The sequence below is a fragment of the Agromyces agglutinans genome, assembly GCF_009647605.1.
GTDB classification, from domain to species: domain Bacteria; phylum Actinomycetota; class Actinomycetes; order Actinomycetales; family Microbacteriaceae; genus Agromyces; species Agromyces agglutinans.
This window is the reverse complement of sequence record NZ_WJIF01000007.1, coordinates 1-222979: the sequence shown is the minus strand read 5'-3', so window position 1 is coordinate 222979 and position 222979 is coordinate 1. Positions and strand designations below refer to the sequence as shown.

The following is a 222979-nucleotide window of genomic DNA, read 5'->3' as shown; positions in this document are numbered from 1 at the left end:
GCCGCCCGGCCCGGCCGCCACGAGCGGCTGACGGTGGTCGCGCTCGCCGGCGGCGCCACCCTCGCCGTGGCCGGTGCCGCGCTGGCCACCGCGTCGCTGGCCGCGCGCGGCTGGTGGTTCGTCGGCGAGCGCGTCGTCGTCGGCCTGCCGTTCCAGGTGCTCGGGCTCGCCGCGGGCTGGCTCGGGCTGGCCTGGTGGCTGCGGGGCATCCGACCGCCGCTCGCGCGCACCCTGCTGCTCGGCGGGGGATACGCGTTCGCGGCGGCCGCGGTCGCGACCTGGCTGGTCGGCTATCCGCCCCAGCCCGTCGCGACCGGCGTGCTCCTCGTCGCGGTCCTGCTCGGCACGGGCCTCACGTGGGCGCTGCTCGCGCGTCGCGGCCGCCGCACGGTCGCCGGCTTCGCGGGCCTGCTGGCTCTGCTCGTGTTCGCCGGCACCGGGTGGTCGTGGCTCTCCGACACGGCCGAGCCGCGCATCGCCGCGACCGGCACTGCGCACGCCCACGGAGCGGCCGGCGCGGCCGGAGTGGCCGGAGCGGCCGCCGCATCCGCAGGCGACGGCGCGGCCGGTACGACCGTCTCCGTCGCCGACCTCCGCACCCCCGCCGACGCGCCGGGCGCGCTCCGGCGGTTCGAACTCACGGCGGCTCGCCACGACGTGCGGCTCGCGTCGGGCGACACGGTCGAGGCGTGGGGCTTCGGCGGCGAGACGCTCGCCGGCCCCGAGCTGCGCGTCGTCGAGGGCGAGGTCGTCGAGGTCGAGCTCGCGAACCGGGACATCGAGCAGGGCGTGACGCTGCACTGGCACGGCTACGACGTGCCGAACGGCGAGGACGGCGTCGCCGGCGTGACGCAGGACGCGGTCGCACCGGGGGAGCGCTTCACCTCGCGCTTCGTGGCCGACACGCCGGGCACCTACTGGTACCACACCCACCAGGCGGCGTCGGAGGGCGTGCGTCGCGGGCTCTACGGCGTGCTCGTCGTCGAGCCGGCCGCGGGCGTCGCCGAAGCGCTCGACCTGTCGCTGCCCGTGCACCGCATCGGGGGAGAGGTCGTGATCGGCGCGACCGACGGGCCGCAGCGGTTCGAGGCGGCGGCCGGAGAGACCGTGCGGCTGCGGGTCGTGAACACCGAGCAGACGCCGATCCGCGCGACCGTGGTCGGAGCGCCGTTCCGGGTCGCCGCCGTCGACGGCCGTGACCTGGCGGGCGGTGCCGACGTCGAGCGGCGGTCGGTGCGCCTCGGAGCGGGTGCACGCGCCGACCTCGTCCTCACCATGCCCGAGACCGGCGTGCGCTTCGAGACCGACCTCTCCGAGGCATCCGTCGTCGAGATCGCGCCGCCCGGCGCCGAAGCGTCGGGACTGGAGCGTCAGGTGGGCGACGTGCGCGAGCTCGACCTCCTCGCCTACGGCGACGGCCCGACGCCCGAGCTCGGCGCGTTCGACGCCGAGGCCGAGGTCGTGCTCGACCGGATGCCCCGGTTCGTCGGCGGGGCGCCGACGTACGCCTACACGGTGAATGGGCAGGTGTTCCCGCACATCGAGCCGATCGAGGTCCGCGAGGGCGACGTGGTCAAGCTGACGTTCGCCAACCGCGGCTTCGACGTGCACCCGATGCACGTGCACGGCCACCACGTGCTCGTGCTCTCGCGCGACGGCGTACCCGCGACGGGCGCGCCGCTCTGGCTCGACACCGTCGACGTGCGACCCGGCGAGGTGTGGGAGGTCGCGCTCGTCGCCGACAACCCGGGCATCTGGATGGACCACTGCCACGACCTGTCGCACGCGGCGGCCGGCATGATGACGACCCTCGCGTACGAGGGCGTGACGACGCCGTTCGAGCACGATGCCCACGGCAACCGGCCCGAATGACGGACGTCGGCTAGGATCGACCACACAACCGCATACCGGGCCATCGACGCGTCGCGGGAGAGCCGGCGGTGCAGACGACAGCACGAGCTGACGTCCGCACCGGCCGGCACCGAAGGAGCAAGCCTCCCCGCCAATCTCTCAGGTCACACACCGCGATGACGAGGCCGCTCTGAAAAGTGGATCGAGCATGCTCTGCCTCGTCCCGCCCACGGTGAAAGCGCTCGAGTGCGACAGCTCGGCGTGAAACTCTCAGGCTCATGACAGAGGGGGAGTTCTCGAGCGGCATCCGCCGCGGATCCGCGCGACCCAGGAGAACTCGTGACTGCACCCGGCCCCACTGCATCGACCCTCAGCCCGCTCGACGGCGTCCATCGCGCCGCGGGGGCGTCCTTCACCGACTTCGCGGGCTGGCAGATGCCGGTGCGCTACTCGTCGGATCTCGCCGAGCACCAGGCAGTGCGCGAGCATGCCGGGCTCTTCGACCTCTCGCACATGGGCGAGATCTTCGTGGCGGGCCACGACGCGGCCGCCGCGCTCGACCACGCGCTGGCCGGCAAGCTCTCGGCCATCGCCGAGGGCCAGGCGAAGTACTCGCTGCTGCTCGACGAGCAAGGCGGCATCATCGACGACCTCGTCGTGTACCGCACGGGCGAGGACCGCTACATGGTCGTCGCGAATGCCGCGAACCGCGAGGTCGTCGCCGCCGAGCTGCGGGTCCGCGCCGCCGGCTTCGACGCGTTCGTCGCCGACGAGAGCGACGACATCGCGCTCATCGCGCTGCAGGGGCCCGACGCGCGCGACGTGCTGCTCGAGACCCCGGGCTTCGGCGTCGACGGCCCCGGCAACGACGGCGAGGACTTCGACGCGCAGCTGACCGCGCTCAGGTACTACCGCGCGTTCCCGGCGACCTTCGAAGGGCAGCCGGTGCTCGTCGCGCGCACCGGCTACACCGGCGAGGACGGCTTCGAGCTCTACCTCGCGCCCGAACGCGCGACCGCGCTGTGGGAGGCGATCCGCGAGACCGGCGGCCCGCGCGTGACGCCCTGCGGGCTCGCGAGCCGCGACACGCTGCGCCTCGAGGCGGGCATGCCGCTCTACGGGCACGAGCTCGGCCGCGACACCTTGCCCGTGCAGGCCGGCCTCGGCCGGGTCGTCGCGCTCGCCAAGGAGGGCGACTTCATCGGGCGCGCCGCGATCGAGCGGGGCCCGGCCGCGGATGCCCCGGTGCTGGTGGGCCTCACGACCGAGGGCCGGCGCGCCCCGCGCGCCGGGTACGAGATCTTCGACGGCGACGGGGCGGATGCCACGCGCATCGGCGTCGTGACCAGCGGCGCGCTCTCGCCGACGCTCGGCCACCCCATCGCGATGGCGTACGTCTCGCCCGACCACGCCGAGCCCGGCACCGCGCTGCACGTCGACGTCCGGGGCACGCGGATCGAGGCATCCGTCGTCGCCCTGCCCTTCTACCGCCGCCCGTCCTGAGCGGCGCCGCCATCCAGTCGCGCGCCGACGGCGCGCCGAACACGAAATCGCAAGCGAGGAGCACCCCATGACCGACGTCACCGCCCTGCACTACACCGAAGAGCACGAGTGGATCCGCCTCGACGGCGACACCGCCGTGATCGGCATCACCGACTACGCCGCCGAGAAGCTCGGCGACGTGGTCTACGTCGACCTGCCGAACGCCGGCACCGCCGTGACGGCCGGCGCCGTCGTCGGCGAGATCGAGTCCACGAAGTCGGTGGGCGAGCTCTTCGCCCCCGTCGACGGCGAGGTCGTCGAGGCCAACCAGGCCGTCGTCGACAGCCCAGAGCTCGTCAACGCCGACCCGTTCGGCGACGGCTGGCTGATCAAGGTGCGCACCGGCGACCTGCCGAAGCTGCTGACCCACGACGAGTACCGCGCCCTCGTCGGCGAGTAAGGACCGAACCACCCGATGAGCTCCTCCACCTACGGCCTCGACGCCTTCGGGCGCCGCCACATCGGCACCACGACCGCCGACCAGCAGCGCATGCTCGGCGACCTCGGCTACGACGACCTCGACGCGCTCATGGCCGCGGCCGTGCCGACCTCGATCCGCATGGGAGAGGTGCTCGCGTCCGCGATGCCCGAGGCCGCCACCGAGCGCGAGGCGCTCGCCGAACTCCGCGCGCTCGCCGAGTCGAACACCGTGCGAACCTCGATGATCGGGCTCGGCTACTCGGGCACGATCACGCCCGCCGTGATCCAGCGCAACGTCCTCGAGAATCCGAGCTGGTACACGGCGTACACGCCCTACCAGCCCGAGATCAGCCAGGGGCGGCTCGAGGCGCTCATCAACTTCCAGACGATGGTCGAGGACCTGACGGGACTCGACATCGCGAACGCGTCGATGCTCGACGAGGGCACCGCCGTCGTCGAGGGGATGCTCCTCGCCCGGCGCGCCTCGAAGTCGGCGTCGAACCGGTTCGTGGTCGACGCCGACGCCCTGCCGCAGACCCTCGCGCTGCTCGAGTCGCGTGCCGAGGCCGTCGGCATCGAGCTCGTCGTCGCGCCGCTCGACGCGCACACCGACGTGGCCGCGCTCGGCGAGCACTTCGGCATCTTCGCGCAGTACCCCGGCGCGTCCGGGCGGGTCTGGGATCCGGCATCCGTCATCGCCGCGTCGAAGGCCCAGGGAGCGCTCGCGGTCGTCGCGGCCGACCTGCTCGCGCTCGCGCTCATCACGAGCCCCGGCGAGCTCGGCGCCGACGTCGCCGTCGGCACGACGCAGCGGTTCGGCGTGCCGATGGGCTTCGGCGGGCCGCACGCCGGCTACATGGCGGTGCGCAAGGGCCTCGAGCGGCAGCTGCCGGGTCGCCTGGTCGGCGTCTCGGTGGATGCCTCGGGCGCGCCCGCCTACCGGCTCAGCCTGCAGGCGCGCGAGCAGCACATCCGCCGCGAGAAGGCGACCTCCAACATCTGCACCGCCCAGGTGCTGCTGGCCGTCATGGCCTCGATGTACGCGGTCTACCACGGGCCACGGGGCATCCGCCACATCGCGACGCAGGTCGCCGGCCGGGCGAACCTGCTCGCCGGTTGGCTCACCGACCTCGGCCAGAGCGTCGTGCACGACGCGTACTTCGACACGCTGCGCGTGGTCGTGCCGGGCCTCGCGGCCAACGTCGTCGCCCGCGCGCGCGACCTGGGCATCCACCTCTGGCAGGCCGACGACGCGACCGTGCAGGTCGCGGTCGACGAGACGACGACGGTCGAGCAGCTGCACGCCGTCGTCCGCGCCTTCGGCGGACCCGACGAACGCGACGTCGATGTGCCGACGGCGCTGCCGAACGCGCTGCCCGAGGCGATGCGGCGCACCTCCTCGTACCTGCAGCACCCCGTCTTCAACACGCACCAGTCCGAGACGCAGATGATGCGGTACCTGAAGACCCTCGCCGACCGCGACTACGCGCTCGACCGGGGCATGATCCCGCTGGGCTCGTGCACCATGAAGCTGAACGCGGCGACCGAGATGCAGGCCGTCACCTGGCCCGCGTTCGCCGACCAGCACCCGTTCGCGCCCGAGGCCGACGTCGTCGGCTCGCTCGCCCTCGTCGAGCAGCTCGAGAGCTGGCTCGCCGAGGTCACCGGCTACGACACGGTGTCGTTGCAGCCGAACGCGGGCAGCCAGGGCGAGCTCGCGGGCCTGCTCGCGATCCGCGGCTACCACCTCGCCAACGGCGAGGCCGAGCGCGACGTGTGCCTCATCCCCTCGAGCGCGCACGGCACGAACGCCGCGTCGGCCGTGCTCGCGGGCATGCGCGTCGTCGTGGTCGCGTGCGACGAGCTCGGCAACGTCGACCTCGACGACCTGCGGGCCAAGATCTCCCAGCACGAGGCATCCATCGCCGCGCTCATGATCACCTACCCGTCGACGCACGGCGTCTACGAGCACGACGTCGCCGACATCACGCAGGCCGTGCACGACGCCGGCGGACAGGTCTACGTCGACGGCGCGAACCTGAACGCCCTGCTCGGCTTCGCGCGCTTCGGCGACTTCGGCGGCGACGTCTCTCACCTGAACCTGCACAAGACGTTCTGCATCCCGCACGGCGGCGGCGGCCCCGGCGTCGGGCCGGTCGCGGCGAAGGCGCACCTCGCGCCCTACCTGCCCGGGCACCCGATGGCGCAGCGCGAGGACCACGCGCACGGCTTCGTGCACGGCGGCGGCCCCGTCTCGGCGGCGCCGTACGGCAGCGCGTCGATCCTGCCGATCTCGTGGGCGTACGTGCGCATGATGGGCGCGGAGGGCCTGCGCGACGCGACGGCCGCGGCCGTGCTGGCGGCGAACTACGTGGCAGCGCGGCTGCGCGAGCACTACCCGGTGCTCTACACGGGCGAGCACGGGCTCGTGGCGCACGAGTGCATCCTCGACCTCCGGCCGCTGACCGCCTCGACCGGCGTGACCGTCGACGACGTGGCCAAGCGCCTCGTCGACTACGGCTTCCACGCGCCGACCATGTCGTTCCCGGTCGCGGGCACGCTCATGGTCGAGCCGACCGAGTCGGAGGACCTGGCCGAGCTCGACCGGTTCGTCGAGGCGATGGTGCAGATCAAGGCCGAGGCCGACGCGGTGGGCCGGGGCGAGTGGCCCGCCGACGACAACCCGCTGCGGAACGCCCCGCACACCGCCGAATCGGTCATCTCGGGGGAGTGGACGCATCCCTACACGCGCGAGCAGGCGGTCTACCCCGTGCGCTCGCTCGTGCGCACCAAGTACTGGGCGCCGGTGCGCCGCATCGACCAGGCGTTCGGCGACCGCAACCTCGTCTGCGCCTGCCCGCCGGTGGAGGCGTTCGCGTAGCGGAGGGCGCCGCGCTGCGTCGCGCCGCCGCCTTCAGGCGCTCTTCGGGCGCGGCCGTGCCAGGTGGCGTCCGCGCTCGGTGAGCGCGCGTGCGGTCGGTCGAGCGGATGCCGCGGCATCCGCCGCCCGCCGTGCGCGCGCGACGGCGCGCTGCTCGGCCTCGGCGACCTCGCCCTCGGTCGCCCGGTGCAGGCGAGCGGTGGCGCGGCCGGCGAGGTGCGCGGCGGCGATGGCGTGGGCGAGGTGCATGGGGTGCTCCCGTTCAGTGGGTGTCCCGAGCCTCGTCGCGTGCGTCGCGGGCCGGATCGTGGCGGGCACGGATCGACGCTCCGGGAGTACACTGAGGGATCCTCGGATCGTTCACTCGTTGATCGGGAGGCGCACATGATCGGCGTCGATCTCCTCGCCGTCCTCGCGACGGTCGCCTTCGTCGGCCTGTTCGTCGGCTCCGCGCTGCTGGCCTCCGACGGGCTCGCGCTCGACCGGCGTGCGGCCCTGCTCGAGCGCCGCGACCCCGGCAGGGCCGAGGCGATGCGCCGCGCGCAGTCCATCACGGACCTGCGCGGCGTCGGCTTCGGCGACGAGGGCTTCTCGGCCGTGTGCACGCCGACGCGGCGCTCCGCGCTCGACATGGCGCGCGTGCGGGCCTCGGGTTCCGACCTCCGCCTCGAGCCGCCCGAGGAGGCGCTGCCGCCGATGCCGACGACCGTGGTCGCGCTCGCGCACGGCTCGCACGTGGCGCCGCGTCAGCCGGCGCCGGCCACGCCTCCACGGGTCACGCCGCCGAGGGTCACGCCTCCCCGGGTCACGCCTCCGGTGCGGCGAACAGACCCGGCCACCACGCGAGCGCGAGCGGATAGCCGATGAACGACACCATGTCGAGCACCCAGTGCGCGACCACGAGCGGCATGGTGCGACCCCACCGCGTGTAGCACCAGCCGAACACGATGCCCATCGCGACGTTGCCCGCGAACGGGCCGAACCCCTGGTACAGGTGGTAGGTGCCGCGCAGCAGTGCGCTCGAGACGATCGTCGCCCACGGTCCGACGCCGAGTTCGCGGAGCCGGGTGAAGAGGTATCCGACGACGATGACCTCCTCGACGAGCGCGGCCTTCAGCGCCGCGAGCACGAGGATCGGGATGGTCCACCAGGACGCGTCGAGCGGCGCGGGCACCACCGCGACGGTCACGCCGAGGGCGCGACCGGCGGCGTAGAGGGCCAGGCCGGGCACGCCGATCGCGGCGACGAGCAGCAGGCCGGATGCCACGTCGCGGGCGGGCCGGGTGAGGTCCAGCCCGATGCGCCGGAAGGGATCGGCGCCCGGCCGCCAGAGCAGGTAGAGCGCGAGCGCGACCACGGCCAGCCCGAACACGACATCGAGGAACTGGTAGGTGAAGTCCAGCCATTCGCGCGTGGACCGCGACTGGTTGATGGCCGCCGACTGGTCGCCGAGCGGTCGGTCGTCGGTGAGCCGTCCGACGATCGAGACCACCGAGTACACCGCCGACGCCCCGAGCGACAGCGCCAGGACGATGCCCACCTCGATCCGCGAGCGAACGGCGCTTTCCATGCAGGAATCCTCGCATGCCGCCATCGCGCGCAAGAATCCTGCGCATGGCAGCGGAATCCGCCCCCCGAACGGGTTTCAGGTTTCGCGTCGATAACGGTTTGCCGATGGGTTTGGAATGCGCCCTCCCGATTCGTACTCTCAGAGGTACCCGCGCACCTCATGGCCAGAAGCCGTGTCGTCGTCGCGCACATCTCACAGGAGGAACATTGAAGATCAAGAGAAGCGGCGTCGCCGCCATTGCTCTTGCTGCCGCCGGCGCGCTGGTGCTCGCGGGCTGCACGAGCGGCGGTGCCGAGCCGACTGAGGCTGCCGCATCGTCGGCCGTCATCACGGTCAACAACACGGAGCCGCAGAACCCGCTGGTCCCCACCAACACCAACGAGGTCGGCGGCGGTCTGGTCCTGCAGAACATCTTCGCGGGCCTCGTGTATTACCAGGCCGACGGCGCCATGGAGTACGACGTCGCGGAAGACATCACGACTGAAGACGCGCAGACCTACACGATCAAGATTCGCGAGGGCCTGACCTTCACGAACGGCGACCCGGTCGACGCCGAGTCGTTCGTCAAGGCGTGGAACTACGGTGCCGCCCTCGACAACAACCAGCTCTCGAGCTACTTCTTCGAGTCGATCGAGGGCTTCAGCTACGACGAGAACGTCCCGGAGCTCTCGGGCCTCGAGGTCGTCGACGACCTGACCTTCACGGTCAAGCTGAAGCAGCCCGAGTCCGACTTCCCGCTGCGCCTCGGCTACACGGCCTACTTCCCGGTCCCCGCTTCGGCGTGGGAGGACATCGAGGCCTTCGGTGAGAACCCGATCGGCAACGGCCCGTACATGCTCGACGGCGAGGGCGCGTGGAAGCACGACGAGCGCATCGACCTCGTCAAGAACGACGAGTACGACGGTCCCCGTGAGGCGCAGAACGGCGGCGTGGACATGATCCTCTACGCCAGCACCGACGCGGCCTACGCCGACCTGCAGGGCGGCAACCTGGACATCATCCAGGAGATCCCCGACAGCGCGCTCCAGACCTTCGAGTCGGAGTTCGAGGGCCGCACGGTCAACCAGCCCGCCGCCGCCAACGCGACCATCGTGATCCCCGAGCGCCTCGCGCACTTCGCGGGTGAAGAGGGCAAGCTGCGCCGCGCCGCGATCTCGCACGCGATCGACCGCGAAGAGGTCACCGAGGTCATCTTCAACGGCACCCGCACGCCGGCGCACGACTTCACCTCGCCGGTGATCGACGGCTACTCCGAGGAGATCCCGGGCTCCGAGGTCCTCGAGTTCGACGCCGACCTTGCGAAGCAGCTGTGGGCCGAGGCCGACGCCATCGCCCCGTGGACCGGCAGCTTCCAGATCCAGTACAACGCCGACGGCCCCAACCAGGGCTGGGTCGACGCGATCGCCAACCAGCTGAAGAACAACCTCGGCATCGACGCCTCCGGCGCCCCGATCCCGACGTTCAACGAGCACCGCGACCTCATCACGTCGCGTGCCACGCAGACCGCGTTCCGCGCCGGCTGGCAGTTCGACTACCCGTCGATGTTCAACGGGCTCGGGCCGGTCTACGGCACGGGCGCGGGCTCGAACGACGGCGACTACTCGAACCCCGAGTTCGACGCGCTGCTCGACGAGGGCGCTTCGGCGACCGAGGTCGAGGCCGGCATCGAGAAGTTCCAGCAGGCGCAGGAGATCCTCTTCGAGGACCTCCCCGCCATCCCGCTCTGGTACACCAACGGCATGGGCGCCTGGAACGAGACCGTCGACAACGTCGAGTTCGGCTGGGACACCTGGCCGATCCTGCACCAGGTCACCAAGAGCGAGTAACACTCGTTCCGAGAACGAGCAATTCTCGTTCCGGGGCGACTCGGGTTAGACTCTGAGCCGCCCGTGGGGCGGCAGCCGATCGGCTGCCGCCCCACTCCCACGTATCCCCGGTGCTGGGCCGATCGGCGTAGCATCGTGTGGACGAACTCGCAATGGTGAGGTTTCTTCAAATGTCAACATCCACGAAGGGCAGGGCCTGATCCATGGCCGGCTACATCGTGCGCCGACTGCTGCAGGCGATCCCTGTGCTGCTCGGCACCACCTTCCTGATCTACTTCATGGTCTTCGCGATGCCGGGCGACCCGATCGTCGGGCTCTTCGGCGACAAGACCCCGCCGCCGCAGGTACTCGAACGCATCCGGGCCCAGTACAACCTCGACCAGCCGTTCATCGTGCAGTACTTCATCTTCCTCGGCGGCATCTTCACGGGGAATCTCGGCACGTCGTTCTCCGGCCAGCCGGTCTCCGAGATCCTCGCGGCGACCTTCCCCGTCACCCTGCGCCTGGCCGTGCTCGCCGTCTTCTTCGAGATGGTCGCGGGCATCACCGTGGGGCTCGTCGCGGGCCTGCGCAAGGGCGGCATCTTCGACGCCTCAGCGCTCGTGGTCAGCCTCATCCTGATCTCGCTGCCGATCTTCGTCATCGCGTTCGTCGCGCAGTTCGTCTTCGGCATCCAACTCGGGTGGTTCCGTACGACCGTGGGCACCGGCGCCCCGATCCAGGACCTGATACTCCCGGCGTTGGTGCTCGCCACGATCAGCTTCGCGCAGATCAGCCGGCTCACGCGCGCGTCGGTCATCGACACCGACGGCCAGGACTTCGTTCGCACCGCCGCGAGCAAGGGCCTGTCGCGGAGCCGCATCGTGCCCGTGCACATCCTGCGCAACTCGCTCATCCCCGTCGTCACCTACCTCGCCGTCGACTTCGGCGTGCTGATGGTCGGCGCAACGGTCACCGAGGGCATCTTCAACGTGCCCGGCGTCGGCCGCACCCTCTACCAGGCGATCATCCGAGGTGAGGGACCGACCGTCGTCTCCTTCGTGACCGTCATGGTGCTGATCTACCTCATCATCAACCTCCTGGTGGATCTGCTCTACGCCGTTCTCGACCCGAGGATCCGCTATGCCAAGTAACACCAGACCCGACCAGCAGCACTACGTCGCGCCGCTCGAAGAGACGCCGCTCGTCGCGATCGACAAGGTCAAGGCCGAGGGCAAGCCCTCGAACCTGTGGAGGGACGCCTGGAACGACGTGCGTCGTCGCCCGATGTTCTGGATCTCCGCGGCCCTCATCCTGCTCGTCGTGATCGTCGCGCTGTTCCCCGGCTGGTTCACCCAGACCCCGCCGAACAACGACTGCCAGCTCTCGAACTCGAACGGCGGCCCGGTCGACGGACACCCGCTCGGGTTCACCAAACAGGGCTGCGACATCTACTCGCGCATCATCCACGGCACCTCGACGTCGCTCTCGGTGGGCCTCATCGTGACCTTCCTCGTCGCGGTCCTCGGCGTCGTCTTCGGCGCGTTCGCGGGCTTCTACGGCGGATGGATCGACTCGGTGCTCTCGCGCATCGGCGACATCTTCTTCTCGATCCCCTACATCCTGGCGGCCGTCGTCGTCATGTCGGTGCTCTCGGCGTACCGCAACGTGTGGGTGATCTCGCTCGCGATCGGATTGTTCGCGTGGCCCGCGACCGCCCGTGTGCTGAGAGCCGAGATCCTCAGGGTCAAGAACGCCGACTTCGTGATGTCGGCCACGGCGGTCGGCGTCTCGCGGTTCCGCATCCTGCTGCGCCACGTGCTGCCCAACTCGCTGGCTCCGGTCATCGTGATCACGACCATTTCGCTCGCCTCGGCGATCGTCGCGGAGGCGACCCTGTCGTTCCTCGGCGTCGGCCTGCCGTCGTCGACGATGTCGTGGGGCAATGACATCTCGGCGGCGCAGTTCGACCTGCGCACCGCCCCGCAGACTCTGATCCTGCCGTCGATCGCGCTCTCCGTCACGGTGCTCGCGTTCATCATGATGGGCGAGGTCGTCCGCGACGCCCTCGACCCGAAGGCGAGGGCGCGTCGATGAGCGTCGAGCTGAACGGAACCGATGTGGACACCACCACCAGCACGGGCGAGGCCGAGCGGCCGCTCCTGCAGATCAAGGACCTGAAGGTCGCCTTCCGCACCCAGACGGGTGACGTGACCGCCGTCGACGGCGTCGACATCACCCTGTACCGCGGGCAGAGCCTCGCGATCGTGGGCGAGTCCGGTTCGGGCAAGTCGACGACCGCGCACGCGATCATCAACCTGCTGCCCGGGTCGGGCCGCATCACCGGCGGGCAGATCCTGCTCGACGGTGAAGACCTCGCCAAGGCGTCGAAGAAGGACATGGAGTCGATCCGCGGTCGCAAGATCGGCTTCGTCCCCCAGGACCCGATGTCCAACCTCAACCCGGTCTGGTCGATCGGGTTCCAGGTCGAGGAGGCCATCCGGGCCAACGGCATCGCGTCGGGCCGGAAAGAGGTCAAGCAGCGTGCGATCGAGGTGCTGAAGCAGGCCGGCCTCCAAGACGCCGACCGTCGCCTCAAGCAGTTCCCGCACCAGTTCTCGGGCGGTATGCGCCAGCGCGTGCTCATCGGCATGGGCCTCGCGGCCGACCCGCAGCTGCTCATCGCCGACGAGCCGACCTCGGCGCTCGACGTCACGGTGCAGCGGGTCATCCTCGACCACCTCGAGTCGCTGACGCGCGAGCTCGGCACGACGCTGCTGTTCATCACGCACGACCTCGGCCTCGCGGCCGAGCGCGCGGAGCAGCTCGTCGTCATGTACAAGGGCAAGGTCGTCGAGTCCGGACCGTCGCGCGAGATCCTGCAGAACCCGCAGCACCCCTACACGCAGCGACTCGTGGCCGCTGCGCCGAGCCTCGCCTCGCGGCGCATCCAGGCGACCGGCAGCATCCACGCCGCCGAGCAGGCGATCGCCGCCGACGCGGCGACCGCGGCAGGAGACGAACTCGACCTCATCGCGACGGCCGAGGCCCGTGCTGCAGCGCTCGAGGCCGCGGCATCCGCTCCGCCCGCGATCGTCGTGGAGAACCTGACCAAGGTCTTCAAGATCCGCGGATCGGGCGACTTCAAGGCGGTCGACGACGTGTCCTTCCAGATCGCGAAGGGCACGACGACCGCGCTCGTCGGCGAGTCGGGCTCCGGCAAGTCGACCGTGGCCAAGATGCTGCTGAAGCTCGAAGACTCGACGAGCGGCCGGATCCTCGTCGGCGGACAGGACCTGGCGTCGCTCACGGGCCCCGAGCTGTTCAAGCTCCGCAGCCGCATGCAGCCGGTCTTCCAGGACCCGTACGGTTCGCTGAACCCGCTGCGCAACATCGGCAACACCATCGGCGAGCCGCTGTTCACGCACAAGGTCGGTGACCGCCGATCGCGGCGCGAGCGCGTGTACGAGCTGCTCGACCAGGTCGCGCTGCCGCGCACCCTGATCGGCCGCTACCCGAACGAGCTGTCGGGCGGCCAGCGCCAGCGCATCGCGATCGCGCGCGCCCTGGCCCTGAAGCCCGAGATCGTCGTGCTCGACGAGGCCGTGTCGGCGCTCGACGTGCTCGTGCAGGCGCAGATCCTGCGCCTGCTCGCCGACCTGCAGTCCGAGCTGGGGCTCACGTACCTCTTCATCACGCACGACCTCGCGGTCGTGCGCGTCATCGCCGACAACGTCTGCGTGATGCAGAAGGGGCGCATCGTCGAGGCTGCGACGACCGACGAGGTCTTCGACAACCCCAAGGAGCAGTACACGCAGGACCTGCTCGCGGCGATCCCCGGCGCGAACATCGAGCTCGGCGCGTAAGCCGCTCGAACGCACCCGAACGCCCGCTCCGGCTCACGCCGGGCGGGCGTTCGGCGTTCGCACGGCGACGGGGCGCTAGGCTGGAAGGGCGCGCGCCGTCGTCATCGGCTCCAGCGCGCTCCCACAGACTCCCATCCAGCGCATCCGCGCGGCACCGGCGAGCCGCATCCCGGCCCGCCGACCACGGATGCCCCACCGCGAGGACACCACCATGGCCAAGGCCACCCGCAACGACCTGCGCAACGTCGCGATCGTCGCCCACGTCGACCACGGCAAGACGACCCTCGTCGACGCCATGCTCAAGCAGACGAACTCGTTCGACGCGCACGCCCACATCGAGGAGCGCGCGATGGACTCGAACGAGCTCGAGCGCGAGAAGGGCATCACGATCCTCGCCAAGAACACGGCGATCACGTACAACGGCGTGCACGCCGGCGGCGACCCCATCACGATCAACGTCATCGACACCCCTGGCCACGCCGACTTCGGCGGCGAGGTCGAGCGCGGCCTGTCGATGGTCGACGGCGTGGTGCTGCTCGTCGACGCGAGCGAGGGCCCGCTGCCGCAGACGCGCTTCGTGCTGCGCAAGGCGCTCGAGGCCCGCATGCCCGTCATCCTCCTCGTGAACAAGACCGACCGGCCCGACGCGCGCATCGACGAGGTCGTGGCCGAGAGCCAGGACCTCCTGCTCGGCCTCGCCTCCGACCTCGCCGACGACGTGCCCGACCTCGACCTCGACGCGATCCTCGACGTGCCCGTCGTGTACGCCTCGGGCCGCAACGGCGCCGCGAGCCACACCAAGCCCGAGAACGGCGAGCTGCCCGACAACGACGACCTCGAGCCGCTGTTCGAGGCGATCCTGCAGCACATCCCCGCACCGACGTACGACGACGAGCACCCCCTGCAGGCACACGTCACGAACCTCGACGCCTCGCCCTTCCTCGGCCGCCTCGCGCTGCTGCGCGTCTTCCACGGCACGATCAAGAAGGGCCAGACCGTCGCGTGGGTCAAGCACGACGGCTCGGTCCAGAACGTGCGCGTCACCGAGCTCTTCCTGACGAAGGCCCTCGACCGCTACCCGGCCGAGAGCGCGGGCCCCGGCGACATCGCCGTGGTCGCGGGCTTCGAGGACATCATGATCGGCGACACGCTCGCCGACGCCGACGACGTGCGGCCCCTGCCGGTCATCGCCGTCGACGAGCCCGCCATCTCGATGACGATCGGCACGAACACGTCGCCGCTCGTCGGCAAGGTGAAGGGCCACAAGCTCACCGCCCGCATGGTGAAGGACCGCCTCGACCGCGAGCTGGTCGGCAACGTCTCGCTGAAGGTGGTCGACATCGGCCGGCCCGACGCGTGGGAGGTGCAGGGCCGCGGCGAACTCGCACTCGCGATCCTCGTCGAGCAGATGCGCCGCGAGGGCTACGAGCTCACCGTCGGCAAGCCGCAGGTGGTCACCAAGCAGGTCGACGGCAAGACGCACGAGCCGTACGAGCACCTCACGATCGACGCACCCGAGGAGTACCTCGGCGCGATCACGCAACTGCTCGCCGCCCGCAAGGGCCGCATGGACAACATGTCGAACCACGGCACCGGCTGGGTGCGCATGGAGTTCATCGTCCCCTCGCGCGGCCTCATCGGCTTCCGCACCGAGTTCATGACGACCACGCGTGGCACCGGCATCGCCAACGCCATCTCGCATGGCTACGACGCCTGGGCGGGCGCGATCACCACGCGCAACAACGGCTCGATCGTGGCCGACCGCGCCGGCGTCGTGACGCCGTTCGCGATCATCGCGCTGCAGGAGCGCATGACCTTCTTCGTGAACCCCACCGAGGAGGTCTACGAGGGCATGGTCATCGGCGAGAACTCGCGTGCCGACGACATGGACGTGAACATCACCAAGGAGAAGAAGCTCACCAACATGCGCTCCTCCACGGCCGACACGTTCGAGTCGATGACGCCCTCGCGCCAGCTCTCGCTGGAGGAGTGCCTCGAGTTCGCGCGTGAAGACGAGTGCGTCGAGGTCACGCCGACCGCCGTGCGCATCCGCAAGGTCGAGCTCGACGCGACGGCGCGCGCACGCACGACCTCGCGGCTGAAGAAGCAGGGCTGACGCTCCATCACCGCAGCGGATGCCTCGCGCTGATCGGCGCGGGGCATCCGTCGTTCAGAGGGCGATCGAACCGGCTGCCGCGCGCCGAAGCATCCGCATGCATGGAATCCCCATGTCGTGAGGAGGTTCTTCCCAGCCTCGGTGCGTACCGTTGCCGAGTCCGTTACCGCTTCGTGATCAACCGCGTTCCCCCGGTCGCGTCGCGGACGCCCCCGACCCCCGACGCCTTCCCCATATGAGCTCCAGCCTGCACGGCCGCCGCAAGGCGGCCGCGATGCCCCGCCCCGCCCGTATCCGCCGGCTCCAGCCGCGCGACGCCTACGCCGCCCTCGCGATGACCTTCGCGGGCGGCATGCTGTTCGTCACGAGCGTGCCCGCCCTCGCCGTCACCGCGACGGCGCAGGAGCCGGTCGCGGACATCTACGCCCCGGCCCCTGTCGAAGACGTGATCCTCGCGGCCCAGCACCTCGACATCCCCGAGGAAGCCCTCGCGGCGACGATGCCCACGGACGCGTACTCGGTCGAGGTGGCTCCGCCGCCGATCCAGTCGAGCGTCGCCGGTCTCGGCGAGGTATCGCTGCTGAAGTCGGATCTCGTGGTCTGGCCGGTGGTCGACCCGTCGCGCACCAGCTCGGGCTTCGGCCCGCGCTCGGCGCCCTGCGCGGGCTGCTCGACCTACCACGACGGCGTCGACTTCACCCCGGGCAACGGCAGCCCGGTGCTCTCGATCGCCGACGGCGTGGTCGTGCTCGCGACCGAGAACGGCGGCGGACTCGGCGTCAACGTCGAGATCCAGCACAACATCGACGGCGAGCTCGTCACGAGTTCGTACGCGCACATGCAGTTCGGGTCGCTCGCCGTGAGCGTCGGCCAGTCGGTCACCGCGGGCCAGCAGATCGGCCTCGTCGGCACCACCGGGCAGTCGACCGGGCCGCACCTGCACCTCGAGATGTTCCGGGCCGACGGCGTGCGCTTCGACGGCATGGCCTGGCTGCACGCCCGCCTCGGATAACCGAAGCGGGGCGGCGCCCGTCAGTCGCCCGTGAAGCGCGGTTCGCGCTTCTCGAGGAACGCGGCGACGCCCTCGACGTGATCGGCCGTGCGGAACGCGTCGCGGAATCCCTCGATCTCGAGCTCGACGGCCGTCGCCGTCGGCGTACCGGATGCCGCGACGAGCACTCGCTTGGCGAGGCCCACGGCCGCGGGGGAGTTGGTCGCGATGAGCTCGAGCGTCTCGCGCGCGCCCGCGAGCAGCGCCTCGCGGTCGGCGAAGCGCCGAGTCACGATCCCGGCCGCGGCCGCCTCCTCGGCACCGAGCTGGCGACCGGTGTAGATGAGCTCCTTCGCGAGCGCCGGGCCGACGACCCTCGGCAGACGGACGGTGCCACCGAAGCCGGGGATGAGGCCGAGTCGCACCTCGGGCTGGCCGAAGCGCGAGGCATCCGTCGCGTAGATGACGTCGCACGCGAGCGCGAGTTCGAGCCCGCCGCCGAGCGCGAACCCGTCGACGCAGGCGATCACGGGCACGGGCAGTGCCTCGATCGCGGCCGCGACGCGGTGGCCGAGGCGCGCCGACTCGGCGCCGCCATCGGCGGAGAGGCCGACCATGCCGCGGATGTCGGCGCCGGCGACGAACGCCCGGCCGCCGGCCCCGACGAGGATGACGCCCGTCACACCGTCGGTGCGGCCGGCTTCGCCCGCGAGCTCCGCGAACGCGGCTTCGAGGCTGCCGAGCACCTCGGGCGAGAGGGCGTTGAGGCTCTTCGGGCGGTCGATCACGACCGTGGCGATGCCGCCGTCGCGCTCGACGCGCACGGCCGGCTGCTCCACGGGGGCCTGTTCGGGGGCGGGGGGCTGCTCGGTCATCGTCCGTCCTCTCCATGTCGCGGTCGCACCTGCGCGACCCCGCCTCACGCTACGCCATGGCCGCCTGCGGGCGCGCTCGGTAGACTCGGCCCATGCCGACTGTGCGTTCCCGCGGCCGAGCCGTGTCCGCCCTCGTGGTCGCGGGCTTCAGCGCGACCCTCCTGACGGGGTGCTTCTTCAACCCGTTCGAGGCTGCCGAGCAGGGCGTCGAGGAGGCCATCGAGGGTGCCACCGGCGGTGAGGTGAACCTCGGCGGCGAACTGCCAGAGGGGTTCCCGGCCGAGGTGCCCTTGATCGAGGGGTCGATCACGTTCTCGGGCGGCGCGGGCGGCGCCGAGGGCTGGATCGTGACGATCGATCCGTCCACGGATGCCGCCGATGCCGCAGCCGAGGCCGCCGCCGCGCTCGAAGCGGCCGGGTTCGCGAAGGAGACAGCGTTCGAGGGCGCCGACCTCGGCGCGCAGATCTTCTCGAACGGCACCTATCTGGTGCTCGTGGCGGGCGATGCCGACGCCCTCTCGTACACCGTGACGCCGGCGCCGTGAGCGGGTACGGGTCAGCCGATGCCGGCCGCAACCGCGTCGTCGTGGCGCTGCTGACGTTCCTCGCCGGCGCGCTCTACGGATCGGTCGGCACGATCGGCCACCGGCACAGCCTGCGCCTCGGCGAGGTCGTGATCCCGTGGGGGCTCGTCGCCGCGCTCATCGGCGTGGCGGCCCTGCTCGTCGGCATCCGCCTGCTCCTGCCCGGCCGGTGGGCCGCCGGCGCCGCCGCGATCGGCGTCATCGCCTCGGTCGCGCTGCTCTCGCTGCCGGGCATCGGAGGCTCGGTGCTCATCCCCGCGACCATCGAGGGCACGATCTGGACGATCGCGCCCGCCGTCATCGGCGTGCTCGTCGTCGCCTGGCCGTCATTGCCCGACCGGCGTCGCACGACGTCGCACGCGGCTGCCGACGGTTCGGCCGCGGCATAGACTGGGCACGACCCCAAGCGTTCTCGAAGGGACAGCGCCCACCGTGACCTATGTCATCGCCCTCCCGTGTGTCGACGTCAAAGACCGTGCGTGCATCGACGAGTGTCCCGTCGACTGCATCTACGAGGGTGAGCGCTCGCTCTACATCCACCCCGACGAGTGCGTCGACTGCGGGGCCTGCGAGCCCGTCTGCCCGGTCGAGGCGATCTACTACGAAGACGACCTGCCCGACGAGTGGGCCGACTACTACAAGGCGAACGTCGAGTTCTTCGACGAGATCGGCTCGCCCGGCGGCGCCGCGAAGGTCGGCGTGATCGCGCACGACCACCCGATCATCGCCGCCCTTCCGCCGCAGGCGCACTGACGTGGCGCCCTCGGTGGCGGCCCGCGCGGCCGCGGCGACGACCGGGCGGAGCTGACGATGGGGCTGGGGCCGCTGCCCGACTACCCGTGGGACCTGATGGACCCGTACCGGGCGCGCGCCGCCGAGCATCCCGACGGCGTCGTCGACCTCTCGATCGGCTCACCCGTCGACGAGACGCCGCGGATCATCCGCGAGGCGCTGGCGGCCGCGACCGACGCCCACGCCTACCCGCAGACCGTCGGCACGCCCGAACTGCGGCGCGCCATCGTCGCCTGGTACGAGCGGCGTCGCGGCGTGGTCGGCACCGGCCTGAGCGAACGCAACGTGCTGCCGACCATCGGATCCAAGGAACTGGTCGCGCTGCTGCCGCTGATGCTCGGCGTCGGCGAAGGAGACGTGGTCGTGCATCCCCGCGCGGCCTATCCCACCTACGCGATCGGTGCGACCATCGCCGGCGCGGAGGCGTTCGCCTCCGACGACCCGGCCGAGTGGCCGGCCGCGACGAAGCTGGTCTGGCTGAACAGCCCCGGCAACCCCGACGGGCGCGTGCTCGACGTCGACGACCTCCGTGCGGCGCAGTCGCGGGCTCGCGAGCTCGGCGCCGTCATCGTCAGCGACGAGTGCTACGCCGAACTCGGGTGGGAGGCGCCGTGGAACACGGAGCCGGTGCCGAGCATCCTCGATCCACGCGTGAGCGGCGCCGATCGCCGTGACACCCTCGCCGTCTACTCCCTCAGCAAGCAGTCGAACCTCGCTGGGTATCGCGCCGCGTTCATCGCCGGGTGCGGGCTGCTCATCGACCAGCTCACCACCGTGCGCAAGCACGCCGGGCTCATGCTCCCGGCGCCGCTGCAGGCCGCGATGGTGGCCGCGCTCGCCGACGACGCCCATGTCGCCGCGCAGAAGGCCAGGTACCGGGCCCGGCGCGACGTGCTGAAGCCCGCGCTCGAGGCGGCGGGCTTCCGCATCGACCACAGCGAGGCGGGGCTCTACCTCTGGGCGACCGAGGGTCGCGACGCGTGGGAGTCGATCGGCCGGCTCGCCGACCTCGGCATCGTCGCGGGCCCCGGGCATTTCTACGGCGTGCATTTCCCGCAGCACGTGCGGCTCTCGCTCACCGCGACCGACGAGCGCGTGGCATCCGCCGCTCGTCGCCTGACCGACGCGACCGCCTGAATCCGCGCCGGCTGTGCGCACGCTCAACGGAAGCCCGTTCGGCTTGGTGGATGCCACAGTGTGTCCGGGTCGCGTCTAGGCTGTAGTGGGCCGATGGCGCCGACCGGCGCCCGGCAGGAGAAGGTGACCGCGCAAGTGACGATCACAGGAGGCGCCGTGAGCGACGTCGTGAACCCCGCGGAAGGGCAGGACTCCCTCGCCGCGACCCTGAATTTCCCGGGCGGCACCGCCGAGTTCCCCATCCGCACCGCCGCAGACGGCAACTCGAGCCTCGACCTGTCGACGCTCACGCGGCAGACCGGGTTCACGGGCCTCGACTACGGCTTCGTCAACACCGCATCGACGCGGTCGGCGATCACCTACATCGACGGCGAGCAGGGCATCCTCCGCTACCGCGGCTACCCGATCGAGCAGCTGGCCCAGAACTCGACGTACCTCGAGGTCGCGTGGCTGCTCATCTACGGCGAGCTGCCGACCGCCGACCAGCTCGGCGAGTTCGACGAGAAGATCCGTCGCCACACGCTGCTGCACGAAGACCTGAAGCGCTTCTTCTCGGCGCTGCCGCACACGGCGCACCCGATGGCCGTGCTCTCGAGCGCGGTGTCGGCGCTGTCGACCTACTACGAGGACTCGTCCGACCCGCACGACCCCGACGACGTGGAACTCACGACGATCCGGCTGCTCGCGAAGCTCCCCGTCATCGCCGCCTACGCGCACAAGAAGAGCATCGGGCAGGCCTTCCTCTACCCCGACAACTCGCTCTCGTTCGTCGAGAACTTCCTCCGCCTGAACTTCGGCAACCTGGCGGAGCCGTACGAGATCGACCCGACGCTCGCGCGGGCGCTCGACCGGCTGCTGATCCTGCACGAGGACCACGAGCAGAACGCGTCGACCTCGACCGTGCGCCTGGTCGGCTCGACCGGCGCGAACCTGTACGCGTCGATCTCGGCCGGCATCCAGGCGCTCTCGGGCCCGCTGCACGGCGGCGCCAACGAGGCCGTGCTGCAGATGCTCGCCCGCATCCAGGAGTCGGGCGAGGGCGTCGGCAAGTTCGTCGAGCGCGTCAAGCGCAAGGAAGACGGCGTCAAGCTGATGGGCTTCGGCCACCGGGTGTACAAGAACTACGACCCGCGCGCGAAGATCGTCAAGCAGTCGGCCGATGCCGTGCTCGACGGCCTCGGCGTGAACGACCCACTCCTCGACATCGCCAAGGAGCTCGAGCAGTTCGCGCTCGAAGACGACTACTTCCGCGAGCGTCGGCTCTACCCGAACGTGGACTTCTACACCGGCGTCATCTACAAGGCCATGGGCTTCCCGACGCGCATGTTCACCGTGCTGTTCGCCATCGGCCGGCTGCCCGGCTGGATCGCGCACTGGCGCGAGATGAACCTCGACCCGCAGACGAAGATCGGCCGCCCGCAGCAGCTGTACATCGGCGAGGCCGAGCGGCGCTACCCGGGCGCGTAGTCGCTCGAGCGGGCGCGCGGCGCTCGCTCCGGCGTCGAGTAGGCGCGAAGCGCCGTATCGAGACCCGGTGACGTGGTCGCGATAGGCTCCTTCGTCGCTCCTCGACCGGCGGCTACTCGGCCGGCGCTTCGGACGGCGCTTCGGACGGTGCTTCGACCGACGACGACCCGGGGTGCAGCACCAGCACGTCGGCGGCGGCCTCGTCGACGGCGTCGCGCGTGAACGGCCAGCTCAACAGCTTCCCGTCCTGCCAGGTCGGCGCCTGGTCGTCGTAGTGCGGGTGGAACGCGTGTCCAGACGCACCCGTGAGGTTCACCCAGCGCGACCGGTCGAAGTCGGCGAGGTCGACGACCATCCGCATCGACGGCACCCAGTGCACGTCGTAGCCCTCCGTCGCGTCCCAACCGATCGCGTTCGCGATCGACGACCCGCCCCCGAGTTCGTACGGACCGCGGTTGAACAGCCACTCGATCGGCGCGATGCCCGACTCGCCGAAGCTCTGGTTCGTGAGGGTGAGCGTGTGCAGCCGGCCCCACCGCCACCGGTCGGCATCGTCGCCGAGGCGATCGGATGCCTCGCGCCAGGCGGCCTCGAGCGCGGCGGCGATCACGGCGTCGCGGCCCGTCGCCCCGGTATCGGGATCGGTCCACCAGGTCGACTCGGGCTCACCGAGGAGCGTCCCCACGACGCCGAACCACCGGTCGCCGCCCGCGGGATGCGTGCCGTCGGGGAGGTCGCGGAACATGCGATCGAGCAGCGTGCGCCAGAAGACGGCGAAGTAGGCCGCCTGCGGGCTGTCGACGTCGGCCCGCGCGTCCCAGTCGGCGAGCAGCGCCTGGCCCTTCGCGGCATCCCCCTCGAGCGAGAGTTCGCCGATCACGGGCAGGAACGCCGCCGCGTTGGCGTCGGCGGTGTCGAGCTGGATGTCGACCAGGTCGCCCGCGGTCATCGGCTCGCCGGCCGTGACGAACTCCTGGATGCGCCGGTCGATCGCCTGGGCGCGGTAGCCGAGATCCCAGTCGGCGGTGAGGAACGGCCCCGAGGCCGTCACGGCGTTGTTCGCGGTGACGATGTAGCCGCGCGCCGGATTGAACTCGCTCGGCAGCTGTTCGAAGGGCACGAGCCCGTCCCACCCGTTCGCGCTGGTCCAGCCTGGCAGCGGCACGGTGCCGTCGCCGGCCTTGCGGACCGGGATCGCGCCGGGCGCCTGGTAGCCGATGTTGCCGTCGACGTCGGCGTAGACGAGGTTCTGCGCCGGCACCGAGAACCGCGAGGCGGCGACGCGGAACTCGTCCCACGTCTGCGCACGGTCGAGCGTGAAGATCGCCGAGGCGGTGGTACCGGGCGTCAGCGCGGTCCACTGCAGGGACAGCTCGTACGAGCCCTCGCCGATGCCCGTCGCGGCGGGGTAGCCGGCCGCCACCTCGGCGAAGTCCTCGCCGATGCCGGTCACCAGGGGCCCGCGGGCGGTCGAACGGACGGTGATCGTCTGCGGCGACCCGCCGGCGACCTCGATGACCTCCTCGCGGAGCGTGAGCGGCTGCATGGTGCCGTCGAGCTCGTACGTGTCGCCGTCGACCTTCTCGAGGTACAGGTCGGCCACGTCGGGGCCCAGGTTGGTGAAGCCCCACGCGATGCGCTGGTTGTGGCCGATCACGACGCCGGGCAGGCCGGCGAACGTGTATCCGGCGACGTCGAACCCGCAGTCGTCGTCGAGGGTGCCGCAGGCGAGCCCCTGCTGCGCCCAGATCGAGGGCATCGCCGGCCCGAGGTGCGGATCGTTGGCGAGCAGCGGCTTGCCGGTGCCGGTGAGTGAGCCGGACACCACCCACGAGTTCGATCCGATCTCGTTGCCGGCGGGGCCGATGAGCGCGGGCAGGTCGTCGAGCGTCGCGCGGAGCGCGGCGACGGCCCCCGCGTAGCCGGGCAGCACATCGTCGCCGGGCAGCACGTCGTCGCCGGGCAGCTCGTCGTCGCCGGGCAGCTCGTCGTCGCCGGGCAGCACGTCGGGGCCGGATGCTCCTGCCGCCAGCGGCACCGCCGATCCGGCCGAAGCGGGCGCGGCGGCCGGGGCGCCCTCGAGGATCGTCGGCATCCGGCCGAACGCGAAGCCGGGATGCAGGCGCGCGACCTCCTCAGGAGGCAGGGAGCCCGCGAGGATCGCCCGGTCGACCTCGTCCTCGAGGTTCGACCGGAGGTCCCAGGCCATCGCCTTCAACCAGGCGATCGAGTCGATCGCGGTCCACGGCTCGGGCGAGTACCCCGGGTTCTGCAGGGCCAGCACGCCGTACTCCAGCGAGAGGTCGAGTCCGCTGCGCTCGTCAAGGTAGGCGTTCACGCCCTCGGCGTACGCGTCGTAGTAGCCGCGCGTCGCCTCGTCGAGCATCGTGTACTCGACCTCGGCGACGCCGCGCCAGTCGAGCGTGCGGATGAAGACGTCGGTCGCGACCTGCGACTCGCCGAACAGCTCCGCCAGCCGGCCCGCGGTGACATGGCGGCGGAAGTCCATCTCCCAGAACCGGTCCTGCGCGTGCACGTACCCCTGGGCGAAGAAGAGATCGTGGTCGTTCTCGGCGACGATGCTCGGGATCCCGGCGTCGTCGCGCGACACCGTGACGGAGTCGCGCAGCCCCGGCACATCGACCTGGCCGCTCGTCGTCGGGAACGAGCGGGTCACCGACCACCAGCCGAGGCCGGCGGCCGCGACGGCGATCACGAGCACGGTGACGAGCAGTCCGATCAGGACCGAGACCCATCGATTCCGGCCGGTCCGAGGCTGGTCGGTGCCCACGTCACTCCTTCGTGCGTCGCATGGCGACGGCCGCCACCCGGCGGCCTGAGGAGATCACTGTACCCGAGCGTCAGGCGTGCAGGGCGGCATTCAGGGCGACGCCGGCCCCCGAGCGCTCGAGCACCTCGACCTGCCCGTTCGTCGAGTTGCGCCGGAACAGCAGGTTCGCGACGCCCGAGAGCTCGACGGCCTTCACCGTTCGGCCCGCCTCACCCGCGCGGCCGACCAGCACGACCTTCGTGCCGGCGGTGACGTAGAGGCCGGCCTCGACGATGGTGTCGTCGCCGATCGAGATGCCGATGCCCGAGTTCGCGCCGAGCAGCGCGCGCTCGCCGATCGAGACGCGCTGCGTGCCGCCGCCCGACAGGGTGCCCATGATGGATGCCCCGCCGCCGATGTCGGAGCCGTCGCCCACGACGACGCCCTGCGAGATGCGACCCTCGACCATGGACGCGCCGAGCGTGCCCGCGTTGAAGTTCACGAAGCCCTCGTGCATGACGGTCGTGCCGGGCGCGAGGTGCGCGCCGAGGCGCACGCGCGAGGCATCCGCGATGCGCACCCGGTCGGGCGTGACGTAGTCGGTCAGTCGCGGGAACTTGTCGAGCCCGACGACGTGGATGCCGGCGCGCTGCAGCGCGACGCGGTGGCTAGCGAAGTCTTCTGGGCGCATGGGGCCTCCGCTCGTCCACAGCACGTTCGGCAGGTGGCCGAAGATGCCGTCGAGATTGACCGTGTTGGGCCGGGCGAGCAGGTGCGAAAGGGCGTGGAGGCGCAGGTACGCGTCCGGCGTCGAGGCCGGCGGCGCGTCGAGGTCGATCTCGAGCGACACGATCTCGGTGCGGACGCCGCGGCGTTCGTCGACGCGCTCGACATCCGACTCGGGGTACGACACGTCGTCGCCCGAGAACTCGCCGAACGAGCTCGGCGGCTGCTCCGTGAGTGCGCCGAGGCCCGGTGCGGGAAACCACGAGTCGAGAACGGTGCCGTCGGCGATCGCCACGGTCGCGATCCCGATTCCTGAAACGAGGCGGGCAGGGCTGATGGCGTCGTCGTTCGCGGGCATGCCTCCAGCGTAACGAGCCCGCGGAGCGCGCGCCGGGGCATCCGTAGACTGGCGACATGGTCCCAGCCAACCCGCCCGCGCTCGACCTGACCGCCGACTCGGTCGCCATCACGCAGGCGATCTGCGACATCCCGAGCGTGTCCGGCGACGAGGCGGCGCTCGCCCACGCGGTCGTCGCCGCGCTGTCGGATGCCGCGCACCTCGAGCTGGTGCGCGACGGCGACACCGTCGTGGCGCGCACGAACCTCGGTCGCGAGCGGCGGGTCGTGATCGCGGGCCACCTCGACACGGTGCCGGTCAACCGCAACCTGCCGACCCGGTACGAGACGATCGACGGCGAGCGGTACCTCTGGGGGCGCGGCACGGTCGACATGAAGGCCGGGGTCGCGGTGCAGCTCAAGCTCGCCGCCGAACTCGTCGCCCCCGTCTACGACATCACCTGGATGTGGTACGACCACGAAGAGGTCTCCGCCGAGCTCAACGGCCTCGGCCGACTCGCCAGGCACCGGCCCGACCTGTTCGCGGGCGACTTCGCGATCCTCGGCGAACCGTCGAACTCGCGCGTCGAGGGCGGCTGCAACGGCAACCTGCGGGTGGAGTTGCGTGCCTACGGCGTCCGGTCGCACTCGGCGCGCAGCTGGGTCGGCGAGAACGCGATCCACAAGCTCGCCCCGGCACTCGAGCGCCTGGCGGCGTACGAGGCCGAGACGATCGAGGTCGACGGCCTGGCCTACCGTGAGGGGCTGAACGCGGTCGGCGTGACGGGCGGCATTGCGGGAAACGTCATCCCCGACGAGGCGATGCTGCACGTCAACTACCGGTTCGCGCCGAACCGGACCGTGGCCGACGCGATCGAGATCGTGCGCGACCTCTTCCCCGAGTACGAGCTGACCGTCGTCGACGAGGCCGAGGGCGCGCGACCCGGCCTCGACGCCGAGTTCGCGCAGCGCTTCGTGCAGGCGGTGGGCGGCCCGGCCCGGCCCAAGTACGGCTGGACCGATGTCGCGCGCTTCAGCGCGATGGGCATCCCCGCCGTGAACTTCGGCCCCGGCGACCCGCTGAAGGCGCACGCCGACGACGAGCGCGTGGCGACCGACCAGATCCTCTCGTGCGAGCGTGCGCTGCGCGCGTGGCTCACGGGCGTGGTGTAGCGGCTCCGTGTCCGTCTCCGACGACGCGGCCGCTGAGTCCGGCACGGCCGCCGATGCCGGCGGTGTCGACGCCGACGGCCGTCTCGCTCCCGTGCCGGCGCGCGATCCCGACCCGTTCCGCGCGCACCGGTCGTCGCCGCGCGTGCGGTGGCGGGTGCTGCCGTGGTGGGCGCGGGTCGGACTCGTGTACCTCGCGGCACGGGCGGTCACGACGGTGCTCCTGCTCTGGTTCGCCGAGGCGCAGGGGCCGAACGCCTGGACGAACGCCAGGCCCGACCTCGTCGCGTACTCCAACCTCTGGGACGCACGCTGGTACGGCTCCATCGCGTTCGGGTGGTACCCCGGCACGCTGCCGCTCGACGCGGCCGGGCACGTCGCCGAGAACCAGTGGGCGTTCCTGCCCGTGTACCCGCTGCTGCTGCGCCTCCTCACGTTCACGGGGATGCCGTGGGACGTGGCATCCGTCGTGATCGCCGTGCTCGCCGGACTCGGCGCCGCGCTCGTGCTGCACCGCCTGATGAGCCGGTTCCTCGAGCCCGACCGCGCGATGTTCGCGGTCGTGCTCTTCTGCGTCGCGCCGGTGTCGCCGATCATGCAGTTCGGCTACGCCGAGTCGCTCGGCTTCCTCTGGATCGCGCTGGCGCTGCTGCTGCTCGTCGACCGTCGCTACGGCTGGCTCGTGCCCGTCATCGCGGTCTGGGCGTTCACGCGGCCGGGCACGCTCGCGTTCGCCCTGACGCTGGGCCTGCACTGGATCGTGCGGTTCGTGCAGCGCCGCAGCGACCCGTTCCCGGTGCGCGAGCGCGTCGTGGTGGCCGCCGTCGCCGTGTTCGCCGGGATCGCCGGACTCGCGTGGCCCGTGATCGCGTGGATCGGCACCGGCGAACCCGCCGCGTACTTCGACACCGAACTGGCCTGGCGGGCGGCGTACATCGGCTACGGGGATCTCGTGCCCTTCACGGCGTGGTTCCAGGCCGCGCAGTGGTGGATCGGTGACGTGATCGGGCCGGTCGGGAGCGCGATCGCGGTGATCGCGCTCATGGTCGCGTTCGCGCTGATGCTGTTCCTGCCCGCGGTGCGGCGCCTCGGCGTCGACATCCGGCTGTGGATCGCGAGCTACGGCGCGTACCTGTTCGCCGTGTTCTTCCCGCAGTCGAGCACGTTCCGCCTGCTCGCGCCGATGTTCCCGCTCGTCGGCGCCCTGGCCGTGCCGCGGGCCCGCTGGTACCGGTGGACGCTCGTCGTCGTGTCGATCGCGTTGCAGGTCGGATGGCTGTACGTGTGCTGGGTGATCGTCGGGCGAGACTGGACGCCGCCGTGATCGGGTGAACGCTCTCAGTGAGCGCGACGGGGCGAACGCGTGAACATCCGCCGTCGTTCCGGGTGAGCGCTCTCCACAAGACCCGCAGCGATTTCCCAGCCTCCGCGTTCGCGGGGGATAATGGAAGCTCAGCCACGAAAGGGGTAGCTCAATGGCGGCCATGAAGCCACGCACCGGAGACGGGCCTATGGAGGCTGTGAAGGAGGGGCGACTCATCATCGTGCGCGTACCGCTCGAGGGTGGGGGTCGACTCGTCGTCTCGGTGAACGACGCTGAGGCCAAGGAGCTCTACGACGTCCTCGGCGGCGTCGTGAACCCCGCCTAGCGCGGGGTCGGCGCCTGAGCCGCCCGAGCCATGCGGCTCCGGGGGCTCAGGCGCCCAGCTTCACGATCTGGAGCAGTCCGTCGCCTGCGGGCGAGGTAGCCGTCACCACGGCCGACGAAGCCGCGAGCTCGCCGATGAGCGTGCGGAACGCGGTCGCCGCCTCGTCGCGCCGAGCCGGGTCCGCGACGCGGCCCTTCCACAGCGAACGCGCCACGATCACGCTGCCCTTCGCCTTCGCGAGCCGCAACCCGTGCTCGACGTACTCGATGACGTTCGGCGCGTCGGCGTCGAGGAAGACGAGGTCGTAGCTCGCTTCGTTCATGCGGGGGAGCACCTCGCTGGCCCGGCCCGTGATCAGCCGGATGCGTGCGGGCGCGACCCCCGCGTCGGCGAAGTGCTGGCGTGCGTGCTGCTGGTACTCGGTCTCGGTGTCGATCGAGGTGAGCAGCGCCGTCGGCGCGGCCCGCAGCAGCCAGAGCCCCGAGACGCCGATGCCCGTGCCGACCTCGATGATCGACTCGGCGCGCGAAGCGGCCGCGATCACCGCGAGCTGCGCGCCCATTGCCGGCGAGACCGGCTCGACGCCGAGCTCGAGGGACTGCTGGCGCGCCCGCGCGATGACGTCGTGCTCGACGACCGACTCGTCGACGTACTTCCAGTTCAGGTCGTGTTCGGACACGTTCGGCTCCCTGCGATGACTCAGCTCCCAAGGATACGGGCGCCGGGCGCGGCGGAGCGCACGCCTCGCCGCCCTCTATCCTGTAGTGGTGTTCGGTCTGACGTTCGAGAAGCTCCTCATCATCGGGGTGATCGCCGTCTTCCTGCTCGGCCCTGAGCGGCTGCCGCACTACGCCGCGAAGCTGGGCCAGCTCGTACGCTCGCTGCGCGATCTCGCGAACGGCGCGAAGGACCGGATGCGCGAGGAGATGGGTCCCGACTTCGACGACGTCGACTGGAAGAAACTCGACCCGCGCCAGTACGACCCCCGGCGCATCATCCGCGAGGCGCTCATCGACGAGGACCCCTTCGCACAGCCCGAGCGCCCGACGGTCGCCCGGGCGGCCGTCAACGAGAACTCGGCCTACCTGCAGCGCAAGCGCAAGCGCGAGGCCCTCGGTGCCGGCGAGCCTGCGCCGTTCGACGCCGAGGCGACGTAGCGCGAGGGCACTCGGGAGAACGCCCACCCTCCGACGACGCCGCGCGCTGGAATCGCTCGAATCGATTCGATACAGTCATGGGCGGTGCCATCCCCGCCGGCGCCCGTCGTCGTGCCCGCACCCCGTCGTCACCTCCGTCCTCCCCGAGAATCCACATGGCCAGAACCCTCACCACCGGCGCGCCCTGGCGCGTCATCATCGTCTTCGCGGTGCCCCTGCTCATCGGCAACGTCGTGCAGCAGCTCTACCAGGTCGCCGATGCGATCGTCGTCGGGCGCCACCTCGGGGTCGACTCCCTCGCGGCCGTCGGCGCGACCGGCAGCCTGCTGTTCCTGCTCCTCGGGTTCGCGTGGGGCGTGACCTCCGGCTTCGCGATCCCGACCGCGCAGGCCTTCGGCGCCCGCGACCATGCCGCCGTGCGCCGTTCGGTCGCCATCGGCACGCTGCTGACGGGCGCCATGAGCGTGGTGCTCACCCTCGTCGCGCCGCTGCTCGCGGGCCCCGCGCTGCAGCTCATGCAGACGCCTGAGGAACTGCTGCCCGAGGCGACGGTGTTCACCCAGGTGAGCTTCCTCGGCTCGGCCGCGATCATGTTCTTCAACTTCCTGTCGGCGGTCATCCGCTCGGTCGGCGACTCGCGCACCCCGCTCGTGTTCCTCACGCTCGCGTGCGCGCTCAACGTCGGACTCGTCGTCGTGATGGTCGGCGTGCTCGAGTGGGGCGTCGCCGGCGCCGCGCTCGCGACCGTCGTCGCGCAGGCCGCCTCGGTGCTCCTCTGCCTCGAGTACGTGCGCCGCCGTCTGCCGATGCTGCACGTGCGACGCGAGGACTGGCGCTTCTCGCGAGCCGAGCTGGCGGAGCACCTGCGCGTGGGTCTGCCGATGGGTTTCCAGGCATCGATCATCGCGATCGGCACGCTCACGGTGCAGGTCGCCCTGAACGAGCTCGGTGCCGGCGCGGTCGCCGCGTACACGACGGCGTCGCGCGTGGACTCGCTCGCGGTGGCGTTGCTGCAGTCGATCGGTCTCGCCGTGTCGATGTTCGCCGCGCAGAACCTCGGCGGTCGGCGCCCCGACCGCATCCGCCGCGGCGTGGTGCAGGCGATCTGGATCTCGATCGTCGCGGGCGCCGTGCTCGGTGCCCTCCTCATCGCCTTCGGCGCCGATCTCGTGCGGCTGTTCGTGGGCGAGGGCTCCGATGCCGTCGTCGCCGACGCGGCGACGATGCTCGCGGTCAACGGCTTCCTCTACTGGTCCCTCGGCGTGCTCTTCGTGCTGCGCGGCGCCCTGCAGGGCCTCGGGCATACGCTCGTGCCGACGCTCACGGGCATCGTCGAACTCGTGATGCGCGTGGTGGCCGCCATCGCGCTCGGCGCGGTGTTCGGGTTCGTCGGGGTCGTCTGGAGCAACCCGCTCGCCTGGCTGGGCGCGGTCGCCCTGCTCATCCCCGCGTACATCCGCGAGCACCGCAGGCTCGGCCTGATGCGCGTGGAGCCGCGGACGGCGACGCCGACGACGCCGATCCCGGTCGTCGGGCCCGTCGACGGCTCGATGACGGTCGACGCGGTCGTCACCGGCGCCATCCCGGTGCAGGCGCCCGTCGACGCGGTGCGCTCGGCGCGCCGTCGCCGTTCCGCTCGCGCGGCGGGTCAGCGGTCGAAGAGCCGGTAGCGGCTCAGGCCCGGCGGATCGCCTTCAGGATGCGGGCGAGCAGGAGGAACGGGCCCGCGAGCACGCCCACCTCGGCGCCCGTGCGCGGCAGCTGCAGCAGCCCCGTGGTCTTCGAGATCGTGACGGGCTCGACGAATCGGCGAAGGCCCTCGGCCCCGTTGCGGCGGCCGAGGCCGGACGACTTCACGCCGCCCATGGGCGCGTCGACCGACGAGAACGAGGCCCGGTATCCGTCGCCGATGTTGACGCTGCCCGCCTCGAGCGCGTTCGCGATGCGGCGCGCGCGCGAGGGCGATCTCGTGAGCACCGACGCGTTCAGGCCGTACTCGCTCGCGTTGGCGGCGATCACAGCCTCCTCGTCGCTGTCGAAGAGGTAGAGCGAGGCGATCGCGCCGAAGGTCTCTTCACCGTGCACGCGCATGTCGCGCGTGACCCCCGTGAGCACGGTGGGGGAGAAGCACCAGGGGCCGATGTCGGGGCGCGGCTCGCCGCCCACGAGCACCGTCGCGCCCTTCGCGAGCGCGTCGTCGAGATGGGCGCGCACGCGCTCGAGCTGCGCGGCGCTCGCGAGCGAGCCGTAGTCCGACGTGAAGTCGAGCGCCGTGCCGATCTTCGCCTGCTCGAGCCGCGCGACCAGGGCACGCTCGAACGCCCCGGCGATGCGCGAGTGCACGTAGATGCGCTCGATCGACACGCAGAGCTGGCCCATCGCCGAGAAGCATCCGAATGCGGCATCCGCCGCCGCCTGCTCGGGATCGACGTCGTCGAGCACGATCATCGGGTTCTTGCCGCCCAGCTCGAGCGATGCGCCGACGAGCCGGCGACCCGCCTTCTCGGCGATGCGCCGCCCGGTGGCGGTCGACCCCGTGAAGCAGATGTAGTCGACCTCGTCGGTGAGGGCCTCGCCGGCCTCCGCGGCTTCGCCGGTGACGACGGCCCAGAGCGCCTCGGGCACGCCGGCTTCGACGAACGCGCGGCGCAGCGCGAGGATCGACAGCGCCCCGAGGTCGTCGGCCTTCTGCACGACCGCGCAGCCGGCCGCGAGCGCGGGCACGACGTCCATCGCGGCGAGGCTGAGGGCGTAGTTCCACGGCGTGATGACGCCGACGACGCCCTTCGGCGCGTACCGCACGCGCGACGACACGACGAGCGGGATGCCGCCGCGCGCGCGACGGCCGCGGAGCACCTTCGACGCCGAGAGCGCGTTGTAGCGGGTCACGGATGCCGCCTCGAACACCTCCTCGAGCGCCTGGCCGCGGGTCTTGCCGCTCTCCGTCTGGATGAGGTCGAGCAGCAGGTCGCTGCGATCGAGCAGCAGGTCGTGCGCGCGCAGCAGCACTCGCCGCCGGTGTGCGAATCCGGCCCGCGCCCACGCCAGCTGCGCGAGCCGGGCGCGGGCGACCGCGTCGCGTACGTCGTCGGCACTCGAGCGGGGCAGGTCGTGGTGCGGTTCGCCGGTCGCCGGGACGGACACGGAGATGGTCTCGGAGCCCGACGCGACGACATCGTCGACGAGGCTCGCGAACAGGGCTGGGGAGGCCGTCTGGGCGCGCATGGGGTCAGTCTAGGTCAGATGACCCACTCCGGCGCCGGCGGCGCAGGCGCGCGCTCCCACGGTGGTGATCGAACCCGCTCCGACCCGATTACACTGCCTGCATGACCGCACCGGAGCGTCCCCTCCCGCGTGGCGTCGTCGCCCGGTACGCGATCGGTTCGATCGGCACCGGCGGGTTCGCGACGCTGCCCGGACTCGTGCTCGTGTACTACCTCACCGACACGCTCGGCGTCGCCGCGCTCGCCGCGGGCCTCGTGGTGACGGCCGCCAAGATCTGGGACGTCGTGATCGACCCGTTCATCGGCGAACGCAGCGACCGCGCGCTCGCGCGCACCGGCTCCCGGCGCACGTGGATGCTGGTCGGCGCGGCGCTCATTCCCGTCGGCTTCGTGCTGACCTTCGCGATCCCGGCCGGGCTGGGGCCCGTGGCATCCGGCATCTGGGTCTTCGTCGCCTTCCTCGCGACGGCGACGGCGTTCAGCGTGTTCCAGGTGCCCTACCTCGCGCTGCCGGCCGAACTCACGGCGGGCTATGACGACCGCACGCGCCTGCTGACGTGGCGCGTCGTGGTGCTGACGCTCGCGATCCTCGCGTTCGGCGCCGGCGGGCCCGAGATCCGCGACGCGTTCGACGACGAGCACGTCGGCTACCTCGTGATGGCCGTCGTCGCCGGCCTCGCGATCGGCGTCGGCATGCTCGTCGCCGCGACCACGGCTCCCAGGTCGGCGACGAGCACGCGAACGGATGCCCCGGCCCGCACCGCGGCGCCGGGTCGGAGCCTGCGCGACGGCTACCGCGAGGGATTCGCGGCCCTGCGGCGCAGCGCGGCCTTCCGCACGCTCCTCGCGGCCTTCGTGCTCCAGGGCCTCGCGACCGGGCTCATGCTCGCGGGCGCGCAGTACGTCGCGACGTGGGTGCTCGAGTCGCAGTCGGCGGTCACGCTGCTGTTCGCCGCGTTGATCGCGCCCGCGGTCGTGTGCGCGCCGTTGTGGGGCATCCTCTCGCGCCGCATCGGCAAGGAGCGCGGGTTCGCGATCGCGACCGCGGTCTTCGCGGTCGCCGCGCTGAGCCTCGTCGGGCTGCTCTGGGCGCCCGGTGCATGGGTGTACGTGCCCGTCGGGATCGCCGGCGCAGCGTATGCGGGCATGCAGTCGCTGCCGATGGCGATGCTGCCCGACGTGATCTCGCACGACGCCGCGACGAACGGCGCCGACCGCGCCGGCAGCTTCAGCGGGGTCTGGACCGCGGGGGAGACGGCCGGCATGGCGCTCGGCGCGACCCTGCTGACCGTCACGCTCGCGGCGACCGGCTATGTCGAGTCGGCGGGCGCCGACGTCGTCGAGCAGAGCGGCGCGGCGATCGCCGGCATCGTCATCGCGTTCAGCGTCGTGCCCGCGGCGCTCGCGGCGCTCAGCCTGGTCGCCGTGCGGAGGTATCCGCTGGGCCGGGCCGACATCGACGCGGAACCGGCCGTCACGGCCGCGCCCGCAGAAGGAGGTCTCCGATGACCGCATTCCGACGCGAGCGGGCCGACGTGCTCGCGGAGCTGCGCGCCCTGCGCGACGCCGACGCGCCCACCCACGGCGGGCGCGTGCTGTCGTACGTGTACGACTCGGGGCTCGCCGAGCTCGACGAGCTCGCCGCGGAGGCGGCCCGGCTCGTGCAGCCCGTCAACGGGCTCGACCCGACGACGTTCACCTCGGTCGCGGTCATGGAGTCGCAGGTGCTCGGGTTCGCGCGAGAGATCTTCCACGGCGACGACGAGGTGGTCGGCTCCGTCACCTCGGGCGGCACCGAGAGCTGCCTGCTCGCGGTGAAGGGCGCCCGCGAGGCCTGGCGGGCCGCGCGCGCCGGCACGCCGCGGACCCCGCGCCTCGTGGCACCCGTCACGGTGCACGCCGCGTTCCAGAAGGCGGCCGCGTACTTCGGGCTCGCCCTCGACCTCGTGCCGGTCGATCCCGCCACGGGTGCCGTGAGCCCCGCGGCCATCGAGGAGCGGCTCGGCGACGACGTCGCGCTCGTCGTCGTGAGCGCGCCGTCGTACCCGTTCGCGACGCTCGACCCGGTCGCCGACGTCGCCGCGATCACCGCGGCGCGAGGCATCCGGCTCCACGTCGACGCGTGCATCGGGGGGTTCGCGCTCGCGTTCCGCTCCGACGAGGAGCCGCCCCTCGCGCCGTGGGACTTCCGGGTGCCGGGCGTCACGACGCTCTCGGCCGACCTGCACAAGTACGGCTACGCGCCGAAGGGCGTCTCGGTGCTGCTCACCCGCGGCCGCGACCTGCACCGCCGGCAGTACTTCGCGACCACGAAGTGGCCGGGCTATCCCGTCGTGAACCCCACCATGACGGGCTCGAAGCCCGCCGGCCCCCTGGCCGCCGCGTGGGCGATCATCGAGGCGCTCGGCGTCGACGGGTTCCGCGACCTGGCCGGCCGGGCCGCGCGCGCGACGGGGGTGCTGCGCGACGCCGTCGAGGGCATCGAGGGCCTGCGCGTCGTCGGCTCGCCGGTGGGGCCGCTGCTGGCGGTCGCGACCGACGAGGGCCTGCCGCCCGAGCGCCGGGTCGATCCGCACCACTGGGCGGATGCCGCACGAGGCCTCGGCTGGCACCTGCAACTCCAGCCCGGGCTCGCGCAGGACGACGGCGCACCCCTGCCGCGCACGACGCACCTCACCGTCACGCCCGTCACCGAGCGCGTGCTCGACGACCTCGTGCCGGCACTTCGCGCGGCGGCCGACGAGGTTCGCGGTGCACCGCCCGCCGACGGTGCGCTGCTGCTCGTCGAGCTCGCGGGCGGGCCCGAGGCGGCAGCCGGGCTCGCCGCCTCGGCCGAGGGCTTGGACGCCGACGGCGCCGCCCTGCTGCTCGCCTCGTTCGGACTGCTCGGCGGCAACGCGCCCGACGGGCCCGAGCAGGGCGCGGCCTCGGGCGCGCTGCCCGAGCGGCTGGCACCCGTGCTCGCGCTGGTCGAGGCGCTGCCGGCCGAACTCGCCGAGCGCCTGCTCGTCGAACTGCTCGCGCGCGTCGTGGAGCCGGTCGCCCCCTCCGGTCGCAGCTGAGGCGGCGACCCGAGCGCCAGGCAGGGATCGCCGATCCCCGGGTCATCGCGCCCTGAATCGGCCGGCGCGTGCTCGTGAGGATGGAAGCGACTTGTTGCACCGACGAACTGGAGTCGCCCCATGCCGAACACCATCGACATCGCCGTCCCCGACCTCACCGGACGTCTCGCCGTCGTCACCGGGGCGAGCGACGGCGTCGGTTTCGAGATCGCCGCCCGCCTCGCGCGGGCCGGCGCCGAGATCGTCATGCCCGCCCGGAACCTCGCGAAGGGCGAGGCGGCGGCCGCACGCATCCGCGAGCGCACGCCGGCCGCCACGATCCGAGTACGGCCGCTCGACCTGTCGTCGCTGGCATCCGTCGCCGCGTTCGCCGACGCCCTGCTCGCCGAGGGCCGGCCGATCGACATCCAGGTCGACAACGCCGGCGTCATGACCCCGCCCGAGCGTCGAGTGACCGTCGACGGATTCGAGCTGCAGTTCGCGACGAACCACCTCGGCCACTTCGCGCTCGTCGCGCGGCTGCTTCCGCTGCTGATCGCCGGTGGCGCGCACGTGACGAGCCAGGTGAGCATCGCGGCCGACCGCGGTGCCGTCAACTGGGACGACCTCGGCTGGGAGCGCGGGTACGACCCGATGCGGGCCTACAGCTCCTCCAAGATCGCGTTCGGCCTGTTCGCGATGGAACTGCACCGCCGGTCGGCGGCCGCGGGCTGGGGCATCCGCAGCACCCTCTCGCACCCGGGCATCACGCCGACCAACCTGCTGGCCGCGCAGCCCGGTATGGGGCGCGCCGACGACACGGCCGCCATCCGGTTCATCCGCGCGATGTCACGACGCGGCATCCTGTTCGGCACGCCGGCCTCCGCGGCGCTGCCGGCCGTGTTCGCCGTGGCGAGTCCGGAGGCGGTCGGCGGCCGGCTCTACGGTCCGAGCGGGTTCCGACACCTGCGCGGACTGCCCGCCGAGCAACCGGTCTACTCCCGCCTGCTGGACGCGGATGCCGCGCGGCGGATCTGGGAGCGGTCGGAGCGGATGGCGGGCGTGACCGTCTCCGCCTGAGGGCGGCGGGGCGGTCGCGGCGAGCCGTGGCGCGCGTCGTGGCGGCGGTGGCGGCGGCGGTGTGGATCTCAGCGTGGCGTTGCGCTTCGGATGGGGGCATCGCCGATCCCTTGTTCCGCTCGGGGCGATCTCGCAGACTCGGAGCATGGACCGGGCACAGCTTGCGGACTTCCTCCGCCGTCGACGAGAGGTCCTCCAGCCGGAGGACGTCGGCCTCCGCCGAGGCGCGCGGCGGCGCACGGCCGGCCTGCGCCGCGAGGAGGTCGCAGCCCTCTGCGACATGTCCGTCGACTACTACAGCCGCCTCGAGCAGCGCCGCGGGCCGCAGCCCTCGGAGCAGATGCTCGCGGCGATGGCCCGCGGCCTCCGGCTCAGCCTCGACGAGCGCGACCACCTGTTCCGTCTGGCCGGCCACACGGCACCCGTGCGAGCGCTGCGCGGCGACCATGTCTCGCCCGGCGTCATGCGGGTCCTCGACCGCCTCGCCGACACCCCGGCCCAGGTGATGACCGAGCTCGGCGAGACGCTCGCGCAGACGCCGGCGGCCCGCGCACTGTTCGGCGACGAGACCCGGTACGAGGGGTTCCTCCGCAGCGTGGGCTACCGGTGGTTCATGGATCCGTCGGCGCGCTCGGTCTACCCCGACGAGGATCACCCGACGCACGCGCGCGCGTTCACCGCCGACATCCGCGCGGCGTACGCCAAGCACGGCCGGGCGTCGCGCGCCGGCGCGATGGTCGAGGCGCTGCTCGCGCAGAGTCCCGAGTTCGCCGCCCTCTGGGAGGCGCACGAGGTGCGCGGCGCGCACCCGCGAGAGAAACGCGTGCAGCACCCCGAGGTCGGGGTGATGGAGCTGCAGTGCCAGTTCCTCGTCGACCCGGAGCAGGGCCAGACGCTGCTCGTGCTGACCGCGACGCCGGGCACCGAGAGCCACGAGCGGCTCCAGCTGCTCGCCGTGATCGGCACGCAGGCCATCGCGACCGGGCGGTGAGTGGGCTCAGCCCAGCCCGCAGCGCTCGGTGAAGTAGGCGAAGAGGTCCTGCTTGAGCGCGGCTCCGGAACGCACCTCGTAGAGCCCGCTCCAGCCGTCGCTCGTGACGACCTCGAGCGGGAGGATGGTGCCCCGTTTGTCTTCGGCGCCGGCGTGCTGGTCGCACCGGGCCGGGCGAACGGGCAGCTCGATGGTCGTGGGCGCGCCGCCACCGGCGATCTCGAGCGTGACCGGCCAGTTGAGGCCGTCCTCGGCCGAGAGCAGGGTCGTGCCGAGCACCTGCCGCACCGAGACCGTGCCCTCGGCGCCCGCGACGGGTGCGACGGCGAGGTCGATGACCGCGCGCCGGTCGGCGCCCGCGCCGGTCGAGCGCAGCCGCTCGGGCGGCGTGATCCCGACGATCCGCTCGACCGCGGCGGCGAGGCATCCGTCGTTCTGCACGCGCGCGATCGTCGCGTAGGGGTCGGTGGTCGCGAGGTCGCCCGCGACGGATGCCTCGCCGACGCGGCCCTCGAGGAACACCACGGTTGCCACGTCGCCGGGGTCGTCGCAGGTCGGCGCCGGCAGGTCCATGCGGTACTGCACCGAGCGCCCCGCCGCGATCAGCTTCGGGCCGTCGACCGACGGCTCGGCCCCGAGCGCGGGCGATGAGACGACGAGCCGATCGATCTCGAGTGGCTCGTCCGTGCCGTTGTCGACCTGCACGACGAGCCGGCCGTCGACGACGTCCTGGCGGCTCTGCAGCACGCTCGCGGTGAGCGCGGGCGGCGGCTCGGCGGCGGGCGCCGGTGCCGGCGAGGACGACGGCGTCACGGCCGACGCGCAGCCCGCGAGTCCGAAGAGCCCGCCGATTCCCGCGAGCACCGCCGCGGCCGTGAGGCCGCCCCGCCGCGCGATGCCGCGCGCGCCGATGCCCCGCCGACGCGAACGAGCCTGCGCGCGGGGCATCCGGATCACCGCACCTGCACGTCGAGCCGGCGGCCCTGCAGCGATCGCGGGCGCGCGGCGAGCGCTGCGGCGACCTGCTCGATCGCGCGCGCGGCCGGGTCGTCGGGTTCGGATGCCACGACGGGCTCGCCCGCATCGCCGCCGCGGCGGAGGGCGACGCTGAGCGGAACGCTCGCCAGCAGCGGCACGGGCTCGGCCTGCCCCTCGGAGAGCCGGCGCGCGACCTCGTCGCCGCCGCCCGCGCCGAACAGGTCGACGAGCGCGCCGTCGGGACCGGCGAAGGCCGACATGTTCTCGACGACGCCGACGACGCGCTGGCCCGTCTGGCGCGCGACGACGCCCGAGCGTTCGGCCACGTCGGCCGCGGCGGGCTGCGGCGTCGTCACGACGACGACCTCGGCGTTGGGCAGCAGTTGGCCGAGCGAGATCGCGACGTCGCCCGTGCCGGGCGGCAGGTCGACGAGCAGCACGTCGAGGTCGCCGAAGTAGACGTCGGTCAGGAACTGCGAGAGCGTGCGGTGCAGCATCGGCCCGCGCCACGCGACCGCGACCGACGACGCGCGCCCGCCGGGCTCGGCCGGCTCGACGAACATGCCGATCGAGATGACCTTCACGCCGTGCGCCACGGGGGGCAGGATCATGTCGTCGACGCGCGTGGGTCGCACGGCGTTGCCGTGCTCGTCGACGAGGCCGAGGAGCCCCGGGATCGAGAAGCCGTGCACGTCGGCGTCGACGAGCCCGACCGCGAGCCCGCGTGCTGCGAGCGCGACCGCGAGGTTGGCGGTCAGCGTCGACTTGCCGACGCCGCCCTTGCCGCTCGTGACCGCGATCACGCGCGTGAGGGTGCCGGGGCCGAACGGGTTGCCGCGCGCGGCCCGGCCGCCGCGCAGCCGTTCGGTCAGCGCCTGCCGTTGCTCGGGCGTCATGACCGACAGCACCACCTCGGCGTTGCCGGCACCGACGACCTGCTCGGCCGCCTCGCGCACGTCGCGTTCGATGCGGTCGCTGGCGGGGCATCCGACGATCGTCAGCCGCACGTCGACGCGGACCCGGCCGTCGTCGCCCGCCGTCACGGCGCCGACCATGTCGAGTTCGGTGATGGGCTTGCGGATCTCGGGATCGATCACCCCACCGAGGGCAGCGCGGACGCGGACCTCGAGGGCGCCGGCCGGATTGCCCTCCGGCTCAGGAGGCGGGAGCGGGGGCACGGTCGGCGTCCTCCTCGTCGCGCCGGTCGAGCTCGTCGAGCGCCTGGCGGAGCTCGGCGCGGATGAAGTCCTTCGACGCGAGCTCCTTCACCGCCAGCCGGAGCGCGACGACCTCGCGGGCGAGGTACTCGGTGTCTGCGAGGTTGCGCTCGGCGCGCTGCCGGTCCTGCTCGATCTGCACGCGGTCGCGATCGTCCTGCCGGTTCTGCGCGAGCAGGATCAGGGGAGCGGCGTACGAGGCCTGCAGCGAGAGCACGAGCGTCAGCGCCGTGAACCCGATCTCGATCGAGTCGAAGCGCCACTGCTCGGGCGCGAACGTGTTCCAGAGCATCCAGACGATGACGAACAGCGAGAGGCCGAGCAGGAACGCGGGCGTGCCCATCGCGCGCGCGACCCACTCGGTGAAGCGGCCGAAGCGGTCCTTGTCGGGGTTGCCTCGGAAGGACACGGATCGGCGCCCGCCCTTCGGGGTGTCGAATCGACGGTCGTCGACGTCAGCGCGTGCCATCTCCTGCCCTCCTTCCGGGGTGGATCGGGATGCTTCCCGTCTCGAGCTGGGCGCGCGCGGTGGCGCGCTTGGTCAGTTCTCCGTCTTCGGGATGACTTCGCCAGTCGTCGGGGAGGAGGTAGTCGAGGACGTCGTCGATGGTCACCACCCCGACGAGTCGATGCTTCTCGTCGACGACCGGCACGGAGACCAGGTCGTAGCTGGCGAGGATGCGGCTCACCTCGGCGGCCGAGGTGTCGGCGCTGACCGGCTCGAGGCCCTGGTCGATCAGCGGTCCGAGGCGCTCGTGCGGCGGGTAGCGGAGCATCCGCTGGAAGTGCACCATGCCGAGGAAGCGACCCGTCGGCGGCTCGTACGGCGGCAGCGTCACGCAGATCGCCGCGCCGAGCGCGGGCGCGAGGTCGTGCCGGCGGATGAGCGCCAGCCCCTCGGCGACCGTCGCGTCGGCCGACACGATGATCGGCTCGGTGGTCATCAGGCCGCCCGCGGTGTCGGGGCCGTAGGCGAGGAGGAACCGCACGTCGTCGGCCTCTTCAGGCTCCATGAGCTCGAGCAGGTGCTCGCCGCGCTCTTCCGGCAGCTGCGCGATGAGGTCGGCCGCGTCGTCGGGCTGCATGTGGTCGAGCACGTCGGCCGCGCGGTCGTCGCCGAGGCCCGCGAGGATCTCGACCTGGTCGGACTCGGGCATCTCTTCGAGCACGTCGGCGAGGCGGTCGTCGGACAGCTCCTCGGCGACCTCCTGCCGGCGCTGCGCGGGCAGGTCGAGCAGGGTGTTCGCCAGGTCGGCGGGCTTCAGCTCGGAGTACGTCGCGATGAGCTGCTCGGCCGACTGCGCCTCGCCCGGCGCGTTCGCCTCGCGCACCTCGCGCCAGGTGGCGTACGCGGAGGCGCCCTTCGAGAACGGCGACGCGCCCTTCGGACGGCGCACGAAGAGCTGGGAGACCTCCCACTCGCCGGGCTCCTGCTCGTCGATCGCGACGTCTTCGATGGTGGCCAGGCCCGAGCCGTCGGTGAAGGCGACCTTGCGGCCGAGCATCTCGGCGATGACGCGCACCTCGCCGCCGCGCTGCTCGAAGCGGCGCAGGTTGATGAGGCCGGTCGTGATGACCTGCCCGCCGCTGATCGAGGTCACCCGGCCGATCGAGAGGAACACCCGGCGCTTGCCGGGGATCTCGACGATGAGGCCCACGACGCGCGGCGCATCGGACTTGCGGTACACGACGAGCACGTCGCGCACGCGACCGACCCGATCGCCGGCGGGGTCGAAGACGGCGCACCCGGCGAGTCGGGCGACGAAGACTCTCGTGGCGCTCACGGTTACCAACTTAGCCCCCGGCCCCGGAATCGGGCCCCGCGCGGGCCGTCGTGGGACAATGACCGGATGACCTCCCCGAGCCCGTTCGGCCGCCGCGCGGCCCAGCCGATCCCGACCCTGCCGAAGGGCGAGACCGTCGCGAGTTTCGAGACCTACCAGGAGGCGCAGCAGGCGGTCGACAAGCTCGCGAAGGCGGAGTTCCCGGTGCGCGAGCTCGCCATCGTGGGCACCGACCTCACGAGCGTCGAGCGCATCACGGGCAAGCTCACCTGGGGTCGTGCGGCCGGCGCCGGCGCGCTGTCCGGCGCGTGGTTCGGCCTCTTCCTCGGGCTCCTCTTCTTCATCTTCTCGCCGACCGGCGCGGCGCTCGGGCTCCTCGCCTCGGCCGTGCTGATCGGTGCCGGCTTCGGCATGATCTTCGGGCTCGTCTCGTACTCGGTGAACCGGCGCCGCCGCGACTTCACCTCGGTCATGCAGGTGCTCGCGACCCGCTACGCGATCATCGCCGAGTCAGCGCATGTCGGGCGGGCCCGCGAGGTGCTCGGCGTCGACGCGCCCGTCACGCCGGCCGCGCCGTCCGCGCCGGCCGCGTCGTCGGCGCCCGCCGCTCCGTCGGCGACCGTCGGCGAACCGCGCACCTACGGCGAGGCGACGGATGCCGCGCGCCGCGCCCGCTCCGACCAACGGGCCCGCCCGCAGTACGGCGAGTACGCGCCCGAGCCGGTCGACCCCGCTCCCGCCGACGACGACAGCTCGAATGGCGACGGGGCCGAACCGCGCTCCTGACGCGGCCTGCCGGGTCTGCGCTGCGTTCGGTCTCCGACTCGGAGGCATCCGCCAGTTTCGCGATATATCGTGTTGCGATGACCTTCGATGGTGACCTCCGAGGCGACATCCGGGCCGACGTCATCCGGGCCGACATCGCCGACGGCGAGCGCGCCGACCGGCCGGTGCGCGTGCTGCTGCGGCGCATCCGGCGGTGGATCGACCGGCACCCGAGGCTCCGCACCGCCTACCGCATCGGTGTCGGCGTGCTCGGCGGCGTGATCGCCGTCGGCGGGCTCGCCCTCGTGCCGCTGCCCGGACCCGGCTGGCTCGTCGTGTTCCTCGGGCTCGCGATCCTCGGCACCGAGTTCGCGTGGGCGAGGCGCATGGCCGCGTTCGTCAAGCGCGCGCTCGACCGGTTCTGGGCGTGGTGGCGCGCCCGCCGCGCGCGGCGCGCGACGGACGCCGCCTGAACGCGACGGGCGCTCGACCGCGCGTCGACTAGGCCTGCGCCGACCGCACCCAGGCCTCGACCTCGTCGGCCGTGCGGGGGATCGCGGCCGAGAGGTTCTCCGCGCCGTCGGCGGTGACGAGGATGTCGTCCTCGATGCGCACGCCGATGCCGCGGAACTCCGCGGGCACTGTGAGGTCGTCGGGCTGGAAGTACAGGCCCGGCTCGATCGTGAAGACCATGCCCGCCTCGAGCACGCCGTCCAGGTAGAGCTCGCGGCGCGCCTGCGCGCAGTCGTGCACGTCGAGACCGAGGTGGTGGCTCGTGCCGTGCACCATGTACCGGCGGTGGAACTGGTTCTCGGGCTCGAGCGACTCGGCGGCCGAGACCGGGAGGAAGCCCCACTCGGCCGTCTTCTCGGCGATCACGCGCATCGCCGCGGCGTGGACGTCGCGGAACACGGCGCCCGGGCGCACGATCGCGAACGCGGCGTCGGCGGCCTCGCGGACCGCCTCGTACACCTGCCGCTGCACCGCCGAGAAGGTGCCGTTGACCGGGAAGGTCCGGGTGATGTCGGCCGTGTAGTAGCTGTCGAGTTCGACGCCGGCGTCGAGCAGCACGAGGTCGCCCGGCACGACGGGGCCGTCGTTGCGGGTCCAGTGCAGGATCGTCGCGTGCGGGCCCGCCGCCGCGATCGAGGCGTAGCCGACGTCGTTGCCGTCGAGGCGGGCGCGCGTCGCGAACACGCCCTCGATGACGCGCTCGCCGCGCACCTCGCTCGTGATGCGGGGCAGCTCGGCGAGCACCTCGGTGAAGCCGCGGCCGGTCGCGTCGACGGCCGCGCGCATCTGGCCGATCTCGTACTCGTCCTTCACGAGGCGGAGCTCCGAGCACACGCGCGCGAGCTCGGCGTCGGGCTCGTGGGCGCCGTTCACCTCGAGGCTGAACGGGGCATCCTGCGCGTTCGTCGACAGCGCCTCCTCGGCGGCGAATCGGATGCGCGCGTGGTCGACGCGCTCGGTGAGCGCCGCGTCGGCCTCGCGCAGCACGAGCGTCGACGTGTCGACGCGCGCGATGACGTCGTCGAGGTCGCGGATGTCGCGGGTCGCGACCGCGAGGTCGGCCGCGACGTGGCCGAGCGAGGGGCGCGGGCCGATCCAGAACTCGCCGATCGCCGGGTTGGCGTAGAACTCGTCGGAGTCGCGGCCGGCGCGCTCGCGGAAGTACACGGTCGCGAGGTGGCCCTCGCCGCCCTCGGGCTCGAGCACGAGCACGGCGCCGGGCTCGGAGTCGGAGCCCCAGCCCGTGAGGTGGGCGAACGCCGAGTGGGCCCGGTACGGGTAGTCGGTGTCGTTGGCTCGCTGCTTCGGCTCGCCGGCGGGGATGATCAGGCGCTGCCCCGGGAACGCGGCCGACACGATCGAACGGCGCAGGGCGGCGTACGACGCCTGCTCGCGGGCCGGCGGCAGGGCCTCGTCGCGCTCGGCCCAGCCGGTCGAGACGTACTCCTTGAACCGTTCGGAACCGGGCGTCGTCGAACGGTTCGTGTTGCGGTCGCTCTCCTCGGCGGGGATCTCGTCGAGGGCGGGCTCGGCGGGAGCGGTGGACGTGTCGGTGGTCTCGGACATGGCATCCATTCTCGCACCGCCGCGAGCCGCCGCCACCGGTCAGCCGGCGCGAACCAGCCTCGTCACGATCGGGCGGTGGTCGCTGCCCGAGTCGTCGAGCTCGCCGACGACGCGGAACGCCTCGACGCGCCAGTTCGGCGTCGCGAGCACGTGGTCGATCGGGCTGCCGAGCAGCGGCGGCACGTCGGTCGGCCAGGTCCCGACGCCGGCCGCGCCGCCCGCGAGCGCCGCGTCGCGGCAACGGCCGAGGTCGCCGCCGTCGACGCCGCGCCCCGCGAAGTGGTCGAGCGTCGCGTTGAAGTCGCCTGCGAGGATCACGTCGTCGCCCGCGCACAGCTCGCCGATGAAGTCGAGGTCGCTGCGCCAGTTGCGCAGCTCCCAACGGATGGGCGCGACCGCGTGCACCGCCACGATGCGCGGTCCGTCGCCGTCGACCGGGTCGGCCACGACCGTGGGCAAGGTGTTCGTATTGTCGGGCGGGCCGGGCCAGTCGGCCGAGGTCACCTCGTAGTCGCCGAGGTCGGGGCTGATCAGCAGGGTCGTCGATCGGGCCTTCGCGACCTGGTCGAAGAACTGCGTGTGCACCCACATGGGGCGACCGCCCTCGCGCATCGCGATCGCGATCTCCTCGCCGAGCGGGTCGGTCGTCTCGGGCAGCGCGATGACGTCGGCGCCCTCGTCGAGGGCGAGGCTCGCGATGGTCTGCGCGTCGGGCACCTCTCCGAGCGTGTTCCACGCCAGCACGGTCACCTCGTCCACCGCGTCGGATGCCCCGGCCGAGGCATCCGACCCGCCGAGCCCGCGCACCGAGAGCACCGCGATGTTCGCGGCGGCGAACAGCGCGAGCACGGTCGCCATCGCGATGCCGAACCGCCGCGTGCGACGCGGGACGGTGAGGAGCACGAAGAGCACGGCGATGACGAGGGCGGCCAGGGCGGCCGCGCCGCGGAGCGCCACGACGTGCGTCGCGATCCACTGGTTCTGCAGTCCGAACGCCTGCGGCCACGCCAGGATCGTCGCGGCGATGAGCGTGACGACGACCACGGCCCATCCGAGCAGGCGGGGGAGCATCCCCCAACCCTAGCCACCCGAACAGGGGGTGACCGGAGCGATCGCTGCCCGTCGGCTGGGAGTCGCCCGGGAGCGCGCCGCTAGCATGTGGGGATGGTCGAATCTGCCGGATCCGTCGGTGCGGCCGACCTGCACGTGCACTCCGTCGTCTCCGACGGGACCGAGACGCCGGCGGCGCTGATCGCCGAGGCCGCGAGCCTCGGCCTCGGGGCGATCGCGCTCACCGACCACGATTCGACCTCCGGCTGGGCGGAGGCGGCGACCGCCGTTCCGGGCTCGGGCGTCGCTCTGATCCCGGGCATGGAGCTCTCGACGCGCGAGCAGTACACGAGCGTGCACCTGCTCGGCTACCTGCTCGACCCGCTCGATGAGGGCCTGCTCGCCGAGACCGCGCGCATCCGGGAGTCGCGGCTGACCCGCGCCGAGCAGATCGTCCGGCGCATCTCGCGCGACTACGACCTCAGCTGGGAGGACGTGCTCGCCCAGACCGTCGAGGGCACGACCATCGGGCGACCGCACATCGCCGACGCGCTCGTCGCGCGCGGGCACGTGCCGACCCGGTCGGAGGCGTTCGCGGGCATCCTGCACCCGCGCGCGGGATACGCGCAGCCGCACTACGCGCCCGACCCGCTGACCGGCGTGCGGCTCATCCGCGCGGCCGGCGGCGTTCCCGTGCTCGCGCACCCCGGCACGCGCGGCGCCGAGCGCGTGATCCCGGAGTCGCGGCTCGCGCAACTCGTCGAGGCCGGGCTCTTCGGCCTCGAGGTCGATCACCCCGAGAACCGCGAGGACGCCAAGCCGCGGCTGCGCCGACTCGCCGAGCGGTTCGGGCTCGTCGTCACCGGGTCCAGCGACTACCACGGGTCGGGCAAGCCCAACCGGCTGGGGCAGTGCCGCACGAGCGCGGAGGTCGTCGACCGAATCGTGGCCGAGGGCCGAGGCTCCGCGCCCGTGCTGCCGTAGGACTCAGCCCTGCTGTGCCGGGGCCGCCTGGCCGCCGGCCGTGCCGGTGCCTCCGCCGCGGCGCCGGCGACGACGACGCGGCGGCGCCGCGTTGCCGTCGTGGTGCTCGTGGCCCTTGCCGTCGTGGGTCCCCGACCCCGGGTCCTTCTCGGCCGGCGCCGACTCGGAGCGCGTGGCATCCGTCGCGTTCGCGGGCTGGCCTCCGCGCGTGCGACGGCGCGAGCGGCTGCGCTCGGGCCGGTCGCCCGACGCACCGGTGGATGCCTCGCTGCGACCGGCGGTGCTCGACCGCGTCGCCGACGCCACCGGGGCGGCCGGCTTCAGCCGGCCCTTCGTGCCCTCGGGGATGTTCAGGTCGGTGTAGAGGTGCGGGCTCGACGAGTACGTCTCGACGGGCTCGGGCTGACCGAACTCGAGCGCGCGGTTGATCAGCGCCCACTTGTGCAGGTCGTCCCAGTCGACGAACGTCACGGCGATGCCGGTCTTGCCGGCACGGCCTGTGCGGCCCGCGCGGTGCAGGTACGCCTTGTCGTCGTCGGGGATGGTGTGGTTGATCACGTGCGTGACGTCGTCGACGTCGATGCCTCGCGCCGCGACATCCGTGGCGATGAGGATGTCCTTCTTGCCGGCCTTGAACGCGGCCATGGCCCGCTCGCGCTGGTCTTGGTTCAGGTCGCCGTGCACGGCGGCCGCGTTGAAGCCGCGGTCGTTGAGCTCCTCGACGAGCTTCGCCGCCGCGCGCTTCGTGCGGGTGAAGATCACGGTCTTGCCGCGGCCCTCGGCCTGCAGGATGCGGGCGATCACCTCGTCCTTGTCGAGCGAGTGCGCCCGGTACACGAGGTGCTCGATGTTCGCCTGCGTGAGCCCCTCGTCGGGGTCGTTCGCGCGGATGTGGATGGGCTTCGACATGAACCGGCGCGCGAGTGCGACGATCTGGCCCGGCATCGTGGCCGAGAACAGCATCGTGTGTCGGTTCGCCGGGGTCTTCGAGAACAGCTTCTCGATGTCGGGCAGGAAGCCGAGGTCGAGCATCTTGTCGGCCTCGTCGAGCACCATCTCCTGGACGTTGCCGAGGTTCAGCAGGCGCTGGCTCGCGAGGTCGAGGAGGCGGCCCGGGGTCCCGACGACGATCTGCGCGCCGGCCTTGATCTGCTCGATCTGGCCCTCGTACGCCTTGCCGCCGTAGATGGCGACGACCTTCGTCGGGCGGTTCGAGGTCGCGAGCTCGAGATCTTCGGTGACCTGCACGCACAGCTCGCGCGTGGGAACGACGACGAGCACCTTGACACCGGGCTCGGGGTCGTCGCCGAGTCGCTGGATGATCGGCAGTCCGAAGCCGAAGGTCTTGCCGGTGCCGGTCTTGGCCTGGCCGATGATGTCCTGGCCCGAGAGGGCGAGGGGGATGGTCTGCTCCTGGATGGGGAAGGCATCGATGATGCCCTTCCCGGCGAGCGCGTCGACGATGTCTGACGCCACGCCGAGTTCGGTGAACGTGGTCACGGGTGTTCCGCCTGTCGGTATTTCTCGGGTGCGCCCTGATCTCTTCCGCAGGCGCACGGTCGCGGTTCCATCGCCCGCGTACGACGTCAAGCCTAACGGAGTCGAGGATGTCTCCCCGGTTATGCTGTCCTGCGTGGTGCTCTGGTCGGGAAGGCGCGGTTCGCGCGAACTGCCGCGCCTGCGACCCCGCGTCGCGCCGACCTCGCTGACGAGGGTCGACTTCACCGAACTCGTTCCCGAGCCCATCGCCTTCCTCGGCCAGGCCGCGTACATCCAGCTCGAGGCGTTCGAGAACCTGGCCCGGGCCGTGGCGACGGCGCCGAGCCTCGGCGCGAAGGAGGGCCTGTCGGCCGCCGCGGGCGTCGCGCTGCGCAAGCACCACGACCTGATCGCCGAGCTGCGCCGCTCGGGCGTCGAACCCGTCGAGGTCATGGCCCCGTTCGCGCCGGCGACCGATCGTTTCCGAGAGGCGAGCGTCGGCGCCGACTGGTACGAGCTCCTGCTCGGCATCTACGTGACCACCGGCATGCTCGACGGCTTCTTCGCACGTCTCTCCGAGGGGCTGCCGAACGAGCTCGCCGATCGCGTGCGGCGCATCCTCGCCGAGGAGGGCGCCTCTCAGGTGCTGCGGCACGAGCTGGAGCGGGCGATCGCCGAGCAGCCGGGCCTCGCCGACCGCCTCGCGCTCTGGGGCCGCAGCCTCGTGGGCGACACGCTGCTCGTGGCACGGTCGGCGCTGCGCGCGGCCGAGCCGAGCGGGCGCATCGACGAGGACGTCGAGCCCGTGTTCACCGAGCTCATCGCCGATCACACGCGCCGCATGGACGCGCTCGGGCTCACGGCGTAGGTCGCGTCGATCGCGCGCCGCGCGTCGGGCACCGGCTGCGCCGCGCTCGCCGAGCGAGCCCCGCGCGTTCAGCCCCGGTGCGAGTTCAGTGGGTCGCGGTCGCGCCCGGACGCGAGAGGCGCTCGAACAGCGCCGCGTCGGCGCGCTCGCGGCGCGGCGCGATGAGCAGCGCCGTCGCCACGGATGCCGCGCCGGCGAGCACGAGCGAGACGACCCAGATCCAGCCGCCGTCCCACGCCCAGCCGAGCCAGGTCAGCGCGACCCAGACGACGGCCGCGACGGCCGCGCCCACGGCGGGAACGAGCACGCTGCCGTAGGTCTGCCGCTTCGGCAGCGTGTACCGCGCGATGGCCCCGAGGATGGCGCCGCCGAGCGTGATGAACAGCAGCTCCATCAGGCGACGAACCCGATGCGGCGGGACTCCTCCGAGCCGATCTCGACGTACGCCAGGGCCGCGGCGGGGATCACGTACACGCTGCCCTTCTCGTCGGCGAGCTTGAGCAGCGCGGACTGCCCCGAGAGCGCGGCCGCGACGGCCTGCTCGATCTCGGCCGCCGTCTGGGAGGACTCGAAACCGAGTTCACGAGGGGAGTTCTGGATGCCGATGCGAACGTCCACAGTGCGCCTTTCTGTCGTGCTTGCAACACTATGGCACGCCTGCCGGGAGCGTCCGGGCGTTCACTGTCGGCAGAACGGGTTAGCGTGACGGCATGCACCGCGCACCCGCCACGATCGCCGATCCCGCCGTCGTCAGGATCCACGACGACGCGGCCTCCGTCGACGCGGTGGAGGCGGTCGATCCGGGCCGTGAACGGGTGCTCGCCCTCGCCGACGGCGCGTCCGCGGCGGTGTTCGGCGCCCCGGGCTCGGGCAAGACCACGCTCGCCGTCGACGTGGTCGCCGACCGCATCGAGCGCCGCGGCTACGACGTCGAGGACGTGCTCGTCATCTCCGCGAGCCGCGCGACGGCGACGGCGCTGCGCGACCGCATCGCGGTGCGGCTGGGCGTCACCTCCCGCGGGCCGATGGCGCGCACGGCGAACTCGATCGCCTTCCAGCTCGTGCGCGCCGACGCGGGCGAGCCCGTGACGCTCCTCACGGGCGCCGAGCACGATCAGTTGATCGCCGAACTGCTCGACGCGGAGGCGCGCGACGGCGGGGGGCCGGCGTGGCCCGACCCGCTGACCGACGAAGTGCGCCGGCTGCGCGGGTTCCGCGCCGAGCTGCGCGAGCTCGTGATGCGCGCGGTCGAGCACGGCGCCGACGGCACGACGCTGCGCCGGCTCGGCGAGGCCGCCGGGCGCCCCGAGTGGGTCGCGGCCGGCGAGTTCCTCGACGAGTACGCCGACGTGAAGGAGCTCGTGCGCGGCGCCCAGTACGACTCGGCCGAACTCGGCGCGTACGCCGCGGCCGTGCTCGCGCGCTCGATGTCGGGCGACGCCGATGCCGAACGCGCCCTCGGCACGCTCTCGCGGCTGCGCCTGGTCGTGGTCGACGACGCGCAAGAGGCGACGCAGGCGGGGGCCGCGCTGCTGGCCGGCTTCGCCGCCCGCGGCGTCGCCGTCATCGCGCTCGGCGACCCCGACGTCGCCGGCAACGGGTTCCGCGGCGGCCGCCCCGAACTGCTCGGCTCGCTGGCTGGCGTGCTCGGCGGCGTGCCCGTGGAGCGCATCGAGCTCACGGGTCGCCGTCGCGGCCGGCCTGCGCTGCACCGGCTCGTCGCCGAGGTGACCGGCCGCATCGGAGCGGCGCTCGGCGGCACGCATCGCGCCGTGCCGGCCGAGCCGGTCGCGCGAGATGCCGATCCGCTCGGGCCCGTGCTCGGCATCGAGGCGCCGTCCCACGCGGCCGAGTGCCAGTCGATCGCCGCGCTGCTGCGCGAACGGCACCTGCTCGACGGCATCCCCTGGTCGGCGATGGCGGTCGTCCTGCGCTCCGGCGGCGACGTGCCCGCGTTCGAGCGCGGACTCGCGCTCGCCGATGTACCGACCGCGGGCGCCGTGGCGCGCATGCCGTTGAAGGATGCCCCCGTCGCCGCGGCGCTGCTCGCGGCGGCGTCGGTCGCGCTGCAGCGCGACGAGCTCTCCGGTGAGCTCGCGGTCGACCTGCTGACGGGCCCTCTGGGCCGCCTCGACGCCGTCGGGCTGCGGCGGCTGCGGCTCGCGCTGCGCCACGAGGAGCTCGCCGCGGGCGGCGATCGCACGGCCGAGGAGTTGCTCGTCGACGCCCTCGGCGCGCCCGGCGGGTTCGAGACCATCGACGCGGCGCCCGCGCGCCGGGCCGGACGGCTCGCGAAGCTGCTCGCCGCGGCCCGTGGCACGGCCGTGCGCGGCGGCACGATCGAGGAGGTGCTCTGGGCGCTGTGGGACGGCAGCGGGCTCGCGACCGAGTGGGGCGGTCAGGCCTCCGGCACGGGCGTGCTCGCCGAGGAGGCGAACCGCTCTCTCGATGCCGCGGTCGCGCTGTTCTCCGCCGCGCAGCGCTTCGTCGAGCGCTCGCCCGGCGCACCACCCGGACGATTCATCGACGAGGTGCTCGCGAGCGAACTGCCCGAGGACTCGCTCGCGCCGCAGCGCAGCGCCGAGACGGTGTTCGTCGGCACGCCGTCGGCGCTCGTCGGGCGGGCCTTCGACGTCGTCGTGGTCGCCGGCCTCCAGGAGGGCGTATGGCCCAACCTGCGGCCGCGCGGCACCCTGCTGCACGCCGCGCTCCTGCCGCGCGCGGTGGCGGCCGCGCGTTCGGGCGAGCCGATGCCGGTTCCCGAGACGGTCGCCGAGGCCCGCGTCTCGGTGCGCAGCGACGAGCTGCGACTGTTCGCCCTCGCGATCTCGCGCGCGTGCCGGCAGCTCGTGCTGTCGTGCACCGCGAACGACGACGAGCAGCCGTCGGTGCTCATGGGGTACGCCCCCGAGCGCGTGCGGCCGTCGCGCCGCCGGCCCCTGCACCTGCGCGGGCTCGTCGGGGCGCTGCGCCGCGAGGTCGCCGCGGCACCGGCCGGCGAGGCGGCGCCGGCGCTCGCGATGCTCGCCGAGGCCGGCATCCCCGGCGCGCATCCCGACGAGTGGTACGGCCTGCGCGAGCCGTCGACCGAGGCGCCGCTGGTCGACCTCGACGGCGACCCCGAGGCGCTCGTCGACGTGTCGCCCTCGCAGATCGACCGGGCCGAGGAGTCGGGCCTCGGCTGGTTCGTCGACCACGTCGCGTCGCCGCCGTCGGGCCTCGCGGCCTCGATCGGCACCATCGTGCACGCGGTGGTCGAGGCGGCGGGCGCACGCACCGACGGCGAGGTCAGCGTCGAGGCGCTCTGGGCAGACGTCGAGGCGCGCCTGGCGACCCTGCACGTCGAGGCCGGATGGGCCGCCGAACGCGAACGGCGCGGCGCCCGGCGCATGACCGAGGGCGCCGCCGAGTACCTCGCGACGTTCGACGACGACGGAAAGGTACTGCTCGGCGCCGAGGGGCGGTTCACGCTGATCGCGGGCCGGGCCCGGCTCACCGGCACCATCGACCGCGTCGAGGCGTCGCCCGACGGCACCACGGTCATCGTCGACCTGAAGACGGGGTCGCACCTGCCGACGGGGCCCGAGACCGCGAGGCATCCGCAGCTCGCCGCGTACCAGCTCGCGGCCCGCGGGGGAGCGGTGCCGAACGCGGGCCGGCTGGGCGGCGCGAAGCTCGTCTACGTCGCCAAGCCCATGAGCGCGACGGCGTACTCCGAACGCGCCCAGCAGCCCTTCGACGACGAGGCCGAGGCCGCCTTCCTCGAACGGCTCGACGGTGTCGCGCGCAACATGGCGGGCGCCACCTTCGAGACCGCGGCCGAGCTGCCGTTCCGGTCGCGGTTCGCGGGCTGGCAGTACCGCGTGCAGGTCGTGCCGGCGGTGTCCGCGTGAGCGGCGCGGCGCAGGTGCGCGGCATCGCCGCGGCCGAGATCGCCTCGCGGCTCGGCCTGCACGCACCGACGCCCGAGCAGCGCGCGGTCATCGAGGCCGACCCGCGGGGCAGGCACCTCGTCGTCGCGGGCGCGGGCAGCGGCAAGACCGAGACCATGGCGAACCGCGTCGTGTGGCTCCTCGCCAACGGTCACGTCGACGTTCCCGAGGTGCTCGGCCTCACGTTCACCCGCAAGGCCGCGGCCGAGCTCGCCGCCCGCATCCGCGAGCGCGTGGCGCAGCTCGTCGCCGGCGGCATCGCCGAGCTCGACCTCGACCCGCTCGAGGCCGCGTCGGTCGGCACGTACCACTCGTTCGCGAGCGCGATCTACCGCGAGCACGCGCTGCTCATCGGCCGCGAGCCCGACGCGGCCGTGCTCGGCGAGGCATCCGCGTGGCAGCTCGCCCGCCAGGTCGCCGCGCAGTCGGCCGATCCGCGCCTGGTCGAGCTCGATCTCTCGCTCGACCGCGTCACGGCGGCCGTGCTGAGCCTCAGCCGGGCGCTCGCCGAGAACGTCGCCGACTCGCGCGACGTCGTCGCGTGGACCCGCGACTTCCTGGCGATGGGCGACCTGCCGCTCGGGGCGCCGCGCAAGCGCACGCCGTTCGAGTCGTTCACGAAGGCGCTCGGCGTGGTCGGCGCCCTCCCGCCGCTGCTCGAGCTCGCCGACGCCTTCGCGGCCGCCAAGCGCGAGCGCGGGTACGTCGAGTTCTCCGACCAGGTCGCCCTCGCCCTCGCGATCTGCCGTCGCCACCCCGAGGTCGTCGCCGGGTATCGCGACCGCTACCGGTCGGTGCTGCTCGACGAGTACCAGGACACGTCCGTGGTGCAGACCAGACTGCTGGCGACCCTCTTCGCGGGCACGCCGGTGATGGCCGTGGGCGATCCCGACCAGTCGATCTACGGCTGGCGCGGTGCCAGCGCGGCGAACCTCGCGCGATTCGGCGCCGACTTCGACGAGGGCGCGGATGCCTCGGTCTTCGACCTGTCCACGAGCTGGCGCAACCCGCGGCGCGTGCTCGACGCCGCGAACGCGCTCATCGCGCCCCTCGACTCGGGCGTCGCCAAGGCGGCGCTGCGCCCCTCGCCGTTCGCGGGCGACGGCGCGATCGAGGTCTCGTGGCACGAGACGATCGACGAGGAGGCGGCCCGCGTCGCCGACTGGTTCGCCGACCGCGTGCTGCCCCGCGGCGACGGACGCCGCGGCGAGGCGCGAGCGGCCGCCGGCGAGGCACCGCCGTCGGGCGGCGAGGGGCCGCCGTCCGGCGCGCTGCTCTGCCGGACCTTCTCGAACGTCGGCGTGTTCGTGCAGGCCCTGCGCGAGCGCGGCGTCCCGGTGCACGTGCTCGGCATCGCGGGGCTCCTCGACCAGCCCGTGATCGCCGACCTCGTGTGCGCGCTGCGCGTGCTGCACGACCCGACGGCCGGCGCCGAGCTCATCCGCGTGCTCGCGGGCGCGCGCTGGCGCATCGGCACGGCCGACCTCGCGGCGCTGCGCACGCTGGCGCGCTGGCTCGCCGACCGCGACGCGGCGAGCCGGCGCCTCGAGCCCGACGTGCGGCAGGGCATCCGCGACTCGATCGCTCCCGAGGAGTCGCCGTCGATCATCGACGCGCTCGATTTCCTCACCGCCACGCCCGACGACCACCGCGCGCTCGCCGCGTTCAGCGCGGCCGGTCTCGCCCGGATGCGTCGCGCCGGCGCGCAGCTGCAGTCGCTGCGCCGGCGCGCCGGACTCGGCCTCGTCGACTTCGTCGCACTCGTGCAACAGGAACTGCTGCTCGACATCGAGGTGCACGCCAATGCCGACCAGCCGCTCGGGCGCCCGAGCCTCGAGGCCTTCGACGACCTGCTGACGGGGTTCGTCGAGGTGTCCGAGCAGCCCACGCTCGGCGCCTTCCTCGGCTGGCTCACCGAGGCCGAGCAGCGCGACCGGCTGGCGCCCCGGCAAGATGAACCCGAGCCCGGCGCCGTGCAGGTGCTCACGATCCACGGGTCGAAGGGCCTCGAGTGGGACGTGGTCGCGATTCCGCGGATGGTCGACGACGAGCTCCCGGCGAAGCCGCGGACGACCGCCGGATGGCTCGCGGTGGGCGAACTGCCCAACGACTTCAAGGGCGATCGCGACGAGCTGCCCGAGCTCGTGTGGCGGGGGTCGCAGAGCCAGGCCGAGTTCGACGAGGCGGTGACGGCGTTCCGTGCCGAGAACGCGGCCCGCGACCTCGAGGAGGAACGGCGACTCGTCTACGTGGCCGTCACCAGGACCCGCGACGAGCTGCTCCTGACCGGGTCCTGGTGGGCCTCGCAGAAGACGCCGCGCCGGCCGAGCCCGTACCTCTTCGAGCTCGTGCAGGCCGGCCTGCTGCCTGGCGACGCCCTGCCCGTGGCCTCGATGCACGACGAGAACCCGCTCGCCGAGCGGACCTCGACCATCCGGTGGCCGCTCGATCCGCTCGGCGCGCGCCGGCCGGCGGTCGAGGCCGCGGCGCGTGCCGTGCGCGAGGCGGCCGAGCGGCCGACCGGCGCCGGCATCGGGCCGGCGCTGCGCTCAGAGCTCGACCTCCTGCTCGAGGAGCGGCGCCGGCGTCAGTCGCCGCCCGAGGCTCCGCCCATCCCGGTGCGCGTGCCCGCCTCGAGGTTCAAGGACTACGTCGACGACCCCGCGGCCGTGGCCGAACAGCTGCGCCGCCCGATGCCGCAGCGCCCGTTCCGGGCGACGCGCATCGGCACGCTGTTCCACCGCTGGGTCGAGCACCGCGCGACCGGCGAGGGCGACGCCGAGGCCATCGACGCGCTCGACGGCGTCGGCCCCGACGAGCTCGCGTGGGTGGCCGAGCCCGCTGACGAGCGGCTGGTCGACCCGGCGCCCGAACGGCTGCGCGAACTGCAGGCGACGTTCGAGGCATCCGAATGGGGAGCGCTGCGTCCGGCGGCCGTCGAGCTCGAACTGCACCTGCCGATGGGCGAGCATGTCTTCGTCTGCAAGCTCGACGCCGTGTACGAGATCGATCCCGACTCGGAGCTCGGGCGGCGGGGCATCCGCTTCCAGGTGGTCGACTGGAAGACGGGCAAGGCGCCGCGCGACGAACGCGACCTCGCGCTCAAGCAGACGCAGCTCGCGCTGTACCGGCTGGCGTACTCCACCTGGTCGGGCGTGCCCGTCGACGAGATCGACGCGTGCTTCTACTTCGTGGAGGACGACCGGGTCATCCGGCCCGGCGAGCTCTCCGACGAGCGCGACCTGCGGCTCGCCTGGAGCGAGGCCCTGGGCCGCGGCGAGATCACCGATGGCACCGACGGGGCTGGCACCGACGGCCACGGTGGCGCCGGGGCGGGTGGGGTCGAACGCGCGGAGGTCGGCGCTCAGTCCTGATCGCGGGGCGGTGCGTCGTGCCGTGGAGCGTGCGCGCGGGCCGCCGCGTCGCCCGATGCGGGTGGCGGCGACGCCGCAGGCTCGGCCGGTGCCGCGTCGCCCCAGTCGCTGAGGTCGAGCGGGATCGGCGCCGTGAGGTCGCCGACCGGTTCGTCGTGCACGCGCTCGAGGTCCGAGAAGTCGTAGGCGTCGGTGAGCATCGCGCCGCCGGCCTCGCGCGGCACGTGGTCGCGCGGTGTCTCGTCGAGGAGTCGCTCGACGTCGCCGACGGTCAGGATCGGCCCGGTCTCGGCGGCGAGCGGCTCGCTCGACCGGTCGTGCACGCTCGAGACGAGCCCGTCGAGCATGCCCACAGCGTCGGCGATGATCGACTCGTCGCGCACGGCGACGCCGTGCAGCAGCCACCGGGCGAGCTCGAGCTCGGCGTACAGCAGGGCGCGCCGGGGGAGGTGCTGGTCGGCGGCGCCCGACCGGGCCACGAGGTACGCCTCGAGCGCGCGGTCGGCGGCCTGTCCGCGCGAGGTGAGCAGCCAGTGCAGGTCGCGAGCCGGGTCGCCGACCGAGAGCTGCGACCAGCCGACGACGCCCGAGACGTGGTCGGCGTCGACGAGGAACGAATCGGCCGTGAGCGAGCCGTTCACGACGGTCGGCTCGAAGCGCCAGAGCGCGGCGTCGTCGGCCGCCTCCTCCCATCGGCGTTCGAGGGCCGCGGGCAGGTGGGTGGTGTCGGCCGAGCGGCCGATGAGGTCGACGACCTCATCGCGGCAGTCGGCCGCGGTGCGGCGGGTGAGCCCTGCCTCGCCGATGAACGCGCTGGGAAGGCCGTGGATCGCGGCGACCGCGAGGCCGACCGACTCGGCGAGCGGGGCCTGTGCGGTCAGCTCGTCGGCCGACCGGGCGGCACCCGGCACGAGGTCGGTGACGACGGCGCGCGTGCCGTCGATCGGGGCCTGCCCGACGAACTCGGGCACCGCGAAGGGCAGGCGCGAGCGGATACCGGTCGTCAGCGATCGCAGGGCCACGAGGTCGGCGGACTGCTCGGACTCGGCGGCCTGCGAGCGCGGTGCGCGGATCACCAGGTGGCGCCCGTCGCCCGTGCGCAGCAGCACGGCGTCGAACCCGCCCTGCGACCGGCGCGTGTGCGCGGCCGCGGCCTGCACCTCGAGTCCGGGCACCGCCGCCGTGGCCAACGCGGCTAGAGTGAGAGGGGGTCTGGCCATGGCACACAGCTTAAGCAGGCAACCTCGCCCGATCGGCGACCGCCACGCCTTCCCGCCGACTCCGTCCGAGCCGCGTCGAGAGGTGGAAACCGCGTGCATGCCCTGCCGCCGCTGGCTCGCACCCTGATCGATCGCGACGCCGACGCGCGGGCGCTCGACGACCTGGCCGAACGCCTCGACGCCGACCCGACGGCGCTGGCCGTCGCCGTGCACGCCGGTCGGCTCCTCGTCGCCCAGCAGGTCGAGGGCTCGGCGCCGCAGCTCGAGCTGCGGCATCCGTCGAAGCTGCCCGACGCGCCGGAGCGTGCCGGATCGCCCGCCCCGCTGCGGATCTACCTCGGTCGCCTGCAGCCGGGCGGCGCGCCCGTCGAACTGCGGGTGCTCGACGACGAGTCCGCGCTCGCGCTCGAGCCCGAGGCGGCACGATGGCAGGGGCTCCGACAGCTGGCGACCGTGCTCGACGACGCGCACGCGTCGCTCGCGACCGAGGCGATCGCGCTCGCCGGGTGGCACGAACGCCACCCGCGGTGTCCGCGCTGCGGAGCGGCGACCGAGCCGGTGCAGGCGGGCTGGGCCCGCCGCTGCGAAGCCGATGCGAGCCTGCACTTCCCGCGCACCGATCCGGCCGTGATCGTGCTCGTCACCGACGACGACGATCGGGTGCTGCTCGGCTCGAACGCGATGTGGGAGCAGCGGCGCTTCTCGCTGCTCGCCGGGTTCGTCGAGCCCGGCGAATCGCTCGAGGCCGCGGTCGTCCGCGAGATCGGCGAGGAGGCGGGCGTGGCCGTCGACCGGGTCGAATACGTGGCGAGCCAGCCGTGGCCCTTCCCGGCGAGCATCATGCTCGGGTTCCGGGCGCGCGTCGCGGCCGGCGTCGACCCGGCGACCGCACGCGCCGACGGCGAGGAGATCCTCGAACTGCGCTGGTTCACCCGCGAGGAGTTGGCCGCCGCCGCCGACGACGGCGTGGTCGTGCCGGGTTCGGCGTCGATCGCACGCTGGCTGCTCGACGGGTGGTTCGGCGGCCCCGTGCCCGACAGCGACCTGCCATGGACGACCCGGTGAGGGAGCCGGCCCGCATGCCCGCCACGGATGCCACGGCCGGCCCCGCGACGAATGCCGCGACCGGCCCCGCCACGGATGCCGCGACCGGCCCCGCCACGGATGCCGCGACCGGCCCCGCGGTCGACCCGCTGCTCGCGGGCCTCGACGACGAGCAGCGCATCGTGGCCGAGGCGCTGATCGGGCCGGTCTGCGTGCTCGCCGGTGCCGGCACGGGCAAGACGCGGGCGATCACGCACCGCATCGCGTACGGCGTCGCGTCGGGCACGTACGACCCGAAGCGCGTGATGGCGCTCACCTTCACGGCGCGGGCGGCCGCCGAGCTGCGCGCGCGGCTGCATGCGCTCGGTGCCGGACAGGTGCCGGCGCGCACGTTCCACGCGGCCGCGCTCGCCCAGCTCGGCCACTTCTGGCCGCTCGTCGTCGGCGGTCCGGCCCCGCGCGTGCTCGACTTCAAGGGTCGCCTGCTCGGTCAGGCCGCCGAGCGCGCGAAGGTGAAGGTCGACACCGCGACCCTCCGCGACGTCGCGGCCGAGATCGAGTGGCGCAAGGTGCAGCTCCTGGGTCCCGCCGAGTACGAGCAGCGGCTGCCGTCGCGCGGCCCCGCCGGGCAGCTCTCGCCCGAGCAGCACCTCGCGATCATGGCCGCCTACGAGGAGCTGAAGGACGAGCGCCGCATGCTCGACTTCGAGGACGTGCTGCTCGTCACGGCGGGCATGATCGAGACCGAGCCGTCCGTCGCGATGCAGGTGCGCGAGGGCTACCGCCACTTCGTCGTCGACGAGTACCAGGACGTCTCGCCCGCGCAGCAGCGACTGCTCGAGCTGTGGCTCGGCGATCGCGCCGACGTCTGCGTCGTCGGCGACGCGAGCCAGACCATCTACTCCTTCGCGGGCGCGTCGAGCGACTACCTGCTGGGCTTCGAGCGACGGTATCCGGATGCCACGATCGTGCGGCTCGAACGCAACTACCGGTCGCTCGGTCCCATCGTGGAGACGGCGAACCGGTTGATGCGCGGGCGCGCGGGCGCGCTTCGCCTCCGAGCGGATGCCCCGGACGACCGGCCGCGGCCGGCCGCCGAGCCCGCCGCGCCCCGCATCGTCGAGTACGCCGACGAGTTCGCCGAGGCGCGCGGTGTCGCGGCGGGCATCCGCGAGCGCATCGGGGCCGGTGCGAAGCCCTCCGACCTCGCGGTGCTCATCCGCGTGAACAGCCAGTCCGGCGTCTACGAGCACGCGCTCGAGGAGGCCGGGGTGCCGGTGCGCGTGCGCGGCGCGCAGCGCTTCTTCGACCGCCCCGAGGTGAAGGAGGCGGTGCACCACCTGCGCGCGCAGGCGCTCGTGCCCGCCGACGGCCCGCTGTTCTCGTCGGTGAGCGACGTGCTGCGCGGACTCGGCTGGTCGGTGCGGCCGCCCGAGGGCCAGGGCGTCGTGCGCGCCCGCTGGGAGTCGCTCGACGCCATCGCACGGCTCGTCGACGACGTGCCGCCCGGCACGACGTTCCGCGAGTTCACCGATCTGCTCCGTACGCGCGCCGAGACCCACCACGAGCCCACGGTCGAGGCGGTCACCGTCGCGACGCTGCACTCGGCCAAGGGCCTCGAGTGGGAGGAGGTGTTCATCGTCGGCGTCTCGGAGGGGCTGCTGCCGATCGCGTACGCCAAGGACGACACGGCGATCGACGAGGAACGGCGCCTGCTCTACGTGGGCATCACGCGGGCACGGCGACGACTCGAGCTGAGCTGGGCGCGGCGAGCGGGCGGCCAGCGGGGAGACCGGGAGCCGTCGCGATTCCTCCGGGAGCTCGGCACCCGCACTCCGGGTGCGGCTCGCACCTGAGCCGTTCGGCGCTCGCGCCGTCTTCGGGCAGTCGGTAGGCCACGCCATCGGATCGCCGCTCGCCGCGCGCCGAGCGCCGATCGTCGACGAGTCGGACCGCCGTCACGGCGGCGTCGAACTCCAGCCGCGCGCTGCGAGGCACCGGGGGCTGGTCGACCAGTTGGGCCGCGATGGCCGGCCACGCGGCATCCGCATCGCGCCTCGCGAGATCGACGCAGCGCAGGCACGCGGTCTCGCCGGGCACGACGAGGGGACCGACCACCGCTCCGGTTTCGGTGAACACGACGGGCACGTGCGGCAGGTCGCGTCGCAGCAGCGGCAGGTGCTGCGCCGGGCGGACGACGCGCTCGGCGACCAGCACCACGAGCCGGACGTCGTCGCCGAGCGCTTCGAGCGCGGCGGTGTACGGGTCGTCGTCGCCGGCCGCGTCGATCGCGCGATGGCCGAGCAGGCCGAGGCCGACGCGGACGGCAGCGGCGCAGGCCCCCATGCCGACGACCAGCACCTCCCCGGCGGGCGCGGCAGGCGCCTCGGCGGAATCCGGGGCGGCGGCCGCGGACGGGCTCGCGTCCGCGGCGACGAGCAGTGCGGGAGCCAGCGCCGCGAGCAGGTCGGAGACCGTGGCGGCCGGTGCGTCGAGGCCCGCGGCGATGGCCTCGAGGGCCGCGACGCTCACGCCGCGACGGAGCAGCCGCACCAGGTCGAGCTCGACGGGCGAGGGTCGCTCGAGGACCGCGCGTGCCTGCGGTGCGCCGAGCTGGAGCCGGTCGGGCGAGCGCCAGACGAGGGCGAGGCGGGGATCGATCTGCGGCATGCGCCGAGCATGCCCGACGCGCCCGCTGCCGCGGGCCGGGAATCCACAGGGCCGAGGGTGCAGCCGCGGCGAGCGGCTCAGGCCTTGGGCGGGTCCTCGCCGTCTTCCCCCGGCGCTGCGGGGGTCTCGCCGCGCAGGAGTTGCTCGAGCGCCTGGTCGAACTCGTCGTCGGCCTCGCTGCCGGTGGTGTCGGCGCCGGTCAGGCGCGCGACGAGCGCGGCGGGGTCGTCGAGGTCGGCCGCGGTGGGCAGCAGGTCGGGGTGCGCCCACAGCGCGTCGCGTGCCTCGACACCGACCGACTCGGTGACGGCGCGCCACATGGCGGCCGCCTCGCGCAGCCGACGGGGTCGGAGTTCGAGGCCCACGAGCGTCGACAGCGCCGACTCGGCGGGGCCGCCCGAAGCCCGGCGGCGTCGGATCGTCTCGGCCACCTGCGTCGCCTTCGGCAGGCGGCTCGTGGCATCCGCCGTCGCGACGTCGACCCAGCCCTCGACGAGCGCGAGCATCGTCTCGAGGCGCGTGAGGGCGGCCTGCTGGGTCTCGTTGCGCGGGCGGATGAGCTCGCCGCTGACCACGGCCGCGCGCAGCTCGTCGGTGTCGGTCGGGTCGAAGCCCTCGGCGAGGCGCTCGAGCCGATCGGTGTCGATCTCGAGCCCGCGCGCGAACGTCGTGATCGCCGTGATCAGGTGCAGGCGCAGCCAGCGCGCGTGGCGGAACAGCCGCGCGTGCGCGAGCTCGCGCACCGCGAGGTAGAGCTCGACCTGGTCGGACGGGATCTCGAGGTCGGTGCCGAACTCGGCGACGTTCTGGGGGAGGATCGCCGCGCGGCCGTCCTCCATGAGGGGGATGCCGATGTCGCCGCCCGAGACGACCTCCGTCGCGAGCTCGCCGACGACCTGGCCGAGCTGCATCGCGAAGAGCGTGCCGCCGACGCCCCGGAGCATCCGGCTCGCGCCCTGGATCATGCCGCGCATCTCCTCGGGGGCCTGCTCGGTCATCACGCGCGTGAGGGAGTCGGCGATGCTGAGCGCGACCGGCTCGGCGAACTGGGTCCACACGGGCATGGTCGCGGCGACCCAGGCGCGGCGCGTGAGCAGCTCGGGCCCGGTCGGCAGGGCCGACACGTCGACGGCCTCGTCGAGCCAGAGCGAGGCCACCTGGAACGCCTGGTCGAGCCGGCCCCGCTCCTCGTCGGTCAGCTGGCGCTGCTCGGCCGCGGCGCGCTGCTCGCCCTGGCGGAGCGCGATCGACCAGTCGATGCCGTCGTCGGCGCCGGCCATCGCCTGCTGCAGCTGCGAGAAGATCGCCTGCAGGCTCGCGGGATCGTTGGGGAGGCCGGCTGCGCCGGCCAGCTGCGACGGATCGATGCCGCCCGCTCCGGAGAGCAGCTCGCGCAGCATGTCGCGGAACTCGTCTTCAGGACCCTTGCCCGTGCCGTCGAGCTCGTCATCGTGGTCTGCCACCGCAGCACCTCCAGTCGCCTCACTCAACGCTAGCGCCGTGCCATGGGGTGCTGTCTGGGAAATGGCCTAGGCTGGGGCATCCGGGTGTCCGCCCGCCGCGAACAGCGCCGGCATCCGATCAGGGGTGGTCGCGAGTACGCCCGCTCGCGCGTGCGGAAGGAAGCGATGAGCCTGTTCGACGAGCCCGGTACGGCGGTGCGCGGTCCCGCGACGCCCGCCATGGCGAGCGTGGATGCCTCGACGCCGCCGGTCTCGCGTCGCGCGCGAGCCGGGTGGATCGCCGTCGCGATCGCCGTCGGCATCGCGCTCGTCTTCGCGTTCCTGCCCTCGCCGTACGTGATCGAGCAGCCGGGCCCCGTCTACGACACGCTCGGCACGGCCGAGCACGACGGCGAGCAGGTGCCGCTCATCGAGATCCCCGACGAGCCGACGTTCCCGACCGGCGGCGAGCTGAACCTGCTCACGGTCAGCGTCGTGGGCAAGCCGGGGGCGACGCCCGGCTGGCTCCAGGTGCTCGGCGCGTGGTTCGACCGCACGCGGGCCGCGGTGCCGGTCGAGCAGATCTTCCCGCCCGGGGTGAGCCAAGAGGACCGCGAGGCGCAGAACACCGCGGCGATGGTCGACTCGCAGCAGGACGCGATCGCCGCCGCCCTCGTCGAGCTGGGCTACGACTTCCCGCGCGAAGTGACCGTGGCGGGCGTGCTCGACGACTCGCCGGCCGCCGGAGTGATCGAGGACGGCGACGTGATCGAGTCCGTCGACGGCACCGAGGTGCACTCCATCGACGAACTGCGCACCGCGATCGACGAGCACGGCACCGCGACGCCCGCGCAGCTCGTGCTGACGCGCGACGGCGAGCAGGTCGAGGCCGAGGCGACCCCGGTCGAGCGCGACGGCGCGACGGTGCTCGGCATCGGCGTGCGCATGGTCTACGAGTTCCCGATCGACGTCGAGATCCAGATCGACTCGGTCGGGGGCCCGAGCGCGGGCATGATGTTCGCGCTGGGCATCGTCGACAAGCTCACCCCGGGCGAGCTCACGGGCGGCGAGGTGTTCGCGGGCACGGGCACCATCGACTCGGCGGGCCAGGTCGGCCCGATCGGCGGCGTCCGGCAGAAGCTGTGGGGCGCCGAGGAGCAGGGCGCCGACTGGTTCCTCTCGCCGGCGGCGAACTGCGGCGAGGTCGTCGGACATGTCCCCGACGGCATGCACGTGTTCTCGGTGGAGACGCTCGACCAGGCTCGCGACATCGTCGAGACCGTGGGCGAGGGCGGCGACGTCTCGGAGTTCGCGACGTGCGAGGCGCCCGCCAGCTGATTCGAAGGTTTCGCCGCCTAGGATGGATCCTCGATCCCAACCCGACCGAACATGAGGCCGAGCGTGTCAGCACAGACGCAAGAACCGAGGACTTCGCGCCGCCGTGCGCCGATCGCGATCACGATCGGGGTGTTGGGCCTGTTGGTGATCGGATTCTTCGTCTTCGCCGGGCTGTACGCCGACGTGCTCTGGTACGACCAGCTCGGCTTCCTCGGCGTGCTGACGACCGAGTGGATCGCCCGCGTGGTGCTGTTCGTGATCGGCTTCCTCGCGATGGCCCTCCCGATCTGGGGCTCCATCCAGATCGCGTACCGCACCCGCCCGGTCTACGCCAAGCTCAACAGCCAGCTCGACCGGTACCAAGAGGTGTTCGAGCCGCTGCGCCGGCTCGCGATGTACGGCATCCCCACGATCCTCGGCATCTTCGCCGGCGTCGCGGTCTCCACGCGCTGGGAGCTCACGCTCACGTGGCTGAACCGCACGCCGTTCGGCGAGACCGACCCGCAGTTCGGGTTCGACATCGGCTTCTTCGTGTTCGAACTGCCGTTCTACCGCTCGGTGGTCGGGTTCGCGTCGGCCGTGGTGCTGCTCGCGGCGATCCTCGTCGTGGCCACCAACTACCTGTACGGCGCGATCCGCGTCTCGGGCCGCGAGGTCGTCATCTCGAAGTCCGCTCGCGTGCAGATCGCGGTGACCGCCGGCATCTACCTGCTGCTCCAGGCCGTCAGCATCTGGTTCGACCAGTACGCGACCGTCACCGAGCAGGGCGACCTCATCACCGGCGCCGCGTACACCGGCGTCAACGCCGTGATCCCCGGCCGTGGCATCCTCGCCGCCGTTGCCGCGGGCGTGGCGATCCTGTTCTTCGTGACCGCGGTCATCGGCCGGTGGCGCCTGCCGCTCGTCGGCACGGCGCTGCTCATCGTCTCGAGCCTGATCATCGGCTCGCTCTACCCGTGGGTCGTGCAGCGGTTCCAGGTCGACCCGAGCGAGCTCGCGCTGGAGGAGCCCTACATCCAGCGCAACATCGACCTCACGCGCGACGCGTACGGCGTGGCCGACATCGAGGAGATCCCCTACGAGGCCAAGACCGACGCCGAGCCGGGGGCGCTGCGCGCCGACGCCGAGACGACGGCCTCGATCCGGCTCATGGACCCGGCGATCATCAGCCCCGCGTTCCGGCAGCTCCAGCAGTTCCGGCAGTACTACCAGTTCCCGGGCGACCTCGACGTCGACCGGTACGAGATCGACGGCGCCAGCCAGGACACGATCGTCGCGATCCGCGACGTGCGCCTCGACGGCCTCGGCGACGCGAACACCTGGTACAACTCGCACCTCGTGTACACGCACGGGTACGGGCTCGTCGCGGCGGCGGGCAACCAGCGCTCGGCCGACGGCCAGCCGGTGTTCCTGCAGTCCGGCATCCCGTCGTCGGGCGTGCTCGGCGACTTCGAACCCCGCGTGTACTTCGGCGAGACCTCGCCCGACTACTCGATCGTCGGGGCGCCCGAGGGCGACAGCCCGATCGAGCTCGACTACCCGGCCGGTGAAGACGGCGCCGACCAGACCAAGACGACGTTCGACGGCGACGCGGGCCCCAAGCTCGACAACGTCTTCACGAAGCTCGTCTACGCCCTGAAGTTCCAGTCCGAGCAGATCTTCCTCTCCGACCAGGTGAGCACGTCGTCGCAGATCCTCTACGACCGCGACCCCATCGAACGCGTGAAGAAGGTCGCGCCGTACCTGACGACCGACTCCGACACGTACCCGTCGGTCGTCGACGGGCGCATCGTCTGGATCGTCGACGGCTACACGCTGACCGACCAGTACCCGTACTCCGAGAAGGTCAGCATGAGCGAGGCCATCGCCGACAGCGAGCTGCCGACGCCCACGCTTGCGTTCGACGAGGTCAACTACATCCGCAACTCGGTCAAGGCCACCGTCGACGCCTACGACGGCTCGGTCACGCTCTACGCGTGGGACGAGGAGGACCCGATCCTCAAGACCTGGCAGAAGATCTTCCCGTCGACGCTGAAGTCGATGACCGAGATGTCGGGCGACCTGATGAGCCACGTGCGCTACCCCGCCGACCTGTTCAAGGTGCAGCGCGCGGTGCTCGGCCAGTACCACGTCGACCAGGCCGGCGCGTTCTACTCGCGCGAAGACGCGTGGACCACGCCCAAGGACCCGACCGCGGCCGAGTCGAGCGCGCTGCTGCAGCCGCCGTACTACCTGACCATGCAGATGCCGGGTCAGGAGGCTCCGAGCTACTCGCTCTACTCGACGTTCATTCCGCAGGCCAGCGGCGAAGAGAGCCGCAACGTGCTGCGCGGCTACCTCGCCGTCGATTCGGATGCCGGTTCGGCCGACGGCGAGCGCGCCGAGGGCTACGGCAAGCTGCGCATGCTCGCGCTTCCCGAAGACGACAACGTGCCCGGCCCCGGCCAGGTGCAGAACACGTTCGACTCCGACCCGACCGTCGGTCGAGAGTTGAACATCCTGCAGCAGGGCCAGTCGACCGTGACGAACGGCAACCTGCTGACGCTCCCGGTCGGCGGCGGCCTGCTCTACGTGCAGCCCGTGTACGTGCAGTCCTCGGGCGGCACGGCGTACCCGCTGCTGCAGAAGGTGCTCGTGCAGTTCGGCGACCAGATCGCGTTCCAGGACACGCTCGACCAGGCGCTCGACGTGCTGTTCGGCGGCGACTCGGGCGCGGCGGCGGGCGACCAGGAGGTCGAGCCCGGCACCGAGCCGACGACGCCCGAAGAGGGCGGCACCGAGGGCGGCGAAGGCACCGAGGGTGCCACCGACACCGAGCTCCAGCAGCTGCTGAACCGCGCGAGCCAGGCGATGGACGACAAGCGCGCGGCGCTCGCCGAGGGCGATTGGACGGCCTACGGCGAGGCCGACGCCGAGCTGGCCGAGATCATCTCGGAGCTCATCGTGCTCGCCGGCGAAGACGGCGCCTCGACGGAGACCCCGGCCACCGAGGCGCCCGCGCCCGAGGCGGAGTGATGCGTGGGGCCATGCCCCTGCAGATGGTGAGGCGCTGATGACCGATGTCGATCTCCGCGACGGCGACTGGCTCGACGACAACCGGGCGAACTGGGACGAGCGGGTGCCCGTGCACGTGGCATCCGAGATGTACGATCGCGCGACGCTTCGCGCGGGCGGCAGCCAGCTCGACCCGATCGCCGCCGCGGGTGTCGCCCGGCTGTTCCCCGACGGGCTCGACGGCGTGCGCGTGCTGCACCTGCAGTGCCACTTCGGCTCCGACTCGCTCTCGCTCGCGAACCTCGGCGCGACCGTCGTCGGCCTCGACTTCTCGGCCCCCGCGGTCGAGGAGGCGCGTCGCATGGCGGCCGAGATCGGCGTGGCCGACCGGGCACGCTTCATCGAGGGCAACGTCTACGACGCGCGGCGCCTGCTGCCCGAGCCCGAGTCGTTCGACCTCGTGTTCGTCACGTGGGGCACCATCACCTGGCTGCCCGACGTCGCGGAGTGGGCGCGCCTCGTGGCCTGGTTCCTGAAGCCGGGCGGGCGGCTGTACTTCGCCGACCTGCACCCGACCGCGTGGATGTTCGATGTCGACGAAGACCACGACGACGAGGGTGACGCGCGCGGCCACGACGGTGACGCCGCCGCGCTGCCGGTCGTGAAGTACCCGTACCGCAGTGCCGAGGCCGACGTGCTCGACGATCCGAGCGACTACGCCGACGCCTCCGCGGTGCTCCAGCACGCGCGCACGTGGGAGTGGGCGCATCCGCTCGCGCAGATCTTCGGTGCGCTGCGCGAGGGCGGCCTCGTCGTCGAGCACCTCGACGAGCACTACCGGCTGCCGTGGCGCGTCTTCCCGGCGGCGGTGCCGCTCGGCGAGGGCATGTACGGATGGCCCGACGAGCAGTGGATCCCGCTCGCGCTCGAGCTGGTCGCCCGGCACCGGGACTGACGAACGGCCGGCCCCTCGGGAGCCGGCCGTTCGCCGTGATCGGATCCGCCGTCAGCGTGCGGTCACGCTGCGCGGTCGAGCGGATGCCTCAGACGCAGAGCCCGCTCGGATCCCACGAGCCCCACGCGACCGAGCCGGGGAGTTCGCCCCTGGTCCACCACTGGGCCGTGTAGACGACGCCCGCGCGGCTCACGCGGTCGCCGCCGGCGTAGGTCGCCGTGGCATCCCACTCGACGGGGCAGTCGACCGGCTCGACGGAGGGAGCGGTACCGCAGTCGCCGATCGCCTGCCACGGGCCGCGCTCGATGCCCGGCGCCTGGTTGCGGGTCCACCACTTCGCACGGTACTCGACGCCCTCGTGCGACACGATGTCGCCCTTCGTGTAGACGCCGGTCGAGTACCACGGCGCCGCGCACGAGCCGTCGACGCCGGGGCCGGGGGTCGCGGCGCGCAGCGTGTCGCCGAGCGTTCCGCCCAGCTCGTTGCGGAAGTCGCCCGTGAGGTCCCACCACATCGCGCCGCCGTAGCCCGTGGTCGCGAGCCATTCGGCCTTCGCGTTGACCGAGGCCGGGTCGTCGTAGCTCCACCACTGGTCGCCGTCGTAGCGCCACGAGGCGCCGATGGACTCGTCGAAGTACGCGGTACCGACGTTGCGCAGGTCGGCGTACGTCTTCGTGCCGATGTAGCCCGCGGCGGGCTTCCAGCCCGCGGAGCCGTCGGTCACGCCGTGCCAGCCGTGTCCGTAGGCCGCGAGGCCGGCGTTCAGCTGCGAGGGGTCGGCGCCCGCGTTCACGTACATGCCCATCGCGCCGTCGAGGCCGAGGCCCCAGTTCTGCGTGCCGTCGGGGTGCAGGTTGCCCTGGTGGCCCGTGGTGTTCGGCACCCAGCCGCCGTGGAAGTCGTAGCCCTGCACGTTCAGGAAGTCGACGACGGCGAACAGGCGCGGGTCGAGCCAGCCGCCCTGGCCGGCGTTCCATCCGCCGGCCGGAGCGAAGCCCGTGAGCAGGTACTCCTCGCCGGTCTCGGCACCGAGGGCGTCGAGCTCCGCGCGGAACTCCTCCATGAGGAGCAGGAAGTTCTCCTTGTCTTCGGGCCGGGCGTTCGCGGTCTCGCCGCCGGTGACCGGCCACTCCCAGTCGATGTCGATGCCGTCGAAGATGCCGGCGGCGACGCCGTCGCCGCCCTTGCCGGCGATCTCGGGCAGGTCGCCGCGCAGGTAGAGGTCGATGCAGCTCTCGACGAGCGCGCTGCGGCCCTCGGCCGTGGCGGCCGCCTCGGAGAAGTGGTCGGACCAGGTCCAGCCGCCGAGCGAGACGAGGATCTTCGTGTCGGGGCTGAGGGCCTTCAGCTTGCGGAGCTGGTTGAAGTTGCCCGCGAGCGCCTGGTCGGGGGAGTCGGCGACGCCGTCGACCGAGTCGGCGGCCGGCACGAGCCGGAGGAAGTCGTTCTGCGCGTCACCTTCGCCGGGCACGTCGAGGATGTCGCACACGAGCTCGCTCGTGACGTTGCCGAACGCGTAGTTCAGGTGCGTGAGGTCGCCGATCGCCCCGGTGGCGACGAGGTCGGCGACGTCGACGCCGCGCGTGATCGGTCCGTCGGCCATGAAGTACCCGACGGAGCGGTAGCCGTTGATGTCGGCGGGTCCGGACACGGGCGCCGCCTTCGGCGCCGTCGCCTTCGACGGTGCCGCAGGCGCGGCGAATGCGGGTGTCGCGGCGGCGCCCGTGGCGATCACCGCGGCGGCCGCGGCGAGCGATGCGCCGCGGAGCAGTGGTCTGAATCTCATGTGGAACCCCATCGTTCTTCGGGGCCCGGCGGGCCGGGCCGGTGGTCGTTGAGGGGACCGTAGCAACGGGGCATCCGGATATGGAAGGAGTCTTTACAAAGTGTGGGGAAGCGTGCATGGAGCGCGGGGTTCCGCTGTGGCGACCTCCAGCGGAAACGGCTGAGTGTGCAGTGGGTGCACAGGTGGCGTCGTTCGCGGGTTGCGGTGCTCGGGTCGGCCTCGATTCGACGGCGATCGGTTTCGCATGCTAGAGTCATCTCTCGTGCCGCGGGGTGGAGCAGTTCGGTAGCTCGCTGGGCTCATAACCCAGAGGTCGTAGGTTCAAATCCTGCCCCCGCAACCAGAAGTCCCGGTCGGAGTCGATTTCCGATCGGGCACGAATCCGGCGCAGCCTCAGGCTGCGCCGGATTTTCTCGTTTCCGGAGCATCGGCGCCGACCGGTTCTGCTTCGCGACGGCGACCGTAGGATGCAGGCATGACCGACGACGTCCGCAACATCCAGGCGGCGCTCGCAGCGATCGGCGAGCACTGGCAACCCCATCGACTGACGAGCATCAACGACTACGACGTGAAGGTGGTCAAACTCCAGGGCGAGTTCGTCTGGCATACGCACCCCGACACCGACGAGCTGTTCATGGTGGTGCAGGGCGAGCTCACGATCCAGCTCCGCGATCGCGACGTGCTTATGGGGCCGAACGATGTGTTCGTCGTGCCGAAGGGAGTCGAGCACTGCCCGAAGGCGGTCGAGGAGGTCCACGCGATCCTGTTCGAACCGAAGGGCACGGTCAACACCGGCGATGCCGGAGGCGACCTGACAGCGGCACTCCGGGAGCTCGGCTGAGCTCACGGCATGCATCCCGGGCGGTCTCACCCCTCCGGTCGTACCATTCGGACATGACCGATACGCAGCAGGATGCCGCGACCGACGAATCGACCGCCGGGGAGGCGAAGCTCGACGTGTTCGTCGTGAGCGATGACATCGAGCCGGTCGAGGTCGACCTCGCCGACATCCCCAAGCTCGTTGCGAAGGCGCAGCGTCACGATGGGTTCGTCTGGCTGCACCTGGTCGACCCCGACGAGGACACCGTCAACGGTGCGCGCGAGACCTTGAACATCCACCCGATCGCGGCTGCGGACGTGGTGTCGGGCCGACAGCAACCCAAGGTGCAGAAGTTCGCCGAGCACCTCTTCATCCTGCTGTGGAGCATCCTGCCCGCCGAGGAGTCCGACGATCTCGTGCTGGGGCAGACCTACCTCTACATCGGCGACGGCTGGCTGCTGACCGTGCAGCGCGGTCAAGGCGGCGAACTCACCGACCTGCCCAGGCTGCTGCAGGACTCGCCCGAGGAACTCCGCAACGCCGCGATGCCGGCGGCGTACACGATCATGGCCGACATCGTCGACGGCTACGCGAAGGCCGCGGCCGACGTGGAAGCCGATCTCGAGGAGCTCGAGGAGCAGGTCTTCAACGACAGCACCTCCGAGGACCATCGCCGCATCTACAAGATCCGCAAGGACATCGGCCGGATCGACCGTGCCGTCTCGAGCATCGCCGCCGCGCTCCGGGCGAGCACCGAGCACCTGGAGTCGCTCACCGTCGGCCGGGAGCATATCGTGCCGTACCTCCACGACCTGCTCGACGACGCCGCAGGCACCGCAGCCCTGATCAACGACCAGAGCCGCGCGCTCGACGCGATCCTCTCCAGCCATGAGAACAACGTCTCGGCGAGGCAGAACCAGGACATGCGCACCATCTCGGCGTTCGCCGCGCTCCTGGCGCTGCCCACCCTCATCGCCGGCCTCTACGGCATGAACTTCAAGAACCTGCCGCTCGTGCAATGGCAGTTCGGCTGGATCGCGATCGCCGGCGCGATCGTCGTCGTCGACGTGATCATCTACGTGATGTTCAAACGACGCGGTTGGCTCTGAGCCCGGGGGCGCTCGGGCGAGTCGCGCCTCAGCCGGCTCCGATCAGCTCCTCGAGCCGCGCGATGGGGTCGTACAGGCCGGCATCGAGGATCCAGGTCTGGAGCTGCTTGTCGAAGCCGGTGATCACGGCGATGCCGACGAGCACGAAGATCGCACCGATCGTGCGACGGAACCAGCCGTTCGGTTGAGCGAGCCAGCCGAGCCGGCGCACGAGTCCTCGACCGAGCAGTGCGATGAGCAGCAGCATCCCGGCGAGGCCGACCGCGTAGGCGATGACGTAGCCGAGGCCCTCGACGAACGACACCGGCAGCACCGCAGCGACGATGAGCGCATAGGTCGGGCTGCAGCTCGAGAAGACCGGGCCCAGCGCCGCGCCGGTGAGGACGTCGCCGGCGACGCTCTGCCGCGAGACGGAGCGGTCGAGCATGGCACCGCTCCTCGACTGGAGCCGGAGCGCGATCGCCAGGCGGTCCCACAGCACGGGGAACAGCAGGTCGATGCCGAGCAGGATGATGATGACGCCCGAGACCACCTGCCACACCTGCGGCGGTACCCCGAGCAGCGCGGTCGTCGCCTTCAGCGCCAGCGTGAAGACCACGACGCTCACGGCGAGCGAGCCCGCGATGATGTAGGGCCGCCAACGCTGGCGCCGAGAGGCGTCGGCACCGCCGCCGCCGATCATCGAACCGCCCACGACCACCGGCAGCAGGGGCAGCACGCAGGGCGCCGCGACGGTGAGCACGCCGGCGGCGAGGGCCAGCACCAGCGAGGCGGTCACGGCCGTGCGGCGAGCAGCGACTCGATCGACGGGTCGTCGTAGAGCACGCTGCTCGAGATCGCCTCGCCGGCATCGTCGACGAAGACGACGGTGGTCTGCAGCGTCACGCCGTACTTCTGGCGCAGGTCGGTGCGGCTGTCGTAGTCGACCTTGAACACCGTGAGGCCGTCGGGCGCGCCCTCGGCCTGCAACTGCTCGTCGAGCGCACGGCACTGCGGGCACCAGCTTGCGTGGAAGAACAGCACCTTGGAGCCGGCGGTCGACTCGATCGCGCCGTCGGTGTACTCGACATAGGCGCCTGCCGTGTCCTCGGGTGCGGCGGGCGGTTCGGATGCCGCGTCGGAGGCGGCTGGCGCAGCATCCGACGGATCCGTGGTCGGGGAAGCGCTTGTCGGAGCGGGCGAACCCGTGCCCGAGGCTTCCGTGGTTCCCGAAGCGCAGCCCGCCAGGGCGAGCGCCGCCAGCAGCGCGATCGAAACGCCCGCGCGGCGAGACGCCGATCCTCGCGTCGTCATGTCCATGGGAACCTTTCGTCCGCACACCACGGTAGCCAGCGCCTCCGCCGCCGTCCTCGCCTGAGCATGACGAAACGATGACATCGCGCCTGCGGCTCGGCCGCACTTCCGAATCAGGAGCCGATCGACGCCTCGCGCGGCAGCAACAGCTCGAACCGGCATCCGCCCGGGATGTTGCGCACCGTCACCTCGCCGCCGTGCGCGATCATGATGCCCTTGACGATCGCGAGGCCGAGGCCGGCCCCCGCGCCTGCGCCGTCGCCGACAGCCGGCGTGCGTGCGCGCGAGCCGCGCCATGCCGGCTCGAACACGCGGTCGAGGTCGTCGGCGTCGATGCCGCCACCACTGTCGGTCACCGAGACCACGGCCCGGTCATCGAGGGTCCCGACGCCGACGGTGATCGGCGTGCCCTGCGGCGTGTGCTGGATCGCGTTCATCAGGAGGTTGCCGATGGCGCGCGAGAGTTCGCGCGGATCGGCCATCACCACGAGATCCTGCGCGGGCAGCGGGTCGACCCGGATGTCCCGGCCCTTCGACGCGGGGCGAAGCTCGGCGACCGCATCGCTGACGATGTCGGGGAGTGAAACCTCCTCCGGCGAGAGGTGCAGCGCATCGGAGTCGATCTTCGACAGTTCGAAGAGGTCGTCGACCATTCCCGAGAGCCGGTCGACCTGCTGGCGGATCTGCCGGTGGTAGCGCGCGGGATCGGGGGCGATGCCGTCTTCGAGCGCCTCGGCCATGGCACGGATGCCCGCGAGCGGGGTCCGCAGGTCATGCGAGATCCAGGCGACCAACTCCCGCCGGGATGCCTCGGTGCGCTCCTCGTGCTCGCGCGACTCGGCGAGCTTGGCGCTCGTCGTGACGAGTTCCTCGGCGAGCCGGTTGAGCTCGTTGGTGGCGCGGGCGCCCGTCGATTCGATCCGCTCGCCGGCGCCGATCCGGCGTGCGGCGTCCGACAACCGGCGCGCGCTGCGTGCGATGAGCACGCCGAGCACCGCGACGAGCAGGAGCGAGACGAGGCCCGAGATCACGGCGACCGCGATGGCGACGGTGAGATCGTGCTCCGAGAGGTACATCTCGTTCGCCACCGCGACCATGCTCGCCGTGACCGCGGCGATCGCGACGAGCACGAGCACGCACACCTGCACGACGAGCGACACGCGGCGCAGGGCGAGCAGTGCGATGACGCCCAGGCACCCGACGAGGGCGGAGGTCGCGAGTGCGACTCCGGCGACGGCGACCAGGTCAGCCCACGGCATCGGCACGTCCGGTGGTCGTGAATCGGTAGCCGACGCCCCAGACCGTGGTCAGCATCGTCGGCGAACGCGGGTTCCGCTCGATCTTCTCGCGCAGCCGGCGCACGTGCACGGTCACCGTCGAAAGGTCGCCGTAGGCCCAGCCCCAGACGGTGCGCAGCAGTTCCTCGCGGCTGAACACCTGGTCGGGATGCTTGAGCAGGAATTCGAGCAGGTCGAACTCGCGCAACGTCAGCGCCAGCTCGGCGCCTGCCCTCGTGGCGACGCGCGCCGACGGGTCGAGCCGGAACTCGCCGCACTCGAGCACGGACTCGGGCGTGAACTCGTCGATCGATCGGCGCAGGACGGATTGCACGCGAAGCACCAGCTCGCGCGGGGAGAACGGCTTCGCCAGGTAGTCGTCGGCGCCCGCCTCGAGGCCGGCGATGCGGTCGTCCTCGGAACCGAGCGCGGTCAGCATGATCACCGGCGTCGAGCAACGCCCGCGAAGGCGCCGGAACACCTCGAGCCCGTCGATGCCGGGCAGCATGCGGTCGAGCACGATCAGGTCGGGCCGGCCGGCATCGGCGGCATCGAGCGCCGCGAAGCCATCGGCGGCCTCCTGCACCACGAACCCCGCCGCACGCAGGTAACTCGACGCGACCTCGGCTACGGTCGGGTCGTCGTCGACGAGCAGGACGCGTCGGCCGACGAGGTCCTCGTTGCCGATCGTCGATGGCGCAGCAGCGGACACGCTGCCAGCGTACGCGGGCCGCGTACGGGAGACCCCGCCGACGGCGCATCCGTTCGGGTTCCGTAAGACCTGGGTTCAGGCCCGCCGGCACCGGTCGGAGTGCCGGCACGCCGGGACGACGTGCCGGCACCCATCGACTGGCCGGAGGGGTCAGCCGGCCTCACTCACGGCGCTCGAGCTCCGTGCCGATCCACCGGCCGATCATGTCGAGATCGCGGTCGGCGCGCGCGACGTAGGCGGCCGGCCCCGGCTCGGCAGGGGAGCCGAGCTCGGCGGTCGCGCGTTCGATGTCGCGAGCGGCGCGCTCCAGGCGCTCGGACTCGAGCGCGCGCAGGGCAGCGTTCAGGCGGGCCGCCACGACGGCCCCGGTCGGCCGGTCGACGCACGTGTCGACCGCTCCGCCGACCTGCTCGAGCAGCGAACGGATGCCGACCTTCGCCGCGCCCACCGGGTCGGCGTGCGGGGCGACCGCGTCGACGCGGTAGGTGCCCTCGGTCAGGGCCTCCGCCTGCCCGGCCGAGAGTTGGTTCCAGGCGAAGAGCCCGGCCCCGTCGGAGCCCGCGTCGCCGACCGCGCGCAGTTGCTCGAGCACCGTCGCGGGCGTCGAGCCGCGGAACGGTCCGTACGTCGCGGTGTAGAGGTACTCGTGGTCGCCGACGCGTTCGCGCATCACCTCGGTGTCGCGCGCGACCGAGGTGCCCGAGGTGCCGAACGACATGCCCGTCAGCACGTCGACGTAGCCGCGGTCGACCCAGCCGGCCCAGTCCTGGAACTTCTTGTCGAGCCCGTCGACGGGGTCGGCGAACACCGCGGCCGAGAGCGCGACCTCGGGTGCGACCTGCTGCTGCATCACGCGCACCTCGCCGACGAACGACGTGACGTTCTCGATGCGCCAGTCGGTCCAGGTCTGCCAGGCCGGGTCCGACGGGGTCAGCGTGTACGGGTCGACGCCGTGCAGCGACTGGAACGTCTGGCGGGAGTAGTCGCTGTACGAGTAGCCCGCGGTCTCCCACGGCTGCGACACCGGATAGCGGATGTAGTCGAGGTGGATGCCGTCGATCGCGTAGTCGGTCATGAGCTCGCGGAGCAGCGACTGCACGTAGGCGCGGGCCTCGGGCACGGCGGCGTCGAGGAAGTAGTAGCCGGGCTCGGCGACCGAGGGGCCGAGTGCCTTGCCGACGTCCTTGCGCTGCACGGCGGCCCAGTCGGGGTGAGCCGTGAGTACGGGCCCGAGGCCGACCGTCTGGTCGGCGCCGACGAAGAACGTGTGCACCCACGGGTGCAGCTCGATGCCGCGCGCGTGCGCGCCGTCGATCCAGACCTGCAGCGGGTCGAACCCGACCATGTCGGGGCGCTGCTTCGCGACGCCGGCGGCCGCTGCCGCATCCGACGGGAAGATCGTGTAGCCCTGGTAGATCGTCTCGAGGAAGACCATGTTGAAGCCGGCGGCGTCGATGCGGTCGAGCGTCGCCTCGATCGCGTCGGGCGTCGTCTCCTCGGGGCGCACCCAGGTGGCGCGTCCCTCAGCGGGGCGCGACTCGGCCGTGCGGTATGCGGCGAGTTCGGCTGCCGAGCGCGCCTCGACCGCGAGGTCGACGGCGCCGGCCTTGTCGCCGGTCGCGGCTGCGGCGCGTGCCTCATCGAGCTTCGCCGCGGCGGCGGTGGATGCCTCGGCGGCGAGGTCGGCGGGGAACGCGAGGCACGACGCCGTCGCCGCGTCGGCGCGAGCTCCGGCGTCCGCCAGCGCGCGCTCGGCGCCGTAGATCGCCGTGCGCTCGTCGACCGTCGCGGTGAGGGTGGTGCCGTCGATCGCGATCGACGCGCCGATCACGGCGTTCGCCTGCAGCCAGGTGCCGCGCGAGCCGTGGCCCGAGAGCACGTAGCCTTCGTCGGGGATCTCCCGGTTGTTCCCGCCGGAGGCGGTGACGACGCCGCCCTCGATGGTGACCTCGTACCCGAAGTCGTTCGTGCCGGTGGTGGCGCGGGCCGAGGCCGCCGTGTACTGGACGAGCTGCTCGGCGCCGCGGCATCCGGGGTAGCAGGCGCCGTTGCCGTCGACGCCGTTCGGGTTGGTGGTCGCCGTCGGGTCCACCGCGTCGATCGTCGTCGAGGCGGTACGGGAGACGACCGGTGCGATCCGCACGGTGTCGCCGGCTCGCACGTGGTCGCGCAGCCAGGCGCGCACGTCGGGGGTGGCGCCGGGGGAGACCGAGAGCACGACGCCGTCGGCGGGGATCGCGTTGTCGCCCTTCTTCCAGGCCGGGTCCGCGCACGCGGTGAGCACGGTGCAGACCTGCTCGACGACGTAGGCGCCGGATGCCTCGGACGCGCGCAGCACCGCCTCGCCGCCGAACGCGTTGGTCTTCGTCGTCGCGCCGAAGGCCGGCGTGTAGACCGCGACCATGCCCGCCAGCCGGCTCGGGGGGTTGACCGCGGCAATGGGCAGCGTGGCGCCGTCGGCGGCCGTGAATTCGTCGCCCGCGGCCGGGGGCGTGGGCGCGGCTGCCGCGGCTGGGCCGATGGGCGCGAGCGCGCCGAGCGCGATCAGCGCGGCGGCTCCGGCCGCGAGTGCTCGGAGCACCCGTCGGTGCGATCGTTGCGGATGAGGCACGTTTCGACTCCTTCGTCTCGTCATCGGGCGCCAGTTGAGCGCAACCGACCGGTCGATCGAATCCAAATGGTTCGAACCAATCTCGGCACACGGTAGCGAGGCATCCACTCTGGCGCAACCGAGCGTGCGCATGGGAACGCTGGAAAGGTGCGCTTGGGAAGACGGTGGTTCATTCTGGCTTGCATTGGTACGAACCACTTGATACCGTCTGCTTCCGGACGCACCGTCCAGTCCTGTTCCGGAAGGTTCACACAATGACGTTCAAACCACGCAAGCGCGGATTCCTGGGCGCGATCGCCCTCGCGTCCGGACTCACGTTCGCCCTCGCCGGCTGCAGCCTCGAGGGCGTCGACACCGGGTCGGCGGCCTCCGACGACGAGCTCGCCAAGGTCGAGGGCGAGATCAGCTTCGCCACCCTCGAGCTCAGCTCCAATCCCGACCTGAAGAAGTACATCGAGGACTCGATCGCGGCGTTCGAGGAGGAGTACCCCGGCACCGAGGTCGAGTGGATCGACGTGCCGTTCGCCGGCGCACAGGAGAAGTTCGCGGCCGACGCCGCGGCGGGCAACCTGCCCGACGTGGTCAACATGAACCCGAACTTCGCGCAACCGCTCGAGCGCGAGGGCGTGTTCCTCGACCTCGACGAGGCCGCGCCCGACCTCGCCGACCTCTACGTGCCCGGCGCGTGGGACGGCTTCAAGGTCCCCGGCGTCGAGGGCTCCTTCGGCGTGCCGTGGTACCTCACCAGCGAGGTCACCATGTACAACGCGGGCCTCTACGAGCAGTCGGGCCTCGACCCCGAGCAGGCGCCCGAGACCTTCGACGAGCTCTACGAGAACGCCGCGACCGTCAGCGCCGCGGGCGCGGGTGCGTTCTACGGCCTGCACCCCGCCCTCGAGAACCGGTTCATGACCGACCTCGCGAAGATCGGCGTGCCGCTCATCGACGAAGACCTCGTGTGGACGTTCAACACCCCCGACGCGGTCGCGCACGTCGAACAGCTCGCGCAGATGTACCAGTCGGGCGTGTTCCCCGCCGACTCGGTCACGCAGACGCTGAACGACGCGAAGGAGGGCTACATGGCCGGCACCATCGCAGCCTTCCCCTCGGGCCCGAACTTCCTGAACGGCATCGAGCAGAACTCGCCCGACGTCTTCGCCAAGACCAAGGTCGCGCCGCAGATCATCGCCGACGGCGGCACCTACAACATGAGCGTCATGGGCCTGCTCATCCCGAAGACGAGCGAGAACCAGGGCACCGCGCTCGCGTTCGCGGAGTTCATCACCAACGCCGAGAACCAGCTCGCGCTCGCCAAGATCGCCCCGGTGCTGCCGTCGGTGACCGACGCGATCGACGACGAGTTCTTCCAGGACGACTCCGACGGCACCGAGCTGTCGAAGGCGCGCAAGCTCTCGGCGAACCAGCTCCCGAACGCCGCCAACCTCACCCCCGTGCAGTACGACGACCAGGTGAAGAACGCGGTGCTCGCGAAGATCCAGCTCGCGCTCACCGGTGAGCTCTCGGCGCAGGACGCGCTCGACCAGGCGGTCGACGCGGCCAACGAGATCACCGGCGCGACGAAGTAGGCATCGCGATGCGGCCCCGAAGACTCCTCACCCCGTGGCTCCTGCTGGCCCCGGCCCTCGCCGTGGCGCTGGTGTTCCACATCGTGCCGTTCTTCCGAACCGTCCAGTTGTCGTTCACCGACTTCCGGCTGTCATCGGGCGGACAGTACATCGGTCTGGAGAACTTCGGGGCCCTCGCGTCCTCCGAGGTGTTCTGGCTCTCGGCCGGCAACACCCTCCTCTACGTCGTCGTCGTGGTGCCGCTCCTCGTGGCGCTGCCGCTGCTGCTCGCCCTGCTCGTGCAGCCGAAGATCCCGGCGATGCCGTTCTTCCGCGCGTCCTTCTACACGCCGGTCATCGCGTCGATGGTCGTCGTCGGCCTCATCTGGGTGTTCCTCCTCAAGGAACAGGGGCCGGTCAACTGGCTCCTCCAGACGTTGCGGATCGTGCAGGAACCGCTGCCGTTCCTCACCGACGGCACGCTCCTGCTGTTCAGCTGCATGCTCGTCACGGTCTGGAAGGGCCTCGGGTTCTACATGGTGATCTACCTGACCGCGCTGGCCAATGTGCCCGGTGAACTGCACGAGGCGGCCCAGGTCGACGGCGCCGGGAGCATCCGCCGGTTCTGGTCGGTGACCATCCCCTCGGTGCGGCCGACGATGCTGCTCGTCGGCGTGCTGTCGGCGATCGCCGCGATGAAGGTGTACGCGGAGATCTACGTGATCGCGGGCCCGACGGCCGGGCCGGGCGGCACCGTCCGGTCCATGGTCTTCACCATCCGGGAGGTCGGCAGCGGATTCGACGGCCAGATCGGGTACGCCGCCGCGATGAGCCTCGTGCTGTTCGTCTTCACCATCGGGCTCACGGTCGTGCTCCAGAAGCTCAACAGGGAGAACCGGGAAGCATGAGCGTCATCGAATCCACCGATCCCGCCCTCGCCGAGGCATCCGTCGGCGCCGCGCCGCGGCCCGCACGTCGACCGCGCCGGCGCCCGATGCGACCCGCCGGCGTGGCGAAGCGCGTGCTGCACTACGTCGTGCTCGCCGCCGTGCTGGTGCTGCTCATGGGCCCGTTCGTCTACACGCTCGGCACGTCGCTCAAGGGCGACGCCGACAGCGTGTTCTCCTACCCGCCGTACTTCATCCCGCGCGACCCCACGCTCGAGAACTTCGCCAAGGTCGCCGAGATCATCCCGGTGTGGACCTTCATCGGCAACTCGCTGATCGTCGCGACGGTGTCGACGATCACGAACATCCTGTTCGGGTCCATGGCGGGCTGGGCGCTCGCACGGCTGCGGTTCCGTGGCAACGCGTCGGCGTACCTGCTCTTCCTCGCCACGCTCGTCATCCCGTTCGAGGTGATCTTCATCTCGGTCTTCCTGACGTCGAAGCAGCTCGGCCTGGTCGACACGCTGGCCGGCGTCATCCTGCCGAGCGCGGTCACCGGGTTCTCGATCCTGCTCTTCCGCACCGCGTTCGGCTCGCTGGCGAAGGCCGTCGACGAGGCCGCCGTCATCGACGGCGCCAGCGAGTTCCAACGGTACTGGCGCGTGTCGATGCCGCAGGTCAAGGGCACGATGGCCGTCGTCGGTATCTTCAGTTTCATGTTCGCGTGGGACGACTTCCTCTGGCCGCAGATCGTGCTCACGAGCCAGCAGAACTACACCCTCACGGTCGGCCTCGAGTTCCTCGCGGGCGCCTTCGCCGACGACCAGAAGGTCGTCGCGGCGGGCACGATGATCGCCGTCATACCGCTGATCGTCGCGTTCTTCATTGCACAGAAATGGTTCTTCCGCGGAGCGGGCGAAGGGGCGGTCAAGGGATGAGTACCGAGACGGAGGCGGTCGCCGAGACGGGCGCGTCGTTCACCGGCGAGACGGATGCCCCGGCGTCGAAGGCCGAGGCCATGAAGGCGCGGCTGCGCGACGAGGTGATCTCCCACCTCGCGCCGCACGACCCGCTGCCCCCCGAGCGCGAGCTCGCGAACCGGTTCGCCGTGAGTCGTGCGACGGTGCGCCAGGCGCTCGCACGACTCGCCGACCACGGCTGGGTCTATCGCGTGCAGGGGTCGGGGACCTTCGTGGCCGATAAAGACCTGGTCACGAAGTCGCCGTACCTCACCTCGTTCTCCGAGGACATCGCCGAGCGCGGGATGACGCCCGGCTCGCGCGTGCTCCGCCTCGAGCACGTGCGCGCCGACGAGCGCGTCGCGCGCGAGCTGTTGATCCCGGTCGGGTCGCGCGTCGTGCACATCGAGCGCCTGCGCACCGCCGACGGGGCACCGCTGTGCGTGGAGGGACTCTGGCTGCCCGAGTGGCTGACCGGCGAGAACCTCGGCCCCGAACTGCTCGGCTCGCTGTACGCGTACTTCGAGCACGCCGGCGCGTCGCCCGCGCGCGCCCACCAGACCCTGCGCGCGGTGACGCTCGACGAGGCGCAGGCCGAACTGCTCGACACCGAGCCGGGCGCGGCGGCGCTGACCGTGTCGCGCATCGTGTTCGACGCGCACGGCCGGCGCATCGAGGCGTCGAACAGCGTGTACCGGGGCGACCGGTACGACTTCCAGATCAACGTGAAGCGGCGCGCGTGAACGAAGCAGCCACCGCGACCGGCCCGAGCCATGCACCGGCCGGACGCCAGCGGATCCTGCTCGTGCCGCTCGACGAGCGGCCCGTCTCGAGCGAGCTGCCCGGCCTTGTGGCGGCGATCGCGGGCGCCGCGGTCGAGCTGCCGCCGGCCTCCGGCCGGCCTCGGCTGCGCGAGGCCGGCGACGCCGATCTCGTCGCCGAGTGGCTGCGCACGGCCGCGACCGGCGCCGACGGCGTCGTGGTCTCGCTCGACGCGCTCGGCTTCGGCGGCCTGATCCCCTCGCGCATCGGCACCGAGCCGATCGAAGCGGTGCTCGCGCGCTGGTCGGTGCTGCGCGGCCTCGACGTTCCGGTGCACGCCGCGGTCGTCGTGCCGCGTTCGCCCGACGCCGACGACGCGTTCGAGGAGCCCGACTACTGGGAGCGCTGGGGTCGCGCGCTGCACGCGCTGTCGACCGAGCTCGGCGACAGCGGTGGGCCCGCTCACGCGGCGTCGGCGACCGTTCGGCCCGGCGAAACGGCATCCGCCTCGCCGACCATCGAGATTCCGGCCGACGTGCGCGCCGACTGGCTCGCACGACGGCTGCGCCAGCACGCGCTCGCCCTGAGCGCACTCGGCCTGGCCGCCGACGGCTCGATCGACCGGCTCTTCGTCGGCGTCGACGACGCCGTGCCGGGGTCGCTCTCGGCCGCAGCGCAAGGCGACCTCGCCACGTGGGCGGGCCGGCTCGACCTCGGCGACCGAGTCGTCGTCGGCCCCGGTGCCGACGAGACCGCGACGGTGCTGACGACGAGGCTCATCGCCGACCGTGCGGGCGGTGGAGCGATCCGCGTCGCGGTCGTGTGCGCCGAGCCCGACGGCCTCGAGCGCATCGCGCCGTACGAGACGGGGGCGGTCGGCGAGACCGCGCGAACCCAGTTGCGCGCTGCCGGCGCGGTTCCGGTCCGTGAGGGCGACGACCACGATGCGGTGCTCGTCGTGCACGCTCCCGCCGGCGCCGGCGCCGGCGACTGGGCGGTCGCTCCGCCCGCGACGACGGATGCCTCGGCCGCGGGCCGCACGGTCGCCCTCGTGCGCGCGCACCTCGACGCCGGTCGCTCGGTCGCGGTGGCCGACACCGCCCAGCCCAACGGCGCCGACCCCGAACTCGTCCGGGCGCTGCTCGCCGACGGGGCCTACTGGCGCCTCGACGGCTTCGCCGCGTGGAACACCGCCGGCAACACGCTCGGCACCGTCGCGGGCCACCTCGTCGTCGCCACGGCGGCACGTGGGGCGGGCAGCTACGACGCCGCCGCGGCCGAGCGGCACCTCCGCCTGCGCCTGATCGAGGACTACGCGTACATGAGCTTCGCCCGCGCGCGGCTGCGGAGCGAACTCGCGTCGCGCGCGGACCGGCACGACCGGCTCGACGACGTGGATGCCGCCGCCGCTCGCGCGGCGCAGCTGATGACCGAGGCGCTCGCCGCGCTGCCGGGTGCCGGCCCGGCGCTCGAGGTCGCCGCGGCCGACGTCTCATTCCCGTGGCGGCGCACCTTCGAGGTCCGACTCCGTTCGACGGCGGGTGAGCGATGAACGCGGTATCCGTCGCGCGCTCCGCACCCGACATCGCGCCCGACCTCGTGGCCGACGTCGTGGTCGCCGGCATCGGCCTGGGCGCGATCGCCGCAGCGCTCGCCGTCGCCGGGCACGGCCTGCGGGTCGTGATGGCCGGCCCCGAGTCCCGCATCGGCGGGCAGGTCTCGACCCAGCTCACGAGCCCGCTCGACGAGCACCCCCTCATCGAGACGACCGGCTGCACGGCACGCTACCGGGAGTTCCGCGACGGCATCCGCGCCGAGTACGGCGTCGACAACCCGGGCGACGGGTGGGTCAGCAGGCTGTGCTTCGAACCGCTCGTCGGCGAGCGCGTGCTGCACGCGATCCTCGCGCCGGCGATCGATGCCGGGCTCGTCACGGTCCTCACCGGTGCGCGGCCGATCGAGGTCGAGCGCGGGGGCGGCGACCGGATCTCGGCCGTCCGCTTCGCGACCGGCGACGGTGAGTTGCGCGTCGCCGGCGAGGTCGTCGTCGACGCGACCGAGACGGGCGACCTGCTGCCGCTCGCTGGCGCCGACTGGGTGATCGGCAGCGAGGGCCGAGACGCGTTCGACGAACCGCACGCCCTGCCGGGCGCTCCCGACCCGTCGGCCGAGCAGTCGTGCACCATCGTCGCCGCGCTCGTCCGCGATGCGTCGCCGCACCCGGTCGGTGACGACCCCGAAGCGTACGCCGCGATGCGCGACGCGCAGCCGTTCAGCCTCACCCTCTCGAACGACGCGGGCTCGAGCCACGACTTCGCGATGTTCGACGACACCGAGGCACCCGGATCGTTCTGGTCGTACCGCCGCGTCCGCTCGCCGGAACTCGTTGGCGGACCCGACACGGCGATCATCAACTGGCACGGCAACGACTGGTACGGCTCGGGCCTGGTCGCCGACCCCACGGCGACGGATGCCGCGGCCCGGCGGCTCGCCGACGCCTTCGTGCACTGGCTCCGCACCGAGGCGCCGCGCGACGACGGCGGCCGCGGCCACCCCGAACTCCGGCTCGCGCCCGAGGTCTCGGGTACGCCCGACGGGTTCGCCGAATCGCCCTACGTACGCGAATCGCGCCGGCTTCGCGCGCCGGAGCCCGTGACCGAGCACGACCTCGCACCCCGCGACGGCGTCGCCCGCGCCCACGAGTTCGACGATGCCGTCGGCGTGGCCTGGTACCACGCCGACCTCCACCCGCGGGTGGGCGGCCACCCGAGCGTGTACGCGCCCACCGCGCCGTTCCAGGTGCCGCTGCGCTCGCTCGTCGCCGGGTCGCCCGTGAACCTCGTCGCCGGAGCCAAGAACCTCGCGGCCACGCAGATCGCGGCCGCCGCGTACCGCGTCCATCCGGGGGAGTGGGCGATCGGCGAGGCGGCGGGTGAGCTCGCCGCCGCCTCGGTCCGGCGCGGCGTCGATGTCGCCGACCTCGCGCGCGACGCGCGCGGCCGGGTCGCCGTGCAGGTCGGGATGCTCCGCGCGGGCGCACCGATCGTCTGGGCGAGCGATCTCTCGCCCATCCATCCGGCATTCCTCGCCGGGTCGCTGCTCATCGCCTACGGCGGGCTCGACGACGCGCGGCGCGCGACCCTCGACGTCGCGCCCGACGGGCCGCTCGACCCGGCTGCGGCGGAGGCGCTCCGGCGGGCATCGCACGCGCTGGCGCTCGCGTGCGGACTCGAGCCGCCGCACGTCGAACCGCAGCCCGGTGCCACCTGGGCCGAAGCGGCCATCGCGCTCGCCACGCCGCTGATCGACGCGATCGACGCCGACGCCGAGGCATCCGTTCGCGAGGCACCCGGCCGCGAACCCGCCGGCCGCGAGGCATCCGCCCGCACCGATCGCTCACCCGAAGCCTCCCGACCGACCGTTCACCACTCCGAATGAGGACCATGCCCCACCTGACGTCCCTCCTCGACGACCTCCGAGGCCGCCTCGTCGTCTCCTGCCAGGCGTATCCCGGCGAGCCGCTGCACGGGCCCGGCCACATGACCGCCATGGCGCTCTCCGCCATCGCGGGCGGCGCCGCCGGCATCCGCTGCGAAGGGCCCGATGACGTCCGCGCCATCCGGGCCGCGACGACCCTCCCGGTGATCGGCCTCTGGAAGGTCGGGCACGAGGGCGTCTACATCACGCCGACCCTCGACCACGCGCTGCGCGTCGCCGACGCCGGCGCCGACCTCGTCGCGATCGACGCGACGGCTCGGCCGCGACCCGACGGGCGCACCCTCGCCGAGACGATCGGGGCGCTCCACGAGCGCGGCATCGCCGTCATGGCGGATGTCGCGACCTTCGCCGAGGGGCTCGCCGCCGCCGACGCGGGCGCCGATGTCGTGAGCACGACGCTCGCCGGGTACACCCACGAGCGCGGCGACGCGGCGGATGCCCCGGACCTCGAGCTCGTGCGCGCGCTCGCCGCGGCACTCGACGTGCCGGTCTTCGCCGAGGGCCGCATCGCGACGCCCAACCAGCTCGCCACAGCCTTCGAGGCGGGCGCGTGGAGCGTCGTGGTCGGCGGGGCGATCACCCGACCGGCCGCGATCACCGCGTCGTTCGTCGCGGCGATCCCCGCCCACGCGGCTGCCGCGGGCGTCGCGACCGCCGGCCCCGTCGGCGCGACCGAGACGTCAGGAGGCCTCCGTGGCTGACCAGACCCCGACGTGCCATGTCGTCACGCACGTGCACTGGGACCGCGAGTGGTACCGGCCGTTCGAGTCGTACCGCACGCGCCTCGTCGAGCTGGTCGAGCAGGTCTCACGGCAGCTGGATGCCGGGGCGATCGACTCCTTCCACCTCGACGGGCAGACCATCACGCTGCGCGACGTGCGCGACCTGCGGCCCGACCTGGTCGACCAGGTGCGCCGGCACGTGCAGGCCGGCCGCCTCACGATCGGCCCGTGGCATGTGCTCGCCGACAACCAGCTGGTGTCGGGCGAGAACCTCATCCGCAACCTGCTCGCGGCGCGCCGACACGGCGCGAGCGTCGGCGCGCTCACGGGCATCGGCTACTCGCCCGACGCGTTCGGGCACCCCGCCGACCTGCCGCGCATCCTCGCCGGGTTCGGCATCGACACCGCGCTCGTCTGGCGCGGAGCGCCGGCCGAGCACGCCGAGTTCCGCTGGCGCTCGCCCGACGGCAGCGAGGTCTACTCGGTCAACCAGTGCTACTACGGCGTCGACGTGCTCTGGAACGACGAGGGCCGCGGTGAACGGCTGCGTGGGTTCCTCGACTCCGAGGCCGAGCGCCGACCCGGCGGCCCGTGGCTGCTCATGAACGGCGCCGACCACGTCGCCCCGCGCGACACGACCCGGCTGCTGGCCGACTCGGACGCCGACGCCGGCGGCCGCGCCGCGGTCGTGCAGTCCTCGCTCGAGCGGTTCTTCGACGACCTGCGTGCGGCCGCGCCGTCACCCGCCGTCGTCGAGGGCGAGCTGCGCCACCTCGGCGGCCCGGGCACGTTCCTGCTGCCAGGCACGCTGTCGACCCGCGTGTACCTCAAGCAGGAGAATGCTGCGGCCGAGGCGCTGCTCGAGCGGGAGCTCGAGCCGCTCCTGGCCGCAGAGGTGCTGACGCCTCGACCGATCGCTCCGGCGCTCACGGCCGAGCGCACCGACGTGACGCCCATCGACGCCGACGTCACCGGGCACCTGCGGCACGCCTGGGAACTCGTGCTCGAGAACGCGCCGCACGACTCGATCTGCGGCTGCAGCGTCGACGAGGTGCACCGCGAGAACTCGGTGCGCTCCGAACGGGTCATGCAGCTCGGCGACCAGCTCGTGCGCCGGGCCCTGCTGCGCCGCGGACTGGACCCCCGCGTGCACGCGACACCCGCGACGGAGTCCACCCGCATCGCCGTGCATCCGCCGATCGCCGACGCTGCACGGCGCGACCGCGCCCGGGTCGAGGCCGACGTCGTGATCGCCCCCGATCGTGTCGTCGCCGGGCTCACCGCCCCCGACGGGAGCGACGTCGCCGTCGAGGTCGAGGATCTCGGAACGGGCATGTCGTTCGAGGCCGACCTCGACCTGCTGCCCGACTCGGTGCCCGCGCGCCGTCAGCGGCTGCGCTTCCTCGCCGAAGGCGTCGCGCCCGGTGAGACCGCGGTGTTCACGGTCGTGCTCGCGGCTCGCGAGCCGGCCGCGCCGACGCGCACGCACGTGCCGGTGGGGGAGGCGATCGCGCTTCCCGACGGTCGACACCTCGTCGTGACATCCGATGCCGGTTTCGACATCATCGACGAGGCCGCCGGCACGACCTACGAGGGTCTCGCACGGCTCGTCGACGGCGGCGACCGCGGCGACACGTACACGTACGACCCGCCCGCGAGCGACCGGATCGTTCCGGCGACGGCTGCCGACGTCACGGTCGAGCGGACCCCGGTCCGCACCGTCGTGCGCTGGACGGCGACGCTCGACGTGCCGGTCGCCCTCGACGACTCGCGGGACGGGCGCACCGACGAGGTCGCCACCACGCCCGTCGAGATCGAGGTCTCGCAGTGGCACGGTCGCGACGGACTCGACTGGTCAGCCTCGTTCACGAACGCCTCGCTCGACCATCGCCTGCGCGCGCACTTCCCGGTTTCCGGAACTCCCGGCTTCTGGCGGAGCGGCCAGCACTTCTCGAGTCTCGATCGCCCGTTCGGGCCCGAGCTCGGTGAGCTGCCCACCGAACGCAACCGCGAGGCCGAGATCGGCACGCACCCGGCGCACGGCTACGTCGTCGCGGGTGCCGGCGACGACGCGGTCGCGCTCGTGCTCGACCACGTGTCGGAGGTGCAGGGTCTCGAGGCGACCCCCGAGCGCCCCGCGGAGCTCGCCCTCACGCTGCTGCGCAGCACCGGCTGGCTCTCGCGCTTCGACCTGCGCACCCGCACCACGGGAGCCGGCCCCATGCTGCCGACGCCCGAGGCGCAGGTGCTGCGGCCGGTTCGCGCGCACGTCGCGTTGCGGCTCGGCGCTTCGGCCGCCGACACCTACGCGCTGGCGGACGCCGCCGATGCGCGGCGGGCACAACCGGTCGCGACCCAACTGCGCGAGGGCACGGATGCTCCGGCAGCGGCACTGCCCGCGGCCGTCACGGTCGAGGGCGCCATCGTCTCGGCCTTCAAGCCGGCCGACGACGGTGCAGGGGCGGTCCTCCGCCTCGTGAACCCGACTCCCGACGCCCGCACGGCGTGGATCGCGGTCGACGCCGGAATCGGCGTCACCGCGGTTCGGTTCGACGAGACGCCGGTGGCCACCGGCGGGGCGCTCGTGCCGATCGAGGCCGACGGCGGCAGGGGACGGGTGGCGGTCGAACTCCTCCCGCAGGCGAGTACGAGCTTCCGGCTCGAGACGATCGACGGATGAGCACCGCGCCCGACGTGCGGGTTTGCATCGACGCCGGGCAGACGTCGATCCGCGTGCGCATCTCCGGCGGTGACGGCAGTGTGAACGGCGGTGGCGCGGTTCGCGAGGCATCCTTCCCCGGCATCAGGGGCGACCGGCCGATCATCGCGCAGATCGCCGACCTGATCGCGCGGGAGGACGGATTCGGCGCCGACCGCATCGCGGTCGGGCTCACCGGCTTCGAGCACGAGCCGGAGGCCGCCCGGCACCTGCTCGACGCTGCGCCACACGTGCAGCACGCGGTGGTCGCCCACGACTCGGTCACCGGATACCTCGGCGCGAACGGGCTCGCCCCGGGCGCGGTCGCCGCAGTCGGCACGGGCGTCGTCGTGCTCGGCGTCGGGCCGGCCGCGGTCGCCCGGGTCGACGGGTGGGGATCGGTGCTCGGCGACGACGGCAGCGCCTACTGGATCGGTCGCGCCGGACTCCAGGCCGTGCTCCGCGCCCACGACGGCCGTGGCGAACCCACCGCGCTCTCCGCTCTCGCCGTCGACGAGTTCGGGGAGCTCGATCGCCTGGGGCTCGCCGTCCAGGCTGATCCCGATCGCGTCGCCCGCATCGCGAGGTTCGCACCGCAGGTCACCGGGCTCGCCGACACCGGCGTCGACCCCGTCGCGGTGGGCATCGTCGATCGCGCGGCGGCCGAACTGGCGTACTCCATCGCGACGGCGGTGCATCGAGCCGGCGTCGCCGGTGTCGACGCCAGACTCAGTGCGACGGGTCAGGTGGTGGGATCGATGCGGTTGCTCGAACGGCTCGCCGGCGAACTCGACGAGCTCCTGCCGGGCTCCCGGCTCGAACCGGCGCTCGGCGCGCCGATCGACGGCGTCGAACGGCTGCTCGACCTGCCGGAGGGGCATCCGCTCGGTGCATTCGTCAACGCTGCCGCGCGGTGATGCTCGTCGGCGGCCCCGATGAGTCGGGCCAGGATCGCCGTGAAGCCTCGGCCGGGATACCGTGTGTCGGGTGAAGGATCTGCAGATCGGGACAGCTCGAGCGAGCGATGTTCCGGCGGTGCGGGCGCTGGTCCGCGAGGCGTACGAGCCGTACACCGCACGCATCGGTCGGCCTGCAGCGCCACTCACCGACGACTACCAGGCGATCGTGGCTGAAGGACGGGCGATCGTCGCGCGCCGCGCCGGCCGGATCGTCGGCCTCTTGGTGACGTCGGTGCGTGCCGACCACGTGCTGGTCGAGAACGTGGCGGTCGCAGCGAGCGAGCGGGGATCGGGCCTCGGGTCCGCACTGCTTGCGCTCGCCGACGACCAGGCGCGAGCGGCGGGCGTTCCCGAGGTTCGTCTCTACACGAATGAGCGCATGACCGAGAACCTCGCCTACTACGCGCGGCGCGGCTTCCGCGAGACCGGTCGCGGCACCGAGAACGGGTTCGCGCGCGTGCACTTCGCACGCCGCACCGATTGAATCGGGTGGATGGAGCCCCTCGGCGTCGTGCGCCATCGGGTTCTGCGGGACGGCGGGGATGAGGCCCCCGCCTCACCCCGGCATGAGTGCGCGACCCAGCGTCTCCACGAACCGCGACAATGCGCCGGGGTCGGCGTCGGCGTGGGCGGGGTTGATCTCGCCGACCGATAGCGCTCGGCAGGAGGGATGCCGCCAGAGCTCCGCGATCGCCTCGCCGAGCTGGTCGAGCGTCGGCCCGGAGTTGCGGCCGTTGACGTTCTCGGCGATCGGCGCGTCGATGAAGTCGAGCACGTCGACGTCGACATGCACCGCGATCGGACCGTCGGGGAGGGCGGCTGCCGCACGCCGAGCGGCGATCGCCGGCCCGGCGACGAGCTCGGCTTGCGTCACGATCGGGAGGCGGAGCCGGGCGACCTGGTCCCGCTCCCACTCGGTCGAGCTCTGCGGATCGACGCCGAGGTAGGAGAGCCGATCCGGCGTGAGCAGCGGTCGTTCGCCGAACGCGTCGACCAGTTCGTCGGCCGCATCCGGCAGCGCGAGGGCGTGTGCGACGCCCATCCAGTCGAGTGTTCCGTCGGTCGTGCTGGCCGGCGTGTTGAGGTCGAAGTGGCGGTCGACATACACGAGGCCCGGCCCCGGCGCACCGCCGACCTCACGCAACCCCGCCACGACGCCCAGCGTGATCGTGCAGTTGCCGCCGATGACGAGCAGACGATCCTCGGCGGAACGGAGCGCGGCAACGGACGCGGCGAGGGCTCGCAGCGACGCGACGACCTGGCCGAGATTCTGGGCAAGCCGGTGCTCCCGGTCGGGTGCCCACGCCTGCATGGGCAGGTCGCCGGCATCGTGCACGTCGTATCCGCTCGCCGACAGGGTAGCGAGCAAGCCTGCTTCGCGGAGCGCGCGGGGCGCCTGCTCCTGCCCGACCGAGTAACTTCCGGCACTGCTCGGGACCCCGATCACGTTCAACACCGGCATGGAGCGAGCCTAGGCGGTGCCGATGACGAAGACGGCTCGCAGCAGGCCGGCGAAGTGATCTGCATCCGCGAGGTGCTTTAGCCGCTAAACTACCCCCATGACGACCATCGCCCTCTTCGGCGCCACCGGCAAGACCGGCCGCCGCGTGCTCCACCGCGCCCTCGATGCCGGCTACGACGTACGAGCCCTCGTGCGTGATCCCGACGCCCTCGATGTGCAGCACGAACGCCTCACCGTGATCCGCGGCGACGTGCTCGACCCCGCCGCCGTCGACTCCGCCGTCGCCGGGTCCGACGTGGTGCTGAGCCTGTTCGGCCAGGTGAAGGGCTCGCCCAAGACGCTGCAGGCCGATGGCACGCGCAACATCGTCCGGGCCATGCAGGCGCACGGCGTCCGCCGCATCGTCACGCTCTCGGGCGGCGGACTTCGAGCCGGAGACAAGGACCGGCCCAAGGCGCCCGATCACGTCATGCGGTTCCTCCTGAAGACGCTGGCCGGCCATGTGCTGGCCGACGCCGAGGCGCACCTCGACGTGCTCCGCGAGAGCGGTCTCGACTGGACCGTCGTGCGCGGCCCGCGTCTGCTCGAGACGCCGGGTGCGGGCACCTACCGGGTCGGCTGGGTCGGCGTGGGCACCGGCATGCAGATCAGTCGCGACGACCTCGCCGACTTCATCGTCACGCAGGTCGACGACCGCAGCTTCGTGCATGAGATGCCGTTCGTGAGCGCGTGATGACGCCCTCGTCGCCGGCGGCGGGAGCGGGAGCGGCACCGGATGCGGGCGCCGCTCCGCGGTCGGGGCACGTCGCCGCGGTGCTCGAGGCCGTGACCCTGCTCGGCCGAGCGATCGCCGCGGAGCGGCGCACGCCGTTCGAGGGCAGGTCGCTGACCCGGTCGCAGATGGAGACGCTGTTCCTCCTCGCGCACGATGCCGCGCCGGTCACCCCGGGCCGCGTCGCCGAGCGCCTGGGGCTCACGGCGGGCGCGGTGACGCAACTCGTCGACGGGTTGAAGCACGAGGGTCTCGTCGATACCGCCCGGCATCCCGAAGATGCCCGTTCGCGGATCCTCCGGCTCACCGACGGGGCGGCCCGGCAGGTGGCACGCTTCGAAGCCGACACGGTCGCGAGGCTGTCGCCGTCGTTCGACCGACTGCGCGACGATGAACTCGTCGAACTCGCGCGCCTCCTGCGCGCGGTCACCGAGGGGGAGCACTGATGGCGAACGATGTCGTGTTCGTGACCGGAGCAACCGGCATCGTCGGCGGCGGCGTGGCCCGGTCGCTCCTCGAGCGCGGTGTGCCGGTCGTCGCCGCGGTGCGAAGCGAGGCGGATGCCGCGCGCCTGCCCGAAGGCGTCGTCGCGCGGCGGTTCGAGTTCGGCATGGCGCCCGCCGAGATCGAACTCGCACTCGCCGGCTGCGACCGCCTCTTCCTCATGCGACCGCCCGCGATCGAGGACGTCCGCACCTTCCTCTTCCCAGTCATCGATGCCGCGAAGCGGCGCGGCATCCGCCAGATCGTCTTCCTGTCGTTGCAGGGGGTTCAGGCGAATCGCAAGACGCCGCACCACGCCGTCGAGCAGTACCTTCGCGAAACGGATGCCCCGTACACGAGCCTGCGGCCGAACTTCTTCATGCAGAACCTGTCGACGACGTACGCGGCGGAGATCCGCGACCACGACGAGATCTTCGTGCCCGCGGGGCGCTCGTTCACCGCCTTCATCGATGCGGAGGACATCGGGCGGGTCGCCGCTGCGGTCTTCACCTCGCCCGGCCATATCCGCAAGGCGTACACCCTGTCGGGTGAGCAGTCCCTCACGTACTCGCACGTCGCGCGGATCCTCACAGACGTGCTCGGCCGTGGCATCCGGTACGCCCGCCCGAGCGAGGGGGAGTACCTGGCGCGTCTTGAGGAGCAGGGCGCCCCAGCCGATTACCTCGCCGTGCAGAAGATGATCTACCGCGTCGTGCGGTTCAACGTGTCCGCGTTCCCGAACCGGATGGTGCGCAAGCTCACGGGCCGGCCGGCGACGACGTTCCGTGAGTTCGCGGAGCGGGAGCGACGCGTGTGGGAGCGCCCGGCGGGCTGAGACGGCGGATTCGAACGAGCCCGGCCGGTCGGGCGCCGACGCCGCTCGCCCGCGAATTCAGCGGCCGAGCAGCGCGAATATATCGCCGACGGCGCCGAGATGACCGAGCTTCTCGGGATTGAGCTGATTGGTGAGCGTGCCGATCGCCCCGCCTTCGGTGTGCACCGTGAGCACCGAGAGCAGGTCGCCTTCCGTGTTGCGGGTGCCGCCCTACTCGAGTTGGCGCGACGGGTTCCGGCATGGAATGGGTGGGACCGGCGATCTCGGTCGGGACGGCGGTGTCAGCCCGGTGACGCCCGGTCTGGAGATCGCCGAGCCCTTGATCTGGGAGTGGGGTCCGGCGCGGGCTCTCAGTTCCGGGCGTTCCGGCCGACGCGACGTGGAGTCCCTCGTACGCTCGCTCGAGTCAGTGAGGCGGAGAGCCTCTGGAGAGAGGAACGAACATGACGGCGATGCGAGCGGCTGTATTCGATCGATATGGACCGCCGGAAGTCCTGCGGATCGCGATGGTACCCAAGCCGCGTCCGGCAGCGGGCGAAGTGCTCGTTCGGGTACTGACGACAAGTCTGAACGGTGGCGAAGTCGAGGCGCGCGCCGGCCGGCTGAGCGCCGTGCTCGGCCAGAACTTTCCGATGCGCACGGGGGTCGATCTGGTCGGTGAGATCGTCGAGGTCGCAGGCGATGTTCGCGACGTGCAGGTGGGGCAGGTTGTCTGGGCCACGAGCGAAAGTCCTCCGGGCACGGCGGCCGAATACGTCGCCGTTCGCCGCGGTCGCTTGTCGCTCTCGCCCACCACGCTGACCGCAGCTCAGGCTGTGACCATGCCCGTGGGCGCGACGACCGCCCTCACGGCGTTGCGCGACAAGGTCGCGATCAAAGCCGGCGAGCGGCTGCTCGTGCGTGGGGCGACCGGCGGTGTGGGCAGCTTCGCGGTACAGATCGGCAATCTCCAGGGGGCGCACGTCACCGCCCTCGCACGCGCGGAGGCGCTCGAGACCGCGCGGGCGCTCGGCGCCGACGAGGCGATCGACTGTCGCAGCACACCACTGTCGGCGCTGGGGCGATTCGACGTGATCCTCGACACGGCAGGGACGGACCTCCGCGCGCAGCGCCGGCTGCTGAACACCGGCGGTCGGATGGTGACCATCACGATCGACATGAATCGACGTCTGGCGAGCCTGGCGTATCTGCTGGGTTCCACGATTCACGGGTCGCGGCGGGTGCGCATCTTCCGTGGAGATCCCGATACCGAGCTGATGACCGAGGTGGCGATGCTCGCCGACCGGAGCGTGCTGCGACCGATCGTGAACGAGGTGTACCCCCTCGACCGAATCGCCGACGCCCATCGATCGCTCGAAGCGGGAGGCGTGATCGGCAAGCACGTCATCGAGATCGCGAAGCCGTCCGTCGTGGGCTGAGTGCGTCGCCGCCTGTCACGACGCAGAGGCGGCGCGAAAGCCCGCCAACAGGTAGCCGGCGAGCTTCTTCGAGGCGGCGCGACGGGCCGCCACGTCACCCTGCACCAGCCCCGCGTTCGCGGCCAGCACGAGTGCGAGATCTTCACGACCGAAGTCGGGCCTGAGCTCTCCGGCGTCCTTCGCCCGCTTCACCAGGTCGGCGAAGGCCGCTTCGGCGACTCGACGTTGCCCGTCGAACTCGGATGCACCGCCGGGCACGGCGGCAAGGAACGAGCGCGTCAGCCCGCGACCATCTGCGTCCACGGTGCAAAGCGCTTCGATTGCGGCACAGAACCCTCGCCAGGCATCCGGATCACGTGAGGCGTCGAGGATGCTCGACACGCATTCGTTCACACGATTCGTGAAGACTGCGGCCACGAGCGCATCACGGGTGGGGAATCGACGGTAGATCGTCGCCGCACCGACACCCGCACGCCGAGCTATCTCGGACGTGGCGACGTCCAAGTCGTGTTCGGCGAACAGTTCACGGGCCGCCGCGATGATTCGTTCCCGGTTGCGGCGGGCATCCTGCCGGAGGTCGCGCACTGGCCCATCGTACGGAGAAATCAGACGGTGCATCGCGGCCCTTGCTTCAACGCTCGCATCCGCACGATTCCCGGAGCTTCAGCTCGTGCGGGAAGATCGCATGCAGCTCGCCGTTCGGCGCCTCGTCCAGCACGCGCTTCAGGGCGAGCTGCGCCATCGCCTGGATCGGAACAGCGACGACGCTCAACGACGGTGAGCTGTACTCGGCTTCGACGGTGCCGTCGAACGACATCATCGCGATCCGCTTGGGGACCGCGACGCGGGCGTCGCGGAGTGCGCGGAGCGCGCCGATCGCCTGGATGTCGGAGGCCGCGAACATGGCTGAGACGTCGGGATTCGCAGCGAGTGCCTGCGCGGCCCTGTAGCCGCCGTCGCGGGTGAACGGCGCGCTCTGCTCGAGTCGGGCGAGGTCGGCCCGGGCGACGAACGGCGCGAGTGCATCGCGCCACGCGTCCTTGCGCGCATTCGCACCGATCGACGTGTCGGGTCCGCCGATGAATCCGATGCGCGTGTGCCCGTGCACCTCGCGGAGGTGTTCGATCGCGGCACGGGTCGCACCGTAATCGTCGGCGACGATCGTGGGCACGGCGCCGTCCTGCAGCTGCCAGTCCATCGAGACGAGTCGGGTCTCCGAGGAGAGCAGGGTCTCGAGGAGCGCCGGCTGCTCGATGCCGAAGACGACGAGGCCGTCGAGGTCGCGGCGGAGCAGGCTTCGCACCTGCTCCGACTCCTGCTCGGGGTCGCCGGTGGTGCCGAGCATGACCGAGTACCCGGCCGCGTGCGCGGCATCCTGCAGGTGCTTGGCGAACTCAGCGAAGAACGAGTTGCTGATATCGGGCACGACGAGCCCGATCACGCCGGAACGGGCGAGCTTGAGCGCGCGCGCGGCCGCGCTCGGGCGGTAGCCGAGTTCCTCGATCGCGTCGAGGACGCGTCGTCTCGTCGCCTCGGCGACGGGTCGGGGCCCATCGTTGAGGACGTAGCTGATCACCGCCGTGCTCACGCCGGCTCGCCGGGCGACGTCCTCGCGCGTCGCGCGCCGCTGCTTCTCCATTGGCCGCCTCCCTGCTCGAACCTAACGGTTGCAACCGGCGAGCTCAGTCGCTATGGTCCTCTACAGGTCAAGTCTACTGGAGTAGACAACAGGGAAAGGGCGGAGATGCCGAAGGTGCTGGTGCTGGGCGCGATCAACCAGGACGAGGTCGCTCGCGTGAGTCGGCATCCGCTGCCGGGGGAGACGGTGGTCGCCACCGGCGTCGCGACCTCGCCCGGTGGGAAGGGTGCCAACCAGGCGGCGGCGGCAGCGGCGAGCGGCGTCGAGGTCCAGTTGATCGGGGCGGTCGGCGATGACCGTGCGGGCAGCCACCAACTCGAGGCGCTCTCGCAAGCGGGCGTCGACGTGTCGATGGTGCGCAGGGTCATGGAGACCGCGACCGGCCGGGCGTTCATCTGCGTCTCGGATGCCGGCGAGAACTCGATCGTCGTGATGCTGGGCGCCAACGCCTTCGTGTCGCCGGCGACGCTGCACGGCGCGGCCACTCCCGACGTGGTCGTCGGCCAGACCGAGGTCGGGGCCGTGCCCGTCGAGGCGCTCGGAGGCTTCGCCGCCGAGTGTGGAGCTCGCCTCGTCATCAACAACGCGCCGGTCGTACCCTTGAGCCCGCGCCTGCTCGCTGCGGCGGACCCGCTCATCGTGAATCGCCACGAAGCCGCAGACATGCTGCGCCCCGATGACGCTGCGACGGCGGACGAGCTCGACCTCGTCGCGCGGCTCCGGCGATCCACCGGCGCGCGTTCCGTCATCGTCACGCTGGGGGCCGACGGATGCGTCATCGCCGATGCCGCCGACGTGCGGCGGCTCCCCGCGGTCGAGGCCGACGAGGTGGTCGACACGACCGGCGCGGGCGATGCGTTCGTCGGCGTCCTCGCTGCCTCCCTCGCGCGGGGGCGCTCCCTCGACGCATCCGCGATCGAAGCTTCTACCGCCGCATCAGCGGTAGTCGCCCGGCACGGCGCGCGCGCCGTGCCGGGAACCATGGCCCTCACCGACTAGGCGAGCCGGTCCGAAATCCTCTCAAGGAAGAGAACATGCGCAATCACAGAACCCTCGCAGTACTGGGCATCGCCCTCTCGGCGACCCTTCTCCTCGCCGCCTGCACCAGCGCCGACGGTGCGGCCGACGACGGCTCGGTGGAGATCACGATGATCGGAGCCGACGACGCCGAGGTCTTCGCTCCGCTCATCGAGGCATTCGAGGAGGCGAACCCGGGCATCACCGTCGACTACCAGAACGTGCCGTTCGACCAGTACAACAACGTCATCCAGCAGCGCATCGGCGGCAAGGATGCGGGCGTCGACGTGTACCTGGCCGACGCCGGTGCGATCGGCTCGCTCGCCACCCGCGGGTTCCTCACCGACCTCTCCGAGTTCCAGGGACAGGTGAAGGAGAGCTCGCTCGCCGCGGCGGTCGAGGGCAACACATTCGACGGCAAGCTGTGGGCCCTGCCGATGTGGACGAGCCTGCAGTACCTCTACTACAACAAGACCATCCTGGACGCGGCCGGCATCGAGCACCCCTCGATCGACTCCGCTGAGCGGACGACGTGGGAGGAGCTGACCGAGAATGCGAAGGCAGCGCAGGCGTCCGGTGCCGAGTGGGGCCTGCTGTTCGATCAGACGGACCGGTACTACCAGTTGCAGGCACTGCCTGAGTCACTCGGCGGGGGGAGCGCCGCCACAGGCGACGACCTGCTCACCGCGGATGTCACCAACGACGGCTGGGTCGACGCGATGACGTGGTACGGCGCGTTGTTCGAGGACGGCGTGGCGCCCCGCGGCGTCGAGACCGATCAGATGGTGCAGCTGTTCGCCGCCGGCAAGTCCGCGTACTTCGTCGGGGGTCCCTGGTCGCTGGTCCCGATCCTGGAGGCCGACGAGAAGGTCGATTACGGAGTCGCGCCCAACCCGATGTTCGACGGCGGCACCCCGGCCATGCCGACCGGTTCGTGGAACATCGCGGTCAGCCCGGCGACCGATGCGGCCGAGGCCGCCAAGGCGTTCGCAGCATTCGCCTCACTCGACCCGGCCGGCAACGCGCTCTCGGCGCAGGAGGTCATCATCCCGCCGACGAACGTGGACTCGTTCGCCGAGTACATCGAGAAGATGGACGGCCAGGACTCGCCGAACACCGACGGAATGGGCGGGCTGACGCTGAGCGAACTCGAGGAGGCGGCGGTGAACCGGCCGAACACGCCCGGCTTCACGCAGCTGCAGGACGTCCTCGGTCGCGCATTCTCCGACATCCGCAACGGCAACGACGTCGAGCAGACGCTGCAGACCGCTGAGGATGAGTTGCAGGGACTCTGGGACCGGCTGTGACCTTGATCGGTTCGAACCCCCGGGTGGCGGCGGCTGAGCAGGCTCCTGCTCGCGCCGCCACCCGGCGCCGCTCACCGGGGCAGTGGCGCGCCGCCGCACTGTTCCTGCTCCCCGCCCTCGTGCTGCTCGTCGCGCTCCGGCTCCTGCCCACCGCGGAGGCGGTCGCCCAGAGCTTCCAGCGCGGGACCCAATCGTTCACCGGCGGGCGGTTCGCCGGCCTCGAGAACTACACGCTGCTCTTCACCGACCCGACCTTCCAGAACGTGCTCTGGGTGACGGCGGTCTTCCTCGTCATCATCGTGCCGCTCCAGATCGCGTGCGCCCTCTTCCTCGCGGTGCTGCTCGTCGAACGGTTCCCGGGCGTCGGGATCGTCCGCACGCTCGTGTTCATTCCCGTCGCCGCACCCGCTGCGGTGGCGACGGTGATCTGGGGCGTCGCCTACCAGCCTCAGGGACCGATCAACGCGGTCCTCGCGGCGGTCGGCCTGCCCGAGCAACCCTTCCTGACGTCCGCCGACCAGGCGCTCCTGTGCATCATCGTGCTGCTGTCGTGGATCGGCGTCGGCTACTGGACGCTGTTCCTCATCGCGGGACTCCAGGACATTCCGAGGGAGCTCTACGAGGCGGCGGCCCTCGACGGCGCGGGGTGGTGGCGAACGCTGTGGTCGGTCACCCTTCCCAACCTCCGTCGGCCGCTGGCATTCGTGGTGGTCGCCAATACGGTCTCGAGCGTCCTCGTCTTCGTTCCGATCCAGATCCTCACGCAGGGCGGCCCGGCCGGCAGTACACGCCTCATCATGTACGACCTCTACAACAGCTCGTTCGTGCTGGGCGACCTGAACATCGGCCAGACCGAGGTGGTCATCCTCCTCGTCTTCCTCATCGCGATCACCGCGGTGCAGTTCCGCATGCTGAGCAAGGAGAAGTGAGATGGCCCTGCCCAACCAGCTCGCAACCACACCCGCCCGCACGTTCGCCGTCACGGTGCTCGCCTGGATCGCCGCGGTCGGGTTCGCGTTGCCGTTGCTGTGGATGCTCGCCGGGAGCTTCCGCACCGGAACGGACATCTTCGCGAACCTGTACCCGTTGAGCTGGAAGCTGTTCTTCCCGAGCGAGATGACCTTCGACAACTACGCGACCCTCGTGGGCGGAGAGTTCGGGCTCAGCGTCGTCAACTCGATCTTCGTCACCGCAGCGACCGTGCTCGTCGGACTCCTCATCTGTGCGATGGCGGCATTCGCGCTGAGCATCCTGCGGTTCCGCGGCGCGGCGTTCGTGTTCGCGCTCGTCGTGCTCAGCTTTCTGGTGCCGTTCGACGCGATCGCCGTGCCGCTGGCGAACCTCTTCCGCGCCTGGAACCTCGACAACAGCTATGTCGGCCTCATCCTGCCCGGGCTCGCCAACGGATTCGCGATCTTCGTCCTGCGCCAGTTCTTCATGAACATCCCGTTCGAGCTCGCCGAAGCCGCGCGCGTCGACGGGCTGGGGTGGTGGGGCATCTTCTGGCGCATCTACCTGCCGCTCTCGAAGCCGGCCCTGATCGGCGCCGGATTCACGCTGTTCCTCTTTCAGTGGGGCGCCTACCTGTGGCCGCTGATGATCGGCACCGACCCCAGCAAGGTGCTCGGACCGATCGCCCTCGCGAACCTCGCCGGACAGTTCGAGGTGGACTTCGGCGCCATCTTCGCCGGCGCCTTCCTGCTCACCCTCGTCCCGCTCGTCCTCCTGCTGATCTTCCAGCGCCAGTTCACCGAATCCCTCGCGTCCACCGGGACCAAGGGCTAGACCACCAGATTGAAGGCCATGCACCTCTACCTCGACACCGACCTCGGCACCGACGTCGACGACGCCCTCGCACTCGGCGTGATCCTCGGTTCGCCCGAATTCGAGATCGCGGGCATCAGCACCGTCTACGGCGACGTGGTGCTGCGGGCGCAGCTCGCCCATCGCCTGATCGGGCTCGCTGCCAATCCGCCCGACGTCGCCGTCGCGCCCGGCGAAGGTCAGACGCGCAGCGGCAAACCGGTGTGGTGGCCCGGCCACGAGGGTGCGCTGCACGCCGATCTTCAGGCCGAACGCACCGCACCCGCGGATTCGGGCGTGGCCGACCTCATCGGCGCGGCTCGACACCACGCCGGTGAACTCGACGTGCTCGCCATCGGGCCGCTGACGAACATCGCCGCCGCCCTGGATGCGGACCCCGCGTTCGAGACGAACGTGCGCCGACTGGTGGTCATGGGTGGTGACTTCGGCGAGGAGCGAGTTCCCGAACACAACTTCGTCTCCGACATCGAGGCCGCCCAGCGGGTGTTCGATTCGGGCCTCGAGATCGTCGTCGGCGGCCTGGACCTCACGACCCAACTCCAGACCCGGCCGGAGGATGTCGCGGCGATCACCGCAGCCGGGCCGTTCGGGCAGGCCCTCGCCGCCGAGATCGCGCAGTGGTGGCGGTTCCACGGACACGAGTGGAATAACCCGCACGATCCGATCCTGGCCGCGTACCTCCTCGCCCCCGACCGCTTCGCGAGCGTGCGCTCGACGGTGCGGATCGACGACGACGGCCGGTCGTGGAACGACCCGTCGGCCGACGGCCGCGTTCAGGTCGTGACCTCGATGGATCGGGAGGCCGTGCTGCGCCTCATGATCGAGCGGATCTGCGCCGCGGACGCCGCCCGAGTGTGAGCGTTGCTCTCCTCGCGCAGGCGACGCGAGGAGAACACTCCAATCGGTGTGGGCATACCCCGCGTGCGGCGGTGCTGTATTGGGCCTTCAAGCGCCGGAACTGGAGGTGATGCGCACACTGACCGCCGTGGGCGGAGTGTGCGGGTCCCGCTGCAGGTCGACCCTTCTGGTCCCGCAGCCGACGCATCGCACGTAGAGCACACGGCCGAGCGACGTGGAGTGCGCCGATTCCACGATCCACCCGTGTTCGTGCGGCACGTGCAGGTCGCACGATGCTGGACCCGGGGACATCCGTGGTGTCGTCATACCGGCATGCTGCTGTAATGGTCTTATGCATCTCAACCCTTACGGCGAGTACGCGGTGCTGCTCGCTGCGTCGCTTGCCGACGACTGGCCGGCGGATCGGGAGGGCATCGTGGCCCGCACGCGCGCGTTCGGCATGACCATGCAGTTCGCCCGGTCGCACGACGACCATCGGGAGTCGCGACGGGTCATCGACGAATGGCTCTTCATCGTCGATGCCGATGACGCCCGGGAACGCGCGACACTGCTCAACGCGCAGATGGCCGCCGCCGCCGCGTATCCACGGCTCACCGATCACGACGGCGAAGGCTGGCACCTGCACTACCGCGACGACGACGCCTCGCTCGCTCGCGTGCTCCGCGCCGTCATCAGCGTCGGCACCGCCCTGCACCTGACCACGCGGGGGATGCATCGGCTCTCGCGGTGCGCGGCCGGGAAGGCGCCCGGCGACCCGTGCCGGAACGTGGTGGTCGACATCACGCGCAACGGGCGCCAACGCTACTGCTCGGTGCGTTGCGCCAACCGCGATGCCGTCCGTCGCCATCGGGCGCGGGCGTGAGCGGAGTCGGACCCCGGCGACCCTGGGCCTGACTGGCGGTCCGATTCCCGCCGGATCGCGGCGCGTCCGGCGTGCACGATCGAGGAACGACTCGATCCGGCGCGTCTCGCCGGCGGAAGGGATGCCTCGTCCATGAACACCATCGCACTCATCACTGGCGGGAATCGCGGCCTCGGATTCGCCACCGCCGAGCACCTGGCGAGGGCTGGCACCACCGTGATCATCGCGGGTCGCGACGCCGGCGCAGTCGGGGTCGCCGTCGGGCGCCTCACCGAGCAGGGCCTCGCGGCGGAATCGCTGACGATGGACGTGGTGTCGCCGGAGAGCGTCGCCGCCGGCGCGGCTGAGGTGACCGAACGCCACGGCCGGCTCGACATCCTCGTGAACAATGCCGGAATCCTCCCGGAGGCCACGTCGAGCGGCGACCACCACTTCGTCGACCTCGACGCGTTCACCCGCACCCTCGAGACCAACGTGGTCGGCGTGGCGACCGTCACCGAGCACTTCCTCCCGCTCCTGCACCGCAGCGACGGCGGACGCATCGTGAACGTGTCCTCGACGATGGGCTCGCTGAGCGATCAGGTCGACCCGCGGTCGCCCTACTTCACGAGCGCGGTTCCCGCCTACCAGGCGTCGAAGGCGGCGGTGAACAGCCTGACGATCGGCCTCGCCAAGGTGCTCGGCGGGACCCCCGTGAAGGTCACCGCGGTGTGCCCGGGGTGGGTGCAGACCGACCTCGCGCCAGGCAACCGCGAGCACGCTCCGACGAGCGCCGAGGCGGCTGCTCGCGTCGTCGTGACGGCGGCGACCCTGCCCGAGGATGCCGCGTCCGGGACCTTCATCGACCGAGACGGGCCCGTCGCCTGGTGAGGGCGGCCGCTCCGTCAGCGGAGCGGTGACGCATCCTCGCCGTCGTGCTCGGGTTCCTCCTCGAGGAGCATCCCGACCGACGTCGCACAGGCGTCGCCGCGCCACGCCTCGATGCCCTCGCGCACGGCGAAGCCGGCGATGACGAGCCCGGCGATCGCGTCGGCCCACCACCAGCCGAGGAGGCTGTTGAGCACGAGGCCGGCCAGCACCGCGGCGGAGAGGTAGGTGCAGATGAGGGTCTGCTTCGAGTCCGCGACGGCCGTCGCGGAGCCCAGTTCGCGGCCGGCCCGTCGCTCCGCGAGCGAGAGGAACGGCATCACCAGCACGCTCAGCGCGGTGATGAGGATGCCGAGCGCGCTGTGCTCCACGTCGCCATGCAGGATGAGCGCGAGCACGGACGTGGCGGTCACGTAGGCGGCGAGGGCGAAGAAGGCGACGGCGATGACGCGCAGCGTGCCCTGCTCCCAGCGTTCGGGGTCCCGCCGCGTGAACTGCCAGGCGACCGCGGCCGCCGAGAGCACCTCGATCGTCGAGTCCAGTCCGAACGCGATGAGTGCCGTAGAGGATGCGAGGCTGCCGGCCGTGATCGCGACGACGGCTTCGATCAGGTTGTACGCGATCGTCGCGAACACGATCCAGCGGATGCGGCGCTGCAGGGTGTCGCGGCGTTGCGCGGAGAGCGGGGGAGCGTCGATGCTCATGCGCAGCCGCACTCCTCGCCGGCGCAGCACCCGGGCTCGACGAGCAGCACGACCTGCAGCAGTTCGTCGAGCGCCGGCGCCAGATGGGGGTCGGCGAGGCGGTACCACGTACGCCGCCCCTCCGGCATCGCCTCGACGAGCCCGCATCCGCGGAGGCAGGCGAGCTGGTTGGACATGACCTGTCGCGACACGCCGAGCGTATCGGCGAGGTCCGACGGGTGGGCCGGCCCCTCCCTGAGGGCGAGCAGGACGCCCGCTCGGGTCGCGTCCGAGAGGGCGTACCCGAGTCGGGCCAGGGCGGCGGTGTGCGTCACGGTGGCGGTGGCGGTCGGCATGCGAGCGAGAGTACAGCAAACGCTGAACTCACGAAAGGATGCCTCGTGCTCGACGGTCGATCGCCCGGGTCGGGCGATCACGAGACGGTAACGATGGGACGGGCGCCGAGACTCCGCTTGACGAACCCATGCCGAGTCCCCATACTGATCGTGGCAAAACGATTGGGCAAAGCAATGGCGCAGAACAGGGTGACGATCAAGCAGGTCGCGGCAGCGGCCGGCGTCTCGATCACGACGGTGTCGCACGTGCTCAACGAGGTGCCCGGCAAGCGCATCCACCCCGAGACGCGTGAACGGGTCCTGGCCGAGGCGGCGCGTCTCGGCTACGCCCCGAACATGCTCGCACAGAGCCTTCGAACGCAGCGCTCGCACACGATCGGCCTCATCGGCGACGAGATCGCGACGACGCCGTTCGCGGGGAAGATCATCCTCGGTGCACAGGATGTCGCGACCGCCCACGACTCGGTCGTCTTCGTGGTCAACACGGGGTACGAGCGCGAAGTCGAGAACCGCGAGATCGACGCGCTCCTGCGACGCCAGGTCGACGGCATCCTCTACGCGGCGATGTACCACCGCCCGGTCGAACTGCCGGCCAAGCTCGCCGGCGTCCCCACCGTGCTGATCAATGCGTCGTGCGCGGATCCGGCCGTGCCATGGGTCGTCCCCGACGAGGCAGCCGGGGGAGAGGACGCCGCGGAGGCGCTGCTTTCCGCGGGTCACCGCAGGCTCGCGTTCGTGAACGACGTCGACGACATCCCCGCAGCGTTCGGCCGCGAGGAGGGGTTCCGGCGCCGTGCCGCGGCGTGGGGCGTCCCGCAGGAGGATCTGCGCGTCGTCGCCGCCGAGGCCGACCCCGAGGGCGGATACCAGGCCGCGGTCCGCCTCCTCGACGAGGTCGAACGCCCCACGGGCATCTTCTGCTTCAACGACCGGATGGCCATGGGCGTCTACCGGGCGGCCGCCGAACTCGACCTGCGCGTGCCGTCCGACGTCTCGATCGTCGGATTCGACAACCAGGACTTCATCGCCGACGGCCTGCACCCGGGCCTCACGACCGTCGAGCTGCCGCACTACGACATGGGCGTGTGGGCGGCGGAGCAGCTCTTCGAGCAGATCGCGTCGGGGCGCTCCGGGCACCCCGCGCCGACGAAACGCCTCCGAGGACCGGTCATCCACCGGAACTCGGTAGCGCCGCCCTCCAGGGGCTCAGCCCTGGGAGAGCGACACCACCCGATCGACAGGCGCGGCAACGCCTGATCGGTCGATGCAACCGAAGAACCACCACCCCGAACAGGAGCAGATCAGTGTCCCGAAAAATCGGTCGCATCGTTGCGGCCAGCCTAGCGACCCTCGCGGTCGCCGCAACCGCCGGATGCACGTCAGCAGGTTCCGGCGACTCCGGCGGAGGAACCATCGAACTGTGGACCCACGCCGGCGGCAACGAGGCGGAGCTGGGCGTCATCACCAGCATGGTCGACGACTTCAACGCCAGCCAGGACGACTACACCGTCGAGATCACCGACTTCCCGCAGGATGCCTACAACGACGCGGTCGTCGCGGCGGCTACCTCGGACAACCTCCCGTGCATCGTCGACATCGACGGCCCCAACGTCGCCAACTGGGCCTGGGCCGGGTACATCCAGCCGCTCGGCCTGCCCGAGGAAACCTACGACGGCCAGCTCGCCGGAACGCTCGGCGTCGTGGATGACGAGGTCTACGCCTACGGCTTCTTCGACGTCGCCCTCGCGATGTTCAGCCGCGAGTCGACGCTCGCCGACGCCGGCGTGCGCGTTCCCACCGTCGACGAGCCGTGGACGGGCGAGGAGTTCGCCGACGCCCTCGCGAAGATCGACGGGCTGAACCGCTTCGACTACGCCGTCGACTTCGGCACCGGCGGCGGCGGCGAGTGGATCCCGTACGCGTACTCGCCGCTCCTGCAGAGCTTCGGCGGGGACCTGATCGACCGCTCCGACTTCCAGACGGCCGACGGCGTGCTCAACGGCCCCGAGGCCCTGGCATGGGCCGAGTGGTTCCGCGGGCTCGTCGACAGCGGGTACATGGCGCAGGCCTCCGGCGAGGACGCCACGGCCGACTTCGTCAACGGGACCAGCGGCATCCTCTACACCGGCAACTGGGCGGACACGACCGTGCGCGAGGCGTTCGACGACGCGGTGGTGCTGCCGCCGCCGGACTTCGGCGACGGCCCGAAGATCGGTGCCGGCTCCTGGCAGTGGGGGCTCACGACCGGGTGCGACGACGTCGACGGCGCTCGCGCGTACCTCGAGTTCGCCCACGACACGAAGTACTTCGTCCAGTACGGCGAGGCGACCGGGCTGATTCCCGCGACCCTCGACGCCGCGGCCGAGATCCCCGCGTACGCGGAGGGCGGCGACAACCGCATCTACCTCGAGCTGGCCGACCAGTTCGCGGTGGTCCGCCCCGAAACGGCCGCGTACCCGTACATCTCCTCCGTCTTCCAGAAGGCGACCCAGGACATCCTGTCCGGCGGAGACGCGAAGAGCATCCTCGACAAGGCGGTCTCCGACATCGACCGGGACATCCAGCAGAACGGCGGCTACGAGTTCTGATCTCGGAACCCGTCCGCCTGTGGGCGCGGCGCACGGTGTGCGCCGCGCCCACTGATCACAGAGGCTCACCATGACCACTCACACCGTCGCCCCCGCGCAGGCGGAACCGGCGCACCCGACCTCCACCTCCACCCGAGGGCGGCGGCGCGCCCTGAAGGGCGAACGCTCGGCGGCCGCCTGGATGATCAGCCCCGCACTCGTGCTGTTCGCCCTGTTCCTGCTGATCCCCATCGCGCTCGCGTTCGGGCTCGCGTTCACCGACACCCGGCTGATCTCTCCCCGACCCGGGCAGTTCGTCGGGCTCGAGAACTTCGCCTACCTGTTCTCCGACCCGGTCTTCTGGGCGTCGGTGCGCAACACGTTCCTCTTCGCGGTCGTCGTGGTGCCCGTGCAGGCCGGCTCCGCCCTCCTGCTCGCGCTGCTCGTCAACGCGAAGGTGCGCGGCACCACCTTCTTCCGCACCGTGTACTTCCTCCCGGTCGTGACCTCGATGGTCGTCGTGTCGCTCCTCTGGCGCTTCATGTACCAGAAGGACGGCCTGATCAACCAGGCCCTCAGCGGCCTCACCGGCGGCCTCTACAGCCCGATCGACTGGCTCAACGACCCGGTCTGGGCACTGCCGGCGATCATGTTCATGTCGATCTGGCAGGGCGTCGCGTTCCACATGGTGATCTGGCTCGCGGGTCTGCAGACGATTCCGGCCGAACGGTACGAGGCATCCGAGATCGACGGCGCGAACCGGCTGCAGCAGTTCCGGTTCGTCACCTGGCCCGGCCTTCGACAGACGGCCACGTTGATCCTCGTCACTATCACGATCGCCTCCTTCAGCCTGTTCACCCAGATCGCCGTGATGACGCAGGGCGGTCCGCTCGACAGCACCACCACGGTCGTCTACCAGGCCGTGCGAACGGGCTACCAGCAGTTGCAGACCGGGCTCGCCTCGGCGATCTCGCTCGTGTTCTTCGTGCTGGTGCTCATCGTCTCCGGCATCCAGCGCTACCTGACCCGCGAAAGGAGCTGAGCGACGTGGTCACCACCGAAGCGACGGTCCTCCCCGACCTCGAACCCCCGGCGAGCCGCGCGAACCGCACGAGCGGCGCGAACCGGCCCGGCCGGCGCAGCCGCGTTCTGATCACCGTCGCGCGCATCGCGATCGTGGGCTTCTTCGCCCTGCCGATCGTGTTCATGCTCGTGTCGTCGTTGAAGCCCGACCTGCAGATCTTCGCCGACCTCGGCTCCTGGCGCGCGTTCGCGCCGGTCGGCGAGGTCTCGCTCGACAACTACGCGGGCGTGTTCGACCGCGTGCCGTTCTGGCAGTTCCTCGCCAATTCCGTGGTGATCTCGGGCGTCACCGTCGTGCTCGGCATCCTGATCAACAGCATGGCGGCCTTCGCCCTGGCGCGGCTGCGCTGGCGCGGGCGCGGGTTCGTCCTCACCCTGATCCTCGCGACGCTCATCGTCCCGTTCGAGACGCTGGCGCTGCCGTTGCTGTGGTGGGTGAACAAGCTGCCCTCGCTCGAGGCGAACGGGTTCAGCCTCGAGTTCAGCCAGGGCTGGCTGAACACGTACCACGTGCAGATCATCCCGTTCATCGCGAACGCGTTCTCGGTGTACCTCTTCTACCAGTACTTCTCATCGATCCCGCGCGAGCTCGACGAGGCGGCCCGGGTCGACGGCGCCGGATGGTTCGCCATCTACGCTCGCGTCGTCATGCCGCTGTCCGGACCGGCCATCGCGACCGTCGCGATCCTGACCTTCCTGCCGGCGTGGAACTCCTACCTCTGGCCGCTCATGGTCATCCAGAGCGAGGAGCTGCGGCCCGTGATGATCGGCCTGCAGTACTTCTTCCAGCTCAACGTCTCGTGGGGCCAGGTGATGGCGTACTCGTCGCTCATCACCGTGCCCGTGGTGGCGCTGTTCATCGCCTTCCAGAAATCCTTCATCAACTCGATCGCATCCTCAGGAGTCAAGGGCTGATGCCATTCACACTTCCCGACGTCTGGACCTGGGACATGTGGTTCGCCGACGACGGCACCGACCACCACGTGTTCTACCTCAAGGCCTCGCGGGCGCTCGGCGACCCGAACCGGCGCCACTTCAACGTGACCGTCGGACACGCCGTCTCGTCCGACCTCCGGAACTGGAGGGAGGTCGCGGATGCGCTCATCGTGTCCGACGTGCCGGCGTTCGACGACTACACGACCTGGACCGGCTCGGTGCTCCGGCAGCCCGACGGCACCTGGCGCCTGTTCTACACGGGGACGTCGAGATCGGATGCCGGCCTCGTGCAGCGCGTCGGCACCGCGACCTCGCCCGACCTGTACGCCTGGACGAAGCACGGCGACGCGGTCGCCGAGGCCGACGCCCGCTGGTACGAGAAGTACGGCAGCGGCGACTGGTTCGACGAGGCGTGGCGCGACCCCTGGGTGTTCGCATCGGAGGACGGGCGCGGCTGGCACATGCTCGTCACGGCGCGCGCGAACACCGGCGATGCCGACGAACGCGGCGTCGTCGGCCACGCCACCTCGGAGGATCTCGTGAGCTGGACGGTGCAGCCTCCGCTGTCGGCGCCGGGCGCGGGGTTCGGCCAACTCGAGGTTCCCCAGGTCGCCGAGATCGACGGACGGCTCGTGCTGATCTTCAGCTGCCTCGCTGGCGAACTCGGCTCGACCCGCCGTGCCGCGGGCGGGGGAGGCGTCTGGACCGTGCCCATCGACGATCCGCTCGGCCCGTATCCGATCGAGCGGGCGAGCCGGCTGACCGACGAGTCGCTGTACGCGGGCCGTCTCGTGCAGGACCGGGCCGGCGAGTGGTTCCTGTTCGCCTTCCACCACGTCGATGAGCGCGGCGACTTCATCGGTGCGCTCTCCGACCCGATCCCGGTCTCCTGGGGACGCGACGGCGTACTCCGAGTCGCCGACGGCCGGTTCGACCACCTTCGGGCGCACGAAGGCCTCGTCCGCCCGACCGGCGGGTAGCCGGCGCAGNGTACTCCGAGTCGCCGACGGCCGGTTCGACCACCTTCGGGCGCACGAAGGCCTCGTCCGCCCGACCGGCGGGTAGCCGGCGCAGCGAACCGACGGCGCAGCGAAACCGCCGGCGCGGTGGGCCGGGCTCGTCGCCCAGCCCACCGCGCCGGCGGCATCCGCCCGGTGGGACGTCACTCCGTCGCCGCGCCCGTCATGATCGCGACCGCGTCCGTCATCGAGTGGGTCTCGGGCGTGATGGTCGCCGCCCGCTTGCCGAGCCGCTGCACGTGGATTCGATCGGCGACGTCGAAGACGTGCGGCATGTTGTGCGAGATGAGGATGACGGGGATGCCCCGTTCCCGTAGCTGCCGGATGAGTTCGAGCACCTGGTTGGATTCGCGCACGCCGAGTGCGGCCGTGGGCTCGTCGAGCACGACCACCCGCGACCCGAAGGCCGCCGCCCGGGCCACCGCGACCGCCTGCCGCTGGCCGCCCGAGAGGTTCTCGACCGGAACCGTGACGTCCTGCAGGGTCGAGATGCCGAGGGCTCGCAGCTCGTCGCGGGCCCGCTGGCGCATGCCCTTCTGGTCGACGACCCGGAACACCGAGCCGAGCACGCCCTTCTTGCGCAGCTCGCGGCCGAGGAAGAGGTTCGAGGCGACATCCAGCGCCGGTGAGACGGCGAGGTTCTGGTAGACCGTCTCGATGCCGGCATCGCGGGCATCCTGCGGGCGCTTGAAGCTCACGGGCTTGCCCTCGAGCCATATCTCGCCCTCGTCGGGCACCTCGGCGCCGGTGAGGCACTTGATCAGGGTCGACTTGCCGGCCCCGTTGTCGCCGATGACGGCGAGCACCTCGCCCGGGTAGAGCTCGAGGCTCGCGCCGTCGAGGCCGACCACGCGGCCGAACGTCTTCACGAGGCGGCGGGCGCGCAGGATCGGCTCGCGCTCCGTGGTCGTGTCGATGGTCATTTCCGAACCTTCCTGATCCACTGGTCGACGGAGACCGCGACCACGATGAGCACGCCGACCGCGAAGGTCTGCCAGAGCACGTCGAGCCCGGCGAGCGACAGCCCGTTGCGGAACACGCCGACGATGAGCGCACCGAGCAGGGTGCCCCAGACCGTCCCGCGACCGCCGAAGAGGCTCGTGCCGCCGATCACGACGGCGGTGATCGAGTCGAGGTTGAGGTCGGCTCCAGCGTTCGGGGATGCCGCGTTCGTCCGGCCGATCTGGATCCAGGCGCCGATCGCGAGGATGGCCCCGGCGGCGAGGTAGACGCTCATCAGCACACGGTTGACGCGGATGCCGGCGAGGCGCGCGGCCTCCGGGTCGTCGCCGACGGCGTAGACGTGGCGGCCCCAGGCCGTCTTCTGCAGGATGAGCGCGAGCACGACGTACAGCACGAGCATCATGAGCACGCCGACCGTGATGTTGACGCCGCCCAGGGGGATGACCGAGCCGGTCCAGGTGAGCAGGTCGGGCATCTCGCCGCCGCGCACGGTCGCGCCGCTCGAGTAGAGCAGCGTCAGGGCGATGAAGATGTTCAGCGTGCCGAGCGTGACGATGAACGGCGGCAGCTTGAGCCTGGTCACGAGCACGCCGTTCAGGGCGCCGGCGCCGAGCCCGACGAGGAGGCCGAGCAGCAGGCCGACGACGGCGGGGATGCCGAGGTGCACGGTCGCCTGCGCCGTGACCATCGAGCTCAGGACCATGACGGCGCCGACGGAGAGGTCGATGCCGGCGGTGAGGATGATCAGCGTCTGCGCGATCGCGAGCGTGCCGACGACGGCCACCTGCTGGGTGATCAGCGAGAGGTTCGCGGGGTTCAGGAAGCGCTCGTTCAGCAGGCCGAAGACGACGATCGCGAGCACGAGCACGATGGCCGGGCTGATCGCCGGGTAGCGGTGCAGGATGCTCCGGATCCGGCTGAGCGGGGTGGTGCGGTCGAGGAACTCCTCGGCCAGGTCGAGCGCCGAGGTCGGCGGCTCGCCCTCTGGGGTTCGGTTCGCCGAGGGGCTCGGCGAGGCGGTCGTATGACTCACGTGGTGCTCCGGTTTCGTTGGTGCGGTGGTGCGTGCGGTGCGGGTGCCGGTGAGCGGATGCCCCGGCCGGGGCATCCGCTCACCGTCGCCTCATGGGGCGTCGGACTGGCGCGGTCAGCCCCAGCAGATGTCGGCGCCCTCGGCGGTGTCGATCGACTCGACGCCGTCCTGCGGGTCGTCGGTGACGAGGGCGACGCCGGTGTTGAAGAAGTCGAGGCCCTCGGACACCTCGGGCGAGGCGCCGGTCTCGACGAGGTCGAAGATCGCCTGCACGCCGAGCTCGGCCATCTTGACCGGGTACTGCTGGCTCGTGGCGCCGATCAGCCCCTGCTGCACGGCGTCGATGCCGGCGCATCCGCCGTCGACCGAGACGACGATGAGGCCGTCCTCCTTGCCGGCGGCCTTGAACGCCTCGTACGCGCCGTAGGCGGCCGGTTCGTTGATCGTGTAGACGACGTTGATGTCGGGGTTCTTCGAGAGCAGCGTCTCTGCGGCCGTGCGGCCGCCGTCCTCGGCGCCCTGGGATGCCTCGTTGCCGACGATCTCGTAGTCGCCGCCGCTGTAGCTGCCCGTGGGCGCCTCGTCGCCGTTGGCGCCCTCGTCGGCGAGGTCGATGCCCATGCCGTCGAGGAAGCCCTGGTCGCGCTGCACGTCGACGGAGACGATCTTGTCGTCGAAGAGGTCGATCATGGCGATGGTGGCCTTCTCACCGCCGAGTTTGGCCGCCGTCCACGCGCCGATCTCCTGGCCGGCCTGGAAGTTGTCGGTCGCGAAGGTGATGTCCACTGCATCGGGGTTCGCCGGCGGGGTGTCGAGGGCGATGACGTACAGTCCGGCGTCGCGCGCCTTCACGAGTGCGTCCTCGACGCCGGGGCCGTTCGGCGTGATCAGGATGCCCGCGTCGCCCTTCGAGATCGCGTTCTCGACGGCCTGGATCTGGGTGTCCTCGTCGCCGTCCTCCTTGCCGGCCGCGAGTGTCAGCTCGACGCCGAGATCCTCGGCCGCCGCCTTCGCGCCGTCCTGCATCGCGACGAAGAACGGATTCGTCGTGGTCTTGACGATGAGCGAGACGCCGATCGCGCCGTCTCCGCCGGCCGCGTCGGCGGCGTCGCCGCCCGACGAGGCGCATCCGGTGAATGCGAGTGCCGCGGCGGCCGTGAGCGAACCGGCTGCGATGAGGCGGCGCCGGAGCGCGCCGGGTGCTGCGTGATTCATCGGTGAATCTCCTCTGGTGTCTGCGACCCGTTGCCCCGTTGACAACGATGTCAGCGTTAGGTCTAGCTCATGCCCGTGTGTATAGTCAACCCGACACCGCACATTGGAGATCGAATTGTGACACCGTTGTCAGACGCGAACCCGACGCCGCCCGAGCGCGCCGCCGGGCGCACCGACGAAGCCCTCTCCGCCGACGCGCGCACGCGGTCCAGGCCGACGATGCGCCACGTCGCCACGCTCGCGGGCGTCGGGGTGAAGACGGTCTCCAGGGTCATCAACGGCGAGCCGAACGTCTCGGCGGCGACCATCGAGCGCGTGCTGAAGGCCGCGCGTTCGCTCGACTACGAGCCCGACCTGCACGCCGGCAACCTCCGGCGCGCCGACGGCCGCACCCGAACCCTCGGGCTGCTGGTCGGCAGCGTCGACAACCCGTTCGCGGGCGCCGTGCACCGCGCCGTCGAAGACGCCGCCCTCGCCCGCGGCGTCGCGGTCTTCGCCTCGAGCCTCGACGACGACCCCGAACGCGAGCAGGCCGCCGTCTCGGCGTTCCTGCGCCGCCGGGTCGACGGCCTCATCCTGACCACGGTGTCAGAAGACCAGGCCTACCTCGCCCCCGAGCTGCGACGCGGCACGCCCGTGGTCTTCGTCGACCGGCAGCCCGCCGGCGTCACCTCCGATTCCGTGGTGAGCGACAACACCGCCGGCGCGGCGGTGGCGACCCGCCACCTCATCGCGCACGGACACCGGCGCCTCGCGTACCTCGGCGACCGGCATGACATCCGCACCGCGCAGGAGCGCCGCCGCGGCTTCCTCGACGAACTCGGCCGTGCGGGCATCGCGACCGGCGACGCGCCCGTCGTCGAGGGGCTGCACGACGAGGAGACCGCCAGGCAGGCCACGCTCGCGCTGTTCGAGGCCGACGATCCGCCCACCGCGATCTTCAGCGCCCAGAACCTCGTCACGATCGGCGTGATCCGCGCCCTGCGCGAGCTCGGCCGCCACCTCGACACGGCGCTCGTCGGGTTCGACGACGTGCCCCTGGGCGACCTGCTCGTTCCCGGCGTGACCGTCGTCGCCCAGGATCCGCATGCGATCGGCCGCATCGCCGCCGAGCGCGTCTTCGCGCGCCTCGACGGCGACGAATCTTCCGCTCGGCGCACCATCGTGCCCACCAGGCTCATCGAGCGCGGCAGCGGCGAACTGCCGCACCGGGCGAGCGCCCGGTGAGGCCCGAGGTGGCGCCCGGCGCTCGCCAGCCCGGTGCCCGCCCGCCCCGTGCCAGTCCGCCCCGCGTCGTCGTCATCGGCGACGCGCTCATCGACGAGCTTCGCGGCCCATCGGGGGTCCGCGAGTTCGTCGGCGGCGCCGCGCTCAACGTCGCGGTCGGCCTCGCCCTCCTCGGCGAGGAGGTGACGCTCCTCGCGATGGTCGGCGACGACGAGCCCGGCGACCGCATCCGCCGGTACCTCGCCGACCACCGGGTGCGACTGGTCGCGAGCCCCTCGCCCGCGGGCACGTCGCGCGCCGTCTCCGATCGCACCGAGGGCGGCGAACCGCGGTACGAGTTCAACGATGCGGCCCGGCAACGACGCATCGCGTTCGACGACGAGGCTCGTGCGGCCCTCGACTCGGCCGACCTGGTCGTCGTCAGCTGCTTCCCGTTCGACGACGCCCGGCAGGCGACCGCGCTGCGCCACGCCGTCGATCGCCCGCGCGAGCGGCTCGTCATCGACGCGAACCCGCGCTCGGGCATGCTGCACGACCGCGACGGGTTCCTTCGGGGCTTCGAGCGGCTCGCGAGCGAGGCGCTGCTCGTCAAGGTCGGCGACGAGGATGCCGCGCTGCTGCTCGAGGCGCCGCTCGACGCGTTCGTCGCGCGGCTCCGATCGGGTGCGGAGGCGCCTGCGGCCGGACCCGTCTCCGGGCCCGCGGTCCTCGCGACCGCCGGCCGCGACGGTGCTCGCGTGCACCACCGCGACCTCGAGATCCGCGCCGGCATCGTCGACCTGCCCGGCCCGGTCGTCGACACGATGGGCGCCGGCGATGCGACCCTGTCGGCCGTCGTGCACCGCATCGCGGTCGACGGGATGCCCGGGTCGGAGGCGGCCTGGTCGAACGTGCTCGGCGAGGCCATGGCGATCGCGGCCGCGACCGTTCGACGTGAGGGCGCCCTGCTGCGCCGGCCGTCGGAGGCGCCGGTCGCCGCGAGCTGACCGAGGGCTTGCATTGTCCGTCGGACACTGCGTAGTGTCGCGCTCGTCTACCTGACAACGATGTCATAGCTCTCCTCGAGAGCTACGCGATGAAAGGCGAATCGATCGATGACGACGATATCAGCGCGAAGGATGGCGGCGGCGAGCGCCGCCATCGCCGCACTCACCGCCTCCCTCCTCGGAGGCCCGGCCGCGGCGGCATCCGCCGAGGATCCGGCATCGGATCCGGCCACTGAGCAGTACCGGCCGGCGGTGCACTTCTCACCCGAGCGCAACTGGATGAACGACCCCAACGGACTCGTCTACGAAGACGGCACGTGGCACCTGTACTTCCAGCACAACCCGTCGGGCACCCGCTGGGGCAACATGAGCTGGGGGCACGCCACGAGCGACGACCTCCTGCACTGGGAGGAGCAGCCGCTCGCGATCCCGCAGACCTTCGACGAGAACGGCGTCTCGATCGAGGACATCTTCTCGGGCTCGATCGTGGTCGACGAGGAGAACACCAGCGGGTTCGGCACGGCCGAGAACCCGCCGATGGTCGCGGTCTACACGAGCGCGTACACGGCGGCGCATCCGACGCTCGCCGGTCGCCAGGCGCAGTCGCTCGCGTACAGCACCGACCACGGGCAGACCTGGACGAAGTACGAGGGCAACCCCGTCTACGACCGCGGGTCCGCGAACTTCCGCGACCCGAAGGTGTTCCGCCACACGAATCCCGAGACGGGCGAGTCGTACTGGGTCATGGTCGCCGTCGAGGCACTGCAGTACCAGGTGGTGCTCGCGCGCAGCGACGACCTCAAGACCTGGACGCACCTCAGCGACTTCGGTCCGGCCAACGCGACCGGCGGCATCTGGGAGTGCCCCGACCTCTTCCCGCTCGCCGTCGACGGCGATCCCGCGAACACCAAGTGGGTGATGGTCGTCAATCTGAACCCGGGCGCACCGGCCGGCGGCTCGGGCGGGCAGTACTTCGTCGGCGAGTTCGACGGCACGACCTTCACGTCGGAGAGCACCGTCGCCGACGACGAGGTGCCTGCGGGCGAGCTGTTCGCGGGCTTCGACGGCGGCGACTACGAGGGCTGGCAGGTGTCGAACGAGCCGGGCCACGAGGCGAACGGCCCGTGGACCGACGCCCCCGCCGCGGGCACCCTGCCCGGCCAGAACCCGGTGACGGGCTTCGTCGGCGCCGGGCTGGTGAACGGCTTCACCGGCCACGACTGGCCCGTCGGCAGCATGGAATCCCCCGCCTTCACGATCGAGCAGGACTACGTGAACCTGCTGGTCGGCGGCGGCAACCACCCGCACGTCGACGGCGCCCGGCTCGACAACGAGCCGCCCGCCGGGCGTCTGCTGTTCGACGGGTTCGAGTTCTCCGACGGCACCACGCTGGCCGACACCGGCTGGGTGGCCACCGGCGACTTCGCGACCGACCCGAGCCGCAGCCCGTCCACACAGGGCGGCGATTACTACCTCGGACAGAAGCGGATCAACCTCTTCGAGGCCGGGCCCAGGGGCGACGACAACGTCGGCGACGTCACCTCGCCGGTGTTCGCCATCCAGCCGGGCGAAGACCACCTGAGCTTCCTGCTCGGCGGCGGCAAGCGACTCGACGGCACGCTCGAGGCGCGCCTGATCGTCGACGGCGAGATCGTGCGCACGGCCACCGGCGCCGACGGCGGGGCGCTCCAGTGGAAGGCGTGGGACGTCTCGGAGTTCGCCGGACGCGACGCGCAGTTCCAACTGCACGACGACACGAACGGCGGCTGGGGCCACCTCACGCTCGACCACCTCGTGCTCGGCGCCGAGCCGGCGCAGCCGCGAACCGACGAGACGAGCGTGAACCTCGTCGTCGACGGCGAGGTCGTGCGCACGGCCACCGGACGCAACAGCGAGAACCTCGACTGGGTGAGCTGGGACGTCGCGGAGTTCGCCGGGCGCGAGGCATCCGTTCGCATCGTCGACAACAACCGGTTCGGCTGGGGACACGTGCTCGTCGACCAGGTGATGTTCTCCGACGTCGCGGCCGCGCCCCGCAACGAGCGCTACGACTGGCTCGACTGGGGCCGGGACTACTACGCGACGGTCTCGTTCTCGAACGCCCCCGACGATCGACGCGTGATGCTCGGCTGGATGAACAACTGGGACTACGCGAACGACATCCCGACCGGCTCCTGGCGCAGCGCGAACGCGCTGCCGCGCGAGGTCGCGCTCGCATCGACGGACCGCGGGCCGCGACTCGTGCAGCGGGTCGTGCCGGAGATCGAGTCCCTCCTGCGAGCCGATGACGCGGTGACCGTCGGTGCGCGCGGCATCGAGGAGGGCGCCGCGACCCTCGACGAGGTCGAGGGCGACGTGCTGAAGGTCGACGCCGTGTTCGAGCCGGGCGACGCCGACGCGTTCGGGCTCAGCGTCCTCGGCGATGGCGAGGCGTCGACGCGCATCGGCTACGACACGGCCGCCGGTCGCCTCTTCGTCGACCGGCGGTCCTCGGGGAACACCGAGTTCCACCCCGCGTTCGCCTCGCTCGACGACGCCCCGGTCGCCCTCGAGGACGGCCGGCTCGCGGTCACGGTGTACGTGGACCGGTCCTCGGTCGAGGTCTTCTCGGCCGACGGCCGTGCGACGATCACCGACCAGGTGTTCCCGAACGCGGGCGCCGACGACCTCGGCCTGTGGGCCGAGGGCGGCGCCGCCGAGCTCGTCTCGCTCACCGTGACGCCGCTCGAACCGGCGATGTTCGCCCCAGAGGTGCCGACCGACGACGGCGCCACCGCCGCACCGGGCGCCGGGGGGCTCTCCTCGGACAACGGGTGGGACACGGGCCTGCGCGACGGCGACTTCGACGTCACGATGAACCTCTGGTGGGGTGAGAACGCGAGCCTGTTCAAGCTCTATCAGGACGGCGAGCTCGTCCACACCGAGCGGCTCTCGCCGCAGACGCCGAGGGCCCAGCGCGTGGTCGTGCCGGTGCAGGGGCTCGGCAACGGCACGTACACCTTCGTCGGGGAGCTCCTGAACTCGAAGGGGACGACCCCGACGAAGCCGCTCACGGTCACGGTGCGCGACGCGAATCCCTCCGTGCCGGTGCTGAGCCACGACAACCGTGACGGTGACGGCGGCTACACCCTCACGGCCAACCTGTGGTGGGGTCAGAACGCGACCTCGTACGCCTTCCTCGAGGACGGCCGCGTCGTCGGCGAGGGCGAGCTCGCGGCGGCGACCCCCGGCGCGCAGCGCGCGACGCTCGAGGTCGCCGGCAAGCCGAAGGGGGCCTACGCGTACACCGTGGAGTTCCGCAACGCCGCCGGGGTCACCACGAGTGCGCCGGTCACGGTGAAGGTCTCGCGATGACCGCTGCCTGACGGGCGCGAGCGGCCGGCGGGTCCAGCCGCGACGCGGCGGATGCCTCGGGTGCGCTTCGCGCCCGGGGCATCCGCCCGCTTCGGCATCGGCCGGCCGTCATCTCGGGGGCAGCGTCAGGCTGTCGCCGGGGAGCCCGGTGAGCGAGACCTGGCTTCGGCTGCGCAGCGACACGACGTGCTGGTACGAGTCGCCGATGCCTGCCCCGCGGTCGACCATCGTCGCGACGAAGAGCTGACCGCGCCGCCCGTCGAGCGTCGCGAGGCCCGTGACCACCAGGCGACGTTCGCTCGCGGGACCGGTGACCGCGTACGCCAACACGCTCGTCGCGGTCATCGAGGTCACGAGGGCCCCGTTGGGTCGCCGCTCGAGGTAGGTGAGCTCGGCGGCGCGCGGCAGCACCCCGATCGGGGCGATCGTCGGGAGCCGGAAGCGGAACTCCGCCGTGTTCCCGTTGGCGAGCGTCGTCACGGCGGCGCCGTTGGGCGGTTCGGCGATGACGGGCCTCGTCACCGTCGAACCGGCGAACGATCCGCCGACGGCGACCCGGAGCTCCGGCGTGCCGGGCGCCGTTCCGGCCGCGAACCGGCAGGTCACGGTCACCGTGCCGGGTCGGCCCGTCGTCCCGGGCACCACGGTGCCGATGAGCGGCGTGCAGGTCGCGGCGGGCCCGGCGGCGGGAGTGAGGGTCACCCGCACGTCGGCGGGCGTGATCCTGCCCAGGTCGCCCGGGCTGCCGTCGGCGTCCTCCGACACGACTGCGGTCACGGTGAACGCCGGCGCGGTGCCGTCCACCGGCGCGGCGATCGGCCCGCTCGGCGACGTGATGCGCACGGTTGCCCGCTCCGCGGCGACCGTGATCGCGACGGATGCCTCGGCGCACGCGCCCTGCGCGTCGCACGCCCGCAGCACCACGGGATACGTGCCGGGTACCGCGGTGACGACGCCGGCGAGCGTCGGTGCCGCTCCCGCCGTGAGCGCGAGTCCGGCGGGCAGGCCGGAGGCCGTGATCGTCAGCCCGGTCGTGCCGTCCTCGGGGTCGGTCGCCGTGAACGACGTCGACGAGGCATCCGAGTACACGAGCGACCGCGCTGCCGGCGCGGTGATCACGGGCGGCAGGTTGGGCGAGGCGATCTCGATCGAGAACGAGGCCGCGAGGCTCCGCGATCGGTGCGGCGGGGCCGACGGCCCGTCGTCGACCAGCATGACCGTGACGGCGGCGGTGCCGGTCGCGACGGGCGTGAACGTCAGTGTGCCGTCAGCCGCGACCGAGGGTTGCCCGTCAGGGGCGAACAGCGAGGGATCATCGACGACGACCTCGAAGTGCAGCCCCTGCCCGGACTCGTCGGCGGGGCCGGCCGATGCGGCCGTCGCCCAGCCGGCCATGGTGCGCGGCTGGCCGTCGGCGACGGCGTCCTGGTCGTCGCCCGCCGTGAACGACGGAGCGTCGTTGATCGCGACGAGGTCGAGGACCACCCGGCCCTCTGCCGAGAGCGGCGCGGCGCACTCGTCGCCCGGAGCGCCGCAGGCGTCGGGCGCGCCGCGATCGGTGACGCGGTAGCCGAATCCGTCGAGGCCGTGGGCGTCGGCGATCGGCGTGAACGTGACGACCGAGCCGTCGAGCACCGCTGTGCCCCTCGCCGGAAGGCTCGTCAACTCGTAGACGAGGTCGGCGTCGGCCGTCTCGAGGTCGTCGACGAGTTCCGCGAGGTCGAGCGTGCGCGGGTGGTCCTCGGCGGCGTCGATGGCCGGACTCGACGCGCTCGGCGGGGAGTTCACCCACGTGATCTCGGCGGATGCCTCCGCGTTCGCGACCGCGCCGTCGTCGTCGATCGCGGTGACCGAGATCGCCTTCGACCCGCCCGTGGCGTACGTGTGCTGCACGGCGAAGTCGCCGCATGCGGCCGAGGCCGTGGCCTGGGTCGCGCAGTCGGCCGGCTGGAGCGAGGGGGTCGGGCAGACCGGGTCGGCGGCGAGGGCGTCGCATCGTGCACTCAGCTCGGTCGGCTCGCTGCCGTCGCCCCAGTCGATGGTGATCGCCTCGGTGTCGAAGCCCGGGTCGGCGATCGTTCCGGCGAGCGTCACCGGTTCACCCGGCACGCCCGTCAGGGGTGTCGTCGGAATGAAGAGCTGCGGCGGGGAATTCGCCACTCGCGCACCCCCCGAAGCGGCGGCGACCGGGCCGTCACCGGTGTCGCGCACCCCGAACTCGATCGTCACGCCGTTGCCGGAGCCGCTCGGGTCGTCGGCGTAGCGGTGCTCGAAGGCGAAGTAGAGGGGGCCGTCGTACTGCGGGCAGTCGCCGAGGCAGCCGGTGCTCCACGTCGGTTCCTCCGTGAACGGGCAGGCGGCTTCCTCGTCCGAGCAGGGATACGCGCCAGTCGTCGTCGACCCGTCGCCCCACTCGATCGCGTACGTGCCGACATCCTTCTCGGGGTCGGCGATGGAGCCGCGCAGCTCGACGGTGCCGCCCTCGATGACGTCCCGCTCGTCCTCGTCCTGGATGCAGACGATGCCGGCGATCGCGCGGTCGCACCACGGTCGCAGGGCGACCGTGGGCTCGTCGTTGACCGGTGCGACCGTGATCGTGGCGACGCCGCTGTCGCCGCCGGCTTCGTAGGTGAACGAGTCGGTGCCGCTGAAGTCCGCTGCCGGTTCGTAGGTGAACGAGCCGTCGGCGGCGAGATCGACGGCGCCGTGCGTCGGCGCCGCGGTGACGACAGGTGCGTCGGCGACCGCCTCCGGGTCGTCGTTGGCGAGCACGCCGCCGTCGGCGGAGACCGACAGGGCGGCATCCTCGGCCGTCTCGTACGCGTCATCGACAGCGTCATCAGCCGTGACAGTCACGACCGCCTTGGCGCGAACGCGGTGACCGGCGGCGTCGCCGGTCACATACCGGTAGACCGCCTCGCCCGTGAACTCGGGGTCGGGGACGTAGTGCACACTCCCGTCGCCCTGGAGCGTCCAGACGCCGTGCCAGGTCGATCCTCCGCCGGGGTACTCGTCGTCGAAGTCCGTCGTCTCGGGAGCGAAGTCGCCGTCGGCATCGGTGTCGTTCGCGACGAGGTCGATCGTGATCTCGCGGTCCTCGAGCGTGGTGACGAGGTCGTCTCGCGCGACCGGCGCGTCAGGGGTCGGGGCGACCTCGAAGACGACCCCACCATCGGCGAGCGAGCCGTCGAACGGGGCATCCGAGCCGGTGTAGCGGAAGCGGTCGACCCCGGTGAAGTCGGGGTCGGGCGTGTAGGTCAGGCCCGTGATGACCTGATACAGCGGGACCCCTGGGATGACGTCGCGCCAGGCGAGGTCGAGCCGGCCGTGCGCCGTTCGGATCGGCGTCTGACCGCTGACCGTGGCCCCGCTCACCGTCCGCACGTAGTTGGTGTTGACGTCGTTGCCGAGCAGGTCGGCCGAGGTGAGGGTGATCGACGCGTCCTCGTCGGTGACGAAGCCGTCTTCGGCCGGCCGCGGCAGTTCGGGGACCCACGGCTCCTTGATGGTGATGGTGACGCGCGCATACCGCTCGCCGAACAGCAGGACGGCGCCGATCGCATCCGGTTCGTACTTGGGAAGGCTCGCGGCGTGGTACAGGAAGGTGTCGGTGCCGACGAAGCCGGGTGGCGGCGTGTAGACGAAGGACCCGTTGGCGCCCACTTGCGAGACCGTGCCGCCGCGGAACGTGGTCTGGGAGGTGAAGTTCGAAAGGGGCTGCACGTTCCATCCGCCTCCCGGCCCCTGGACCGCGACCCTGGTGATCTGCGCCGTGTACGCTCCCCATCCGTAGGCGTTGTCGCCGCTCCAGTTCAGGTCGTTCTCGAGCACGCCGCAGTAGATCCCGCAGACGAGCTTGCCGACCCGCAGCGGTTCGTCCCGGTATCCGACGAATGCGTCATCCACCAACCGCGCGAGCGTCGCGGGCTTGATCGTCACCGTCGCGACGTTCGAGCACGGCGAGCCCGCGACGTCGTCGCTGTAGACGTACTGGAACGAATCGCCGCCCCAATAGCCGTCCTGCGGAACCCAGACGAACGTGCCGTCGGGATTGAGCGTGAAGGATTTCGCATGGTCGGGGCCGTCCCAGAGGTGAGCGACCGCGCCCCAACGCTGGACGGGAGACCGGGTCTCTCCCAAGAGATCGATGTACTGGTAGTCGTTCGCCAGCACGGAGTCGGTCGAACTCACCGTTCGAACCTGCTCGTAACGCGGTGGACTCGTGAACGAAGGCGCCGCCTCGAGCGCCTCGGCGTCGCGATCGTAGCTGTCGCCGGTAGCCCCCACGTACGGGTTGGCGTACCACCCGTCGAAGATGCCGTTGTAGCACGAGACGCTCATCCCGTCGGCCGCCGCCGGCTCCGCGGGCGCTGTCGGCCCCGCGACCATCGCGACCGACACGGTCGCGACGAGTGCCGCGCTCGCCGCGACCGCGAGCGCACGAGTGATGGAACCGGACATGTGCAGCCTCCGTCCGCGCCCGCGACGCAACTGCGGCGAGCGCTCGAGCCCGATGAAGCAGGAGGTCCGGCGCGACCTCCTTCCGGAAGCGCGCCCGACGGCCCGAGGCTACGGCGGCCGGTGCCGGCGCCGCATCGGGCAAATGCCCGGGTCGGCGCCGAGGTTCACCTCGCCGCGGTGCCCGGCACGAGCCCCCGGCGGTGCGCGACCGCCGTCGCCTCGGCCCTGCCGCGGACGTCGAGCTTGCGGTAGATCGCGACCGAGTGGTGCATCACCGTCTTGACCGAGAGGCCCAGTTGCGCCGCGATCTCCTTGTTCGTGAGTCCTTCGGCGAGCACGGCGAGCACATCGGCCTCGCGCGGGGTGAGCGGATCCGGATCGGCTTGCCCGGCCTCCGGTGCTGCCGCGTGCATGTCGAGCCAGGTCGCCGCCTCGCGTGCGGCATCCGGGATCGCGAGCGCCCCGCCCGCGCCGATGAGCTGCGCGGCGCGCGCGGCGCCGAGTCGCTCGTCGAGCCCGGCGAAGGCGCGTTCGACGGCGATCCGGCTGCGCGGCGCCATCGCGCGCAGCGTCCGCTCGAGGTCGGCGCGCACCGCGCCGAGCATCCTGGCGGTGAAGGCGTCGTCGCCGATCTCGTCGGCGATCAGCGCCGCCTGCACGAGGGCGATCTGCGCCTCGACCAACCAGCCCGCCGGGTCGCCCTGCACGAGCTGTTCCGCGAGCCACTTCGCGGCGGCCAGCGGGCGACCGGCGGCCCGCTCCTCGCTCGCGAGGGCGGCCAGTGCGAAGCGCTCCAGTGTCGACTCGCCGCGCGAGCGCGCGAGCTCGCGGGCCGCCTCGAGCGGCGGCACGGGTGTGCCGGGCGGCACGGTTCCGGGAGGCAGCGTGTGCAGGACGACCGCCGCGGAGACCATCGCGTAGGCGTCCTGCACGCGCTCGGCGCGGTCGAGTGCGCCCAGCGCGAGTTCGAGGGCCCCCTGGACGTCCCCGCCGGCATGCGCGGCCGAAGCCAGCCAGACCTCGAATCGCGCCGACCACACCGGCTCGGCGCGTTCGCGTGCGATCCGCGCGCCGACGGCGGCCGCTTCGACGGCCAGGTGCAGGTCGCCGGTCGAGACGAAGTTGAGCAGGGTGACCAGCCTGAGCTGCAGGTCGAGGTGGGGCCACGCCCGCGCATCCACGAGTGCGGCCGCCCGCTCGCGACGGTCGGCGACGAGGTCGCGCAGTCCGCCGCCGTCGGGCGAGAGCGAGAGCAGGTGCGAGCTCCACATCCAGACCCGTGCGGCGAGCGGCGGCGCGAGGTCCGGAACACGGCCGGTCGCGATGAACTGCTCCAGCAACTCGGTGATCTCGACGATCTCGGGGAGCCCCGCGAGCACCGGCGCGCAGGCGACGAGCCAGGTGGCCGCGGTCTCGGGGTCGTCGGCGTCGAGCCGTCGCGCGATCCCCACGAGATCGCGCCGCAGCACCCGGGCGACGTCCACCGACTCGGACGGGCGTGCGGCTTCGAGGGCGAACGCGGCTTCCTCCAGCCATCCGGACAGCGCGGCACGCCGACGGGAGGAGCGCGTTCCGTCGTCGGGATGCGTCTCGCGCACGTAGGAGCGGACGATCGGCAGGAGGTCGAACACGGGCTCCGTCGACGCGCGTCCGACGACCGGTTCGACGAGGCGCACGTCGACGAGTCGCTGCAGGGCGTCGAGGGCTTCGGCGGTCGGCCGCCCGCTGACGGCGACCGCCGCGCTGAACGGGACGGGTCCGGCGAAGCCGGCCAACTCCGCCAGCAGGTCCCGCTCGGAGGAGGCGAGCCCGCCGAGCGTCGACGACAGGGCGTCCCGGACGCCGACCGCGGGAGTCCCGACGCCGCGCCGGGCGAGCAGGTCGAGCCCGTGGCCGCCGTCGCCGCGCAGACCGCGCACGAGCTGCTCGGGCGAGAGCATGGCGGTGCGGGCCGCGGCCAGCTCGATCGCGAGGGGCAGGCCTCCGACGAGTCGGCACACCTCGGCGACGGAGCGCGCGGTGGGGTCGTCGAGGTGGAACCGGGCGCTCGTGCGCGTCGCGAGGTCGGCGAACAGGCGCACGCCCGCGTTCGCGCGGATCTGCTCGAGGCCGGCATCGGGCGGCGGGGGCGCGAGGGGGAGCAGCTCGAGGCGGGCGTCCCCGGGCACCGTCGCGCGGTCGGCGACGACGATCGCGAGCCGGCGACACGTCGACAGGAGCTCGGTGAGCGCCGCCGGCTCGATGCGGCACGCTTCCGCGTGATCCACGACGAGGACGGCGGGGCGGGCGCCGATCGCGGCGGCGATGGCGTCGACGGCGTCGACCCCGCCGGTCGAGTCGACCCCGCCGGTCGACGAGACGCCGGGCCGACCGATGCCGAGGCGCCGCACGACCTCCTCGAGGAGCGGCGCACCCTGGGCCGATCCGGCCAGGTCGGCGCCGAGCAGCCACGTGCCCGGCGGTCGCGACTCGGCGAACGCGGCGAGCAGTGCCGACTTGCCCACTCCCGCGCGGCCGTGCACCGCGACGAGTCGTGCCCCGGTCTCCAGCAGGCGCGCCAGCTCGGCCGACTCGCGTTCCCGCCCCACCAACCGCATGCCTGCCGCCTCGTCGCGCAGCCGGGGTGGATCGCACGGTCGCCCTCCGGCCGCGGCACCCCAGCCCGTTCCGGGCAGTCGCCCGATGGGGTTCAGCGTACGGGAGCGCGACCGCGCGCCGGAAGGATCAGCGCCGGAAGGATCCGGCGGGCGGGGACGCCCCGACACTGGTCGAGCAGCCCGCGGAACTGTCGTAGACTGGAGGAACCGCCGTGAGGCGGCCAGCGTCGCGGGGTGGAGCAGTTCGGTAGCTCGCTGGGCTCATAACCCAGAGGTCGTAGGTTCAAATCCTGCCCCCGCAACCACGGCGCCATCGGAGAATCAGCTTCTGATCTTCGGAAAATGGTGCAGAAGAGGCCGTGACCAGAGAAATCTGGTCACGGCCTCTTTCTCTTTGCCGTGATGGGGCTCTCGTTGCCGCCTGACAAGCTACCAACGGGCCATCGCGCTCGGTTAACGACGAAAAGCCCGCCGTCTGGGCAGGCTGAAGCGTCCGATACGCGGTTGTTGTGCTTGGAGTTGGGACGACGTGTCTAGCTTGGTGGCCCGTGCTCGATCGGCTGCCGGCGAGGCAGGGAGTTGCCCTGCGGATCCTTTCGGCGGCGTGCGCGGGTTTTCGGGGCGCCCTGACGCTCAGCGTCAGCTTGGAAGAAGCTTCTGATGCGAAGCAGGTTCTCGGCGACGACCGCCAGTGCCGTCGCCAGGTACGTGAAGGCATAGCCTCGCCCGGATCGAAGGTCGGGCTCCTCGATGTCGAACTTGGTCGCTTTCTTCAGGAGTCGATTGGAAGCCTCGACCAGGCTGCGCGTTCCCTTGTATCTGTGCCATTCGGCCGACTGGTAGGCGTACTTCTGGACATGCTTGATCGGCTGTGGTTTCCGACGCTCCGAAGGATTCCCCTTCGTGCCGCCCTTCGGCTTCGTGACGAGCGCAGCGAGGTGCTTGGGAGCGTCGATCTCGGGGACGAGCATCGGGATTGTGATCGACGCGCGGTCCGAGAGCGGCCTTGGTGGGACGAGCGAGCGTTCCGGATCAGGGTACCGAAAGCGTTGTGCGCCATCTCGGTCGACGAGCCCGTGTTCCTTCATTCGGTATCGTTCGCGGTTCTTGATGTTGTTGATCAGCTGACTGTGTTGGGCGGGAGCGTCATCGATGGTTTGACGGTGCTCGGCGATCTGTTCGTCGCGTGTCGGCGCGTCCTTGGAGTGTGACAGTGCGCTGAGGGCGGTCATGGCGCCGCTGACGGCATCCTCGAGCGCTCTCAGTCTCTGGCTTGCTTGAATCAGCCCGATCGGCATCCAATTCACGTACCAGTTCCCATCGACCAGGATCAGGTCTTCGAACCACCCCTGGAGGCCGAGATCGGTCTTCTTGTATTCGAGGACAAGTTCGCCGCCCGCGAGCCGAACAGGAATGTGGAAGTTCTCGATTTTCTCCCCGTTGTATGCGCGATCGACCGTGACGAGGAAACGGTCGTAGCCGAGGCGCTTGTGCTGGCCGATCAATCGTGCTGCGTGACCCACGAGTTTTCCAGGGCGGTGCATTGAGACCGCGGTCACCAAGGTCGGGAATCGGTCGTTCTCACCCGGCTTGTTCCACATCGTGCAGGCGGTTTCGAGTTCGTACGCCGCGACATCGGTTCGGGCGCCTGTGCCGCCGTGGCTTCCCTTGCGGGTGTATCGGCCGGAGAGCGGGTCAGGGTTGGAGCGACTTCCCCTCGACGAGGCTGAGTTGGGGGTGCCGGCAACCTCGACTTTGGTCGCGTCGATCAGGAGGTTGCCGAGGTACTGCTCCCAGATGTCCCGAGGGACCAAGTGCAGCGACGCATGAAGAATCTTGTTGAGGAGTTCGTCCATGCGGTCGAGCATGCGTTCGGTGTTCTCGATGTACGCGGGCTGTTGAGTCGATTCGAAGAAGTTCTCCCAGGCGGCGCCCTTCAGTCGGACGTTGCGAGGACCGGGATAAGGGTCGAAGAGCTCGACGAGACGGTTCGTGGCTGCCCACATGCGGTCGTACCACTGATCGTGGGTGCCGCGTTTATGAGTCACACCGACGAGATTTCTCAGGTCGTGCTTCAGCCGAAACTCAAGTGTTCGGGCGAGTTCGGTGTACGTGAGCGGTTTTCCAGCGAGTGCGTGCGCGACAAAGAGGACGAGAACGGCGTCCATCGAGACAAGCGGCTTCCTGCCCGCGTTTGACTTCCGGGCCTGCGTTTTCCACTGTGCGATCATCTCAAGGGCGCCCGAAGCAGCGACAACCTTATGCGCGAGTTCCACATGAACCTTCGGCAGGGACTCGAGCGCGGTCTCGCGATCGTAGTCCTCGAGTGATCGACCGAAGAGGGTCTGCATTCGGTGTTCGAGGAGCTGGGCGCCGCTTCGAGGCATCAGATCTCGATCGACCGGTTTCGTCGGCGTCAACGCTGCGCCGATCCGCGGAGTGCGTTCCGATATGCCGTCGGTCCGACATCGTCGACGAACGCGAGGTAGCGATCCAGGTTGTTGAATTGCGCCATTCCTGCGGCACGCATGAGCTCCTTGATTGGGGTGCCTGCGGCGAGGTGCGTGACGATCCAGGTCGTACGCAGCCTGAGGCCGTTGGGTGCCGTGCCGCTGGTCCTTTCCGTGAAGCCGTTGAGCAGGCGCTTGTTGCTCTTCTGCCCCTCGGTCATCCAGAGCGGACCTTCCTCGGGGAGCTTGGCAAGCTCTGCCGTGATCCACGGTTCCCACCGGCTGAGGACGGGAACCTCCCGGCGGGCGCCGCCCGTGCCCACAGTTACGACGACGCCGTGCCCGTCGACCGTGACGTCGCGGCACAGCAAATCGAACTCACCCGGCCGCACCCCAGCTCCGGCGCCGAGCGCCAGCATGAGGCGCGCCTTGCGCCGCTTGAGCTCGGTCGCCTGGCCACTCGCCCAGAATTCGAACGCGATCATCTCTTCGGCGGCGTAGGGCGGCGCGATCTGGCGGCGCTTGATGGGTTCCATGCGCTTCTGGAATCCGCTGGGATTCACGCGCTCGGCGGCGGTGGTGAGCTTGGATCGGTAGGTCCCGCGAGAGCCGTCGGTGAGTTCCAGCCCACTGATGTAGGCGTCGATGACGCGCGGCGTGAGAAGAGCCTCGGCGTCCATCGGAAGTCCTTGCTCGGTGACGCACCAGACCAGGAACGGGCTGAGGACGCGCATCATGCGCGCGGCATCGGTTGCGTTGTCGGATGAATGCGCGGCGATCTCTTGAGCGAACGGTGCGATTCGCTGCCAGTCGGACTTCGGAGCTTTGGGTGCGTAGCTCTCCACAGCGTTGATCACCTCCGTCGGAACGTTGCTGCCATATCGGTTCTCGGAAACGAGGTCAGGTGACGTGAGGTGCGCCGGTCGGGCTCCGATGCCCGCGCGCTGCGAGACGGTGGGGCGGGTGAGGTCGATGGATGTGGTGGCCGCGGAGTTGGTCATGCAGGACTTGGTGTGCGGCGACGAATGGGGTCTATTCGAGTGATCTAGGCGAAAAATGCAACAATCAAGGCAATAACCAGCATCAATCGGGCAGTTATTGAGTTTCGACGGCGGATAATATCCTCATGGATTATTCGAAGCGATCAATCCGAGATCGGAATCCGGCCCGAACGGGCTTCGCATTCGAGCCAAGAACGCTCAGCGCGGTCCCCGCGGTGTTCGGCCGCTCGAGTGCGCCGTTCCTCCCGATCGCGGGATTGGGCGACGGTGACCCTCGGCTTCGCGCCGCGCAGCTGCAGCACCGCGTGGCAAACGCAGTCCGCGAGGAGCTCCTCGCCGGCGGGCTGTCACTCGAGCAGTATCTAGGGGCCGTTGACGTTCACGTGCCTGGTCTCAGCTATGACCGGGTGATTCGACTCCTGCGGGGGAAAACGCAGATGCAGTTGGCCGACGTTTTGTTTTGGGCCGATCGCCACCCTCGCGTCCGCGAAGTCGCGGTCGCACAATTCGACTGAGTCGTGAGATTCGTAGTCATCGAAGGGCATCACCTCCGGCCTGTACCGGTATTATAAATTACCAGATTTCGCTCCTTCTTGGTGCGATGCCCGGTCGTGACCAAGCGCATGGTCGACGCAGCCCGTCGACCGCTCGGGGTGGCGGGGTGGAGTGCGCGCTGGGTTTCATTGATGGCATGTCCAGACCGGCCGGCCGCGCAAGCGAATCGCGCCTTCGAGTTCGTGTTCCAGATACTCTTTATTCATGCCACGCACCCCGCGACCCGATCCTGCGGAGCTCGCGCCGGGTTGGCCGGACCGGCCATCGGGTGACGCCGCGGGGGAGGCGGCCCGTCAGTTCGCGTCAAGGCTTCGTGCAGCGATCGGCGACGACAGCATTCGTTCAGTGGCTCGGTCGGCCGGACTCAGTCACGTGACTCTCCTCGGCTATCTCAACGGATCGACCTGGCCCGACCTGTACGCGATCGCTCGCCTGGAGGCCGCACTCGGCGCATCCCTCGTGGCTGCTCGAACGCGCTGACGCCCGCCAGGTTGGAATGCGCGCTTGGCGCGTCGCTGCTCTTGGCGGCGATCAACGCGGCTATTCTGTCGTCGTGACCGGTAATAAGAATAACCATCTGGTCGACGTTCGACTGTCGACATTGCGAGACAACGTCCTCCGCGCTGTCGGCAGCGTGCCGCTCACCGACATCGCCATGCGCGCTGAGGTAGAGATCGCCGATCTACACACACTCATTCAGAATCCAGCCCGCTCGGACCTATACGTCGTTGCCCGCCTCGAAAATGCTCTCGGGGTTCACCTATGGCCGTCGGTAGAGCAGGCGTCAGGCGAGCGAATCGCGGACTAGTGCACTGGGGTGAGCTTGCCTTGTTGAGGCGGGGGCCGCCTGAGGTCAGCGTGAATCTCGTGTGTTCGATGCGCAGGATTGGTGTTGCAGTCGCCGCACCTTCACCGGGCAGTTTCTCGGGCGGGTCTGTCGGACCTGGGCTCGACCGAAGTGCGCGGCTCCGGCACAGCGAGACTGTCTTCCCGGTGGCGGACCGGCTTGCGGGCGTCTTTCCTCGGCGAGAATCTCCCCCGGAATTTGTACGTAGCTCTCGCTCGTGACGGCCTAATGCTTATGACCCGGCGCTCGCTTCGGCGTCATTGGCCTCGCGGCCGCGTCGGACCGCTGCGGTAAGCAACCGGACGCCGGCGCCGAGAACGACGAGGTTGAGGATCATCTGAGCCATGGCGACGGTCCGCGTGGCCTGGGTCGCCGGGCTGATGTCGCCGAAGCCGACTGTCGAGAACACGGTGACGGTGAAGTACAGCGTGTCGAGGCGGCTGAGCGGGTCGGTACTGAAGCTCGCGGGCTCTGCGCTTGCCATCAGAAAATAGGTCGCGGCGAACAGCAGTAGGTAGAGCGGTGCGATGACGGCGAGTGCCTCGATCCCGCGCAGTCCCGGTTGCGGCGATCGGAGGATCGCCCGGACCTGCCACCACGACACGGCGAGGAGCACCAGTGCAGCCAGCGCTAGGACGACCGCAACGGGCACCCCGTCGATCCAGGCGAGCGGAACAAGAAAGTAGACGGTTACGAGGATGACCGTCATGAGGAAGGCGCGGAGCAGCCCGCGCAGGATGTACCGACGGCGCTCGGCTGACGACATCACCGTCCCGATGGTCTCGGTCATCTCTTCGCCTGCCTCTGGTTGCTGTTCGGTCGTCGCCGTGCGAGCGGCTCACACGCCGTCGGCGGATTCGAGCCGTCCCGATGCCACCGCATCTGCGAATGCGACGAAGTCGCGGTCATTCTGGTCGGCGTAGTCGCGTGCGAACGCGGCGATTGCGCGTTCGAAGCGGTCACTGTGCCCCAGGTATGCGGCGATTGCGACTCGGTCGCCGGCACGGGCGTGCGCTCGAGCGAGCGTCTCGCCGCAGAGGCGCGCATATGCCCGGGCCGCCGAGGCACTCATCGTGTCGATGTCGGCGGAGCCCTTCCAGTCATGCAGTTGCCGAAGGTAGAAATCGCGTTCGATCCCGTCGGTTCCGGTCTCGCGGCGCCATCCGAGGAAGATGTCGCTGGCCGCCTGCATCAGCCGTTGCCCCCTGACCACTCGTTCGCCGTGGTTGTCGTATTGGCTTCGTGGCAGGAACCGTTCCAGCACGGAGGCCTCAGCCTGTTTCGCCTGCAGGAGCAGGTAGTCGGCGTCGTCTCGGCCGCGGAGGAGCACGATCCATGCTCGTGTTCCGACGCTGCCGACGCCGACGACCTTGCGCGCCATGTGCGCGTACGAGAACTCGCGCACGGGATGATTCTGGTACTGGAGGGTGGATCGATACGACTCGAGCACTCCTCGCATCCAGTCCTCCTCCTGCTCCCGCCGACGTCCGATCGGGGCCAAATGCTCTATCGGGACGATGAGCGGGGGATCGGCGACGATCCGCATCCGGCCATCAACTCTCTCGACGAGTTTCGCCACGGCGCGGGTGCTGTCCTTCGTCCTCGCCTTCGCGAGGGCGGCGTCGGCGCGCTTCGCCAGCTTGTCGGCACCGCGCTGAGACTCCTGTTCCGCGGTGACGAAGTCCGTCACGCGGTCGGCGTCGAGCCGGTCGTACCAGGCGTCGAGCACTCGCGATTCGGCCGCGCGCTGCATTCGCTCGCGATAGGCACGCACGACGGTGAGGTTGATCTCGGTGCGTTCCTCGTCGGGGAAGGCCCGGCTGCGCCCGGCGACCTCGAAGCTCGTTGCGAGCCGCTTCACGTCCCACTCCCATGGGCCCGGTAGGGTCTCGTCGAAGTCGTTCATGTCGAAGATCAGCGTGCGTTCTGGAGTGCCGAAGACGCCGAAGTTCGACAGATGTGCATCACCGCAGATCTGGGTCGTGATCCCCGATACCGGTGTGTCGGCGAGGTCCGCCGCCATGAGAAGTGCCGCGCCTCGGTAGAACGTGAACGGCGACACCTTCATGCGTGAGTGCCGGATCGGGACGAGCTCTGGCACGCGGGTGCTCGCCTGCTCCTCGAGCAGGGCGACGGGGTCGAACCGATCGGGTGGGGGCGTCCAGCATTCATGGTCGGAGCGCGGAGTGCGCCGGCGTGCTTCCCGTCCGTACGCGGCGCGGGCTGCGAAGTCTGCGGCCGCCGGCGCGAGCGCATCGGATTCGGCGTGCTCTCCCGTTGCGGTCTGGATGCTCATTCTCGGACCTCTCCGATCCCTCATCGACTTCCAAATACGCGGTGCCGCCGCGGCTCGCAGAGCCCTCGCCGCGCCGTCTGGGTGCGCCAGCGGGGACTTCGTTCGGCGACCGTCCTGTTGCGTACCCCACGCTCGGCCTCGCGGTGCCCTGCTCGCCACACGACCATGGCCAGTACACGCGGGGACCCATCGGGTGGCATCACAACAATCGAATGATTCGGACATCGCAGCCGGTGGTTAGCGTCGTGGGGGACGGTGAGGGTCTCCAGTAGCGAAACCCGCCAAGTGAATCGCCAGATCGACACCGGATGAACTGAGATCGGAGCATCATGTGGTGGAAAAGGAAGCGATCCAAGGATGCGGCGTCCATGGGAGACTCCGGGGTCGTCGTGTCACCCGTTGAGCCCCCGAACGCACACCGCAATGCCTTCATCCTGATCGGACTTGGCGGCGCAACCATCGCCGCCTTCGGCCTTGCCGCCATCGCCGGCGTCTTCGCCCCCTTCTTCCTCGGCGTCGTGCTCACCATCTGCGTGCACCCGTTGCGAGTGTGGCTCGAGAAACGCGGGGTACCGCGCGGTATCGCGACCGCAGCGGTCATCATCGCCGTGCTGGCGCTGCTTCTCGCGCTGGGTTATGCCCTGCTCGTCGCGTTCGGCCAGTTCGGGGCGCTGTTGCACGAGTTCAGCGCCGAGATCGCCGCATTCGGGCAGGATGTCGCGGCGTGGCTCTCCTCGATCGGCATCGGCGCCGATGAGATCGACGACGCCGCCGCGAACTTTGACCCGGCTGCGCTGCTCGGATTCTTCGGTGGCCTGATCGGCGGCATCACCGGCGTCTTCTCGCTCCTCGTCATCGTCTTCACCATGCTGCTGCTCATGGGCATGGACGCCGCGTTCGTGCCGACCCTCCTCCGGCAGCTGTACCCGGCACGGCCGCTCGTCGTGGCATCCCTCGTCACGTATGGTTCCAACGTGCGCCGGTACATGGTGGCGACCGCCGGGCTGGGGGTGGCGCAGGGCGTTCTCAACTGGATCGCGTTGATCATCCTCGGCGTGCCTGGCGCGTTCATCTGGGGACTGCTCGCATTCATCTGCTCCTTCATCCCGAACGTCGGCTACTTCATCGCCCTCATCCCGCCGATCGTCTTCGGCGCCCTCGTGGGCGGCTGGCCGACGGTAATCGCGGTGATCATCGTGTACGCCGTGATCAACGGCGTCATCCAATCGGTGATCCAACCCCGCGTCATCGGCAAGGCCGTGAACCTGAGCCAGACCATCACGTTCTTCTCCGTGCTCTTCTGGGCCGTCGTGATCGGTCCGATCGGCGCGATCCTCGCGATCCCGCTCACTCTCCTCGTCCGCTTGATCCTCGTGGATTCCAACCCGGCCATGGGCTGGATCCGGCCGATGCTCGGCGAGCTCGACGAGGCGAAGGCGGTCATGGCGCAGTTCGACGCCGAGGCGAAGGCTGAACGGATCGCACGGAAGGGCGGCAAGCCGGGTGGAGTTTCGGAGGCGTCCGGCAAGGCCCCGCCTCTGAGTTCTGATGAGCCCTCGCCGGTGCCGTGATCGCCGTGAAACACCGCACAGTTGGGAGCACATCGTGGACTACCTTGAGCGGCTTCGTCGCCTGGCGATGAACGCCGAGAGGGTGGGAGAGAACGATTTCGTGCGCTTCGACCTCGACAGCGTGCCGGTGGTCGATCCGAAGACGATGGCACTCTCCAGGATCGCAGCGCTCATCGCGATGGGTGGGGCCGAACCCTCATTCGGGTCGTTGACGGATGCGGCTGTGAGTGCCGGAGCCACCGCCGGCGAGATCGTGGATCTGCTCATGGGCATCGTAGATGTCGTCGGAGTGCCGCGCGCGGTCGCCGCAGCACCGCAACTCGCCCTGGCGCTCGGCCATGACCTCGACGAGGTCACCGACGAACGCCGTACCGGCCGCGGGTGGGCACCCTAGGCGCCGAGGAGACCGACCTCGGTGGCGCGCTGAACCGCCTCACTTCGCTTGGAGACGTTGAATTTGCGGTAGATGCTGGCGAGCTCGGAGTTGACCGTGTTGCGTGAGACGTAGAGTCGCGCGGCGATCTCGGCGTTCGAGAGATGCGTCTGGAGGTAGGGAAGCAGGCGGAGCTCCGCAGGGCTCAGCGGCGGTCCGCCCGTCCAACCTGTCCGTTCGGTAGAGGCGACGAGGTTCCTGAATTCCTCGACTTGGTCGACGAGGGCGCCGAGGTGCGGACGTCGAATCACGATGTCCTCGATCTCGCGAAGCAGGTGATGCGCCGTGATGTGGTCGTTCAAGGCCCAGTGCAGTTTGGCGAGCTGAAGTCGCGCACGCACTGAGATATAGGGCATCGCGGACGTGCAGGCGGGTCGTGCGCGCATCGCCCGCGTGACATGGCGACGAACTGCCTGCAGGTCACCTTGGTGAAGGGCGAGTCGTGCTGCTTCGGCGAAGGCCAGGACCGACAGAGCGTAGTCATCCATGCCGTGCGCGTCGATCGCCTCGAGTGCCGTCTGAACGTGTCCTGCTCCTTCGACCCATTGTCCGTCATCCATCATGAGGCGCGCGAGCTCCGACTCTGCCGTCACGAGGCCGTCGGTATTGTCATGCGCGGCGGCGACGACCGATCCTTCGGCGAAGGAGGCTTTGGCCCGTTCCACGTCGCCGGCGAGCAATTGAGCCTCGCCGAGGATGACGAGCGCCTGATCGCGCCACGGGCTCGTGCTCGGTTCAGATGCGACGGCATATCTCGCGTCTGCGAGCGCCTGCTCCGGCCCACCGGCGCACATGAAGGACCGCAGCATCGCCCGGGCGGAATCAAAGGACGCTGAGCCGTCATCAGGTGGGCGATCGTAGGATGCCTCTGCCAGGACGGCCGCCCATCGGTCCGCCTCATCTGGGTGGCCGGCGAGGGCAGTGATCCAGCCGGCGTACACCGCGAGCGGCGGGTACTCCTCGATCGCCCGGTCGCCGATCGTGCGGTACCAGCGTTGCACCGTCGTCAACAGTCCGAGTTGATAGGCATCGAGCGTCGTGGCGGCGACCAAGTGGATGGCCTTCGTGCGCTCGGTCGGGACGTCGAGCAGATACTCGACGGCAACAGCGTGAGTGCCGCGGTCCTCGAACCATGATGCCGCCCGAACTCGGAGTCCGGGGGCGAGGTCGGGTTCCGTTCTGGTGAGTTCGGCGAGGAGGAATTCGCGGAAGAGTCCGTGATATCGATACCACTCACGCCGTCGGTCCAGGGGCATCAGGAACGAGTTCGATGCCGACAACTCGCGGAGGAGCATCCCAGCGTCGTCCGTTCCGAGGATCGCGTCGCAGAGTGCTGCGGACAGGTTCTCGAGCACCGCGGTTCGCCGCAGGAACCGCTGCTGGTGTTCCGGGAGGCTCATCAGTGCCTCCTGGTAGAGGTAGTCGGCGATGAACCGATCGTCGCCCGACACGGTCGGAGTGCCGCCGTCACGCATGATCGCGGCGGCGAGGGACACGCCGACGGGCCATCCCTCCGTGCGTTCGACGACCTCGAGCGCTTCCTCCGGGCTGAGCGCGAGATCCGCATCAGCGAAGACCTCGCGCGCGCCTGATGCGTCGAATGCGAGGTCGCCTGCGGTGATCTCGATCGACTCTCCGACCGCACGTGCGTGTGCGAGGTGCGGCTGCTCGGCTCGACTCGCCGTGAGCAGTTGCGAGCCCGGCGGGATTCCGGTGATCACGACGCTCAGGACGTCGTGGCAGGCAGGATTTTGCACCTCGTGCAGGTCATCCAGCATCAGCATGAACGGCGCACGGCTGGCTCGGAGCGCCGTGGCGACGAGGGGTGCCGCCCTTCCGAGTGCGGATCCGCCGTATCCCCGGACCGCATCCGTGAGGTGCTCTGCACCAGGCATGATCCGCCCGTACGCTTCGGCGAGCACGACGAGCAGCGCGATCGGGTCGTCATCGAATCGATCGAGCGAGACCCACGCGACCGGACGCGCCTCGGTGCTCGCCCACTGCGCCATCAGCGTCGATTTCCCGTATCCCGCGGGCGCTGTGACAGCGACGATCCGACGCGCGCTCGAGCGGGCCGCGGCCACGAGGGGCGCGCGACTGACCGGGCTCCGACGCGTGAGTCGGGGAGCGGTGAGCTTCGCGTCGAGCAGCTGACGATCCAGCTCGAGCTCCGACGCGCCCACCGCCGGGGCATCCTCTCGCACGGCCGAAGCCTATTGGCTTGCGGCGCGCGCTCTCAAGAGCCGCTCACTGCAGCGCAGATGTGAGTCGCGCGACGCCATCCAGAAAGGTCGACGATGCCGGCTCCTTCTTCCATTCCTCGAGGGTCAGCCGGCGGCCGGCATCCCGGTATCCCTGCTCTACCTCGCGCATCTGCTCGACGAACGGTCGGCCGCGCACGAGGAGGGTCACCTCGGCGTTCAGTGCGAACGAGCGGATGTCCATGTTGCTCGAGCCGATCACCGCGACCTCCTCATCGATGGACAGGTGCTTGGAGTGCAGGATGAACGGCGCCGGGTAGAGCCAGATCTGCACGCCAGCCTTCAGCAGCGGTTCGTAGTAGGAGCGCTGGGCGTGCCAGACGGACCCCTGATCGCCGATCTCCGAGACGAACAGCTGCACATCCAGCCCGCGCTTGCAGGCAGAGGTGATCGCGTACATCATCGCCTCGTCTGGCACGAAGTACGGGCTCGTGATGATCACCTTTCGTTGGGCGGAGGTGACCAGGGTCAGAAACTGCCGCAGGTTGTTCTCTTCGTCGTAGCCAGGACCGCTCGGCACGACTTGGCAGTCGAGCGCCGCTGGCGACCGGTCCGGAGGAACGTCGGCGGCGCGCAGGTGCGCCTCTTCGCCGAGGAGCTCACCGGTCTCGATGTACCAGTCGGAGAGGAACACCCCGTTGATCGCCGGCACGATCGGACCGGTCACGCGGGTCACCAGTTCCTGCCACTTCAGCCCTCGCTTGAGGTTCTTCGGCGCGTTGTACGTGCGGTCGATGAGGTTCTGCGAGCCCATGTATCCCACCCGGCCGTCGACCACGAGTAGCTTGCGATGGTTTCGCAGGTCGGGTCGCTGGTACTCGCCCTTGAACGGACGGACCGGCAGCATGTAGCTCCACTCCACCCCGATCCGGTCGAGCTCGGTGCGGGTCTCGTCGTGGCCGGTAACGTTCCTCGACGCGATGAAGTCCATCAGGAGGCGGACCCGCACGCCACGCCGGACCGCGCGCTCCATGGCCCCGAAGAAGCCCTTCGTTGTCGCGTCGAACGACGCGATGTAGAACTCGACGTTCACGAATCGCGTCGCCGTGTCGATCTCGTCGGCCATCGCATCGACAGACGCCGTGTACTCGCCGATCAGCGTGGCGGTATTGCCGCCGACCGCGGGGAGCGCCCCCAGCTGCTGGTTCTGACGCGTCAGGGAGGCAAACCAGTCGGGCCAGGTCGATCGGTCGCCGACGAGATCGAGGTCCTCGGCTCGTTCCGCGATGATCCGATTCAGCTCCTCCTGTCGCTCTCGGCGCTTCTTCGGCAGCTTCGAGTTGCCGATGATCAGGAACAGGATGATGCCGACGAACGGGATCAGGAAGATGGCAAGCAGCCAGGCCATCGCTGCGGTCGGCTTGCGATCGCGCGGCACGATGAACAGGGCAGTGATCTTGATCACGAAGTCGAGGATCACCAGGATGCCGCCGATGATCGGGAACTGCTCGTTCATGACGGCACCCCTCGCGTCGACGTTGCTGTGCCGGGGCGGGTCACGGCTGCGCTGTTCCTCATGCCGGTTCCACGTCGGGCAGGGTCCAGGCGCCGTCGAACAGCGGGGAAGTCGGGCTGTACAGGCGGAACATGGGGTAGAAGCCTCGGCCGGGCACGGTCTCGATCCAGTTGGATGTCGGCCCGGTCCCGGGTTCGGGCGAGAGGAAGAGGTCGATGGAGCCGTCCTCGTTGACGGCGAGGTCGTCATATCCGGAACGGGCGGCATCGTTCGTCGGATTCTGGAGCATCGAGCGCGTTGCTGTGTCATACAGGGTGAGCGACCAGAATGCCGCGGCCGGTGGGTTCGCCGGGATGTGCAGCCGGTAGGCCTTCGCACCGTCGAAATGGTTGCCCGCCGAATCCCTGAACGCCTGAAGGTAGGTGGCTCCTGGCCCGGGCCTCATCTTGCCGATGCCGGGGGAAAGATAGATCGCCCCGTACGTGTACTGGAGGCGCTCATCGAGCTGGCTGTAGTTCTCAGCCTCCTGACGCGGCGTGACGAGGATGACCCAGTCCCATCGAGTGCCAGGGAATGCCGTCGCGCCGCTCATACGTTGCGAATTCTCGTACATGACGTTGCGAGCCATGGCATCGCCGAGTTCCGCGGCCTCTTCCAAGATCCTGGTCTGGCGGTCGTCGGGCTGGAACGGCTTGCCCTTCTCGATGCCGAGCGGTTTGAGCATCGCCATGTGGAACCGATCGTGCTCCTGGACCGGGTTATTGTCGATCACCCTCGACAGCCGTCTCCAGAACTCCAACCCGCCGGGCGGTCGCGTGTCGATGCGAGCACCCGAAATCGACACGAACCGGTTCGGCGTGGGGTGTTCGCGTTCGCTCCACGAGTAGATCCTGACATTGCGGATCCGCTGGACGGCATCCGGAATGTCGCCATCCACGATGATGCCGCGCACCAGCATGTTGTGGTCGTGCATGTGCGCGTGCACCGTGTAGTACCCGTCGTGCGCGTCATCGCTGGCGTCGGGTGGAAGGAGGAGGAACTTCCCACCCTTGCCGGCATCCGGACCTGGCAGCCCGACATCCACGAGTGACCGCTGCCAGAAGTCGTCGACGAGCCCGACGATGGCGCCGGGGGGGATCTCGATGACGACCGGGCCCTGCGACAGGTCGAAGTTCACAAACGCGTAGATCGTGGTGTCGTTGGCGGTCAGCCACAGCGACCTGGGATCGACGAAATTGTCTGCGATTCCGAGGTCGAAGGGCTCCATGCCGAGGTCATTCTTCGCCACCGATCGGATGGATTCGAAGGACACGGCCGGGTAGGCCCAGAGGTAGGCCTGCACCGCGCGTTGGAAGTCCATCTCATCGAAGAGTCGTTGCGAGGTGTCGGGCGTCGGGCATCCGACGTCGTAGTGGAGCGCGCCGATTCGCGACTCCACTGATTCCGGATGCGCCGGGGCGGTGCGGTCGGAGATGGCCATGATGAATCCTCCTTGACTGACTGGTGACGACAGCGCGTCGATGATGGACGGCGCCCTGCGCCCTGGCTGGACTCGCCCGGGAGGCCGTCAGGCTCGCTGGTCTTCGTTGTCAGCTTCGAGTTCGGCGACCTCGAGATCCTCGATCGCGAGTTCCGCGGCCAGTGCCTTGACGATGTTTCCGGTCGCCGCGGCGACACGCGCCGTTCCGACGATGGGTGCGATCGCCGTGAGAACCCCGCGGATGCTCTCGGCGTCGAGACCGGCTTCGCCGCTGGCTTCGAGGTTGAGCGCATACGAAACCGGAGGCGCGCCGACAGCCACGAGGGCGGCGATCCGGACGAGCATCAGCTCCTGGGAGTCGAGGCTCGAGGCTTCGACTGAGTCGGCGGTCATCTGCGCGAGCAGCTCGAGCACCGGTGCGTCGTCGTTCAAGGGATCAGACATGGTGGGTTCCTCCTGGTTGATTGAGACCGTCAGCAGCGTGACGCTCCAGAGGTCATTCGACCCGCGGCAACCCAGATTCGCCTCATTCTTTTCGAATGAAACCCACCAGCACGGCGGACGGCGAGGTTGAAGGCGATTCATTCGAGTGTGGTGATGCCCGCTCCTCGGTCCTTCGGCACCCTTGCATTGTTCGAGAGAGGGTCCGGGGCGCCCGCGCCAACGGCCACTAGAGGGAAGGACGTCGAGACCATGAGTACTGCACGAGCGACCACCGGATGGGTCGGATGGATCGGCTTTGCCGCGATCATCCTGATCTTGAACGGCGCATTCAGCGCGCTTCAAGGCATCGTCGCCTTGCTGGGATCGAACGGCTACTACGTTCTCGCTGGCGGCAGCCTGTTCCTATTCGACCTCACCGGTTGGGGGTGGTGGAACCTCCTGATCGGCCTCTTGCTCCTGTTCACCGGAATAGCCCTGTTCTCGGGTGCCACCTGGGCGAGAGTGATCGCAATCATCATCGCCGGGCTGAGTGCTCTCGGCCAGCTCTTCCTTGTGCCCGCTCAGCCATGGTGGTCCGTGATCGTCATCGGCATCGACATCCTCGTGATCTATGCCATCACCGCCCACGGCCGCGAGATGACACACGAGAGCGAACCCGCGTGAAACTGCGCGTGCCTGCGAGGGTCGAACTTGAACCGTTCACGTTTGTCCAACGTCTATGCACCAAGCCGTGGTCGACGTACCGGCCGCTGACCGTCACCGAGTGGGGGCGAACTGTGAACGTACCCGCGTAGTGGCGCCTCTTCGGGAGCGGCGTTGCGGTTCGATCGCATCACCAATGTCGTCGTCGGGATAGTAGTTTCGGCAACTACGGTGAACGAGGGCACCTCATCTTCGGGTCCGAGCGCGGAAGGACTGTTCGGTGACTTCGCGTCCGAAATCGTCACCGGAGCCGACGAGACAGTGGCGGCGTTAGGTGAGACCGTCGAACCGAAATCGGCCGCTGCATACATTGCAGCGAAAGCCCGCAGATGGATCCGCTTGCGCGACGATGAAGCCTGTGACGACCTAGGCGACCCTGCGGCTCAAAGTGGCGCGCTGGGCGACCCCGCCGCGGGATCGGCAGAGGTGGAGTGCGGTCTCGGTTGTCCGGCGGCGGTCACGGTGCGAGTCGAGCCATCGAAGCGGATGGTTCCGCCGTGTGGGATCGTTGCTTGCGGGCAGAGTGCAACCGCAGGTGCCGCGATGGTTCGGGGAGGATGCATGTATGAGATCGAAGTCTGCGACGATCACCGACTGATCCACTCGATCTGGCGAGCACACGTCGAAGAACCCGACGAGTACCTCGAGCCGGCGAACGAGCATTGGGGGCTCGCATTCACGCGACTACCCGACGGGTCGATCACCGCCGAGCTCGCTGGCCCGACGCCGAGGCCGCGAATACTCGTCGGTATCGCCGGCGCGAGTCACTGGGGCGTGGAGCTTCACCCCGAAGTGACCATCGCACGCCTGCCGAAGTCGCAACTCGTCGGCCGGTTCGTCTCTCTGATCTGTGCAGACGACACGTTCGCCGTGTCAGGCGAGTTACTCCCGATTCCTGAATTTGAACAGCTTCACGCATGCGTCGAGGCCCTCGAGCAGCGAGGCATCGTGCGAGTCGATGCGCATGCGGCGCGCGCACTGCGCGGCGACCGCACCGGGTACTCCACGAGAAGTTGGCAGCGCCGGGTGAAAGTCGCCACCGGGCTGAGCCCGACGCGTATCACTCAGTTCGCTCGGGCCAGGGCCGCCGAAGCCGCTCTCCGCCGAGGCAAGACTGCGACCGAGGTCGCGGCCGAACTCGGCTTCGCCGATCAGGCACACCTCACCCGCTCCTTCGTGGCGCTTCGGGCGGAGCGACCCTCCGACATTCGTCAGACGCGCTGATCGCCGCCGACGACGCTACCGCCGAACCATTCGCGGATTGTCGCAATTGTCCAAGGACCTCGGGAGCGCGTGAGCCGATCCTGAAGGTGAGCGAAAGGTACGAATGTGAACAACATCCCACCAGCCCCCGAGGGTTCGAACACCGTGAACCCATTCATCATGTCCGACGGCGCGGCCGCACTGATCGACTTCATCGTCGCGGTGTTCGGCGCCACCGATGTTGCCGAAGCCCGCACTCTCGACACCGACGGGCTCATCCTGCACTCCGAGCTGCGGCTCGGTGACTCGACCGTGACGGTCGCAGATCGGAAGCCCAACTGGCCGTTCACCCCCGCGTTCACACGCGTGTACGTCGACGATGTCGACGCGACGCTCGGTCGCGCCGAGCAGCACGGCGGCACTGTCATCACGAAGCCAACCGACTTCTTCGGCGACACCTTGTCGCGGTTCTCAGACCCGTCCGGCAACATTTGGTGGGTCTACAAGCACGTACCGGCGACGGCCTGGGACGGCGAGACCCAAGCTGATGCCTCGGACTGGTCGCAGGCCAGCGGTGACGATGACTGGTCGAGCTTCACGAGCCCGAAGCTTGAGTACATCCACGACACACTTATGGACGCGATGGGCTCCCTCGAGGATCCACGCGGCTGACGCGGAGGGCCGCAGCCCTGGGGAAATTCGCTAGTGACGGAGCGATGATCCGCAGGCCGATCCGCCTGGGGTGGTGCGGTGACCGTTTTGCACTTTCGCTGCGGTCGAGGATGTGTAGTAGCCGGCTGCCAGGCCCCGTTGGCCGGGCTCTTGCAGGATTCGCTGAACCTCGAGGGCAGGGATCTACGCTTGCTTGCCCGCCTCTGCGAGGGCACTTCGGTGATGACGCTGTCCGTCCAGAAGGACTTGAAGTTCGTCCACTGTACGTGGATGACCCACGATTACGAGGTCGCCTGTGGCGTCGGTGTACATGCGTGCGCCCGCTTCGGTGGCGATAAGCGCCCCACCGACAAGGTCCCAGGGCTCATTGCGGTAGGCGATGACGGCTCCGAGCCGTCCAGTGGCTAGAAGTCCCCAATCGACAGATGGAGCCCAGGTGCGAAGGACTCGCTTGGTCTGGCGTTCGAGTGCGCCAAACAGGGTGTTTCGACGAGCGTCGTTGTGGCCGACCGCATATCCCTGTGTGAGTGAAACGGTCGTGTTCGCGAGCGGTTCTGCACCATGGAGCAAGAGACGCTGCGGTGGCCTTGCGTCGATGGAGAGCCACGCGCCGGTACCGGTGACAGCCCAGTAGGTTCGGCGACGTGGGGAGTCGTGTACTACTGCTGCGACCGGGATGTCGTGATGGCAGAGTGTGATGCACACGCCATAAATGTCGAGGCCGAGGACGTAGTTGTTGGTGCCATCCAGCGGGTCAATAAGCCAGCGGAATTCTGTCAGTTCTCCCCCTTGTTCGCCATGTTCCTCTCCAAGGATCGAGTGATCGGGGTATTGGGTCGCGATGGCTGCAGCGATTCGTCGTTCGACTGCGCGGTCGACGTGGGTGACGAAGTCGGCTCCGTCGCCCTTTGCCTCGATTCGCGCCTCTTCGCGCTCAGCGACCGCGAAATCGCCAGCGTCGCGGGCGAGTTGGATGGCGAGGTCTGCCGCGTCTTGGAAATCCACTGGGTAACAATAGCCAGCCGGCGGCGAGAACGGTGGACTCAAAGGCCTGTGTCCGGCCGAGGATGCCGCTGGCGGATCCGCGTCCGGCACAGGTCCGGCGGAATAGGCGGGCGTCGCGGGGCAAAACTCAGAGCTGGAAATCATGCAACCGGATAGGTCATGAAGAATGATGGGATGACGACCATCTCCGACCACGACGCGTACATCGCTTCGGCTCCGGAACAGTTCCGACCATTGCTGTCCGGGCTGCGTGCTCAGCTTGCGCGAACTCTGCCAGACGCAGAGGAGGTCATCGAATACGGCATGCCAGGCTTCCGGATCGGGCGATCCATAATCGCCAGTTACGCCGCCTTCACCAAGCAGTGCGGCCTGTACCTCTCACCAGGCGCCATCACCGAACTTGCTGAAGAGATCGCCGTCGCCGGCCTGAAGGCCACGAAGACCGGGATCACCTTCCGAGCGAGCAACCCCATTCCCGAGGCCCTAGTCGAACAGCTCGTGCTCTCCTCGAGGAAGGACGTCGGACTGTAACCTCAGCCCTAGTCAGACAGCGGGATTGATGAGCATGTCCCGCACGCGGATCCGGCTGCGGGCAGGCTGGGTATCGCGCCGTGAACGCAGAATTCCGTGGCGTTCGCCGACCGGCTTGCGGGCGGATGCGTCGACATTGATCGAGTTCTCGCTTGGCTGCTCAATCGCTCGTTGCTCGCGGTGGGCTGTGATCACCTGTCGCAGAGAATCGGAGCGTCGGAGGTCCAGTTCGTCGGGTCTTGGGCGGGACCCCATAGATCGATGCCGGCCACTCGTGCGCTCCATTCGAGGCGGTAGGTCCCGGCCGAGAATGGCGTGTAGCCGTCGTCAGCGCTGTAGGTACGAACCCAGTCGACCACGACGGAACCGGGTTGCACGACCCCGACAGTTCCTCCACCGACAAGCAGTACAGATGTCTCACGCACAACGATCCGGCATCCACCGTCGCTCGGGTTTGGCAGCACCGAGTAAGTGGAGATCAGCACACCCGAAGTGAGCAAGGTCGCCCCGAGCGAGGGGATCGCGAGAATGGAGAGCGCCCACATTGAAGTGGCCCAGACCCGGCGCTGGGGTGGGCTTCCGGTGGGTGGAGCGAGTGATGAAGCCACCATGAGAGCCATGACCGAGGTCAGGACGAGTGCGAACTCAGCTTCCCAGGTTGTGGGAATCCAATTGCCGAGGATCAAGGTGAAGTCCTCAATTGCCGGGCGTGGCCGGCCGGGGCCGACCAAGGACCAGAGATTGATCGTTCCTAGCAGCACCGCTCCAAATAACGATGCAACGCCCGCAACCCGAAGCGCGCGCGCCCAGCGCCGCCGTGCCCCAGCGAGAGGCAGGCTCGTCTCACTCATCGTGGCCTTCGACCGTGAGACGAACGCGACGGCGAGCTCGCGAGTACCTCGCTCGTGCAGCATCGGCGCGTATCGCGGATTCGAGCGACTCGGGGTTGTGCGCCCCGAGGATCGACGGCGCCTCAGCGAGTGAGAAACCCTTCCACACGGCCAATGCGATGACTTCTCGGTTGGAATGCCGCAATCGTGCGAACACGTCGATCACCGCGGAATCATCGCTGCTCGGTGAGAACGAGTTCGACACGGGGATCTCGTCCCGCAGGCGGCTCATGAGCGCGATCCGGCGGATGCTGCCGCGCCGGTAACTCTTGAGCACGCGGTTCGCGATGCCGAACGTCCACGCTCGACGCTCCTCAATAGCCTGCGGCAGCGCGTCGCGTCGGCGCCAGAGCACGAGGAGTATCTCGCCGAGGCAGTCGGCGGCATCATCGGCAGGACTCACTCGCCGCGCGCAAACCTGCAGCCCGCCGGTCAGTGGTCTTCCCAGGTATACAGCTGTCCGAGTGCGTATCCCTCGCAGCTTCCCCCAGCGACGTACTCCTCGTAGCTGGTGTTCTCGCTGGCTGCGATGTCGCCCCAGAGTGCGTACTCAAGTTCCGGCTGTTCCTCAGGGGGAACGAGGGCGAACGGAACCGTGAAGTCTTGGGCGCGCCAGGCCGCCAGCAGGTGAAGTGGGTATCCCTTCTCCGCCATGCAACTGTCGACGAGGTCGTTGAAGACCTGCTGCTCGCCTCGCGTCGTATTGGGATGCGGTGATGTGGTCGTGGGGGCCGAGGTCGCTGGCGGCGTCGCTGCGTCCTTCGCGACCGGAACCGGGGACGGAGTGGCGATCGCTGCCCAGGCGTGCACGAGCCCGAGGAACAGAAGAGAAGGGATGATGACTATTGCCGCCACGCTCACGGCGATAGTTGCCCAGAAAGCCCTGCGACGCATGAGTAGCGGCTTGCCTGTACCGGATTCGTTCGCGGGGGTCATTCTTGAAAAGTACCGGTATTGGAAGGACAGCGTTGAGAGTTTGCCCCGCATGCCGGTCGTTAGGCTGTACCGACCGTCAGGCCAAACAAGAGCATTGCACCGATCGCGACGGCCATAACGCCGCCAGCCCAGATTGCGGTGCGGAGCACCCGCCCCTCGATGACTGCTGCGTAGGCAGCCGCGAGCCCGGTGAGGAAGAACCACAACACCACCAAGGCGAGCGAACCCATGATGATGTTGCCGCGCTCTTCCTTGGCATTCAACGCAGCGGTGCCGCCGTACTCTGACGTCGCGGCGGTGTACGACTGGTACTCGTGAATGCTCAGTGCGAGCAGCATCGTGACAAAGAACAATGGCAGCACAGCCAAGACCGCGCCCATCACGATCGCGACCAGATTCCGGGCCCATCGACTGCGTCGCATCTCGGTGCCGTTGGTCCGCAGATTGGTCACGGACGCGAGCCTATCGGGAGCAAACCGCTGACGACTCAAGTCGGTGAACCTGCCCGCCCAACGATCCTCAATCGGCCACCATCGACGCCGATGCGGCCGACGGGCAGGCGACCGCATCGGTGGCGAATGAGTTCTATCGGCGGAGTGCACGAGAAACGAGGTGACCGATATCACGCCCTGACAGGACTCTGTTGTTCGCCGAGAGGTATCGAACATCTGCGTCGGCAGCGCGAACCTGGCTTTCGAAGGTCTCCCATGACCAGAACGACTGCGTCACCACGCCGCCAAGGAGGGCGCTCAGCTCCGTTTGAATCTGACCCGCGATCTTGGTAGCTTCCCCGTCGGGGCCGTGGCGCACAATCGCAACGACGGCCGCGAGTGCCCCGTCCCGCGGCGGAGTGAGCGCCGTCGTGACTCGGTCGTCGGAGAGTGCTCGGGCGTACCCGCTGATGTAGTTGCCGAGCACGTTCTGCGAAGTTGCGAGCAATGTGAGTCCGCGTGAGGCGAAGCTGTCACGATTCCAGAGGTATCGAATCGGGTGACCGTCGAAAGCAAGGACCGTGCCCGAGCGCCCGAGTCGTTCAAGGGCGCGTCTCAACGCGGCATCCGACGCACCGGTAGCATCGCGGAGTTCAGCGACCGAGACTGACTCGAGTTCGACGACGAGTGCGTGGATGACGGCGGTCAGTGTGGGTCCCAAGACGTCGATGGAGGGGTTCGGGAGGTACCCGTCCCAGAAGCCCATCAGCCGCCTCCGTCCGCTGTGTCTGAATCGAGCCGACGAATCGATCGGACCTCGGTGGTCGCTCGAACCGTCGCGGCGTAATTCGGCACGTCGTCTCGATCCGCGCGAGTGAAGACGAACGCGGCTGGGTTGCCGACCCGGATCGTGCGAAAGCGGCATTCGATTGGAGCGTTGTCGAAGTAGAGATGGCTGGCATCGGCCGCCAGCGGTGCATCTACGGCTGGGTGTCGGATCATGACGGCGCGATCGGCATTGATTCGAAGCTCGTAGATGGATCCGCTCTCGGTGGTCACGATGAACGAACCAAGATCGGTCGCATCGAGACGCTCCAGGAAGTCGCCGGCGTTCATGTCGTCGGGGGTGCGGGTGTGATGTGGCGGATCATGCTGGTGTGGGCCCAGTAGTACTCGAAGAAGTCATCTCCGACGGTGGTGAGGTACCCGTTCGAGCCGAGGATGAAGTTCTCGAGGGAGCGGAGCTGGCCTTCATTGCGACCTGGGTAAGGGTTAGCGTCGGGGCCGGGGAGACGTTCCCAATGACCTTCGTCGAAATCGAGTAGATGGACGGATGACTCTGTCTGGACGTGCCATCGGCCCTTGCTTTCCAACGTGAGCTTGGATGTCGCAGGTTCGCGGGGCACGGCGCTCCCGTCCCGGTCGAGATAATCGAGGGCGAGTGTGGTGGTGTCGAGGATCGCCACTGAGGCGCCGGGCCCGTCGAGCTGGTCGAGCATCGCGATGTTCGACCAGAATCCAAGCGAACCGTGACGGAATCCGACGGCATCGATGATGAACCGCTCGTAGTGGCTTCCGACGTAGAGGCTCGGTGCAACCTGAAGGAAGCCACGATGGAACGTTGCCCGTCCGGCAATGGCGTAGCGGATGTCGTCGAGAGGCCACGTCGTTGCCATAGTCGCGAACGCAGCGTCGACCTCTGGCAGGTCCAGTGGTGCATCGTGGCCGAAGAGTACGTCTGAGTGCTCATCGCCGAGCACCTGCAGGTCTTGCTCGGTTGCCAGTTCCTCCGGCCACCAATCGACGCCACGAGTCCGAATGGCACGGTCTACGGATGCGGCGCCTCCGAGTACAGCGAATGAGCGGCCGCTCGAGAACGAAGCGCGAAAGCCATTGGGCAGAAAGCCGACCCGTGACGACAGCCACCGAATGCCTTCGGGGGACCAATCGGGCGTAAGCCCGCTCCGGTCGTTGAGCATCGGGCTCCAATCGTGGCTGCCTGCGAGGAACAGGAGCCGTTGCCCGCGCAACGCGAGTCGCCTCGTGAGCTTTGCCAAGTCCCGCTGGGCAGATCCAGTCGGCCACGGGACGCCGAAATCACCGAGTTGAACGATGAGCCTGACGCCACGCGAGGACAGAACGTCGAGCACCTGAACCAGCTCCGAGAGCCGCCCACGCACTCCGCCCAGTAGGCCGATGCGATCGACGTCGAACTGAATCTTGGATGAGCTCCCTGCCGCACTCATGGTTATTATTAATACCATACTGAAGTCAGTCGAGCGGAGACGATGTGGGCGGCCTCGAGGAAGCGGGGGAGTGGGACCTCGTGCGAACGTATGCCCAACATGCGGGCGCCGATGCGGAGGAGCTCATTCGCGCTGCGTTCAAACGTGGCGTGGGTGCTGCAGAGCTCAGCCGTCGATACGAGCGAGCCTCAACCTTCATAGGAGGGTTCCGCGCACGAATCCGGGCGGATGCCGTGACGCCAGGCATGCTGGAACCTCGCGTTGTCGATCAAGCTGACTGGTGGGTCGATTGCTTCGGGCGTGCACGCCGAATTCGCGACCGACGGTCGTTCGAGACGGACTACTTGCTCAACGTACAACTGTTCATACGCGAACACGCTCAGGTCTTCGTGGCCAACGTCTTGACGAGCGCATCGCGTTGGAGGCAACGAGCGGCTCCGTCTTGGTGCGTGCTCTCGAGCAAGAGCTCACTCACCGTACATGACGAACGACCCGGCCAGATCGCGGAGGGAGGTGACCTTGGAAGAGGTCAGCATCACGTACGCCCGCCGCAACTTCTCGAGGCTGATCGACGAGGTCGTTCGAACGGGACAGTCCGTTATCGTGACGCGGTACGGCACGCCGCTCGTGATGATCGTCGCTTTGCAGCCGGAATTGTCTCGAGGGAACGAACCGTCTCGTCCTGAGTGGTTCTCGCTCAGCGCCGTGTCCCGAGTCGATCCGGAGCGCTGCCTTCCGATAGACCGGCGGCGCGCTTCGTGAGTTTCGGGGGAAGCCAGCGAGCCGCCCGTCCCGAAATCGGTCTTATACATCTGGCCGACGTATCAGACCGATTCGATGAATCCGACGCCGGCAGCTCCGGTAGTTGCCTCATCGCACCACGCGGAAGTCCGGGTATCTACCCGCCTCACTTCCAGGGCCGTGCGCTCGGATGAACGCAGCGTGGACCTGTTCACAAGAGCTGCGCAGCGTGCCGCCGTACCCGAGCAGAACCTCAGCGAGCTCGGCTCGGTACCGAGGAGTTCCGTCGAGTCGCACCAATCGAACGATGCCGTACTCCCGACCGGTCGAGTCGATCATTCGCCACGTGCCGACGGGGCCTTCAACGGCCGCCAAGAGCGGATGCCAGCGAGGCTGATCACGGGCCACGGAGCGCTCCGCTGAGGGGTGCGCAGGATCGCGCGACGCTCCTGGGCAAGGTCGCGCGTAAGCGCCGCCCGATCGAGCCGCGGCCGCCGTAGTTGAATCCATCCGGCCTGCAGCCGCCGTTATACCTCGGCCGATGTATAACACGGTGCGGCCGATGACTTTGGTCGTCGACTAGGCCCTGATCCGCCATCTTGGGCAGACGTTGCGGACTATTCGTACGCGCGGGTGACGGTCCACGAAGCATCCGCACCCACGAGGTCGACGACATGGGTCTCTCCGTTGGCGTCGGTCACTTGGAAGCGCCAGCCGACGCAGTTCGCCGGCGGATGTGTGATGGTGCCGGGTACGAACTCAGGTTCCGCGCTGAGCGGCGTCGCGGTGTCCGACACGCGCCAGCGGCGGCCGCGCCAGAAGATCCGAACGGGTGCGCCGCTCGGGGCAAACCACACGGCGACGGGATCGGTGAGGACTTGCATGGGCGACTCCGAGGTTCGAACGTGTGTTCGATTGTACGCTCCGGGAGGAGTCGGCACCAGAACGCCAGCAATGCGACCTCACGACCTTGCCGCTCGAAGAGTTGCTCGGAGCTCGGAGTTAGGGCTAGGCAGGTCTTCCAGTTACATCCGAATTGCCCCAGAACGGGGGCCAGTCCAACCCCGCGGCGCGAGCCCTGCCTATGCCACGATGAGCAGGCTGTCCTCAACGAAGAAAGTACTCAATGGGTCTCCTTGACCGGCTTTTTGGCCGACGTACCAACACATCCCCAACGAGTGCAGAGGCGCCGCAGTCGTTCCAATCGAAGCCTCGGGTTCAGAGCAGCTCGCCCACGTTTGCCATCGTTGATGTCGAGACCACGGGGCTGTCGCCGCGAACCGACCGGATCATCGAACTCGCCGTCGTTCATGTCGATGCGCACGGACGAATCGTCGACGAATGGACGTCGCGTTTCAATCCCGAGGGACCGGTCGGTGCCACGCACATTCACGGCATCACCGACGCCGATGTCGCGAACGCACCGTTCTTCCGTGACTTCGCGCCGACAGTTGCCTCGCGTCTTGCCGGCCTGCCCCTAGCGGCGCACAACGCCCCGTTTGACCTGGCGTTCCTTCAGGCCGAGTTCGGATCAGCCGGATGGGATGTGCCCGCCCTGCCGTCCTTCTGTACCCTGCACGCGAGCCACCACTACATGCCGAACCTCGACCGCCGCGGTCTCGCCGACTGCTGCTGGGCGGCAGGCATCGCGCTCGAGGACGCGCACTCCGCACTCGGCGACGCTCGCGCTACTGCGGGCCTCATGAGTCGCTACCTCGCAGAAGGCACGGGTGCGTCGGTCCACCCCGATCTCCTGCTGCTTCCAGCGCAGGCGCGCACGGTGGCATGGCCGCAGGGCCCGAGCCGACCGCCCACCCTTCGCCGTCGCCCGGCGGCGAGACCCATCAATAGTCGACCAATTCGCTTCACCTCGTCCCTGCCAAAGCAAGCACCACTCATCAAGCAACTGACGGCTTTGAGCCTGCTCGAGGTCCTCGACGAAGGCGCACCTCAAGGCACAACTGCATACCTAGAGACGCTCCTCGAGTGCCTCGAGGACGGCGAGCTCACAGCGTCCGAAGCGGAACAACTGACCGATCTGATCGCGACATACGGACTCAGCGATGCGGATGTCGCGGCCACCCATCGAGCGTTCATCCTTGCGCTCGCGCACAGGGCACTCGATGACGGACACGTCTCCAAAGTCGAGCGTGCAGAGCTGCACGCCCTCGCCGAACTTGTGGGCGTCCCGAAAGCTGTTGTTGTCGAGACCATCAAACATGCTGATGCTGCACGAGCAGCCCGAATGAGCGCAGGCCTCCAACCGCTCCCCGACGACTGGGCTCACGGCGAGCCACTTCGCGTCGGTGACAAAGTCGTCTTCACCGGATGCGACGACGCTCAACGCGACCGGCTCGAGAAGCGCGCCGAGGAACTCGGCGTCCGTGTTGTTGGGGGAGTCTCGCGCATGACCGCGATGCTAGTGACCGACGGTTCGTTCGCAGGCGGCAAACTCGCGAAGGCGACCGAAGTCGGTACCCGGGTCGTCCACCCCGACGTGTTCGAGGTGCTGCTTGCGAATCTGCAGCCGGCGGTCCAAGGACTCCAAGCCTCGGAGGTCCCCTCCGTCGAGTTCGGGAGAACGGATGCCACTGCTGCTCGCTTCGACGTGGCCGTGGCGCTTCCCACCGCATCACCGGCCGCAGTTCGTGCCTGGGCGGCGCAGAACGGCTACGTTGTTGGCGTGCGGGGGCGCTTGCCAGCCGACGTCCTCGTGGCGTTCCGTAACGCAAGCCTCGCCTCGACGAGGCCCGCAGCGACGAACGCGATGATGCCGGATGCCCATGGCTGAGGCATCGATCCGGCGTATCGCAAAGATCGGCAATTACCGAGCGTTTCGATCGTGGTCGGACGACGGTACTGCCAAACAACTTGGGCGAGTGAACGTCCTCTACGGAACGAACGGGAGTGGCAAGAGCACGCTGGCGAGTCTGTTCCGTGACTGTTCTGATCCAGAGACTGTTCCTGTCAGAGCGGCAGTTCAGCTTGAAGTCGAAATCGCCGGCGTCGCTACCACGGTTACAGAATTGGACCCGGAATTCTGGAGCCGGGTTCGAGTGTTCAACGCTGACTACGTCCGCGACAACCTTCGATTCGACGACGACGAGGGTCCAAGGTCGGACAGCCTCCTAACGCTGGGTAAGCCCAACGTTGACGCGGAGAACGAGCTTCGGGATGCTGAGGCGCGGAAGCTGGACCTCATTCCGCAGGCGGCCGATGCGCGCGCAGAGGCGAATGCGGCGGATCGGCTCTTACAGCGTCGAATGACGGAACTCGCCGGCGAGATAGTGGAAGACCTACGGCAGTCGCCGATCGCTACGTACCGGGCTACAAATACGTACACCAAGGCAAACGTTCGAAAGCTGCTTGAAGGCGACCGTTCTGCATTTGAGGGAGCGTCGAAGGACATCGCAGCGGACCGGGCTCTTGCCAACTCGAGTCCGATGCGGTCAGTCCCACCCATCCCGTTCCCTCCGGAGCTCAGTGACGATGCAACTCTTGAGGCTGTGAAGGCGTTGATCGCCGAGCACGTGGCTGTGACCGCGCTGGAAGAGCTACGCGGGCACCCAGATCGCGCCGATTGGGTGCAGGCAGGGCTTCCGCTACATAGCGACCGGGACACCTGCTTGTTCTGCGGACACGAGATTAGTGCGTCGCGACGCGAACTGCTTGCTGCGCATTTCGATGACGCACTCACGGCCTTTCAGCATCGAGTCGACCGCACGGTTGCGGCACTCACTTCTTCAGTGGAGTCGTCTCAGCAAGTTGCGTCCGCGATTCCGGGAGATGGTGAGCTGTATCCCGATCTTGCGGGCGCGCTGCGTGAAGCGCGAAGCAACTACCGAGACGCTCATGACCAGTACTCAGCGAGTGTTGCGGCGTTGGTCCCATTGCTACATGCAAAGCGGGGCAACCCTTTCGAAAAGCTCAGCATTCCAGTGGATCTTCAACTTGAACCCCCACCGCGTGCTGAGATCGAAGCCGTTGTTCAGCAGCACTCAACCCGACGAGAGGAGCACGATTCGTCGGCGTCTAAGGCTGCTCGTCGTGTCGAACTCGCTCGGGTGTTGGCATTCGCGGACGAGTACGACTCTCGAGTCGAAGAGCTGGAAGCGAAGGAGACTTCCGCTACTCGGCTTTCGGAAGAGCTCGGCGCGCTCACTCAGCGGATCATTGCCCTTCAAAACGTCAGCGCGGATCCGGTGCCGACAGCGGAAGTGCTAACCCGTGATGTTGAGCGGTTGCTTGGGCGGGGCGACCTGCAGTTCCAGACCACCGAGGATGGCAAGCACTATCGGATCGAGAGAGAGGGAGCACCCGCGACGCACCTGAGCGAGGGCGAACGCACTGCAATCGCGCTTCTGCACTTCCTCGCCAGTATTCGACGGGAGGTTTCGCCAGGGGATGAGCCGATCGTGGTCATCGACGACCCTGTCTCGAGTCTTGATGACAGCATCCTTTTCGGGGTGTCGTCCTTCCTGTGGTCGGCACTCGTGAGCGATTCCTTCGCAAGCCAAGTGATCTTGTTCACTCACAATTTCGAGCTCTTCCGCCAGTGGATCATCCAGTTGGACAATGCGCGAAGACACATTCAGGGTGGCTACACGGTTCATGAGATCAGGATGAGGTATCGCCCTCAACGATCAGGACCTCCCCGTCGCGTTCCGCAGCTAGATCCTTGGACTGAGGATCACAAACAGAGCAGGCGGCTCCGTTCGCTCTACCACTACCTGTTCGCGCGGGTGGCGACAGCAGTCATCGAAGCGTCCTCTGAGGTGAGCCTCGCTGAACGAATGGACCTGCTTGCCCTTGCGCCCAATGCCGCCCGAAAGATGATGGAGGCATTTCTGAGTTTTCGGTATCCGCAGCACATTGGCGATTTCCACGCGGGGATGAGGGACGGCATGCAGCAGGTTGCTAGCCCGGCGATCCGAACTCATGTGGAGCGGTATTTGCACGCATACTCGCACAACGAAGAAGGCAATGTGTCTGCGATGGTTGATCCGAGCGAGGCCACCGCAGTTATTCGTTCGCTCTTCAGCATGATGCGGGCTATCGATGCTCAACACCTGTCATCGATGTGCGAGGCACTCCTTATCGACGAAACCGAGTTGTTCGCCGTACCAGGACGACACACGTAGTGCTGGTCGCGAACTGCTACCGGTGCCGCACTTGAGCACGCGTGCTGGGAGGAGCGCGGGCCCCGCGGGAAATGCTGCTGGAAAAGTACGACGCTTAGCCTGGAACGCCGATACACCGACGTTGAAAGTGCCCAGCAACCATAGGGCGTTCCGAATTTCCCGAATGTGCCACCACCACTCGAAGTCCCGGTCTCGCCAGAGACCGGGACTTCTGCGTTCAGCGGGTGACGCCCCGCCCCGAATGGATGCCCCGGCCCGAGGACGGGCTCCGACCCCACGCGATCCCGTCGGGATTCCGGCCGGTCTCGATGCGGCGCAGCGACCGGCCCGCCGAGAGGTCGACCTCGACGACGCATCGCGCGGCGTCGCACGCCGAGTACGCGCGCGTTCCGTCGGGGTGCAGCACGATCGCCTGCGGATGGTCGGGCGCGGGGATCCGGTGCACGATCCCACCCGATGCGAGATCGACGACGGCGATCTCCGAGGCCTTCCTCAGTGCCACGACGAGGCGCGAGCCGTCGGCCGTCACCGCCGTGCCGAACCCGATCGCCGGCAGGTCGATCCAGGCGACCCGCTCGACGAGGTCCGTGTCGACGACGGCGATCCGCGGCGCCGTCTGGTCGGCCGTGAAGGCGAACCGCCCCTCGGGCTCGAGGCAGATGCGGTTCACCTTCGCCGAGACATCCGCGACCCCGCGCAGCGTGCCCGACGCGACGTCGATGATGCTGACGCTCCCTGCGCCGACGTTCGCGGTCGCGAGCAGGCGCCCGTCGGCGCTGACGGCGAACGTGTGCGACTCCGGCCGGCCGGTCGGCAGCCGCGCGAGCACGCCGCGAGTCCGCCCGTCGATCACGGTGACCGAGTCATCCGATTCCGTGGAGACGACGAGGCGGCCGTCGGGGAGCAGACCCGCCTGGTGGGGGCGCGACGCGAAGTCCAGCGCGATCTCGCCGATCCGCTCGAACGTGCGGAGGTCGATGACCTCCACGCGCCGGCCGTCGGTGCCGGGCGAACCGACCGGGGCATCGCTGTAGACGGGCAGGTAGGCGAGGGCTCCGTCGCCGGTCGCGACGACCTCGTGCGGCGCGACGCCCGAGGCGGCCACCGTGCCGACCACGGTCGCCGTCTCCAGGTCGATCACCTCGAGCGCGCAGTCGTCCTTGCAGACCACGAGCAGTCGTCCGTCGTCCATCGCTCCTCCGGTCACCAGTGAAGGGCACCACCCGGTCCCGTGTCCACGGCGACGCCCGCCCGGCTTACTGGGTGGAACGGCCTTTGCCCGCCGGCTCCGGGCCCGCCTAGATTCGCACCAGCCCCGGGCCGATCGCGCTTGGCGCACCCGAGGTCAGCACGAACGATCAAAGGAGATCACATGAAATCGCTCATACGCTCCGGAGCCGCGCTCGTCGCCGCGGCAGCGCTCGGTGCGGGCCTGGCGCTCGGGGGAACGGCTCTCGGCACCGACCGAGGAGACGGCCGCGGCAACGGGAACGGACCCGGCAACGGCGGCCAGAAGGTGACGGCCGAGGAGATCTACCTCGACGAGATCAAGGACTACGGCGTGTGCCGCGGCACCGACCCCGAGTGCTATCACGAGTGGGGCAACGGATGGGTCGAGGGCGAGCAGAAGCGCATCTTCGTCTGGAGCCGCACCGCCGGGCCGCGTCACGCGCATCTCGGCACGCCGCTCGGGCCGGGCCTCAACCCGCCGCTGAACGCCGACAACGTCGCGCAGGCCTCGCTCAAGGCCTGGGCCGAGGAGCGGGGTATCGCGGTCGACTACACCGAGGACCTCGCGAGCTTCAGCCGTCTCGGGAACTACCAGGCGGTCGTCTTCCTGGGCTCGAACCGCGACACGCTCGACGACACCGCGCAGACGACCCTCATGCAGTACATCCGCGGCGGCGGCGGCTTCGTCGGCATCCACAACGCCTTCGGCGCCGAGTACCACTGGCCGTACTACGAGGGCCTGCTGGGCGGGGCGAACTTCTACAACCACGGCCCGAACCGCGAGGGCACGGTCGAGCGGATCAACGGCGACGACGTGTCGACCTCGTTCATGCCGGAGACCTGGGCGTTCAAGGACGAGTGGTACAACCTCGTGCCCTACCCGAGCTACGTCAACGTCCTGCTCGAGGTCGACCAGGCGACGAGCGAGGCGACTCCGGCCGGCCACGGGGAGTCGCATCCGGTGAGCTGGTGTCACTACTACGACGGCGGCCGAGCCTGGCTGACGACGCTCGGCCACGACGTCGCGGCGTGGACGGATGCCCCGCTGCCGGGTGACGACCTGTTCCGGCAGCACGTGATGGAGGGAATCGAGAGTGCCATGGGCATCAAGCCGTTCTGCGCGGCCTGACGCCCATTCAGGAGGACGCCCCAGCTCCTGAACACCCGGGGGCCCGATTCCGCCGAGCCGGCGGGGATCGGGCCCCTCCCATGCGCTGGGCCGGCGCCGGCGACCGCGTTCCACTGAATGGACCAGCCGCCGCCGCCCCATCGGAGTGCACCCATACTGCCGTCATGCGATCCGCTCCCCATGACGGGCCGGTGTCGGTGCTCGACCGGATCCTCGCCATCCTCGACACCGTGCGGGAGGCGCACGGCGCGACCACGATCACCCGGATCGCGCTCGCCACCGGCATCCCGAAGTCCACCGTCTCGCGGCTGGTCGGCGACCTCGTGCGCCAGCGGTACCTGATGCGCGCAGAGGACGGCGTGGTGATCGGCCTCAGGCTGTTCGAGCTCGGGGTGCGCGCCAGCACCCCGCGGCGCCTCGGCCTCGCGGCACTGCCGGTGCTGGCCGAACTGTTCAACGCGACGGGGGAGCACCTCAACGTCGCCGTCCAGGAGGGCCCTGACATGCTCTCGGTCATCTCCGTGCGGGGCAGACTGCGACCGGTGCCGTCCCGCGCGGGGGTGCGCGTGCCGTCGATCACGACGGCGCTCGGCAAGGCGGTGCTCGCGTTCACCGAGGACGAGTCGGCCCTCGCCGGCGTCATGACGGGCATCGACCGGTACCGACGCCGGCCCTTCGAGCGGGAGCTCGCGGCGATCCGCATGGAATGGGTCGCGATCGACCGGTGCGAGACCTTCCCCGGCGTGGTGGGCGTCGCGAGCCCCGTGCTGTCGCCCGAGCGGGTGCCGGTCGCGGCGATCTCGGTCGCCGGCCCCGTGTCGGACATGGATGCGAATCGGATGATGCCCCTGGTGCGGCACGCGGCACTCGCGCTCACGCACCGGCTGGCGTCGCAGGTGGCCTGACCGATGCGGGGCGGCTCCGCGTCCGACGCGGTCGGCGTGCTCGACCGGATGACCGCGATCCTCGAGGCGTTCGACCATGACGACCGCGGGCTCGGCATCTCAGAGCTCGCCCTGCGCGCCGGCCTCCCGAAGTCGACGGTCTCGCGGCTCGTCGCGACGCTGGTGCGCCAGCGCTACCTCGAGCGCGACGGGAAGCACCTCCGCCTCGGGCTCCGGGTGTTCGAACTCGGCCAGCTCGCGGAGCAGCCGCGGGACCTCCGGGCCGCCGCGCTGCCAGTGATGGCCGAGCTCCGCCATCGGACGGGCGGTCACGTGCACCTGGCCATCCGGGACCGCCACGAGATGGTGTGCATCGCCGTCATGCGCGGCAACGCGCCGGCCCAGCCGATCGCGCGCATCGGCGGGCGGCTCCCGATCCATGCCACCGCGCTCGGCAGGGCCGTGCTCGCGCACGCGTCGGCCGCAAGCGTCGACGAGGCGGTGGCCGCCGGCCTCACGGCGCTGACGCCCCGGACGATCACCGCTCCCGACGCCCTGCGCCGACAGCTCGCCGCGGTCCGGCGCAGCGGGATCGCCGTCGACGTCGAGGAGTTCGCCGTCGGCGTGTCCTGCGCGGCGAGCCCGGTGTTCGCGCCCTCCGGTGCGCTCGTCGCTGCCCTGTCGGTGTCCGGTCGCACCGACCGATTCGATGCGGATGCCACCGCCGCCGCGGTCCGTGACGCGGCGTTCCGGCTCGGCCGGCGGCTCGGCGGGGACGGTCCGCCCCGAGGCTGAGCGCGAGTCGGCTCGGTCGGCTCAGCCGGCTCAGCCGGCTCAGCCGGCTCAGCCGACTCGGCCGGTGCTGCCGTTGCCGCCGCTCCGGCTGCGGTCGGTCATGGTCGCGACGACCAGGTCGCCGATGAGCCGCCGGTGCGCGTCCTGGCGCGCCGGCTCGAGCAGGTCCCGGTCGAAGATCGCGGCGAACGTGTGCCGGTTGGCGACGTGGAAGCACGCGTACGCGCTGATGATCATGTGCACGTCGACGGCGTCGACGTCGCCTCGGAAGATGCCCTCGCGCACGCCTCGCTCGATGACCTCCTCGAGGAGGGTGATGGCCGTGGCGTTCTCCCGCAGGATCGTCTCGGACTGCCGCAGGTGCTCGGCGCGATGGATGTTCTCGATGCTGACGAGCTGGATGAACTCCTCGTGCGTCGTGTGGTGGTCGTACGTCGCCTCGGCGAGCGTGCGCAGCGCCTCATCGGGCGTCATCTCGTCGACCTGGATGCCGCGCTCGACCTGGCGGATCTGCGCGTACACGCGCTCGAGGACCGCGAGGTACAGCCCTTGCTTGGAGCCGAAGTAGTAGTAGATCATGCGCTTGGTCGTGCGGGTCCGCGCGGCGATCTCGTCGACGCGGGCGCCCGCAAAGCCGTTCGCCGCGAACTCGGCGGTGGCCACCTCGAGGATGTCGCCCTGCGTGCGGATGGCCCGCTCGGTCAACCCGCCGTCGCGCACGTCGCCCAGTCGGTCGGTCATTGCGGGCTCCCTCCGGCGGCGGACTGCTCCTCGGCACTGATGAGCGCACGGAAGTGGTGCTCCATGCGGCCGCGATCCGGCGAGGTGCCAGTGATGATTCGGAGACTAGCGCATGCCTGGCCGACGGCCATGCGGCCGCCGTCGAGCACCGGATGCCCCCGCTCGAGCGAGCGCCGGACGAGCTCGGTCTCGAGGGGACGGTAGACCACGTCCGCGACCCACGCGTCCTCGCGCAGGAGGTCGGGATCGAACGCGAGGCCGGGGTGGTGCAGCATTCCGAGCGGGGTCGCGTGCACGACGCCGCTCGCACGCGCGATGCCGGCGGCGAGGTCGTCGTGGGGTGACGTCTCGACCGCCTGGCGTGGGAAGTGCGTTCGCATGCGCGAGGCGAGCTCCTCGGCGCGCGCCGGGTCGACATCCGAGAGCTCGAGCCGCTCCGCGCCCTGCGCGAGCAGTGCGTACGCGGTCGCCGCGCCCGCGCCCCCGCAGCCGACCTGCACGACGTGCTCGAGCGATGCCGTCGGCAGCCCGTTCGCGAGGGCGTCGCGGAATCCCATCCAGTCCGTGTTGTACCCCACGAGTCCGGCCTCACCGTAGACCACGAGGTTGACCGCGCCGAGCCGGGCGGCATCCGTGTCCAGCTCATCGACGAGCTCGGCGGCCAGTTGCTTGCAGGGGTGGGTGATGTTCATGGCGGCGAAGCCGCCGGCGCGGGCTTCGGCGAGCATCGCGGCGACATCCCCGGCGGGCCGGCCGAGCTCGATCAGGTCGAACGTGCGGTACTCGTAGTCGAGCCCCAGCTCAGCGGCCTCCGCCTCGTGCATCGCCGGCGTCAGGGACGCGGTGATGCCCTCGCCGATCAGGCCGACGAGGTAGCGTCCGGTCGAGCTGGGCATGGCGCCTTCCTGGGGGCATCGTCATCGGTGTCCGCGCATTTCGAGAACAGCATTGCATAGGTCTGTACTAACTAGTACGTTCGGGATCGAAGGGCGATCGACGACGATTCAAGCCGCTGGGAGGGGATGCTCGATGACGAGTCTCGCCGAATGGAACACGAGCCCCGCGCCCTCGGGCGGGCCGGCCTCCGTGCTCGACCGCGTCGTCGCCATCCTCGACGCCGTCAAGGAGGGCGACGGCTCGACCACGATCACCGACCTCGCCGCGAAGAGCGGCCTGCCGAAGTCCACCGTCTCGCGCCTCGTCGCCGAGCTCACCGCCCAGCGCTACCTGGAGCGCACCGACGACGGCGTCGCGCTGGGCCTGCGGCTCTTCGAGCTCGGCGCGCGTGCCAGCCTGCCGCGCCGGTTGCTCGGGGCGGCAGCTCCCGTCATCCGCCAACTGCGGGAGGTCACCGGCGAGCGCGTCGGGCTCTGGGTGCAGCAGGGCGCCGACATGGTGTCGATCGCGGCCGTCCCGGGCCGGCTCCCGATGCTCCCGACGCGCGCGGGCATGCACTCGCCCGCGCTCACGACCGCCAGCGGCAAGGCCTTCCTCGCCTTCTGCGCCGACCAGCGCGTCGTCGACCGCATCAGTGCGCCGCTCGTCGACGAGGCCGCCGATCGGTTCCGCGACGAGCTCACGCACGTTCGCGCGTCGGTCGTCGCGATGGACCTGGAGGTCTCCTACCCCGGCATCCTCGCCGTCGCGAGCCCGGTCATCACGAGCGGCCGGGTCGTGCTCGGTGCGATCTCCATCGCCGGCCCCAGCGGTGCCATGGATCCCGACCGTGTGGCGCCACTGGTGCGCGCGGCGGGCACGTCCGTCAGTCGACGACTCGCGGCGGCCTGAGCCGTGCGCACCGCCGACTGGACCGATTCGGTCAGCGTGCTCGACCGGGTCACCGCCGTCTTCGAGGCCTTCGGCGAGCATGACGAGGGGCTCGGCGTCTCCGAACTGGCCCGGCGTGCGAACCTCCCGAAGTCGACCGTCTCGAGGATCGCGGCCGATCTCGTGACGCAGCGGTTCCTCGATCGCGACGGCGGCAAGCTCTACCTGGGCGTCCGCCTCTTCGAGCTCGCCCAGGGCGTGGAGCATCCGCGGCGGCTCCGCAGGGTCGCCCTGCCCGTGATGGCCGACCTGCGCGACGCGACCGGGCACACGGTGAGCCTCGCCATCCTCGAGGGCGCCGAGGTCGTCTGCATCGCGTTCGTGCGCGGCGCGGAGGCATCCACCCCGCCGGCGCGCATCGGCGGCCGTCTTCCGGCGGTCTCGACCGCACTCGGCACGGCGATCCTGGCGTTCTCGCCGCCCGAGGTCGTCGATCGCGTGGTCGAGCGAGCGCTCGAGCGGCGCACGTCGGCCCACCGGGTCGATGCACCCGCCCTCCGGCGCGAACTGGCCGAGGTGCGGCGTCTCGGGGTGGCCGCCGAGGCGGGGGAGGGCGTGCCCGGCCGGGCGTCCGCCGCGAGCCCGGTCCTCGGCCACTCGGGTGCGCCCATCGCCGCGATCGGCGTGTCGGGATCGGATTCGGACGGCTTCCGCGACCGGGTGGCGCCGGCCCTGCGCACCGCGGCGCTCACCCTGGGTCGTCGGATGACGGCCGAGGGCCTGCACTGACCGCACCGCGAAGGGGGTGGGTGCGCAGGCACCCACCCCCTTCGTCGGCGCCGGAGACGGCGCTGCGCCGGACTCAGCCGGCGGTCTCGCGGATGGCCTGGTACGCCGCGAGGTTCTCACCGGTGAAGTAGCCCTCGAAGAACTCCTCGGCCTGGCTGATGAAGGCATCCATGTCGATGTCCTCCTGCTCGACGACGGTGAATGCGTCGTTCGCGCGGTACTCGTCGAGGATCTCCTCGGTCGCCTCGTCGACGCAGTCGCGGTTCTCGGGCCGGATCTCGTGGATCGTCTCCTCGAGCAGTGCGGTCTGCTCCTCGCTCATCTTCTCGTACGTCTTGTCGCTGACGAGGATCCAGTGGATGCCGACGTTGTGGTCGTTGAGGATCGCGGTGTTCAGGACCTCGTCGTAGCTCGACGAGCGCGTCGCGACGATCGGGTTCTCCTGGCCCACCGCGATGCCCTGCTGGAGGGCCGTGTACACCTCCTCGACGGCGACCGAGACGGGGTTGGTCACGCCGAGCGCCTCCGCGTTCGCGAGGAAGATCGGCGAGTTCGGGAAGCGGATCGGCACGCCCTCCAGGTCATCGGGGCCGTGCACCTCGACGTCCTTGGTCGTGAAGGTGCGGTTGCCGAAGAACCAGCCGTCGACGATGTTGACGCCGGTGGCCTCGTGGAACCCGGTGAACAGCTCCTCCGAGCTCTCGTCGATCCACTGGAACGCGTGCTCGACGTCGTTGAACGCGTACGCGGCGTCGACGACGCCGATCGGCTCGTACGTGGCGCTGAGCGCGGATGCGCCCTGCAGGTCGATGTCGATGTCACCGGCCTGAACCTGCGGGAAACGGTCCGCGTCGGGTCCGAGCTGGCTCGCCGGGTAGAGCTCGACGGTGAAGCCGATGTCGGCGTCCTCGAGCCGCTGCTGCAGCAGTTCGACGCCGCAGAAGTAGTTCGGCGTCTGCTCGTTCTGGCTCGTCGCGACGGTGAGGGTGACGGGGTTGTTCTCCGAAGCGCCCGCATCGTCGGTCGCTTCGGGATCGCCGCCGCCGGCGCAGCCGGTGACGACGAGGGCGGATGCTGCGAGCACCGACGCGGCCATGAGGCCTCGGCGCGTCGAGCGGGCTGTGCTCATGGGACTCTCCTCTTGTTCTGTGCACGTCCTCGTGCAGGTCCGACTGTGACGGAGATCGACCGGTTCGCCTAGCGATGTCCCGTCGAGTGGAACGGGACGCGTGCGCTCGCGGAAGGCGCCTGGCGTGGCATCCGGAACACGGCTACATCAGGCCGAGCAGCGTCGGCAGGCTCGTCACGATCACGGGGAACAGCGTCAGGAGCAGCAGCACGACGCCGAGGGGGATGAGGAACGGCAGGATGCCGCGGAACAGCTCTCCCATCGGCCTTCGGGTGATGGAGCCGACGACGAACAGGACCGCGCCGACCGGTGGCGTCAGCGACCCGATCATGAGGTTCAGGATCATGATCACACCCAGCTGCACCGGGTCGATGCCGAACTGCGCGACGATCGGCATGAGGATGGGCACGAGCACCAGGATCACGGGCGGCGCCTCGAGCGGGATGCCCAGCAGGATCAGCAGGACGTTCAGCATCAGCAGGAACACGATCGGATTGTCGGTGAATCCCGTCAGCCACTCGCCCAGGTTGCGCGAGACCTGCTCGCGAGCGAGCACCTGTCCCATCAGGTTGGATGCCCCGAGGATGAGCAGGATGCCGGCCGAGATGACGACCGTCTCCTTGGCCGCGTTCCAGAACACGCGCCAGGTGAGCGTGCGGTAGATCGCGCCGAGGACCAGCATGTAGACCGCGGCGATGCCCGCGCTCTCGGTCGGGGTGAACCAGCCGCTGAAGATGCCGCCCAGGATGATGACCGGCAGCATCGCGGGCCCGATCACGCGGACGGCCGCCTTGCCGAGCATCGATCCGACGAACGGCTGCCGTTTCGCGACATCGGGGTGGCGTCGCACCCAGATGAATACGTAGGCGGCGAGCCCGAGTGCCATGAGCATGGCCGGGATGATCGAGCCCGCGAACAGGGCACCGGTCGAGATCGAGGCGGTCGCCGCGAAGAGCACGGCCGGGATGCTCGGCGGCATGACGGTGCTCATGAGCGAACCCGACGCGGTGAGGCCGGCCGAGAACCCGTAGGGATACCCCGCCTTGAGCATCTGCGGGATCTGCACCTTGCTCGTCGAGGCGGCATCGGCGAGTGCCGAACCGCTGATCCAGGAGAACCCGATGGCGGTGCCGAGGTTGACGTAGGCGAGGTTGCCCCGGAGGCGGGGCAGGGCCGCGCGCGCGAGGTCGTACAGGCGCGTCGCGATGCCGAGCTGGTTGGCGACGGTGCCGACGAAGATGAACAGGGGCACGGCGAGGAGCGGGAAGCTGTTGATGCCGTTCACGACGGACGAGATCGCGTAGCCCGCCGAGAGGTTGTGGCTGTAGAAGTACAGCATGCTCGCCGCGATCATCGAGAAGGCGACGGGCACGCGCAGCAGGAGCAGGACGACGAACAGCAGGATGTAGAGCCAGAGGTCCAAGGTCAGCCTTCCATCTCGCTGATGTCGAGCTTGCGCTCCGGTCGGTTCGCGTACGGGATCTTGAAGGCCGAGTGGATCGCCGCCGACAGGAAGCCGACGAGCGCGAACAGGTACAGGGTGCCGACCGGCACGTGCATCGCCGCGCTCAGCCGGCCCCACTCGGCATCGATCTTCACGTAGGCCTCGTACGCGAGGGCGAGGCTCGTGGCGACCATGATGACCGCGGAGACGACCCGCAGGACGACGAAGAGCCGTCGTCCGGCGAGCAGTTCGTCGAAGATCTCGAGCACGATGTGGCCGTTGCGACCGACGAGGTACCCGGTCGTGATGAAGGTCATCGCGATCATCGACATGAGGGCGACCTCGCCGGCGCCGACCCAGCCGATCGACGGGACGTACCGGCCGAGCACCTGGTACATGACGCCGAAGACGATGAGGGCGAAGAGGGCGATGCCGATCGTGATCTCGATGCGCGAGAGCACCCGGATGAACAGGGGGTCGGCGGGCACGCCCTTGTTCAGCTCGGGCCCCGAGTAGAACGTGTCGGTGTGCGGGAAGATCGAATCGCCGAGAGCGGCCTCAGAGGCCTTGCGAGTGGGCTGGTCGCGCTCGTCCGACCCGCCGTCCTCGGGCTCCTGCCCGGGTTCCCTGTCGGTCATGGCGTCACCGCCGCGGACTCAGCGTGCATGGTCAACCTCTCTGTTGATGCGGGGCTCGGGCGTGCTCGCGCACATCGCTGCCCCTGCGACTCTGGACTGCGATCGGGGGCGTGCAAAGTCGAGTCTCGCCGAATGGGACACGCGGCGCACGCACCGATCCGCCCCCGTCGCGCACGACGGAGGCGGATCGGCTGCGGGTCGGAACGGCTACTTGACGACGGTCACCGTCGCACTCGAGACGAGCTGCTCCTGGACTCCGTCGGGGTTCAGCACCTCCAAGCGCACGGTGAGGGTCGTCTCGCCCTCGGGCACGTTGTTGTCGACGTCCGCGGCGTCGAACCTGACGATGGCGCGGTTCTTGTTCGCCGTCACCTTGGATGCCTCGACGGGCGTCGCCGAGAGCGGGGCGAGCAGCACCGCGCCGCCGTCGTACCGGTACCCCGGCGGCAGCTCGAAGTGCGCCGAGACGGTGCCGTCGACGCCGGTGAACAGGCCCGTGTCCGAACCGAGTTCGAGCCGTGACGGCGTGAACCGGAGTGCGCCCGGTTGGTCCTGCGGCTCCAGGTAGACCTCGATCTTGCCCGTCGGCCGCGGGTCGGTGCAGTCGTTGAAGAAGTACTCGCCGGCACGGTCGAAGGTGTGCTCGTACGTCTCTCCCGGTTGCAGCTCGACGTTGAACTCGCCCTCGAAGAACTGCGTCGCGCAGTGCGGCTTCAGGTTGGGGAAGCCCGGGAACGTCTCGGCTCCGGGATTGCGGAAGGTCACCGTGGTGCCGACCGGCACGCGCAGGTGCGTGGGCTGCATCCCGTTCGTCGACACGCTGTCTCGCGCCGCCGCGGTGTCGGCGGTGCGACTGGATCGCGCGAGGAGCACCGTGTTGCCGACGGTCTCGCCCTCGACGGCCGCACCTCCGACCGGACGGCGGATCGACAGCGGCGCCGTGTCCGGCCCCTCCTGGCTGCCCGACTCCGTGGTGTACGTGCCGCCGAGCTTGAACGCCCAGAGCGAGTCGCCCTGCGTGACCGACCCGCCGTACGGGTTCGTCGACCCGGCCGCGAACACGGCCACGTACTGCTCGCCGTCGACCTCGTAGGTGACGGGAGCCGACGCGATCCCCGAGCCGGTCTGGAAGTCCCAGAGCACGTCGCCGTCCGTGGCATCCATCGCCAGCAGCTCACCGCCGATCTGGCCGACGAACAGCAGGTCGGACGCCGTGGTGAGCGGTCCCTGGCCGTGCGACATGTCCGTGCCGAGGTGGTTGGTCCACGCGACCTCGCCCGTCGAGGCGTCGTACGCGAGGATGCCGCCCGTCTGGTACTGGCCGATCGCCCGCAGCCCGTTCGCGGATGCGCCGTTGTAGTGCGCCACGGGGTTCGTGCCGTAGGGGAAGTACACGAGGTTCGTGCTGTGGCTGTACGAGTGGTTCGACCAGTCGCCGCCGCCGTTCTGGCTGGTGGTCGACAGGATCGGCACATCCCACTGCGGGTCGTACATGCAGCCCTCGCGGTGGCCCGAGGGGTGCCCGTCGGGGTAGGTGAGGAACGGCTCGTCGACGGCGACGTAGCTGTCCGGGTCGAACACGAGGTCACCCTCGGCGTCGGGCTGGTAGCCGTTGTAGTTCGGCACGCCGCGCCACGGATCGCCGGGGATGTTCGCCGGATCGAGCTTCTCCCAGACGAGGCACTCCGGCAGCAGCCGGGTCTCGGGGAACGGCTGGGTCGTCGCGTGGTTCTGCCGCGAGTCGGTGATCATGGCCTGGTCGACCACGGGCAGCACGGGCTGGCCGTTCGTGCGGTCGAGCACGAACTGGTGGCCCGACTTGCTGCCGTAGAACACGACCTTCCGCTCCTCGCCGCCGACCTCGATGTCGGCCAGGGTCGGCGGGTGCACGTTGTCCATGTCCCACACGTCGTGCCGGATGGACTGGTAGTGCCACTTGTAGTCGCCGGTCGCGGCGTCGACGGCGACCATCGTGCTCGAGAAGAGGTTGTCACCGGGCCGCAGCGACCCGTTCTGCGAGGAGGTGCAGCTGCGCGCGTTGCCGAAGGTCATGTAGTACATGCCGAGCTCGGGGTCCACGGCGCCGTGCATCCACGACGTCGCACCGCCCTCCTCGGCGCAGTCGGTGCCGTCGGGCAGCACCGGCCCCCACGTCGCCGACGCGTCGAACGTGACGCCGTCGACGCCCGTGAACTGCTGGCCGCGCTTGGGCCCGCCGAAGAAGTGCCAGAGGTAGGAGCCGTCGGTCGCATCGAGCGCGACCACGGCCCCGCGGTCGCCGTCGGCGGCGTGCGCGTACACGATGCCGTCGAAGTACACGGTCGCGACCTTGCCGACGCGCCCGAGGTCCTCGCCCTCGGGCCGGCGGGCTGCACTGCCCAGACCTCCTCGCCCGTCGCGGCGTCGAGGGCGACGACGTGGTTGTCGCCCGCGAGGGTGAAGATCCTGCCGTCGCCGGCCGAGACGCCGCGGCGCGTGCCGGAGAGGCCGTAGACGTCGTTCTCCCACTTCCAGATCGGCGCACCCGACGCCCCGTCCACCGCGATCACCCCGCCGCTCGGCGTGTCGAGGTAGATCACGCCGTCGACGACGATCGGGGTCGTCTGCTGGCCCGTGTCATCGGATGCCGGCGCGACCGCGGAGACGTGCGTCCGCCACACGGGCGCGAGCTCCGGCAGGTTCTCCTTCGTGATCTGCGTCAGTCCCGAATAGTGCTGGTTGCCGAGGTTGCCGCCGACGGTCGGCATGTCCGCCCCCGTCGGCTCGAGGCCGGTCAGGCCCGCGGGCGGGACCGGCTCGGCCGATCCCACCTGCCCGTATGCGGGCGACGCGGTCACGGAGAGCACCAGCAGTGCCCCGATCCCGGCGACGCCCAACCTCGTGGTCAGTCGTGTGCGCATCCCTATGACTCCTCGATCGTCGTTGATCCGGCGCCGGATGGACTCGCGCCCTCCCGGCGCTCGGACGCTAACCCCGCGGTGCGGAGCGGACAACCGCGCGGCCCACCGAGTGGTACAACCGCATCCGCCGGGAGGCGCGCGGCATCGTCTCGCCGGCACCGTTTCTGCCCAATGGGACACGCTTTGTCGGCGGTCGCGGCGTCTGCCTAGCATGCGGACAGTCGGCACCATCGCCCACGGACGGAGTTGTCATGGCCGCTTCAGCATCCAAACCCCTGTCGCCCGAACAGGAGGCGGAGCTCGATGACGTGTTCGCCCGCGCGCGAGCCGCGCTCGCCGTCATCGAGACGTACGACCAGGCCCGCGTCGACCGGTTGATCCGGGCCGTCGCCTGGGCGGTGGCGAACCGGTCGGCGTTCCACCGGCTGGTCGAGATGGGCATCGAGGAGTCCGGCCTCGGCGACTTCGGCAGCCGCATGAACAAGCGCATGAAGATCCGGGGCGTCCTGCGCGACGCGCTGCGCAGCCCGTCGGTCGGCGTGATCGAGGAGGACATCGAGAAGGGGCTCGTCAAGTACGGCAAGCCCGTCGGCGTCATCGGATGCGTCGTCCCCACGACCAATCCGGATCTCACGCCCGCGGGGAACGCGATCTACGCCATCAAGGCGCGCGACGTCGTGGTGTTCTCGCCGCACCCGCGGTCCAGGCGCACGACCCTCGAGACGGTCCGCCTCATGCGCGAGGCCCTCGAGGCGGAGGGCGCCCCGGCCGACATCCTGCAGTGCATCACGCTGCCGAGCCTCACGGCGAGCCAGGAGATCATGCGGCGCTCCGACCTCGTGATCGCCACGGGCGGCCAGGGGCTCGTGCGCGCGGCGTACAGCTCGGGAACGCCCGCGTACGGCGTGGGTGCGGGCAATGCGACCGAGTTCGTCGACGAGACCGCCGACCTCCGGGAGACGGCTCGCAACTGCATGCTCTCGAAGACCTCGGACTTCGGTTCGGGATGCTCCGCCGACGGCAACGTGATCGTGCCGGCGGCGAGGTACCGCGACATGCTCGACGCCCTGCAGGCGGAGGGCGGGTACCTCGCGACGGCCGACCAGCGCGCGGCGCTCCAGGCGGTGATGTGGGATGCCGACGGGCATCGCCTGCCGGACACCGTGGCGGTCTCGCCGCAGGCGCTCGCGGCCGCGGCGGGATTCGAGATCCCCGAGGCGAGCCGGTTCATCGTCGTCGAGGGCGACGGCATCGGCGAGGATCGCCAGTTCTGCAAGGAGAAGCTCACGACCCTCATGGCCGTGCACGCCTACGAGGGCGGCTTCGAGGACGGCGTCGAACTGGCCAAGCGGCTCTACGACATCGGCGGCAAGGGCCACTCGTGCGGCATCGCGTCGACCGACGACGCGCACATCGACTACTTCGCCCGGCACATGCCGGTGTCGCGCATCATGGTCCGCCAGCCGAACTCGAAGGCGAACGCCGGATCGTTCACGAACGGCATGCCGATGACCTCGTCGATGGGCTGCGGCACCTGGGGCGGCAACATCACCTCCGAGAACGTCTCGCTCAGGCACTACCTCAACACGACGTGGGTCTCGCGCATCATCGCCGAGGATCGCCCGTCCGACGAGGAGCTGTTCGGGGAGTTCTACGATGCGGCGCTCGAGTCGGCCGACGCCATGGCCGCGCCGTGAGCGCGCCGGCCGACCGCGGCGACGGGGCCGATCCGGTGACGGGCGAGCCCGCGCAGGACCTCGTCGACGAGGCGCGCGGATGGTGGCGCACCGACCTCATCGACATCAGCCCCGGCGAGATCGCGCTGCGTGGGTACCCCATCCAGGAGCTCATCGGCACCGTCGGCTTCGTCGATGCGATCTGGCTGATGCTCCGAGGCGAACTGCCTTCGCGCGCGGAGACCGAGCTGTTCGAGGCCGCACTCGTGGCATCCGTCGATCACGGCCCCCAGGCACCCTCCATCGCGATCGCCCGGATGGCGACGACCTGCGGGGTGCCGGTCAACGGTGCGATGGCGTCGGCGATCAACGTGCTCGGCGACGTGCACGGCGGGCCCGGCCAGCAGTGCATGGAGTTGTACCTCGAGATCGACGCCGAACTCGGCCGCTCGGACGAGGTCGGCGAGGCGACCGCCCTCGTCCTCCAGCGCCACCGCGACGCGGGCGTGCGGTACTTCCCCGGGTTCGGCCACCGGTTCCACCCGCTCGACCCGCGCACGCCGCGACTGCTCTCGCTCGTCGACGACGCGGCATCCGACGGCGTGATCGACGGCCGCTTCGCGGCGATCGGGCGTGCGGTCGAAGACGCGATCAGCGCCGGCCGCGCCGAGCGCATCCCCATGAACGTCGACGGCGTCACGGCGATCATCTACTGCGAACTCGGGCTGACCCCCGAGCTCGGGCGCGGCGTCTTCATCCTCGCGCGCTCGGTGGGCATCCTCGCCCACGCCGTCGAGCAGATGTCGCAGGGCGGCCGCATCAAGGGCCCGGTGCCCAAGCGCATCGGCTACACGTACACGGGGCCGGCACGCCGACCGGTCCCGCACGAACGCGAACCATGAAGGAGACCCACATGAAGGACCTGGTGTCCAACCAGATCGTCCGCTACCTGGAAGCCCGCGACGTCGAGGTCGTGTTCGGGTTGTGCGGGCACACGAACATCGCGCTGCTCGCCGCGCTCGAGCAGAGCGACCGCATCTCCTTCGTGAACGTGCGTCACGAGCAGATCGCGGCGCACGCGGCCGACGGGTACGCGCGTGCGGCCAAGCGCACGGGCGTCGTGTTGACCCACCTCGGCCCCGGCCTGACGAACGCCGCGACGGGCGTGGCGAACGCCGCGCTCGACTCGATCCCCATGGTCGTCATCGCGGGCGATGTGCCGACGCACTACTTCGGGAAGCATCCGCACCAGGAGATCAACCTCCACGCGGATGCCTCCCAGTACGAGATCTACCGGCCGTTCGTGAAGCGTGCGTGGCGCGTGGACCAGCCGCATCTCATCGCCGAGGTGCTCGACAAGGCGTTCGCGCTCGCTGAGAGCGGGCGCCCGGGTCCGGTGCTCGTCGACGTGCCGATGGACGTCTTCTCGGCGGAGATCGACGTCGAGCGGTTCGACCGCGCCATCGGCAACACGCGCTCGCTCGCGAAGCCCGGGCTCGACGAGGCGGTCGCCGAGCGCATCGTGCAGCACCTCCTCGATGCCGAGCGTCCCGTGCTCTACGTCGGCGGCGGCATCGTCGCCGCCGATGCGGCCGCCGAGCTCGCCGAGTTCGCCGGGCTCCTGTCGCTGCCGGTCGCCCACAGCCTCATGGGCAAGGGCGCCCTGCCCGACGACAGCCCCCTGGTGCTCGGCATGACGGGGTTCTGGGGCACGGCGTTCACCAACGACACGACGCGGCAGGCGGACTGGATCCTCGCATTGGGAACCCGGTTCGCGGAGGCCGACTCGAGCTCGTGGTACGCCGAGTACACCTTCGACATCCCGGCGACCCGGCTCATGCAGATCGACATCGACCCGGCCGAGCTCGGGCGCAACTACCCCCTCGAGATCGGCGCGCTGGCAGACCTCAAGTCGGCGCTGGCGACGCTCGTGCGCGTCGCCCGTCGCCTCGCCCCGGCGGGCGTGGCGCGCGACGACCTGCTCGCGCGGATCGCCGAGAACCGCGACACCGTGAAGCGGCGCAACGCCGAAGCCCAGGTGTCGGATGCCTGGCCGATGCGGCCCGAGCGGATCCTCTCCGAGACGCGCGAGGTGCTGCCGCCGGACGCGATCATCACGACCGACGTGGGCTGGAACAAGAACGGCGTCGGACAGCAGTTCGACATCCTCACCCCGGGCACCTTCCTCACCCCTGGCGGGTTCGCCACGATGGGTTTCGGTGCGCCCGCAGCCGTCGGGGCGAAGATCGCATGCCCCGATCGGGTCGTCGTCTCCCTCGTCGGCGACGGCGGATTCGGGCAGAACCCGGCGGTACTCGCCACCGCGCGCGAGCAGGACGTCGCGTGCGTCTGGGTCGTGATGAACAACAACGCGTTCGGCACGATCGCGGGGCTCGAGAAGGCCGCCTTCGACACCACCTACGGCACGGTGTTCGGCACCGCCGACGATCCCATGTACACCGACTTCGCGGCGATCGCGGAGGCGTACGGCGTCACCGGCATCAGGGTCGAGTCGGCGGCCGAGTTCAAGCCGGCGCTCGAGCGCGCCATCGCGCTCGGCAGGCCGGTCGTGATCGACGTGTCGATGGTCAACGTGCCGACCCCGACGGCGGGCCACTGGAACATCCTCGACATCTACTCGCCCGGCGAGGCGATCGAGCACGTCGCGACGCCCTGACGCACGCCCGGCGCCCGAGTCCACCGATCGACAGGCGGCTGCACATGAACGTCGTATCCGGAATACCCGAGCCATCCATCTCGACCGTGTGCCTGTCGGGAACGCTCGAGGACAAGCTGCGCGCGGCGGCGGCGGCCGGCTTCGCCGGCATCGAGCTGCTCGAGTACGACCTCGTCATGTCGTCGTGGTCGCCGGCACGGCTCGCCCGCGAGGCCGAGGATCTCGGGCTGTCGATCGGGGCCTACCAGCCGTTCCACGTCGAGGCGGTCCCCACCGATCGATTCGCGGCGACGCTGCGCCGCGCCGAGCGGAAGTTCGACGTGCTGACCGAGCTCGGCGCGGGCGTGCTGGTGTGCTGCTCGACCAGGAGCGAGGACGGCCTCGACGACGACGGGCTCGCCGCCTCGCAGCTCCACGACCTCGCCGAGCGGGCCGAGGCTCGCGGCATCCGCCTCGCCTACGAGGCCGTGCCATGGGGGCGCGTCCGCACCCATCGTGATGCCGCACGTCTCGTCCGGCAGGTGGACCACGCCGCGCTGGGCCTGTGCCTCGACAGCTTCCACGTGCTCTCGACGCGGAACGATCCCGCCGCCGTCGACGAGGTCGACGTCGCCCGGGTCTTCCACGTGCAACTCGCGGATGCCCCGCGGCGGAACCCCGACGTGCGGGAGTGGAGCCTGCACTCCCGCCTGTTCCCCGGCCAGGGTTCGCTCGATGTCGCCGGGTTCCTCGGCCGGCTCCTCTCGGCCGGATACGCCGGGCCGATCGCGCTCGAGGTGTTCAACGACGTCTACCAGCAGGAGGATCCCCGCCACGCCGCCACCGACGCCATGCGCTCGATGCGTGCGCTCGCCGAGGCGGTGGCCGCATCCGGCCGGCCGACGGCAGGAGGGCACCCCGCGGCGCCCGAGCGGATCGCGATCGGCGAGGGCCTTCCGCCGGCCCCGCCGCTGGGCGGCTTCGCGTTCGCCGAATTCGCCGTCGACGAGGTATCCGGCCCGCTGGTCTCGCGTGCCCTCGGCGCCCTCGGCTTCGCGCGGACCGGGCAGCATCGCTCGAAGGCCGTCGACCTGTGGGAACAGGGCGGCGCGCGGGTGCTGCTGAACCTCGCACCCGATCGATCGGTCGCCCCGGCCACGGCGTCGATCTCGGCGCTCGCCGTCGAGACCGCGGATCCGGCCGCGTCGATGCGGCGAGCCGAGAGCCTGCTCGCGCCGAGGCTCGTCCGTTCTCGCCGGCCGGACGAGACCGACCTCGGCTCGGTGGCCACGCCCGACGGCACGGCGCTGTTCTTCTGCGCGGCAGCGGGGGAGGGCTCGTGGCTCGAGGACTTCGATCCGACCGGGGAACCCCCACGCGAATCACCGCTGCTGCGCGGGATCGACCACGTGGCGATCACGGAGTCGATCGACGACTTCGACCAGTCCGCCCTGTTCCTGCGCACCGTCCTCGGGCTCGTGCCGGGCGATTCCTCGGAGGTCACGGCCCCGTTCGGACTCATCCGCACCTGGTCGGCGAGCGATCCCGGCCGGCACGTGCGAATCGCGCTGAGCACGACGCCGCTCCGACGCGGCGACTGGTCGCCGGGGGTGTCGAGCCCGCAGCTCGTCGCCTTCGCGACGGACGACCTGATCGCCTGCGCGCACGCCCTGCGCGAGCGCGGGGCGCCCATCCTCGAGATCCCCGACAACTACTACGACGACCTCGACGCCCGGCTCGACCTGCCCTCCGGGTTCGTCGACCGGCTCCGCGAGCACTCGATCCTCTACGACCGCGACGAACGCGGCGAGTACCTGCATCTCTTCACCGAGATGCTCGGCTCGCGCGTGTTCTTCGAGGTGGTCCAGCGCGTCGACGGCTACGACGGACTCGGCGACCCGCGCAGCGTTCCGTTGCGCATGGCCGCGCACCGTCGGCAGCGGCTGCGCATGCTCGCGAGCGCACCGACCGAGCCCGCGATCGAGCCGCGGCACGACTACTCGCTCGCGCACCTGACGGCGCTGAGCCTGTCGCCGCCCGAGCTCGTCGACGCCGCCGCGGCCGCGGGCTACCGCTACGTGGGCCTGCGCATGACGAGGGTCACGCCGCAGGAGCCGCACTACCCGCTGGCGTACGACCCGGCGCTCATGCGAGCCACCAAGACGCACCTCGCCGCGACCGGAGTGGAGGTCCTCGATGTCGAGCTGGCACGCATCACGTCGGGAGACGACCCTCGCGACTACCTGCGCTTCCTCGAGGCCGGCGCCGAGCTCGGCGCTCGCCACGTCATCACGCAACTGCCCGACTCGGACTTCGCGCGCAAGACCGACCGCTTCGCCGAGCTGTGCCGGATGGCGCAGCCGCTCGGCCTCACCATCGACCTCGAGTTCCCCTCGTGGACGGAGACCCCGAACCTCGCCGAGGCCGTGCGGGTGCTCCGGGCGGCCGACCAGCCCAATGCGGGTCTGCTCATCGACGCCCTGCACTTCGCGCGGTCGCGGTCGAGCGTCGACGACCTGCGTGAGCTTCCCGCGGAGTGGTTCCACTACGCCCACGTGTGCGACGCGCCCGGCGAGATCCCCGCGACCACGGCAGGGCTGATCCACACCGCGCGATTCGAGCGGCTGTTCCCGGGCGAGGGCGACCTCGACCTGCACGGCATCCTCGCGGCGCTCCCGGCCGGCATCCCGTTCGCGCTGGAGATCCCCCGCGCGACGCTCGTGGCGCAGGTCGGCGCGAAGGAGCACGCCCGCCTCGCCATCGGCGCAGCCCGTCGGCACCTCGACGCGGCGCACGTCGCGGGCTGACGGGGGAGGGAGCCCGCGGCGCCGCGCGCCGGGCGGGCATCCGCCGGGCGCCCGGCCGCGCCCGCGCCGCGCGTCAGCGCGCCCGCTCGGGCCCGCCGGTGCTGTCGATGCCGGTGACGGTCGTGAGCAGGAACACGGAGTCCTCGAGCGCGAGCACGGCGTGGCGGTGATGGGTCAGCACGTCCAGCCGGCCGGCGCCGACCTCGGTCACGTCCTGCCCGGTCACGCGAACGCGGCCCTGCAGCACCTGGACGCTCGCCGCGGCGGGGGAGTTGTGCTCGGAGAGCTCGGCCCCCGATCGCAGGGCGATGATCGACTGGCGCATCGGCCCGTCGCGGAGGATGAGCTCGGCGCTGCGGCCGTGCTCGTCGGCGAGCGCGGCGTCGAGGTGGATGCGGGCGAGATCGAGCAGGTCGGCCATGACAGTCCTCCGGTCCCGGGAGCGTGCGGTCCAGTATGCCAGCCCCGCCGCCTGTCGTTTTGCACTCTGACTGCACCAGTGCAATACTGCACTCCGTGTCGGAAAGTGCAATCGCGTCGGGTCGGACCGCCCGCATGGCCGCGACCGCCTCGCGGATCACGGCGGTCTCGCGGCGGCTCACCGCGGTTCGCGGCCTGAACGGCTTCACGATCGAGCAGCTCTGCGAGGAGGTCGGCGTCTCCCGGCGCACCTTCTTCAACTACTTCCCGTCGAAGGAGGAGGCGGTCATCGGCCTCGACGAGGCCGAGGAGTTCGGCCGCTACGCCGAGCGCTTCCTCGGCCGGGACTCCCGGGGTTGGTCATCGGCCGTCGACGACCTGCTGGAGCTGGCGGTCGAGCACGCGCGTGCGGCGGGTTTCGACGTCGCCGAGCACGCCGACCTGGTCGCGGCGATCGACCGCGAACCGCGGCTGCTCGCCCGGTTCATCGACGTCAGCCGTGAGCGCGAAGGGCAATTGGCCGAACTCGTCGCGACGCGCGAGGGTACCTCGCCGCGCGACCCGCACGTGCGCGCCGTCGTGCAGGTCGTCTCCACGGCGCTGCGCATGACCGGCGAGCAGTTCCACGACCTCGGCACCGCCGACGACTTCGCCGCCGCCCTGGCCGACGCCGTCGCGGCGCTTCGCACCGTCCTGACCGCCTGACCGACGCACCGAGCCCAGGCACCGAACCCGAATCCGAAGGAACCACGCTTGACCGCCCCCACCGCCTCCGGCGTCGCCGACGCGACCGCCGCGCCCTTCCTCCTGACCAAGCGCCGCATCTGGATCATCTTCGGCGCCCTCATCGCGGGCATGCTGCTCTCGAGCCTCGACCAGACCATCGTGTCGACCGCGATGCCGACGATCGTCGGCGAGCTCGGCGGCGTCGAGCACCAGGTCTGGATCACGACCGCGTACCTGCTCGCGACCACCATCGTGATGCCGATCTACGGCAAGTTCGGCGACGTGCTCGGCCGCCGCGGGCTCTTCCTGGTCGCCATCGCCCTGTTCACGCTCGCCTCCATCGGATGCGCCTTCGCCACGGACTTCTGGATGTTCGTCGTGTTCCGCGCCATCCAGGGGCTCGGTGGCGGCGGCCTGATGATCCTCTCGCAGGCCATCATCGCCGACATCGTCCCGGCGAACGAGCGAGGCAAGTACCTCGGCCCGCTCGGCGCGGTCTTCGGCCTCGCGGCCGTCGGCGGCCCGCTGCTCGGCGGGTACTTCGTCGACCACCTCACGTGGCAGTGGGCGTTCTACATCAACATCCCCATCGGCATCGCGGCCTTCGTCATCGCGCTCGTCGCGCTGAAGCTCCCCACGAAGAAGGCGACCCTGCCGATCGACGTGCTCGGCGTGCTGTTCCTCTCGATCGCGACGACCTGCCTCATCTTCTTCACCGACTTCGGCGGCGACGCCGAGCACGGCTGGGACGCGTGGGAGACCTGGGCGTGGGGCGTCGGCCTGCTCGCCGCGGCGATCGCGTTCGTCGTCACCGAGGCTCGCGCGGCCGACCCGATCATCCCGCTCAGCCTGTTCAAGAACCCCATCTTCGTGAACGCGACGGCGATCGGCCTCACCCTGGGCCTCGGCATGTTCGCGGCCATCGGGTTCATGCCGACCTTCCTGCAGATGTCGTCGGGCACGTCGGCGGCCGAGTCCGGCCTCCTCCTGCTGCCCATGATGGTCGGCCTCATGGGCACGTCGATCGCATCGGGAGCGGCGATCAGCAAGACGGGCCGGTACCGGATCTACCCGATCGTCGGAACCGTCGTGACGGCCGTCGCGATGACCGCCATGACGACCCTCGCGGCCGACACGCCGATCTGGCTGATCTGCGTCTACCTCTTCGTATTCGGTGCGGGTCTCGGCCTCATCATGCAGGTCGTGGTGCTGGTCGTGCAGAACGCGGTGCCCGCCGCGCAGCTCGGCACCGCGACGAGCACGAACAACTACTTCCGCGAGGTCGGGGCCGCGCTCGGCACCGCGGTGTTCGGCACCATCTTCACCACGCGGCTCACCGAGAACCTCACGAACGTGTTCACCTCGGCCGGGGCATCCGCATCGGATGCCTCGAATGCGACCGCGACGCTGGACCCGGCGACCCTCGACGCGCTGCCCGAGGCCGTGCGCATCGACATCGTGACCGCGTACGCCGACGCGCTCGCGCCGGTCTTCTGGTACCTGCTGCCGTTCATCGGACTCGCGTTCGTCCTGTCGCTGTTCCTGAAGGAGATCCCGCTGTCGGACGTCGCGGGCCTGGTCGCCCGCGGCGAGGCGGTCAGCGGCGACGAGGCGGAGCGGCTCGAGGCCGAGCTGCGCGGCAAGGTGCCGGACGCCGACTACTCGGGGCCGCGGCCGGCGTCGAAGTGATCGCGGTAGCGGCGTTCGGCCTCGGCCAGCACGCCGTCGTCGAGGACCGCGAGGAACTCGGCGTCGGCGAGCAGCGGCTCGCAGTCGGGTCCGCGACCGACCACGTCGCCGCACACCAGCCAGGCCCGTCGCTCGGGATTGCGGTCGCGCAGGTGCTTGTACTGGCACAGCTGGCGGGCGAGCCAGTCCTCCACCGGGCGCGTCCACCACGGCTCGGGATCGAGCGGGTTGACCGAGAGGCCGGGCAGCTCGAGGCCGCTCTCGGTGTCGATGGAGCCCCCGGCGCGGTCGTCGTCGGGGCCCTCCGAGTAGCGCACGTAGAGCCGCTCTTCGCCGAGTCGTTCGCGCAGCGCGGCGAGCGAGGAGACGGCGGCGTGCGGCCCGGTCATCGCCCGCCTCCGCCGCGGGCGGCGCCCGTGGCATCCGCATCATCGCTGCCGTCGGCATGCGGTTCCCCGTCGTCGGGCACGCCGCGGTCGGCCTCGACGGGGAGCACGCTCACGGGGATCACCTCGACGTCCTCGACCTTCCAGTCGAGTTCGGCGACGGCGCGCGACGCGGCCTCGTAGGCCTCGACCGGCGTGCGCGGATCCGTCGGCACGACGAACGCCTCGACGTGGAACACCTGCCCGAGGTCGCGCATCCGCACGGCGGCATCCGCGACCCACGGCAGGGCACGCAGCGTCGATGCGACCTCGGCGATGAGCGGATGAACCGATTTCTCGTCGTAGGTGGCGGCGCGCTTGTCGAGGAGTCCGAGCGTGGCCGTCTTCATGTTGCGCAGGCCGTCCCAGATGATGCCGACCGAGATGAACAGCGCAGCCGCGGCATCGAGCCACCACAGGCCGACGCCGATGCCCAGTACCCCGACGATCGAGGCGGCGTTGGTCTGCCAGTCGGCCTTCGCCATGTCGGCGTCGGCATAGAGCAGCTTGTTGTGCAGCGGTTTCGCGAGTTTCAGCTTGTATCGGCCGTAGAACGGGGGGCCGATCGCGATCACCGCCATCACCGCGATCATCACCCAGCCGAGCCAGACGGACGACCCGAAGAGCACGACCGTGCCGATGGTCGGATGGTCGCCGCGCAGGAAACCGCTGATCGCCTCCCACGCGAGCGTCGTGCCGACCACGAAGAGGGCGACGCCGGCCACGAGGTGGCCGACGCTCATCGCGCGGTGCAGGCCGAAGGGGTGGGCCTTCGTCGGACGCCGGCGCACGAAGATGAGCGCCACGAGGAACGCGACCTGCGGCGTGAGCGAGAGGATGTCCTCGACCCAGGCCGTCTTCATGGCCTGGGAGTTGCCGAGCACGAGCGCGACGACGCCGATCGTCACGGTCGTGTAGCAGATCGTGAAGATCTCGATCCGCACGGCCTTGCGCATGGCGACGGCCTGCTCCTCCGGCAGGTCGGTTCGGCCGAATCGGGACATCAGCCGAGCTCCTCGTCGAGGAACGTCTCGAGCGTGCTGAGGAACCGGTTCTCACCGAGCGGCACGAGCATCACGATGGTGCGGCCGTTCGCGCCGGGCATCTCGGGGTATCCGCGGGAGACGCCGGCACGATCGAGCCACGGTGTCTCGTCGGTGATGCCGCCGACCACGAGGTCGAGCTCGCCCTCCTCGAGGCCCGTGACGAGTTGCTCCTCGCCGCCCACGGTCCATTCGACGGTGGCGTCGATCGACGCGGCGAACGCCTCGACGACCTCGGCCAGCACGCCCGACACGTCGTCGCCGCGCACCTCGATGAGCGACGCGTCGGGCGACGCGCCGACCCGCAGTTCGGCGCCGGTCGCGCGGTCCAGGGTGCCGTTCGGGTCGGCGGGGATCTGCAGTCCGCAGCCGCCCAGGCCGGCGGCCAGCGAGATGACGGCGACCCCGGCGACGAGCCGCGCTCGTCGTCTCATGATCGGGACGATACGGCGACGCCTCAGGGCTTCAACACCACCTTGATGCATCCGCTCGACTTCTGCTTGAACAGCTCGTACATCTCGGCGGCCTGCTCGAGCGGGGCCGGATGCGTGACGAGGTCCTCGAGCCCGAGCGGGTCGTCGGGCCGTTCGGCGAGGCCGATGAGGTCGTCGAGCCAGCGCTGCACGTTGCACTGGCCGAACCGCATGGTGAGCTGCTTGTCGAAGATGCGCATGAGGTTCACGGGGTCGACGGCGCCGGCGTACACGCCTGCCACCGACACGGTGCCGCCGCGGCGCACCGCCTCGGTCGCGAGGTCGAGCGCGGCCATGCGGTCGACACCCAGGTGCTTCATCGCGCTCTTCGCGACCCCGCCCGCCATCGAGCCCGTGACGTTCTGCATGAGCGCGGTCACGGGATTGCCGTGGGCCTCGAGGCCGACGGCGTCGACGACCGCGTCGGGGCCGCGGCCCTCGGTGCCCCGGCGGAACCACTCGAGCGCCTCGGCGGCGTCGTCGAGCCCGTGCACCTCGGCGCCGTGGCGCTCGGCCATCAGTCGCCGCTCGACCACCGGGTCCACGGCGAGCACGCGCAGGCCGAGCAGGCGCGCGGCGCGCGCGCTGAGCTGGCCGACCGGGCCGAGGCCGAGGATGCCGATCGTGCCGCCGGGCTCGACGCCCGCGTACTTCACGGCCTGCCAGGCGGTCGGCAGGATGTCGCTCAGGAAGAGGTAGCGCTCGTCGGGCAGGTCGGCGCCGACGACGCGCAGGTTGGCGTCGGCGAGCAGCACGCGGATCGCCTCGGCCTGGCCACCGGGCACCTGTCCGTAGAGCTCGGTGTATCCGTAGAGCGAGGCACCGGTGCCGTGCTCGGTGTTCTGCGTCGTCTCGCACTGGGTGGTCAGGCCGAGTTCGCACATCCGGCACCGCCCGCAGGCGATGACGAACGGCACGACGACGCGATCGCCCACGCGCACGCGGGTCACCGCAGCGCCGACCTCCTCCACGATGCCCATCGCCTCGTGCCCCAGCACGTCGCCCCGGTGCATGAACGGCCCGAACACGTCGATCAGGTGCAGGTCGGAGCCGCAGATCGCGGTCGCGGTGACGCGCACGATCGCGTCGGTGGGCTCGAGGATCCGGGGGTCGGGAACGTCGGTGACGCGCACGTCGCGCGCCGCATGCCAGGTGACAGCTCTCATGCCGACAGTGTCGGCGGGTTCGGCGCCCGGGGGCAGGGGGTTGACGGCCGTGCGGTGCGTCAACCCCCTTCCGCATGGGTCGGGGCGGCGGCGACGATGAGGTCGGTTCCCGCGACCGCGGGACGGATGCCACGGAAGGACGGCCAATGGTTCAGCAGACGCTCACGACTCCCGAGGAACTCCTGCACTTCCAGCTCCGCACGGCGCTGACGATGGAGCACGATTCCCTCGCGGCGCTCGGCGAACTGGCGAAGGCCGCGAAGACGGCGGAGATCAAGAAGCTGTTCCGCCACCACGCGAGCGAGACCGAGGAGCAGATCGCGAACCTGCAGCAGGCCTTCACGCTCCTCGGCTACAAGGAGACGACGGCCCCGTCACCGAGCACGAAGGGCATCTCGAAGCAGGCGGCGTCGCTGCTCGAACGCAGCGCCCCGAAACTGCGCGACCAGGTCGCCCTGTCGGCCGCACTCGGCAACGAGCACTACGAGATCTCGGCGTACCAGGGGCTCATCGTGCCGGCGACCGCGCACGGCCTCACCGACGTCGTGACGCTGCTGCAGGCGAACCTCGACCAGGAGGTCCACACCAGCGAGGAACTGCGCACCACGCTCGAGAAGATCGTCGGCTGACGCGTCCGCCGCCGCCGCGTTCGCTGCGCGGCGGCGCGCGGCGAACGCGGGATCAGCGCACGGCGAACCGCAGGGGCAGCAACTGGAGTCCGATGGCGCTCGCGACGAACCGCTGCCGGGCATCGCTCGTGAGCCGGCCCGCCCAGTCGAACGCCCCGATGTCGACGAGGTCGAGCTCGGCACCGGCTGCGTCGGCCACGCGGATCAGCACGCGGATGCCGCGGTAGTACGTCGAGGCGAGCAGCGCTCGCTCGAGTTCGAGCCCCGGCAGTCGCCGGCCGAGCGCGTCGGCGACCCGGTCGGCGAGCACGTTCGAGTCGGCGTCGGCGAGGATGCTCGCGGTCGCCCTCCCGACGGCCAGGCCGAACCGCTCGGCCGCGGCGTCGAGCAGCCGCAGGTGCACGGCGGCCTGGTCGATGATCGCGTGGACCTCGAACGCGTCGTCGGGCAGCCCTCGCCCGGCGTCGGCGAGGGCGAAGAGCCGGAAGTGCGTGGTGTGACCCGACGGGATCGGCACAGCCTGCGGGCGGAGCGTCTGGTGCACGCTGCAGAGCCGGACGCGTGCGTCGGGCGCCTCCCGCAGCCGGGCGGCGGCTTCGAGGGCGAGCACGTTCGTCGGGTCGGAGACCACCTCGGTGGAGCGGGTCGTCGTCAGGGTCCGGTCCTGCGAGGTCGGTGCGACCACCGAGTTGGTCCCGAGCGGCGCGACCGGCGACAACAGCAACGCCTCGTACCCGGCCGCGGCGTCGAGCGCGACGGCGTCGTACGCGACCACCGTGCGCTGGTCGAGCGGGCTCGGCGTCAGCGAGGCATCCGTCGCCCACTGGCGGATCAGGTCGGCCGGGCGACGCGCTGCGGCGAAGCGGCGCGCGTCGGCGAGGGCCGCGGCACGCGCCTCGCTCGGTGAACGCGGGGCGCCGGCGGATGCGGTCATGCGGGCATGATGCCACGGCGGGCACCCGCGCGGCGGCGACCGCGCGGCGAGTTCAGTCGACCTCGCGCAGGTGCACGCGTTCGCCCTGCGTGCTCAACAGGCTCAGGATCTCGGCCGGTTCCTCCGAGGCGCTCGCATGGCCGTGCGGCAGGCGGGTGTCGAACTCGGCCGCCTCGCCCGGGCCCATGACGACCTCCTGGCCGCCGATCGCGAGCCGGATCCGCCCGCTCAGCACGTACACCCAGTCGTAGCCCTCGTGCGTGCGCTGCGGCACCGGCTCGCCGGGCGGATGCCCCGGCAGCACGATCTTGTAGGCGTGCACGTCGGGGTTCTCGCGCGTGAGCGGGATGATCGCCCGCCCGTTGCGGAAGAACGGCTTCGGCCGGATGCGGGGGTCGGCGATCTGCGGTGCGCCGACGAGGTCGTCGAGGCTCGCCCGGTAGACCCCGGCGAGGCGGATGAGCAGGTCGAGCGTGGGCCGGCGCCCGCCCGACTCCAGACGCGACAACGTGCTGACCGAGATGCCGGTCGCCTCCGACAGTTCGGCGAGCGTGAGGCCGCGGCGCTGGCGCAGCGCGCGCAGTCGCGGGGCCACGGCGTCGAGCACGACGTCGGCATCGAGCACGGCCTCGGCATCGTCGGCCATGGCGCACCTCCTGGGTTTGCGGGTTCGGCAAACGAGTTTGCCACAGCCGCGGGGCTGGCGCACGATCGAAGCATGCAGCCCTCAGACGCCACCCCCGCCACCACAGCCGCCCCGACCGCTGCCGACCACCCCGAGTGGGACGTCGTCATCATCGGCGGCGGCAGCGCCGGCCTCAGTGCCGCGCTGATGCTCGGCCGCTCGCGCCGACACGTGCTCGTCGTCGACGACGCCCGGCCGCGCAACCGCTTCGCCGGGCATATGCACGGCGTGCTCGGCCGCGACCACACCTCGCCGCTCGACCTCCTCGCCGACGGACGGCGCGACCTCGAACGGTATGAGGGCGTCGCGTTCGAGGCATCCGCGGTGGAGCACCTCGAGCGGGCGGGCGCGGTCTTCGAGATCGCGCTCGCGTCGGGCCGGCGAACGACCGCCCGTGCCGTGCTCATCGCGACCGGCCTGCACGACGAGTTGCCCGACATCCCGGGCCTGGCCGAGCACTGGGGCGACGGCGTCGTGCTCTGCCCGTACTGCGACGGCTGGGAAGCCCGCGACTCGAAGGTCGCCGTCCTCGCGAGCGGGCCGATGAACGTGCACCAGGCGCAGCTCATGCGGCAGTTGACCGATGACGTGACGTACCTCGTGAACGGGTCGGAACTGCCCGACGCCGCCCGGGCCGGTCTGGCCGCCCGCGGCATCGCCGTCGAGGAACGCCGCGTCGCCGAGGTCGTCGCCGACGAACACGGCCGACTGCGAGGCATCCGCTTCGACGACGGCACGGATGCCCCGGTCGACGCGATCTTCGCGGCACCCGTGCCGCGACCGAAGGACGGCGCGCTGCGCGCGCTGGGTGCCCGCTTCGAGGACCGCGACGGCGTCGAGTGGGTCGTCGTCGACCCGATGGGCCGCACGAGCGTGCCCGGTCTGTGGGCGGCGGGAAACGTGACCGACGGCCGCTCGTCGGTGCCGTTCGCGATGTCGGCGGGCAGCATGGCCGGCGCGGCGATCAACGCCGACCTCGTCGAGGCCGAGGTGCGGGCCGCCGTCGCCGCGAGCGCCGGTCGCTGAGCTGCGCCGGGCGGGGTCGGTGCCGGGGCGCTCCGGCTCGAGGCCTTCACGATCGCTGCGTACCGACGTATCGTGACGCTCATGCCCGCTCCGACGACCCGGACCGCGCTCGAGGCGGCGGCGTTCCGCGGATTCCGCGACCTCGACGACGTGATCGAGGCGATGCCCGCCGCCGAGGCGGCCGCGCTGTTCCCGGCCGCGAGGACTCCTGCGGCGGCGCCGCAGGCGGGGGAGGCCGCACCCGGCGCGGATGCCGCCCGCGACCGCGACGTGCAGGACGTGCTGAATCACCTGCACGCCTGGCACCTGCTCCTGCTCGGCTGGCTCGACGCCGACGCCGCAGGGAAGCCGGTCGAGTTTCCGGCACCGGGCCACACGTGGGACTCGCTGGCTGAGCTCAACGTCGAGCTGCGCGACCGGTACCGCGTGCCCGGCCCGGCCGACGCGGGCCTCGCGACGGCCCGCGGCCGGCTCCGCGCGAGCCACATCGACGTGCTGACCCGCATCGAGTCGATGCCCGACGACGACCTGCTCGAACCGGGACGGCGGCCGTGGCTGCGCGGTCCGCTCGCCGAGCCGGTGCACGAGTGCCTCGGCGGGCACTACGAGTGGGCGATCGCGACGATCCCCGCGTCGCGATCGCCGCGTCCGTAGGCTGGTCGCATGACCGCACCGGATGCCTCCGTGCCCGCCGACGAATCCGTCGCCGTCGCCGTCGCGCAGTTCGCGCCGGCGGCGGACTCGAACGCGAACCTCGCCGAGATCGGCCGGCTCGCCGCGCGCGCGGTCGAGCGCGGTGCGCGCGTCGTCGTCTTCCCCGAGTACTCGATGTTCTTCACGCCAGAACTCGGCCAGGACATGCTCGACGCCGCCGAGCCGCTCGACGGCGAGTTCGTGCGCGCGCTCGGCGACCTCGCGGCCGACCTCGGCGTGCACCTCGTGGTCGGCGTGCTCGAGCGGCACGAGGGGGGTCGGCGATTCCGCAACGCGGTCGTCGTGCTCGACCCCTCGGGTGCGCTCGTCGCGCGGTACCGCAAGCTCCACCTGTACGACGCGTTCGGCCAGCGCGAGTCCGAATGGGTGGCCCCGGGCGTCGTCGAGGAACCCGAGCTGTTCGAGGTCGCCGGCCTGCGGTTCGGCCTGCAGACCTGCTACGACGTGCGCTTCCCCGAGATCACGCGCCGCCTCGTCGACGCGGGCGCCGACGTCGTGTGCATGCCGGCCGAATGGGTTCGCGGGCCGTTGAAGGAGGCGCACTGGCGCGTGCTGACGACGGCGAGGGCGCTCGAGAACACGATCTACGTCGCCGCCGCCGACCAGGCGCCGCCGGTCGGTGCGGGCAACAGCATGATCGTCGACCCGATGGGCGTCGAGCTCGCCACGATCGGCGAGCAGGCCGACGTCGCGCTCGCCTGGCTCTCGCGCGAGCGGCTCGACTCGGTGCGCCGGATGAACCCGGCGCTGTCGCTGCGCCGGTTCGGCGTCGTCGAGCGCTGACGCTCGCCGACGCCGACGGCGCGCGGTTCAGCGCGCGTTCGCCGCGTCGAGGCCTGCCAGGCGAGTGGATGCCTCCTCGAGCACCTCGAGGCGCTTGCAGAAGGCGAAGCGCACGAGGCTCGCGACCCCGGCGCGCCGGTCGGGCCGCACGAACGCCGACACCGGAACGCCCACGACCCCCGCGAGCTCGGGCAGCCGGCCGCAGAGATCCTCGCCGTCGGCGAAGCCGAGCGGTGCGGCATCCGCCACCACGAAGTAACCGGCGGCGGGCAGCGCGATCTCGAATCCGGCCGAGACCAGACCTTCGGCGAGCACGTCGCGTTTCGCGCGCAGCGCCGCGGCTGCCTCCGTGAAGAACGCGTCGGGAAGGTCGAGCCCCGTGGCGATCGCGGGCTGGAACGGCGCGCCGTTGGCGTAGGTGAGGTACTGCTTGACCGCGAGCACGGCCGTGATGAGCGGCTCCGGTGCGACCGCCCAGCCGATCTTCCAGCCCGTCGCCGAGAAGGTCTTGCCGGCCGACGAGATCGTGATCGTTCGCTCGCGAGCCCCGGGCAGGGTCGCGATCGGCACGTGCGCGCCGTCGAAGACGAGGTGCTCGTAGACCTCGTCGGTGACGATGAGCGCGTCGTGGCGCTCGGCCAGTTCGACGATGCGCGCGAGCACGTCGCGCCCGAGCACCGCGCCGGTCGGATTGTGGGGCGTGTTCACGAGGATGATCCGCGTGCGGTCGCCGACGGCCGCGGCCAATTCGTCGAGGTCGGGCAGCCAGGCGTGCGCATGCCCGCCGCCGGCCGACCACCGCAGCGGCACGGTGCGCAGGACCCCGCCCGCGCGGGCGACGAGGGCCCCGTACGCGTCGTACGCGGGCTCGAACGCGACGACCTCGTCGCCCGGCTCCACGAACGCGAGGAGGGTCGCGGCGAGGGCCTCGGTCGCGCCGGCCGTCACGAGCACCTCGGTCGCGGGGTCCGTGTCGAGGCCGTACCAGCGCGCCTGGTGCCGCGCGATCGCCTCGCGCAGCACCGACAGACCCATGCCCGGCGGGTACTGGTTCACCCCGTCGGCGATCGCCCGCCGCGCCGCCTCGAGCACCTCGGCCGGTCCGTCTTCATCGGGGAAGCCCTGGCCCAGGTTGATCGCCCCGGTGCGCGCCGCGATGGCGCTCATCTCGGCGAAGATCGTCTCGCGCACCGAACCGTCGGCCGCCAGCAGTCCGGCGCCCGCTGCGGTGCGCTGCCACGGGGCGAGCCGATCGCGGCCGGGCAGGTCGGGGGCAGCGGCATCCGTCACGTTCACACCGTACGTCAGGGTGCGGTGACTACGCTGGGCCCGGTGTCCGGATGACTCCCGGTGAAGGGATAGCGGACTCATAGACTTCGCCGATCCGCTCCACAGCAAGCGGGTCGAGCATGGTGGACAGCTTGGAAGGAGCTGACATGACCGACAACCAGCACGACCCGCAGCACGGATCGACGCCGGGCGAGCCCGAGGCATCCGCACAGGTCGAGCCCGAGGCATCCGCACCCGCCGCGCCCGAGGCATCCGCTCCGGCCGCCGCGCCCGTCGAGCCGGCCGCGCCGGTCGAGCCGGCAGCGCCCGCCGCGCCGGTTCCCGCCGCGTCCGTCGCCGCCCCGACCGCACCCCCCGCTCCCAGCGCGCCGGCCCAGCCCGCGCAGCCCACCGGCACCGTGTACGCACCCGGCCAGACGCCGCAGCCGTACCACGCCGCCCAGTACACGCACCAGACCGCGGCCTACCCGCAGGCGTCGGCGCACGCGCAGACGCAGCCGACCGAGCCGCTGCACGGCAGCGTGCCTCCGGGGCAGGTTCCCCCCGCCTTCGGCGGACCGGCCGAGCCGGCCGCCGAGGCGCCGAAGCAGCGACGCACGGGCCTCGGCCTCGCCGCCGCGGTCGTGGCCGCAGCCCTCATCAGCGGCGCCGCGGGCGTCGGCGTCGGCGCGGCCGTCGTCGGCAACCAGGCCTCGTCGACCTCGTCGTCGAGCGACTCCGGCACCGGCACCCAGAACATCGTCGTGAACGACACCGACTCGGTGAACCAGATCACCGCGGTCGCGGCCAAGGCCAGCCCGAGCGTCGTCACCATCTCGGTGCAGGGCGGCGAGGGCGGCGGCACGGGTTCCGGCATCGTGCTCTCCGAGGACGGCTACGTGCTCACGAACACCCACGTCGTCACCCTCGACGGCACGACGGGCGAGCCGGCGATCCAGGTGAAGACGAGCGACGGCCGGCTCTACGCCGCCGAGCTCATCGGCACCGACCCGCTCTCCGACCTCGCGGTGATCAAGCTGCAGGATGCCTCGGACCTCCAGCCGCTCGAGTTCGCCGACTCCGACGAACTCAACGTCGGCGACACGGCGATCGCCATCGGCGCGCCGCTGGGCCTGTCGGGCACCGTCACGAACGGCATCGTCAGCGCCCTCAACCGGAGCATCGACGTGCAGTCGTCGGCGGCGCCCGAGACCCCCGACGACGGCCAGCAGGAGCAGGAGCAGGGCGAGAGCCCGTTCGACTTCTGGAACTTCGACGGCGAGGAGGGCGGCCAGCAGCAGCCGACCGCCGGCGGCACCATCTCGATCCCGGTCATCCAGACCGATGCCGCGATCAACCCCGGCAACTCGGGCGGCGCCCTGGTCGACTCCGAGGGCAAGCTCATCGGCGTGAACGTCGCGATCCTCTCCACCGGCGGTGCCTCGTCGGAGGCCGGCAACATCGGCGTGGGCTTCGCGGTCCCGGCGAACCTCGCCGAGCGCGTGTCGAAGGAGATCATCGCGGACGGCGCGGCCACGCACGGCCTGCTCGGCGCGACCGTGACGAGCGCCGAGTCGGCGGAGGACGCCAGCACCGTCGGCGCGCTCATCACCGAGGTCTCCGACGGCGGCGCCGCGCAGGACGCGGGGCTGAAGGCGGGCGACGTCGTGACCGAGTTCAACGGCGTGCCGATCACCGACCAGACCGACCTGACCGCGCAGGTCCGTGCGCAGGCGGGCGGCTCGTCGGCCGAGCTCACCTACGTCCGCGGCGGCGAGGAGCAGACCGTCGAGGTCACGCTCGGCACCTTCGAGGGCTGAGCCCGAACGCCACGGCCGAGCGGGGCCGGCGCCCGAGGGCGCCGGCCCCGCTGCTGCTAGGCTCGATCGACCGAGCACGAGTGAGGACCATTGCCCCAAGAGTCACCGGAGGCGACCCCGTCGCCTGCCAGCGGCGTCTCCTACGTCATGCCGGTGCTCAACGACGCCTCGCATGTGCGCCAGGCCGTCGAGTCGATCCTCGCGCAGGAGTACGTCGGCCCCGTCGAGGTGCTCATCGCGCTCGGCCCCTCGATCGACGGCACGACCGAGCTCGTCGCCGACCTCGCGTCGCGCGATGAGCGCATCCGCGTGCTCGACAACGAGATCGGGTCGACGCCCGCGGGGCTGAACCTCGGCATCCGGGCCGCGCGGTTCCCGGTCGTCGTGCGCGTCGACTCGCACTCGATGCTGCGCCCCGACTACACCGCGGTCGCCGTCGAGACGCTCGAGCGCACGGGCGCCGACAACGTCGGCGGCATCATGGATGCGCAGGGCGAGACGCCGTTCGAACGGGCCGTCGCCATCGCCTACACGACCAAGGTCGGACTCGGCGGCTCCGCGTTCCACGTCGGCGGCTCCGAGGGCCCGGCCGAGACGGTGTACCTGGGCGTGTTCCGCCGAGACGCCCTCGAGCGCGTCGGCCTCTTCGACGAGACGATCAAGCGCGGACAGGACTGGGAGCTCAACCGCCGCCTGCGCGAGAGCGGCGGGATCGTCTGGTTCACGCCGAGCCTCGCGGTCACCTACCGCCCCCGGTCGAGCGTCGAACGGCTCGCCCGGCAGATGTTCTCCACGGGCCTGTGGCGCGGCGAGCTCGCCCGCCGGTTCCCGTCGTCGAACGGTATCCGCTACTTCATCCCGCCGCTCATGGTGCTCGGCGTCACGGTCGGGCTGATCCTGGGCGTCGTCGGCATCTTCACGGCCGCGACCGGCGGGCCGGCGTGGCCGCTCATCGGCTTCGCGATCCCGGCGGTGTACCTGCTGTTCGTGCTGGCCTCGTCGCTGGCCTACGCCCTGCGCGGCGGCATCCGCACCGCCGGCTGGTTCGTCGTCGTGCTGCCGACCATCCACGTCACGTGGGGCGTCGGGTTCGTGCTCGGCTTCCTCGCGCTCACCGGCAACATCGCACGCCACACGGGGAGGTGAGGGAGATGTCCAACGCCGCTCCCGTGACGTCGAGGCCCTCGAGCATCGCCGAGCTGAAGGCCGTCACGCAGCCGCCCGAGGTGCGCGGCCGTCGCAACGCCGAGCACTGGACCGCGTCGCTGTACCTGCGGCGCCTCTCGCCCTACCTGACCTGGATGCTGCTCAAGACGCGCATCTCGGCCAACGGGGTCACGGGCCTCATGATCCTCGTCGGCTGGTCGACGGCCGCCGCACTGCTGATCCCGGGCATCTGGGGGGCGCTCCTGGCCGTCGTGCTCGGCCAGCTGCAGATGCTCGTCGACTGCTGCGACGGCGAGGTCGCTCGCTGGCGCCGCACGTCGTCGCCCGCCGGCGTCTTCCTCGACAAGGTGGGCCACTACACGACCGAGGCGCTCATCCCGATCGCGCTCGGCATCCGGGCCGCGGCGTATCCGCTCGAGTTCCCCGCCGACTTCCTCTGGACGACGCTCGCGGCGCTGCTCGCCCTCGTCATCGTGCTGAACAAGGCGCTCAACGACATGGTGCACGTCGCGCGTGCGAACGCGGGCCTCGCCAAGCTGGCCGACACGCACGGCGAGACCGCGCCGCGCGGGGGCCTCGTCGCGAAGCTGCGCCGAGTCGCCAGGTTCCTGCCGTTCCACCGCCTGTACCACTCGGTCGAGCTCACGCTCATCGCCCTCGCGGCCGCGGTCGTCGGGCTCTTCCTCGGCCAGCCGCTCGTCGACCGCGTCGTGGTCGCCGCGCTGCTGCCGCTCGCGCTGCTGGCGCTGGTCGGGCACTTCGTCGCGATCATGGCGAGCCGCCGTGTCCGCGCCTGAGCCGACCCGGCACGCCACCGGCCGCGACGGGCGCGCCCGGCCGCGCATCGGCGTGGTCGTGCTCACCATGGGGCGCCGGCCAGACGATCTCGCCCGAGGCATCCGCAGCGTGCTCGCGCAGCGCGACGTCGTCACCGACGTCGTCGTCGTCGGCAACGGCTGGGATCCGGCGACGAGCGACCCGGCGCTGCCCGACGGCGTGACCACGGTGCACCTGCCCGAGAACCTCGGCATACCGGCCGGGCGCAATCGCGGGGTGCCGCACGTGTCGGGCGAGGTGCTCTTCTTCCTCGACGACGACGCGTTCCTGCCGCACGACGACTTCCTCGCACGGGGCGCCGCGATGCTCGCCGACCGGCCCGACCTCGGGCTCATCCAGCCGCGCGTCGTCGACCCCGCGGGCGTCGAGTCGCCGCGTCGCTGGATCCCGCGCATCCGCAAGGGCGAGGCGACGCACTCGTCCGACGTGTTCTCCTGCTGGGAGGGCGCCGTGCTGCTGCCGCGGGCGGTGTTCGAGCAGGCCGGCGGGTGGGGCGACCCGTACTTCTACGCGCATGAGGGCATCGAGCTGGCGTGGCGGGTCTGGGAGACCGGGCATCGCGCGTGGTACGCGGGCGACCTCGAGGCGGGGCATCCGGTCATCGACCCGGCCAGGCACGCCGAGTACTACCGCCTCAACGCGCGCAACCGCGTATGGCTCGCCAAGCGCAACCTGCCGTGGGTGCTCACACCCCTCTATGTGGGCTCGTGGACCGCGATCCAGATCCTGCGCTGGGCGCGGCGACCCGCCGCGCTGCGCGCCTGGTTCGGCGGCTGGGCGGCCGGCTGGCGTGAGGATCCGGGCGGGCGCCGCCCGATGCGGTGGCGCACCGTGTGGCGGATGACCCGCGCCGGGCGTCCGCCGATCATCTGATCCGCCCGTAACGATCGGCTCTCGGTCTGCGGGCCGCGCCGGGCCCGGGGCATCCGCCCAGCCGGCGCTCGCTACCCTTGGGACAGTGGGATTGAGGACTGACGCCGGACGGGCCGTGAAGCTCGCGAAGAACATCCTGGCTTCGCGGCGGGCGCAGCGGCGACTCCAGGCGAAGCTCGCCGAGCAGCCCCGCCTCGAACCGCATCACTACCGCATCGGCGTGTACTTCGCCGACGGCAAGGTCAATCTCTACCAGCTGCGCCAGTGGTACGCGCCTCTCGTCGAGCTCGCCAAGACGCATCCCGTCGTCATCCTCAGCCGTGCCTCGGGAGCGGCGCTCCAGCTGCTCGACGAGTCGCCGCTGCCGGTCGCGTACGTGCGCCGGGTGGCCGACCTCGAGCGGGTGATCCACGAACAAGACCTGCACGTCGTGTTCTACGTCAACCAGAACGCCAAGAACTTCCAGATGATGCGGTACGGGCGTCGTTGGCACGTGTTCATCAACCACGGCGAGTCCGACAAGATGTACATGACCACCAACCAGTTCAAGGCCTACGACTACGCCTTCATCGCCGGCGACGCCGCCCGCTCGCGGCTCGAGAAGGTGCTCTGGGACTACGACTTCGACAAGCGCGCCATCCCGATCGGGCGGCCGCAGGCCGACCACTACCTCGACGGTGCCCCGCTGCCGTACCCCGCAGATGACCGCGAGGTCGTGCTCTACGCCCCCACGTGGGAGGGCGACCGCGGCGCCGCGGCCTACGGCTCCATCGCGTCGCACGGCGTGCCCCTCGTGCGCGCGCTGCTCGCGTCGGGGCGACACCGGGTCATCTACCGCCCGCACCCGCGGTCGGGCGTGGTCGACCCCGCCTACGGCGCCGCGAACCGCGAGATCATCGCCGCGATCGAGGCGGCGAACGCCGCGGATGCGACGGCCAAGCACATCTACGACGACGGCCCCACGCTCGGCTGGCAGCTCGCGGCGGCGGATGTCGCGATCGTCGACATCTCGGCGATGGTCTACGACCGGCTCGCGGCGGGCAAGCCGCTGCTGATCACGCGGCCGGTGAACCCCGCCGCCCAGATCGACACGGGCGGCTACCTCCAGGCCTGCGAGTGGCTCGTCGCCGGTCCAGGCGAGAGCATGCTCGCGCGGGTCGACGCGGTCGCGCACGACGCCGACGCGCTCGAACGGCTCGGCTATTGGGTCAGGCGATACTTCGGCGACACGACGCCCGGGGCGACGACCGCGCGGTTCCATGCCGCCGTCGACCACCTGATGGCCGAGTGGCACCGATTCGCCGCCCTGCACGCCGACGACCCGGTCGACGACGAAGAGGGCGAGGCCGACGAGGACGAGCTGGAGACGACGGCGTAGGGTTCGTCGTCCTCGGCGTGCGGGCGAGTCCCGTGCCCGGCCTTCCTCGGTCATTCGAACGAATGTTCGAAGAATGTCGGTGGGTAGTGGTTGAGTCGACGTATGGAGACAGCCGCGACAGCCCCTCGCGATGCGATGCGGATGCCTCGGGCTGCGGCTGTCGACGTCGAGACCGCGCTCGCCGAGGTCGTTCGACTCGAGCGCGAGATCCGCGTCGCGCAGGCGCGGCAACTCGAGTTCCTCGCGCGAGCGAGCGCCGCGTACGAGCTCGACGAGCCGCTGGCGGCCGGCCTGTCGCCACGTGATGCGGTCGAGTTCGCCGCACGGGCGTTCACGGCTGAGGTCGCCACCACGCTCGGCGTGCACGAGCGCACGGCATCGGCGCTCATCGACGAGGCCGAACGGCTCGAGGCGTGCTTCCCCGACACGCGCGCGGCGCTGGCGTGCGGCGACATCTCGCAGGCGCATGTGCGCGAACTGCTCGCGCAGGCGCAGAGTCTTCCCGCAGCGGCGCGAGCAGGGTTCGAGCAGGCGGCCCTGGAGCGGGCGGTCGGGCGCACTGCCGCGGCATTCCGCCGAGTCGCCCGCCGTCTGCGCGAGCGGATGCATCCCGATTCGATGGTCGACCGCCACCGGCAGGCGCGGTCCGAGCGCCGGCTGTACGTCGAACCGGCCGAAGACGGCATGGCCTGGCTGCACCTCTACCTCGAGGCGGAGCGCGCGGTCGCCGTAGAGCAGCGGTTCCGCGAGCTCGCGGGGCGGTGCGTCGTCGGGCGGAACGCTTCGACATCAGATGTTCTCGACCGGGCCGTCGAGGCGCTGCTCGTCGGCATCGTGCCGACCGCGCCCGCAGCGGTGCGCGGCGGCGGCAACTTCGGCGCCGACGTATCTGCTGAGGAGGTCGACGCTGCCGTCGAGGCCGACGCCGCCGTCGAGGCCGACGCCGCCGCCGCTGTCGACCACGCCGCCGCTGCCGACGAGGCGTGGCGGCTCGTGCAGGCCGCGATCCGGCCGAGCGTGCAGCTCACGGTGCCGGTGCTCAGCCTGCTCGGCCTCACCGACGACCCGGCCGAACTCGAGGGCTACGGCCCGATCGACGCGAAGACCGCGGCGTGGTTGGCGGGCGGCGCGCCGAGTGTGACTCGCATCCTCACCCATCCAGAGACGGGCGCATTCCTGTCGTATGGGCGCGAGTCGTATCGAGTTCCCGCCGACCTCGCCCGGTACCTTCGAGCTCGCGACGGCACCTGTCGGTTTCCGAACTGCACGAGGTCGGCGGTCGGCACCGACCTCGATCACACGGCCGACTGGGTCGAGCACGGCCGCACCGATGCCGCGAACCTCGCGTGCCTGTGTCGCAAACACCATCGGCTGAAGCACCACGCCGGCTGGCGGGTGCGACAACTCGGCCGGGGGAGTCTCGAGTGGACGAGTCCGCTCGGCCGGCGGTACCTGACGACCCCCGAGCATGCCTTCATGGCGCGAGCCGAGCTCGTCAGCGCTGAGGTGGCGCCGATGAGCGGGCTCCGCGTTGCGTCGTGAGCGTCAGGGCGAGGCGCGGCCGCCGGCCTGAGGCGATCGCGGTTCGGCACGACCGTGCCGAATCCGGCGCAGATTGAGCGCGCGCGCCCCTTAGCGCACCGGTTCGGCACGAGCGTGCCGATCCGGCACGACGGCACCGGCCTCAGGCCGGGCGCGGCCCGGGTGAAGCGTCGGTCTCGCCCAGGTCAGCGGGCGCAGTGGGGCCGGCCGGGTCCGCCCCGCGCGACGCGGAGAGTACGTCAGCGGCGTCCGCCCCAGCGTCCGCCCCAGCATCCGCATCGCCGCCTCGCCGCCCCAGCGCGCCGCGCGCCGCGCGGCCGGTCGCTCCGCCGACGGCACGGATGCCTCGGGCCGAGGCCTTGGCGAAGCCGCCGATGGTGCCGCCCACGGCGCCGCCGACGCGTCGCCCGGCCGTCACGACCAGCCCTTCGTCGCCGCGCGGCTCGAGTTCGGCGGGCAGCACCGGGGGTGCTTGGCCGAAGGCCAACCGCGACTGCGTGAGCACGCGACGCCCGAGCACGTGGTTGCCGATGCCGCCGATGGCCGCACCGATGCCGAAGGGCAGGGCCTTGCCGATCCATCCGGCACCGCCGCGTACGGCGAACTGCTTGATGAACGTGCGCCGCAGTCCGTCGACGAGCGAACCCATCACGGCCTTCGGGAGCGTGTTCGTGATCACCTCGCCCCAGTACGCGTTGCGCGCGACGCCCCGTCCGGTCGCCTGCGCGGCGAACTGGCGCACGAGATCGGTGCCCTCGCTGCCGAGCATGAGGGTCATCACGAGGGCCCGCGCGCGCTCGGGGTTCTCGACCGGGATGCCGTGCACCTCGGCGACCGACTGGGCGAACAGCGCGGTCGCCTCGAGGAATCCCGCCGTCTCGACGCCCGACAGCGCGAGGGTGACGCCCGTGCCGATTCCGGGCACCACCGCGGTCGCGCCGACGGCGGCACCGCCGGTGGTGACCGCGGCGAGGTAGCGCTGCTCGAGGATGCGGACCAGTCGCTCGGGAGTGGCATCCGGATGACGCCGGCGGATGCCGCGCAGGTGGGCGACGACGACGGGCCGCTGGACGCCCAGCACGGCGTCGATGCTGCGCTCGAAGCCGTGGGCGCGCGGCTCGCCGGGCGTCGGCTCGCCGGGCTGCGTCGCGCCGGGCGTCGGCTCGCCGGGCTGCGTCGCGCCGGGCTCCTGGGGGGCGTCGGTTCGCATCGAGGTGATCCTGTGCACGCGGTCGGGCATGCGCCGATCATAGGCGGCTCGTCTCGACGGATGCCGCGAAACCGCGGCCCCTTGACAGCGAGGGGGCGGACATTCGGCTACCCCCAGAAGTGAGGGGTTCTCTTGTCTCGGCGGTCGCGGCAGGAGTACAACGGGCGATGGTGCTCGCAGCCACGCGGGCGCCGCAGGGGAACTGGCGACACCGGGGGGAATCATGCGCGCCCATTCGCGCCCGAACGAATCGGCCGGCACACGAGCGAGCGCGGCGGCCGTCGCCGTCGTCACCGCGTGGGCGCTCGGTATCACCGGCGTGATCGCGCCGGCAGCAGCGGAGGACCTCATCGTCGAACCCGACGACGTCGCCGGAGCCCGCGCGGGCATCGCCGCACTCGCGGCGGTCGCGCTCGCCGACTACGAGGACACCGGACCGCTCGCCGAGGCCTTGCCGCTCGCCGACACGTCGCCCGGCGTCGCCCCCGTCATCCCGGGCGCCGCGCTGCAGCTCGCGGCGGTCCTCCAGCAGGGCGTGAAGGATGCGCTCGTGAGCGGGCCGCCCACGGCGGGCCTCGCCGACTTCATGCAGCAGGTTGACGGCCTCGACGCCGACGTCGCAGGCAGCTCGCTGGACGTGTCGGTGGCGAACCTCGTGCCCGACGGCGACGCCCGTGGATTCGACCTCACGCTGCGGGTGTCGCGCACGATCGACGTGCCGCTCGCGATCACCGACCCCGATGGCCCCGGCGGTGAACCGCTGACGCTCACGACCGCCGAGTCGGACCCCGCCCCGTACGCCGTCGCCTTCGAGTTCTCGGGGCGCATCCGCACCGACGCGCTCGGCGCCCGCTTCTGGCTCGACACCACCGAGGGCGACCCGGGAGTCGCCCTCACGGCCGACCTGGCGGGCGGCGACGCGTTCGCGTTCCCCGGCGGCGGCGCCGCGGTCGGCGTGGCCGACGTCGAGATCCTCGACGGGAGCACCGTCGACGTCGACGCCGACTGGACCGGCACCATCGACGACACCAACGCCGACGGACGTCTCACGATGTTCGAGCCGGCCCTCGAGGGCACCGAGGTCGTACCGGGGGAGCTCACCGCCCCCGCCGAGCAGCTCACGACGTTCGCCCTCGCCGGCTCGGCGGCAGCCGACCTGCGGTTCGGGTCCGAACTGCTCGGGCTCTCGACCACGCCGCCCCCGTCGCTGGTGCTCGACGCCGACCTCGGCGCGGTGCCCGAGCCGCTCGCCGAGCTGACCGCGACCGACGACGACCTCGCCGCGTTCGAGGCGTTCACCCGCCTCGGCCCGGTCGACCTGGTCTCGGGCCTCGTGCAGTATGGCACGCTGCTGCGCGCCCTCCAGCGGCACCCGAACGTGGATGCGGCGCTGCCGCTCGCGAGCGGGACGCTCGCCGACCTGTACGACCTCGGCGGGGAGTTCGCCAAGCTGGCCGAGGACCTCTTCGAGGTCACGCCCGATCCGACGCCCGACCCCGCCAACCCGCAGCCCCTGATCGACGTCGGCATCGCCACCGTCGGCGACCTGGCAGCCCGGATCGCGAGCGACATCCCCGGTGCGCCCGCGACGATCACGCCCGTCTACGACCGCGACGACGAGTCGGTGCGACTGGACTTCGTCATCCACTCCGAGCTCGACGGCGCGCCCGACGTCGCCCCCGAGCTCGAGGACCAGCAGCCCGACGACACGCCGCCGCCCGGCCAGACCGCCTTCGGCGACCAGTTGCTCGACGACACGGGCCTGCGGGGCGTCGCCGCGAGCGGCGACCCGGTCGAGGCGCCCACCGACCTCGCGGTCGACATCGACCTGCCCATCGTGATCGACCTCGCCGAGGCCGCTCCCGCGAGCGACGACCCGGCGACCGCCGTCGTCGAGTTCGAGTCGCCGATGGTCTACGAGCGCTTCGAGACCGAGCTCGTCGACGGCGCCGAGCTCCGCCTCGTCTACGAGGTCTCCGCGGCCGTGCGGGGCGAGGGGCAGCTCGGCTTCGTCCCCGCGACGGTCGGCGGCGCCTGGTCGTTCCAGCAGGACGGCTCGGCCTCGACGACCGAGGCCGACGTCGACCCGGCGGCCGGCGAGCCGGCGACGCCGCGACTGACCGACCTCATTCCCGGCCTGTACGAGCACGAGGGCGCGCCGCCCGCCTTCCCGGTCGCGATCGCCGAGCGGCGAGCGGCGATCGAGGCGGCCTACGAGGTCGACGGCCACGGCGCGGACCCCGCGCAGCACCTGACGGAGTCGCCCGGCATGTTCACGGTCACCGGCACCGGCTTCGACCACACCGCCTACACGGTGACGCCCGGCAACCAGGAGATGGAGCTCCTGCGCGCACTCGACATCGACACGTCGGAGCCGTCGGCGCTCCTCGGCCGCGCGCTCGACGGCGTCGGCGAGGTCGTGGCGGCGCTCGACACCGTCGACAGCGTGCTCGGCGGTTCGCCGACCGTGCCGTTCCTGAACCGCGGCCTCGAGCGCATCCTCCGCGACACGACGGGCCTGAAGGAGCAGTACGACGAGTTCCGGGGCGGCTCGCTGCCCGTCGACCTCGGCTCGCTCGAGCAGGGGCTCGAGACGGCACTCGGCCTCGACGTCGGCTTCCGTCTGCGCGACCTCGACGCCGGCGGCGGCGTCGAGCCCGCGCTCGTCACGGGCCTCGAGGGCACGAAGGTCGCCGAGACGGACGTGCCGATGTCGCTGCTCGACGCCGACCTCCCCGCCATCGCCGGCACGAGCGGTGAGGGCGCGCTGCACGCCGCGCTCACCGCCGACCTCGACCTCGGGCTGCTGATCGGGCTCGAACCGGACGCCGCCGCACCGCCGCGACTGCTCGACTCCAGCCGGGTCAGCGTGACCGCCGAGGTCACCGAGACCTCGCCCGGCTCCACGCAGCTCGGCGTGCACCTCGGGCCGTTCGCCGCCCAGCTCGGCGACGCAGCGAACCAGACCGGCCGCATCGCGGTCGGCGTGCGGTTCGCGCTCGAACGCAGCGACGCACCGGAGCCGGGCGACCCCGCCGAGGCGCCGCTCGAGCTCGCCGACTTCTTCTCCGGCACCTTCGGCTTCACGGCGACCTCGCCCGCCGAGGGCGGGAAGTACACGTGCGACGCGCCGGGCCAGGCGCCCGTCGAGGGTGCGTTCGCGTGCGCCGCGATGCCCGTGCTCGTCGACATCGGCACCGGGCTCCAGCTGCCCAGCGGCGCCGACCCGGCGACGCCGGATTCCTCCGACTACCTCACCGTGTCGGTCGACGACCTGACATCGGCGCCGGATGTCTCGGCGCCGAGCTCGCTCGGGAACCTCCTGGACACCGCGGCGTTCAGCTTCGACAGCTTCGAGGACGGGCTGAAGACGATCAGCACGATCCTCGGCCTCGCGATCACCGCGAGCCAGGCGGGCGGCGAGCTGCCGGTCGTCGGCGACGACCTCACCGAGCTCGCAGACGGACTCGGCACCGTGAAGTCGTTCCTCGACGACCCGCAGATCCCCGGCCTGCCCGACGCCGACGTGAACGCGGCCGTCTACGGCGACGGCGGCATCCGCGATGTGCTCGCCGAGAAGCTGATCGCCGCCGGCGTCCTGCGCGACAGCTCGTACGGCGCGGTCGGCGTCTCGCCGGCCGACGCCGACGACGTGCCGAGCATCACCGACATCCGCGTCGTCGCGATCTGCGACTCGGGCGGCACCGACGTGCTGTGCACCGGCTCCGAGTCGCTGACCGCGCTGCGTGACCTGCGCTTCGAGCTCGAGCTCGGGCAGGGTGCCCGCGACCTCGCCGGGAGCGGATGCCCCGTGGGCGACGCCGTGGCCTGCCCGGGCGTGGCCGACATCCCGCTGAGCCTCGGCCTGCCCGGCCTGCCGATCACGCTCACGGGCACGGTCACGGCCAGCGCCGGCTGGACCGTCGAGCTCGGCTTCGGCGTGTCCCGCGACGACGGCTTCTACCTGCTCGACAACCCCGTGCCGGGAACGGGTGCGGCCGACCCGGAGGCCGACGGCGGCCTCGAGGAGATCCGCGTCAACGTGGGCGCGAACCTCGCCCCAGGCGTTCCGATCACGGGCCGGATCGGCTTCATCGGCATGGAGGCGACCGACCGGAGCACGGATCCGGCGCTGCCCAGCGGCGCGCGCCTGACCGCCCAGCTCGGACTCGAGGCCCCGGGCTGCGACGCCCTCGATCCGGCGACCTACGGCGCCAACGTCACGGGCGGCGCGCACTGCACGACCGTGATGCCGATCACCTCGTTCCTGTCGGAGGACATCGGCGGGTTCCTCGGCGAGCCGCGCATCGAGGGCGGCATCACCCTCGACCTGCACCTCTCGACCGGCATCGCCGACGGCGGCAACGTGAACGACACGCTGCCCACCTTCACCGCGGACTTCGCGCTCGGGTGGACCTTCGACGGCGACGGGCTCGGCGATCCCGAGATCTCGCTCGACCGCATCGCCGTCGCACCCGGCCAGATGTTCACGAGGATGTTCGGCGACGTGCTGCGCACGCTCGACCCGATCCTCGCGCCGACCAAGCCCGTGCGCGAGTTCCTGTTCTCTCCGATCCCCGTGATCAGCGACCTCTCGCAGTACTTCGGCGGCGATCCGGTCACCATGGTCGACCTCGCCGAGCTGTTCGGCGTCGTCGACGTCTCGCTGTTGGAGGACATCGACCAGCTGTTCGGCTTCCTCGAACAGGTGCAGGGACTGGCCGACGGCGAGCCGTTCGTGCTCGTCGAGCATCTGGCGCTGTCGACCGAGGTCGCGCGCGGCTCGCCGTTGACGCCCGACCGGGCGACCGACGTCGTCGACGGTCCGATCGACGTCGACGAGGGGCTCGTCGAAGGGCAGGTGTCCGGCGCGCTCGGCGAGAAGTCCGACGACTTCGACACCGTGCGCCAGGAGGCCGAGCCCAGCGAGTCCGACTTCTCGTTCCCGATGTTCGACGACCCGAGCTGCCTCGTGGGCCTGCTCCTCGGCAAGGACTGCTCGGTCGTCGAGTGGCGGCCCGACGCGCTCGGCGTGCACATGGAGTACACGCAGAGCTTCGGCCCGTTCTTCGGCGTGCTGTACGTGACGATCGGCGGGGCGCTCGACGTCTCGGCGCAGGTCGGCGCCGGTGTGTCGACCCGCGGGGTCCGGATGCTCGCCGAGTCGCTGTTCGCGGACCCGACCATCGAGAGCCCGCTCGACGCGGCCGCGAAGGCGGGCTCCGCGTTCCTGCAGAGCCTGTACCTGACCGACCTGGATGCCTCGGGCAAGGACATCCCCGAGTTCACGGTGTCGGGCACGATCACCGCCGGCGCCAAGCTCGACATCTTCATCGCCGAGGCCGGCGTCAAGGGCGGCATCACGGCGACGTTCGGGCTCAACCTGAACGACACGCCCGAGGCCGACGGCCGGATGCACATCGACGAGATCGTCGCGAAGTTCAAGACGCCGATCTGCCTGTTCGACATCGAGGGCAAGCTGATCGCGTTCCTCGAGGTGTACGCCGAGTTCGGGCCGTGCCCGTTCTGCTACTCCGACAGCTGGCGACTGGCCGAGATCACGCTCTTCGAGTTCTCCTCGTCGTGCGAGGAGCAGACCCCCGTGCTCGCCACCGAGGAAGGCGGGTGGGTCGTGCTGAACGTCGGCTCGCGGGTCTCGGACCGCGGTGCCTTCGAGGACGTCGAGAGCGAGTCGTACGCCGTACGCCAGCTGTCGGCGGCACCCGACGGCGGTGGCGCGTACGAGTTCAGCGTGAGCGCGTTCGGCTACACCGAGACGCGGTCGGGAGTCGGCGTGCGGATCATCGACGCGCTCGGCGGCAACGACGCGTTCCTCTTCAACGGATCGGGGCCGGGCTCGAAGCCCGGCGACCTCGACCCCGCGTCGCCGGCCGATCCGGCCGCGAGCTGGCCGTTCACGGCGCCCGTCGAGGCATCCACGCTCGGCGACGGCGACGACAAGATCGTCACCGGTGACGGCGACGACACCGTGAACGGCGGCAACGGCGCCGACTCGATCACGCTGGGCAACGGCACGAACACGGCCTCCGGCGACCACGGCGACGGCACGGGCGAGGGCACCGACACGCTCATCGGCGGCGACGGCGTGGACACGCTGCGCGGCGGCGGGCTTTCGGACACGATCGACGGCGGACTCGAGGCCGACGTGCTGCGCGGCGACGCGGGCAACGACACGGTCCGGGGCGGCAAGGACAAGCTCTCGGTGCCGCCGGGCCAGACGCCGCCCGCCGACAAGCCGAACCGGTTCGACGGCGGCGACCTCATCATCGGCGGCGCCGGAGACGACGGCCTGACCGGCGGCAGCGGCGACGACCGCATCTTCGGCGACGACCCGCCCGACGCCGATCCGTCCGACGACACGGTCGAGCCCGAGGGCGATCCCGCGCCGGGAACCGACGGCCTCGACCGCATCGAGGGCGAGGGTGGCGCCGACACGATCTTCGGCGGCGGACGCGAGGACGTCGTCTACGGTGGATACCGGCTCGTGGCCACGGGCGTGGATGCCTCCGAGGACCGCGTCCAGGGCGGCGACGGCCACGACCGGATCTACGGATCGGGCGGCGGCGACCACCTCTGGGGCGGCCGGGGTGCCGACCAGGCCTGGGGCGAGGACGGCGATGACGACGTGCACGGCCAGTCCGACGGCGATCCCGACCTGCGCGGCGGCCCGGGCGGCGACCTCGTGTGGGGCGGCGGCGGTGACGACGGCCTCTTCGGCGACGACGGCGACGACGAACTGATCGGCGACGGCGACGGCGCGGCCGATGCCGGCACGACCGGCGCCGACCGTGCTGACGGCGGCGCGGGAGCCGACCTCGTCCTCGGCGACGACGGCACGATCACCGGCGCACCGGGCAGCCGCGTGGCGCAGCCGAGCGAGACCGCCGGCGTCGGCGACCCGTCGCTCGGCGGTGGAGCCGGCCCCGACCGCATCTACGGTGAAGGCGGCGGTGACACCGCGTTCGGCGGCGGCGACGGCGACCTCGTCCACGGCAACGGCGGCGAGGACACGCTCCAGGGCGAGACCGGCGACGACGAGGTCTGGGGCGACGGCGACGCCGACCAGGCGTTCGGCGGACCCGGCTCCGATGTCGTGCTCGGCAACGGGGCATCCGATGCGGTGCACGGCCAGGAGGGCATCGACCTCGTCATCGGCGGCGGCATCGCCGTGAACGCGGCCGACGCCGGTGACACGTTCTTCGGCGGACCCGACCACGACCGGGGCTTCGGCGACGACGTCACGATCGACGCCGGGTTGAACGGGTCGCTCGACGCGCTCGACGCGGTGACCATCACGCCGTCGGCCGACGCCTCGACCTACGGGCCCGACACCGGCGACGGCGGCACGGGCCGCGATGAACTGCACGGGCAGGACGCCGCCGACGCCCTCTTCGGCGACGAGGACTACGACCAGCTGTTCGGCGAACTCGACGGCGACCAGCTCGTGGGCGGCGCGGGCCCCGACGACCTCGTCGGCGACCGCGGCACGATCGCGCCGCCGGCGCGGCTCGTTGGCCCCCCGTCCGGCGGGTGGCAGCCGGGCTCGCCCAACGGCTCGCCGTCGACCGAGGTCTCGCTGATCGACCCCGGATCGGGCGGTGACGACGCGGTCTGGGGCGACTTCCGGCAGGCGGGCGACCCGTGGCCGACCGGCGGCGACGACCGCGGCTTCGGCGGCCACGGCACCGACACGCTGCGCGGCGGCGGCTTCGACGACCACCTCGAGGGCAACGCCGGGCAGGACCGCATCTTCGGCTTCGACGAGGAGTCGGATGCCTCGATGCCCGACGGAACCGACGGTGCCGACGACCTGATCGGCGGTTCGTCGCCGGTGAACCCGCTCGCGGACCCCGACGGGGCGAACGCGGCCCCCGACGAGGGCGAGCTCGAGATGGAGGGCAACGCCGCCGACGACGTGATGACGGGCGACAACGCGATCCTCACGCGTGAGGCCGATCCCGGCGATGCCGACGCCTGGCGCACCGACCCGGTGACCGGCGGCGTGTTCCGCGAGGTCACCCTCCTCGACACCGAGAAGACGGATGCCGCGCTCGACGCGGTCTCGGGCGGCGACCTCATGCGCGGCAACGCCGACAACGACCGGATGTTCGGCGAGGGCGGCGGCGACCGCGTGAAGGGCGACGGCGCCGGCGACCTGGTCGAGGGCAACCAGGACGGCGACTGGCTCGAGGGCAACGCCGACGAGGACGACCTCATCGGCGGCTCGAGCTTCCCCGACCAGCCGGACTCGGGCGACGTGCTGTGGGGCGGCGGCGGAGCCGACGTCGTCGCCGGCGACAACGCGTGCATCGTGCGCGACGTGCCGGGCGTGGCGTTCGAGCCGGCCTCGTGCCCGGCGCTCGACGAGCCCGGGCCCGACGCATTCCACTTCGTGACGAGTCTCATCGGCGTCGAGACCCCGCGCGGCGTCGTGCTGCACGACGTCGACGCGCCGGTGACGACCGAGTCGGGCCGGGATCTGCTCAACGGCGGGTCCGGCGCGGACGCCGAGTTCGGGCAGGACGGCAACGACTTCCTGTTCGGCGACGGCGGTGCCGACGTGCAGCACGGCAACGGAGGCTCCGACGTGGTCGTGGGCGACCGCCAGGTGGGCCAGTACGGCGGCATCCTCCTGCCGCCCGAGGTCGGCGGCGCGCTGCCCGGCCTGATCGCACCGCCCGCCGGGCTTCCCGGCGCACCCAGCGCCGGTGCCGACCTCGTCGGCGCGGCCCAGCCCGACGGCCAGGACGACCAGTTCGGCGGGTCGAACGTCGCGGGGCACCGCGATGCGGGCGACTGGGTCTTCGGCGACGGGCAGGCCGACTTCCAGCTCGGCGACAACGGCGAGCTGAACCGCACCCTCGACGGCGACGAGTACGCCGTGTACGAGGAGCGGTACCCGGACAACGACGCGCCCGACGACGGCTCGGCCGTGGTCGAACGCGAGGTCACCCGGTACGACGTCGGGGCTCCGGCGGCCGCGGGCGTCTGGGGTGACGACCTGATCTTCGGCGGCGACGGCACCAACCCGCTGATCTCGGCGGGCGCCGGCGACGGCGACGACAGCCAGTGGGGCCAGGACGGCGCCGACCGGCTGTTCGGCGAGGACGGCGCCGACGACCAGTACGGCGAGCTCGGCGCCGACATCCTCTGGGGCGGCGACGGCGAGGACGCGATGCTGGGCGACCTCGGCGGCGTGCGAACGCGATTCGTCGAGCAGGACGGCAGCGATCCGGACGACCCGGACGTGCAGACCCACGACAGCCAGGGCCCTCCTGGAATGAACCTCGGAGGCCCGGACGGCGGCGCACAGGACGCGGTGCTCACGCCCTTCGAGGCGCATCCGCTCTACCGGGGCACGTCGTTGACCCATGACGGCGACGGATCGGCGCTGTCGCCGAGCGGGCTCACCGCGGGCGCCGACGACGAGCTCCGCGGCGGGCCGGGCCATGACTCGATGCACGGCGGGCTCGGCGACGACCTCATGAACGGCGACTCCGGCGGCGACTACCTCTTCGGCGACGACGGGGCCGACGTGATGTGGGGCGGACGCGGCCATCCCGCGACGGCGCCCGAGCTCCCGGCACGCAACGACCCCGGTGCCGACGGCGAATGGATCGACGTGCTCTACGGCGGGTACGGCGCCGACAACACGGAAGCCGGCGCCGACATCCTCGACTACCAGCCCCGCCCGGGTGTCGACCCGGCGGACTGGTTCCGGCTCGTCGACGCCTACGCCGACACGGCGCCCGGCGGTACCGGTGCGGAGACGCGCCAGCACCACCACGGCATCGACTGGCTGTATGGCGGCCACAACCGCGACGTGCTCCAGGGCGACGTCACCAAGAACGGGCCGAACGACGGCGACAAGCTGCTCGACTGGAACGGCGCCTTCAACCTGTACACCGAGTGCAACGCGGCGTACGGCGGGTGGAACATCGTGCGCAAGCACAGTCCGAGCAACCTCGCGCTGCTGCAGAAGCTCGCGTACGTGATGGGCGTCACCGACGACTTCGACGGCCAGCCGGTACTGGCGGATGTCACTGCGCCCGACAGCTCGGCCTATCGCGAAGCCGCCATCGCCTACCAGAAGGACGACACCAAGAACTCGGGCAAGGCGTTCTCGGGCACGCCGGGGCACTTCGAGCAGTACATCTGCACGAGCGACTGACGGGGCGCCGGGCGACGGGCCGGCCGGGCGACCGACCGGCCCGCCGGCGGCGCGGCCTACGAGTTGTAGTCGCCGTTGTACCGGTCGAGCACGTCGTCGATCGGCGCGTCGAGCACGAGCGAGCCCTTGTCGAGGTAGAGGCCCCGGGTGCAGAAGCGGCGCAGGTCGCGCTCGTTGTGCGAGACGAAGAACATGGTGCGGCCTCCGGCCAACATCTCCTCGATGCGCCGGTAGCACTTCTCGCGGAACGCCTTGTCGCCCACCGCGAGCACCTCGTCGACGAGCAGGATCGGCTCCTCGAGCTGCGAGATCACCGCGAACGCGATGCGCACCTTCATGCCGCTCGAGAGGTGCTTGTAGGGCGTGTCGACGAAGTCGCCGATGCCGGCGAACTCGAGGATCTCGTCGAACTTCGCGTCGACCTGCGCGCGCGTCATGCCGTGCAGGCCCGCGGTCAGGTACACGTTGTCGCGCACGGTGAGGTCGTCGACGAAGCCGCCCGTGATCTCGATGAGCGGCGCGACGCCGCCCTCGACGACGACCGAGCCCTCGTCGGGCAGCATCACGCCGGCGACGAGCTTCAGCAGCGTCGACTTGCCCTGGCCGTTGCGGCCGACGACGCCGATCGCCTCGCCGGCCCGCACGTCGAACGACGCGCCGCGCAGGGCCCAGAACTCGCCGGGGCGGGTGCGGCGGCTCCGCCCCGAGAGGAGGTCCTTGAAGCTGCGCCGCCCGCGCCGGTTGCGGCGGAACCGGATGCCGAGCCCCTGGACGCGGATGGCGAACTCCGCGGGGGCCCCGGGCGTCGAGGCCGTCGCCGTCGTGGCATCCGCCATCAGATCTCCTTCAGCACCTGGCGCTCGCTGGACCGGAAGACCCAGAGCCCGATCACGAGCAGCAGTACCGACATGGCCGCGCTGACCACGACCTCGAACAGGATCAGCTGGTCGGGGAAGAAGCCCGCCCGGTACAGGCTGAAGATGCCCGTCAGGGGGTTGAACGCCGCCCAGAACTGCATGCCCTCGGGCAGGTCGGTCGCGCCGTAGATGATCGGCGACGCATAGAAGAGGAAGCGCAGCACGAGCTTGACCGCGCGTTCGAGGTCGCGGAAGAAGACGACGAGCGGGGCGACGATGAGCGCGACGCCGGCGGTCAGCACCGCCTGCAGCACGATCGCGAGGGGGAAGTACACCAGCTGCCACGAGACGGATGCCCCCGCGAAGATCGCGAAGAGCGCCAGCACGGGCAGGGCGAAGACGAACTCGATGCCCTTCGAGAGCACCAGGCGGTTCACCCAGATCGTGCGGGGGATCATCGTCGAGCGCACGAGCTTCGCATCTTTGAGGAACGCGCGGGTCGAGTCGGAGACCGCGCCGTTGAACCACATCCACGGCAGCAGCGCCGACAGCAGGAACACGATGTACGGTTCGGTGCCGACGGGCTTCTGGAAGACCTGCGTGAACACGAACCAGTAGATGCCCGCCATGACGAGCGGATCGAGCACCGACCACACGTAGCCGAGCGCCGAGGTCGAATAGCGCACCTTGAGGTCGCGGGTCGTCAGCAGCCAGAGCGAGTGCCGATACCGGGACCACCACGTCCGCTGCAGCGGGTGCGTCTCGGCGTAGCTCGTCACGCTCCCATCGTAGATGCGCGTCCGTGTTCCTTCAGCACCCCTCCAGCGACGCCGGCGGTAGGTTGGCAGGGTGCATCGTGCGAGTACCCGGATCCTGATGAGCTGTGCGGCGATCGGCGTGGGCGGCGGCCTGGTCGCCGGCGGAGCCGGCTACCTCGCGGCGGCGTTCGCCGCGTTCGGGCCGCTGCTGTACGGCCTCACGATCGGGTCGCACTTCCTGCCGAGCGTCGTCGCGCTGGCGCTCCTGAAGCGGCCGGGCACGGGCATCCTGACCGGGCTCATCGCGGGCCTCGTCGGCGCCGCCTTCGCGCCGTGGTGGTTCTGGCGCTATGTCGGCACCGGGTTGCTGGTCGGCGTGCTGCTCGAACTGCCGTTCCTGGTGACGCGCTACCGCCGCTGGGATCCCTGGATGTTCTACCTCGCGGGCGTGTTCTCCGGGGCGATCCTCGGCATCGCGGTGTTCGTCGCGCAGGGCGCCGAGCACTACGCGTGGTGGGCGTGGATCATCTCCCTGGCCTGCTGGGTCGGCAGCCCGCCCCTGTTCATCTGGATCGGCCGCGTCATCGCGCGCGCCCTCGAGCGCGCCGGCGTCGCCCGGTCGGTGACGCGGGCGTAGCCGGGGAAGCCCCGAAACGACGAAGAGCGGATGCCCCGGGGCATCCGCTCTCCTGCTGTGGTGCAGGGTTCGTCGATCACACGAAGTGGTTCGCGCGCTCCAGGTCTTCGGCGAAGTCGATCTCGACCGCGTAGAGGTCCGAGACGTCCATCGGCTCGACGAGCAGGCCGTTGCGCTCGATCGCGAGCTCGAGGCCGCGCTCGAAGTAGTCCTGGTCGCCGACGCGCTGGAGGTGCGCGAGGAAGGTGGCCTTGTCGCGGCCCGAGATGTAGTTGATGCCGACGGCCTCGCCGAGCCCGCCGCGCACGGTCTTCGAGAGCTCCTTGATGTAGCCCTCTGCGCTGGTCGTGTACTTGACCTCTTCGTCGGAGACCTTCGCGGTGTTGACGGTGACGAAGGACTGGTCGCGCTCGATGAGGGGGAGGGCGCGCACGAGGATGGCGGGATCGAACACGACGTCGCCGTTCATCCAGAGCACGCCGCCCGGCTGCGAGGCCTTGAGCGCCCGCATGAGCGACTTCGAGGTGTTCGTCTGGTCGTACTCCTCGTTGTAGACGAAGGAGGCCTGCGGGAACGCCTCGATGATGTGCTCGAGCTTGTAGCCCACGACGATCGTGACGTTCGGCTTGGGCCCGAACGCGTGCTCGATGTTGTCGAACTGCTGGCGCATGATGGTGCGGCCGTCGCTGAGTTCGGTCAACGGCTTGGGGAGGGAACGCCCGAGCCGGCTCCCCATGCCGGCTGCGAGGATCACGATCTGGGTGGTCACTGCATCTCCTTCGGTGGTCGGATGCAGCGTCGGGACCGATCTCGTGGTGGATCGTTCGCCCGCCGTTCACCCGGAAGTACGAATCTGGACACGCCGTTATGCCGCCCCCAGCCTACCCGTTGGTCCCGGTGCGGCGAAGAATCCGTCCGGAGGTCGTCATTCGATCGTGACGTTACGTTCAGGTGACGTTCAGGAAACAATCGGCCGTGAGGATGATTCCCTCCACATGAGGAGGACGAGCGCCGTTCGCGTTGATACCGTTGCCGGGTGACTTCAGTTTCGCGCCCAGCAGACGACGACGAGGCTCGTGAAGACACCGGCCGGGGGGCGTCCGCTGCACAGGGGGAATCCACCGCGACGGGCTCGCGCAGCACCGCCGGGGCGCGCCGCGCGCCGGCGCGCCGGAGCCCCGCGCAGGGCACGGCGTCGGCCTCGTCCGAGGGCGGCGAGGGCACGCCGAAGAAGCCCGCGGCCAGGAAGCCCGCGGCCGGGAAGCCCGCGGCCGGGAAGCCGGTCGTGAAGCCCGACGCCGCGGAGGAGTCCGAGTCGGCGGCGAAGACGGATGCCCCGGCGCCCGCGAAGACGGCAGCTGCGAAGACGACGGCCGCGAAGACGACGGCTGCGAAGACCACGGCTGCGAAGACGACGGCCGCGAACACGACGGCTGCGAAGACGACGGCGAAGAAGGATGCCTCCGCCGAAGCGGCGCCCGCGAAGACGCCGCGCACGCGCAAGCCGGCCGGCGAGCAAGCCGCGTCGGCGTCGGGCTCGGCGGCGACCACCGCCTCCCGACGGACGCCGGCCTCGCGCACCGCCTCGAAGTCGGCGGCCGAGACGCGTGGCCAGGCTGCGCGCACCGCGAAGCGGCCGGCCGCGAAGGGTGCGGCCACGAGCGCCGCGGCGCGCGAGCGTGCCGCGGAGTCGACCGCGCGCAAGCGCGAGCAGCCACGCGTCGCGGCGGCGCTCACCACCGAGACGACCGCTGCCGAGCGCACGCCCAGGAAGTCTCCGACCGCCGAGCCGGGCGCCGCCACGGAGTCCGCGGCCACCGCGGAGTCCGCAGCCCCGTCGGCCGGCATCGCCGTCGCCGCAGCCCGCGCGGTCGAGCAGGCGAACCCGACGGAGTCCGTGCAGATGGCCGTCGTGGAGGTGCCCCGACGCGAGGCGGGCGCCGACGCCCGCGCGAATGGCGGCGAATCGGCGAAGCTGTCCGTGGTCGCGACCACGGCCGCCGCCGCGGCCGTGGCGAGAGCGGCACGGAGCCCTGCCGCACCGGCCGTCGACGCGGTATCCGCGGAGGGCTCGGCGCCGATCGTCGACGAGGTGGCCGTCGTAGCTGCGGCTCCGTCCGTCGAGCAGGCGGTGCCCGTCGAGGAGGCGGTGTCCGTCGAACCGGAGGCGCCCGTGGAGGCGGTGACCCTCGAGGAGGAGACGGTGCAGGCGGCCCCCGTCGAGGCGGCGCCCGAGGCACCTGCCGAGGCGGCGCCCGAACCCGCTGCCCCGCCCGTCGCGCCCGTGGCCCCCACCGCGTCGGCGGCGGTCTCCGTGATCTCGCTTCCGAACGCCCCGGCCACGCCGCGCAAGAAGCGCACCCTGCGCGTCGCACGACCCGCGCCGTCGGCCGACACGCCGACGGTGCTCGAGGTCGGCGGCCTCGTGAAGCGATTCGGCCCGAACCTCGCGGTCGACCAGGTGTCGCTCGACGTGCGGGCCGGTTCGTTCTACGGCGTCGTCGGCCCCAACGGTGCGGGCAAGACGACGACGCTGTCGATGATCACCGGCCTGCTGCGCCCCGACGAGGGCGTGGTGCGCATCCACGGCATCGACGTGTGGGCCGACCCCAAGGCCGCGAAGCGCGTCATCGGCGTGCTGCCCGACCGGCTGCGGCTGTTCGACCGGCTCACCGGCGCGCAGCTGCTCGACTACTCGGGCACCCTGCGCGGCCTCGACCACCGCACGGTGCGCGAACGCTCGGCCGACCTCATCCAGGCGTTCGGCCTCGACGACGCGATCGACCGGCTCGTCGCCGACTACTCGGCCGGCATGACGAAGAAGATCGCGCTCGCGTGCGCCATGATCCACTCGCCCCGACTGCTCGTGCTCGACGAACCGTTCGAGTCCGTCGACCCCGTGTCGGCGGCCAACCTCACCGAGATCCTCGAGCGCTACGTCGCCGGCGGCGGCACCGTCGTCCTCTCCAGCCACGGCATGGACCTCATCGAGCGGGTCTGCGACTCCGTCGCGATCGTCGTGGCGGGCCGCGTGCTCGCGCACGGCACGCTCGACGAGGTGCGCGCGGGTGAGACTCTCGAAGATCGATTCGTCGAGCTCGCCGGCGGGCGCAAGGCTGCGGAGGGGATGGAATGGTTGCACAGTTTCTCCGACTGAAGCTGCAGCTGATGGCCAACCTGTTCCGGCGCAGCGCCTGGCAGGTCGTCGGCATGGTGGTGGGCCTCGTCTACGGGCTCGGCCTCGCCTTCCTGCTCTTTCTCGTCCTCGTGGGCCTGCGCGCCTTCGACGACGTCGCGCTGATCCGTGACGTGCTGATCGTCGCCGGGTCGCTGACGGTCGTCGGGTTCATCGTGGTTCCGCTCGTCTTCGGCACCGATGACACGCTCGATCCGCGGCGCTTCGCGCTGTTCGGCATCCCCGATCGCACGCTCGCGTTCGGCCTGGCGGTCTCCGCACTGATCGGCGTGCCGGCGCTCGTGCTCGCGATCGTGCTGACCGGCACGATCGTGACCTGGTCGCGCGGCTTCGGCGAGACCCTCTTCGCCATCGTCGGCGCCGCGCTCGCATTCGCGACCTGCCTGCTCGTCGCGCGCGTCACGACGGCCCTCGGGTCGCTGCTGCTCGCGAGCCGGCGCGCGAAGGAGTTCTCCGGCGTGCTCGGGCTGCTGATCATCGTCGCGCTCTCGCCGGTCATCGTGCTGCTCGTGACGGCGGACTGGTCGTCGGCGGGCATTCCGCTGCTCGAATCGCTCGGCGGCATCCTCGGCTGGACGCCGATCGGCGCCGCCTTCGCGGTTCCCGGCGACGCCGCGGCGGGCGCATGGGGCGCCGCCGTCCTGAAGCTGCTGATCGCCGCGGCATCCCTCTGGGTGCTCTGGCTGGCCTGGCAGCGGCTCGTCGCCCTCATGCTCGTGACTCCGGGTCGCGAGGCCTCGTCGAAGAGCTACCGGGGCCTCGGCTGGTTCGACCGGCTGCCGCACACGGCGACCGGCACGATCGCCGCTCGCAGCCTCACGTACTGGTTCCGCGACGCGCGGTACTGGGTGGCCTTCATCATGATCCCGGTGCTGCCGGTCGTGGTGCTCGTGCCGCTGTCGATCGCCGGCGTCCCCTCCGACTACCTGCCGCTCATCCCCGTGCCGCTCATGGCGCTGTTCCTCGGCTGGAGCGTGCACAACGACACCGCGTACGACTCGACCGCCGTCTGGCTGCACGTCGCCTCCGGCGTGCGCGGCGCGGCCGACCGGTTCGGGCGGCTGGTGCCGGTGCTCATCGCCGGCGTGCTCGTGATCGGGCTCGGCAGCGCGATCACGGGACTCGTCCTCGAAGACGACCGCCTGCTGCCGAGCGTGATCGGCGTGAGCACGGCCCTCCTGTTCGCCGGCCTCGGCATCGGCTCGGTGAGCAGCGCACGATTCCCGTACCCGGCCGTGAAGCCGGGCGACAGCCCGTTCCAGCAGCCGCAGTCGACCGGGGCGCTCTCGGCGTTCGTGCAGTCGATCACGATGTTCGGCGCGCTCATCATCGCCGCGCCAGCACTCGTGTTCGCGGGCTTCGGCATCTTCGTGGATCCCGAGTGGCACCTGCTCTCGCTCGCCGCCGGAGTGGGCCTCGGCCTGCTCGTCCTCATCGGCGGCGTCTGGCTCGGGGGGCGCGTGTTCGAGCGTCGCGGGCCCGAGATCCTGCAGGCCGCCATGCGCGCGTAGCCGCGTAGAATCGACCCCATGTCCGAGTCCGCGCTGCCCGTGTTCGTCGCGTCCGAGGCCGTGCTCGCCGAGCAGGTCGCCCAGGCCCCTCGCGCCAGCATCGCCGATCCCGACCAGCCCGGCGGCGGCACGTCCGTGCTGGACCGCGAGCTCGAGAAGCTCCTCGAAGAGGAGCACATCGAACCGGGCGACCACGAGCGCTTCTCGCACTACGTGCAGAAGGAGAAGATCCTCGAGTCGGCGCTCACCGGCAAGCCCGTGAAGGCGCTCTGCGGCAAGAAGTGGACCCCGGGGCGCGACCCCGAGAAGTTCCCGGTCTGTCCGACCTGCAAGGAGATCTACGAGCGCATGAAGCGCGCGTAGCCGCTCAGCGGTACGTCGTCGGGATCGCGGGTTCGCCGCGGCCGAGCCGGAACGCCTCGATCGGCAGTTCCTGCATGACCTCGGCGCGGTGCGCGCGGGCTGCCCGCGTGCCCTCGGGGCCGGTGAACGAGGCATCCGCCTCGCCGTCGCGCATGAGCGGCACCATCAGGGGACGCAGCTGGTCGTCGGGCGCGAACTCGTCGGCCCCGTCGGGGCCGTCGCCGAGGAACACGAGCTCCTCGCGCGCGGTGCGCGTCGAATCGAGCCGGCGGGCCGCGTTCTTGCGGCCGCCGACGGATGCCTTGGACGTCGAGGCCTTCGCGACCGGCACCCAGTCGCCGCCGTCGTCGCGCCGCGCGACGAGCTTGAACACCATGCCGGCGGCCGGCGCCCCCGATCCCGTGACGACGGAGGTGCCGACCCCGTAGGAGTCGACGGGTGCACCCGAGAGCGCGGCGATGGTGAACTCGTCGAGGTCGCTCGTGACCGTGATCTTCGTGTCGACGGCGCCGAGGGCGTCGAGCTGGTCGCGCACGGCGCCGACGACCGTCGGCAGGTCGCCGGAGTCGATGCGCACGGCCCCGAGCCCGGTGCCCGCGACGCGCACCGCGGTCTCGACGCCGCGCGCGATGTCGTACGTGTCGACGAGGAGCGTCGTCTTCGGCCCGAGCGCCTCGACCTGCGCGCGGAACGCCTCCTCCTCGCTGTCGTGCAGCAGCGTGAACGCGTGCGCGGCGGTGCCCATCGTCGGAATGCCCCAGGCGCGGCCCGCCTCGAGGTTGCTCGTCGCGTCGAATCCGGCGATGTACGCCGCGCGGGCCGCGGCGACCGCCGAGCCCTCGTTGGTGCGGCGCGAGCCCATCTCGGCCAGCGGCCGTCCGAGCGCGACCGACACCATGCGCGCCGCCGCGCTCGCGACCGACGAGTCGAAGTTCAGCGTCGAGAGCACGAGCGTCTCGAGCATGACCGCCTCGGCGAACGTCGCCCGGATGGTCAGCAACGGCGAACCGGGGAAGTACGCCTCGCCCTCGCGGTAGCCCCAGATGTCGCCGCGGAACCGGTAGTCGGCGAGCCAGTCGAGGGTCGCGGGGCGCACGACCTCGTGTTCGCGGAGCCACTCGAGCTCGGCGTCGGCGAAGCGGAACCGCTCGATCAGCTCGAGAAGGCGGCCGGTGCCCGCGACGACGCCGTACCTCCGGCCGTCGGGCAGTCGCCGAGCGAACGCCTCGAAGAGGCTCTCGCGGTGCGCGGTGCCGTCGAGCAACGCGGCATCCACCATCGTCAGTTCGTAGCGGTCGGTGAAGAGGGCAGTCGAGCCGGTCACGTCTCGAGCCTAGCGAGGCGGATGCCTCGCCTAAGCTGGATCCTCGTATGGACGCACCGATCGGCATCTTCGACTCCGGCGTCGGCGGGCTCACCGTCGCACGCGCGGTCATGGACCAGCTGCCGAACGAGTCGATCCTGTACGTCGGCGACCTCGAGCACTCGCCCTACGGCCCGAAGAAGATCGCGGATGTCCGGCGCTACGCGCTCGCGGTACTCGACGACCTGGTCGCGCAGGGCGTGAAGATGCTCGTGATCGCGTGCAACACGGCGTCGGCGGCGATGCTCCGCGACGCGCGCGAGCGCTACGACGTGCCCGTCGTCGAGGTGATCCAGCCCGCCGTGCGGCGAGCGGTCGCCGCGACGAAGACCGGGCACGTCGGCGTCATCGGCACGCAGGGCACGATCCAGTCGCGCGCCTACGACGACGCGTTCGCGGCCGCCCCGCACCTCCAGCTCACGAGCCGGGCGTGCCCGCGCTTCGTGGAGTTCGTCGAGACCGGCGTCACGACCGGCGACGAGGTGCTGAGCGTCGCCGAGGAGTACCTCGCGCCGCTCAAGCGCGCAGGCGTCGACACGCTCGTACTCGGCTGCACGCACTACCCGTTCCTCAAGGGCGCGATCTCCTACGTCATGGGCGAAGACGTGACGCTCGTCTCGAGCGACGTCGAGACCGCCAACGACGTCTATCGCGTGCTCGTCGGGCGCGGCATGGAACGACGCGACCCGACGCCGCCGACCCGCCGCTACGAGGCGACCGGCGAGTCGACCCACGCCTTCCTCGACCTGGCCAACCGGCTCATCGGTCCCGAGATCCCGAGCGTCGAGCTCGTGCAGACCGGGGCCATCCACCTCCCGAAGGGAATCCTCTCGTGACCGAATCCGCAGCCGATCTCGTCCGTGCCGACGGCCGTACCCCCGACCAGCTGCGCGAGGTCGTGATCGAGCGCGGCTGGAGCGCGCACGCCGAGGGCAGCGCCCTCATCTCGTTCGGGCGCACGAAGGTGCTGTGCACCGCGAGCTTCACCAACGGCGTGCCGCGCTGGATGAACGGCTCCGGCAAGGGCTGGGTCACCGCCGAGTACTCGATGCTGCCCCGCTCGACGAACACCCGTAACGACCGCGAGTCGGTCAAGGGCCGCATCGGCGGGCGCACGCACGAGATCAGCCGGCTGATCGGCCGGAGCCTGCGCGCCGTCGTCGACACGAAGGGCCTCGGCGAGAACACCATCCAGATCGACTGCGACGTGCTGCAGGCCGACGGCGGCACCCGCACCGCCGCCATCACGGGTGCGTACGTCGCGCTCGCCGACGCCATCGAGTGGGCACGAGGCAGGAAGTTCGTCGGGCAGAAGGCCAAGCCGCTGATCGACACCGTCGCGGCGGTGTCGGTCGGCATCATCGACGGCACGCCCATGCTCGACCTCGCCTACGTCGAGGACGTGCGCGCCGAGACCGACATGAACGTCGTCGCGACCGGGCGCGGCCTGTTCGTCGAGGTGCAGGGCACCGCCGAGGGCGCCCCGTTCGACCGCCGCGAACTCGACTCGCTGCTCGACCTCGCGCTCGCGGGCACCGCCGACCTGACCCGCATCCAGCTCGCCGCGCTCGCGGCGCAGGGGGAGTGACGATGGCGCTCGAGGTCGTGCTCGCGACCCACAACGCGCACAAGGTCGCCGAGTTCCAGCGGATCCTCGGCGAGCGGATGCCCGGCATCACGGTGCTGCCGTACGACGGGCCGTCGCCCGTCGAAGACGGCACGAGCTTCGCCGAGAATGCGCTCATCAAGGCGCGCGCGGCCGCGGCGCACACGGGTCGCATCTCGCTCGCCGACGACTCGGGCATCTGCGTCGACGTGCTCGGCGGGGCACCGGGCATCTTCTCGGCGCGCTGGGCGGGCTCGCTCGCAAGCGACGAGGCGAACGTGCGGCTGCTGCTCGACCAGCTCGCCGACGTGAAGCGGCCCGACCGCGGCGCCTCCTTCCACTGCACGATCGCGCTTGTGGTGCCCGAGGGGCTGCCGTCGGGCGCCGAGGAGTTCGTCGCCGAGGGGCGCTGGCCGGGCGCGCTCGCGTACGAGCCGCGCGGCTCGCACGGCTTCGGCTACGACCCCGTCTTCGAACCCGAGGGGCGAGAGGTCACGGCCGCCGAACTGCTGCCCGAGGTGAAGAACGCCGAGAGCCACCGCGCGCGCGCCTTCGCCGCGCTCATGCCCGAGCTCGAGCGCGTGGCATCCGCCCTGTCGGCCGGCGAATAGCGCAGGTTTCCGTCGCTCGAGGAGCGGGGCGATCCGCGCCCCGCGCACTGAGAACGCGACTCATTCCTATCTCGGGCTGACCTGCGGTTTCCGGCCTACGCTGGAAGCATCATGGGCCACGACCACTCGCACCGCACCACCGATCGGGCGCGCCTCGGCATCGTGATCGGCATCGTCGGCACCGTGCTCGTCGTCGAGGTCGTCGGCGCCTGGCTGAGCGGCTCGCTCGCGCTGCTCGCCGACGCGGGCCACATGCTCTCCGACCTCATCGGCCTCGTCATCGCGCTGGTCGCGGCGTTCGTCGCTGCCCGTCCTGCGACCGACCGGCAGACGTTCGGCTACCAGCGCGTCGAGGTCTTCGCGGCCCTGGCCAACGGCGTCATCCTCCTCGTCGTCGCGGCATCCGTCACGGTCGAGGCGATCGGCAGGCTCACCGCCGTCGCGCCGGCCGAGGTGCAGACGACGCCGATGCTCGTCGTCGCGGCGATCGGCCTCGTCGCGAACGTCGCCGCGCTGCTCGTGCTGCGCGGCGGCTCGCGCGATTCGCTCAACCTGCGCGGCGCGACGCTCGAGGTGTTCGGCGACCTGCTCGGCTCGATCGCGGTGATCGTCGCCGCGGTCGTCATGCTGGCGACCGGATTCGTGCTCGCCGACGCCGTCGCCTCGCTCGTCATCGCCGCGATGATCGTGCCGCGTGCACTGCTGCTGTTGCGCGACGTGGTGCGCGTGCTCAGCGAGTCGGCGCCCGCAGACACCGACGTCGCCGAGATCCGCGAGCACCTGCTCGGCACGCCGGGCGTGGTCGCCGTGCACGACGTGCACGTCTGGGCGATCACGTCGGGTTCGCCGGTGTTCAGCGCGCACGTCGAGGTCGAGCCGTCGGTGCTCGCGCCGGGGCGCGCGGGCGACCTCCTCGACGAACTGGGCGGATGCCTCAGCGCCCACTTCGACGTCGAGCACTCGACGTTCCAGCTCGAGCCGGCGGGGCACTCCGGCCGCGCCGGCCGCGAGCACGCGGCGCACCCCTGACGAGACCGTCACGCGGCCGGCATGACGGATGCCCCGGGGCACAGGCCCGAGGCATCCGTTCGTCAGGTGAGTGGCGGCGCTTCGCGCTACTTGTCGTCGTGCTGCGGGCCGCGGTCGAACACGTCGGGGTCGAGCACGAGCTGCTCGGCCTCGTCTTCGTCGGTGACGACGTCTTCGCCGGCGGCTGCCGCCTTCTTGGCCTTCGAGCGCTCGCGCAGGTAGTGCCAGATCGTCACGAGCGCGGTGCCGCCGACCGCGGCGAGCAGGATGAGGTCGATGTACTCCTTGACGAGGTCGCCCACCACCGGGATGAACCCGATCGCGTAGCCGAACATCGTCAGGCCGAAGCCCCAGAGCACGGCGCCGATGAAGTTGTAGAGGGTGTACTTGCCCTTGCCCATGTGGCCGACGCCCGCGGCGACGGGGGCGAACGTGCGCACGATCGGCACGAACCTCGCGAGGATGATGGTGAGGCCGCCGAAGCGCTCGAAGAACGCGTTCGTGCGCTCGACGTTCTTGACGCTGAAGACGCCCGATTCCTTGCGCTCGAAGACCGCGGGGCCCGCCTTGTGGCCGATGTAGTACCCGACCTCGCCGCCCACGAACGCCGCGAGGCCGATCAGCAGCGACACCCACCACACCGAGATGCCGAAGACGCCGTTCGGCGAGCCGTCGAGCGGGTGCGAGAGCAGGCCCGAGATCACCAGCAGCGTGTCGCCCGGCAGGAGGAACCCGACGAGCAGCCCCGTCTCGGCGAAGACGATGGCGCACACCACGAGCAGCGCCCACGGACCCGCGCCGGCGATGATGGACTCGGGGTCGAGCCACGGGATGAGGGCGGTGTGGATCACGCGGAATGCTCCTGTCGTCGGCGGACACGGACGGTCGCCGGTGTCGCGTGCGGCGGGGTTTCGTGCAGTCTACCGAGGGCCGCGGATGGCGACATGGGGGATCGCCCTGAATCATCCGGGCGGATGACCCGGGGTTCGTGCCGGCGGGACGCCGCGCCTACGCCGCACCTACGCCGCGAGCGCCTCGAAGATCGCGCCGTTGAGCCGGAACGAGGCGCGGGCCTCCTCGACCAGCACGTCGACCTGTGCCGGCCGGAGGGCGAGGGCGTTCATCGCCTCGCGGTAGCGGCGCTTGTAGCGCACGGGACCCTCGTCTCCGAGGTCGAAGTCGTAGAAGCTCAGCTGCGCGGGTGTCGCGCCGTAGTGGCGGGCCACGAGGGCGGAGATCGCCTGGCCGCCCGACAGGTCGCCCAGGTAGCGCGTGTAGTGGTGGGCGAGATAGCGCACGTCATCGCCCGCGATGGCGCGCAGGTGCGCGGCGTAGGCGGCGGTGGCCGGCAATGCCGGATGCGTCTCGCGCCAGTCGGCGGCGCCGAGCGCGGCGAGGTCGGACTCGATCGCGGCCATGCGCGCGAGCTGGGGGTCGAAGACGGCGGGGTCGTCGATGCGGCTGCCGCGGGACTCGAGCGCCTCGTAGACCCAGGCGAACTGGGCGAGGTAGCGCGTGTAGTCGGCGAGCGAGAGCTCACCGCCCATGAGTCGGGTGATGAACCCGCGCGTCTCGGCGTTGCGGTGGTCGTCGGCGGTCGCGGCGCGCACGAGGGCGGCGACGTCGAGCGGCTCGGGCGCGGTCTGGAGGTCCACGGGGGAGACGACGGTCATGGAGCGCCCTTCGGGTCTGAGGTAAGGCTTACCTACATCGTAGGCCCTCGCCTGGCTCAGGGACAGCAGGGCGCCGATGTCGGTGGCCGTGCATAGCGTGGCGGCATGGAGTACGGCTTCATCTACACCGGGAGCGATCCCGAGATCGCCGTCGACCTCGCGGTGGTCGCCGAGTCGAACGGCTGGGACGCGTTCTTCGTCTGGGAGGGCATCTGGGCGACCGACCCGTGGGCGACCCTTGCGGCCGCGGCGATGCGCACCGAGCGCATCCGGCTCGGCACGATGCTCACGCCGGTGCCGCGACGCCGGCCGTGGGAGCTGGCCGGGCAGACGATGACGGTCGATCGGCTCTCGGGCGGGCGCGTCATCCTCTCGGCAGGGCTCGGCGTGCCCGAGTCGGTCGAGGAGCGGTTCTGGATCTTCGAGTCCGACCCCGGCCGGCGGGTGCGCGCCGAACGGCTCGACGAGTCGCTCGAGTTGCTCGGCCACCTGTGGAAGGGCGAGCCGTTCGCGTACGAGGGCAGGCACTACCGCGCCCGGCGCACCGAGGAGATGCTGCCGCTGCCGACCGTGCAGCAGCCGCGCATCACCACGTGGGTCGTCGGCATGTGGCCGAGACCGCGGTCGATGCGGCGCGTCGTCACCGCCGACGGCTGGCTGCCGAACTACGCGCCGCCCGGGGCCGAGCTGTCGAGTCCCGAGGTGCAGGCTGCGGCGTACACGCCCGAGATCGCCGCCGAGGCGATCGCGTGGATCCGTCGCGAACGCGAGGCCGCGGGCCTCGGCGATCGTCCGTACGCGATCACCCACGAGGGCGCGACGAGCGCGACCGACGCTGCCGCAGCCGCCGCGACCGTGCTGCCCTGGGCCGACGCGGGCGTGAACTGGTGGCTCGAGTCCGACTGGACCATCCCCGCCGACCGCATCGAGGCGGCGGCGCGGGCGCGTCTCGAGGCGGGTCCGCCGAACGTGTGAGTCGAGCCCGTGCGCGAGGCATCCACCGCGTTCAATCGCGCCCGGCGACCGCGCCGCAGTGCCAGCACGGCGTGGCATCCACGCCCTCGACGAACGCTCCGCACGCGTCGCACACCCGCGAGAGCCAGCACACGGCGTCGCCGACGGGCTCCGGTGTCACATTCGAGGTGTCATCGGTCATCACGTCATAGTCTCAGGCGGTGACCAGCCCGAGCCATGTCGTCGTCGATCCGAGCGTGCTGTACGTGGGCACGCCGGCCTTCCTGATCGCCACCGAGAACCCCGACGGCTCGCCGAACCTCGCGCCCGCGTCGTCCTACTGGGCGCTCGGCAAGACCCTCGTGCTCGGCATCGAGCTCGACGGCCAGACGGCGTCGAACCTGCTCGTGCGACCCGACCTGACGGTGAACTTCCCCTCGGGTCCGCTGTGGCAGGCCGTCGTGCGGCTCTCGGGCCTGACCGGCCGCGACCCGGTGCCCGAGGCCAAGCGCGCGCGGTACCGCTTCGAGCCCGACAAGTTCGGCGCCGCCGGGCTCACGCCGCAGCCCTCCGACCTCGTCGAGCCGCCGCGCGTGCACGAGTGCGCGCTGCAGTTCGAGGCGCGCGTCGCGCGCGCGACGCCCGGACTCGACGGCGGTTACCTGATCGTGGAGGCCCAGGTGCTGCGCGTGCACGCGTGGCCCGCGATCCTCGACCCGACGGGCGTGCACATCGATCCCAACGCCTGGAATCCGCTGGTCTACGCCTTCCGGCACTTCTACGAACGCGGCACCGAGGTCGGCTGGCTGGCCTCGAGCCCCACCGCGCCGCATCCACCCGTCGTCGACTGACCGCTCGGGCGGGTTCGGGCGGGTTCGTGCGGACTCGGGCGGGCGGCGGTCGAACGCCGGCGCCTGGCGCGTCAGCCCGGGAAGCGGGCGTCGCTCGTCGGCCCGACCCTGCCGTCCGCGACGTAGCGGATCTGCAGGAGCCCACGGATCTCCCCCCAGGCGAGATCGGCGTTGGAACCGCCGCCGTTCAGCGTGGTGCGGTAGACGTGCCGCCCGTCGAGCAGCACCTCGACCGCTGCCCTCGGGCGGCCCTCCATCCGGAGGTGGAACAGCGGTCCGGCGGCGTGGATCGAGAGCGACGGAGCGAGGAGGTCGACGGTCGCGCTCGTGCGCTGCGAGGTGTTCCCGGCGGGGTCGACCTGCCACGCCTCGACCGTCGAGGGCCCGGCGGGAAGACCGGTGAGCTCGACCGACCAGGCGCCCGACGCATCGGCGGACGTCGTCGCCGAGACCCCGGCGCCGCTGACGGTGACGGATGCCCCGGCCTCGGCCGTTCCCGAGAAGATCGGCATCACGAGGGAGTCGGCGGTGTCGATCGACGCGATGGACGGCGGGGCCGCGAACGTGTCGGTCGGCGGATCGGGATCCGGCGTCGGGGTCGGCGTGGGGGTGGGCGTCGGTGCCGGACCGGGGTTCGACGGCGGCCCGGGTGCGGGCACCGGCTCGACGGCAGGCGAATCGTCGACAGGGGGTGCCGGCACCGGCTCGGACTCGACCGGCTCGAGTGGGAGGTCGACGATCGGATCGGCCTGCGGCGCCTCGACGACGGGATCCGGCGAGGCACCCGCGTCGTCGTCGCGAGAGGGGGCCCCGTGTTCCGAGTCGGATGCCGCCGCTGCCGGCGCCGCAGGGGCGGGCTCGGCGGAAGGGGCGACCACCAGGGCGACCACGACGGCGGCCCCCGCGAGGGCGGCCACGGCCCCGACCACGAGGCCGGTCGTCACGACCGCGGTGCCGCCGGCGCCGGCGGCACCGGCCGCTGCCGTGCCGGCGGCG

The 222979-nt window shown here is 70.9% G+C and carries 185 protein-coding genes, 2 tRNA genes, 1 pseudogene and 1 riboswitch; of the genes and pseudogenes, 112 read left to right on the top strand and 76 right to left on the bottom strand.

Annotated features, from left to right (window positions below; all coding sequences use genetic code 11):
- The 4 genes from GE115_RS13110 to gcvP form a co-directional block, all read left to right on the top strand.
- Positions 1–1872 (top strand): multicopper oxidase family protein (locus GE115_RS13110; RefSeq protein ID WP_153685219.1); only part of this gene is annotated, 1872 nt, incomplete at its 5' end.
- 44 nt (positions 1873–1916) lie between these two features.
- Positions 1917–2035, top strand: a riboswitch (glycine riboswitch).
- Between the two features lie 155 nt (positions 2036–2190).
- Positions 2191–3354, top strand: coding sequence for a glycine cleavage system aminomethyltransferase GcvT (gene gcvT, locus GE115_RS13105; protein WP_312855152.1), 1164 nt, complete (start codon positions 2191–2193; stop codon positions 3352–3354).
- A gap of 67 nt (positions 3355–3421) precedes the next feature.
- A complete protein-coding gene (gene gcvH / locus GE115_RS13100; protein WP_153685218.1) occupies positions 3422–3793 on the top strand; it encodes a glycine cleavage system protein GcvH in 372 nt (123 codons plus the stop codon).
- 15 nt (positions 3794–3808) lie between these two features.
- The gene (gene gcvP, locus GE115_RS13095) at positions 3809–6694 is read left to right on the top strand and encodes an aminomethyl-transferring glycine dehydrogenase (protein ID WP_153685217.1); all 2886 of its coding nucleotides are present in this window, start codon (positions 3809–3811) and stop codon (positions 6692–6694) included.
- A 33-nt stretch (positions 6695–6727) separates the two neighbouring features.
- On the opposite strand, the gene GE115_RS13090 is transcribed toward gcvP, so the two are convergent.
- A complete protein-coding gene (locus GE115_RS13090) occupies positions 6728–7012 on the bottom strand; it encodes a hypothetical protein (RefSeq protein ID WP_153685216.1) in 285 nt (94 codons plus the stop codon).
- Between the two features lie 66 nt (positions 7013–7078).
- Here GE115_RS13090 and GE115_RS13085 point away from each other — a divergent pair, with 66 nt between their 5' ends.
- Positions 7079–7561, top strand: coding sequence for a hypothetical protein (locus GE115_RS13085; RefSeq protein WP_153685215.1), 483 nt, complete (start codon positions 7079–7081; stop codon positions 7559–7561).
- On the opposite strand, the gene GE115_RS13080 is transcribed toward GE115_RS13085, so the two are convergent.
- Positions 7500–8264, bottom strand: coding sequence for a CPBP family intramembrane glutamic endopeptidase (locus GE115_RS13080; RefSeq protein ID WP_246190770.1), 765 nt, complete (start codon positions 8262–8264; stop codon positions 7500–7502). The genes GE115_RS13085 and GE115_RS13080 overlap by 62 nt on opposite strands.
- A 206-nt stretch (positions 8265–8470) precedes the next feature.
- Here GE115_RS13080 and GE115_RS13075 point away from each other — a divergent pair, with 206 nt between their 5' ends.
- The 6 genes from GE115_RS13075 (at position 8471) to GE115_RS13050 (ending at position 17063) form a co-directional block, all read left to right on the top strand.
- Complete coding sequence (locus tag GE115_RS13075; protein ID WP_153685213.1) at positions 8471–10090, top strand: peptide ABC transporter substrate-binding protein; 1620 nt, start codon at positions 8471–8473, stop codon at positions 10088–10090.
- Between the two features lie 203 nt (positions 10091–10293).
- Positions 10294–11223, top strand: a complete 930-nt coding sequence (locus tag GE115_RS13070; protein ID WP_153685212.1) for an ABC transporter permease — start codon at positions 10294–10296, stop codon at positions 11221–11223.
- Positions 11213–12166 (top strand): ABC transporter permease, encoded by a 954-nt coding sequence (locus GE115_RS13065; RefSeq protein WP_153685211.1) that lies wholly within the window; start codon positions 11213–11215, stop codon positions 12164–12166. Before GE115_RS13070 ends, GE115_RS13065 begins: the two co-directional genes overlap by 11 nt.
- Positions 12163–13935, top strand: a complete 1773-nt coding sequence (locus GE115_RS13060) for a dipeptide ABC transporter ATP-binding protein (protein WP_153685210.1) — start codon at positions 12163–12165, stop codon at positions 13933–13935. The genes GE115_RS13065 and GE115_RS13060 overlap by 4 nt, the downstream gene beginning before the upstream one ends.
- 211 nt (positions 13936–14146) lie before the next feature.
- Positions 14147–16051, top strand: coding sequence for a translational GTPase TypA (gene typA, locus GE115_RS13055; RefSeq protein WP_153685209.1), 1905 nt, complete (start codon positions 14147–14149; stop codon positions 16049–16051).
- Positions 16052–16325: 274 nt separating this feature from the next.
- Positions 16326–17063: a M23 family metallopeptidase gene (locus GE115_RS13050; protein WP_246190769.1), complete on the top strand. Its 738-nt coding sequence runs from the start codon at positions 16326–16328 to the stop codon at positions 17061–17063.
- 20 nt (positions 17064–17083) lie between these two features.
- On the opposite strand, the gene GE115_RS13045 is transcribed toward GE115_RS13050, so the two are convergent.
- Complete coding sequence (locus GE115_RS13045; RefSeq protein WP_153685207.1) at positions 17084–17917, bottom strand: enoyl-CoA hydratase/isomerase family protein; 834 nt, start codon at positions 17915–17917, stop codon at positions 17084–17086.
- A gap of 92 nt (positions 17918–18009) precedes the next feature.
- On the opposite strand from GE115_RS13045, the gene GE115_RS13040 reads away from it, so the two are divergent.
- From GE115_RS13040 to GE115_RS13020, 5 genes are all read left to right on the top strand, one after another.
- Positions 18010–18462 carry a hypothetical protein gene (locus GE115_RS13040; protein ID WP_153685206.1) on the top strand — a complete coding sequence of 151 codons (453 nt, stop codon included), beginning with the start codon at positions 18010–18012 and terminating at the stop codon, positions 18460–18462.
- Complete coding sequence (locus GE115_RS13035) at positions 18459–18890, top strand: hypothetical protein (protein WP_153685205.1); 432 nt, start codon at positions 18459–18461, stop codon at positions 18888–18890. The genes GE115_RS13040 and GE115_RS13035 overlap by 4 nt, the downstream gene beginning before the upstream one ends.
- A gap of 43 nt (positions 18891–18933) precedes the next feature.
- Positions 18934–19254, top strand: coding sequence for a ferredoxin (gene fdxA, locus GE115_RS13030; protein WP_312855151.1), 321 nt, complete (start codon positions 18934–18936; stop codon positions 19252–19254).
- A gap of 57 nt (positions 19255–19311) precedes the next feature.
- A complete protein-coding gene (dapC, locus tag GE115_RS13025; RefSeq protein WP_153685203.1) occupies positions 19312–20430 on the top strand; it encodes a succinyldiaminopimelate transaminase in 1119 nt (372 codons plus the stop codon).
- A gap of 156 nt (positions 20431–20586) precedes the next feature.
- Positions 20587–21897, top strand: coding sequence for a citrate synthase (locus tag GE115_RS13020; RefSeq protein ID WP_376765717.1), 1311 nt, complete (start codon positions 20587–20589; stop codon positions 21895–21897).
- A 112-nt stretch (positions 21898–22009) separates the two neighbouring features.
- On the opposite strand, the gene GE115_RS13015 is transcribed toward GE115_RS13020, so the two are convergent.
- Positions 22010–24688, bottom strand: coding sequence for a penicillin acylase family protein (locus tag GE115_RS13015; RefSeq protein WP_312855150.1), 2679 nt, complete (start codon positions 24686–24688; stop codon positions 22010–22012).
- 70 nt (positions 24689–24758) lie between these two features.
- Positions 24759–25751 (bottom strand): 2,3,4,5-tetrahydropyridine-2,6-dicarboxylate N-succinyltransferase, encoded by a 993-nt coding sequence (dapD, locus tag GE115_RS13010; RefSeq protein WP_153685201.1) that lies wholly within the window; start codon positions 25749–25751, stop codon positions 24759–24761.
- A gap of 56 nt (positions 25752–25807) precedes the next feature.
- On the opposite strand from dapD, the gene dapE reads away from it, so the two are divergent.
- The 3 genes from dapE to GE115_RS12995 all read left to right on the top strand — a co-directional run bounded on the left by dapE (position 25808) and on the right by GE115_RS12995 (position 28548).
- A complete protein-coding gene (dapE, locus tag GE115_RS13005) occupies positions 25808–26902 on the top strand; it encodes a succinyl-diaminopimelate desuccinylase (protein ID WP_153685200.1) in 1095 nt (364 codons plus the stop codon).
- Between the two features lie 7 nt (positions 26903–26909).
- Positions 26910–28223, top strand: coding sequence for a putative hexosyltransferase (locus tag GE115_RS13000; protein ID WP_312855149.1), 1314 nt, complete (start codon positions 26910–26912; stop codon positions 28221–28223).
- A gap of 151 nt (positions 28224–28374) precedes the next feature.
- Entirely contained in the window at positions 28375–28548 is a 174-nt protein-coding gene (locus tag GE115_RS12995; RefSeq protein ID WP_067875042.1) for a DUF3117 domain-containing protein, read from the top strand.
- Between the two features lie 46 nt (positions 28549–28594).
- Here the strand turns inward: GE115_RS12995 and GE115_RS12990 are convergent, their stop codons facing one another.
- Positions 28595–29227: an O-methyltransferase gene (locus GE115_RS12990; RefSeq protein WP_312855148.1), complete on the bottom strand. Its 633-nt coding sequence runs from the start codon at positions 29225–29227 to the stop codon at positions 28595–28597.
- Positions 29228–29315: 88 nt separating this feature from the next.
- On the opposite strand from GE115_RS12990, the gene GE115_RS12985 reads away from it, so the two are divergent.
- Entirely contained in the window at positions 29316–29705 is a 390-nt protein-coding gene (locus GE115_RS12985; protein WP_312855147.1) for a sec-independent translocase, read from the top strand.
- Positions 29706–29860: 155 nt separating this feature from the next.
- Entirely contained in the window at positions 29861–31375 is a 1515-nt protein-coding gene (locus tag GE115_RS12980; RefSeq protein WP_153685198.1) for an MATE family efflux transporter, read from the top strand.
- Between the two features lie 4 nt (positions 31376–31379).
- Here the strand turns inward: GE115_RS12980 and GE115_RS12975 are convergent, their stop codons facing one another.
- Positions 31380–32930 carry a succinic semialdehyde dehydrogenase gene (locus GE115_RS12975; RefSeq protein WP_153685197.1) on the bottom strand — a complete coding sequence of 517 codons (1551 nt, stop codon included), beginning with the start codon at positions 32928–32930 and terminating at the stop codon, positions 31380–31382.
- A gap of 101 nt (positions 32931–33031) precedes the next feature.
- Between GE115_RS12975 and GE115_RS12970 the strand changes: the two genes are divergently transcribed.
- From GE115_RS12970 to GE115_RS12955, 4 genes are all read left to right on the top strand, one after another.
- Complete coding sequence (locus tag GE115_RS12970; protein WP_153685196.1) at positions 33032–34438, top strand: MFS transporter; 1407 nt, start codon at positions 33032–33034, stop codon at positions 34436–34438.
- The gene (locus GE115_RS12965) at positions 34435–35991 is read left to right on the top strand and encodes a pyridoxal phosphate-dependent decarboxylase family protein (protein ID WP_153685195.1); all 1557 of its coding nucleotides are present in this window, start codon (positions 34435–34437) and stop codon (positions 35989–35991) included. The genes GE115_RS12970 and GE115_RS12965 overlap by 4 nt, the downstream gene beginning before the upstream one ends.
- A gap of 120 nt (positions 35992–36111) precedes the next feature.
- Entirely contained in the window at positions 36112–37050 is a 939-nt protein-coding gene (locus GE115_RS12960) for an SDR family oxidoreductase (protein WP_153685194.1), read from the top strand.
- 145 nt (positions 37051–37195) lie between these two features.
- Entirely contained in the window at positions 37196–38041 is an 846-nt protein-coding gene (locus tag GE115_RS12955; RefSeq protein WP_153685193.1) for a helix-turn-helix transcriptional regulator, read from the top strand.
- Positions 38042–38047: 6 nt separating this feature from the next.
- On the opposite strand, the gene GE115_RS12950 is transcribed toward GE115_RS12955, so the two are convergent.
- Genes GE115_RS12950 through GE115_RS12935 form a run of 4 tightly spaced genes read right to left on the bottom strand, consistent with a single transcriptional unit; the run spans position 38048 to position 42020 of the window.
- Positions 38048–38989, bottom strand: a complete 942-nt coding sequence (locus tag GE115_RS12950; RefSeq protein WP_153685192.1) for a hypothetical protein — start codon at positions 38987–38989, stop codon at positions 38048–38050.
- Positions 38990–38994: 5 nt separating this feature from the next.
- Complete coding sequence (locus GE115_RS12945; RefSeq protein ID WP_376765716.1) at positions 38995–40197, bottom strand: Mrp/NBP35 family ATP-binding protein; 1203 nt, start codon at positions 40195–40197, stop codon at positions 38995–38997.
- On the bottom strand, positions 40175–40705 hold the full coding sequence (locus tag GE115_RS12940; protein WP_153685191.1) for a DUF1003 domain-containing protein: 531 nt from the start codon (positions 40703–40705) through the stop codon (positions 40175–40177). Before GE115_RS12940 ends, GE115_RS12945 begins: the two co-directional genes overlap by 23 nt.
- Entirely contained in the window at positions 40692–42020 is a 1329-nt protein-coding gene (locus GE115_RS12935; protein WP_312855145.1) for a magnesium transporter MgtE N-terminal domain-containing protein, read from the bottom strand. The genes GE115_RS12940 and GE115_RS12935 overlap by 14 nt, the downstream gene beginning before the upstream one ends.
- Before the next feature lie 66 nt (positions 42021–42086).
- Between GE115_RS12935 and GE115_RS18585 the strand changes: the two genes are divergently transcribed.
- Positions 42087–42806: a YflT domain-containing protein gene (locus GE115_RS18585; RefSeq protein ID WP_216648832.1), complete on the top strand. Its 720-nt coding sequence runs from the start codon at positions 42087–42089 to the stop codon at positions 42804–42806.
- 77 nt (positions 42807–42883) lie between these two features.
- The gene (locus tag GE115_RS12925) at positions 42884–43258 is read left to right on the top strand and encodes a TIGR02611 family protein (protein WP_153685189.1); all 375 of its coding nucleotides are present in this window, start codon (positions 42884–42886) and stop codon (positions 43256–43258) included.
- Positions 43259–43286: 28 nt separating this feature from the next.
- Here GE115_RS12925 and GE115_RS12920 read toward each other — a convergent pair whose 3' ends face one another.
- Positions 43287–44864, bottom strand: coding sequence for an aminopeptidase P family protein (locus GE115_RS12920; protein ID WP_153685188.1), 1578 nt, complete (start codon positions 44862–44864; stop codon positions 43287–43289).
- Positions 44865–44903: 39 nt separating this feature from the next.
- Positions 44904–45935, bottom strand: coding sequence for an endonuclease/exonuclease/phosphatase family protein (locus GE115_RS12915; protein ID WP_153685187.1), 1032 nt, complete (start codon positions 45933–45935; stop codon positions 44904–44906).
- 93 nt (positions 45936–46028) lie between these two features.
- Here GE115_RS12915 and GE115_RS12910 point away from each other — a divergent pair, with 93 nt between their 5' ends.
- On the top strand, positions 46029–46898 hold the full coding sequence (locus tag GE115_RS12910) for a PHP domain-containing protein (RefSeq protein WP_153685186.1): 870 nt from the start codon (positions 46029–46031) through the stop codon (positions 46896–46898).
- 3 nt (positions 46899–46901) lie between these two features.
- Here the strand turns inward: GE115_RS12910 and GE115_RS12905 are convergent, their stop codons facing one another.
- Positions 46902–48398 (bottom strand): DEAD/DEAH box helicase, encoded by a 1497-nt coding sequence (locus GE115_RS12905; RefSeq protein ID WP_312855144.1) that lies wholly within the window; start codon positions 48396–48398, stop codon positions 46902–46904.
- 133 nt (positions 48399–48531) lie between these two features.
- Between GE115_RS12905 and GE115_RS12900 the strand changes: the two genes are divergently transcribed.
- Positions 48532–49245: a ferritin-like fold-containing protein gene (locus tag GE115_RS12900; protein ID WP_312855143.1), complete on the top strand. Its 714-nt coding sequence runs from the start codon at positions 48532–48534 to the stop codon at positions 49243–49245.
- Positions 49246–49330: 85 nt separating this feature from the next.
- Here GE115_RS12900 and GE115_RS12895 read toward each other — a convergent pair whose 3' ends face one another.
- Both GE115_RS12895 and GE115_RS12890 read right to left on the bottom strand, forming a co-directional pair.
- Positions 49331–49639: a hypothetical protein gene (locus GE115_RS12895; RefSeq protein WP_153685184.1), complete on the bottom strand. Its 309-nt coding sequence runs from the start codon at positions 49637–49639 to the stop codon at positions 49331–49333.
- Positions 49639–49863 (bottom strand): DUF3107 domain-containing protein, encoded by a 225-nt coding sequence (locus GE115_RS12890; protein WP_312855142.1) that lies wholly within the window; start codon positions 49861–49863, stop codon positions 49639–49641. Before GE115_RS12890 ends, GE115_RS12895 begins: the two co-directional genes overlap by 1 nt.
- Before the next feature lie 92 nt (positions 49864–49955).
- Here GE115_RS12890 and GE115_RS12885 point away from each other — a divergent pair, with 92 nt between their 5' ends.
- Positions 49956–53138 (top strand): UrvD/REP family ATP-dependent DNA helicase, encoded by a 3183-nt coding sequence (locus tag GE115_RS12885; RefSeq protein WP_153685183.1) that lies wholly within the window; start codon positions 49956–49958, stop codon positions 53136–53138.
- Positions 53135–56551 (top strand): UvrD/REP family DEAD/DEAH box helicase, encoded by a 3417-nt coding sequence (locus GE115_RS12880; RefSeq protein WP_312855141.1) that lies wholly within the window; start codon positions 53135–53137, stop codon positions 56549–56551. The genes GE115_RS12885 and GE115_RS12880 overlap by 4 nt, the downstream gene beginning before the upstream one ends.
- Here the strand turns inward: GE115_RS12880 and GE115_RS12875 are convergent.
- Complete coding sequence (locus tag GE115_RS12875) at positions 56542–57771, bottom strand: phosphotransferase (RefSeq protein WP_216648831.1); 1230 nt, start codon at positions 57769–57771, stop codon at positions 56542–56544. The genes GE115_RS12880 and GE115_RS12875 overlap by 10 nt on opposite strands.
- Positions 57772–57864: 93 nt before the next feature.
- On the opposite strand from GE115_RS12875, the gene nudC reads away from it, so the two are divergent.
- Both nudC and GE115_RS12865 read left to right on the top strand, forming a co-directional pair.
- A complete protein-coding gene (gene nudC, locus GE115_RS12870) occupies positions 57865–58836 on the top strand; it encodes an NAD(+) diphosphatase (RefSeq protein ID WP_312855140.1) in 972 nt (323 codons plus the stop codon).
- The gene (locus tag GE115_RS12865) at positions 58821–60671 is read left to right on the top strand and encodes an ATP-dependent helicase (RefSeq protein ID WP_246190768.1); all 1851 of its coding nucleotides are present in this window, start codon (positions 58821–58823) and stop codon (positions 60669–60671) included. Before nudC ends, GE115_RS12865 begins: the two co-directional genes overlap by 16 nt.
- An 891-nt stretch (positions 60672–61562) precedes the next feature.
- On the opposite strand, the gene GE115_RS12860 is transcribed toward GE115_RS12865, so the two are convergent.
- Complete coding sequence (locus GE115_RS12860; RefSeq protein ID WP_376765715.1) at positions 61563–62948, bottom strand: zinc-dependent metalloprotease; 1386 nt, start codon at positions 62946–62948, stop codon at positions 61563–61565.
- Positions 62949–63113: 165 nt separating this feature from the next.
- Here GE115_RS12860 and GE115_RS12855 point away from each other — a divergent pair, with 165 nt between their 5' ends.
- Genes GE115_RS12855 through GE115_RS12845 form a run of 3 tightly spaced genes read left to right on the top strand, consistent with a single transcriptional unit; the run spans position 63114 to position 68214 of the window.
- Entirely contained in the window at positions 63114–64265 is a 1152-nt protein-coding gene (locus GE115_RS12855) for a YlbL family protein (protein ID WP_246190767.1), read from the top strand.
- Between the two features lie 51 nt (positions 64266–64316).
- On the top strand, positions 64317–67280 hold the full coding sequence (locus GE115_RS12850) for a UPF0182 family membrane protein (protein WP_153685182.1): 2964 nt from the start codon (positions 64317–64319) through the stop codon (positions 67278–67280).
- 37 nt (positions 67281–67317) lie between these two features.
- Positions 67318–68214, top strand: a complete 897-nt coding sequence (locus GE115_RS12845) for a class I SAM-dependent methyltransferase (protein ID WP_153685181.1) — start codon at positions 67318–67320, stop codon at positions 68212–68214.
- 88 nt (positions 68215–68302) lie between these two features.
- On the opposite strand, the gene GE115_RS12840 is transcribed toward GE115_RS12845, so the two are convergent.
- Complete coding sequence (locus GE115_RS12840) at positions 68303–70000, bottom strand: glycosyl hydrolase family 18 protein (RefSeq protein ID WP_172979910.1); 1698 nt, start codon at positions 69998–70000, stop codon at positions 68303–68305.
- Positions 70001–70266: 266 nt separating this feature from the next.
- Between GE115_RS12840 and GE115_RS12835 the strand changes: the two genes are divergently transcribed.
- The 3 genes from GE115_RS12835 to GE115_RS12825 all read left to right on the top strand — a co-directional run bounded on the left by GE115_RS12835 (position 70267) and on the right by GE115_RS12825 (position 71929).
- Positions 70267–70343, top strand: a tRNA-Met gene (locus GE115_RS12835).
- Positions 70344–70475: 132 nt separating this feature from the next.
- The gene (locus GE115_RS12830) at positions 70476–70841 is read left to right on the top strand and encodes a cupin domain-containing protein (RefSeq protein ID WP_153685179.1); all 366 of its coding nucleotides are present in this window, start codon (positions 70476–70478) and stop codon (positions 70839–70841) included.
- A 53-nt stretch (positions 70842–70894) separates the two neighbouring features.
- Positions 70895–71929 (top strand): CorA family divalent cation transporter, encoded by a 1035-nt coding sequence (locus GE115_RS12825; protein ID WP_153685178.1) that lies wholly within the window; start codon positions 70895–70897, stop codon positions 71927–71929.
- 28 nt (positions 71930–71957) lie between these two features.
- On the opposite strand, the gene GE115_RS12820 is transcribed toward GE115_RS12825, so the two are convergent.
- From GE115_RS12820 to GE115_RS19120, 5 genes are all read right to left on the bottom strand, one after another.
- Positions 71958–72707, bottom strand: a complete 750-nt coding sequence (locus GE115_RS12820) for a cytochrome c biogenesis CcdA family protein (protein ID WP_312855139.1) — start codon at positions 72705–72707, stop codon at positions 71958–71960.
- Entirely contained in the window at positions 72704–73222 is a 519-nt protein-coding gene (locus tag GE115_RS12815; protein WP_153685177.1) for a thioredoxin family protein, read from the bottom strand. The genes GE115_RS12820 and GE115_RS12815 overlap by 4 nt, the downstream gene beginning before the upstream one ends.
- Before the next feature lie 113 nt (positions 73223–73335).
- On the bottom strand, positions 73336–74481 hold the full coding sequence (locus GE115_RS12810; RefSeq protein ID WP_153685176.1) for a sensor histidine kinase: 1146 nt from the start codon (positions 74479–74481) through the stop codon (positions 73336–73338).
- Positions 74468–75211: a response regulator transcription factor gene (locus GE115_RS12805; RefSeq protein ID WP_312855138.1), complete on the bottom strand. Its 744-nt coding sequence runs from the start codon at positions 75209–75211 to the stop codon at positions 74468–74470. Before GE115_RS12805 ends, GE115_RS12810 begins: the two co-directional genes overlap by 14 nt.
- Before the next feature lie 160 nt (positions 75212–75371).
- The gene (locus tag GE115_RS19120) at positions 75372–77792 is read right to left on the bottom strand and encodes a glycoside hydrolase family 10-like protein (RefSeq protein WP_153685175.1); all 2421 of its coding nucleotides are present in this window, start codon (positions 77790–77792) and stop codon (positions 75372–75374) included.
- 284 nt (positions 77793–78076) lie between these two features.
- Between GE115_RS19120 and GE115_RS12795 the strand changes: the two genes are divergently transcribed.
- The 10 genes from GE115_RS12795 (at position 78077) to GE115_RS12750 (ending at position 90356) form a co-directional block, all read left to right on the top strand.
- Complete coding sequence (locus GE115_RS12795; protein WP_153685174.1) at positions 78077–79408, top strand: ABC transporter substrate-binding protein; 1332 nt, start codon at positions 78077–78079, stop codon at positions 79406–79408.
- 8 nt (positions 79409–79416) lie between these two features.
- On the top strand, positions 79417–80295 hold the full coding sequence (locus GE115_RS12790) for a carbohydrate ABC transporter permease (protein ID WP_153685173.1): 879 nt from the start codon (positions 79417–79419) through the stop codon (positions 80293–80295).
- Positions 80292–81212: a carbohydrate ABC transporter permease gene (locus GE115_RS12785; RefSeq protein WP_153685172.1), complete on the top strand. Its 921-nt coding sequence runs from the start codon at positions 80292–80294 to the stop codon at positions 81210–81212. Before GE115_RS12790 ends, GE115_RS12785 begins: the two co-directional genes overlap by 4 nt.
- Positions 81209–81976 carry a GntR family transcriptional regulator gene (locus GE115_RS12780; RefSeq protein ID WP_172979908.1) on the top strand — a complete coding sequence of 256 codons (768 nt, stop codon included), beginning with the start codon at positions 81209–81211 and terminating at the stop codon, positions 81974–81976. Before GE115_RS12785 ends, GE115_RS12780 begins: the two co-directional genes overlap by 4 nt.
- Complete coding sequence (locus GE115_RS12775; protein ID WP_153685170.1) at positions 81973–83547, top strand: DUF4127 family protein; 1575 nt, start codon at positions 81973–81975, stop codon at positions 83545–83547. The genes GE115_RS12780 and GE115_RS12775 overlap by 4 nt, the downstream gene beginning before the upstream one ends.
- Positions 83544–85433: an FAD-dependent oxidoreductase gene (locus GE115_RS12770; RefSeq protein ID WP_153685169.1), complete on the top strand. Its 1890-nt coding sequence runs from the start codon at positions 83544–83546 to the stop codon at positions 85431–85433. Before GE115_RS12775 ends, GE115_RS12770 begins: the two co-directional genes overlap by 4 nt.
- 5 nt (positions 85434–85438) lie before the next feature.
- Positions 85439–86194, top strand: a complete 756-nt coding sequence (locus GE115_RS12765) for an N-acetylmannosamine-6-phosphate 2-epimerase (RefSeq protein WP_246190766.1) — start codon at positions 85439–85441, stop codon at positions 86192–86194.
- Positions 86187–88895, top strand: coding sequence for a glycoside hydrolase family 38 N-terminal domain-containing protein (locus GE115_RS12760; RefSeq protein ID WP_172979906.1), 2709 nt, complete (start codon positions 86187–86189; stop codon positions 88893–88895). The genes GE115_RS12765 and GE115_RS12760 overlap by 8 nt, the downstream gene beginning before the upstream one ends.
- Positions 88892–89830 carry a BadF/BadG/BcrA/BcrD ATPase family protein gene (locus tag GE115_RS12755; protein WP_153685167.1) on the top strand — a complete coding sequence of 313 codons (939 nt, stop codon included), beginning with the start codon at positions 88892–88894 and terminating at the stop codon, positions 89828–89830. Before GE115_RS12760 ends, GE115_RS12755 begins: the two co-directional genes overlap by 4 nt.
- Before the next feature lie 70 nt (positions 89831–89900).
- Positions 89901–90356 (top strand): GNAT family N-acetyltransferase, encoded by a 456-nt coding sequence (locus GE115_RS12750; protein ID WP_312855137.1) that lies wholly within the window; start codon positions 89901–89903, stop codon positions 90354–90356.
- A 72-nt stretch (positions 90357–90428) separates the two neighbouring features.
- Here GE115_RS12750 and GE115_RS12745 read toward each other — a convergent pair whose 3' ends face one another.
- The gene (locus GE115_RS12745) at positions 90429–91334 is read right to left on the bottom strand and encodes an arginase family protein (RefSeq protein ID WP_153685166.1); all 906 of its coding nucleotides are present in this window, start codon (positions 91332–91334) and stop codon (positions 90429–90431) included.
- 97 nt (positions 91335–91431) lie between these two features.
- Here GE115_RS12745 and GE115_RS12740 point away from each other — a divergent pair, with 97 nt between their 5' ends.
- The 4 genes from GE115_RS12740 to GE115_RS12725 all read left to right on the top strand — a co-directional run bounded on the left by GE115_RS12740 (position 91432) and on the right by GE115_RS12725 (position 94842).
- Complete coding sequence (locus GE115_RS12740; protein ID WP_153685165.1) at positions 91432–92067, top strand: NAD(P)-dependent oxidoreductase; 636 nt, start codon at positions 91432–91434, stop codon at positions 92065–92067.
- A complete protein-coding gene (locus GE115_RS12735) occupies positions 92067–92552 on the top strand; it encodes a MarR family winged helix-turn-helix transcriptional regulator (protein ID WP_153685164.1) in 486 nt (161 codons plus the stop codon). The genes GE115_RS12740 and GE115_RS12735 overlap by 1 nt, the downstream gene beginning before the upstream one ends.
- Complete coding sequence (locus GE115_RS12730; protein ID WP_153685163.1) at positions 92552–93424, top strand: SDR family oxidoreductase; 873 nt, start codon at positions 92552–92554, stop codon at positions 93422–93424. Before GE115_RS12735 ends, GE115_RS12730 begins: the two co-directional genes overlap by 1 nt.
- 443 nt (positions 93425–93867) lie before the next feature.
- Positions 93868–94842 carry an NAD(P)-dependent alcohol dehydrogenase gene (locus GE115_RS12725; RefSeq protein WP_172979904.1) on the top strand — a complete coding sequence of 325 codons (975 nt, stop codon included), beginning with the start codon at positions 93868–93870 and terminating at the stop codon, positions 94840–94842.
- A 15-nt stretch (positions 94843–94857) separates the two neighbouring features.
- Here GE115_RS12725 and GE115_RS12720 read toward each other — a convergent pair whose 3' ends face one another.
- Together GE115_RS12720 and GE115_RS12715 are read right to left on the bottom strand one after the other, a co-directional pair.
- Positions 94858–95427 carry a TetR/AcrR family transcriptional regulator gene (locus GE115_RS12720; RefSeq protein WP_172979903.1) on the bottom strand — a complete coding sequence of 190 codons (570 nt, stop codon included), beginning with the start codon at positions 95425–95427 and terminating at the stop codon, positions 94858–94860.
- 46 nt (positions 95428–95473) lie between these two features.
- Positions 95474–96481 carry a LacI family DNA-binding transcriptional regulator gene (locus GE115_RS12715; RefSeq protein WP_153685161.1) on the bottom strand — a complete coding sequence of 336 codons (1008 nt, stop codon included), beginning with the start codon at positions 96479–96481 and terminating at the stop codon, positions 95474–95476.
- A 105-nt stretch (positions 96482–96586) separates the two neighbouring features.
- Between GE115_RS12715 and GE115_RS12710 the strand changes: the two genes are divergently transcribed.
- From GE115_RS12710 to GE115_RS12680, 7 genes are all read left to right on the top strand, one after another.
- Entirely contained in the window at positions 96587–97480 is an 894-nt protein-coding gene (locus GE115_RS12710; protein ID WP_153685160.1) for a ribokinase, read from the top strand.
- A 35-nt stretch (positions 97481–97515) separates the two neighbouring features.
- Positions 97516–98805 (top strand): ABC transporter substrate-binding protein, encoded by a 1290-nt coding sequence (locus tag GE115_RS12705; RefSeq protein ID WP_153685159.1) that lies wholly within the window; start codon positions 97516–97518, stop codon positions 98803–98805.
- 23 nt (positions 98806–98828) lie between these two features.
- Positions 98829–99734 carry a carbohydrate ABC transporter permease gene (locus GE115_RS12700; RefSeq protein ID WP_172979901.1) on the top strand — a complete coding sequence of 302 codons (906 nt, stop codon included), beginning with the start codon at positions 98829–98831 and terminating at the stop codon, positions 99732–99734.
- Position 99735: 1 nt separating this feature from the next.
- Positions 99736–100590 (top strand): carbohydrate ABC transporter permease, encoded by an 855-nt coding sequence (locus tag GE115_RS12695; RefSeq protein ID WP_153685157.1) that lies wholly within the window; start codon positions 99736–99738, stop codon positions 100588–100590.
- Between the two features lie 18 nt (positions 100591–100608).
- Positions 100609–101487, top strand: a complete 879-nt coding sequence (locus GE115_RS12690) for a nucleoside hydrolase (protein WP_153685156.1) — start codon at positions 100609–100611, stop codon at positions 101485–101487.
- A 331-nt stretch (positions 101488–101818) separates the two neighbouring features.
- The gene (locus GE115_RS12685) at positions 101819–102349 is read left to right on the top strand and encodes a CGNR zinc finger domain-containing protein (RefSeq protein ID WP_153685155.1); all 531 of its coding nucleotides are present in this window, start codon (positions 101819–101821) and stop codon (positions 102347–102349) included.
- Between the two features lie 132 nt (positions 102350–102481).
- Positions 102482–103219, top strand: coding sequence for an SDR family NAD(P)-dependent oxidoreductase (locus GE115_RS12680; RefSeq protein WP_153685154.1), 738 nt, complete (start codon positions 102482–102484; stop codon positions 103217–103219).
- A gap of 14 nt (positions 103220–103233) precedes the next feature.
- Here the strand turns inward: GE115_RS12680 and GE115_RS12675 are convergent, their stop codons facing one another.
- Together GE115_RS12675 and GE115_RS12670 are read right to left on the bottom strand one after the other, a co-directional pair.
- On the bottom strand, positions 103234–103920 hold the full coding sequence (locus GE115_RS12675; RefSeq protein WP_153685153.1) for a cation diffusion facilitator family transporter: 687 nt from the start codon (positions 103918–103920) through the stop codon (positions 103234–103236).
- Complete coding sequence (locus tag GE115_RS12670; RefSeq protein WP_153685152.1) at positions 103917–104255, bottom strand: ArsR/SmtB family transcription factor; 339 nt, start codon at positions 104253–104255, stop codon at positions 103917–103919. The genes GE115_RS12675 and GE115_RS12670 overlap by 4 nt, the downstream gene beginning before the upstream one ends.
- A 174-nt stretch (positions 104256–104429) precedes the next feature.
- Here GE115_RS12670 and GE115_RS12665 point away from each other — a divergent pair, with 174 nt between their 5' ends.
- From GE115_RS12665 to GE115_RS12645, 5 genes are all read left to right on the top strand, one after another.
- The gene (locus GE115_RS12665) at positions 104430–105512 is read left to right on the top strand and encodes a LacI family DNA-binding transcriptional regulator (RefSeq protein WP_153685151.1); all 1083 of its coding nucleotides are present in this window, start codon (positions 104430–104432) and stop codon (positions 105510–105512) included.
- A gap of 47 nt (positions 105513–105559) precedes the next feature.
- A complete protein-coding gene (locus GE115_RS12660; protein WP_312855136.1) occupies positions 105560–106843 on the top strand; it encodes an extracellular solute-binding protein in 1284 nt (427 codons plus the stop codon).
- A gap of 70 nt (positions 106844–106913) precedes the next feature.
- On the top strand, positions 106914–107864 hold the full coding sequence (locus tag GE115_RS12655; protein ID WP_153685150.1) for a carbohydrate ABC transporter permease: 951 nt from the start codon (positions 106914–106916) through the stop codon (positions 107862–107864).
- A gap of 164 nt (positions 107865–108028) precedes the next feature.
- Positions 108029–108820, top strand: a complete 792-nt coding sequence (locus tag GE115_RS12650) for a carbohydrate ABC transporter permease (protein ID WP_153685235.1) — start codon at positions 108029–108031, stop codon at positions 108818–108820.
- The gene (locus GE115_RS12645; RefSeq protein ID WP_153685149.1) at positions 108820–109821 is read left to right on the top strand and encodes a glycoside hydrolase family protein; all 1002 of its coding nucleotides are present in this window, start codon (positions 108820–108822) and stop codon (positions 109819–109821) included. Before GE115_RS12650 ends, GE115_RS12645 begins: the two co-directional genes overlap by 1 nt.
- A gap of 182 nt (positions 109822–110003) precedes the next feature.
- Here GE115_RS12645 and GE115_RS12640 read toward each other — a convergent pair whose 3' ends face one another.
- The 3 genes from GE115_RS12640 to GE115_RS12630 form a co-directional block, all read right to left on the bottom strand.
- Positions 110004–110783 (bottom strand): ATP-binding cassette domain-containing protein, encoded by a 780-nt coding sequence (locus GE115_RS12640; protein WP_153685148.1) that lies wholly within the window; start codon positions 110781–110783, stop codon positions 110004–110006.
- Positions 110780–111778 (bottom strand): ABC transporter permease, encoded by a 999-nt coding sequence (locus tag GE115_RS12635; protein ID WP_246190778.1) that lies wholly within the window; start codon positions 111776–111778, stop codon positions 110780–110782. The genes GE115_RS12640 and GE115_RS12635 overlap by 4 nt, the downstream gene beginning before the upstream one ends.
- Positions 111779–111970: 192 nt before the next feature.
- Positions 111971–113071 (bottom strand): substrate-binding domain-containing protein, encoded by a 1101-nt coding sequence (locus GE115_RS12630; protein WP_153685146.1) that lies wholly within the window; start codon positions 113069–113071, stop codon positions 111971–111973.
- Positions 113072–113290: 219 nt separating this feature from the next.
- On the opposite strand from GE115_RS12630, the gene GE115_RS12625 reads away from it, so the two are divergent.
- The 3 genes from GE115_RS12625 (at position 113291) to GE115_RS12615 (ending at position 118638) form a co-directional block, all read left to right on the top strand.
- The gene (locus GE115_RS12625) at positions 113291–114298 is read left to right on the top strand and encodes a LacI family DNA-binding transcriptional regulator (protein ID WP_153685234.1); all 1008 of its coding nucleotides are present in this window, start codon (positions 113291–113293) and stop codon (positions 114296–114298) included.
- Entirely contained in the window at positions 114295–115284 is a 990-nt protein-coding gene (locus GE115_RS12620) for a PfkB family carbohydrate kinase (RefSeq protein ID WP_312855135.1), read from the top strand. Before GE115_RS12625 ends, GE115_RS12620 begins: the two co-directional genes overlap by 4 nt.
- Positions 115285–115416: 132 nt before the next feature.
- On the top strand, positions 115417–118638 hold the full coding sequence (locus tag GE115_RS12615; protein WP_246190765.1) for a GH32 C-terminal domain-containing protein: 3222 nt from the start codon (positions 115417–115419) through the stop codon (positions 118636–118638).
- Positions 118639–118746: 108 nt separating this feature from the next.
- Here the strand turns inward: GE115_RS12615 and GE115_RS12610 are convergent, their stop codons facing one another.
- Positions 118747–123099 carry an Ig-like domain-containing protein gene (locus GE115_RS12610; RefSeq protein ID WP_153685144.1) on the bottom strand — a complete coding sequence of 1451 codons (4353 nt, stop codon included), beginning with the start codon at positions 123097–123099 and terminating at the stop codon, positions 118747–118749.
- Positions 123100–123263: 164 nt separating this feature from the next.
- Positions 123264–125696, bottom strand: a complete 2433-nt coding sequence (locus GE115_RS19115) for a LuxR C-terminal-related transcriptional regulator (protein WP_281350862.1) — start codon at positions 125694–125696, stop codon at positions 123264–123266.
- Positions 125697–125924: 228 nt separating this feature from the next.
- Here GE115_RS19115 and GE115_RS12600 point away from each other — a divergent pair.
- Positions 125925–126001, top strand: a tRNA-Met gene (locus GE115_RS12600).
- A 228-nt stretch (positions 126002–126229) separates the two neighbouring features.
- Here the strand turns inward: GE115_RS12600 and GE115_RS12595 are convergent.
- Positions 126230–128047, bottom strand: a complete 1818-nt coding sequence (locus tag GE115_RS12595) for a hypothetical protein (protein ID WP_153685143.1) — start codon at positions 128045–128047, stop codon at positions 126230–126232.
- 65 nt (positions 128048–128112) lie between these two features.
- A complete protein-coding gene (locus tag GE115_RS12590; protein WP_153685142.1) occupies positions 128113–129147 on the bottom strand; it encodes a site-specific integrase in 1035 nt (344 codons plus the stop codon).
- 125 nt (positions 129148–129272) lie between these two features.
- Here GE115_RS12590 and GE115_RS12585 point away from each other — a divergent pair, with 125 nt between their 5' ends.
- A complete protein-coding gene (locus GE115_RS12585) occupies positions 129273–129662 on the top strand; it encodes a hypothetical protein (RefSeq protein ID WP_153685141.1) in 390 nt (129 codons plus the stop codon).
- 593 nt (positions 129663–130255) lie between these two features.
- A complete protein-coding gene (locus GE115_RS12580; RefSeq protein ID WP_153685140.1) occupies positions 130256–130510 on the top strand; it encodes a hypothetical protein in 255 nt (84 codons plus the stop codon).
- Positions 130511–130781: 271 nt separating this feature from the next.
- On the opposite strand, the gene GE115_RS12575 is transcribed toward GE115_RS12580, so the two are convergent.
- The gene (locus GE115_RS12575) at positions 130782–131339 is read right to left on the bottom strand and encodes a potassium channel family protein (protein ID WP_153685139.1); all 558 of its coding nucleotides are present in this window, start codon (positions 131337–131339) and stop codon (positions 130782–130784) included.
- A 48-nt stretch (positions 131340–131387) separates the two neighbouring features.
- Entirely contained in the window at positions 131388–132845 is a 1458-nt protein-coding gene (locus GE115_RS12570; protein WP_153685138.1) for a DUF2252 domain-containing protein, read from the bottom strand.
- Positions 132846–133213: 368 nt separating this feature from the next.
- Here GE115_RS12570 and GE115_RS12565 point away from each other — a divergent pair, with 368 nt between their 5' ends.
- Together GE115_RS12565 and GE115_RS12560 are read left to right on the top strand one after the other, a co-directional pair.
- Positions 133214–134416, top strand: a complete 1203-nt coding sequence (locus GE115_RS12565) for an AI-2E family transporter (protein ID WP_172979899.1) — start codon at positions 133214–133216, stop codon at positions 134414–134416.
- Positions 134417–134450: 34 nt separating this feature from the next.
- Positions 134451–134810, top strand: a complete 360-nt coding sequence (locus GE115_RS12560) for a carboxymuconolactone decarboxylase family protein (RefSeq protein ID WP_312855134.1) — start codon at positions 134451–134453, stop codon at positions 134808–134810.
- Here GE115_RS12560 and GE115_RS12555 read toward each other — a convergent pair.
- From GE115_RS12555 to GE115_RS12540, 4 genes are all read right to left on the bottom strand, one after another.
- On the bottom strand, positions 134807–137053 hold the full coding sequence (locus GE115_RS12555) for a winged helix-turn-helix domain-containing protein (protein WP_312855133.1): 2247 nt from the start codon (positions 137051–137053) through the stop codon (positions 134807–134809). The genes GE115_RS12560 and GE115_RS12555 overlap by 4 nt on opposite strands.
- A 43-nt stretch (positions 137054–137096) precedes the next feature.
- Positions 137097–138566: a cardiolipin synthase gene (cls, locus tag GE115_RS12550; RefSeq protein WP_153685230.1), complete on the bottom strand. Its 1470-nt coding sequence runs from the start codon at positions 138564–138566 to the stop codon at positions 137097–137099.
- A gap of 58 nt (positions 138567–138624) precedes the next feature.
- Entirely contained in the window at positions 138625–140046 is a 1422-nt protein-coding gene (locus GE115_RS12545) for a DUF1254 domain-containing protein (protein ID WP_153685136.1), read from the bottom strand.
- Between the two features lie 87 nt (positions 140047–140133).
- Positions 140134–140478, bottom strand: a complete 345-nt coding sequence (locus tag GE115_RS12540; RefSeq protein ID WP_246190764.1) for a carboxymuconolactone decarboxylase family protein — start codon at positions 140476–140478, stop codon at positions 140134–140136.
- Positions 140479–140739: 261 nt separating this feature from the next.
- Between GE115_RS12540 and GE115_RS12535 the strand changes: the two genes are divergently transcribed.
- The 3 genes from GE115_RS12535 (at position 140740) to GE115_RS12525 (ending at position 143067) form a co-directional block, all read left to right on the top strand.
- Positions 140740–141153: a DUF7144 family membrane protein gene (locus GE115_RS12535; protein WP_153685135.1), complete on the top strand. Its 414-nt coding sequence runs from the start codon at positions 140740–140742 to the stop codon at positions 141151–141153.
- Positions 141154–141753: 600 nt separating this feature from the next.
- Positions 141754–142416, top strand: a complete 663-nt coding sequence (locus GE115_RS18390) for a helix-turn-helix domain-containing protein (protein ID WP_172979897.1) — start codon at positions 141754–141756, stop codon at positions 142414–142416.
- Positions 142417–142575: 159 nt separating this feature from the next.
- On the top strand, positions 142576–143067 hold the full coding sequence (locus GE115_RS12525; protein ID WP_153685133.1) for a VOC family protein: 492 nt from the start codon (positions 142576–142578) through the stop codon (positions 143065–143067).
- A gap of 183 nt (positions 143068–143250) precedes the next feature.
- On the opposite strand, the gene GE115_RS12520 is transcribed toward GE115_RS12525, so the two are convergent.
- The gene (locus GE115_RS12520; RefSeq protein WP_172979894.1) at positions 143251–144072 is read right to left on the bottom strand and encodes an inositol monophosphatase family protein; all 822 of its coding nucleotides are present in this window, start codon (positions 144070–144072) and stop codon (positions 143251–143253) included.
- 174 nt (positions 144073–144246) lie between these two features.
- Between GE115_RS12520 and GE115_RS12515 the strand changes: the two genes are divergently transcribed.
- On the top strand, positions 144247–144603 hold the full coding sequence (locus GE115_RS12515) for an iron chaperone (protein ID WP_153685131.1): 357 nt from the start codon (positions 144247–144249) through the stop codon (positions 144601–144603).
- Between the two features lie 12 nt (positions 144604–144615).
- On the opposite strand, the gene GE115_RS12510 is transcribed toward GE115_RS12515, so the two are convergent.
- The 7 genes from GE115_RS12510 to GE115_RS12475 form a co-directional block, all read right to left on the bottom strand.
- Positions 144616–144798 carry a hypothetical protein gene (locus GE115_RS12510; RefSeq protein WP_153685130.1) on the bottom strand — a complete coding sequence of 61 codons (183 nt, stop codon included), beginning with the start codon at positions 144796–144798 and terminating at the stop codon, positions 144616–144618.
- Positions 144795–145454 (bottom strand): hypothetical protein, encoded by a 660-nt coding sequence (locus tag GE115_RS12505; protein ID WP_153685129.1) that lies wholly within the window; start codon positions 145452–145454, stop codon positions 144795–144797. The genes GE115_RS12510 and GE115_RS12505 overlap by 4 nt, the downstream gene beginning before the upstream one ends.
- A gap of 471 nt (positions 145455–145925) precedes the next feature.
- The gene (locus GE115_RS12495) at positions 145926–146429 is read right to left on the bottom strand and encodes a hypothetical protein (RefSeq protein ID WP_153685127.1); all 504 of its coding nucleotides are present in this window, start codon (positions 146427–146429) and stop codon (positions 145926–145928) included.
- Between the two features lie 59 nt (positions 146430–146488).
- Positions 146489–146881, bottom strand: a complete 393-nt coding sequence (locus GE115_RS12490; RefSeq protein ID WP_153685126.1) for a hypothetical protein — start codon at positions 146879–146881, stop codon at positions 146489–146491.
- 133 nt (positions 146882–147014) lie between these two features.
- Positions 147015–147626 carry a hypothetical protein gene (locus GE115_RS12485; RefSeq protein WP_153685125.1) on the bottom strand — a complete coding sequence of 204 codons (612 nt, stop codon included), beginning with the start codon at positions 147624–147626 and terminating at the stop codon, positions 147015–147017.
- Complete coding sequence (locus GE115_RS12480) at positions 147626–147976, bottom strand: hypothetical protein (protein ID WP_153685124.1); 351 nt, start codon at positions 147974–147976, stop codon at positions 147626–147628. Before GE115_RS12480 ends, GE115_RS12485 begins: the two co-directional genes overlap by 1 nt.
- The gene (locus GE115_RS12475; RefSeq protein WP_153685123.1) at positions 147973–149106 is read right to left on the bottom strand and encodes a hypothetical protein; all 1134 of its coding nucleotides are present in this window, start codon (positions 149104–149106) and stop codon (positions 147973–147975) included. The genes GE115_RS12480 and GE115_RS12475 overlap by 4 nt, the downstream gene beginning before the upstream one ends.
- A 480-nt stretch (positions 149107–149586) precedes the next feature.
- On the opposite strand from GE115_RS12475, the gene GE115_RS19370 reads away from it, so the two are divergent.
- Entirely contained in the window at positions 149587–149868 is a 282-nt protein-coding gene (locus tag GE115_RS19370) for a type II toxin-antitoxin system Phd/YefM family antitoxin (RefSeq protein WP_153685122.1), read from the top strand.
- A gap of 596 nt (positions 149869–150464) precedes the next feature.
- Here GE115_RS19370 and GE115_RS12465 read toward each other — a convergent pair.
- Positions 150465–150731: a hypothetical protein gene (locus tag GE115_RS12465; RefSeq protein WP_153685121.1), complete on the bottom strand. Its 267-nt coding sequence runs from the start codon at positions 150729–150731 to the stop codon at positions 150465–150467.
- Positions 150732–150973: 242 nt separating this feature from the next.
- On the opposite strand from GE115_RS12465, the gene GE115_RS12460 reads away from it, so the two are divergent.
- Together GE115_RS12460 and GE115_RS12455 are read left to right on the top strand one after the other, a co-directional pair.
- Positions 150974–152638 carry an exonuclease domain-containing protein gene (locus tag GE115_RS12460; RefSeq protein WP_153685120.1) on the top strand — a complete coding sequence of 555 codons (1665 nt, stop codon included), beginning with the start codon at positions 150974–150976 and terminating at the stop codon, positions 152636–152638.
- Complete coding sequence (locus GE115_RS12455) at positions 152631–154988, top strand: AAA family ATPase (RefSeq protein WP_172979892.1); 2358 nt, start codon at positions 152631–152633, stop codon at positions 154986–154988. Before GE115_RS12460 ends, GE115_RS12455 begins: the two co-directional genes overlap by 8 nt.
- Before the next feature lie 217 nt (positions 154989–155205).
- On the opposite strand, the gene GE115_RS12450 is transcribed toward GE115_RS12455, so the two are convergent.
- Positions 155206–156195: a beta-propeller fold lactonase family protein gene (locus tag GE115_RS12450; protein ID WP_153685118.1), complete on the bottom strand. Its 990-nt coding sequence runs from the start codon at positions 156193–156195 to the stop codon at positions 155206–155208.
- A gap of 165 nt (positions 156196–156360) precedes the next feature.
- Between GE115_RS12450 and GE115_RS12445 the strand changes: the two genes are divergently transcribed.
- The 3 genes from GE115_RS12445 (at position 156361) to GE115_RS12435 (ending at position 159026) form a co-directional block, all read left to right on the top strand.
- On the top strand, positions 156361–157347 hold the full coding sequence (locus tag GE115_RS12445) for a ThuA domain-containing protein (RefSeq protein ID WP_153685117.1): 987 nt from the start codon (positions 156361–156363) through the stop codon (positions 157345–157347).
- A gap of 164 nt (positions 157348–157511) precedes the next feature.
- Positions 157512–158252 carry an IclR family transcriptional regulator gene (locus GE115_RS12440; protein ID WP_172979891.1) on the top strand — a complete coding sequence of 247 codons (741 nt, stop codon included), beginning with the start codon at positions 157512–157514 and terminating at the stop codon, positions 158250–158252.
- Positions 158253–158255: 3 nt separating this feature from the next.
- On the top strand, positions 158256–159026 hold the full coding sequence (locus GE115_RS12435; RefSeq protein WP_153685115.1) for an IclR family transcriptional regulator: 771 nt from the start codon (positions 158256–158258) through the stop codon (positions 159024–159026).
- 48 nt (positions 159027–159074) lie between these two features.
- Here GE115_RS12435 and GE115_RS12430 read toward each other — a convergent pair whose 3' ends face one another.
- Together GE115_RS12430 and GE115_RS12425 are read right to left on the bottom strand one after the other, a co-directional pair.
- Positions 159075–159767, bottom strand: coding sequence for a TetR/AcrR family transcriptional regulator (locus GE115_RS12430; protein ID WP_153685114.1), 693 nt, complete (start codon positions 159765–159767; stop codon positions 159075–159077).
- On the bottom strand, positions 159764–160663 hold the full coding sequence (locus GE115_RS12425; RefSeq protein WP_153685113.1) for a shikimate dehydrogenase: 900 nt from the start codon (positions 160661–160663) through the stop codon (positions 159764–159766). The genes GE115_RS12430 and GE115_RS12425 overlap by 4 nt, the downstream gene beginning before the upstream one ends.
- A 133-nt stretch (positions 160664–160796) precedes the next feature.
- On the opposite strand from GE115_RS12425, the gene GE115_RS12420 reads away from it, so the two are divergent.
- Positions 160797–161555 carry an IclR family transcriptional regulator gene (locus GE115_RS12420; RefSeq protein ID WP_172979889.1) on the top strand — a complete coding sequence of 253 codons (759 nt, stop codon included), beginning with the start codon at positions 160797–160799 and terminating at the stop codon, positions 161553–161555.
- A gap of 3 nt (positions 161556–161558) precedes the next feature.
- On the top strand, positions 161559–162323 hold the full coding sequence (locus tag GE115_RS19270; protein WP_153685111.1) for an IclR family transcriptional regulator: 765 nt from the start codon (positions 161559–161561) through the stop codon (positions 162321–162323).
- Positions 162324–162396: 73 nt separating this feature from the next.
- Here GE115_RS19270 and dctP read toward each other — a convergent pair whose 3' ends face one another.
- The 5 genes and pseudogenes from dctP to GE115_RS19365 form a co-directional block, all read right to left on the bottom strand.
- The gene (gene dctP, locus GE115_RS12410; RefSeq protein ID WP_153685110.1) at positions 162397–163452 is read right to left on the bottom strand and encodes a TRAP transporter substrate-binding protein DctP; all 1056 of its coding nucleotides are present in this window, start codon (positions 163450–163452) and stop codon (positions 162397–162399) included.
- 142 nt (positions 163453–163594) lie between these two features.
- The gene (locus tag GE115_RS12405) at positions 163595–164875 is read right to left on the bottom strand and encodes a TRAP transporter large permease (RefSeq protein WP_153685109.1); all 1281 of its coding nucleotides are present in this window, start codon (positions 164873–164875) and stop codon (positions 163595–163597) included.
- A gap of 2 nt (positions 164876–164877) precedes the next feature.
- A complete protein-coding gene (locus GE115_RS12400; RefSeq protein WP_153685108.1) occupies positions 164878–165534 on the bottom strand; it encodes a TRAP transporter small permease in 657 nt (218 codons plus the stop codon).
- A gap of 207 nt (positions 165535–165741) precedes the next feature.
- Complete coding sequence (locus tag GE115_RS19265) at positions 165742–167853, bottom strand: outer membrane protein assembly factor BamB family protein (RefSeq protein WP_153685107.1); 2112 nt, start codon at positions 167851–167853, stop codon at positions 165742–165744.
- A gap of 23 nt (positions 167854–167876) precedes the next feature.
- A pseudogene (locus GE115_RS19365) lies at positions 167877–168281 on the bottom strand (outer membrane protein assembly factor BamB family protein); the annotation flags it as partial.
- 404 nt (positions 168282–168685) lie between these two features.
- Between GE115_RS19365 and GE115_RS18925 the strand changes: the two are divergent.
- The 4 genes from GE115_RS18925 to GE115_RS12370 are packed head-to-tail and all read left to right on the top strand — an operon-like array spanning position 168686 to position 175573.
- Complete coding sequence (locus GE115_RS18925; RefSeq protein WP_153685105.1) at positions 168686–170131, top strand: aldehyde dehydrogenase family protein; 1446 nt, start codon at positions 168686–168688, stop codon at positions 170129–170131.
- Positions 170128–171012 (top strand): citryl-CoA lyase, encoded by an 885-nt coding sequence (locus tag GE115_RS18920; protein WP_312855132.1) that lies wholly within the window; start codon positions 170128–170130, stop codon positions 171010–171012. Before GE115_RS18925 ends, GE115_RS18920 begins: the two co-directional genes overlap by 4 nt.
- An 11-nt stretch (positions 171013–171023) precedes the next feature.
- Positions 171024–172787, top strand: a complete 1764-nt coding sequence (locus tag GE115_RS12375) for a thiamine pyrophosphate-binding protein (protein WP_153685104.1) — start codon at positions 171024–171026, stop codon at positions 172785–172787.
- A 44-nt stretch (positions 172788–172831) separates the two neighbouring features.
- Positions 172832–175573, top strand: coding sequence for a TIM barrel protein (locus GE115_RS12370; protein ID WP_153685103.1), 2742 nt, complete (start codon positions 172832–172834; stop codon positions 175571–175573).
- A 73-nt stretch (positions 175574–175646) separates the two neighbouring features.
- Here GE115_RS12370 and GE115_RS12365 read toward each other — a convergent pair whose 3' ends face one another.
- Positions 175647–175994 carry a cupin domain-containing protein gene (locus GE115_RS12365; RefSeq protein WP_153685102.1) on the bottom strand — a complete coding sequence of 116 codons (348 nt, stop codon included), beginning with the start codon at positions 175992–175994 and terminating at the stop codon, positions 175647–175649.
- A gap of 95 nt (positions 175995–176089) precedes the next feature.
- Between GE115_RS12365 and GE115_RS12360 the strand changes: the two genes are divergently transcribed.
- Both GE115_RS12360 and GE115_RS12355 read left to right on the top strand, forming a co-directional pair.
- Positions 176090–176698 carry a TetR/AcrR family transcriptional regulator gene (locus tag GE115_RS12360; protein WP_172979887.1) on the top strand — a complete coding sequence of 203 codons (609 nt, stop codon included), beginning with the start codon at positions 176090–176092 and terminating at the stop codon, positions 176696–176698.
- Between the two features lie 48 nt (positions 176699–176746).
- Positions 176747–178408 (top strand): MDR family MFS transporter, encoded by a 1662-nt coding sequence (locus tag GE115_RS12355; protein WP_153685100.1) that lies wholly within the window; start codon positions 176747–176749, stop codon positions 178406–178408.
- On the opposite strand, the gene GE115_RS12350 is transcribed toward GE115_RS12355, so the two are convergent.
- From GE115_RS12350 to GE115_RS12335, 4 genes are read right to left on the bottom strand one after another with little or no spacing between them, the layout of a single operon-like run.
- Positions 178378–178797 (bottom strand): DUF6098 family protein, encoded by a 420-nt coding sequence (locus tag GE115_RS12350; protein ID WP_153685099.1) that lies wholly within the window; start codon positions 178795–178797, stop codon positions 178378–178380. The two genes, GE115_RS12355 and GE115_RS12350, sit on opposite strands and share 31 nt — an antisense overlap.
- Positions 178794–179837 carry a cation diffusion facilitator family transporter gene (locus tag GE115_RS12345; RefSeq protein WP_153685098.1) on the bottom strand — a complete coding sequence of 348 codons (1044 nt, stop codon included), beginning with the start codon at positions 179835–179837 and terminating at the stop codon, positions 178794–178796. Before GE115_RS12345 ends, GE115_RS12350 begins: the two co-directional genes overlap by 4 nt.
- Positions 179837–180310 carry a type 2 periplasmic-binding domain-containing protein gene (locus tag GE115_RS12340; RefSeq protein ID WP_153685097.1) on the bottom strand — a complete coding sequence of 158 codons (474 nt, stop codon included), beginning with the start codon at positions 180308–180310 and terminating at the stop codon, positions 179837–179839. Before GE115_RS12340 ends, GE115_RS12345 begins: the two co-directional genes overlap by 1 nt.
- A gap of 23 nt (positions 180311–180333) precedes the next feature.
- Positions 180334–181515, bottom strand: coding sequence for an alcohol dehydrogenase catalytic domain-containing protein (locus tag GE115_RS12335; protein ID WP_153685096.1), 1182 nt, complete (start codon positions 181513–181515; stop codon positions 180334–180336).
- A gap of 146 nt (positions 181516–181661) precedes the next feature.
- Between GE115_RS12335 and GE115_RS12330 the strand changes: the two genes are divergently transcribed.
- Positions 181662–182144, top strand: a complete 483-nt coding sequence (locus GE115_RS12330; protein ID WP_153685095.1) for a YciE/YciF ferroxidase family protein — start codon at positions 181662–181664, stop codon at positions 182142–182144.
- Positions 182145–182196: 52 nt separating this feature from the next.
- Here GE115_RS12330 and GE115_RS12325 read toward each other — a convergent pair whose 3' ends face one another.
- Together GE115_RS12325 and GE115_RS12320 are read right to left on the bottom strand one after the other, a co-directional pair.
- Positions 182197–183078 (bottom strand): hypothetical protein, encoded by an 882-nt coding sequence (locus tag GE115_RS12325; RefSeq protein ID WP_153685094.1) that lies wholly within the window; start codon positions 183076–183078, stop codon positions 182197–182199.
- A gap of 52 nt (positions 183079–183130) precedes the next feature.
- Entirely contained in the window at positions 183131–183724 is a 594-nt protein-coding gene (locus GE115_RS12320) for a helix-turn-helix transcriptional regulator (protein ID WP_153685093.1), read from the bottom strand.
- Positions 183725–183796: 72 nt separating this feature from the next.
- On the opposite strand from GE115_RS12320, the gene GE115_RS12315 reads away from it, so the two are divergent.
- The 3 genes from GE115_RS12315 (at position 183797) to GE115_RS12305 (ending at position 186286) form a co-directional block, all read left to right on the top strand.
- A complete protein-coding gene (locus GE115_RS12315; RefSeq protein ID WP_153685092.1) occupies positions 183797–184789 on the top strand; it encodes an NAD(P)/FAD-dependent oxidoreductase in 993 nt (330 codons plus the stop codon).
- Positions 184790–184870: 81 nt separating this feature from the next.
- Entirely contained in the window at positions 184871–185443 is a 573-nt protein-coding gene (locus GE115_RS12310) for a ClbS/DfsB family four-helix bundle protein (protein ID WP_153685091.1), read from the top strand.
- A gap of 9 nt (positions 185444–185452) precedes the next feature.
- Positions 185453–186286, top strand: a complete 834-nt coding sequence (locus tag GE115_RS12305; protein WP_153685090.1) for a carbon-nitrogen hydrolase family protein — start codon at positions 185453–185455, stop codon at positions 186284–186286.
- 27 nt (positions 186287–186313) lie between these two features.
- Here the strand turns inward: GE115_RS12305 and GE115_RS12300 are convergent, their stop codons facing one another.
- Positions 186314–187576: an aminotransferase class I/II-fold pyridoxal phosphate-dependent enzyme gene (locus GE115_RS12300; RefSeq protein ID WP_312855131.1), complete on the bottom strand. Its 1263-nt coding sequence runs from the start codon at positions 187574–187576 to the stop codon at positions 186314–186316.
- Positions 187577–187722: 146 nt separating this feature from the next.
- Between GE115_RS12300 and GE115_RS12295 the strand changes: the two genes are divergently transcribed.
- The 6 genes from GE115_RS12295 (at position 187723) to GE115_RS12270 (ending at position 195172) form a co-directional block, all read left to right on the top strand.
- Entirely contained in the window at positions 187723–189375 is a 1653-nt protein-coding gene (locus tag GE115_RS12295) for a S1C family serine protease (RefSeq protein WP_246190762.1), read from the top strand.
- Between the two features lie 147 nt (positions 189376–189522).
- Positions 189523–190521 (top strand): glycosyltransferase family 2 protein, encoded by a 999-nt coding sequence (locus GE115_RS12290; RefSeq protein WP_153685087.1) that lies wholly within the window; start codon positions 189523–189525, stop codon positions 190519–190521.
- 5 nt (positions 190522–190526) lie between these two features.
- Entirely contained in the window at positions 190527–191339 is an 813-nt protein-coding gene (locus tag GE115_RS12285; protein ID WP_153685086.1) for a CDP-alcohol phosphatidyltransferase family protein, read from the top strand.
- 67 nt (positions 191340–191406) lie between these two features.
- Positions 191407–192252, top strand: a complete 846-nt coding sequence (locus GE115_RS12280) for a glycosyltransferase (protein WP_153685228.1) — start codon at positions 191407–191409, stop codon at positions 192250–192252.
- 85 nt (positions 192253–192337) lie between these two features.
- Positions 192338–193630: a CDP-glycerol glycerophosphotransferase family protein gene (locus tag GE115_RS12275; protein ID WP_312855129.1), complete on the top strand. Its 1293-nt coding sequence runs from the start codon at positions 192338–192340 to the stop codon at positions 193628–193630.
- Between the two features lie 141 nt (positions 193631–193771).
- Positions 193772–195172 carry an HNH endonuclease signature motif containing protein gene (locus tag GE115_RS12270; RefSeq protein ID WP_172979885.1) on the top strand — a complete coding sequence of 467 codons (1401 nt, stop codon included), beginning with the start codon at positions 193772–193774 and terminating at the stop codon, positions 195170–195172.
- Positions 195173–195314: 142 nt separating this feature from the next.
- On the opposite strand, the gene GE115_RS12265 is transcribed toward GE115_RS12270, so the two are convergent.
- Positions 195315–196412, bottom strand: coding sequence for a hypothetical protein (locus GE115_RS12265; protein ID WP_246190761.1), 1098 nt, complete (start codon positions 196410–196412; stop codon positions 195315–195317).
- Positions 196413–196605: 193 nt separating this feature from the next.
- Between GE115_RS12265 and GE115_RS12260 the strand changes: the two genes are divergently transcribed.
- A complete protein-coding gene (locus GE115_RS12260) occupies positions 196606–206574 on the top strand; it encodes a hypothetical protein (RefSeq protein ID WP_153685084.1) in 9969 nt (3322 codons plus the stop codon).
- A gap of 56 nt (positions 206575–206630) precedes the next feature.
- On the opposite strand, the gene GE115_RS12255 is transcribed toward GE115_RS12260, so the two are convergent.
- Together GE115_RS12255 and GE115_RS12250 are read right to left on the bottom strand one after the other, a co-directional pair.
- Complete coding sequence (locus GE115_RS12255) at positions 206631–207410, bottom strand: ABC transporter ATP-binding protein (RefSeq protein WP_153685083.1); 780 nt, start codon at positions 207408–207410, stop codon at positions 206631–206633.
- A complete protein-coding gene (locus tag GE115_RS12250; protein ID WP_312855128.1) occupies positions 207410–208210 on the bottom strand; it encodes an ABC transporter permease in 801 nt (266 codons plus the stop codon). The genes GE115_RS12255 and GE115_RS12250 overlap by 1 nt, the downstream gene beginning before the upstream one ends.
- Positions 208211–208307: 97 nt before the next feature.
- Here GE115_RS12250 and GE115_RS12245 point away from each other — a divergent pair, with 97 nt between their 5' ends.
- Positions 208308–208826: an ECF transporter S component gene (locus GE115_RS12245; protein ID WP_153685082.1), complete on the top strand. Its 519-nt coding sequence runs from the start codon at positions 208308–208310 to the stop codon at positions 208824–208826.
- A gap of 76 nt (positions 208827–208902) precedes the next feature.
- On the opposite strand, the gene GE115_RS12240 is transcribed toward GE115_RS12245, so the two are convergent.
- Positions 208903–209595: a phosphocholine cytidylyltransferase family protein gene (locus GE115_RS12240; protein ID WP_312855127.1), complete on the bottom strand. Its 693-nt coding sequence runs from the start codon at positions 209593–209595 to the stop codon at positions 208903–208905.
- A gap of 267 nt (positions 209596–209862) precedes the next feature.
- On the opposite strand from GE115_RS12240, the gene GE115_RS19260 reads away from it, so the two are divergent.
- The 3 genes from GE115_RS19260 to GE115_RS12225 all read left to right on the top strand — a co-directional run bounded on the left by GE115_RS19260 (position 209863) and on the right by GE115_RS12225 (position 213896).
- On the top strand, positions 209863–211983 hold the full coding sequence (locus GE115_RS19260) for an ABC transporter ATP-binding protein (protein ID WP_312855126.1): 2121 nt from the start codon (positions 209863–209865) through the stop codon (positions 211981–211983).
- Positions 211959–213533: a hypothetical protein gene (locus GE115_RS12230; protein WP_246190760.1), complete on the top strand. Its 1575-nt coding sequence runs from the start codon at positions 211959–211961 to the stop codon at positions 213531–213533. Before GE115_RS19260 ends, GE115_RS12230 begins: the two co-directional genes overlap by 25 nt.
- 99 nt (positions 213534–213632) lie before the next feature.
- On the top strand, positions 213633–213896 hold the full coding sequence (locus GE115_RS12225) for a DUF3039 domain-containing protein (RefSeq protein ID WP_312855154.1): 264 nt from the start codon (positions 213633–213635) through the stop codon (positions 213894–213896).
- A 4-nt stretch (positions 213897–213900) separates the two neighbouring features.
- Here GE115_RS12225 and GE115_RS12220 read toward each other — a convergent pair whose 3' ends face one another.
- Positions 213901–215220, bottom strand: coding sequence for a nicotinate phosphoribosyltransferase (locus tag GE115_RS12220; protein ID WP_312855125.1), 1320 nt, complete (start codon positions 215218–215220; stop codon positions 213901–213903).
- 47 nt (positions 215221–215267) lie between these two features.
- Between GE115_RS12220 and murI the strand changes: the two genes are divergently transcribed.
- From murI to GE115_RS12200, 4 genes are all read left to right on the top strand, one after another.
- On the top strand, positions 215268–216095 hold the full coding sequence (gene murI, locus GE115_RS12215; protein WP_153685079.1) for a glutamate racemase: 828 nt from the start codon (positions 215268–215270) through the stop codon (positions 216093–216095).
- Positions 216092–216847 (top strand): ribonuclease PH, encoded by a 756-nt coding sequence (gene rph, locus GE115_RS12210; protein WP_312855124.1) that lies wholly within the window; start codon positions 216092–216094, stop codon positions 216845–216847. Before murI ends, rph begins: the two co-directional genes overlap by 4 nt.
- A 2-nt stretch (positions 216848–216849) precedes the next feature.
- Positions 216850–217476: an RdgB/HAM1 family non-canonical purine NTP pyrophosphatase gene (gene rdgB / locus GE115_RS12205; RefSeq protein ID WP_153685078.1), complete on the top strand. Its 627-nt coding sequence runs from the start codon at positions 216850–216852 to the stop codon at positions 217474–217476.
- Positions 217477–217587: 111 nt separating this feature from the next.
- The gene (locus tag GE115_RS12200) at positions 217588–218505 is read left to right on the top strand and encodes a cation diffusion facilitator family transporter (protein WP_153685077.1); all 918 of its coding nucleotides are present in this window, start codon (positions 217588–217590) and stop codon (positions 218503–218505) included.
- An 86-nt stretch (positions 218506–218591) separates the two neighbouring features.
- Here GE115_RS12200 and GE115_RS12195 read toward each other — a convergent pair whose 3' ends face one another.
- Positions 218592–219356, bottom strand: a complete 765-nt coding sequence (locus GE115_RS12195) for a DedA family protein (protein ID WP_376765714.1) — start codon at positions 219354–219356, stop codon at positions 218592–218594.
- Between the two features lie 168 nt (positions 219357–219524).
- The gene (locus tag GE115_RS12190) at positions 219525–220178 is read right to left on the bottom strand and encodes a biliverdin-producing heme oxygenase (protein ID WP_153685076.1); all 654 of its coding nucleotides are present in this window, start codon (positions 220176–220178) and stop codon (positions 219525–219527) included.
- A 105-nt stretch (positions 220179–220283) separates the two neighbouring features.
- Here GE115_RS12190 and GE115_RS12185 point away from each other — a divergent pair, with 105 nt between their 5' ends.
- On the top strand, positions 220284–221153 hold the full coding sequence (locus GE115_RS12185) for an LLM class flavin-dependent oxidoreductase (RefSeq protein ID WP_153685075.1): 870 nt from the start codon (positions 220284–220286) through the stop codon (positions 221151–221153).
- A 31-nt stretch (positions 221154–221184) separates the two neighbouring features.
- On the opposite strand, the gene GE115_RS18380 is transcribed toward GE115_RS12185, so the two are convergent.
- Positions 221185–221334, bottom strand: a complete 150-nt coding sequence (locus GE115_RS18380) for a hypothetical protein (protein WP_172979883.1) — start codon at positions 221332–221334, stop codon at positions 221185–221187.
- Positions 221335–221353: 19 nt separating this feature from the next.
- On the opposite strand from GE115_RS18380, the gene GE115_RS12180 reads away from it, so the two are divergent.
- Complete coding sequence (locus tag GE115_RS12180; RefSeq protein ID WP_216648829.1) at positions 221354–221983, top strand: flavin reductase family protein; 630 nt, start codon at positions 221354–221356, stop codon at positions 221981–221983.
- A gap of 71 nt (positions 221984–222054) precedes the next feature.
- Here the strand turns inward: GE115_RS12180 and GE115_RS18375 are convergent.
- On the bottom strand, positions 222055–222979 hold a 925-nt coding region (locus GE115_RS18375; protein WP_246190759.1), incomplete at its 5' end, for an Ig-like domain-containing protein.

Bases quoted from the DNA above. Each gene is read 5' to 3' on its own strand.
- GE115_RS12970 (WP_153685196.1), top strand. From the start codon at position 33,032: ATGACCGCACCGGAGCGTCCCCTCCCGCGTGGCGTCGTCGCCCGGTAC.
- GE115_RS12370 (WP_153685103.1), top strand. From the start codon at position 172,832: ATGAACGTCGTATCCGGAATACCCGAGCCATCCATCTCGACCGTGTGC.
- GE115_RS12570 (WP_153685138.1), bottom strand. From the start codon at position 132,845: ATGAGCATCCAGACCGCAACGGGAGAGCACGCCGAATCCGATGCGCTC.
- GE115_RS12375 (WP_153685104.1), top strand. From the start codon at position 171,024: ATGAAGGACCTGGTGTCCAACCAGATCGTCCGCTACCTGGAAGCCCGC.
- GE115_RS12715 (WP_153685161.1), bottom strand. From the start codon at position 96,481: ATGGAGAAGCAGCGGCGCGCGACGCGCGAGGACGTCGCCCGGCGAGCC.
- GE115_RS12545 (WP_153685136.1), bottom strand. From the start codon at position 140,046: ATGGCCATCTCCGACCGCACCGCCCCGGCGCATCCGGAATCAGTGGAG.
- GE115_RS12505 (WP_153685129.1), bottom strand. From the start codon at position 145,454: ATGAGTGAGACGAGCCTGCCTCTCGCTGGGGCACGGCGGCGCTGGGCG.
- GE115_RS12710 (WP_153685160.1), top strand. From the start codon at position 96,587: ATGCCGAAGGTGCTGGTGCTGGGCGCGATCAACCAGGACGAGGTCGCT.
- GE115_RS12855 (WP_246190767.1), top strand. From the start codon at position 63,114: ATGAGCCTGTTCGACGAGCCCGGTACGGCGGTGCGCGGTCCCGCGACG.
- rdgB (WP_153685078.1), top strand. From the start codon at position 216,850: ATGGCGCTCGAGGTCGTGCTCGCGACCCACAACGCGCACAAGGTCGCC.
- GE115_RS13085 (WP_153685215.1), top strand. From the start codon at position 7,079: ATGATCGGCGTCGATCTCCTCGCCGTCCTCGCGACGGTCGCCTTCGTC.
- GE115_RS12485 (WP_153685125.1), bottom strand. From the start codon at position 147,626: ATGGGCTTCTGGGACGGGTACCTCCCGAACCCCTCCATCGACGTCTTG.
- GE115_RS12230 (WP_246190760.1), top strand. From the start codon at position 211,959: ATGGTTGCACAGTTTCTCCGACTGAAGCTGCAGCTGATGGCCAACCTG.
- GE115_RS13060 (WP_153685210.1), top strand. From the start codon at position 12,163: ATGAGCGTCGAGCTGAACGGAACCGATGTGGACACCACCACCAGCACG.
- GE115_RS12975 (WP_153685197.1), bottom strand. From the start codon at position 32,930: ATGCGCGCCCAGACGGCCTCCCCAGCCCTGTTCGCGAGCCTCGTCGAC.
- GE115_RS12565 (WP_172979899.1), top strand. From the start codon at position 133,214: ATGGGAGACTCCGGGGTCGTCGTGTCACCCGTTGAGCCCCCGAACGCA.
- GE115_RS13045 (WP_153685207.1), bottom strand. From the start codon at position 17,917: ATGACCGAGCAGCCCCCCGCCCCCGAACAGGCCCCCGTGGAGCAGCCG.
- GE115_RS12435 (WP_153685115.1), top strand. From the start codon at position 158,256: ATGCGGGGCGGCTCCGCGTCCGACGCGGTCGGCGTGCTCGACCGGATG.
- GE115_RS12850 (WP_153685182.1), top strand. From the start codon at position 64,317: ATGAGGCCGAGCGTGTCAGCACAGACGCAAGAACCGAGGACTTCGCGC.
- GE115_RS12585 (WP_153685141.1), top strand. From the start codon at position 129,273: ATGGATTATTCGAAGCGATCAATCCGAGATCGGAATCCGGCCCGAACG.
- GE115_RS12440 (WP_172979891.1), top strand. From the start codon at position 157,512: ATGCGATCCGCTCCCCATGACGGGCCGGTGTCGGTGCTCGACCGGATC.
- GE115_RS12810 (WP_153685176.1), bottom strand. From the start codon at position 74,481: ATGCCGTGGGCTGACCTGGTCGCCGTCGCCGGAGTCGCACTCGCGACC.
- GE115_RS12685 (WP_153685155.1), top strand. From the start codon at position 101,819: ATGCATCTCAACCCTTACGGCGAGTACGCGGTGCTGCTCGCTGCGTCG.
- GE115_RS12955 (WP_153685193.1), top strand. From the start codon at position 37,196: ATGGACCGGGCACAGCTTGCGGACTTCCTCCGCCGTCGACGAGAGGTC.
- GE115_RS12330 (WP_153685095.1), top strand. From the start codon at position 181,662: ATGGTTCAGCAGACGCTCACGACTCCCGAGGAACTCCTGCACTTCCAG.
- GE115_RS12745 (WP_153685166.1), bottom strand. From the start codon at position 91,334: ATGCCGGTGTTGAACGTGATCGGGGTCCCGAGCAGTGCCGGAAGTTAC.
- GE115_RS12190 (WP_153685076.1), bottom strand. From the start codon at position 220,178: ATGACCGTCGTCTCCCCCGTGGACCTCCAGACCGCGCCCGAGCCGCTC.
- GE115_RS12875 (WP_216648831.1), bottom strand. From the start codon at position 57,771: ATGGCCAGACCCCCTCTCACTCTAGCCGCGTTGGCCACGGCGGCGGTG.
- GE115_RS12595 (WP_153685143.1), bottom strand. From the start codon at position 128,047: ATGCAGACCCTCTTCGGTCGATCACTCGAGGACTACGATCGCGAGACC.
- GE115_RS12735 (WP_153685164.1), top strand. From the start codon at position 92,067: ATGACGCCCTCGTCGCCGGCGGCGGGAGCGGGAGCGGCACCGGATGCG.
- GE115_RS12625 (WP_153685234.1), top strand. From the start codon at position 113,291: ATGCGCCACGTCGCCACGCTCGCGGGCGTCGGGGTGAAGACGGTCTCC.
- GE115_RS12725 (WP_172979904.1), top strand. From the start codon at position 93,868: ATGACGGCGATGCGAGCGGCTGTATTCGATCGATATGGACCGCCGGAA.
- GE115_RS12590 (WP_153685142.1), bottom strand. From the start codon at position 129,147: ATGACCAACTCCGCGGCCACCACATCCATCGACCTCACCCGCCCCACC.
- GE115_RS12265 (WP_246190761.1), bottom strand. From the start codon at position 196,412: ATGCCCGACCGCGTGCACAGGATCACCTCGATGCGAACCGACGCCCCC.
- GE115_RS12535 (WP_153685135.1), top strand. From the start codon at position 140,740: ATGAGTACTGCACGAGCGACCACCGGATGGGTCGGATGGATCGGCTTT.
- GE115_RS12940 (WP_153685191.1), bottom strand. From the start codon at position 40,705: ATGGCACGCGCTGACGTCGACGACCGTCGATTCGACACCCCGAAGGGC.
- GE115_RS12200 (WP_153685077.1), top strand. From the start codon at position 217,588: ATGGGCCACGACCACTCGCACCGCACCACCGATCGGGCGCGCCTCGGC.
- GE115_RS12445 (WP_153685117.1), top strand. From the start codon at position 156,361: ATGAAATCGCTCATACGCTCCGGAGCCGCGCTCGTCGCCGCGGCAGCG.
- GE115_RS18380 (WP_172979883.1), bottom strand. From the start codon at position 221,334: ATGACCGATGACACCTCGAATGTGACACCGGAGCCCGTCGGCGACGCC.
- GE115_RS12915 (WP_153685187.1), bottom strand. From the start codon at position 45,935: ATGCTCCCCCGCCTGCTCGGATGGGCCGTGGTCGTCGTCACGCTCATC.
- GE115_RS12455 (WP_172979892.1), top strand. From the start codon at position 152,631: ATGGCTGAGGCATCGATCCGGCGTATCGCAAAGATCGGCAATTACCGA.
- GE115_RS12825 (WP_153685178.1), top strand. From the start codon at position 70,895: ATGACCGATACGCAGCAGGATGCCGCGACCGACGAATCGACCGCCGGG.
- GE115_RS12185 (WP_153685075.1), top strand. From the start codon at position 220,284: ATGGAGTACGGCTTCATCTACACCGGGAGCGATCCCGAGATCGCCGTC.
- GE115_RS12865 (WP_246190768.1), top strand. From the start codon at position 58,821: ATGGACGACCCGGTGAGGGAGCCGGCCCGCATGCCCGCCACGGATGCC.
- gcvP (WP_153685217.1), top strand. From the start codon at position 3,809: ATGAGCTCCTCCACCTACGGCCTCGACGCCTTCGGGCGCCGCCACATC.
- GE115_RS12615 (WP_246190765.1), top strand. From the start codon at position 115,417: ATGGCGGCGGCGAGCGCCGCCATCGCCGCACTCACCGCCTCCCTCCTC.
- murI (WP_153685079.1), top strand. From the start codon at position 215,268: ATGGACGCACCGATCGGCATCTTCGACTCCGGCGTCGGCGGGCTCACC.
- typA (WP_153685209.1), top strand. From the start codon at position 14,147: ATGGCCAAGGCCACCCGCAACGACCTGCGCAACGTCGCGATCGTCGCC.
- GE115_RS12400 (WP_153685108.1), bottom strand. From the start codon at position 165,534: ATGACCGACAGGGAACCCGGGCAGGAGCCCGAGGACGGCGGGTCGGAC.
- cls (WP_153685230.1), bottom strand. From the start codon at position 138,566: ATGAACGAGCAGTTCCCGATCATCGGCGGCATCCTGGTGATCCTCGAC.
- GE115_RS13050 (WP_246190769.1), top strand. From the start codon at position 16,326: ATGCCCCGCCCCGCCCGTATCCGCCGGCTCCAGCCGCGCGACGCCTAC.
- GE115_RS12925 (WP_153685189.1), top strand. From the start codon at position 42,884: ATGACCTTCGATGGTGACCTCCGAGGCGACATCCGGGCCGACGTCATC.
- GE115_RS12895 (WP_153685184.1), bottom strand. From the start codon at position 49,639: ATGGAGCTGCTGTTCATCACGCTCGGCGGCGCCATCCTCGGGGCCATC.
- GE115_RS12765 (WP_246190766.1), top strand. From the start codon at position 85,439: ATGCCCCACCTGACGTCCCTCCTCGACGACCTCCGAGGCCGCCTCGTC.
- GE115_RS12460 (WP_153685120.1), top strand. From the start codon at position 150,974: ATGGGTCTCCTTGACCGGCTTTTTGGCCGACGTACCAACACATCCCCA.
- GE115_RS12965 (WP_153685195.1), top strand. From the start codon at position 34,435: ATGACCGCATTCCGACGCGAGCGGGCCGACGTGCTCGCGGAGCTGCGC.
- GE115_RS12260 (WP_153685084.1), top strand. From the start codon at position 196,606: ATGCGCGCCCATTCGCGCCCGAACGAATCGGCCGGCACACGAGCGAGC.
- GE115_RS12680 (WP_153685154.1), top strand. From the start codon at position 102,482: ATGAACACCATCGCACTCATCACTGGCGGGAATCGCGGCCTCGGATTC.
- GE115_RS12640 (WP_153685148.1), bottom strand. From the start codon at position 110,783: ATGACCATCGACACGACCACGGAGCGCGAGCCGATCCTGCGCGCCCGC.
- GE115_RS13065 (WP_153685211.1), top strand. From the start codon at position 11,213: ATGCCAAGTAACACCAGACCCGACCAGCAGCACTACGTCGCGCCGCTC.
- GE115_RS12690 (WP_153685156.1), top strand. From the start codon at position 100,609: ATGCACCTCTACCTCGACACCGACCTCGGCACCGACGTCGACGACGCC.
- GE115_RS12980 (WP_153685198.1), top strand. From the start codon at position 29,861: ATGGCCAGAACCCTCACCACCGGCGCGCCCTGGCGCGTCATCATCGTC.
- GE115_RS18390 (WP_172979897.1), top strand. From the start codon at position 141,754: ATGTATGAGATCGAAGTCTGCGACGATCACCGACTGATCCACTCGATC.
- GE115_RS12515 (WP_153685131.1), top strand. From the start codon at position 144,247: ATGACGACCATCTCCGACCACGACGCGTACATCGCTTCGGCTCCGGAA.
- GE115_RS12815 (WP_153685177.1), bottom strand. From the start codon at position 73,222: ATGACGACGCGAGGATCGGCGTCTCGCCGCGCGGGCGTTTCGATCGCG.
- GE115_RS12730 (WP_153685163.1), top strand. From the start codon at position 92,552: ATGGCGAACGATGTCGTGTTCGTGACCGGAGCAACCGGCATCGTCGGC.
- GE115_RS12340 (WP_153685097.1), bottom strand. From the start codon at position 180,310: ATGAGACGACGAGCGCGGCTCGTCGCCGGGGTCGCCGTCATCTCGCTG.
- dapC (WP_153685203.1), top strand. From the start codon at position 19,312: ATGGGGCTGGGGCCGCTGCCCGACTACCCGTGGGACCTGATGGACCCG.
- GE115_RS12695 (WP_153685157.1), top strand. From the start codon at position 99,736: ATGGCCCTGCCCAACCAGCTCGCAACCACACCCGCCCGCACGTTCGCC.
- GE115_RS12280 (WP_153685228.1), top strand. From the start codon at position 191,407: ATGGGGCGCCGGCCAGACGATCTCGCCCGAGGCATCCGCAGCGTGCTC.
- GE115_RS12740 (WP_153685165.1), top strand. From the start codon at position 91,432: ATGACGACCATCGCCCTCTTCGGCGCCACCGGCAAGACCGGCCGCCGC.
- GE115_RS12675 (WP_153685153.1), bottom strand. From the start codon at position 103,920: ATGAGCATCGACGCTCCCCCGCTCTCCGCGCAACGCCGCGACACCCTG.
- GE115_RS12495 (WP_153685127.1), bottom strand. From the start codon at position 146,429: ATGACCCCCGCGAACGAATCCGGTACAGGCAAGCCGCTACTCATGCGT.
- GE115_RS12665 (WP_153685151.1), top strand. From the start codon at position 104,430: ATGGCGCAGAACAGGGTGACGATCAAGCAGGTCGCGGCAGCGGCCGGC.
- GE115_RS12790 (WP_153685173.1), top strand. From the start codon at position 79,417: ATGCGGCCCCGAAGACTCCTCACCCCGTGGCTCCTGCTGGCCCCGGCC.
- GE115_RS12310 (WP_153685091.1), top strand. From the start codon at position 184,871: ATGCCCGCTCCGACGACCCGGACCGCGCTCGAGGCGGCGGCGTTCCGC.
- GE115_RS12645 (WP_153685149.1), top strand. From the start codon at position 108,820: ATGCCATTCACACTTCCCGACGTCTGGACCTGGGACATGTGGTTCGCC.
- GE115_RS12610 (WP_153685144.1), bottom strand. From the start codon at position 123,099: ATGTCCGGTTCCATCACTCGTGCGCTCGCGGTCGCGGCGAGCGCGGCA.
- GE115_RS18585 (WP_216648832.1), top strand. From the start codon at position 42,087: ATGACCTCCCCGAGCCCGTTCGGCCGCCGCGCGGCCCAGCCGATCCCG.
- GE115_RS12630 (WP_153685146.1), bottom strand. From the start codon at position 113,071: ATGAATCACGCAGCACCCGGCGCGCTCCGGCGCCGCCTCATCGCAGCC.
- GE115_RS12650 (WP_153685235.1), top strand. From the start codon at position 108,029: ATGCTCGTGTCGTCGTTGAAGCCCGACCTGCAGATCTTCGCCGACCTC.
- GE115_RS12335 (WP_153685096.1), bottom strand. From the start codon at position 181,515: ATGAGAGCTGTCACCTGGCATGCGGCGCGCGACGTGCGCGTCACCGAC.
- GE115_RS13040 (WP_153685206.1), top strand. From the start codon at position 18,010: ATGCCGACTGTGCGTTCCCGCGGCCGAGCCGTGTCCGCCCTCGTGGTC.
- GE115_RS12425 (WP_153685113.1), bottom strand. From the start codon at position 160,663: ATGCCCAGCTCGACCGGACGCTACCTCGTCGGCCTGATCGGCGAGGGC.
- GE115_RS12350 (WP_153685099.1), bottom strand. From the start codon at position 178,797: ATGACCGGGCCGCACGCCGCCGTCTCCTCGCTCGCCGCGCTGCGCGAA.
- GE115_RS12575 (WP_153685139.1), bottom strand. From the start codon at position 131,339: ATGACCGAGACCATCGGGACGGTGATGTCGTCAGCCGAGCGCCGTCGG.
- dapE (WP_153685200.1), top strand. From the start codon at position 25,808: ATGGTCCCAGCCAACCCGCCCGCGCTCGACCTGACCGCCGACTCGGTC.
- GE115_RS12295 (WP_246190762.1), top strand. From the start codon at position 187,723: ATGACCGACAACCAGCACGACCCGCAGCACGGATCGACGCCGGGCGAG.
- GE115_RS12245 (WP_153685082.1), top strand. From the start codon at position 208,308: ATGAGCTGTGCGGCGATCGGCGTGGGCGGCGGCCTGGTCGCCGGCGGA.
- GE115_RS12420 (WP_172979889.1), top strand. From the start codon at position 160,797: ATGACGAGTCTCGCCGAATGGAACACGAGCCCCGCGCCCTCGGGCGGG.
- GE115_RS12705 (WP_153685159.1), top strand. From the start codon at position 97,516: ATGCGCAATCACAGAACCCTCGCAGTACTGGGCATCGCCCTCTCGGCG.
- GE115_RS12670 (WP_153685152.1), bottom strand. From the start codon at position 104,255: ATGCCGACCGCCACCGCCACCGTGACGCACACCGCCGCCCTGGCCCGA.
- GE115_RS13080 (WP_246190770.1), bottom strand. From the start codon at position 8,264: ATGGAAAGCGCCGTTCGCTCGCGGATCGAGGTGGGCATCGTCCTGGCG.
- GE115_RS12255 (WP_153685083.1), bottom strand. From the start codon at position 207,410: ATGGCGGATGCCACGACGGCGACGGCCTCGACGCCCGGGGCCCCCGCG.
- GE115_RS12325 (WP_153685094.1), bottom strand. From the start codon at position 183,078: ATGACCGCATCCGCCGGCGCCCCGCGTTCACCGAGCGAGGCGCGTGCC.
- GE115_RS12430 (WP_153685114.1), bottom strand. From the start codon at position 159,767: ATGACCGACCGACTGGGCGACGTGCGCGACGGCGGGTTGACCGAGCGG.
- GE115_RS12770 (WP_153685169.1), top strand. From the start codon at position 83,544: ATGAACGCGGTATCCGTCGCGCGCTCCGCACCCGACATCGCGCCCGAC.
- GE115_RS12755 (WP_153685167.1), top strand. From the start codon at position 88,892: ATGAGCACCGCGCCCGACGTGCGGGTTTGCATCGACGCCGGGCAGACG.
- GE115_RS13070 (WP_153685212.1), top strand. From the start codon at position 10,294: ATGGCCGGCTACATCGTGCGCCGACTGCTGCAGGCGATCCCTGTGCTG.
- GE115_RS12655 (WP_153685150.1), top strand. From the start codon at position 106,914: ATGACCACTCACACCGTCGCCCCCGCGCAGGCGGAACCGGCGCACCCG.
- GE115_RS12285 (WP_153685086.1), top strand. From the start codon at position 190,527: ATGTCCAACGCCGCTCCCGTGACGTCGAGGCCCTCGAGCATCGCCGAG.
- GE115_RS12780 (WP_172979908.1), top strand. From the start codon at position 81,209: ATGAGTACCGAGACGGAGGCGGTCGCCGAGACGGGCGCGTCGTTCACC.
- GE115_RS12525 (WP_153685133.1), top strand. From the start codon at position 142,576: ATGTCCGACGGCGCGGCCGCACTGATCGACTTCATCGTCGCGGTGTTC.
- GE115_RS12840 (WP_172979910.1), bottom strand. From the start codon at position 70,000: ATGAGATTCAGACCACTGCTCCGCGGCGCATCGCTCGCCGCGGCCGCC.
- GE115_RS12910 (WP_153685186.1), top strand. From the start codon at position 46,029: ATGGTCGAATCTGCCGGATCCGTCGGTGCGGCCGACCTGCACGTGCAC.
- GE115_RS12480 (WP_153685124.1), bottom strand. From the start codon at position 147,976: ATGAACGCCGGCGACTTCCTGGAGCGTCTCGATGCGACCGATCTTGGT.
- GE115_RS12795 (WP_153685174.1), top strand. From the start codon at position 78,077: ATGACGTTCAAACCACGCAAGCGCGGATTCCTGGGCGCGATCGCCCTC.
- GE115_RS12320 (WP_153685093.1), bottom strand. From the start codon at position 183,724: ATGGCCGACGATGCCGAGGCCGTGCTCGATGCCGACGTCGTGCTCGAC.
- GE115_RS12475 (WP_153685123.1), bottom strand. From the start codon at position 149,106: ATGAGTGCGGCAGGGAGCTCATCCAAGATTCAGTTCGACGTCGATCGC.
- GE115_RS12315 (WP_153685092.1), top strand. From the start codon at position 183,797: ATGCAGCCCTCAGACGCCACCCCCGCCACCACAGCCGCCCCGACCGCT.
- GE115_RS12960 (WP_153685194.1), top strand. From the start codon at position 36,112: ATGCCGAACACCATCGACATCGCCGTCCCCGACCTCACCGGACGTCTC.
- GE115_RS12950 (WP_153685192.1), bottom strand. From the start codon at position 38,989: ATGCCCCGCGCGCAGGCTCGTTCGCGTCGGCGGGGCATCGGCGCGCGC.
- GE115_RS12305 (WP_153685090.1), top strand. From the start codon at position 185,453: ATGACCGCACCGGATGCCTCCGTGCCCGCCGACGAATCCGTCGCCGTC.
- GE115_RS19115 (WP_281350862.1), bottom strand. From the start codon at position 125,696: ATGCGGTTGGTGGGGCGGGAACGCGAGTCGGCCGAGCTGGCGCGCCTG.
- GE115_RS12270 (WP_172979885.1), top strand. From the start codon at position 193,772: ATGCCTCGGGCTGCGGCTGTCGACGTCGAGACCGCGCTCGCCGAGGTC.
- GE115_RS12845 (WP_153685181.1), top strand. From the start codon at position 67,318: ATGACCGATGTCGATCTCCGCGACGGCGACTGGCTCGACGACAACCGG.
- gcvH (WP_153685218.1), top strand. From the start codon at position 3,422: ATGACCGACGTCACCGCCCTGCACTACACCGAAGAGCACGAGTGGATC.
- GE115_RS18925 (WP_153685105.1), top strand. From the start codon at position 168,686: ATGGCCGCTTCAGCATCCAAACCCCTGTCGCCCGAACAGGAGGCGGAG.
- GE115_RS12465 (WP_153685121.1), bottom strand. From the start codon at position 150,731: ATGCAAGTCCTCACCGATCCCGTCGCCGTGTGGTTTGCCCCGAGCGGC.
- GE115_RS12885 (WP_153685183.1), top strand. From the start codon at position 49,956: ATGCACCGCGCACCCGCCACGATCGCCGATCCCGCCGTCGTCAGGATC.
- GE115_RS12365 (WP_153685102.1), bottom strand. From the start codon at position 175,994: ATGGCCGACCTGCTCGATCTCGCCCGCATCCACCTCGACGCCGCGCTC.
- dapD (WP_153685201.1), bottom strand. From the start codon at position 25,751: ATGCCCGCGAACGACGACGCCATCAGCCCTGCCCGCCTCGTTTCAGGA.
- GE115_RS12830 (WP_153685179.1), top strand. From the start codon at position 70,476: ATGACCGACGACGTCCGCAACATCCAGGCGGCGCTCGCAGCGATCGGC.
- dctP (WP_153685110.1), bottom strand. From the start codon at position 163,452: ATGAGCACAGCCCGCTCGACGCGCCGAGGCCTCATGGCCGCGTCGGTG.
- GE115_RS12785 (WP_153685172.1), top strand. From the start codon at position 80,292: ATGAGCGTCATCGAATCCACCGATCCCGCCCTCGCCGAGGCATCCGTC.
- GE115_RS12995 (WP_067875042.1), top strand. From the start codon at position 28,375: ATGGCGGCCATGAAGCCACGCACCGGAGACGGGCCTATGGAGGCTGTG.
- GE115_RS19370 (WP_153685122.1), top strand. From the start codon at position 149,587: ATGACGAACGACCCGGCCAGATCGCGGAGGGAGGTGACCTTGGAAGAG.
- GE115_RS12920 (WP_153685188.1), bottom strand. From the start codon at position 44,864: ATGTCCGAGACCACCGACACGTCCACCGCTCCCGCCGAGCCCGCCCTC.
- GE115_RS12345 (WP_153685098.1), bottom strand. From the start codon at position 179,837: ATGTCCCGATTCGGCCGAACCGACCTGCCGGAGGAGCAGGCCGTCGCC.
- GE115_RS12290 (WP_153685087.1), top strand. From the start codon at position 189,523: ATGCCGGTGCTCAACGACGCCTCGCATGTGCGCCAGGCCGTCGAGTCG.